General features: G+C 63.1%; 188 protein-coding genes and 1 riboswitch (2 of these 189 running past the window's edge). Of the genes, 102 read left to right on the top strand and 86 right to left on the bottom strand.

Features of this window, described 5'->3' with window-relative positions; translation table 11 throughout:
• The 5 genes from HS961_RS05365 to HS961_RS05385 form a co-directional block, all read left to right on the top strand.
• Positions 1 to 167, top strand: partial view of a rhodanese-like domain-containing protein gene (locus tag HS961_RS05365; RefSeq protein WP_182326721.1) — the end only. It extends 307 nt beyond the left edge of the window; only the last 167 of its 474 coding nucleotides appear in the window; its start codon lies beyond the left edge, outside the window; its stop codon occupies positions 165 to 167.
• A 50-nt stretch (positions 168 to 217) separates the two neighbouring features.
• Positions 218 to 1,159, top strand: coding sequence for a serine O-acetyltransferase EpsC (epsC, locus tag HS961_RS05370; RefSeq protein ID WP_182326722.1), 942 nt, complete (start codon positions 218 to 220; stop codon positions 1,157 to 1,159).
• Positions 1,156 to 1,434, top strand: coding sequence for a helix-turn-helix domain-containing protein (locus HS961_RS05375; protein WP_182326723.1), 279 nt, complete (start codon positions 1,156 to 1,158; stop codon positions 1,432 to 1,434). The genes epsC and HS961_RS05375 overlap by 4 nt, the downstream gene beginning before the upstream one ends.
• Before the next feature lie 61 nt (positions 1,435 to 1,495).
• Positions 1,496 to 2,428 (top strand): family 2A encapsulin nanocompartment shell protein, encoded by a 933-nt coding sequence (locus HS961_RS05380; protein ID WP_182326724.1) that lies wholly within the window; start codon positions 1,496 to 1,498, stop codon positions 2,426 to 2,428.
• Positions 2,429 to 2,442: 14 nt separating this feature from the next.
• Positions 2,443 to 4,431, top strand: a complete 1,989-nt coding sequence (locus HS961_RS05385; RefSeq protein WP_182326725.1) for a family 2A encapsulin nanocompartment cargo protein cysteine desulfurase — start codon at positions 2,443 to 2,445, stop codon at positions 4,429 to 4,431.
• An 83-nt stretch (positions 4,432 to 4,514) separates the two neighbouring features.
• Here the strand turns inward: HS961_RS05385 and HS961_RS05390 are convergent, their stop codons facing one another.
• Together HS961_RS05390 and HS961_RS05395 are read right to left on the bottom strand one after the other, a co-directional pair.
• Positions 4,515 to 6,767, bottom strand: coding sequence for a protein-disulfide reductase DsbD family protein (locus HS961_RS05390; protein ID WP_412101629.1), 2,253 nt, complete (start codon positions 6,765 to 6,767; stop codon positions 4,515 to 4,517).
• Between the two features lie 240 nt (positions 6,768 to 7,007).
• Positions 7,008 to 7,307 carry a DUF4148 domain-containing protein gene (locus HS961_RS05395; protein ID WP_182326726.1) on the bottom strand — a complete coding sequence of 100 codons (300 nt, stop codon included), beginning with the start codon at positions 7,305 to 7,307 and terminating at the stop codon, positions 7,008 to 7,010.
• A 589-nt stretch (positions 7,308 to 7,896) separates the two neighbouring features.
• On the opposite strand from HS961_RS05395, the gene HS961_RS05400 reads away from it, so the two are divergent.
• Positions 7,897 to 8,877 carry a Bug family tripartite tricarboxylate transporter substrate binding protein gene (locus HS961_RS05400; RefSeq protein WP_182326727.1) on the top strand — a complete coding sequence of 327 codons (981 nt, stop codon included), beginning with the start codon at positions 7,897 to 7,899 and terminating at the stop codon, positions 8,875 to 8,877.
• A 105-nt stretch (positions 8,878 to 8,982) separates the two neighbouring features.
• On the opposite strand, the gene HS961_RS05405 is transcribed toward HS961_RS05400, so the two are convergent.
• The 3 genes from HS961_RS05405 to HS961_RS05415 form a co-directional block, all read right to left on the bottom strand.
• On the bottom strand, positions 8,983 to 10,020 hold the full coding sequence (locus HS961_RS05405) for a DctP family TRAP transporter solute-binding subunit (protein ID WP_182326728.1): 1,038 nt from the start codon (positions 10,018 to 10,020) through the stop codon (positions 8,983 to 8,985).
• Between the two features lie 90 nt (positions 10,021 to 10,110).
• Entirely contained in the window at positions 10,111 to 11,409 is a 1,299-nt protein-coding gene (locus HS961_RS05410; RefSeq protein WP_182326729.1) for a TRAP transporter large permease, read from the bottom strand.
• On the bottom strand, positions 11,406 to 11,990 hold the full coding sequence (locus HS961_RS05415; RefSeq protein ID WP_182326730.1) for a TRAP transporter small permease: 585 nt from the start codon (positions 11,988 to 11,990) through the stop codon (positions 11,406 to 11,408). Before HS961_RS05415 ends, HS961_RS05410 begins: the two co-directional genes overlap by 4 nt.
• 282 nt (positions 11,991 to 12,272) lie before the next feature.
• On the opposite strand from HS961_RS05415, the gene HS961_RS05420 reads away from it, so the two are divergent.
• The 5 genes from HS961_RS05420 (at position 12,273) to HS961_RS05440 (ending at position 16,720) form a co-directional block, all read left to right on the top strand.
• Entirely contained in the window at positions 12,273 to 13,211 is a 939-nt protein-coding gene (locus HS961_RS05420) for a LysR substrate-binding domain-containing protein (protein ID WP_182326731.1), read from the top strand.
• Between the two features lie 294 nt (positions 13,212 to 13,505).
• On the top strand, positions 13,506 to 14,405 hold the full coding sequence (locus HS961_RS05425) for an amino acid ABC transporter substrate-binding protein (RefSeq protein ID WP_182326732.1): 900 nt from the start codon (positions 13,506 to 13,508) through the stop codon (positions 14,403 to 14,405).
• Positions 14,406 to 14,529: 124 nt separating this feature from the next.
• Positions 14,530 to 15,285, top strand: a complete 756-nt coding sequence (locus tag HS961_RS05430) for an amino acid ABC transporter permease (protein ID WP_182326733.1) — start codon at positions 14,530 to 14,532, stop codon at positions 15,283 to 15,285.
• A gap of 1 nt (position 15,286) precedes the next feature.
• On the top strand, positions 15,287 to 15,958 hold the full coding sequence (locus HS961_RS05435) for an amino acid ABC transporter permease (protein ID WP_182326734.1): 672 nt from the start codon (positions 15,287 to 15,289) through the stop codon (positions 15,956 to 15,958).
• A 24-nt stretch (positions 15,959 to 15,982) separates the two neighbouring features.
• Positions 15,983 to 16,720, top strand: a complete 738-nt coding sequence (locus HS961_RS05440) for an amino acid ABC transporter ATP-binding protein (protein WP_182326735.1) — start codon at positions 15,983 to 15,985, stop codon at positions 16,718 to 16,720.
• 182 nt (positions 16,721 to 16,902) lie between these two features.
• On the opposite strand, the gene HS961_RS05445 is transcribed toward HS961_RS05440, so the two are convergent.
• A complete protein-coding gene (locus HS961_RS05445; protein WP_182326736.1) occupies positions 16,903 to 17,808 on the bottom strand; it encodes an amino acid ABC transporter substrate-binding protein in 906 nt (301 codons plus the stop codon).
• Positions 17,809 to 17,962: 154 nt separating this feature from the next.
• On the opposite strand from HS961_RS05445, the gene pyrC reads away from it, so the two are divergent.
• From pyrC to HS961_RS05465, 4 genes are all read left to right on the top strand, one after another.
• Entirely contained in the window at positions 17,963 to 19,006 is a 1,044-nt protein-coding gene (pyrC, locus tag HS961_RS05450; protein WP_182326737.1) for a dihydroorotase, read from the top strand.
• A gap of 20 nt (positions 19,007 to 19,026) precedes the next feature.
• Entirely contained in the window at positions 19,027 to 19,815 is a 789-nt protein-coding gene (locus tag HS961_RS05455) for a DUF3025 domain-containing protein (protein ID WP_238347802.1), read from the top strand.
• 101 nt (positions 19,816 to 19,916) lie between these two features.
• Positions 19,917 to 20,795, top strand: a complete 879-nt coding sequence (gene htpX, locus HS961_RS05460; protein ID WP_182326738.1) for a protease HtpX — start codon at positions 19,917 to 19,919, stop codon at positions 20,793 to 20,795.
• A 185-nt stretch (positions 20,796 to 20,980) separates the two neighbouring features.
• A complete protein-coding gene (locus HS961_RS05465) occupies positions 20,981 to 21,346 on the top strand; it encodes a YXWGXW repeat-containing protein (protein ID WP_182326739.1) in 366 nt (121 codons plus the stop codon).
• A 61-nt stretch (positions 21,347 to 21,407) separates the two neighbouring features.
• On the opposite strand, the gene HS961_RS05470 is transcribed toward HS961_RS05465, so the two are convergent.
• From HS961_RS05470 to HS961_RS05490, 5 genes are all read right to left on the bottom strand, one after another.
• The gene (locus HS961_RS05470; protein ID WP_182326740.1) at positions 21,408 to 21,962 is read right to left on the bottom strand and encodes a hypothetical protein; all 555 of its coding nucleotides are present in this window, start codon (positions 21,960 to 21,962) and stop codon (positions 21,408 to 21,410) included.
• A 169-nt stretch (positions 21,963 to 22,131) separates the two neighbouring features.
• Positions 22,132 to 23,910 (bottom strand): NAD(P)/FAD-dependent oxidoreductase, encoded by a 1,779-nt coding sequence (locus HS961_RS05475; RefSeq protein WP_182326741.1) that lies wholly within the window; start codon positions 23,908 to 23,910, stop codon positions 22,132 to 22,134.
• A 119-nt stretch (positions 23,911 to 24,029) separates the two neighbouring features.
• Positions 24,030 to 27,470, bottom strand: a complete 3,441-nt coding sequence (locus HS961_RS05480) for an SbcC/MukB-like Walker B domain-containing protein (RefSeq protein WP_182326742.1) — start codon at positions 27,468 to 27,470, stop codon at positions 24,030 to 24,032.
• Positions 27,467 to 28,705, bottom strand: coding sequence for an exonuclease subunit SbcD (gene sbcD / locus HS961_RS05485; protein ID WP_182326743.1), 1,239 nt, complete (start codon positions 28,703 to 28,705; stop codon positions 27,467 to 27,469). Before sbcD ends, HS961_RS05480 begins: the two co-directional genes overlap by 4 nt.
• Before the next feature lie 130 nt (positions 28,706 to 28,835).
• Positions 28,836 to 30,800, bottom strand: a complete 1,965-nt coding sequence (locus tag HS961_RS05490; RefSeq protein ID WP_182326744.1) for a cytochrome c/FTR1 family iron permease — start codon at positions 30,798 to 30,800, stop codon at positions 28,836 to 28,838.
• A 259-nt stretch (positions 30,801 to 31,059) separates the two neighbouring features.
• Between HS961_RS05490 and HS961_RS05495 the strand changes: the two genes are divergently transcribed.
• Complete coding sequence (locus HS961_RS05495; RefSeq protein ID WP_182326745.1) at positions 31,060 to 31,659, top strand: DUF3617 domain-containing protein; 600 nt, start codon at positions 31,060 to 31,062, stop codon at positions 31,657 to 31,659.
• Between the two features lie 116 nt (positions 31,660 to 31,775).
• On the opposite strand, the gene HS961_RS05500 is transcribed toward HS961_RS05495, so the two are convergent.
• The 9 genes from HS961_RS05500 to HS961_RS05540 all read right to left on the bottom strand — a co-directional run bounded on the left by HS961_RS05500 (position 31,776) and on the right by HS961_RS05540 (position 41,014).
• On the bottom strand, positions 31,776 to 33,392 hold the full coding sequence (locus HS961_RS05500) for a LamG-like jellyroll fold domain-containing protein (protein WP_182326746.1): 1,617 nt from the start codon (positions 33,390 to 33,392) through the stop codon (positions 31,776 to 31,778).
• A 325-nt stretch (positions 33,393 to 33,717) separates the two neighbouring features.
• On the bottom strand, positions 33,718 to 34,266 hold the full coding sequence (locus HS961_RS05505; protein WP_272956287.1) for a lipocalin family protein: 549 nt from the start codon (positions 34,264 to 34,266) through the stop codon (positions 33,718 to 33,720).
• 130 nt (positions 34,267 to 34,396) lie between these two features.
• Complete coding sequence (locus HS961_RS05510; protein WP_182326747.1) at positions 34,397 to 35,188, bottom strand: SDR family NAD(P)-dependent oxidoreductase; 792 nt, start codon at positions 35,186 to 35,188, stop codon at positions 34,397 to 34,399.
• Positions 35,188 to 35,763, bottom strand: a complete 576-nt coding sequence (locus tag HS961_RS05515; RefSeq protein ID WP_182326748.1) for a DUF3833 domain-containing protein — start codon at positions 35,761 to 35,763, stop codon at positions 35,188 to 35,190. The genes HS961_RS05510 and HS961_RS05515 overlap by 1 nt, the downstream gene beginning before the upstream one ends.
• Positions 35,764 to 35,765: 2 nt before the next feature.
• Complete coding sequence (locus HS961_RS05520) at positions 35,766 to 37,067, bottom strand: MFS transporter (RefSeq protein ID WP_182326749.1); 1,302 nt, start codon at positions 37,065 to 37,067, stop codon at positions 35,766 to 35,768.
• 12 nt (positions 37,068 to 37,079) lie between these two features.
• The gene (locus tag HS961_RS05525) at positions 37,080 to 37,658 is read right to left on the bottom strand and encodes a chalcone isomerase family protein (RefSeq protein WP_182326750.1); all 579 of its coding nucleotides are present in this window, start codon (positions 37,656 to 37,658) and stop codon (positions 37,080 to 37,082) included.
• Positions 37,651 to 38,922, bottom strand: coding sequence for an SAM-dependent methyltransferase (locus HS961_RS05530; protein ID WP_182326751.1), 1,272 nt, complete (start codon positions 38,920 to 38,922; stop codon positions 37,651 to 37,653). The genes HS961_RS05525 and HS961_RS05530 overlap by 8 nt, the downstream gene beginning before the upstream one ends.
• Positions 38,919 to 39,671, bottom strand: coding sequence for a DUF1365 domain-containing protein (locus HS961_RS05535; protein WP_182326752.1), 753 nt, complete (start codon positions 39,669 to 39,671; stop codon positions 38,919 to 38,921). Before HS961_RS05535 ends, HS961_RS05530 begins: the two co-directional genes overlap by 4 nt.
• A complete protein-coding gene (locus tag HS961_RS05540; RefSeq protein ID WP_182326753.1) occupies positions 39,668 to 41,014 on the bottom strand; it encodes an NAD(P)/FAD-dependent oxidoreductase in 1,347 nt (448 codons plus the stop codon). Before HS961_RS05540 ends, HS961_RS05535 begins: the two co-directional genes overlap by 4 nt.
• Positions 41,015 to 41,158: 144 nt before the next feature.
• Here HS961_RS05540 and HS961_RS05545 point away from each other — a divergent pair, with 144 nt between their 5' ends.
• Positions 41,159 to 41,824: a TetR/AcrR family transcriptional regulator gene (locus HS961_RS05545; RefSeq protein ID WP_182326754.1), complete on the top strand. Its 666-nt coding sequence runs from the start codon at positions 41,159 to 41,161 to the stop codon at positions 41,822 to 41,824.
• Here HS961_RS05545 and HS961_RS05550 read toward each other — a convergent pair.
• From HS961_RS05550 to HS961_RS05560, 3 genes are read right to left on the bottom strand one after another with little or no spacing between them, the layout of a single operon-like run.
• Entirely contained in the window at positions 41,814 to 42,278 is a 465-nt protein-coding gene (locus tag HS961_RS05550) for a nuclear transport factor 2 family protein (RefSeq protein ID WP_182326755.1), read from the bottom strand. The genes HS961_RS05545 and HS961_RS05550 overlap by 11 nt on opposite strands.
• 51 nt (positions 42,279 to 42,329) lie before the next feature.
• Entirely contained in the window at positions 42,330 to 42,608 is a 279-nt protein-coding gene (locus HS961_RS05555; RefSeq protein WP_182326756.1) for a DUF2164 domain-containing protein, read from the bottom strand.
• An 8-nt stretch (positions 42,609 to 42,616) separates the two neighbouring features.
• On the bottom strand, positions 42,617 to 44,461 hold the full coding sequence (locus HS961_RS05560) for an ABC transporter ATP-binding protein (RefSeq protein ID WP_182326757.1): 1,845 nt from the start codon (positions 44,459 to 44,461) through the stop codon (positions 42,617 to 42,619).
• Positions 44,462 to 45,151: 690 nt separating this feature from the next.
• Between HS961_RS05560 and HS961_RS05565 the strand changes: the two genes are divergently transcribed.
• The 3 genes from HS961_RS05565 (at position 45,152) to HS961_RS05575 (ending at position 48,829) form a co-directional block, all read left to right on the top strand.
• Entirely contained in the window at positions 45,152 to 46,168 is a 1,017-nt protein-coding gene (locus HS961_RS05565) for a type II asparaginase (RefSeq protein ID WP_238347914.1), read from the top strand.
• Between the two features lie 160 nt (positions 46,169 to 46,328).
• On the top strand, positions 46,329 to 47,198 hold the full coding sequence (locus tag HS961_RS05570) for a D-hexose-6-phosphate mutarotase (RefSeq protein ID WP_182326758.1): 870 nt from the start codon (positions 46,329 to 46,331) through the stop codon (positions 47,196 to 47,198).
• Positions 47,199 to 47,332: 134 nt separating this feature from the next.
• Complete coding sequence (locus HS961_RS05575) at positions 47,333 to 48,829, top strand: amino acid permease (RefSeq protein WP_182326759.1); 1,497 nt, start codon at positions 47,333 to 47,335, stop codon at positions 48,827 to 48,829.
• A gap of 88 nt (positions 48,830 to 48,917) precedes the next feature.
• On the opposite strand, the gene HS961_RS05580 is transcribed toward HS961_RS05575, so the two are convergent.
• From HS961_RS05580 to HS961_RS05590, 3 genes are read right to left on the bottom strand one after another with little or no spacing between them, the layout of a single operon-like run.
• Complete coding sequence (locus HS961_RS05580) at positions 48,918 to 50,258, bottom strand: UDP-glucose dehydrogenase family protein (RefSeq protein ID WP_182326760.1); 1,341 nt, start codon at positions 50,256 to 50,258, stop codon at positions 48,918 to 48,920.
• A complete protein-coding gene (locus HS961_RS05585) occupies positions 50,255 to 51,265 on the bottom strand; it encodes an NAD-dependent epimerase (protein WP_182326761.1) in 1,011 nt (336 codons plus the stop codon). The genes HS961_RS05580 and HS961_RS05585 overlap by 4 nt, the downstream gene beginning before the upstream one ends.
• Entirely contained in the window at positions 51,262 to 52,809 is a 1,548-nt protein-coding gene (locus HS961_RS05590) for an ArnT family glycosyltransferase (protein ID WP_238347803.1), read from the bottom strand. The genes HS961_RS05585 and HS961_RS05590 overlap by 4 nt, the downstream gene beginning before the upstream one ends.
• A gap of 220 nt (positions 52,810 to 53,029) precedes the next feature.
• Here HS961_RS05590 and HS961_RS05595 point away from each other — a divergent pair, with 220 nt between their 5' ends.
• Together HS961_RS05595 and HS961_RS05600 are read left to right on the top strand one after the other, a co-directional pair.
• Entirely contained in the window at positions 53,030 to 54,067 is a 1,038-nt protein-coding gene (locus tag HS961_RS05595) for a glycosyltransferase family 2 protein (RefSeq protein ID WP_182326762.1), read from the top strand.
• Between the two features lie 12 nt (positions 54,068 to 54,079).
• Positions 54,080 to 55,033, top strand: coding sequence for a lysylphosphatidylglycerol synthase transmembrane domain-containing protein (locus HS961_RS05600; protein ID WP_182326763.1), 954 nt, complete (start codon positions 54,080 to 54,082; stop codon positions 55,031 to 55,033).
• A 97-nt stretch (positions 55,034 to 55,130) separates the two neighbouring features.
• Here HS961_RS05600 and HS961_RS05605 read toward each other — a convergent pair whose 3' ends face one another.
• Entirely contained in the window at positions 55,131 to 56,573 is a 1,443-nt protein-coding gene (locus HS961_RS05605) for an NAD-dependent succinate-semialdehyde dehydrogenase (RefSeq protein ID WP_182326764.1), read from the bottom strand.
• A 298-nt stretch (positions 56,574 to 56,871) separates the two neighbouring features.
• Here HS961_RS05605 and HS961_RS05610 point away from each other — a divergent pair, with 298 nt between their 5' ends.
• Positions 56,872 to 57,303, top strand: coding sequence for a TonB family protein (locus tag HS961_RS05610; RefSeq protein ID WP_182326765.1), 432 nt, complete (start codon positions 56,872 to 56,874; stop codon positions 57,301 to 57,303).
• 121 nt (positions 57,304 to 57,424) lie between these two features.
• Here the strand turns inward: HS961_RS05610 and HS961_RS05615 are convergent, their stop codons facing one another.
• The 6 genes from HS961_RS05615 to HS961_RS05640 all read right to left on the bottom strand — a co-directional run bounded on the left by HS961_RS05615 (position 57,425) and on the right by HS961_RS05640 (position 65,689).
• On the bottom strand, positions 57,425 to 58,207 hold the full coding sequence (locus HS961_RS05615; protein WP_182326766.1) for an HAD-IIB family hydrolase: 783 nt from the start codon (positions 58,205 to 58,207) through the stop codon (positions 57,425 to 57,427).
• 70 nt (positions 58,208 to 58,277) lie between these two features.
• The gene (locus tag HS961_RS05620) at positions 58,278 to 58,685 is read right to left on the bottom strand and encodes a GtrA family protein (protein ID WP_182326767.1); all 408 of its coding nucleotides are present in this window, start codon (positions 58,683 to 58,685) and stop codon (positions 58,278 to 58,280) included.
• Positions 58,685 to 59,659 (bottom strand): glycosyltransferase family 2 protein, encoded by a 975-nt coding sequence (locus HS961_RS05625; protein ID WP_182326768.1) that lies wholly within the window; start codon positions 59,657 to 59,659, stop codon positions 58,685 to 58,687. Before HS961_RS05625 ends, HS961_RS05620 begins: the two co-directional genes overlap by 1 nt.
• A 22-nt stretch (positions 59,660 to 59,681) precedes the next feature.
• Positions 59,682 to 61,406 (bottom strand): hypothetical protein, encoded by a 1,725-nt coding sequence (locus HS961_RS05630; RefSeq protein WP_182326769.1) that lies wholly within the window; start codon positions 61,404 to 61,406, stop codon positions 59,682 to 59,684.
• A 101-nt stretch (positions 61,407 to 61,507) separates the two neighbouring features.
• A complete protein-coding gene (locus HS961_RS05635; RefSeq protein ID WP_182326770.1) occupies positions 61,508 to 63,235 on the bottom strand; it encodes a hypothetical protein in 1,728 nt (575 codons plus the stop codon).
• A gap of 828 nt (positions 63,236 to 64,063) precedes the next feature.
• The gene (locus tag HS961_RS05640) at positions 64,064 to 65,689 is read right to left on the bottom strand and encodes a peptide chain release factor 3 (protein ID WP_182326771.1); all 1,626 of its coding nucleotides are present in this window, start codon (positions 65,687 to 65,689) and stop codon (positions 64,064 to 64,066) included.
• 359 nt (positions 65,690 to 66,048) lie between these two features.
• Here HS961_RS05640 and kdpF point away from each other — a divergent pair, with 359 nt between their 5' ends.
• From kdpF to HS961_RS05665, 5 genes are all read left to right on the top strand, one after another.
• Positions 66,049 to 66,144, top strand: coding sequence for a K(+)-transporting ATPase subunit F (kdpF, locus tag HS961_RS05645; RefSeq protein WP_182326772.1), 96 nt, complete (start codon positions 66,049 to 66,051; stop codon positions 66,142 to 66,144).
• A 120-nt stretch (positions 66,145 to 66,264) separates the two neighbouring features.
• Positions 66,265 to 67,974 (top strand): potassium-transporting ATPase subunit KdpA, encoded by a 1,710-nt coding sequence (gene kdpA, locus HS961_RS05650; protein WP_182326773.1) that lies wholly within the window; start codon positions 66,265 to 66,267, stop codon positions 67,972 to 67,974.
• Positions 67,975 to 68,055: 81 nt separating this feature from the next.
• Positions 68,056 to 68,754 carry a potassium-transporting ATPase subunit KdpC gene (gene kdpC, locus HS961_RS05655; protein ID WP_182326774.1) on the top strand — a complete coding sequence of 233 codons (699 nt, stop codon included), beginning with the start codon at positions 68,056 to 68,058 and terminating at the stop codon, positions 68,752 to 68,754.
• The gene (kdpB, locus tag HS961_RS05660; RefSeq protein WP_182326775.1) at positions 68,751 to 70,838 is read left to right on the top strand and encodes a potassium-transporting ATPase subunit KdpB; all 2,088 of its coding nucleotides are present in this window, start codon (positions 68,751 to 68,753) and stop codon (positions 70,836 to 70,838) included. Before kdpC ends, kdpB begins: the two co-directional genes overlap by 4 nt.
• 25 nt (positions 70,839 to 70,863) lie before the next feature.
• Positions 70,864 to 73,554, top strand: coding sequence for a sensor histidine kinase (locus HS961_RS05665; RefSeq protein ID WP_182326776.1), 2,691 nt, complete (start codon positions 70,864 to 70,866; stop codon positions 73,552 to 73,554).
• Here HS961_RS05665 and cobF read toward each other — a convergent pair.
• Genes cobF through cbiE form a run of 4 tightly spaced genes read right to left on the bottom strand, consistent with a single transcriptional unit; the run spans position 73,536 to position 76,886 of the window.
• Positions 73,536 to 74,375 (bottom strand): precorrin-6A synthase (deacetylating), encoded by an 840-nt coding sequence (gene cobF, locus HS961_RS05670; RefSeq protein ID WP_182326777.1) that lies wholly within the window; start codon positions 74,373 to 74,375, stop codon positions 73,536 to 73,538. The two genes, HS961_RS05665 and cobF, sit on opposite strands and share 19 nt — an antisense overlap.
• Positions 74,372 to 75,220, bottom strand: a complete 849-nt coding sequence (cobM, locus tag HS961_RS05675; protein WP_182326778.1) for a precorrin-4 C(11)-methyltransferase — start codon at positions 75,218 to 75,220, stop codon at positions 74,372 to 74,374. The genes cobF and cobM overlap by 4 nt, the downstream gene beginning before the upstream one ends.
• On the bottom strand, positions 75,217 to 75,696 hold the full coding sequence (locus HS961_RS05680) for a cobalamin biosynthesis protein (RefSeq protein ID WP_182326779.1): 480 nt from the start codon (positions 75,694 to 75,696) through the stop codon (positions 75,217 to 75,219). The genes cobM and HS961_RS05680 overlap by 4 nt, the downstream gene beginning before the upstream one ends.
• The gene (gene cbiE, locus HS961_RS05685) at positions 75,693 to 76,886 is read right to left on the bottom strand and encodes a precorrin-6y C5,15-methyltransferase (decarboxylating) subunit CbiE (RefSeq protein ID WP_182326780.1); all 1,194 of its coding nucleotides are present in this window, start codon (positions 76,884 to 76,886) and stop codon (positions 75,693 to 75,695) included. The genes HS961_RS05680 and cbiE overlap by 4 nt, the downstream gene beginning before the upstream one ends.
• Between cbiE and HS961_RS05690 the strand changes: the two genes are divergently transcribed.
• Positions 76,885 to 77,643, top strand: coding sequence for a cobalt-precorrin-6A reductase (locus tag HS961_RS05690; protein ID WP_182326781.1), 759 nt, complete (start codon positions 76,885 to 76,887; stop codon positions 77,641 to 77,643). The genes cbiE and HS961_RS05690 overlap by 2 nt on opposite strands.
• On the opposite strand, the gene cobJ is transcribed toward HS961_RS05690, so the two are convergent.
• The 4 genes from cobJ to cobG are packed head-to-tail and all read right to left on the bottom strand — an operon-like array spanning position 77,613 to position 81,064.
• Positions 77,613 to 78,416, bottom strand: coding sequence for a precorrin-3B C(17)-methyltransferase (cobJ, locus tag HS961_RS05695; protein WP_182326782.1), 804 nt, complete (start codon positions 78,414 to 78,416; stop codon positions 77,613 to 77,615). The two genes, HS961_RS05690 and cobJ, sit on opposite strands and share 31 nt — an antisense overlap.
• Positions 78,410 to 79,171: a precorrin-2 C(20)-methyltransferase gene (gene cobI / locus HS961_RS05700; protein ID WP_182326783.1), complete on the bottom strand. Its 762-nt coding sequence runs from the start codon at positions 79,169 to 79,171 to the stop codon at positions 78,410 to 78,412. Before cobI ends, cobJ begins: the two co-directional genes overlap by 7 nt.
• The gene (locus HS961_RS05705; protein WP_182326784.1) at positions 79,161 to 79,790 is read right to left on the bottom strand and encodes a precorrin-8X methylmutase; all 630 of its coding nucleotides are present in this window, start codon (positions 79,788 to 79,790) and stop codon (positions 79,161 to 79,163) included. The genes cobI and HS961_RS05705 overlap by 11 nt, the downstream gene beginning before the upstream one ends.
• Positions 79,790 to 81,064, bottom strand: coding sequence for a precorrin-3B synthase (cobG, locus tag HS961_RS05710; protein WP_182326785.1), 1,275 nt, complete (start codon positions 81,062 to 81,064; stop codon positions 79,790 to 79,792). The genes HS961_RS05705 and cobG overlap by 1 nt, the downstream gene beginning before the upstream one ends.
• A 112-nt stretch (positions 81,065 to 81,176) precedes the next feature.
• On the opposite strand from cobG, the gene HS961_RS05715 reads away from it, so the two are divergent.
• The 5 genes from HS961_RS05715 to HS961_RS05735 all read left to right on the top strand — a co-directional run bounded on the left by HS961_RS05715 (position 81,177) and on the right by HS961_RS05735 (position 86,612).
• Complete coding sequence (locus HS961_RS05715) at positions 81,177 to 81,881, top strand: response regulator (protein WP_182326786.1); 705 nt, start codon at positions 81,177 to 81,179, stop codon at positions 81,879 to 81,881.
• Between the two features lie 18 nt (positions 81,882 to 81,899).
• Positions 81,900 to 81,998: riboswitch (S-adenosyl-L-homocysteine riboswitch) on the top strand.
• Between the two features lie 74 nt (positions 81,999 to 82,072).
• The gene (gene ahcY / locus HS961_RS05720; RefSeq protein ID WP_182326787.1) at positions 82,073 to 83,503 is read left to right on the top strand and encodes an adenosylhomocysteinase; all 1,431 of its coding nucleotides are present in this window, start codon (positions 82,073 to 82,075) and stop codon (positions 83,501 to 83,503) included.
• A 144-nt stretch (positions 83,504 to 83,647) separates the two neighbouring features.
• Positions 83,648 to 84,850: a TlyA family RNA methyltransferase gene (locus tag HS961_RS05725; protein WP_182326788.1), complete on the top strand. Its 1,203-nt coding sequence runs from the start codon at positions 83,648 to 83,650 to the stop codon at positions 84,848 to 84,850.
• Between the two features lie 23 nt (positions 84,851 to 84,873).
• Positions 84,874 to 85,701 carry a methylenetetrahydrofolate reductase [NAD(P)H] gene (gene metF, locus HS961_RS05730; protein WP_182326789.1) on the top strand — a complete coding sequence of 276 codons (828 nt, stop codon included), beginning with the start codon at positions 84,874 to 84,876 and terminating at the stop codon, positions 85,699 to 85,701.
• A 74-nt stretch (positions 85,702 to 85,775) separates the two neighbouring features.
• Entirely contained in the window at positions 85,776 to 86,612 is an 837-nt protein-coding gene (locus HS961_RS05735) for a septal ring lytic transglycosylase RlpA family protein (RefSeq protein ID WP_238347804.1), read from the top strand.
• A gap of 117 nt (positions 86,613 to 86,729) precedes the next feature.
• Here the strand turns inward: HS961_RS05735 and HS961_RS05740 are convergent, their stop codons facing one another.
• Entirely contained in the window at positions 86,730 to 87,617 is an 888-nt protein-coding gene (locus tag HS961_RS05740) for a 23S rRNA (adenine(2030)-N(6))-methyltransferase RlmJ (protein ID WP_182326790.1), read from the bottom strand.
• Between the two features lie 330 nt (positions 87,618 to 87,947).
• Here HS961_RS05740 and rplM point away from each other — a divergent pair, with 330 nt between their 5' ends.
• The 4 genes from rplM to mdtD all read left to right on the top strand — a co-directional run bounded on the left by rplM (position 87,948) and on the right by mdtD (position 91,142).
• Positions 87,948 to 88,376: a 50S ribosomal protein L13 gene (rplM, locus tag HS961_RS05745; protein WP_021026901.1), complete on the top strand. Its 429-nt coding sequence runs from the start codon at positions 87,948 to 87,950 to the stop codon at positions 88,374 to 88,376.
• An 11-nt stretch (positions 88,377 to 88,387) separates the two neighbouring features.
• Positions 88,388 to 88,780: a 30S ribosomal protein S9 gene (gene rpsI / locus HS961_RS05750; protein WP_182326791.1), complete on the top strand. Its 393-nt coding sequence runs from the start codon at positions 88,388 to 88,390 to the stop codon at positions 88,778 to 88,780.
• 448 nt (positions 88,781 to 89,228) lie between these two features.
• Positions 89,229 to 89,594: an iron-sulfur cluster insertion protein ErpA gene (erpA, locus tag HS961_RS05755; protein ID WP_182326792.1), complete on the top strand. Its 366-nt coding sequence runs from the start codon at positions 89,229 to 89,231 to the stop codon at positions 89,592 to 89,594.
• 93 nt (positions 89,595 to 89,687) lie between these two features.
• Positions 89,688 to 91,142 (top strand): multidrug transporter subunit MdtD, encoded by a 1,455-nt coding sequence (gene mdtD, locus HS961_RS05760; RefSeq protein ID WP_412101630.1) that lies wholly within the window; start codon positions 89,688 to 89,690, stop codon positions 91,140 to 91,142.
• A 3-nt stretch (positions 91,143 to 91,145) separates the two neighbouring features.
• On the opposite strand, the gene HS961_RS05765 is transcribed toward mdtD, so the two are convergent.
• Both HS961_RS05765 and HS961_RS05770 read right to left on the bottom strand, forming a co-directional pair.
• A complete protein-coding gene (locus HS961_RS05765; RefSeq protein ID WP_182326794.1) occupies positions 91,146 to 92,258 on the bottom strand; it encodes an anhydro-N-acetylmuramic acid kinase in 1,113 nt (370 codons plus the stop codon).
• A gap of 98 nt (positions 92,259 to 92,356) precedes the next feature.
• Positions 92,357 to 93,721: a M23 family metallopeptidase gene (locus HS961_RS05770; protein ID WP_182326795.1), complete on the bottom strand. Its 1,365-nt coding sequence runs from the start codon at positions 93,719 to 93,721 to the stop codon at positions 92,357 to 92,359.
• 248 nt (positions 93,722 to 93,969) lie between these two features.
• On the opposite strand from HS961_RS05770, the gene tyrS reads away from it, so the two are divergent.
• Both tyrS and HS961_RS05780 read left to right on the top strand, forming a co-directional pair.
• Complete coding sequence (tyrS, locus tag HS961_RS05775) at positions 93,970 to 95,202, top strand: tyrosine--tRNA ligase (RefSeq protein WP_182326796.1); 1,233 nt, start codon at positions 93,970 to 93,972, stop codon at positions 95,200 to 95,202.
• A 175-nt stretch (positions 95,203 to 95,377) separates the two neighbouring features.
• Entirely contained in the window at positions 95,378 to 96,769 is a 1,392-nt protein-coding gene (locus HS961_RS05780; RefSeq protein WP_182326797.1) for a hypothetical protein, read from the top strand.
• Positions 96,770 to 96,949: 180 nt separating this feature from the next.
• Here HS961_RS05780 and HS961_RS05785 read toward each other — a convergent pair whose 3' ends face one another.
• Positions 96,950 to 97,933 carry a Bug family tripartite tricarboxylate transporter substrate binding protein gene (locus HS961_RS05785; protein WP_182326798.1) on the bottom strand — a complete coding sequence of 328 codons (984 nt, stop codon included), beginning with the start codon at positions 97,931 to 97,933 and terminating at the stop codon, positions 96,950 to 96,952.
• Between the two features lie 155 nt (positions 97,934 to 98,088).
• Positions 98,089 to 99,063 carry a LysR substrate-binding domain-containing protein gene (locus HS961_RS05790; RefSeq protein ID WP_182326799.1) on the bottom strand — a complete coding sequence of 325 codons (975 nt, stop codon included), beginning with the start codon at positions 99,061 to 99,063 and terminating at the stop codon, positions 98,089 to 98,091.
• Positions 99,064 to 99,335: 272 nt separating this feature from the next.
• Between HS961_RS05790 and HS961_RS05795 the strand changes: the two genes are divergently transcribed.
• Together HS961_RS05795 and glmU are read left to right on the top strand one after the other, a co-directional pair.
• Entirely contained in the window at positions 99,336 to 99,758 is a 423-nt protein-coding gene (locus HS961_RS05795) for a DUF2917 domain-containing protein (protein ID WP_182326800.1), read from the top strand.
• Positions 99,759 to 99,914: 156 nt separating this feature from the next.
• The gene (gene glmU / locus HS961_RS05800; RefSeq protein ID WP_182326801.1) at positions 99,915 to 101,333 is read left to right on the top strand and encodes a bifunctional UDP-N-acetylglucosamine diphosphorylase/glucosamine-1-phosphate N-acetyltransferase GlmU; all 1,419 of its coding nucleotides are present in this window, start codon (positions 99,915 to 99,917) and stop codon (positions 101,331 to 101,333) included.
• 15 nt (positions 101,334 to 101,348) lie between these two features.
• Here glmU and HS961_RS05805 read toward each other — a convergent pair whose 3' ends face one another.
• From HS961_RS05805 to HS961_RS05820, 4 genes are all read right to left on the bottom strand, one after another.
• Positions 101,349 to 103,778, bottom strand: coding sequence for a TonB-dependent receptor (locus HS961_RS05805; RefSeq protein ID WP_182326802.1), 2,430 nt, complete (start codon positions 103,776 to 103,778; stop codon positions 101,349 to 101,351).
• Positions 103,779 to 103,889: 111 nt separating this feature from the next.
• Complete coding sequence (locus HS961_RS05810) at positions 103,890 to 105,197, bottom strand: sigma-70 family RNA polymerase sigma factor (RefSeq protein WP_182326803.1); 1,308 nt, start codon at positions 105,195 to 105,197, stop codon at positions 103,890 to 103,892.
• Positions 105,198 to 105,277: 80 nt separating this feature from the next.
• The gene (locus tag HS961_RS05815) at positions 105,278 to 106,381 is read right to left on the bottom strand and encodes a GGDEF domain-containing protein (protein ID WP_182326804.1); all 1,104 of its coding nucleotides are present in this window, start codon (positions 106,379 to 106,381) and stop codon (positions 105,278 to 105,280) included.
• A gap of 310 nt (positions 106,382 to 106,691) precedes the next feature.
• A complete protein-coding gene (locus HS961_RS05820; RefSeq protein ID WP_238347807.1) occupies positions 106,692 to 107,201 on the bottom strand; it encodes an Lrp/AsnC family transcriptional regulator in 510 nt (169 codons plus the stop codon).
• A gap of 136 nt (positions 107,202 to 107,337) precedes the next feature.
• On the opposite strand from HS961_RS05820, the gene glmS reads away from it, so the two are divergent.
• Positions 107,338 to 109,227, top strand: coding sequence for a glutamine--fructose-6-phosphate transaminase (isomerizing) (gene glmS / locus HS961_RS05825; RefSeq protein ID WP_182326806.1), 1,890 nt, complete (start codon positions 107,338 to 107,340; stop codon positions 109,225 to 109,227).
• 81 nt (positions 109,228 to 109,308) lie between these two features.
• Positions 109,309 to 109,599 (top strand): putative quinol monooxygenase, encoded by a 291-nt coding sequence (locus HS961_RS05830; protein ID WP_182326807.1) that lies wholly within the window; start codon positions 109,309 to 109,311, stop codon positions 109,597 to 109,599.
• Positions 109,600 to 109,652: 53 nt separating this feature from the next.
• Here the strand turns inward: HS961_RS05830 and HS961_RS05835 are convergent, their stop codons facing one another.
• On the bottom strand, positions 109,653 to 111,119 hold the full coding sequence (locus HS961_RS05835; protein ID WP_182326808.1) for an L-lactate permease: 1,467 nt from the start codon (positions 111,117 to 111,119) through the stop codon (positions 109,653 to 109,655).
• 982 nt (positions 111,120 to 112,101) lie between these two features.
• Between HS961_RS05835 and HS961_RS23595 the strand changes: the two genes are divergently transcribed.
• The 6 genes from HS961_RS23595 (at position 112,102) to HS961_RS05865 (ending at position 121,160) form a co-directional block, all read left to right on the top strand.
• Positions 112,102 to 112,533, top strand: a complete 432-nt coding sequence (locus HS961_RS23595; protein WP_272956288.1) for a type IV pilin protein — start codon at positions 112,102 to 112,104, stop codon at positions 112,531 to 112,533.
• Entirely contained in the window at positions 112,533 to 113,048 is a 516-nt protein-coding gene (locus HS961_RS05845) for a GspH/FimT family pseudopilin (protein ID WP_182326810.1), read from the top strand. Before HS961_RS23595 ends, HS961_RS05845 begins: the two co-directional genes overlap by 1 nt.
• A 62-nt stretch (positions 113,049 to 113,110) precedes the next feature.
• Positions 113,111 to 113,581 carry a hypothetical protein gene (locus HS961_RS05850; protein WP_182326811.1) on the top strand — a complete coding sequence of 157 codons (471 nt, stop codon included), beginning with the start codon at positions 113,111 to 113,113 and terminating at the stop codon, positions 113,579 to 113,581.
• A gap of 68 nt (positions 113,582 to 113,649) precedes the next feature.
• Positions 113,650 to 114,741 carry a PilW family protein gene (locus HS961_RS05855; RefSeq protein ID WP_182326812.1) on the top strand — a complete coding sequence of 364 codons (1,092 nt, stop codon included), beginning with the start codon at positions 113,650 to 113,652 and terminating at the stop codon, positions 114,739 to 114,741.
• A 35-nt stretch (positions 114,742 to 114,776) separates the two neighbouring features.
• Positions 114,777 to 115,337 carry a pilus assembly PilX family protein gene (locus HS961_RS05860; RefSeq protein ID WP_182326813.1) on the top strand — a complete coding sequence of 187 codons (561 nt, stop codon included), beginning with the start codon at positions 114,777 to 114,779 and terminating at the stop codon, positions 115,335 to 115,337.
• Between the two features lie 126 nt (positions 115,338 to 115,463).
• Positions 115,464 to 121,160, top strand: a complete 5,697-nt coding sequence (locus HS961_RS05865) for a PilC/PilY family type IV pilus protein (RefSeq protein ID WP_182326814.1) — start codon at positions 115,464 to 115,466, stop codon at positions 121,158 to 121,160.
• 269 nt (positions 121,161 to 121,429) lie between these two features.
• Here HS961_RS05865 and HS961_RS05870 read toward each other — a convergent pair whose 3' ends face one another.
• Positions 121,430 to 121,912: a DUF6314 family protein gene (locus HS961_RS05870; RefSeq protein ID WP_182326815.1), complete on the bottom strand. Its 483-nt coding sequence runs from the start codon at positions 121,910 to 121,912 to the stop codon at positions 121,430 to 121,432.
• Positions 121,913 to 122,252: 340 nt separating this feature from the next.
• Here HS961_RS05870 and HS961_RS05875 point away from each other — a divergent pair, with 340 nt between their 5' ends.
• Positions 122,253 to 122,819, top strand: coding sequence for a hypothetical protein (locus tag HS961_RS05875; protein WP_182326816.1), 567 nt, complete (start codon positions 122,253 to 122,255; stop codon positions 122,817 to 122,819).
• Positions 122,820 to 123,050: 231 nt separating this feature from the next.
• Complete coding sequence (locus HS961_RS05880) at positions 123,051 to 123,458, top strand: BLUF domain-containing protein (RefSeq protein ID WP_182326817.1); 408 nt, start codon at positions 123,051 to 123,053, stop codon at positions 123,456 to 123,458.
• A gap of 4 nt (positions 123,459 to 123,462) precedes the next feature.
• On the opposite strand, the gene HS961_RS05885 is transcribed toward HS961_RS05880, so the two are convergent.
• Entirely contained in the window at positions 123,463 to 124,923 is a 1,461-nt protein-coding gene (locus HS961_RS05885; protein WP_182326818.1) for an ATP-binding protein, read from the bottom strand.
• Positions 124,913 to 125,656: a response regulator gene (locus HS961_RS05890; RefSeq protein ID WP_182326819.1), complete on the bottom strand. Its 744-nt coding sequence runs from the start codon at positions 125,654 to 125,656 to the stop codon at positions 124,913 to 124,915. The genes HS961_RS05885 and HS961_RS05890 overlap by 11 nt, the downstream gene beginning before the upstream one ends.
• A gap of 131 nt (positions 125,657 to 125,787) precedes the next feature.
• Between HS961_RS05890 and HS961_RS05895 the strand changes: the two genes are divergently transcribed.
• Positions 125,788 to 128,103, top strand: coding sequence for a TonB-dependent siderophore receptor (locus HS961_RS05895; RefSeq protein WP_182326820.1), 2,316 nt, complete (start codon positions 125,788 to 125,790; stop codon positions 128,101 to 128,103).
• 124 nt (positions 128,104 to 128,227) lie between these two features.
• On the opposite strand, the gene HS961_RS05900 is transcribed toward HS961_RS05895, so the two are convergent.
• The 10 genes from HS961_RS05900 to HS961_RS05945 all read right to left on the bottom strand — a co-directional run bounded on the left by HS961_RS05900 (position 128,228) and on the right by HS961_RS05945 (position 133,206).
• Positions 128,228 to 128,713, bottom strand: a complete 486-nt coding sequence (locus tag HS961_RS05900; RefSeq protein ID WP_182326821.1) for a hypothetical protein — start codon at positions 128,711 to 128,713, stop codon at positions 128,228 to 128,230.
• A 198-nt stretch (positions 128,714 to 128,911) separates the two neighbouring features.
• Positions 128,912 to 129,313 carry a DUF3224 domain-containing protein gene (locus HS961_RS05905; RefSeq protein ID WP_182326822.1) on the bottom strand — a complete coding sequence of 134 codons (402 nt, stop codon included), beginning with the start codon at positions 129,311 to 129,313 and terminating at the stop codon, positions 128,912 to 128,914.
• A 67-nt stretch (positions 129,314 to 129,380) separates the two neighbouring features.
• Positions 129,381 to 129,590: a hypothetical protein gene (locus HS961_RS05910; RefSeq protein ID WP_182326823.1), complete on the bottom strand. Its 210-nt coding sequence runs from the start codon at positions 129,588 to 129,590 to the stop codon at positions 129,381 to 129,383.
• Entirely contained in the window at positions 129,587 to 130,156 is a 570-nt protein-coding gene (locus tag HS961_RS05915; RefSeq protein WP_182326824.1) for a sigma-70 family RNA polymerase sigma factor, read from the bottom strand. The genes HS961_RS05910 and HS961_RS05915 overlap by 4 nt, the downstream gene beginning before the upstream one ends.
• A gap of 12 nt (positions 130,157 to 130,168) precedes the next feature.
• On the bottom strand, positions 130,169 to 130,624 hold the full coding sequence (locus tag HS961_RS05920; protein WP_238347808.1) for a DoxX family protein: 456 nt from the start codon (positions 130,622 to 130,624) through the stop codon (positions 130,169 to 130,171).
• The gene (locus tag HS961_RS05925; RefSeq protein ID WP_182326826.1) at positions 130,587 to 130,868 is read right to left on the bottom strand and encodes a putative DNA-binding domain-containing protein; all 282 of its coding nucleotides are present in this window, start codon (positions 130,866 to 130,868) and stop codon (positions 130,587 to 130,589) included. Before HS961_RS05925 ends, HS961_RS05920 begins: the two co-directional genes overlap by 38 nt.
• Positions 130,841 to 131,581, bottom strand: a complete 741-nt coding sequence (locus tag HS961_RS05930) for a DUF692 domain-containing protein (protein WP_238347809.1) — start codon at positions 131,579 to 131,581, stop codon at positions 130,841 to 130,843. Before HS961_RS05930 ends, HS961_RS05925 begins: the two co-directional genes overlap by 28 nt.
• A 97-nt stretch (positions 131,582 to 131,678) precedes the next feature.
• Entirely contained in the window at positions 131,679 to 132,002 is a 324-nt protein-coding gene (locus HS961_RS05935) for a DUF4148 domain-containing protein (protein ID WP_182326828.1), read from the bottom strand.
• Between the two features lie 86 nt (positions 132,003 to 132,088).
• On the bottom strand, positions 132,089 to 132,358 hold the full coding sequence (locus tag HS961_RS05940) for a hypothetical protein (RefSeq protein ID WP_182326829.1): 270 nt from the start codon (positions 132,356 to 132,358) through the stop codon (positions 132,089 to 132,091).
• 224 nt (positions 132,359 to 132,582) lie between these two features.
• A complete protein-coding gene (locus HS961_RS05945; protein WP_182326830.1) occupies positions 132,583 to 133,206 on the bottom strand; it encodes a TetR/AcrR family transcriptional regulator in 624 nt (207 codons plus the stop codon).
• 233 nt (positions 133,207 to 133,439) lie between these two features.
• On the opposite strand from HS961_RS05945, the gene HS961_RS05950 reads away from it, so the two are divergent.
• From HS961_RS05950 to HS961_RS05985, 8 genes are all read left to right on the top strand, one after another.
• On the top strand, positions 133,440 to 135,218 hold the full coding sequence (locus HS961_RS05950; protein WP_182326831.1) for an ABC transporter ATP-binding protein: 1,779 nt from the start codon (positions 133,440 to 133,442) through the stop codon (positions 135,216 to 135,218).
• Positions 135,212 to 136,972 carry an ABC transporter ATP-binding protein gene (locus HS961_RS05955; RefSeq protein ID WP_182326832.1) on the top strand — a complete coding sequence of 587 codons (1,761 nt, stop codon included), beginning with the start codon at positions 135,212 to 135,214 and terminating at the stop codon, positions 136,970 to 136,972. Before HS961_RS05950 ends, HS961_RS05955 begins: the two co-directional genes overlap by 7 nt.
• The gene (locus HS961_RS05960; RefSeq protein ID WP_182326833.1) at positions 136,972 to 137,922 is read left to right on the top strand and encodes an ABC transporter permease; all 951 of its coding nucleotides are present in this window, start codon (positions 136,972 to 136,974) and stop codon (positions 137,920 to 137,922) included. Before HS961_RS05955 ends, HS961_RS05960 begins: the two co-directional genes overlap by 1 nt.
• Positions 137,919 to 138,887, top strand: coding sequence for an iron chelate uptake ABC transporter family permease subunit (locus HS961_RS05965; RefSeq protein WP_182326834.1), 969 nt, complete (start codon positions 137,919 to 137,921; stop codon positions 138,885 to 138,887). The genes HS961_RS05960 and HS961_RS05965 overlap by 4 nt, the downstream gene beginning before the upstream one ends.
• Positions 138,884 to 139,645, top strand: coding sequence for an ABC transporter ATP-binding protein (locus HS961_RS05970; protein ID WP_182326835.1), 762 nt, complete (start codon positions 138,884 to 138,886; stop codon positions 139,643 to 139,645). The genes HS961_RS05965 and HS961_RS05970 overlap by 4 nt, the downstream gene beginning before the upstream one ends.
• Positions 139,646 to 139,657: 12 nt before the next feature.
• Entirely contained in the window at positions 139,658 to 140,698 is a 1,041-nt protein-coding gene (locus HS961_RS05975) for a siderophore ABC transporter substrate-binding protein (RefSeq protein ID WP_182326836.1), read from the top strand.
• A gap of 175 nt (positions 140,699 to 140,873) precedes the next feature.
• The gene (locus tag HS961_RS05980) at positions 140,874 to 143,144 is read left to right on the top strand and encodes a TonB-dependent receptor (protein ID WP_182326837.1); all 2,271 of its coding nucleotides are present in this window, start codon (positions 140,874 to 140,876) and stop codon (positions 143,142 to 143,144) included.
• A gap of 1,332 nt (positions 143,145 to 144,476) precedes the next feature.
• On the top strand, positions 144,477 to 145,205 hold the full coding sequence (locus HS961_RS05985) for a hypothetical protein (protein WP_202883141.1): 729 nt from the start codon (positions 144,477 to 144,479) through the stop codon (positions 145,203 to 145,205).
• A 465-nt stretch (positions 145,206 to 145,670) separates the two neighbouring features.
• On the opposite strand, the gene HS961_RS05990 is transcribed toward HS961_RS05985, so the two are convergent.
• The 8 genes from HS961_RS05990 to HS961_RS06025 all read right to left on the bottom strand — a co-directional run bounded on the left by HS961_RS05990 (position 145,671) and on the right by HS961_RS06025 (position 152,592).
• The gene (locus tag HS961_RS05990; protein WP_182326839.1) at positions 145,671 to 146,225 is read right to left on the bottom strand and encodes a hypothetical protein; all 555 of its coding nucleotides are present in this window, start codon (positions 146,223 to 146,225) and stop codon (positions 145,671 to 145,673) included.
• Positions 146,226 to 146,295: 70 nt separating this feature from the next.
• Positions 146,296 to 146,886 (bottom strand): hypothetical protein, encoded by a 591-nt coding sequence (locus HS961_RS05995; protein ID WP_182326840.1) that lies wholly within the window; start codon positions 146,884 to 146,886, stop codon positions 146,296 to 146,298.
• Between the two features lie 1,586 nt (positions 146,887 to 148,472).
• Positions 148,473 to 148,859 carry a hypothetical protein gene (locus tag HS961_RS06000; RefSeq protein ID WP_182326841.1) on the bottom strand — a complete coding sequence of 129 codons (387 nt, stop codon included), beginning with the start codon at positions 148,857 to 148,859 and terminating at the stop codon, positions 148,473 to 148,475.
• Between the two features lie 174 nt (positions 148,860 to 149,033).
• Positions 149,034 to 149,354: a hypothetical protein gene (locus HS961_RS06005; RefSeq protein ID WP_182326842.1), complete on the bottom strand. Its 321-nt coding sequence runs from the start codon at positions 149,352 to 149,354 to the stop codon at positions 149,034 to 149,036.
• A gap of 530 nt (positions 149,355 to 149,884) precedes the next feature.
• Entirely contained in the window at positions 149,885 to 150,829 is a 945-nt protein-coding gene (locus tag HS961_RS06010) for a ZIP family metal transporter (protein ID WP_238347810.1), read from the bottom strand.
• 53 nt (positions 150,830 to 150,882) lie between these two features.
• A complete protein-coding gene (locus HS961_RS06015) occupies positions 150,883 to 151,509 on the bottom strand; it encodes a superoxide dismutase (protein ID WP_182326843.1) in 627 nt (208 codons plus the stop codon).
• Between the two features lie 55 nt (positions 151,510 to 151,564).
• A complete protein-coding gene (locus tag HS961_RS06020; protein WP_182326844.1) occupies positions 151,565 to 152,059 on the bottom strand; it encodes a hypothetical protein in 495 nt (164 codons plus the stop codon).
• Positions 152,056 to 152,592 carry a hypothetical protein gene (locus tag HS961_RS06025; protein WP_182326845.1) on the bottom strand — a complete coding sequence of 179 codons (537 nt, stop codon included), beginning with the start codon at positions 152,590 to 152,592 and terminating at the stop codon, positions 152,056 to 152,058. The genes HS961_RS06020 and HS961_RS06025 overlap by 4 nt, the downstream gene beginning before the upstream one ends.
• Positions 152,593 to 152,840: 248 nt before the next feature.
• Between HS961_RS06025 and HS961_RS06030 the strand changes: the two genes are divergently transcribed.
• The 5 genes from HS961_RS06030 (at position 152,841) to HS961_RS06050 (ending at position 161,992) form a co-directional block, all read left to right on the top strand.
• Positions 152,841 to 154,667 (top strand): VRR-NUC domain-containing protein, encoded by a 1,827-nt coding sequence (locus HS961_RS06030; protein WP_182326846.1) that lies wholly within the window; start codon positions 152,841 to 152,843, stop codon positions 154,665 to 154,667.
• Positions 154,664 to 156,982: an ATP-dependent DNA helicase gene (locus HS961_RS06035; protein ID WP_182326847.1), complete on the top strand. Its 2,319-nt coding sequence runs from the start codon at positions 154,664 to 154,666 to the stop codon at positions 156,980 to 156,982. Before HS961_RS06030 ends, HS961_RS06035 begins: the two co-directional genes overlap by 4 nt.
• An 84-nt stretch (positions 156,983 to 157,066) precedes the next feature.
• Positions 157,067 to 159,220, top strand: a complete 2,154-nt coding sequence (locus HS961_RS06040; protein ID WP_182326848.1) for a TonB-dependent receptor family protein — start codon at positions 157,067 to 157,069, stop codon at positions 159,218 to 159,220.
• 237 nt (positions 159,221 to 159,457) lie between these two features.
• Positions 159,458 to 160,132, top strand: coding sequence for a DUF2760 domain-containing protein (locus tag HS961_RS06045; RefSeq protein WP_182326849.1), 675 nt, complete (start codon positions 159,458 to 159,460; stop codon positions 160,130 to 160,132).
• Between the two features lie 3 nt (positions 160,133 to 160,135).
• Entirely contained in the window at positions 160,136 to 161,992 is a 1,857-nt protein-coding gene (locus HS961_RS06050) for an Hsp70 family protein (RefSeq protein WP_182326850.1), read from the top strand.
• 87 nt (positions 161,993 to 162,079) lie between these two features.
• Here the strand turns inward: HS961_RS06050 and HS961_RS06055 are convergent, their stop codons facing one another.
• From HS961_RS06055 to HS961_RS06085, 7 genes are all read right to left on the bottom strand, one after another.
• Complete coding sequence (locus HS961_RS06055; protein ID WP_182326851.1) at positions 162,080 to 164,053, bottom strand: IPTL-CTERM sorting domain-containing protein; 1,974 nt, start codon at positions 164,051 to 164,053, stop codon at positions 162,080 to 162,082.
• A gap of 313 nt (positions 164,054 to 164,366) precedes the next feature.
• Positions 164,367 to 165,593, bottom strand: a complete 1,227-nt coding sequence (locus HS961_RS06060; protein ID WP_182326852.1) for an acyl-CoA dehydrogenase family protein — start codon at positions 165,591 to 165,593, stop codon at positions 164,367 to 164,369.
• A 19-nt stretch (positions 165,594 to 165,612) separates the two neighbouring features.
• Positions 165,613 to 166,641 (bottom strand): aldo/keto reductase, encoded by a 1,029-nt coding sequence (locus HS961_RS06065; protein WP_182326853.1) that lies wholly within the window; start codon positions 166,639 to 166,641, stop codon positions 165,613 to 165,615.
• A 21-nt stretch (positions 166,642 to 166,662) separates the two neighbouring features.
• Positions 166,663 to 167,646, bottom strand: a complete 984-nt coding sequence (locus HS961_RS06070) for an ABC transporter ATP-binding protein (RefSeq protein WP_182326854.1) — start codon at positions 167,644 to 167,646, stop codon at positions 166,663 to 166,665.
• A gap of 7 nt (positions 167,647 to 167,653) precedes the next feature.
• Positions 167,654 to 168,649, bottom strand: a complete 996-nt coding sequence (locus tag HS961_RS06075) for an ABC transporter ATP-binding protein (RefSeq protein WP_182326855.1) — start codon at positions 168,647 to 168,649, stop codon at positions 167,654 to 167,656.
• Entirely contained in the window at positions 168,650 to 169,675 is a 1,026-nt protein-coding gene (locus HS961_RS06080) for an ABC transporter permease (protein WP_182326856.1), read from the bottom strand.
• The gene (locus tag HS961_RS06085; RefSeq protein ID WP_182326857.1) at positions 169,675 to 170,661 is read right to left on the bottom strand and encodes an ABC transporter permease; all 987 of its coding nucleotides are present in this window, start codon (positions 170,659 to 170,661) and stop codon (positions 169,675 to 169,677) included. The genes HS961_RS06080 and HS961_RS06085 overlap by 1 nt, the downstream gene beginning before the upstream one ends.
• A gap of 417 nt (positions 170,662 to 171,078) precedes the next feature.
• Between HS961_RS06085 and HS961_RS06090 the strand changes: the two genes are divergently transcribed.
• From HS961_RS06090 to HS961_RS06120, 7 genes are all read left to right on the top strand, one after another.
• Positions 171,079 to 172,263, top strand: coding sequence for an LLM class flavin-dependent oxidoreductase (locus HS961_RS06090; protein ID WP_182326858.1), 1,185 nt, complete (start codon positions 171,079 to 171,081; stop codon positions 172,261 to 172,263).
• A 163-nt stretch (positions 172,264 to 172,426) separates the two neighbouring features.
• The gene (locus HS961_RS06095; protein ID WP_182326859.1) at positions 172,427 to 174,016 is read left to right on the top strand and encodes an ABC transporter substrate-binding protein; all 1,590 of its coding nucleotides are present in this window, start codon (positions 172,427 to 172,429) and stop codon (positions 174,014 to 174,016) included.
• Positions 174,013 to 175,566 carry an amidase gene (locus HS961_RS06100; RefSeq protein ID WP_182326860.1) on the top strand — a complete coding sequence of 518 codons (1,554 nt, stop codon included), beginning with the start codon at positions 174,013 to 174,015 and terminating at the stop codon, positions 175,564 to 175,566. Before HS961_RS06095 ends, HS961_RS06100 begins: the two co-directional genes overlap by 4 nt.
• Positions 175,563 to 176,792 (top strand): acyl-CoA dehydrogenase family protein, encoded by a 1,230-nt coding sequence (locus HS961_RS06105; RefSeq protein ID WP_182326861.1) that lies wholly within the window; start codon positions 175,563 to 175,565, stop codon positions 176,790 to 176,792. The genes HS961_RS06100 and HS961_RS06105 overlap by 4 nt, the downstream gene beginning before the upstream one ends.
• 32 nt (positions 176,793 to 176,824) lie before the next feature.
• A complete protein-coding gene (locus HS961_RS06110; protein WP_182326862.1) occupies positions 176,825 to 178,447 on the top strand; it encodes an ABC transporter substrate-binding protein in 1,623 nt (540 codons plus the stop codon).
• 23 nt (positions 178,448 to 178,470) lie between these two features.
• A complete protein-coding gene (locus HS961_RS06115; RefSeq protein ID WP_182326863.1) occupies positions 178,471 to 179,571 on the top strand; it encodes an ABC transporter substrate-binding protein in 1,101 nt (366 codons plus the stop codon).
• Complete coding sequence (locus HS961_RS06120) at positions 179,568 to 180,455, top strand: NAD(P)H-binding protein (protein ID WP_182326864.1); 888 nt, start codon at positions 179,568 to 179,570, stop codon at positions 180,453 to 180,455. Before HS961_RS06115 ends, HS961_RS06120 begins: the two co-directional genes overlap by 4 nt.
• A gap of 134 nt (positions 180,456 to 180,589) precedes the next feature.
• Here HS961_RS06120 and HS961_RS06125 read toward each other — a convergent pair whose 3' ends face one another.
• On the bottom strand, positions 180,590 to 180,925 hold the full coding sequence (locus tag HS961_RS06125) for a four-helix bundle copper-binding protein (RefSeq protein ID WP_182326865.1): 336 nt from the start codon (positions 180,923 to 180,925) through the stop codon (positions 180,590 to 180,592).
• 369 nt (positions 180,926 to 181,294) lie between these two features.
• Here HS961_RS06125 and HS961_RS06130 point away from each other — a divergent pair, with 369 nt between their 5' ends.
• From HS961_RS06130 to HS961_RS06140, 3 genes are all read left to right on the top strand, one after another.
• Positions 181,295 to 181,573 (top strand): hypothetical protein, encoded by a 279-nt coding sequence (locus HS961_RS06130; protein WP_182326866.1) that lies wholly within the window; start codon positions 181,295 to 181,297, stop codon positions 181,571 to 181,573.
• A gap of 182 nt (positions 181,574 to 181,755) precedes the next feature.
• A complete protein-coding gene (locus tag HS961_RS06135; RefSeq protein ID WP_182326867.1) occupies positions 181,756 to 186,318 on the top strand; it encodes a hypothetical protein in 4,563 nt (1,520 codons plus the stop codon).
• Between the two features lie 237 nt (positions 186,319 to 186,555).
• Positions 186,556 to 186,867, top strand: a complete 312-nt coding sequence (locus HS961_RS06140) for a hypothetical protein (protein WP_182326868.1) — start codon at positions 186,556 to 186,558, stop codon at positions 186,865 to 186,867.
• A gap of 219 nt (positions 186,868 to 187,086) precedes the next feature.
• Here HS961_RS06140 and HS961_RS06145 read toward each other — a convergent pair whose 3' ends face one another.
• Positions 187,087 to 187,968 carry a LysR substrate-binding domain-containing protein gene (locus HS961_RS06145; RefSeq protein ID WP_182326869.1) on the bottom strand — a complete coding sequence of 294 codons (882 nt, stop codon included), beginning with the start codon at positions 187,966 to 187,968 and terminating at the stop codon, positions 187,087 to 187,089.
• Between the two features lie 119 nt (positions 187,969 to 188,087).
• On the opposite strand from HS961_RS06145, the gene HS961_RS06150 reads away from it, so the two are divergent.
• The 20 genes from HS961_RS06150 (at position 188,088) to cobA (ending at position 214,561) form a co-directional block, all read left to right on the top strand.
• A complete protein-coding gene (locus HS961_RS06150; protein WP_182326870.1) occupies positions 188,088 to 188,711 on the top strand; it encodes a glutathione S-transferase family protein in 624 nt (207 codons plus the stop codon).
• Between the two features lie 19 nt (positions 188,712 to 188,730).
• Positions 188,731 to 189,768: an LLM class oxidoreductase gene (locus HS961_RS06155; RefSeq protein WP_182326871.1), complete on the top strand. Its 1,038-nt coding sequence runs from the start codon at positions 188,731 to 188,733 to the stop codon at positions 189,766 to 189,768.
• A gap of 8 nt (positions 189,769 to 189,776) precedes the next feature.
• Positions 189,777 to 190,292: a GNAT family N-acetyltransferase gene (locus HS961_RS06160; RefSeq protein ID WP_238347811.1), complete on the top strand. Its 516-nt coding sequence runs from the start codon at positions 189,777 to 189,779 to the stop codon at positions 190,290 to 190,292.
• Positions 190,293 to 190,770: 478 nt separating this feature from the next.
• A complete protein-coding gene (locus HS961_RS06165) occupies positions 190,771 to 191,652 on the top strand; it encodes an alpha/beta hydrolase (RefSeq protein ID WP_182326872.1) in 882 nt (293 codons plus the stop codon).
• Between the two features lie 184 nt (positions 191,653 to 191,836).
• A complete protein-coding gene (locus HS961_RS06170; protein ID WP_182326873.1) occupies positions 191,837 to 192,721 on the top strand; it encodes a DUF2071 domain-containing protein in 885 nt (294 codons plus the stop codon).
• A gap of 107 nt (positions 192,722 to 192,828) precedes the next feature.
• Positions 192,829 to 193,413 carry a TetR/AcrR family transcriptional regulator gene (locus HS961_RS06175; RefSeq protein ID WP_182326874.1) on the top strand — a complete coding sequence of 195 codons (585 nt, stop codon included), beginning with the start codon at positions 192,829 to 192,831 and terminating at the stop codon, positions 193,411 to 193,413.
• 90 nt (positions 193,414 to 193,503) lie between these two features.
• Positions 193,504 to 193,995: a hypothetical protein gene (locus HS961_RS06180; RefSeq protein WP_182326875.1), complete on the top strand. Its 492-nt coding sequence runs from the start codon at positions 193,504 to 193,506 to the stop codon at positions 193,993 to 193,995.
• Positions 193,996 to 194,231: 236 nt separating this feature from the next.
• Positions 194,232 to 196,634, top strand: a complete 2,403-nt coding sequence (locus HS961_RS06185; protein WP_182326876.1) for a glucose/quinate/shikimate family membrane-bound PQQ-dependent dehydrogenase — start codon at positions 194,232 to 194,234, stop codon at positions 196,632 to 196,634.
• 140 nt (positions 196,635 to 196,774) lie between these two features.
• A complete protein-coding gene (locus tag HS961_RS06190; protein ID WP_182326877.1) occupies positions 196,775 to 199,648 on the top strand; it encodes an Hsp70 family protein in 2,874 nt (957 codons plus the stop codon).
• 198 nt (positions 199,649 to 199,846) lie between these two features.
• The gene (locus HS961_RS06195; RefSeq protein WP_182326878.1) at positions 199,847 to 200,869 is read left to right on the top strand and encodes a tripartite tricarboxylate transporter substrate binding protein; all 1,023 of its coding nucleotides are present in this window, start codon (positions 199,847 to 199,849) and stop codon (positions 200,867 to 200,869) included.
• Positions 200,862 to 201,956 (top strand): P1 family peptidase, encoded by a 1,095-nt coding sequence (locus HS961_RS06200; protein WP_238347812.1) that lies wholly within the window; start codon positions 200,862 to 200,864, stop codon positions 201,954 to 201,956. The genes HS961_RS06195 and HS961_RS06200 overlap by 8 nt, the downstream gene beginning before the upstream one ends.
• A 4-nt stretch (positions 201,957 to 201,960) precedes the next feature.
• Complete coding sequence (locus HS961_RS06205; RefSeq protein WP_182326879.1) at positions 201,961 to 202,779, top strand: M55 family metallopeptidase; 819 nt, start codon at positions 201,961 to 201,963, stop codon at positions 202,777 to 202,779.
• Between the two features lie 77 nt (positions 202,780 to 202,856).
• Positions 202,857 to 204,158 (top strand): nitrate regulatory protein, encoded by a 1,302-nt coding sequence (locus tag HS961_RS06210; protein WP_182326880.1) that lies wholly within the window; start codon positions 202,857 to 202,859, stop codon positions 204,156 to 204,158.
• Between the two features lie 321 nt (positions 204,159 to 204,479).
• Positions 204,480 to 205,757 carry a CmpA/NrtA family ABC transporter substrate-binding protein gene (locus tag HS961_RS06215; RefSeq protein WP_182326881.1) on the top strand — a complete coding sequence of 426 codons (1,278 nt, stop codon included), beginning with the start codon at positions 204,480 to 204,482 and terminating at the stop codon, positions 205,755 to 205,757.
• A 97-nt stretch (positions 205,758 to 205,854) separates the two neighbouring features.
• Positions 205,855 to 206,751, top strand: coding sequence for a nitrate ABC transporter permease (ntrB, locus tag HS961_RS06220; RefSeq protein ID WP_182328152.1), 897 nt, complete (start codon positions 205,855 to 205,857; stop codon positions 206,749 to 206,751).
• Positions 206,748 to 207,581, top strand: a complete 834-nt coding sequence (locus HS961_RS06225; protein ID WP_182326882.1) for an ABC transporter ATP-binding protein — start codon at positions 206,748 to 206,750, stop codon at positions 207,579 to 207,581. Before ntrB ends, HS961_RS06225 begins: the two co-directional genes overlap by 4 nt.
• A 294-nt stretch (positions 207,582 to 207,875) precedes the next feature.
• The gene (gene nirB / locus HS961_RS06230; protein ID WP_182326883.1) at positions 207,876 to 210,395 is read left to right on the top strand and encodes a nitrite reductase large subunit NirB; all 2,520 of its coding nucleotides are present in this window, start codon (positions 207,876 to 207,878) and stop codon (positions 210,393 to 210,395) included.
• Between the two features lie 23 nt (positions 210,396 to 210,418).
• On the top strand, positions 210,419 to 210,847 hold the full coding sequence (nirD, locus tag HS961_RS06235) for a nitrite reductase small subunit NirD (protein ID WP_182326884.1): 429 nt from the start codon (positions 210,419 to 210,421) through the stop codon (positions 210,845 to 210,847).
• 25 nt (positions 210,848 to 210,872) lie between these two features.
• Entirely contained in the window at positions 210,873 to 213,734 is a 2,862-nt protein-coding gene (locus HS961_RS06240) for a nitrate reductase (RefSeq protein WP_182326885.1), read from the top strand.
• A 20-nt stretch (positions 213,735 to 213,754) separates the two neighbouring features.
• Positions 213,755 to 214,561 (top strand): uroporphyrinogen-III C-methyltransferase, encoded by an 807-nt coding sequence (gene cobA, locus HS961_RS06245; RefSeq protein WP_182326886.1) that lies wholly within the window; start codon positions 213,755 to 213,757, stop codon positions 214,559 to 214,561.
• Between the two features lie 1,089 nt (positions 214,562 to 215,650).
• Here cobA and HS961_RS06250 read toward each other — a convergent pair.
• The 3 genes from HS961_RS06250 to cphA (HS961_RS06260) all read right to left on the bottom strand — a co-directional run bounded on the left by HS961_RS06250 (position 215,651) and on the right by cphA (HS961_RS06260) (position 221,050).
• Entirely contained in the window at positions 215,651 to 216,139 is a 489-nt protein-coding gene (locus HS961_RS06250; RefSeq protein ID WP_182326887.1) for a CreA family protein, read from the bottom strand.
• A 68-nt stretch (positions 216,140 to 216,207) separates the two neighbouring features.
• Positions 216,208 to 218,790, bottom strand: coding sequence for a cyanophycin synthetase (cphA, locus tag HS961_RS06255; protein ID WP_182326888.1), 2,583 nt, complete (start codon positions 218,788 to 218,790; stop codon positions 216,208 to 216,210).
• A 79-nt stretch (positions 218,791 to 218,869) separates the two neighbouring features.
• Positions 218,870 to 221,050 (bottom strand): cyanophycin synthetase, encoded by a 2,181-nt coding sequence (cphA, locus tag HS961_RS06260; protein WP_182326889.1) that lies wholly within the window; start codon positions 221,048 to 221,050, stop codon positions 218,870 to 218,872.
• Positions 221,051 to 221,274: 224 nt separating this feature from the next.
• On the opposite strand from cphA (HS961_RS06260), the gene HS961_RS06265 reads away from it, so the two are divergent.
• The 4 genes from HS961_RS06265 (at position 221,275) to HS961_RS06280 (ending at position 227,087) form a co-directional block, all read left to right on the top strand.
• On the top strand, positions 221,275 to 223,629 hold the full coding sequence (locus HS961_RS06265) for an ABC transporter ATP-binding protein (protein WP_182326890.1): 2,355 nt from the start codon (positions 221,275 to 221,277) through the stop codon (positions 223,627 to 223,629).
• A gap of 23 nt (positions 223,630 to 223,652) precedes the next feature.
• Positions 223,653 to 224,126 carry a DUF1854 domain-containing protein gene (locus tag HS961_RS06270; protein ID WP_182326891.1) on the top strand — a complete coding sequence of 158 codons (474 nt, stop codon included), beginning with the start codon at positions 223,653 to 223,655 and terminating at the stop codon, positions 224,124 to 224,126.
• 205 nt (positions 224,127 to 224,331) lie between these two features.
• Positions 224,332 to 224,784, top strand: coding sequence for a hypothetical protein (locus HS961_RS06275; protein ID WP_182326892.1), 453 nt, complete (start codon positions 224,332 to 224,334; stop codon positions 224,782 to 224,784).
• Positions 224,785 to 224,957: 173 nt separating this feature from the next.
• Positions 224,958 to 227,087 carry a TonB-dependent receptor domain-containing protein gene (locus tag HS961_RS06280; protein ID WP_412101631.1) on the top strand — a complete coding sequence of 710 codons (2,130 nt, stop codon included), beginning with the start codon at positions 224,958 to 224,960 and terminating at the stop codon, positions 227,085 to 227,087.
• An 82-nt stretch (positions 227,088 to 227,169) separates the two neighbouring features.
• Here the strand turns inward: HS961_RS06280 and HS961_RS06285 are convergent, their stop codons facing one another.
• Together HS961_RS06285 and HS961_RS06290 are read right to left on the bottom strand one after the other, a co-directional pair.
• Positions 227,170 to 228,069 (bottom strand): 5'-nucleotidase, encoded by a 900-nt coding sequence (locus HS961_RS06285; RefSeq protein WP_182326894.1) that lies wholly within the window; start codon positions 228,067 to 228,069, stop codon positions 227,170 to 227,172.
• Between the two features lie 57 nt (positions 228,070 to 228,126).
• The gene (locus HS961_RS06290) at positions 228,127 to 228,861 is read right to left on the bottom strand and encodes a FadR/GntR family transcriptional regulator (protein WP_182326895.1); all 735 of its coding nucleotides are present in this window, start codon (positions 228,859 to 228,861) and stop codon (positions 228,127 to 228,129) included.
• Positions 228,862 to 229,042: 181 nt separating this feature from the next.
• Here HS961_RS06290 and uxuA point away from each other — a divergent pair, with 181 nt between their 5' ends.
• Both uxuA and HS961_RS06300 read left to right on the top strand, forming a co-directional pair.
• On the top strand, positions 229,043 to 230,119 hold the full coding sequence (uxuA, locus tag HS961_RS06295; RefSeq protein ID WP_182326896.1) for a mannonate dehydratase: 1,077 nt from the start codon (positions 229,043 to 229,045) through the stop codon (positions 230,117 to 230,119).
• A 23-nt stretch (positions 230,120 to 230,142) separates the two neighbouring features.
• Positions 230,143 to 230,686: the 5' portion of a Bug family tripartite tricarboxylate transporter substrate binding protein gene (locus HS961_RS06300; protein ID WP_238347813.1), read on the top strand. 479 nt of this gene lie beyond the right edge of the window; the window shows 544 of its 1,023 coding nt (coding positions 1-544); its start codon is at positions 230,143 to 230,145; its stop codon lies beyond the right edge, outside the window.

A 230,686-nucleotide genomic window follows, 5' to 3' on the forward strand; every position in this document is an offset into this window, starting at 1 on the left:
GTCGCAGCGGCAAACGCTCGGTGCTAGCTGCGCAAGCGGCCGAGGCCGCCGGCTTTCGCCATGTCTTCAATGTGCAAGAGGGCTTTGAAGGCGAGCTGGACGCGCAGCAGCAGCGTGGCCATGGCGATGGCTGGCGCTACCACCAACTGCTCTGGGTGCAGGACTGAGGCCCTGACCCATCCACAAGCGCACTTTGATCCTCCCACGAAGGTATTCCATGACCACCCCTTTCCCCATCCAAGAAGTGGCCGCAGAGCTGGCCGAGCAGCGCCGCCTGTGGCGTGATTCCCACCAGCGCAGCCAGGAGCCCGGTGGGCGCGAGTTTCCCTCGCGCGATGCGCTGGCGCAGACCCTGGGTTTGCTCAAGGGCGTCCTGTTTCCGATGCGGCTGGGCCCGCATGATTTGCTGCAGGAGAGCGAAGATTTTTATGTGGCCCATGCGCTGGATGCCGCCTTGCACCGGTTGCAGACCCAGATTGCGCTGGAGCTGCGCTACACCCAGCGCAGCCCGGCAGGCACCGATGAGCAGGCCCAGGCGCTGACGCGCCATTTCGCACTGGCCTTGCCAGGGATTCGCCGCCTGCTGGACAGCGATGTGCAGGCCGCTTACGAAGGCGACCCCGCCGCCCGCACCGTGGACGAGGTGCTGCTGTGCTACCCCGGCGTGCTGGCCTTGATCCACCACCGCATTGCCCACCAGCTCTATGTGCTGCAGCTGCCGCTGCTGGCCCGCATCGTGGCTGAGCTGGCGCACAGCGAGACGGGTATTGACATCCACCCCGGCGCGCAGATTAGCGAGGGCTTTTTTATCGACCATGGCACCGGCGTGGTGGTGGGCGAGACGGCGGTGATTGGCCGCAAGGTGCGCATCTACCAGGCCGTCACCCTGGGCGCCAAGCGCTTTGTGCAGACCGCGCAAGGCCATCTGCAAAAGGGCCAGCCGCGCCACCCGATCGTGGAAGACGGCGTGGTGATTTATGCGGGCGCGACCATTCTGGGCCGGGTCACCTTGGGCGCCGGCGCCGTCATTGGCGGCAATGTCTGGCTGACCCAGAGCGTGGCTGCGGGCGCCCATGTGACCCAGGCATCGCTGCAGGCCGCTGCTGCACTGCGGCGCAGCAACGAGCCCGCGTTGCCCGCTGAGGAGGCTGCGCTATGAATGATTTCCCCCACCATTTCGGGCTGGCCGTGCGCCGCTCACGCGAGGCCATGGGCTGGTCGCAAGAGCAGTTGGCCGCGCAGGCGGATTTGAACCGTTCCTATGTTGGCGAGGTCGAGCGGGGCCAGGTGGCAGTGTCGCTGGCCACCATCGGCAAGCTGGCCCAGGCGCTGCAGGTGGCGCAGTCCACCTTGGTGCAACGCGGTGAGGAGCTGCACCAGCACTACCTGGTGCGTGCCCAGCACATGAGCCGCTTGGCGGCGATAGCCGGTTGAGGCCCAAGCGCTGCAAAGCGATGATTTTCCTGTTCATTCACACGCGCAACTGGAGAGATATATGACAGCGAATGTAGGCGGCACGACCGCATTGGGCGACAGTGCTGCACGGCAGTTAGCCAACGCCACCAAGACCGTTCCTCAGTTATCCACTATCAGCCCCCGCTGGCTGACCCACCTGCTGCAATGGGTGCCGGTAGAGGCCGGTATCTACCGGCTCAACCAGGTCAAGAACCCCGAGGACATCCGGGTGGCCTGCACCGCCAAGACGCATGAGAACCAGCTGCCGCGCACCTTTGTTGAATACGACGCGCAGCCACGCGAATTCTTCCTGAACGCCGTCAGCACCGTGCTGGATGTGCACACCCGTGTGTCCGATCTGTACAGCAGCCCGCATGACCAGATCAAGGAGCAGCTGCGCCTGACCATCGAGACCATCAAGGAGAACCAGGAAAGCGAGCTGATCAACAACCCCGACTACGGCCTGCTGGCCCAGGTGACGGAAGAGCAGCGCATCTTCCCGCTGACCGGTGCGCCCACGCCTGATGACCTCGATGAGCTGCTGACCAAGGTCTGGAAGGAGCCGGCATTCTTCCTGGCCCATCCGCTGACGATTGCCGCGTTTGGCCGCGAAGCGACGCGCCGGGGTACGCCCCCTCCGACCACCAGCCTGTTTGGCTCGCAGTTCATCACCTGGCGTGGCGTGCCGCTGATTCCATCGGACAAGGTGCCGGTCGCAGATGGCAAATCCAAGATCCTGCTGCTGCGCGTGGGCGACAAGCGCCAGGGCGTGGTTGGTCTGTTCCAGCCCGGCTTGCCTGGCGAGCAGGGGCCGGGGTTGTCGGTGCGATTCATGGGCATCAACAACCATGCGATTGCCTCGTACCTGATCTCGCTGTACTGCTCGCTGGCGGTCCACACGCCCGATGCGCTGGCCGTGCTCGATGACGTGGAGATCAACAAGTACCACGACTATCCCGATACCTACAAGTGAGCAAAGGAGCCGCCATGGTGTCCGCCGTATCCGGGCCGCCCGATCCATCGGGCGCGCCCATCTCCCCCGCGCTGCTGGCGCAGATGGCGTCGGCGCTGTTTGCCGAGCGGCCCGCTGCGCCTGGCCTGCCGGGTCTGCCCGGCTTGCCGCCAGGTGTGCAGGCGCCTGTGAACATCGCGCCGCCTGGCTCACCGCTGGCCAGCCCGGCTGGCTTGGGCCCCAGCGTGCCAGGCACGCCTGTGCCCGCTGGCCTGCTGCCCGGTAGCAACCTGTTGCCGGCATCGCCTACACCCGTGCTGTCGCTGGCCCACCGCGCCCCGGCCTTGCTGCCCCATGCCGCCGCAGGCAATGGCGTGCCCGATACGCTGCACAGCGCGCTGCCCGCCTATGAGCCGCGCCTGGGCGGCCTGGTGCAAGGGGTGCCGCCAGCCAGCGCTGCATCTGCCAACCCCGTGCATGCCGCACCTGCACCCGCCTCCGCGTCCTCCCCGGGTAGTGGCTATTACTTTTTGCAGCCGCAGGCAGTTGCCCCGGCGAGTGATGGACCCTTGCAGGCGCTGGCTGACCAGGCCCGGCATGCGGCGCCCGACAGCCATCTGGCGGGCATTGATCTGCGCGGGCCCCGGGGCGCCAACACGGCTGCCCTGGACCAGCAGGGACCCAGCGCCGCGCCGCAGTACTACTTTGTGCATGCAGTGCCGCAGCCCAATGGCTTTGTCACGCCCGCCAAAGCGCATCCGCATGCTGATCACGCGCCGGCGGCTGCGCAGCAGGACGGCCATCCGGGCTTTGACATCCAGGCGGTGCGGCGTGATTTTCCGATTCTGTCCGAGCGCATCAATGGCAAGCCGCTGGTCTGGCTGGACAATGCCGCCACGACGCACAAGCCGCGCCAGGTGATTGAGCGCATCAGCCATTTCTATGCGCATGAGAACTCCAACATCCACCGCGCGGCACACACCCTGGCCGCGCGGGCGACCGATGCCTATGAGCATGCGCGTGAGGTGGTGCGGCGCTTTATCCATGCGCCCGATGCGCGCGAGGTGATCTTTGTGCGCGGCACCACCGAGGCCATCAACCTGGTGGCCAAGGCCTGGGGTGGGGCCAATGTGGGCGAGGGCGATGAGATCATCATCAGCCACCTGGAGCACCATGCCAACATCGTTCCCTGGCAGCAGTTGGCGGCGGCCAAGGGCGCACGGCTGCGGGTGATTCCGGTCGATGACCAGGGCCAGATCCGGCTCGATGAATACCAGAAACTGATCAACGACCGCACCAAGATCGTGGCCATCGGCCATGTCTCCAACGTGCTGGGCACAGTGGTGCCCGTCAAGCAGGTGGTGGAGATCGCCAAGCGCCGGGGCATCACCACCTTGATCGATGGCGCGCAGTCCATTGCCCACACCCCCGTCGATGTGCAGGACCTGGGGGCGGACTTCTTTGTCTTCTCGGGCCACAAGATCTTTGCGCCCACCGGTATCGGCGTGCTCTGGGGCCGGCGCGAGGTGCTGGAGGCCATGCCACCCTGGCAGGGCGGCGGCAATATGATTGCCGACGTGACGTTTGAGAAAACCGTCTACCAGCCCTTGCCCAACACCTTTGAGGCAGGCACCGGCAATATCGCCGATGCGGTGGGACTGGGTGCGGCGCTGGAGTACGTGGAGCGCATCGGCATCGCGCAGATCAGCCGCTATGAGCATGCGCTGGTGGACTATGGCATGGCCCAGCTGGCCAGCATTGAGGGGCTGCGGCTGATTGGCACCGTGCCCGGCAAGGCCAGCGTGCTGGCCTTCACCTTGGAGGGCTACAGCACCGACGAGGTGGGCCAGGCGCTGAATGCCGAAGGCATCGCCGTGCGCACCGGCCACCACTGCGCGCAGCCCATCCTGCGCCGCTTTGGGGTCGAGACTGCCGTGCGGCCCTCGCTGGCCTTCTACAACACCTTTGATGAGGTAGACCAGCTGGTGCGGGAGGTGCGCAAGCTGGCGGCGCGGCGGCGATGAGTGGGCCGATATAGCGGTTGGAGACGCAAAAGCGCCGGGCAAAACCCGGCGCTTTTTTCATGGGGCGCGCTGCGAACAGCTGCTTAGAGCTTGGTGACCGCGTCCACCACTTCCTTGACGCTCAGCACCTCAGACAGGATCTGCGGCGGCTTGCCGGGTGCATACAGCACATAGACCGGCACGCCGCTGCGGCCCAGCAGGTTCAGGGCCTGCGTGATCGCAGGGTCCTGGCGGGTCCAGTCGGCGCGCAGCAGGTTCACTTGTTTGTTCTCAAAGGCGGCGAGCACCTGGCTGTCGCTCAAGGTGGTGCGCTTGTTGTACTGGCAGGTGACGCACCAGGCAGCGGTGAAATCCACAAACACCGGCTTGCCGCTGGCATTGATCTCGCTGACCTTTTGCTCCGACCAGGGCTGCCAGAGCGCCCCGCTGGCCTGCTGGCCGGGTGCAGGGGCGGGCGTGGTCAGGTTGTGGCCCATGGCGCTGGCCAGGTAGAGGCTACCCGCCAGCGACAGCACCGCAAAGCCCCAGCGCGCGCGGCCTTGCAGACCGAGCGACCAGACCAGGGCTGCCAGCAGCACCAGCAGAGCCAGCAGGGTGGCTGCGCCATCGATCCCACTTTGCTGACCCAGCACCCAGACCAGCCAGACCACCGTGGCGAACATCGGGAAGGCCATCGCGCGGCGGAAGGTGTCCATCCAGGCGCCAGGGCGTGGCAGCCAGCGCACCACGGCAGGGATCCAGCTGGCCAGCAGATAGGGGGCGGCCATGCCCAGGCCCAGCGCGGCAAACACCAGCAAGGCCTCAGCGGCAGGCAGGCTGACGGCCAGGCCCATCGACGCACCCATGAACGGCGCCGTGCAAGGCGAGGCAATGGCAACGGCCAGCACGCCGCTCAGGAAGGCATTGGTGGTAGGGCTCTTGGCCTGCTTGCCCGCAAGGCTGCTGGGCACAAAGTTGCCAAACTCAAACATGCCCGCCAGGTTGAGGCCAATCACGGTAAACAGCGCTGCCAGTGCGGCAATGACCAGCGGCGACTGCAGCTGGAAGCCCCAGCCCAGCTGCTGGCCGGCCGAGCGCAGTGCCAGCAGCAGCGCGCCCAGCGCCAGGAAGGACAGCACCACGCCCGCGGTGTAGGCCAGGCCGGCATGGCGCTGCTCGCGCAGCTGGCTGCCGTGGGCCGTAAAGCCCAGCACCTTGAGCGCCAGGATCGGGAAGACGCAGGGCATCAGGTTCAGGATCAGACCGCCGATGAGCGCGCCGAGCACGGCCAGCCACAGGCTGCCGGATGCAGGTGGTGGGGTGGGGGCGGAAGACTGGGCATTCTTGGCCAGCGCAGCGGCCAGCTCGTGCGATACCTGGGCCACCGCAGCAGCCTGCCATTGGCCGCTGATGGGCGCCACGCTGCGCCAGCCGATGGCACCATCGACAGCGGTGTGGGCGTTGGTGGTCAACACCAGCGGAAGGTCATCCGGCGTCTGGCCCCGGTTGGCTGACAGCGGCACCACCGCTGTCCAGTCCGCGCCCTCCCATTGCTGCTGGAAGTCTTTGCCATCTTCCATCGCATGGTGCAAAGTGTCGGGGCTCTCGCTCAGCACCTGCAGGCTTTGTCCTTGCAGCGCAACGGGCAGGCCGGAGACGCGAAGCTTCAGCGTCTCACCATCGACGCTGGCCTGGCTGCTGCCTTGCAGTGCCACCGGCACCTGGGCCCGGGCTTTGGCAAAGGCATCCGCCAGCAGTGCAGTGCTGCTATGGGTGGGAATGGTCAGGCTGAACTGGCCTTCTTCGGGAATGCATTCAACGCGGCATATCAGCCAGTTCGCGTGCAGGCGCACCGTCACATCGCGGGCATCGGCTGAGAAGGTGCTGGGAATCTGCACGGTGACTGGCAGCAGCACCTGGCCTTCATAGCCATAGTTGACGAGGCTGCCAATGCGTATCGGGTGGGGGGTGGGCCAGGCGATTTCGCCGGCATCCCAGCTGGGCGGCAGCTGCCATTGCAGCTGGGTGGGCAGACCGGAGTCGCCCGGATTGACCCAGTACGTGTGCCAATCGGGTTGGTGGTCCAGCAGCAGTCCCAGGTCGATGGTCTTTCCGGGCTCAATGCCTTGGGGCGCCAGGGCCACCAGCTCGGCGCGCACGCGGGGGGTGGTCACCACATTGCTCGAGGCGGGACTGGAGGAAGCGCCGGTGGCCGTGTCCATCGCGGGGGCGCTGGTGCCGCTGCCGATCTGGAGCTTGATCTGGGCTTGGGCCTGGCCGGCAGTGGCGCAGAGCACGAGCAGAAGCAGCGTCAAAAAAAGCGCTTCGATCGAGCGGCGCATGGAAACATGGAGCATATCGCGTGGTACCTGAAAATCTGGCGGTGAGAGGACAGGATACGGAAAGAGGTTCCCGGATGATAGAACCTGTTGCAAGTCAGCGTAGGCCGTGGTGGCGCGTTTTTCGCGCCCGTGACATCGCGGTGCCAGACGCAAAAAGGCCGCTGCGGTGCAGCGGCCTTTGTCGGTGGAGCGGGGAGTGTGTGCGCCGCTCCAGGGACAAGATGCTGGCACGGCAAGTGCCAGCAGGTGGAAAGCTTATTCGCCTTCCAGGATCGAACCGTTGGCCAGGGCTTGGCGAGCAGCTTGGGTCACTTCAGCGCGGCTCAGTTGGCCCTTGCCCAGTTCGTAGGCGTTCATCGTGGATTGGTTGCCTTGGGCAATCATCATGTTGGTCTTGCGGGCTTCGACCAACTGGGCTTGCACATCAGCGCGGCTCACAGCGCTGGTAGCAGACGCTTGAGGAGCGACGGAGTGCTCACCTTCAAAGGGGTTGGCTTGAGCAACGGAGGCACCCAGGGCCAGAGTAGCGGCGATAGCGAGAATACGTGCGTTCATTTTTCTTTCCTTTGTGTTGCGTCCGGCCTGGTGGTCGATTCGCGTCGTCTTTTGCGGCGTCTGCAAACTTGTTGCTTGCGATGCAGCTTTTGGTAAACGATGGAATGAAGTTTATATTGGTATCTATCTTCGATAAATAGCTAAAAATCAAACGGATTGTTCCGAAATTCGATTGAATGAGCTTGGAACTTTTACAAATATGTGACAGCTAACCCTGGTATTAACCCTAAATTAGGGTATTTACCACGGGTATAAGTTATCTATGTTTATTGAAAATAAAGAAGATAAAAACTATCGATTCGATAGCCTTATGTTGGCGGAATGCAATTGGGGCAGTTGGTCTTGCCCAAAGCCGGGCAGGTCAAGAGGCCCTCTTGCGCAACCTGCTTTGCCTCGGGTTTGCCATCCGTGCGGGCATAGACGCCTCGGGGACAGCGCTGCGCAAGCGCTTGACGAGAGAGCAGAACAGCTGTGCAACCATGCCGCCATAGCGCATGCGAATGCATCTATTGCTGGCCAGTATTAGACAGCTAGACCAGCGCTGCCCACAATGGGCTGATAACTACGGAATGAAACAGGAGACACAGCCATGGACATGATTGAGCGCCGCCACTTCCTCACTACCCTTGCGGCCGCCGCGGGCGCCGCCAGCGTGCCGCAATGGGCGCAGGCGCAAACGGCCTACCCCAACAAGCCGGTGCGCGTGATCGTGCCCTTTGCCGCAGGCGGTACGACCGATGTGGTGGCCCGGTTGGTGATGCAGAAGATGGGCGAGCTGATGAAGGGCACCTTTGTCATCGACAACCGGGGCGGTGCCAACGGCATGATCGGCACCGGCGAAGTAGCCCGCGCACAGGCTGATGGCTACACCCTGCTGTTCAACACCGCCGGTGCCCAAACCCTGAGCCCGGTGATCTACAAGGCGCCCTATGAGGCGGCCGCCAGCTTTGCGCCGGTGGCCAAGGTCTGCTCGGTGGGCTTCATCATCATTGCCCGCAAAGATCTGCCTGCCAACAGCTTGCAAGAGCTGATAGCGCTGGCGCAGAACAAGGACAAGCCGCTGACGGCCTCGTCGGGCAGCGCCATCATCAACCTGATCACCGAGCAGTTCAAGCATGTGATCAAGGCACCGCAGATCATCAATGCCCAGTACAAGGGCACCAGCCCGCAGATGCAGGCTGTCGTCTCGGGTGAGGTGGATTTCTCCTTCGACTCCTTTGCTGCGGTGGAGATGATCAAGGCCGGCAAGGTCAAGGCACTGGCGGTGGTGCTGCCCCAGCGTGCCGCGTCCTTCCCCGATGTGCCCACCCTCGTCGAGCTGGGCATCAAGGACATGGAATTCAGCTCCTGGGCGGGCTTGCTCGCCCCCAAGGGCACGCCTAAGGAGATCGTCGCTGCGCTGTCGCAGAACATCGACAAGGTCATGCAGATGCCCGATGTGCTGGCCAAGCTCAAGCAGTACGACTACATCCCCGTGAAGACCACGCCCGAGGTGTTTGCCCAACAGATCCAGGCGGAAACCGACCGCTGGAAACAGGTGGTCAAGGAAACCGGCTTCAAGATCGAATAAGCGCAGCGGCCTTCTCTGCTGCGCTCAGGATTGCCCTGAAGCAGCGCCCACAAAAAAAGCCACCGGCATCACAACCGGTGGCTTCGCCGTTGGGGCCTGCAGGTTCTACTGCTTGCGTGCGGCAATCGCCTTTTCTGCTGCGGTGACCAGGTCGGCGCCCACTTGCTGCTTCCACTTGTCATACACAGGGCGGGTGGCCTTCACAAAGGCTTCGCGCTCGGCCGCGCTCAGCTCGGTGACCGTCACGCCATTGGCGCTCAGTTCTTTGACGAGGGGCTTGCCCGCTTCGATCATGCCTTTGCGCGCGATGGCGATCTCTTCCTGGCCGGCTTCGATGGCGGCCTGGCGCACGATGTCCTGGTCGGCCTTGCTCCAGCTGGCCCAGATGTCCTTGTTCACGACAAAGATCAGCGGGTCGTTGATGTAGCCCCAGAGGGTCAGGTACTTCTGGCCCACGGTGTTGAGCTTGGCGGCCTGGTAGACGGCAACCGGGTTCTCCTGGCCGTCCACCGCGCCGCTGGCCATCGCAGGTTGTGCGTCGGCCCAGCTCATCTGCGTGGGGTTGGCGCCCAGCGCGCTGAAGGTGTCGACGAACAAGGGCGAGCCGACCACGCGGATTTTGAGGCCCTTCATGTCGGCGGGGGTCTTGATCGCATGCTTGGAGTTGGAGATTTCGCGGTAGCCGTTCTCACCCCAGGCCAGGGGCACCACACCGGCTTTTTCCAGGCGGGTAAACAGGCGCTTGCCGGGTTCGCCCTGGGTCAGCGCATCGGCTGCGGCATAGTCGGGCATCAGGAAGGGCAGCGCAAACAGGTTCAGCTCCTTGATCTGGGGCGACCAGTTCAGGGTGGAGCCCACGGCCATGTCGATCACGCCCTGGCGCAGTGCCGAGAACTCCCGCGTCTGGTCGCCTTGCACCAGCGATACGCCCGGGTAGAGCTTGATGTTGATACGGCCCTGCGTGCGCTCGCGCACCTTGTTGGCCCAGATCTCGCCGCCCTTGCCCCAGGGGAAGGCGGGGCCCAGCACCAGCGACATGCGGTATTCGCTTTTGTAATTGCCCTGGGCCTGCACGGCAGGCGCGGCAAAGCTCAGCGCCGCGGCAGCAGCCAAGGCAGTGGCAAGGAATTGACGGGTTTTCATGGTGTTGTCTCCGGGTGGTTCAAGGGGAAATTATGCAAATCCTGGGCGCTGGATGCAGACCTTCTTGCCTGCACCCAGAACCGGCTCCAATCAGTAGCCCAGCTTGGCGGGCAGCCACAGCGCAAGTTGCGGGAAGGCGATGACCAGCACCATCACGCAGAACATCGCAAACAGCATCCAGCCGACCCAGCGCACGGTCGATTCCATGCGCACGCCAGCGATGCGGCAGCTGACCATCAGGTTCACTGCCAGCGGCGGGGTGAACTGGCCAAGCGCCACCTTCAAGGTGAGGATCACGCCAAACCAGACGGGATCCCAGTTGTAGTGCTGCATGATGGGCAGCAGCAGTGGCACAAAGATCAGGAAGATGGAGATGCCGTCGAGGAACATGCCGACGGTGATCAGCATCAGGATCAGCAGCGCCATCACCCCCCATTCGCCCAGACCCGAGTTGACGATGGCCGTCGTGATCGGGTCGATCACGCCCAGGGTGGACAGCGAGAACGCAAAGATGCCGGCGAGCGAGACGACGATCAGGATCACCGCTGACAGCTCACCCGCTTCGCGCAGGATCGGGAACAGATCGCGCAGGCCAATCGTGCGGTGTACGACCATGCCCACGAACAGGCCGTAGAACACTGCTACCACGGCCGCTTCAGTCGGCGTGAACCAGCCCATGCGCATGCCGCCCAGAATCAGCACCGGCGCGGCCAGGCCCCAGGCCGCTTCGCGCAGGCTTTTCCAGAACTCGGGCCGGGGCAGGCTGGCCTCCAGCGCGCCCATCTTGTGCTTGCGCGACATCCAGACGGCCGGAATGATCAGCGCCAGGCCCGCCAGAATGCCCGGGATCATGCCGGCCGCAAACAGCGCAGGCACCGAGGCACCGGGCACCAGCACCGAGTAGATGATGAAGGCGACGGATGGCGGAATCAGGATGTCGGTGGCTGCAGCGGCCCCGACCACGCTGGCCGAGAAGCTGCCCGGGTAACCGGCGCGGCGCATGGCCGCAATCATCACGCCGCCGACGGCCGCTGCATTGGCGGGGCCGGAGCCGGAGATGCCACCCAGAAACATGGCGACGGCAATGGCCACCAGCGGCAGCATGCCCGGGCCGCGCCCCACAATCGCCACGGCAAAGTTGACCAGCCGCAGCGCAACGCCCGAGCGGTCAAAAATCGAGCCGACCAGCACAAACATCGGAATGGCGAGCAACGGGTACTTGCCCAGGCCGGCGTAAAAATTTTGCGGAATGGCGAGCAGGCCAAACCATTGCGCATCGGCATTGGCCAGCGCAATGGCCACGGCGCCGGCCAGGCCCAGCGCGGCGCCAATCGGCACGCCCAGCAGCATCAAAGAGATAAAGCCGATAAACAGCAGGGCGACAATCATGCCTGCTCCTTGGCTGTAGCATCGCTGCCTTCGGAGTACACATGGGCAAAGCTGGCGCGGCCCTGGCGCAGATACAGGCCCAACGCGCGCAAGGTGATCAGCGCCGAGAACACCGGCAGCCAGATGGAGTACCACCACTGTGGTACGCCAATGCCCGGCGAGGTCTCCTCGTAGCGGTAGTCGTCATACACCACACGGATGCTGAGCACGCAGATCAGCGCAAACAGCAGGGCCACCGTCAAAGCGCCAAAGCGGGCAAAGGCCTTGCGGCGGCGCGCATCGCCGCGCTCGGCAAAAAACTCGATGCGGATATGCAGGTTGCGCGCCACGGCGGCCGAGCCGGCGACCATGGCCAGCAAGATCATCAGGAACACGGAGATCTCTTCGGTCCAGGCAAAGGAGCCATCGGTGAAATAACGCACGATGACATTGCCAAAGGTGATCAGCGCGAGCAGCGCCATGATCAGAACCGTAAGCCAGTCTTCCAGCCACAGCCCTCTGGCGGGGGCGGGCTCACTGGGGAGGGTGGCGGGCAGGTCAGCGCTGCTGCCGCCCGGGGAATGAGGGGAGGGTGATGCCATAACAACCGGTAGCGAGACGGCTCGGCAGAGCCAAGGGTGGATGCGAAAAAACACAAACCGCCTTGTGGGCGGACCATCGGTATCGGATAGATCGGTATCTGCGGCAGGTGCCGCGCATGGCAGGTGGGCCAGTGGGGCCCGATTATGGCCTTGATCAGGGGGCTTGCAAGCCATCCTTTTCCCGGGGATGGGCTGCCGCAGTCGCGCTTGTTGCGGGCGCTGGCCACCCATCTGGCCCGCCAACTTGCAGCAGACGTCCATTGGCGTGTGGATAATGCGCGGATGGAAACCAAGTGGCTTGAAGATTTTGTGAGCCTGGCCGAAACGCGCAGTTTCAGCCGGTCGGCGCAGTTGCGCCATGTCACCCAGCCGGCATTCTCTCGGCGGATTCAGGCGCTGGAGTCCTGGGCAGGGGCAGATCTGGTGGACCGCAGCTCCTACCCGACGCGGCTCACGCCCGCTGGCAAGACCCTGTACAACCAGGCCATCGAGATCCTGCAGGCGGTGCAAAGCACGCGCGCCATGCTGCGGGTGCACTCGTCTTCGGGCAAGGACATCATCGACTTTGCCGTGCCCCACACACTGGCGTTCACCTTTTTCCCCACCTGGGTGTCCGGCCTGCGCAATGATTTTGGCCTGTTCAAGAGCCGCTTGATTGCGCTGAATGTGCATGATGCGGTGATGCGCCTGGTCGAAGGCGGCTGCGACCTGTTGATTGCCTACCACCACGAATCTCAGCCGATCCAGCTGGACCCGCAGCGCTATGAGATGGTGAGCCTGGGCCGCGAGGTGATGGCGCCGTACTGCAAGCCGGGGCTTGATGGCTTGCCGCTGTTCCCACTGCCTGGAGCCGCTGAAGTGCCTTTGCCCTTTCTGGGTTATGCGCCGGGGGCTTACCTCAGCCGGGTGACCGACCTGGCGCTGAAGCAGGCGCCTGAGCCCGCTTATCTGGACCGTGTCTACGAGACCGACATGGCCGAGGGTCTCAAGGCCATGGCGATCGAAGGCCATGGCCTGGCCTTTTTGCCGCAGAGCGCTGCCAAGAAGGAGCTCAAGGCCAAGAAGCTGGTACGTGCCGATCACCCGAGCTTGACCCAGTGGGAAGTGGCGATGGATGTGCGCGCCTACCGCGAGAAGCCACAGTCCAGCGATGCGGTCAAGACCGCAGCACAGGCGCTGTGGGACTACTTGGTGGCTCGCAACCCTGCACATAATTCATGACATCAATAAGAATATCGATATGTTGGATTTGCAGGGTAATTTCTAATATGCGGTATGAAATTTCTGTGCAATGCTTGCGGATTGCTCGTGTTGCAGTCGGTTAGATGTACGTGATTTGTTCGAAAAAGGCTATGAATTGTTAGCAATTCATTGGTAATTTTCCGGATAATTGCCGAGGCCAGTCATCTGGCATTATCTGGACGGACTGCACAATACGTAGCGTGTCAGTTGTCGCTTTGGCGTCTGTTGGGGCTCATAGGCGACTGCTTAATTGATTTTTCTGGAGGTCTGATGATGAAGAAACATTTGCTGGCTTTTGCGGTCGCAGCGGTTGCTGCAGGTAGCGCGTTTGCGCAAGCTGGCGATACGCTGGCCAAGATCAAGTCTTCGGGCAGCATCACGCTGGGTGTTCGCGAATCCTCCGGCCTGGGCTACACCTTGGGCAACGGCAAGTACGTCGGCTTCCACACCGAAATGGCAGAAAACGTTGTGAGCGATCTGCAAAAGCAACTCGGCCTGGCCAAGCTGGACATCAAGTACCAGCCCGTGACCTCGCAAAACCGCGTGCCTTTGGTGCAAAACGGTACCGTGGATCTGGAGTGCGGCTCGACCACCAACAACCAGTCGCGCCAAAAGGATGCTGCTTTCGCCTTCACCACCTACGTGGAAGAAGTGCGCATCGCGGTGAAGGCCAACTCCGGCATCACCGGCATCAAGGACCTGAACGGCAAGACCCTGGTGACCACCACCGGTACCACTTCGGTGCAGACCCTGCGCAAGAACAAGCGCGCGGATGGCCTGACTTTCAAGGAAGTCATGGGCAAGGACCACGCTGACAGCTTCCTGATGCTGGAATCCGGCCGCGCTGACGCGTTCGTGATGGACGGCTCCATCCTGGCTGCCAACATCTCCAAGTCCAAGGCACCAGCTGACTACAAGGTCGTTGGCGAAGTGCTGTCGGTCGAACCTATTGCCTGCATGCTGCGCAAGGACGACGCCGCCTTCAAGAAGGCTGTGGACGATTCCATCGTGCGCCAGATCAAGGATGGCTCGCTGGAAAAGCTGTACGACAAGTGGTTCATGCAACCTATCCCTCCTAACAACGTGAAGGTGGGTCTGCCACTGTCGGCCGCTACCAAGGACGCTTGGGCCAACCCGAACGACAAGCCTATGGAAGCCTACGAAGTCAAGTAAGCACACCACTGAGGTACCGCCCTTCCAGCCTGGGGTTTGGGGGGGCGTTTTTGTTGGTACTGGTTTTTGAGAGTGGAAGCCAGTCGCCAAACATTGCTACAAAGACAAAAAAAGAGGTAGTCCTATGAATTGGGATTGGCAAGTATTTTGTGAAGACACGATTGAGCGCCAGGTCGTGCAGGGCTGTTTCGGTAAAAACGGTGATGTCACGTATCTGGACTGGTTGTTGTCTGCGTGGGGATGGACTATCTCTGTCTCCTTGTGCGCGCTGGTGATTGCGCTGGTGGTGGGCTCCATCGTCGGCACCCTGCGCACGCTGCCTGACCGCCCCTGGACCGTGCGTCTGGGCAATGCCTGGGTGGAGTTGTTCCGCAACATCCCCTTGCTGGTACAAATTTTCCTGTGGTACCACGTCGTGCCCGCCATCTTCCCCGCACTGAAGCAAGTGCCTGGGTTCCTGCTGGTGGTGCTGGCGCTGGGCTTTTTTACCTCGGCGCGTATCGCCGAGCAACTGCGTGCCGGTATCTTGGCGCTGCCCCGTGGTCAGCGTTATGCAGGCATGGCTCTGGGTTTCACGACCTTCCAGTACTACCGCTATGTGCTGCTGCCGATGGCCTACCGCATCATCATCCCGCCGCTCACCAGCGAGTCGATGAACATCTTCAAGAATTCGTCGGTGGCGTTTGCCGTGTCGGTGGCTGAACTGACCTTGTTCGCGATGCAGGCGCAAGAGGAAACCTCGCGCGGTATCGAGGTCTACCTGGCGGTGACCGCGCTGTACATGATCTCGGCCTTCGTGATCAACCGCATCATGGCCTTCATTGAAAAGAGAAGCCGCATCCCAGGCTTCATTGCCGCAGGCGGATCGGGAGGTCACTGAGATGAATTTGAATCTTGATTTTTCGTTCTACAACTGGGACCTGATCCAGAACTTCGTCATCAAGGGCCTGGTGTTCAGCGTGATGCTGACCATCGTCGCGACCTTGGGCGGTATCTTCTTTGGCACCTTGCTGGCGCTGATGCGCCTGTCGGGCAAGAAGGCGCTGGTGGTGCCTGCCACCATCTACGTCAACGGCATGCGTTCCGTGCCACTGGTGATGGTGATTCTGTGGTTCTTCCTGCTGGTGCCTTTGCTGATCGGCAAGCCCATCGGGGCGGAGATGTCGGCGGTCATCACCTTTGTGGCGTTTGAGGCGGCCTACTTCTCCGAGATCATGCGGGCTGGTATCCAGTCGATTCCGCGTGGCCAGGTGTATGCCGGCCAGGCTGTGGGCATGACCTATGGCCAGAACATGCGTCTGGTGGTGCTGCCCCAGGCCTTCCGCAACATGCTGCCGGTGCTGCTGACCCAGACCATCATCTTGTTCCAGGATACGTCGCTGGTCTATGCCATCGGCGCCTACGACATGCTCAAGGGCTTTGAAGTGGCGGGCAAGAATTTCGGCCGTCCGGTCGAGGCCTATCTGGCTGCTGCCGTGCTTTACTTCATCATCTGCTTTACGCTGTCGTGGTTCGTCAAGCGTCTGCACAAGAAGATCGCCATCATTCGCTGATGCTGCAATACAAAGGATATCCAAATGATTGAAATGAAGAATGTCTCCAAGTGGTATGGCAGCTTCCAGGTGCTCAACGACTGCTCCACCAGCATCTCCAAGGGCGAAGTGGTGGTTGTGTGCGGACCATCGGGCTCGGGCAAGTCGACCCTGATCAAGACCATCAATGCGCTCGAACCCATCCAGAAGGGTGAAATCTGGGTCAACGGCACGGCCATCCACGATCCCAAGACCGACTTGCCCAAGCTGCGCAGCACCGTGGGCATGGTGTTCCAGCATTTCGAGCTGTTCCCCCACCTGTCGGTAACCGAGAACCTGACCATCGCCCAGATCAAGGTGCTGGGCCGCAGTGCGGACGATGCCAAGGCCCGTGGCCTGAAGATGCTGGACCGCGTGGGCCTGATGGCCCACAAGGACAAGTTCCCAGGTCAGCTGTCTGGTGGTCAGCAGCAGCGCGTGGCCATTGCCCGTGCGCTGTCGATGGATCCGAGCGTGATGCTGTTTGACGAGCCCACCTCGGCGCTCGACCCTGAGATGGTCGGCGAAGTGCTGGACGTGATGATTGGCCTGGCCAACGAAGGCATGACCATGATGTGCGTGACGCATGAAATGGGCTTTGCCAAGAAGGTTGCCAGCCGCGTGATCTTCATGGATGTCGGCGGCAAGATCCTGGAAGATTGCTCCAAGGAAGACTTCTTCGGCAACCCCGATGCGCGCCAGCCGCGAACCAAGGACTTCCTGAGCAAGATCCTGCAGCACTGATTGCAGCGTATCTCGCACACGACCATGGCCGCTAATGCGGCCATTTTTTATGGGCGGATTGTTGGAGTGGGAAAGGGGGCTGACCCGCCATGGACAGGCGGGTGCCCTGAGGCTGGACGGCGCGCGCTGCGGGTTAGCGCGGTGTCAGGAGGCTGGGGCCGCAGAACGCGGCCCCGGAATCATCAGTTGTCGAACTTGTCGCTGGGGAAGCGCAGCATGTCGGTGAGCAAGTAGGACATGGGCACATTCAGTGCAAAGCCCTTGCCCGGCAGTGGCGACTCGAACCACTTCTTGTACAGCCGGGTGATCTCGAAGTTCTGCGAGAGGTTGCGCATTTCCGCGTCGAACACCTTCTTCATGCGCACATCGCTGTCGCGCATCATCAGCGACAGCGGCTCGATCGACATCAGCTTGCCAATCAGCTTGACCTGCTCGGGCTTCTCGGCTTGGGCGCGGTGGGCTGCGAGCAGGATGTCGTCCATCAACCAGACATCGGCCGTGCCGCCTTGCACCGCCTTGAAGCAGTCGTTGTGGGTGAGGCATTCGCTGTGCTGGATCTTGAGGCCGTTGACGGCCACGCGGCGCTCCAGCACCTGCAGCGAGGTGGTGCCCTTGGTGGTGATCACGCGCTTGCCCGAGAGGTCATCCACATCGTTGATGCCGCTGTCAGACTTGACCAGCATGCGCACGCCGGCAATGTAGTAGGGCAGGCTGAAGGACACATGCTTGCTTTCGCGCCGGTCCTTGGTGTTGGTGGTGTTGCTGCAGTCCACGTCAATGGCGCCACTGGCCAGATCGGTAAAGCGGGTCTGTCCGTTGATGGCGCGGTACTGGATGTCCAGCTTGGCCAGGCCCATGTTCTGCTGCAGTTTTGCGATGAGTGCCTGGCAGATGTCGATGGCGTAGCCCACCGGTTTCTTGGCCTCGCCCATCTCGTAGGCAAACGGCAGTCCGTCCGGGCGGTAGCCCACCGTAATGCGCTGCGACTCCTTGATCTTGTCCCAGTTGTCGGGCAAAGGGGTCTGAGCCAGGCTGCTGCTGGCAAGGCACAGCAGCACAGCGCCGCGAAAAATATGGTTTAGCCACATGTTGCACAGTCCTTGATTAAGAATTCCTACGACTAACAATGATACGCATAGAGACTGTCTGCTCAATGAGAGCCTACCCTTAACATTGCGTTACTTTTTCCACAATGCTCGGCGACCGTGATGACGCCCGCATGACCGGTGCGACAATATCGGGATGAGCACCGCAACCTCCTCCATCAGCATCCTCCGCCCCGACGATTGGCACATTCATCTGCGCGATGACGCCGCCCTGGCCACTACAGTGGCCCATGCCGCGAGGCAGTTTGCCCGTGCCATCGTCATGCCCAACCTCAAGCCCCCGGTCACGACCGCCGAGCTGGCCCTGGCCTACAAGGCGCGCATCGTGGCGGCCATCCCCCAGGGTTTGACGTTTGAGCCGCTGATGACCTTGTACCTGACGGACAAGCTGGCGCCTGAGGAGATCGTGCGGGCCAAGGCCGCTGGCGTCGTGGCCTGCAAGCTCTACCCGGCCGGCGCCACCACCAACAGCGACCATGGCGTCACCGATATCCGCAAGATCTACCCGACCCTGGAGGCGATGCAGCGCGAAGGCATGCTGCTCTTGGTACACGGCGAGGTGACCGGCAGCGAGGTGGACCTGTTTGACCGCGAAGCGGCCTTTATCGACCAGCACATGCTGCCACTGCGCCGCGATTTCCCCGAACTGAAGATCGTGTTCGAGCACATCACCACGCGCGAAGCGGCCCAGTACGTGACCGAGAGCGACCGTTTTGTCGGCGCCACCATCACGCCCCAGCATTTGCTGTTCAACCGCAATGCCATCTTTACCGGCGGCATCCGCCCGCATTACTACTGCCTGCCGGTGCTCAAGCGCGAGGAGCACCGCCTGGCTCTGGTGCAGGCCGCCACCAGCGGCAATGCCAAGTTCTTCCTGGGCACCGACAGCGCCCCCCATGCCGCCCAGCTCAAAGAACACGCCACTGGCTGCGCCGGCTGCTACAGCGCCCATGCTGCGATCGAGATGTATGCCGAGGTGTTTGACAACGCTGGCGCGCTGGGCAAGCTCGAAGGCTTTGCCAGCCTGCATGGTGCCGATTTCTACGGCTTGCCGCGCAATACGGACCGCATCACCTTGGTGCGCGAATCCTGGACCCCGCCCGAGTCCTACCCCTTTGGCCAGGCGGATTTGAAGCCGCTGCGCTCGGGTGAAGCGCTGCCTTGGAAGCTGGCAGGCTGAGCGTTTTGATCATTTGATGCGTGGATAACCGCCAGGCCACTGCAGGTGACCCGCCTGAGCAAGGCTGGTCATCGCTCGACTGGCAGGCGCCCTGGTTGCAGCCCTACGAGGCGTTGGGCCTGCAGATACGCCAGCTGGATTGGCAAAGCCTGGCCATGCCCGATCTGCTCAACCGCCTGGGCGACTGCGGTCGGCGCTTTGTACCGCAGTCCGCCCTGCCGCCGGGCGAGGCCTACGAAGGCTTTATCGCACGCAGCGGCTGCGTGCCCACCCGCGAACATATGCACGATGGGCTCAACGGCCTGGTCTGGCAGCGCTTTGCGCGCACCAAGGCGCGGCTCAATGCCTTACAGGCCCAGGCGATTGACGAGGCAGGCGGTGTGGGCGCCCGCCGGGGCCCCTTGCGCGATGCGCTGACCCTGTTTGACGAAAACGGCGCGGTGCTGCTGGCGCCCGATGCCCTGTGGCAGGCGCTGCGGCTGCGCCAATGGCAGCGCTTGTTTGTCGAGCTGCGGCCGCTGTGGCATCAGGCGCAGCTGATCGTCGTCGGCCATGCGCTGCTCGAAAAGCTCATCAGCCCCAGAAAACCAATCACCGCACATGTTTTTTGCCCTCCACGGCCTTTGCGGATCGTGGACAATATCGACGCGGTCATCGCCGCCTCTCTGGATGCTGTTCATCTGGCTGGCAAGCCTTTTACGCCACTGCCGGTGATGGGCATCCCGGGATGGAGCCAGGAAAACCAGCATTTTTCCTTCTACGATGACCCAGACGTATTTCGCTCGGCCCGACGGCCACAAATATCATAAGCACCAGCCGTCGCCACAAAGTGTGGGTAAGGTCTTGAATTAGCAAGACATTGCCCCCAGCTATCGAGCACTGTGTTCCCCTCCTTGGAGAATCAAACCCCATGAAACGAATGTTCCTTTTTCTGGCGACCAACATCGCCGTCGTTGTGGTGCTCGGCATTGTTGCCAGCCTGCTCGGTGTCAACCGCTTTTTGACGTCCAATGGCCTGAACCTCGGGGCCCTGCTGGGCTTTGCTTTCATCATGGGTTTTGGCGGCGCCATCATCTCGTTGCTGATGAGCAAGCCCATCGCCAAGATGAGCATGGGCGTCAAGATCATCAACGAGCCCCAAAGCGCGGATGAAGCCTGGATCGTCGAGACCGTGCGCCGCTTCTCCGACCAGGCCGGCATCAAGATGCCCGATGTCGGTATCTACGAAGGCGAAGCCAATGCCTTTGCCACTGGCGCCTTCAAGAACTCGGCGCTGGTCGCCGTCTCCACCGGGCTGCTGCAAGGCATGACCCGCGAAGAGGTCGAGGCCGTCATCGGCCACGAGGTGGCCCACGTTGCCAATGGCGACATGGTCACCATGGCGCTGATCCAGGGCGTGATGAACACCTTTGTGGTCTTCCTCTCGCGCGTCATCGGCTATGCAGTCGATTCCTTCCTGCGCCGCAATGACGAGCAGAACTCCGGCCCCGGCATTGGCTACATGATCACCACCATCGTGCTCGATATCGTCTTCGGCTTCCTGGCCGCCATCATCGTGGCCTGGTTCTCGCGCCAGCGCGAGTTCCGCGCCGACGCCGGTGCTGCGCGCCTGATGGGCCGCAAGCAGCCGATGATCAATGCGCTGCACCGCCTGGGCGGCATGCACCCCGGCACCCTGCCGCAAAGCATGCAGGCCATGGGCATCACCGGCAGCCTGGGCAAGCTGTTCAGCTCGCACCCACCGATTGAAGAGCGTGTGGCTGCGCTGCAAAACAACCAAGTGCAATAAGCCTCGGCTTTTCACCCTCTCAAAAAGCACTGCCTCGGCAGTGCTTTTTTGTGGGCGCCAGTGCAAGCGGATCGGCGCGGTGTTGGCCAGAGCGCTCCGGCTTTTACCGGCGATTTACGCGCCGCTCACCGGGCGTTAAGCTGGCGCGCCTTCAATGGAGTTCTTGCAATGACTGGAGATACACCATGTCGCACACTCCCTCCTCTTGGCGTTCGGCCGCTTTGTGTGCCGGCGCCCTGGCGGTCGCTACTTTGGTGACCGGCTGCGTTGTAGCACCGGCTGAGCCCTATGCCTATGGCAACACCGGGGCCGTGGTCGTATCGTCGGAAGCGCCGCCACCGCTTCGCTATGAGCCCGCCCCGGTCGCTGTGGCGCCCATTGCCACCCAAATCTGGATTGGCGGCTTCTGGGATTGGAACGGTGGCCGCTATGTCTGGCGTGAAGGCCGCTGGGCAGCCCCGCCCCACCGGGGTGACCACTGGGTGCCCCGTGAATGGGTGCGCAGCCCCCATGGCTGGCAAGCCCGTGGCGGACACTGGGAGCGCCGCTAAGACGCAGGGGTTTACCCATTGGCAGTCCGGGCGCCGCACAGGGCCTTGGCTGCAGCGCCGCTCAGCGGATGCTGTAGTTCAGCTGAAACATCAGCGCAGACTTGCCCAGCACATTGAGCTGGCCGCCCCAGCGCTCGTTGTAGTTCCAGCCCACCGCAGGGATGGCGGTAAAGCCCCAGCCATTGCGGTTATTGAACGGAATCTTGCGGTGGAAGGGGTACTTGTAGCCATGGATGACGCCGCCGGTCAGCTTGAAAAACAGCTGCGGCGTGCTGGACAGCGGCTGGAACTGCCAGCCGTAGTAAGCGTACTGGCTGGGCTGGCCAAAGGAATTGCTGAAATAGGCAAAGCCGACGACTTGGTTGGCATCGATCTTTTTCTCGGCATTGAGCAGCCACACATATTTGTGCCGCTCGTCATCGGGCTCGAAGTCGCGCTCTTTCTTGGCGTTGGAGAAGTGGTAGGTATAGGGCGAATAGCCAAAGGTCCAGCCGGACAGCGCCGAGCCGTTGCTGTCTTCGCTGTCCCCGCTGGTGGCGCTGGCGGTGCCGGATAAGGCACACAGCAACGCAGCGCCCAGCAAGGTGGAGAGAGGGGAATAGGCAGAACGGGGCATGGGCAACCTCCAGCAAATATCGTCAATCCAAAATTTTAGGACGTGCTTGCGGAAGATCGCCAATAGCTGTGGCGCAGAACCCTTAAAGTTGTAAAAAGCCGTGTTTTAATTTGTTTTTAAGCTGGATTGCTGGGAAATCGCGGCAAATGAACAAGCTGGATCAATGGGCTTATAAAGCGCCGCCTGATCCGCGTGCGCCCGAAGAGGACACCGCCAGACCCAGCATGGCGCAGGCCACGGCCTCGCCCACCTTCACACCATCCACACCGGCTGACAGAATGCCGCCGGCGTAGCTGGCGCCTTCACCCGCCGGGTACAGGCCGCGCGTGTTGTCGCTCTGAAAATCGCTGCCTCGGCCAATCTTGACCGGCGACGAGGTGCGGGTCTCCACACCCGTCAGGATGGCATCCCACATGTCGTAGCCCCGGAGCTTCTTGCCAAAGGCGGGCAGCGCCTCGCGCATGGCCTCGATCGCATAGGCCGGCAGCGCCTGGTGCAGGTCGCCCAGATGGACGCCTGGCTTGTACGACGGCTGCACCGTGCCAAAGGCAATCGAGGGCGTGCCGTCGACAAAATCGCCGACCAGCTGGCCGGGCGCGCTGTAGCTTTGGCCGCCCAGTACATAGGCCTTGGATTCCAGCTGGCGCTGCAGCACGATGCCCGACAGCGGGTGGAACGCACCCGGAGCCAGGTTCTCGACGCCATAGGTTTTGCCGCCAAAGGCCCAGGCAAAGCTCTCGGCATCGCGCGGGTAGTCTTCGGGGCTGATGGCGCAGACCATGCCGGCATTGGCATTGCGCTCGGCGCGGGAGTACTGGCTCATGCCGTTGGTGACCACGCGCTCAGGCTCGCTGGTGGCAGCCACCACGGTGCCGCCCGGGCACATGCAAAAGCTGTAGACGGCGCGGCCATTGCTGGCGTGGTGCACCAGCTTGTAGTCGGCAGCACCCAGCAGCGGGTGGCCGGCATCCTTGCCCCAGCGTGCGCGGTCAATCACGCTTTGCGGGTGCTCAATGCGGAAGCCCACCGAGAAAGGCTTGGCCTCCATGGCCACGCCGCGTTCGTAGAACATCGCAAAGGTGTCGCGCGCGCTGTGGCCCAAGGCCATCACCGCGTGCTGGGTGGGCAGGGTGTAGCTCTCGCCGCTGGTCAGGTTCTGTACTTGCAGGCCTACCAGTTGGCGCTCATCGCCTTCGACCAGTACATCGGTCACCTTCTGCTCAAAGCGGATCTCGCCGCCCAGCCGCACGATTTCCTCGCGGATGCCTTCGACCACCTTGACCAGCTTGAAGGTGCCGATATGCGGGTGGGCCACAAACAGGATCTCGGGCGGCGCGCCGTGGGTGACGAACTCCTGCATCACCTTGCGGCCCAGGTGGCGCGGGTCCTTGATCTGGCTATAGAGCTTGCCGTCCGAGAAGGTGCCTGCGCCGCCTTCGCCAAACTGCACATTGGATTCAGGCGTTAGCCGGCGCTTGCGCCACAGGCCCCAGGTGTCCTTGGTGCGCTGGCGCACCGTCGTGCCGCGCTCCAGCACGATGGGCTTGAAGCCCATCTGCGCCAGCACCAGCGCCGCAAAAATGCCGCAAGGCCCAAAGCCCACCACGACCGGGCGGTCCTGCATATCGGCAGGCGCCTGGCCCACTGGGTACCAGGCCATGTCGGGCGTCGGGTTGACGTGGGAATCATTGGCAAAATGCGCCAGCAGCGCTGCTTCCTGCGCGGGTTCTGCCAGGGTCACATCGACGATATAGACGGCCAGCAGCTCGGACTTGCGCGCATCAAAGCTGCGTTTGTGGACGTGCAGCTGCGCAATGGCCTCAGGCTGCAGGCCCAGGCGTTGGGCCGCCAGTTGAGTGAGCGCCTCTTGGGGCGCAAATTCGCTGTGGTTTTCGGGGTGGTAAGGCACCGCCGAGAGGGGGAGTTTGAGTTCTGCGATCCGGATCATGGCTTGTACCTATCAAGCAAGGGCCTGGATGGTAGCCGATATGGCGCTGCCAGTGCGGCTGGACGGGCGGCATCCCCATGGCGCCCTAAGGTAAAAAAGCATAGCAAGCCCGCCGTTCCTCAGTGCTGAAGTTCTAAACGCGAATATCCAATCCCCGCCCCCTTCTCCACCCGGATTTGCGCCGGAATGCGCTCCTTGAGCGCCTCCACATGGCTGATGATGCCGATCATCTTGCCGCTGGCGTTCAGCGTGTCCAGCGCCGTCAACGCGATCTCCAAGGTGTCGCCATCCAAGGTGCCAAAGCCTTCGTCCAGGAACAGCGAATCGATGGAGGTCTTGCTGCTGACCAAATCGGACAGCGCAAGTGCCAATGCCAGGCTGACCAGGAACGCCTCGCCACCCGACAAGGTGCGCGTGTCCCGCGCTACATCGCCTTGCCAGCTGTCGACGATATCCAGCTCCAGCTCGCCCGTCGTTTTGCGCTGCAGCAGGTAGCGGCCATGCAGCCGCGCCAGATGGCCGTTGGCGAGTGCCAGCAAATGGTCCAGGGTGAGGCCCTGGGCAAACTTGCGGTACTTGTCGCCCTTGGCCGAGCCAATCAGGCCATCGAGCCGTTGCCACAGATCGCTGTCCTGTTCTTGCAGCGCAATCTGCGCCAACAGCGCCTGCTGCCCTGCGCGGCGCTGCGCATCATCGGCCAGGCGCGCGCGGTGGGCGCCCATGCGCTCTGCCGTCTGGTTGCGCTCTTCCTCCAGCGCCTGTAAGTGCCCATCCAGAGCTTCGGGTGCTTCCTCCGTCAAGGCCTGGGCCTGCAGTTGCTGGTGCTGTTGCGCCGCTTCATCGGCCACGGTGCTGGCGCGCTGCAGCGTTTGCTGCAGCCCATCGCGCTGCTGTGTGAGCTGGGCCAGCTCGGCGGCTGGCAGCAGCGCTTGCGCAAAGGCGGGTGCATCGGCAAAGGGGCTCGCTTGCAGGCCCTTGTTCCAAGCGGTCAGAGCCTGCGTCTCAACCCATTGCCGCTCGGCCAGTTGCTGGCCCGCTTGCTGGATCTGGCCCTCCAGGCTGGCCAGCGTTTGGCGGGTCTGTTCCAGCAGCGCTGCGCAATCCGCCAGCGTAGCGGGCAGCGCCATGCTTGCAGCACCTTTTTGCGCGGGAGCCTGCGATTGCGCCAGGCGCAGCTGCCATTGCTGGGCCTCTTGCGCGCACTGGCTGGCCTGGTGCTGCTGCAGCGCCAGTTGCTGGGCGATGGTGTGCAACTGCGCGCTGCGCTGTTGCCACTGCTGCCATTCCTGCTGGCGGGTCTGCAACCAGGTACCGGCATCGGCCGCTGCGGGTAAGGGCAGGCCCAGCGGGGCCAGGCTGGATTGCAGCGCTGCCTCCGTTGTACCGGCCAGGGCCTGCAGGTCTTGCACCGCTTGGATCAGCCGCTGCTGCTGCGCGCTGTTGTCTTGCTGGCTGCGCTGCAGCTGTGCTTGCTGGTGCTGGGCATGCTGCAAGGCCTGTGCGGTGGTATGGGCGGTGTCTTTGGCGCGTTGCAGCGCTTGCTCTGCCGCTTCGGCCGCCGCCAACGCCTGCTGCAGCTGGGCAGCGTGGGCGGCGCTGGCTTGCTGCGCATCAGCCAATACCTGTGGCTGCTGCCAGGCAGATTCGGCGATGGGCTGCGCCATGTGTGTGGCGAGTTCCTGCCATGCCTGCTGCCATTGCGCCAGGCGCTGCTCGGCCGCTGTCAGTTGGGCCTGCAGGCTGGTTTGTTGGCTCAGAGCGGCAGCATGCGCGGCGCTGAGCTGCTCACCTTGTTGTTGCAGCGTTTCCAGCTCGGCCTGGGCCGCTTGCAGCGCTGCTTCGGTGGCGGTCACATCGAGCGCCGCATAGGCAGCAATCGCAGGGTGCTCATGGGCGCCGCAGAGCGGGCAGGCCTCTCCCGGTTGCAAGGCCTGGCGGTGGGATTCCAGGCTTTGGATGCGCTGTTCCTGGGCCAGCAGTTTTTGCTTGTCGCCCAACCGCTCTTTCTGGGCCTTGTACTGGCTGCGCAAGGCCGCCAATGCCTGTTGCTGTTGCAGCAGGGGTGCCGCACAGGCCTGCAGTGCATCACCCAACTGCGTGCCATCCCGCGCCAGCGGTTGGCGTTGCTGGGCATGCTGCAGCAGCTGCTGCCAGGCTTGCTGGTGCTGTTGGGCCGTTTGCCAGTGAGCGCGCAGCTCGACCAGGCTGCCGCCATGCGGTGCCAGGCGGCTTTGTTGCGCTGTCTGGGCCTCGTGCGCTGCTGCATCTGCCTGTTGCTGCGCTGTTTGGGCCTGTTGTAGTTCGGTGGCCTGTGCGGCTGCTTGCTGCTGCAGCGCCTGGTGCTGTTGTTGGGCCTGCAGCAACGCGGCCTGCTCTTGTGCCAACTGCCGCTGTTGCTGCTGTCGCTGCGCCAGCTGCTCGCGCCAGCCGCTCAGCTGGTCGCCTAATGCAGCATGGCCGGGGTGCTGCTGCAGCCAGTGCTGAAGCTCGGTCTGCTGGGTTTGCAGCTGCTGCAGTGCGTGTTCTGCCTGCTGCTGGGCCTGCTGCGCCAGCGCACTGGTGTGCTGCTGCAGCTGCCATTGCTGGTGGTGGGCATCGGCGAGGCGGCCCTGCAATTGCGCCAGCTGGGCTTGGCCCGCTGCGGTGGCTGCTTGCGCCTGCTGCCAGCCCGCATGCAGCGGGGCAATCGCTTGCGCAGGGCCATGGGCCTGCAGGCGTTTCAGATCAGGGGCGGCAGCCTGCAGTGCTTGTTGGGCCTGCTGCAGGCGCTCATCGGCCTGGTGCTGCGCCTGCGCCGCTTGTGCAGTTTGCTGCTGCCAGCGCTGCAAAGTTTGCAGCGCAACATGGCGCGTTTGCAGGCTGGCGAGGGTGTCTTGCAGCTGCTGGGCTTCCGTTTGCAGCTGTTCGCGCTCGGCCTCGGGCAGCAGTTGCATGCCGCCCGCCTGGGCCTTGTCGCGCTCCAGCGCCTGGCGGGCATCGCGGGCGCGCTCAAACACGGTCTGCGAAATCTGGCTGTAAATGTCGGTCCCCGTCAGCTCTTCGAGCAGCTCAGCGCGCTCATTGGCTTTTGCCTCCAAAAATGCTGCAAAGCCGCCCTGGGCCAGCAGCATCGATTTGGTAAAGCGCTGAAAATCCAGCCCGGTGATCTCGGCCATCTGGCGCAGCTTGTCGCTGCTATGGGTGCTCAGGATCACGCCATCGGCCACGCGCGCCAGTTCCACCTTGGGGCCTTGCAGTGCGCCGTCGGCCTTGTCGCGGGCGCGGCGCTGGCTCCAGAAGGCGCGGTAAACAGTGCCTTTGACTTCAAACTCCACCTCTGCCAGGCAGTCCGCCGTGTGGCGCGTCATCAGGTCATTGCTGCCGGTGCTGATGGTCGCCAGCCGGGGCGTCTGGTGGTAGAGCGCCAGGCAAATGGCATCCAGCAAGGTCGATTTGCCAGCGCCCGTGGGCCCCGTGATGGCAAACAGGCTGTTGTCAGCAAAGGGCGCCGCCGTAAAGTCAATGCACCACTCGCCTTTGAGCGAGTTCAGGTTTTTCAGCCGCAGCTTGCGTATCTTCATGCGGGCTCCCCGCTGGGGTTGGCCAGCGACTGCAGCACGCTTTGGTAGCGCGCGGTCAGCGCCTGCTGCAGCTCGGTGTCCATGGTCTCCAGCGCCAGGCGGCGCTCAAACACTTGCGCGGGGGTCAGCGCATCCAGCGCCTCGATGGCCGGGCCGCTCCACTGCGCCGCCTCCCTGCCGCGCTGTCGTTTGACCCGCAGCAGCTGTAGCGGCATATCCTCGGCCATGGCCTGCACGCGCAGCGGCAGGTCGGCCAGGTAGTCGTCTTCTTCGATGCTGATGTCCAGCCAGACCTTTTTGCCCGCCTGGGCCAGCGCACTGGCCTGCTGCAGCGCGGCCGGCAGGGCGGCCAGGCTGCTGCGCAATGCAGCCATTGGCTGGAATACCGGCACCGGCAGCGCAGTCACCGCCTGCAAGCCCGGCTCTCCTAACTGGATCAGCAGCATCTGCTTAGTTTGCCGCGCCTCGTCAAAACCCAGCGCAATCGGCGAGCCGCAGTAGCGGATGTGCTCCAGCCCGCCCACCTTTTGCGGCTGGTGGATATGGCCCAGCGCGATGTAGTCCACAGGGGGAAAGGCCTGGGTCGGAAAAGCCTCCAGCGCGCCGACATAGATCTCGCGCACCGATTCGCTGCTGCTGGCGCCCACGGTGGTGAGGTGGCCGGTGGCGATGATCGGCAACTGCCGCCCCAGGCTCTGTTGCAGAGCGGCCTGCTGCTGCAAGGCCGTCTCATACACCTGCTGGTAGGTGGCCTGGATGGCCTGCTGCAGCGCCAGTTGCTTGTCCTGCGCGCTTTGGTTGGCCTGGCTTTGCAGCACATCGCGGGGGCGGATAAAGGGTAACGCGCAGACGATGCAGCCGGGCGTGCCATCGCGGCGCGGCAAGATGCGCACATGCTGCGCGGGCGCGCCGGTGGCGGCAATCACCTGGGTGCCCAGGTGCTGAAGCAGGCCGCTGCTTTCTTCCAGCACCGCGACGGAATCATGGTTGCCACCCAGCACCAGCAGCGCAACGCCGGCCTGGTGCAGGCGGGCGATCAGACGGTTGTAGAGCTCGCGGGCGTAGCTGGGCGGCGCGCCGGTGTCAAAAACATCGCCTGCGATCAGCACCGCATCGGCGGCTTGCGCTGCCACCTGGTCCAGCAGCCAGTCGATCAGCGCGCTGTGCTCTGCCTGGCGGCTTTGGCCCATAAAGTGCTGGCCCAGGTGCCAGTCCGAGGTGTGAATGATGCGCATGGTCGGGGGAGGGGATGGAGAGATCGCGGGAACCCTGTCGATGGTAGTCGCTGGGCGCAGCGCTGGTCAAAGAAAAAGACCTCGCGAGGGTCTGAACCCGGGCGAGGTCTGATGGCGGATAAGGCGATGTTTACTTCTTGGCGCCCACCGCCTTGTTGGCCGACGCGCGGTTGTAGGCAAAGCCGATGACCACCAAGGCCAGCACAATGGCCTGGGCCAGCAAGGTCTCCATCGTCGGGAACATGCCCAGCAGCTCGATGCGGGGTGCGCTGAGCGGCGTGGCGCTGACCCAGCCTGCCTCTTGCAGCGAGGACACGCCCTTGCCCACCAGCACGACGGCCAGCACAGCCACGAGGAGGGAGGTGGCAGAGAAGAAGCGGCCAATCGGCATGCGGGCGCTGGTGCGCAGCAGCACAGCAGCAATCACCGCCAAGATCGCCACGGCGGCCAGGCCGCCGCCCAGCAGCGCGCCATGGTGGCCGTCCGAGGCCAGCGCCGAGAAGAACAGCACGGTCTCGAACACCTCGCGGTAGACGGAGACAAAGGCCAGCGCAAACAGGCCCCACATGGAGCCCTGGCCCATGCTGGCCGAAAGCTTCTCGCTCAAATAGCTTTGCCAGCGGCCGGCGCTGCTCTTGCTGTGCATCCACAGGCCCACACTCAGCAGCACCAGTGCGGCAATGACGGAGCCCAGGCCCTCGGTCACCTCGCGGCTGGCGCCGCTGATCTCCACCAGGTAGGTGGCGGCGGCCCAGGTCAGGCCGCCTGCCACCAGCGCCGAGCTCCAGCCGGCATGCACATAGCGCAGCGCATCCTGGCGGCCGGCCTTGCGCAGCAGCGCCACCATGCCGATGACGATCAGCAAGGCCTCCAGCCCTTCCCGCAGCAAGATGGTGAGCGCGCCGACAAAGGTGGCCGTAGCGTCGGAGGCGCCCGCGTTCAGCTCGGCCTCCACTTGGCTGAACATGTTGTGCAGTTGCTGGGCGGCGGCCTCGGCCTCTTGCAAGCTGCCGCTGGCCACCGTGGCGCGGTACTGCACCATGGCCGATTCGACCTGGGTCATCAAGGCCTTGTTGCGCGCGGCAATCGTCGGCTCCAGCGGCTCAAAGCCATCCAGGTAGGCAGACAGCGCCAGCTTCATCGCCTGGTTGCGGTCGCCCGCCTTGAGCGCCACCAGGCTTTGCGCCAGGCGCTGGCGCGACAGGGCCACGCCGCTGGCCTTGCTTTCGCTGATGACCTCGGGGTTGGCACGCAGATAGGCCAGCACGGCGCGGGCCTGGTCGATCGGCATGGCCGGGGTCAGGCTTTGCGCGGTGGTGGTGCTGAGGGCGGCTAGGTCGCCAAAGCGTGCCCGCAGGCCGGCATCGCTTTGCCACAGCGCCTTGCCGGTGGCGCGCAGTTCGTCGTTGTATGACAGGCCGCCAACGAAGTAGGCCAGCGCCCAGCGGTCGTCCTCGGGCAGCGCGCCAAAGGCCACCATCGACGTGCCTTCGACGCCTTGCGAGGTCACCTGGTACAGGGCCATCAGGCTGCGGGCATTGGCGCGCTGCGCATCGCTGAAGGCAATGGGCTGCGGATCCAGACCCTGCGCAGCCGGGCCATCGCCACCGCCGCTGGCGCCATGGCAACTCGCACAGATTTGTTGAAAGAGTTGAGAGCCTTTTGTTATATCGGGAGCCTTTGCCGGTGCGACTGGCATCGGGTAGGCCGCCACCAGCATCTGGGCTGCCTGGTGGGCCAGCTGGGCTACGTCATCGGCCGCCGCCTTGGCTTGGACCGCTGCGCGCAACTGCCCAGCCAGTGCCACGACCCGGGCCTTGTCGGCGTGGGCGGGCAGGGCCTGGGCCTGCTGCAGCGCATTGGCGCTGAAGTCCAGCATCTCGGCATATTCGCCTTCGCTGACGACCTGGCCTTTGTCGACCGCGCCTTCGTAGTCGACAGCCACATAGTCGAGCAACTGCCAGAGCTGGCGGGCATCGGTGGCTTGGGTAGTAGGGGCCGTCGTGACAGGGGCAGGGGTCGGCGTTTGGGCCAGGGCAGGGCCGCCGAGCAAGCCGGCGACCAGGGCCAGTGCCCAGCTGAATGTGGAGCGCATGAAGTGTTATGAATAAGAATTATTCGCGGCATTTTAAGCTTGTTTACATTCTGTAGTGCCGCAGTCGCCCGCCTGTGCAGGAACAGTCAGATTCCGCCTTTTCGATGCTGCGCGAGCCTGATTAGGCTTCATTGGAAACGCAATTGGTAACCATTTCTACGTCTCAGATCGCTACACTGCGGCCACGCGCTTGTGCTCATAGGGAGGGCAAGGCGTTGCACGCTGCAGACCCTGTGCCGTGCAGCAACGAGGAGAAAAAATGGAAAAATTAACAGGATTCGCCGTAGCCGCCGTGGTCGCATGTGCCGGTTTGATGGGTTGCAGCAAGAAGGAAGAGACCCCCAGCAGCCCACCCGCTGCCGCCGCCCCGGCCCCCGCGCCTGCAGCAGCACCGGCCCCTGCGCCAGCGCCCGCCGTTGCCGCACAAAAGGTGCAGCCCGGCAAGTGGCAAGCCACCACCGAGATGAGCGGCCCCATGGGCCAGCAGGCACTGACCGGTGTGGAACAGGCCCTCAAATCCATGACGCCTGAGCAGAAGAAGGCTGCCAACCTGGACAACGCCAAGGTCGAAGGCGGCAAGCTGGTGCAAGAGATGTGCATCACCCCCGATATGGCTGGCAAAAACCTGCAATCCCTGGCGGATTCCCAGCTGAAGAACATGCCCGGCTGCAGCCCCGCCGACATCAAGACCGATGGCAACAAGGAATCCATGCGCTTCACCTGCGGCGAAGGCAAGATGAGCATGGACCTCGAAGCCGTCTACACCTCGCCCACCGAGAACACCGTCACCAGCAAGATGGACATGGCCGGCCAGGGCATGACCACCACAGTGACCAGCAAGCGCGTGGGCGACTGCTGATAGAGAGGCTCGCGCGCCGCTGTATAGGTGGTGCGCGTTGGGCTTTTGAATGCAAAAACGCAGCCTGGGTGGCTGCGTTTTGTTAGTAGGGCTGGCGTGCTTTCCCTGCAGGCCTCTTAGCGCTTGCGATGCAATTTGCGCATGCCCAACATGCCAGCCAGCAAGCTTAGAAGCAAGAGAGCCGCATGGTGAAGCGAGGGCACTGGCGTTGGAGCTGCAGCAGCGCTAACAAAGACGACTTGGCTCATTTCCACACCAGCATAGATTTCGTTTCCGGCTTGCGTCGCCATGATGGTGCAAGTGCCTGGAGCGCTAAAACTCACGACTCCCCCACTGATGGAGCACACATCGGCAGCAGCCTTGGCTGTAATCGAAGCAGTCACTGCTTGCGGGACGCCAGAGACAGAGAACACAACTGGATTCCCCGATGCACCGCCGGTAGCGGCAGGTGTGTAGGTATCCCCCACCTTGGCATTGGCTGGTGCGACAGATGTGAAGGTCAGGCTTTGGGCAAGCTTGCCTACCTCGATCGTCTGCTGAACCTGAGTGGCTGCCTCGTAGTCTGCATTTCCAGTTTGATTTGCGTTGATTACGCATGTCCCGGCCGCAGAAAATGTCACCGTGCCATTGGCGATAGAGCAGATTGCTGCACTACCAGAGTCCACCACCAGGGTGACAACTTCTCCAGATGCACCACCCGTCGCAGTTGCCGCGTAGGTATCTCCAATGCTGGCTCCGCTGGGCGGCGTCGATGTAAAGGTGATGGACTGCGTGTCTTTGGAAATACTCAATGCTTGCGTTGCTGAGGCTTCTTGGAAACCGGGCAATGGGATTTCCAGGCCTGCTTGGGTAGCGGTGATCGTGCAGTTGTTGGTGCCTGCATGCACCCCCGTCACTGCCCCGCTTGATGTGACTGTGCAGTCTGTTGAAGCGGTCGAATAGACAATGGTATTGCCCGAGTTAGGCTCGGCGCTGGTTGCTACAACATTGGCTGTTGAATTGACGGATACCGCCGGTGCAGCGCTGAACGTCAGTACTTGGGGCGTTCTAAATGCGGCGTTGTAAATGTCAGTCACCTCACTAGAAGACAGCGCGCGCGAGTAGATACGCACATCCCCCAGTTTTCCTCCTGCATTCAATCCAACGTTTGAGCTATAGCCAATGACCTTGAACGGACCTGCGCCGGAGACGGAGATGGGTGCCGGCTGCGCGACAGTGTTTACAAGAACTCCATTGAGATAGGCGGAGATATTTTGTGCCGCGCTGTCATACACAAAGGTATTCAGTGTCGTACCTTGTACAGCGCCGCCTTCTAGGAGGACGTCATCGAAGGGGCCTCGCAGGATCCAATTGTTCGGTCCGGCAACGCCATTGGTGAAAATGCGGAACGACGCTGCGCTGATGTCACTCATGATGTAGAACAGCGTGGATGAAGGCGCAATTTCGCTGCTAAAAAACGAGATGGACCAGGACCCATTCAGACTGGTAGCCCATCCTGTGTTGACATAGTCCGTGGAGGATGCAGCCCCCGAACCCAGTGCCGCGCTGAGGTTGGTTCCGTCAATGTGTGCGCCTTGAGAAAGTGCGCCATTCAGAATGGCTGTTGAGGCGTTAGCAGGCGGATTTGAAGCGCGGTTGGTTACGGATGTTCCCGCTTCGTCGAACCGGTAGTGGATGATGTCTGGTGTAGGCGCAGGTGCGGCGAGCGCGGGCAGCACCAGCAGTGCGGTCACGGATGCAGCTCCAAGGATTCGTATTACGCTGGAACGCAGTAGCGAGTTTTCGTCGGTGCGCGCCGACGGACGGAGGCAATGTTGAGACATAAGTGGTGTATTCCAAAAGTATCTCGTGCTTTCCGGGAGATCGCGTCATGGCGATCATGATGTGAGGTCGGCATGAGTGCTCACTATCATATAACAATTAATAACAATTAGGTTCAATATGAAACATATTTGCAAGTGCTATCCCATGGCCGGTCTCAAAGCGCCGACACGCACTGCAGTAAGGGGTAGCGGTTAACTGATCCAGTTGCTCCAACCTGAAGCGATCTAGGCCCGACTATTGCTCCACCCGTATCACCTGAGCCAAATCGACACCCAAAGCCTGCGCCTTTTGCAGCAGCGCTTGCAGCTGGGCTTCCGGAATGGTCTTGCTGCGGGACAGGATCCACAGGTAGTCCAGGCTGCTGCCAATGACCAGCGCGGTCTGGTACTGGTCATCGAGGCTGACCACGTTGTAGCCGCCGTAGAAGGGGCCGAAGAACGAGACCTTCAGGGCGGCCTTATCGGATTGGCCGAGGAAGCGCGCCTTGCCTTCTGCCTCGCGCCATTCCTGCTTGGCAGCGTCATAGCCCCGGTTCAGCACGGTCACGCTGCCATCGGCATTCAGGCGGTAGGTGGCAGTCACCTGGGTCAGGCCTTTTTCAAAGCGGTGGTCGATGCGTGCCAGCTCGTACCAGGTGCCCATGTATTTGCTGGCGTCAAAGCCGCTGACTGGCTGTACACCTTGGGGGACGGAGACGGCGCAGCCGGGCAAGGCGACAGCGGCGCCGGTGATCACCAGTGCCATGGCGGTAGCTCGGAAGAGAGCGCTTGTGGAGACAGGCATCGTAGGTTTCCTTTAGTTCTGGGTAGGCAGTGCCCAAGCTGGAGAGGTGGATGAGCAGGCTGGGGTTCACCAGGGTGGGGCAGTTGGCGATAGGCGCACATGCAGCGTCGCTGTCGTCTTGGCCCCCGCATCAGACCTTGGTGATCCGCCGCACGCTGGCAAAGTACCAGCGGTCGGGCAGGCAGCGCAGCAGCCGCATCCAGCGGGTAAAGCGGCGGGGGAAGTTCATCTCAAAATACCCCCGCGCCCAGCCTTGCAGGATGTGCTGGGCCGCTTCGGCTGGGCTGATCAGCGCCGGCATGCTGAACTGGTTCTGGGCGGTCAGAGGGGTCTCGACAAAGCCCGGGTTGATGATGGAGACGCCCAAGCCTTTTGGGTGCAGATCGAGGTAGAGGTTTTCTGCCAGGTTGTTGAGGGCGGCCTTGGTGGGGCCGTAGGCCAGCGACATCGGCAGCCCCCGGTAACCGGCGACGCTGCCGACCAGCGCGATATGGCCGCGGCCCGCCTGCAGCAGCATTGGGAGCACGGCGTCCAGCACATGGAGCACGCCGACATAGTTGACGGCCAGGTGTTGCTCCATCTCTGGCAGATCGAAGGCGGTGGCGCGCAGCGGCCGGTAGTGGCCGGCGCAGTACAGCACCAAGTCGGGGGCGCCACCGAGGGCGGTGTGGACGGCTTGCGCGGCAGCGGCTACCGTCTCTGGCTGGCTCACATCCGACGGCAGTGCCAGGCAGCCAGGGCGGCTATCGGCAAAGGCTTGCAGTGCAGCGCTGTCCCGGGCCGACACGATCACGCGCGCGCCCTTGGCTTGCAGCGCCTCGGCGGTGGCCCGGCCAATGCCCGACGATGCGCCAATGATCCACACGGACTGGCCTTGCCAGTCCGCCATCGGCGGATTGAGCTTGGCTTGCAGCAGTGACATTACTCCGACCCCTTGGTGAAGGAGATGGTCAGATCGCCCAGGTGGATACCGAACTTACTCATCGCCGTGCGGTTGAGCATGGTGCGCCCGTCCATCAGGTACATCCAGTCGTCCATGCGCACGTTCCAGACCCTGCCATCGACTGGCAAGGCCAGCACGTAGTTCCAGTGCAGGGCATTGCCGGCAGCCTGGCCGGTGGCGGGGCCGACGACATCCTCTGCCCGGCCGGTGTAGCGGCCATCTCCCAGGTATTGGATGTGCCAGGTTCGCTCTTGTGTGGTGCCATCGCTGTAGACAAAGTGCTCTTCGAGCACACCGTCATTGCCTGTCCATTTGCCGGTCATGTGTACGGTAAAGCGCTTGACGACCTTGCCCTTGCGGTCGGTGAACATGCCGTGCGCCGTGAGCGGGCCGTTGAAGTACTGGCGCAGGTCCAGCTGCGGGCGCTCCTGGGCATATTCCTCGACTGAGGGGCCAGCGCAGCCGCTCAGCACGGCCAGCGTGCCTACCAAGGCCAAACCGATACCGACGCGCCGCAGGGTGATCAAGCGGGGGGTGTAGTGCGTGGATTTCATCGTTACCTCCAGGTGGGTTGCAGGCGCTCAGCGCGCCAAAGACAGGCAAGTGCCATCAACTTGAGCAGGCATGGCAGGCCACCGTAGGCCCAGGCCAGCGCCTGCAAACCGGCGGGATCGGTGCTGCCGCTGTGGTAGCCCGCAGCAGCGAGCAGCGGCAAACACAGCCCGGCGGCGAGGGCCAGGTTGAGCTTGGTGGCACAGGTCCACCAGCCCAAGTAGCGACCGTCGCCGGATCCACCATGGCCGGATTCGTGGATCACGCCGGTGAGCAGCGCGCCGGGCACTGCCATGTCGGCGCCCAGCGCCAGGCCGCTGGCGATGCAGATGGCGGCAAAGGCCCAGGCATCGCCCGCGCCCAGCAAGGACGCGGAGAAAAAGGCCATGACACTGGCCAGCATGCCGGCGCGCCAGCTGGGCGCCAGGCCCCAGCGGGCCACCGCTTTGACCCACAGCGGCAGGCCCAGCGCGGCAGCTGCGAAATAGCTCAGCAAAAACAGCGGCAGCAGCTCGGGTGCCTGGAGCCGGTCCACCACAAAGAAGGGCAGGAGCGTAGCGGGGATCGCCGCCGCAATGCCGTTGAGCATGAAGACTGACAGCAGCCGGCGAAAGGCCGCATCGCGCCAAGGCGACGGCTGGGACGGCGCGGCGGGTAGGGCATGGCGCTGTGCGGCAGTCGCACCAGCATGCGCAGGTTCAGCACGAGGATCGCGCAGCCGGTACAAACCCAGCAATCCCAAGCCGAGCGCTGCCACCAGCACCGCGCTCGTCGCATCCATGCCCAGCAGGCTGGGCAGCACGCTGGCGACGAGCACGCCGACCAAGGTGGCGCCCTCGCGCCAGGCCGTCACCTTAGTGCGCCATGCGGCCTGGCCGCCCCAGCGGGTGCCCCAGGTCTGGTGCAAGATGCCGACCGCGCTGTAGGCCAAGGTGCTCAGCAGCAGGCAGCCCGCGAGCCAGCCCAGCATCTGGGCCTCCATGCCCGTGGGCGGATGCCAGAGCGCAGCAAAACCCAAGGCCATGGCCAGGCTGCCCAGCGCCGCCGCCAGCCAGGCGGCACGCCGCCCGCGCTGCAGCAGGCGGTCTGCCAGGCGGCCCAGTGCCGGGTCCAGCAGTGCATCCAAGGCCCGGGTGGCAAGCAGCACAGCCCCCAAGCCGGCCAGCGGCGCACCCGCCACCGCCGCATAGTAGTGGGGCAGGGTGACGTACAAGGGCAGCGATACAAAGGCCAGCGGAGCAGCCAGCGCGCCATAGGCGAGCCCCGTGCGCCACGAGAGCGCTTGCTGCACATGGGGGGATCGCATGGCGGATGGCCCTCAGCCCTGGCCCAGCAGCGAAGCGCGCAGCGCCGGTGCCGAAGTCTGCTCCGACAGCCAGATGCCAAAGAACAGGCGGGCGTACAGCGCGTCGTCGATGGCGGCGGTCTCGCGCCCGTTGTGCAGGAAGACGACCTTGCCTGCACCGTCGTTCAGGCCCAGCAGGCGATCCTGCGCCACCACATCGGGGAAGGCCTGTTTCATCATGCGTAGCCACTGGCGGCCCTGGTCTTCGGAGAAAGATTCGACCCGGCGCATCTCGGCGATGGAGCGTTCAGCGATGGCCTCGCCCTCCAGCTTGCGGTCATAGACCAGTTCCAGCGCAAAGGGCTGGCGCGCATAGTCCAGCGGTTTAAAGCCTGGGGCCGCCCAGAGGCGCGCCTCGTAGACCCGCAGGCCAAAAAACCGCAGCACACCCGTGCCTACCAGGCGAGCGCCCGGCACGGTCGTGCCGAGCTCAGCGGGGGTGGCAGGAGTGGCTGGCGGGGCAGCGAGGAGGTCTTGGGTCATGGCAGTCATCGTGAGGGCAATAAAGCTGGCGCCCCAGCCCAGGGTTTGGCGTCGGCGGAGGTCAGCCATGGTCGGGCCTGCGCAGGGTGAACTGGACCACATCGGTGTTGCCCATGTCGAAGGAGGCCTCGCAGTAGGCGAGGTAGAAGCGCCAGATGCGCAAGAAGCGTTCATCAAAACCCTGCGCGCGGATGGCGTCGATGTTTTGCTCAAAGGCCTCACGCCAGCGGCGGAGCGTCTCGGCATAGTCGGTGCCAAAGTGCAGCTTCTTCTCCACCGCCAAGCCGGCCTGCCGCGCCTCGCGCTCAAAGGCCTTGACACTGGGCAGCAAGCCGCCGGGGAAGATGTACTGCTGGATGAAATCGGTGGAGCGCAGGTAGCGTGCAAACAGGTCATCGCGCAAAGTGATGGACTGCACACAAGCATAGCCGCCGGGTTTGAGGCACTGGCGCAGCGTCTGGAAATAGCTGCTCCAGTACTCCTGCCCCACCGCTTCAAACATCTCGATGGACACGACGGCATCAAAGGGCTGAGCCTGGTGCTGGGCAGGCAGGTCGCGGTAGTCCTGGTAGCGCAGATCGACCTGGTCTTGCAGGCCCGCTTGCGCGATGCGCTCCAAGCCCCACTGGCGCTGTTCGCGCGATAAGGTCACACCGGTCACCTGGGCGCCAAACTCGGTAGCGGCCGTCTGCGCCAGGGCGCCCCAGCCGCAGCCAATCTCCAGCAGGCGCTGGCCGGGTTGCAGCCGCGTCTCTTGCAAGGCCCGGCGCATCTTCGCCTGCTGGGCCTGCACCAGATCGGCCTGGGCCAAGGCATCGCCGCTGCGCCCCCCAAACCAGGCGGCGCTGTAGTTCATGCTCGGGTCCAGGAAGAGGCGGTAAAAATCATTGCCCAAGTCGTAGTGGGCATGGATGTTGCGGGCGCTGCCCGACCGGGTATTGCGGTTGAGCAGATGGCGCAACCTAAAGCCCAGCCGTCCCCACCAGTGGCCGTACACCAGGCTCTCCATGTGGTCGCGGTTTTGGATGCACAGGCGCAGCAGCGCGGTCAGGTCGGGGCTGTCCCACTGGCCTTCGATATAGCCCTCCGCCAGGCCGATATCGCCCGAGCGCTGGATGCGCTCCAGCGCGTCCCAATCGTTAAGGGTGCAGCGCGCATCGGCCTGCGATGGGGCGTGTGGGGCGAAGTGCCGCACTTGCCCATCCGGCAGCTGCAGATCCAGCTGGCCGCAGGGCAAGCGCTCCAGCAGTTGCAGCACCGGGCGCGCGCTGCGGGGCATGGCGCGCGCGGCTTGGGCAGACGGGCTCGGCAGGGAGGCAGTGGTGGAGTTCATCGTGTGACGAAGCGCTTGGGCTCGGAGGGTTTGCGGTGGAAAGGCAGGCGTTTGGACCAGAGGCGCAGCGCCTGCCAATGAATGCGGAGCACGACGCCCCAGGTCATCAAGGGCATGCCCCAGAAGGCGCGCCGAACGGTGTCGGCAGTCAGGGCTTGCAGCGTGCCTGCGACGCCGGTGCGCAGCAGCGGGCCGGCCTCGTCATGCAGATCAACCTGTACCTGGTTGCGGCTGTCGCTGCGTACAAAGCGGAAGCGGTACTCGCCTTGCACATTGCAAAATGGCGACACATGGAAGCACTTAGCCGCGACCTGCTCTGCACCCCAGGCCAGATCGGGCCCGGCCAGCAAATAGGCATGGCGCTCGCCAAAGGTGTTGTTGACCTCGGCCAGCACTGCGGCTAGCGAGCCATCGGCGCGGTGCGCATACCAAAAGCTGACGGGCTTGAAGGCATAGCCCAGCACACGCGGGAAGGCATGCAGCCAGACCTCACCGTCCGCATCGCGGATGCCTTCTTGCTGCAGCAACTGGTCAAACCAGGCCAGGCAGTCCGCGCTGCCATCGCCATGGTCGCGGTCATAAAAGCTGATCGCGCCGCGCCGGTTGCGGCGCAGTACCGCGTCGGGCTGGTCACGCAGGCTGCGCAAGGGCAGCAGCAAAAAATAGCCGGGGTAGCGGAAGGCATGCACCACCGGGCGCAGGCGCTCATGCCAGATGTGGCCAACGCCGATCAGCGCTTGGTGGCTCATGCGACCTCCTCCAGCGCCGGCGCATTGGCCGCCGATGTGGCGCTGGCCAGCGACTGGCACAGGCTGTCGGCAGCGGCCAGGCCGGAGCGCAGCCCGTCCTCATGGAAGCCATAGCCGCACCAGGCGCCGCAAAACCAGGTGCGCAGATGGCCTTGCAGCTGGGGCACCTGGCGCTGAGCGCGGATGGCTGCCGCATCAAAAACCGGGTGACTGTACTGAATGCGCGCATGCACCTTGTCTGCCGCAATGGGGCGGGCGGGGTTGAGCGACACCACCACCGGCTGCTGCCAAGGCAGGGGCTGGAGCCGGTTGATCCAATAGTGCAGGCAGACACCCGCTTGCTCGGCGCTGGATGCGGCTGCGCGCTCGTAGTTCCAGGCTGCCCATGCCGCCTGGCGCTGGGGCAGCACGGCGGTGTCAGTATGCAGCACCGCCTCGTTGGCCTGGTAGCGGATGCTGCCGAGCACCGCACGTTCGGTGGCGGTTGCGCCCTGGCCCAGCAGCTGCAAGGCCTGGTCGCTGTGGCAAGCCAGGACGACCGCATCAAACCATTCGGAGCCCTGTGCCATCTGCACCATCACGCCCTGGGGGTGACGCTCCAGGCCGAGTACCGGCGTGTTCAGCCGCATCTCATGGCGGCCGTCCTTTGCCAGCCGGGCCAGCAGGCGGCGCACATACTGGCGCGAGCCGCCGCGCACGCTGTACCACTGCGGCCGGTCCAGAACCTGGAGCAGCCCGTGGTTGTGGCAGAAGCGGACCATGGTGGCGACCGGAAACTGCAGCATCTGGTCGGTGGGGCAGGACCAGATGCAGCCCAGCATCGGCAGCAGGTAGTCGCTGCGAAACGCGGTGGAGAAGCGGTGCTGGTCCAGAAACTCCGCGATTGACGCGGTCATCTCTGCCTCGGCCTGGCGCTCTGCCAGGTCGGTGGTCAGGCGATTGAAGCGGGCGATGTCCCGCAGCATGCCCCAAAACCGGGGGCGCAACAGGTTGCGTTTTTGGGCAAATACGCTGCCCAGCGTTCGGCCACTCCATTCCAGTGCCGATGCGCCGTTGGCACCCGGAGCTTGCACCGAGAACGACATCTCTGACGCCACCGTGTCCACGTCCAGGTCTTGGAAGAGCTGCGTCAGCAAGGGGTAGGTGCGGTGGTTGAACACCAGAAACCCGGTGTCCACGCCATGCTGGATGCCGTCCAGGCTCAGGTCTACCGTGTTGGCATGGCCGCCGAAATGGCTGCCCGCCTCCAACAGGCAGACCTGGTGCGAGGGCTGCGCACTGGCCAGGCGGGCGGCAGCGGCCAGCCCAGAGATGCCCGATCCGATGACAGCAATACGTTGCATGAGAGGCCCTTTGTAGTTGCGACAGCCAAGCACTTGAACCCGTAAGATCAATTACTGAACTGATGAGTTCATACTATAAACCACAAATGTCAAAAATGCACCATTTAGTCTTACCCATGACCTGGCACGTCATAAAATAGCGGCATGAATGCTCGGTCTGCCATCAAGGAACAAATACAACGTGTGCGTGAAGAGGCCATCGTGACCGCCGTGAACCGGCTGCTCGCGACCAAGGGCTACGACGCGATGACGGTGGACCAGGTGGCGGCAGAGGCGGGCATGGCCAAGGCCAGCCTCTACAAGCTGTTCACGTCGAAGGAAGAATTGGCGGGCGCTGCGATGGTCGGGGTGCTCGATCGCGCCTTGGCCTTTGTCGATGGCTTGCGCAGCGCAGCCGATGCGGCGGCAGAATCAGGCCAGCCTATTACAGCGATGGAGCAGTTGCAGGCCGTGGTGCGCTGGGCCATGCGCACCCAGTTGGAAGGGGAGATGCCGTCCTTGCCCGCGCAGAACTCCAACCTCAGCGCCTCGTTGCAGTCGAATGACGCCTATATGGACCGGCTGATTGCGCTGAGCAACCGGCTGAGCATCTGGATCACCCAAGCCCAGACCAGCGGCCAGCTGCCCCCCGCCTTGCCCGCCGAGCTGGTGCTCTACACCTTGTTTGCGCGGGCCTGCGATCCCGTGCTGGGCCTCCTCAAGGAGTCGGGCCAATACAGCGATGCGCAGATCATTGAATGGGTGACCAGCACCACCTTTTACGGCCTGGTCGGGCCTGGTGCCGTTCCAGCTGCCGCCCCTATGGCTTGACCGAGGCGTTGCGCCGCAGCCAGCGCATCAGCACGCCAATTGCCGGTAATTTCTCGTACAGCTCTTCTGCCGCGTCCCAGTAGTCGCGGTGCTGGGACACGCGCCCGTGGGCATCGAAGGACAACAACGATGCGCCACGGATGCACTGGGAGGCGTCAGCGTTCCAGCGGCGGAAGCGAAAGCGGAACTCCCATTCCAGCGCGGCGCGGTCGCCCTGCAGCAGTTGCTGGGTGACGATGAAACGGGGCTCGTGCAGGGCGGCAAACATGTGCGCAAAAATGGCAGTGATGTCGGGTAGGCCGCGCACCTCGTTGAACGGGTCTTTGAAATAGGCATCTGCTGCGTAGCAGCTGGCCAGGTGCTGGAGGCTTTCGGGCGAGATTGACTCGTAGAAGCTGACCAGCCTTTGCAGCCCTGCTGCAGCGAGATCGCCATGGGACGTCATACCGGACATGCTTGCGCTCCTGCTTGTGATGATCTAGTGGCAGAGGCTTGCGCGCAGGCGCTAACCCCGCGCTCCCCGCTTGCCGCCGGCCGGATGCTTCCAATACCCAAACTCGTCCTCATGCACCTCATAGTCCAGCTCCTGCAGGCGCTCATGCATGCGGGCCTGGGCGTCGGCCACGCCCTGGTTGTAGAGGCTGGGGCCGATTTCTTGCAGAAAGAAGCCGAGCAGGGCGGAGGCCGTCATGTTGCCGATGCGCTCGCCCTGGATCTGCTCAAAGTAGCGTTCGATGGATTGGACGGCACGCTCATGCACGTCCTTTGTCAGTTCAATGGCCATAGCTGGAATTACAAAGGACCGTCCACGGGCTCAGCCAGGAAGCCGCCGCTCTGGTGCGCCCAGAGCTTGGCATAAATGCCGCCTTGGGCCAGCAGTTGCTGGTGGGTGCCTTGCTCGATGATGTGGCCCTTGTCCATGACGATCAAGCGGTCCATTGCGGCGATGGTGGACAAACGGTGCGCAATGGCGATGACGGTCTTGCCATGCATGAGGCTGTCCAGGCTTTCCTGGATGGCGGCTTCAACCTCGCTGTCCAGCGCGCTGGTGGCTTCGTCCAGCAGCAGGATGGGCGCGTCCTTCAGCATCACGCGGGCAATGGCCACGCGCTGGCGCTGGCCGCCCGAGAGCTTGACCCCCCGCTCGCCCACCTGGGCGTCGTAGCCGGTGCGGCCAAAACGGTCGCTCAAGGTGGTGATGAAGTCAGACGCCTCAGCGCGCTCGGTGGCGCGGCGCATGTCTTCCTCGCTCGCGTCGGGACGGCCGTAGAGGATGTTGTCGCGCATCGAGCGGTGCAGCAGGGAGGTATCTTGCGTGACCATGCCGATATTGCTGCGCAGGCTGTCCTGCGTCACCTTGGCGATGTCCTGGCCGTCAATGCGGATCTGGCCACCGGCCAAGTCGTGGAAGCGCAGCAGCAGGTTGACCAGGGTCGACTTGCCGGCACCAGAGCGGCCAATCAGGCCAATGCGCTCGCCGGGGTTGATCGTCAGGTTGAGCTGGTCGATGACCGGGCGGCCCGCATCCTTGTAGGCAAAGCTGACGTTGTCAAACTCGATGCGGCCTTGTTGCACAGCCAGGGGCTGGGCGCCGCTGGCATCCACGATGCTGCGTGGCTTGGTCAAGGTATTGATGCCGTCCTGGATGGTGCCGACGTTCTCGAACAAGCCCGTCATCTGCCACATTACCCAGTGCGAATAACCCATCAGGCGCAGCGCCATGGCGATCACCGCGGCCACCACGCCAGCGCTGGCCTGGCCGTTCATCCACAGGTACAAAGCGGTGCCCGATGCGCCCAGCAGCAGCAGGGTGATCATCAGGTGGTTGGCGATCTCGAACAGGCTGACCAGGCGCATCTGGGCCTGGCCGGTTTGCTTGAAGGCTTCCATCGCACTGCGGGCGTATTCGGCCTCGCGCTTGGTGTGGGCGAACAGCTTGACCGTGGCGATATTGGTATAGGCATCGGTCACCCGGCCGGTCATCATCGAGCGGGCATCCGCCTGGGCCTTGCCGATCTTGCCCAGGCGAGGCACAAAGAACACGCAGGCACCGATATAGGCGATCAGCCACAGCAGGAAGGGAATCATCAAGCGCCACTCAAAGCTGGCCGCCAGGATCAGGATGCCGATCATGTAGACGCTCACGCCCACCAGCACATCGACGATCATGAACACCACTTCGCGCACCGACAAGGCCGTCTGCATGATCTTGGTGGTAATGCGGCCGGCAAACTCGTCCGCATAAAAAGACATGCTCTGGCCCAGCATCAGGCGGTGGAAAACCCAGCGCAGGCGCATCGGAAAGTTGATGGCCAGCACCTGGTGCATCACCTGCGTATGCAGGCCCAGCAGCAGCACGCTGCCCAGCAGCACGCCGACGATCCACAACACGGTGCTGCCTTGCTCGGCCCAGAAGTTGTTGGGCGACATGGTCGCCAGCCAATCAACCACATGGCCCATGACGGCGAACAGCATCGCCTCGTACATCGCCAGCAGTGCCGAGGTGGTGGTGAGCAGGCCGATCCAGCCACGCATGCCTTGCGTACATGCCCACATGAAAGCAAAAAACCCCTTGGGCGGAACCTGGGGTTCGGCGTTGGGATAGGGCGGCACCCGCCGCTCAAAAAACGAAAACATGCACTGATCTCCTGCAATGGGGCTGGGGCGCTGGGCCTTGGAGCAGCTTATGAGCCTGCCCCGACGCTGCTCGGTAAGCAGCATATAGGCCTGTTGATATTGACAGTGGTAACAACCCCGATCAGGCAAGTCTAGCGGGGTGGGCAGGGTCCTTGGTGGGCCGCCGATATAACCCTTAGTGATTCTCTGCAAACTCCCTGCCCTGGTCTGAACGCGGGCTCGGATGAGGGTATGGCAGAGGATCCCCGTGGACAACCCGTCGGCCCGTATCACGGCAGGCGTCGGTTACGTTCAAAAACACCTTGCAGCATAGGCTATTGGCCTTTTCTTTGCGCGTGCCGAAAGGCGCTGGCTCGATGATTTTGAATCTATATTCAGGATAGCGTTGTGTTTTTGATCTATCGATAAGCATCGCAACTATGACTATATAAAAAACCATAGGTGTGTTCACCTATGTGACAGCGGGCAAGCTGTTTCTAAGATATCGGCTTCTGAAATGAGGTGTTACTGATGGCATACAAATCGACAACAATGCTGCAGGTGTCCCAAGTGGCCCGTTGGAGGCTTCCAGCCCTGACGGCTGTGACCTTGGCAGTCAGCCTGAGCCTGGGCGCTTGCGCCAGCGGCCCACAAAACACCCAAGCCGCTGCGGCGACCCCCGCGGTTGCAGCCGCACCGGCAGCAGCCCCCATGGCTGCCAGCCAGCCGGCCCAACAAGGCATGCGCAATGTGGTCGTGCTGGCCACCGGCGGCACCATCGCTGGCGCCGGTGCATCGGCGATGAACAGCGCCACCTACAGCGCTGCCAAGGTGCCGGTCGACAAACTGCTGGCAGGCCTGCCGGAGCTGTCCAAGGTAGCGCAGGTGCGCGGTGAGCAAGTCTTCCAGATTGCGTCCGAGAGCTTCACCAATGACAACCTGCTGGTGCTCGCCAAGCGCGTCTCGGCGCTGGTCAAGCAGGCCGATGTGGATGGCGTGGTCGTCACCCACGGCACCGACACCCTGGCCGAAACCGCCTACTTCCTGAGCCTGACGGTACACACCAACAAGCCCATCGTCGTGGTGGGCTCCATGCGCCCAGGCACTGCGCTGTCGGCCGATGGCGCGCTGAACCTGCTCAACGCCGTGAGCGTGGCTGCAGCCAAGGATGCCGAAGGCAAGGGCGTGGTCGTGACGATGAACGACGAGATCCAGACCGCACGCGATGTGAACAAGGATGTGAACATCAAGACCAATGCCTTCCAAAGCCAGTGGGGCCCCTTGGGCATGGTGGTGGAAGGCAAGAACTACTGGTTCCGTGCCCCGGTCAAGCGCCACACGATGCAATCCGAGTTCAATATCGACAACATCTCCAGCCTGCCTGCCGTGGAAGTGGTCTACAGCTACGGCAATGTGCCGCGCACCGCTATTGATGCCTTTGTTGGCACCGGCGCCAAGGCCATCGTGCATGCCGGCACCGGCAATGGCTCGGTGGCAGACCGCATCGTCCCCGCACTGCAGGAAGCCCGCAGCAAGGGCGTGCAGGTGATCCGCTCGGCACGTGTGCCTTATGGCTTTGTGCTGCGCAATGCAGAGCAGCCCGATGACAAGTACGACTGGGTGGTTGCGCATGACCTGCGTCCGGAAAAAGCCCGCCTGCTGGCAGCGCTGGCTCTGACCAAGACCAACGACCCCAAGGAAATCCAACGCATTTTCTGGGAATATTGATAGCCAGCGTGCCCGGCTGCGGCTGGGCACGGGTTTCAATACGGTATCTACCAAGGACAGCTACGGCTGTCCTTTTTGCTGTCCGCTGTATTGCTCGTTAGCGGCAGCCGGACTCGTCGCCAATGTCACAATTGCTGCTGCATTCTCAGGAGCAAAAAAGATGGCGCATGCCTGGACCCGAATCAGCTACGAAGGCTTTCCCGCTTGGTGCGCCCAATGGCCCGATGGATCGTCTGCCGTGGTGGCGGAGCAGGGCGCGCAGCTGCTGTCCTGGAAGACCGCCGATGGCCGCGAGCACCTGTACCTGAGCCCCGCCAGCCTGCGCGATGGGCAGTCGGCGATTCGTGGCGGCGTGCCGGTCTGCTTTCCGCAGTTCAATGTGCGCGGGCCTTTGCCCAAGCACGGCTTTGCGCGCAACCTGCCCTGGCAGATGCTGGAGGCCGACGAGGGCGGCATAGTGATGCAGCTGACGGGCAGCGAGGCCACCCGCGCCTTCTGGCCCCATGCCTTTGATGCGCGGCTGCGTATTGACGTGCAGGCAGGCAGCCTCTCGATTCGCTTGGATGTGCAGAACACCGACCAGGTACCTTGGTCGATGACCTGCGCGCTGCACAGCTACTTGCAGGTGGACGATGTGGCGCAAACCCAGCTGTCTGGCTTGCAGGGCCTGGCCTGCTGGGATGCACTGGCCGATACCCGCTTTGTGCAACCGCCCGGCGATGTGGGCTTTGCCGCGACCACCGAGCAGGGCTTTGACCGGGTGTTCTCCACCTCTGGCGCAACAGGCGCGCTGCTGCAGCTACAGCAGCCCAATCTGCAAGATGGTCGCCGGCTTCAGATAGCCCACAGCAGCACAGCCAGCGAGATCGTGGTCTGGAACCCAGGCCTGCAGCTGAGCCACAGCCTGGCCGATATGCCCGATGACGGCTGGCGCCAGATGCTCTGCGTGGAAGCTGCGAGCATCGACGCGCCGGTGCAGCTGGCGCCGGGCCAGCAATGGTCGATCAGCCAGACCCTGACCTTGGCCTGAGACTTGGCTAGCTAGCTGGAAACACAAGCCCTGTTGCGGAATTGTGGGCGGCCACTACCGCAGGCCTGGGGAAAACCCGATAATGGCGGCCTTGTCATTGTCGGCATGGCGCTTGCGGCCATGCTTTTTTGTTTATGCCGGGTTCTGGGTCTCCATCTTCTTCCGCGCCAGTCAATGAGCTGCGCCGTGATCTCAAGGCACGCCATTTGTCGATGATCGCCATTGGCGGCTCCATCGGCACGGGGCTGTTTGTGGCGTCGGGTGCCACCATTGCCCAGGCGGGCCCCGGCGGCGCGCTGCTGGCCTATGGCGTCATCGGGCTGATGGTCTACTTTCTGATGACCAGCCTGGGCGAGCTGGCGGCCTTTATGCCGGTGTCGGGCTCGTTCGCCACCTATGGCGCGCGCTATGTGGACGAAGGCTTTGGCTTCGCGCTGGGCTGGAACTACTGGTACAACTGGGCGATCACGATTGCAGTCGATCTGGTGGCTTCGCAGCTGGTGATGGCCTACTGGTTCCCCGATGTGCCGGGCTACTGGTGGAGCGCGCTGTTCCTGCTGCTGATGGTGGCCCTCAATGCCATCTCGGTGCGCGGTTTTGGCGAGGCCGAATACTGGTTTGCGGCGATCAAGGTGACGACGGTGCTGGTCTTTATTGCGCTGGGCGTGGCGATGATCTTTGGCATTCTCAAAGGCGGTCCCACCGATGGCGTCTGGGGCGCGATGGCCAACTGGCAGATAGCGGATGCGCCGTTTGCCGGTGGCTTTGCGGCCTTGATTGGTGTGGCGATGATCGTGGGCTTTTCCTTCCAGGGCACCGAGCTGATCGGCATTGCGGCCGCTGAATCCGAAGACCCCGCCAAGAACATTCCCCGCGCGGTGCGCCAGGTGTTCTGGCGCATCTTGCTGTTCTATGTGCTGGCGATTGCGGTGATCGGCTCGCTGGTCAGCTACACCGACCCGCATCTGCTGCGCAATGAGGTCGGTGATATCAGCGTCAGCCCCTTCACGCTCGTGTTCCAAAAGGCGGGCCTGCTGTCGGCCGCAGTGATCATGAATGCCGTCGTGCTGACCTCGGTGCTGTCGGCCGGAAATTCGGGCATGTATGCCTCCACCCGCATGCTCTATACCTTGGCCTGCCAGGGCATGGCGCCGCGCGTTTTTGGCCGCCTCTCGCGCCATGGCGTGCCGGTGATGGCCTTGCTGGCGACAACGGTGATGGCGGGGCTGTGCTTTTTCAGCTTTCTGTTCAGCCCGCAGACGGTCTACCTCTGGCTGCTCAACCTGTCGGGCATGACCGGCTTTATCGCCTGGCTGGGCATTGCCATCAGCCACTACCGCTTCCGCAAGGGCTTTGTGGCCCAGGGCCATGATGTGTCGCAACTGCCCTATGTCTCGCCCTGGTTCCCGTTCGGCCCCATTTTTGCGTTTGTGCTCTGCCTGGTCATCACCCTGGGCCAGAACTACGAGGCCTTTTTGAAAGACCGGATCGACTGGGGCGGCGTGGTGGCGACCTACATCGGCCTGCCAGTGTTTCTGCTGATCTGGTGGGCCTACCGCTGGACGCGGGGCAGCCGCACGGTGGCCTATGCCGATATGCGCTTTGATGGCCAGGTGGAGAGCCCGAAGTAAATCGGCGCCCATTTGTCGGCCCATAGATAGCAAAAAGCGAGTCCTGTTGAAACGGGACTCGCTTTTTTAATGACCGATTGGCAGGCCGTTACTTGGCGGGCAACACCGGCTGGCGGCCAATCGACACATAGCCCAGGCCATAGCCCGCGACCAGGGCCGGGTCGTACAGGTTGCGGCCATCAAAAATCATGCGGTCGCGCAGGCTCTGGGCCAGCTGGCCAAAATCGGGCGCGCGGAAGATCTGCCACTCGGTAACGATGGCCAGGCAGTCGGCGCCTTGCAAAGTAGCATCGGGGTCGGCGGCCAGCACCAGGTCGCTGCGCTCGCCATAGATGCGCTGGGCTTCTTGCATCGCGACGGGGTCATAGGCCTGCACACGGGCGCCTGCGGCCCACAGCGATTCCAGCAGGTTGCGGCTGGGCGCCTCGCGCATGTCATCGGTATTGGGCTTGAAGGCCAGGCCCCAGAGCGCAATCGTCTTGCCCTGCAGCTCGCCGCCATAGAAGGCGCTGATGCGCTCGAACAGCACGTTGCGCTGGGCTTCATTGCGGGCTTCGACGGCATTGAGCAGCAAGGGGTCAAAGCCAATTTCCTCGGCGGTGCGCACGAGGGCCTTCACATCCTTGGGGAAGCAGCTGCCGCCATAACCCACCCCCGGGTAGATAAAGTGGTAGCCAATGCGCGGATCGCTGCCAATGCCGCGGCGCACCGCCTCCACATTGGCACCCAGGCGCTCGGCCAGGTTGGCGATCTCGTTCATAAAGCTGATCTTGGTGGCCAGCATCGCATTGGCGGCGTACTTGGTCAGCTCGGCACTGCGCACATCCATCACCACGATCTTGTCGTGGTTGCGGTTGAAGGGCGCATACAGCTCGCGCAGCCGCGCTTCGGATGCCGGGTTGCTGGTGCCGATGATGATGCGGTCGGGCCGCTGGCAGTCGGCCACGGCCGCGCCTTCCTTCAGAAACTCCGGGTTGGACACCACATCGAAGCCGTGGCTCGCGCTGCGTGCAGCCAGGCCCTCGGCGATCACTGCGCGTACCTTGTCGGCCGTGCCCACCGGCACGGTGGATTTGTTGATGACGATGCGCGTGCCATCCATGTACTGGGCAATGGTGCGGGCCACGGCCAGCACGTACTGCAGGTCGGCGCTGCCGTCTTCATCGGGGGGCGTGCCCACCGCTAAAAAGATGACCTCGCTGTGCGCCACGCCCAGGGCCGCATCGGTGGTAAAGCGCAGCCGGCCATTGGCATGGTTGCTGGTGACGAGCTTGTCCAGGCCCGGCTCATGGATGGGGATCTGGCCGGCCTGCAGCGCAGCGACCTTGGCGGCATCCACATCGACACACAGCACCTGGTGGCCGACATCAGCCAGCACGGCGCCTTGAACAAGACCGACATAGCCGGTTCCAAATACAGTGACTTTCATACGCGGTAGAAACTGCGGTACCAGTCGACAAAGCGCTGGATTCCGTCTGTGACAGTGAAAGAAGGGGCGAACTGCACCCAGGCCTGCAAGGCGCGGGTGTCGGCCGAGGTGCTGTGCATGTCGCCCGGCTGAATGGGCAGCATGCGCTTGTTGGCCTGCATGCCCAGCGCGGACTCCAGCGCGCCGATGTAGTCCATCAGCACGGTGGGCTGGCTGTTGCCGATGTTGAAGATGCGGTAGGGCGCGGTGCTGGTGCCCGGGTTGGGCTGCAGCGGGTCATAGCTGGCATCGGGGGCGGCGGGTTTGTCCAGCACACGCAGAATGCCTTCGACGATGTCGTCGATAAAGGTGAAATCGCGCACCAGCTGGCCATTGCCGTAAACGTCAATCGTCTCGCCCGCCAGGATGGCCTTGGTGAACTTGAACAAGGCCATGTCCGGCCGGCCCCAGGGCCCGTAGACCGTGAAAAAGCGCAGGCCGGTGGTGGGCATCTGGTAGAGGTGCGAGTAGGTGTGGGCCATCAGCTCGTTGGCCTTCTTGGTGGCCGCGTAGTAGCTGATTGGGTGGTCGACCGCATCGCTCTCGGCATAAGGCATCTTGGCATTGCCGCCATAGACGCTGGAGCTGCTGGCATAGACCAGGTGCGCCACCTGGTGCTTGCGGCAGCCCTGCAGCACATGGCCAAAGCCCAGCAGGTTCGAATCCGTGTAGTCGTCCGGCTGGTCGATGGAGTAGCGCACCCCCGCCTGGGCGGCCAAGTGCAGCACGCGCTGGGGTTGCACCTCGTCAAACAGCGCGGCCATGCCGGCGCGGTCGGCCAGATCGAGCTGGATGAAGCGGAAGTGGGGGTGGCTTTGCAGCTGCGCGAGCCGGGCCTGCTTGAGCGCGACATCGTAGTAGCTGTTGAGGTTGTCCATGCCGACAACGGGCAGGCCACGCTCCAACAGGCGCAAGGCGCAGTGCATGCCGATAAAACCGGCAGCGCCGGTGACGAGAACAGGTTTCATGGTGTGATGGGTGCGGGCAGCCACACAAACTGGTAGTGCATGGGCGGCGTGCTGGCACGCATATGGGTAAACGGAAGGGTCAAATCTTGGATAGAGGTGCTGGGCGCCGTGGCCAGTACTGCCTCCCACCAAGCGGGCGTGGCCTTGTCCATGCGGGCAATGTACAGCAGGCCGCTGCCGGTTTGCAGGGCCTTGGCGCGGGCCTGCGCTAGGCAGTCGGCCATGCGGCCAAACTCGGCCGTGCAGGCGGTGGCATAGGCTTTGGGGTTGCGCGAGCGCAGCATGGCGGCGACCATGTTGTCCGAGCCGACGATGACGCCTTGGCCGTCATAGCCCGCCGCCGCCAGCGCGGCGCTCAGTTGCGCGACGGGGTGGTTGAGCTCATCGGGATCCTTGCGCAGGTTGGACTGCCAGGGGCGCACCGTCGCCAGGGTCAGGAAGATCAGCGCAAACACCAGCACCGTGGTGGTGTAGCCCCGGCCCACGCCATCGGCCAGCAGGCGCGGGCGCCAGACATACAGCGCCAGCGGCGCCACAGCCGTCAACGGCAGCACCCAGCGCTGCTTGAAGCTGCTGACATCGCCCACCAGCACCATGCCCACCAGGATCGCAAACACCAGCGCCAGGTAGCGCCACAGCAGCGGCCAGGCCCAGATGCGCCACTCGGGTGTTGCTGCATCTGCAGCCGGCGACGGGGCCGCCTCGGCTTTCCACAAACGGCTGCGGTAACTGGCCAGGCTGACCAGCAGCCACAGCCCCAGGGTCGAGAACACGGCGGTAGCCAGCGCGCCCAGGCCCTTGAGGTGGGAGACCTGGGTGGAGATATCCATCTTGTTGAAGGTTTCAGTCGTAGCCTCACGCCAGTGGTGCAGCAGCCAATAGCCGTGTGGCGCAAAGATCAGCAGGCCGATGAGAGGCGCCAGCCACCAGCCCCGGCCCAGCAGTGCCCGGCGCACCTGGGGCACGCTGAAGGCGGCCACGGCAAACACACCGATCAGCATCGCAAAGCTGTATTTGGCGAGCATGCCCACGCCGCAGAAAATGCCCAGGCCGACAAAGTTGATCAGCGCCGGCGTGCGCACCTGGCGCAAGGCCATCCACCAGGCGCCAAAGGTCATCGCGGTGACGAGGATGGTGTGGGTCTGGTCGCGCACGCTGTCCCAGCCAAAGGGCAGCATCAGCAGCAGGCCACCCGCGACCCAGAAGGCGCCCTTGGCGGGCAGCAGCGCGCGGCCGGTTTGCCAGGCCAGCACATAGGTCAGCACGATCAGGCTGTGCTTGACCAGCGATAGCGACAGCACCGTGGGCCCCAGCAATTGCCCCACCAGCCATTGCAGCCAGCTGTAGGCGGGCGGTTGGGCGCCGTAGCCCAGCAAAAACTGCTGCGACCAGAGGATTTGTTCGGACTCGTCCCATTTCATGCCGTCCGAGATGGCCACACGCGAGATGACATGCGCACAGGCCAGCAGCAGCACCCAGGCCAGCGGGTGGCGATAGAGCGTGGACTGCCAATCTTTGGCGGGGGAGGGGGACGCAGACGTCATGGCGGAAACACGAAATGCCGGTGCACACAGGGCCCGCAGCCCCAAGGCGCGGCACCAGCCTGTCGCATCAGCAGCAGAGGAAAAAGCGGATCAGGTAGTATAGGCGACCGCTGTTTTACCAATGCCAGAAGAGTCGCCCACCCCGGTTGGGCTGCGCCGCACACCGTTTTCGGTACCGGCCCAGCCATCCGTTGGAGCGGCTTTTTGCAATGTGCCCCTTATGTCCCCTGCTGTTTCCATCGTCGTCCCCATCTACAACGAGTTCGACAATCTGATCGCCCTGGTCGACCGGATTGACGCGGCCATGCGCTCGCAGCCGCTGAGCTATGAGCTGATTGCCGTCGACGATGGCTCCAAGGACGACAGTGCCAAGCGCCTGCTGGAGCTGGCTGCCACGCGCCCCTGGCTGCGCCCGGTGATCCTCGCGCGCAACTATGGCCAGTCCAGCGCGTTACAGGCCGGTTTTGACCGGGTGCAAGGCCGCTATGTGGTGACCCTGGATGCCGACCTGCAAAACGAGCCCGACGACATCCCCTTGCTGCTCAACCGCCTGGAGACCGACCCGAGCGTGGACATGGTCTCTGGCTGGCGCAAGGACCGCCAGGATGCCGCGATCTCGCGCAAGCTGCCGTCCAAGATTGCCAACCGTTTGATCTCCAACGCCACCGGCGTGCAGCTGCACGACTATGGCTGCGCGCTCAAGGCCTACCGCCGCCACATCATCGACCGCGTACATCTCTACGGCGAGCTGCACCGCTTCATCCCGTCGCTGGCGCGCGATGCCGGTGCCCGCATCACCGAGGTGCCGGTGCGCCACCATGCCCGCACGGCGGGTGTCTCCAAGTACGGCATTGACCGCACCTTCCGCGTGATTCTGGATCTGATCCTGATGGTCTTCCTGATGCGCTACCGCCAGCGCCCGCTGCACGCCTTTGGCGGCCTGGGCCTGTGGCTGGCCACCCCCGGCTTTCTGATCCTGGCGTACTTGTTCATCGTCAAGCTGATGGGCGAGAGCATTGGTGGCCGGCCCTTGCTGATCATTGGCGTGATGCTGGTGCTGATGGGCATGACCTTTGTTGCCGCTGGCCTGATCGGCGAGCTGCTGACCCGCATTTACTACGAATCGGGCGGTGGCCGCCAGTACTATGCGGACGACTATGTGATCGACGACAGCGGCGAGACCCCCCGCATGGTGCGCCAAGACGCCCATGCAGCGCGCATGCCAGGCACACAGCCCGCTGCCGCCTCCCATATTTAAGCGCCCCTTGGTGTGAACCGTACACAAAAAGCCTGCATCAAGGCCTTGTGTGGCGCCGCTTTGCTGGGTGCCGTGGCCTATTTTGCCGACCCTGCTGCCCTCTGGGCCCGCCTGCGCGCTGCCGATGTGCGCTGGCTGCTGGCGGGGCTGGCAGCGGCCATCGCGTCGAACGTGGTATCTGCCTGGCGCTGGCGTGCGTTGGCGCAGTGGCTGGGCGCGCCGATGCGCTGGCCTGATGCGCTGCGTTGGTATTTCCAGGCGATTGGCCTCAATGCCTTGCTGCCCGGCGCTGTCGTTGGCGGGGATGTCTACCGCGCGGTGGTGCTGCAACGCAGTGGCCAGGGCAAGGCCGCTGCCTCGCTGTCGGTGCTGCTGGACCGTTTCAGCGGCCTGTGGATGCTCTGCGCCATCGGCGCCATCGGCGCGGCGCTGTCCGCCAACGCCTTGGCGCCTGTGCTGCATATCTCTCCGCTGGCGCTGAAGGTCTTGATGGTCCTCGGCGTCATCGTCTGGATTGCACTGCCCTGGCTGCTGCTGTGGTGGCTGGGCCAGCGCCAGGCGGCCAGCCTGCCGGGCTGGTTGCAGCCCTTGTTGCAGGCCGCTGCGCGGCCGGACTTTAAACGCCAGATGTTGGTGCAGGCAGGTTCGTCCGCATTGGTGCAGCTATTGTCCGCCGCCGCCTTGGCGCTGGGTGGGCTGGCGCTGGGTATCCATCTGGATCTGGCCGCCTGGGCCTTTGCGATGGCCCCTATTTTTCTGATGGCGGCCTTGCCGGTCAGCGTGGGCGGCTGGGGCACGCGCGAAGCGGCCAGTGCCGCTGCGTTGGCGCCTTTTGGTGTGCCGGCGGCCTTGGCGGTGGGCGTGGGCTTGATCTATGGCGTGTATGCGCTGGTGCAGGGGGCGCTGGGTGCCATTGCCTTTGGCCTGCCCAGCCGGCGCGAGCGCGAGGCGGATGCGCCGTCCTGAGGCCTAAACCGCCTGATGGTTAAGCCCAAGAAAAAAGCAAGTCCGCAGACTTGCTTTTTTTGTGCCCAAGGCCTGCGCACAGGCCCTTGGGAAGTTTTTACACGGCGGTGATCGACACTGCCTTGGAGTTCAGGTAGGCCTCCATGGCTTCCGGGCCGCCTTCGCTGCCGTAGCCCGAATCCTTCACGCCGCCGAAGGGGAACTCGGCCGATGGGGTGGCGGCCTGGTTGATCCAGACCATGCCCGCTTCGATCTGGTTCGACAGCAGCTGCACGTTCTTGTACGAGCGGGTGTAGGCGTAAGCAGCCAGGCCAAAAGGCAGGCGGTTGGCTTCGGTGATTGCGTCTTCCAGCTTGGTAAAGCTGCGGATCGCGGCGATCGGGCCAAAGGGCTCGTCGTTGAACACCGAGGCGTTCATCGGCACATCGGCCAGGATGGTGGGCGCGAAGAAGTTGCCTTCGCTGCCCACGCGTGCGCCACCGGTGGCAACCTTGGCACCCTTGGCGGCGGCGTCTTCGACGACCTGGGCCATGGCGGTCAGGCGGCGGGCGTTGGCCAAGGGGCCCAGGGTGGTGCCGTCGGTCAGGCCATCACCCAGCTTCAGGCTTTCGGCGTGCTTGACGAAGGCGCTGACAAACGCGTCCTTCACATCGGCGTGGACCAGGAAGCGGGTGGGGGAGATGCAGACCTGGCCGGCATTGCGGAACTTGGCGGCAGCCGTGGCCTTGACGGCCAGTTCCACATCGGCGTCTTCGGCGACGATCACCGGTGCGTGGCCGCCCAGCTCCATGGTCACGCGCTTCATGTGGGCGCCAGCCAGGGCGGCCAGCTGCTTGCCCACGGCGGTGGAGCCGGTGAAGGTCACCTTGCGGATGATCGGGTGCGGAATCAGGTACTCGGAGATTTCGGAAGGCGAGCCAAACAGCAGGCCCAGCACGCCCTTGGGCAGGCCGGCATCAACAAAGCACTGCAGCAGCGCGGCTGGCGAGGCAGGGGTTTCTTCAGGCGCCTTCAGCAGGAAGGAGCAGCCGGTGCCCAGTGCAGCGCCCAGCTTGCGCACGACCTGGTTGACGGGGAAGTTCCAGGGCGTGAACGCAGCGATGGGGCCGACAGGCTCCTTGATCACCAGCTGCTGCACATTGGGCACGCGGGCTGGCACGATGCGGCCATAGACGCGCAGGCCTTCATCGGCAAACCATTCGATAATGCCGGCGCCGGCCAGCACTTCGCCCTTGGCTTCGGCAAACGGCTTGCCTTGCTCCTGGGTCAGCAGGCGGCCGATTTGCTCGGCACGCTCGCGCAGCAGGGCGGCGGCACGGCGCATGGTGTTGGCACGCTCGATGGCTGGCGTGGCACGCCAAACCAGGAAACCCGCCTGCGCGGCTTCCAATGCACGGTCCATGTCCTTCTTGGTGGCATGGGCGACCTTGCCGATAGGCTTGCCGGTAGCAGGGTTCACCACATCGATGGTCTTGCCATCGGAGGCATCTTGCCATTCGTTGTTGATCAGCAGTCGGGTATCCGGATATGCAGTGGTCATTGCCGTTTTTCCTTGAGTGTCTTGGAGGTATCCAGTGATCGGGCCGTCGTGGGCAAATAGGGGGAATGGATTGCCCATGAACAACTGCAAATCCTAACCGCTAGCGCCAGAGCGCGTAGTCGCGCACGGCAATTTCGACATGCTGGGGCGGGCATGTACCGGATTTCTCCACAATAGCGTTGCAGCCCCGTGGTAAAACATGGGGTTTGATGCGCGGGCGCCGTCGTTGCACCGCGCCCTGCGCCTGCCCGCTGTGGCCTGGGCCGCACCACCATGAGATTTTTGGAAGCTTCAGACCATGTCATTGATCCGTACCAGTTCTGCCGTTGTCACCGTTCTTGCCGCGCTGCTGGCAGGCTGCGCCACCAACGAGCCGGCTCCAACGCCTGATGCTGCCGCTGCTGCGAACACAGCCCCTGCCGCCAATGCGGCCCCCGCGGCAGCTGGCTGCGCTGGCAATGCCTGCGACACGGCGCCCCAGCTGCTGACCGGCGCCTCGCCCCGCTTCCCCTACCCCGCAGGCGCTCTGCCGCAACCGGCCAGCGTGCGCGTACAGTTTGTCGTCAACACCGACGGCGCTGTCAGCGATGTGAAGACCCTGACCACCACCTCTCGTGACATGGCCACCGAGGTGGAGCGCGCGGTGCGCCTGTGGAAGTACCGCCCCGCGATGAAGAACAACCAGCCGATGAAGGTCATCCTGCAGCAGCAGTTCGACTTTAAGCCTTGAGATTGTTGGCCGCTGACCGCTGATCCTATTTGAGCGTTTCGCCTCAACAAAACGCCCGCTGCACCTCAAGTGCCGCGGGCGTTTTTGCTGCGTCGGGACGATCAGCCCGCCGCCATGCTCTTTATTTCAGCGCGCAGATGCGCTCGGCCAGTTCTATAAAACCGGCACCGCGCTCACCACGCGTCACATAACGGGGCAGGTGCTGCAGCTGCGGCACAAAGCGCTCGATATTGGCCACGCCAAAGCTGTTGTCGAAGTGCTGGAACATCAGCTGGTCATTGGTGGAATCGCCGATATAGCACCACTGGCCGATCTCCGCATCCAGGTCGCGCCCGAACAAGGTCTTGATGATCCAGCGCGCGCCTTCGAGCTTGTTGTGCCCGCCAAACCAGCCATTGATATGGATGGAGCTGACGGTGGCATTCATGCCAGCCGCCTGCATCAGCGCCACACAGCGGTCGATATTAGCCTGCGGCATCTGCGTGAACTCGCTGTGGTCCACAGCGATATCGCATTCGCGCCCGGCCGAATCGGTGGCGCGCTGCGCGCCCGGCACCGTCTGCTCAATCTGCGTGAGCACCGCCTGCATCTTGGCAAAGTTGGCGATGCGCGTGGCCTCGTCCTGCTGGTAAAGCTTGTCCAGCCCGCCGCTGGCATTGCGGCGCAGCGCCACGGCGCCGTTCTCAGCCACGATGGCATCGACCGGCCAGGCAGCGGCAAAGGGCTCGCTCCAGCCTACTGGGCGGCCGGTGATGGGGATAACGGCCAGGCCCTTGGCCTTGAGGGCAGCGATGGCCTGCACCACGTTGTCAGGGACGATGCCCTCTGTGGTCAGGGTGTCGTCAATGTCGGTTAGCAGGCCGACGATGGGTGCGGTCGGCTGCCATTGGTTCAGAGCAAGCATAGAGAGGGGGACAGCGAGAGGTCAGCGTAAATAGTGTGGGAGGCGGAGTGTGGGCCTCGTCTAGCGGATATCAGTTTTCAGCGCGTTGGCGGTACAGCAGCCGGGTCATGCTCAGGTAGTTCACCGTCATCGCGACCAAGGTACCTGCTGCCACATACAACAGCAACCACAGCGGGTCTTGTGGGAAAGTCCACGCCAGCAGCGAGTAAACCGCCAAGTTGACGGCCCCGCCTCCCAGCATCAGCCCCAAATAGCGCAGGTACTCCGCCAGCAAGCTACCGGTAGCGCTGCGCCCCGCAAAGGAAATATTGCGGTTGATCAGCCAGGTGGTGGTCGCTGCCAGCCAGAAGGACACGGCCCGTGCCGCATACACACCTAGGGCATCACGTAGCAAGGTCAACACGACCACATCCACAACAAAAGCGACGGAGCCTGCGACCAGAAACCACAGCACCGAGCGCTGGATCTTGAGCCCCATCACTTGCTCGGCGTGTTGGCGACAGAGGCCAGATAAGCAAACTGCTTGATCTCGCGCCGCGTCAACGTAATGGCTTGCAAGATCAAGCCCGTAACGAAAGACACGCCACCGCAGACCATCAACGCGGACACCAGGCCCAAAGTGGGAAAGCGCCGTACCAAGCCTGTCTGCTGGTACTCCAACACGATGGGGGCCACCAGCGCAATGGAGATCAACGCGAGTGCGGCGCCCAGCCAGCCAAAAAACTGCAAGGGCTTCTCGCTGACCACCAAACGCCCGATGGTCTTGAGGATGCGCCAGCCGTCACGGTAGGTGGACAGCTTGCTGGCAGATCCTTCAGGCCGGGCGCCGTAAGGCGTATCGACCTCTGTGCAAGGCATGCGCAACTCCAGCGCATGGACGTTCAATTCGGTTTCGATCTCGAAGCCTTGCGAATGGGCCGGAAAGGATTTGACATAGCGCCGAGAAAACACCCGGTAGCCGGACAGCATGTCGCGGAAGCTGCCGCCAAAGATCTGCTGCACGGTGCCGGTCAACAGCTTGTTGCCCCAGCGATGTCCTGGACGGTAGGTAATGCCTGTGTCGCCCGCCTCGGGTTCCGCTTCCACACGCGCACCCACCACCATGTCCAGTTGCTGGTCGATCAGCATATCGATGAGCTTGCGTGCCGATGGTGCGTGGTAGGTCGCATCCCCATCGGCCATCACATAGATATCTGCATCCACATCGGCAAACATGCGGCGCACGACATTGCCTTTGCCCTTGAGATTGACATTGCGCAGATGTGCGCCTACTTCAAGAGCAATCTCGGCGGTGCGGTCCGTCGAGAGATTGTTGAAGATATAGATCTCCGCCTCGGGCAAGGCTTGCCGAAAGCCTTCCACCACTGGGCGTACCGTCAACTCTTCGTTGTGACAGGGGAGGATGACGGCAATGCGCTGATTGCGGTAGAGGCGGGATGGAGATTCGGTCATGTCAGAAATTATTATTAATCATTCAAACGGCTGCCGCATTGTGCCCGTATTTGAGTTTCGAGCGCAGCATGCCTGCAACCTGCCAGACGACCAAGACTTGCATCGCCAGCGACAAAGGAACAGCCGGGAAGATGTACAGAATGTAGTTGCTAGGGATGGAAGTGGCTTCCAGAATGCCCAGCAATGTTACGCGGGTGACGATGGCAGCGGCCAGCACGGTGGTTAACAGCCAGGCTCCATTTGGGAGGGCCCTGCGCTTCCACCATTGCAACAGCGCGCTTGCCGACCAGATTAACCAGATCGCAAAAGACAGAGGCAGGGCCACTGCGGAGATTTTGCTCATGGAGGTAGCCAAGAACTGTGCCAGAGTCCAACGAAGTTTATCCCGAGGCGAGGTCATGTCTATATCGAAAGCAGGTGTGTCGACAGTAGGGGCTAGCGGGCCGTTAGTCACCACATCAAACAGCTTCAGGTGCAGCGGGGAGCCTAAGCTTTGATAGGGTTTGAGGGTACCTCGGTCCAGATTCGCTAAGGTGCCAAACACCTCCCAAGTGGCTTTGGCAGAGTCCCAAGCATAGCTTTCTCGCCAAGGTGGCAGCATCGTGGAGCGGGGGGGCAGGCAGTCATCAGGGCGCAGCTTGCATCCCGCATCAATCTCTTGAGCCAAACGTCGGTAGAACTTGCTGGCTTCTCTGGCACTGCTGTAGTGCCCGGCTTCTTCCACTGCGCCACGCACCGCCCACATGAACCAGCCAGACAATATTTCCGGGCATGGGGAAGTATGGGTCTGGTCACAGCCGGTTTTGCGCCAGCCTTCGCCACGCTCCCCCTCGAAATAGGGTTTGAGCTCGCGGGCAGCAGCACTCATCGCATAGGCGCGTTCACGTGCATCTTTAGGGAACAATACATAGCGTTGCCAGTGATCATGGCGTATACGAGTCAGTGCGCCATAGCCGGAGAGAAAATCAGCGGAGCGAAAGTCGTTGTTGCGATAGACGCCATACTTTGCGTAGTTGACCGTGTTAACAGCGGCCACCATCAATGTCGCAATCACCACAGGCAAGGCCATGTAAGCCAGCAAGGCTTTCCAGGCGCGTAGAGCCTTGCGTTGCGTCCACAAGTAATAGCCAAGCATCAGCCCCAGCGCTGGCAGCAGCCACACACCTTCTTCACGGGTCAGCCAAAACCACCCACCTACACATCCCATCGCCAATAACGAAGGCCAGCGCAGACGGAGTTGTGCTGCAGGCGCCACGCTGGGATCGGCTTGCAACCAACAACGGATGCCCAGCGCCAGCAAGAACAAGGTCTGCGAGATATAAATGCCCTCACGCATCACCCTTGCACCGGATTGCTCCATCCAGGCTGCTGGTTGGAAGGCCAGCACTGCAAAAAGAACCAGTACCAAGTTGCGGGATCGCAGCAACTGGCCGGCTATATAGGCAAAAAATCCTGCAGATGCCAAATAGAGGGCATGTTCGGAGAACTTCAAGGGCAGAGCGGTTGCGTGGTTGAGCAGCAAGAACAGCGGGTAGCCGACGCCTTTTGCATGAGTCAGGTTGTCGTAGTGACCTAGCCAACTGCCCCTGCCTATTTCGGCAGCCAAATGCACAAAGAGCAAATCGTCGTGCGACGCCCAGCCCACTGCGAAAATGGGGAAGGCCATGCGCAGCCACAGCGACAGGAGAGCTAGCGCAGCAAAAATGCATAACTGGCTACGTGAAAATATCAAATTTTTTATTGTCATGTTTTGCTGCACTCGACTTGATCAACTCTGTGAATCACAATCGCATTGTCGAGAGCTTGGTTGTGGGCGGCGTAAGTAACTGGCGAGGTTGATGTAGTTTTTTAATATTTCTGAGCCATTGAATTGGTCTTTTTCCATTGAATAGCTGGGGATTGGATTATTCCCCAGAGTACGACTGGGGCCAATGCAAGTGAGAAAGGCGCCAGTGGGAAAAGGTAAAGCATGTTATTGCTGGGGATGGAGGTGGCTTCTAGAAATCCCAGTAATATCACCCGAGTGATAATGCCGCCCGCGACCGCTGAGCAAACCCACCATGCTGGGGCAGGCAGCGCGCGATTACGTACTGACTGTATGACAGTCATTGCTGACCATGAAAGCCAAAATAAAAATGCCAAAGGTAGCGCATAGGTAGAAAACACGCTGATCCATGTCGTCAAATGTTCAGCCCACTGCATACGTAGCGTATCTCGGGGTGATTTGAGTGTGTACTCGCCCCAGGGGCCTTTGGAATCTGCGGTTGGCGCCAGCGGCCCGTTGGTAACCGTATCAAACAATGCTAAATATTTGGGATCGCCTTCACTTGGCTGTGTATAGGCAGGTAATTTCCCAAGGGTAGCAAGCGTATTGAAGATAGCCCAAGATGCTTGAAGCGTATCGGCCACATAGCCTTCATGCCAGGGAGGTAGAAGGGTTTTGCGTTTTGGCAGGCAATCACCGGGGCGCTGCTGACAGCCTACTTCTATTTCTGCTGATAGCCGCCGATAAAAAGCCCTGGCATCGTAGGCACTGTTGTAGTGCCCGGCTTGGGCAACAGCATCGCGAAATGCCCACATAAACCATCCGGAAAGTATCTCAGGGCAAGGAACCGTTTGGGTTTGGTTGCAGCCTGCATCTCGCCAACTCTGACCACCGAATCCCTCGAAAAATGGCTTAAGTTCTCGTGCAGCAGAGCTCATCTCATAGGCCCGTTCGCGCGCATCTTTCGGAAAAAGCACATAGCGCTGCCACTGGTCATGCTGAATACGTGTCAATGCACCATAACCAGCTTGAAAATCGCTGGATCGAAAATCGTTGTTGCGAAAGGTTCCATAGACCGCGTAGTTGATGGAATTGATGGTGAAGACGACCAGCGTTGCACCTAGCAGGGGCAAAGCCAAAAATGCGAGGATTGCGCGCCACTGCTTGATCCGATTAACTTGGCGCAGAAGCCAGTAGGCCATCAGGACGAGCATGGAGGGAATGAGCCACACCCCTTCCTCACGGGTGATCCAGAACCAGCCTGCCATCAAGCCCAGTGCAAGCAAGATATGCCACTGTCCACGTAGCTGTTTAGCCGCAGGCGCAGCTTGAGGTAACACCCAGCAGCGGATACCCAAGGTCAGCAGGAGCAACGTTTGTGAAATATACAAGCCTTCTCGTACTATTCGGCCCCCCGCTCCTGCTACCCAAGCGGTGGGAAGGAAGGCGAGCAGAAAAAAACAGACCAGCGCTGCAGCTCGGGATCGATAAAGTTGGCCAATGGTCACCGAGAAATATAAGGCGGCTGCTAAGTACAGTGCGTGTTCGCTGAACTTCAACGGTAGCCCCGTTGCATGGTTGACCAGCATGAAGAGCGAGAAGCCGATACCTTTGGAGAGTGTGAGATTGTTGTACACGCCAAGCCAGTTTCCCATCCCAATTTCTGCGGCCTGTCGTATGAACAGCAAGTCGTCATGTGTGGCCCAACCCTGGGCAAAGATGGGAAATGCCATCCGCAACCAGAGCGAGAGCGCGCCAATGATGGCGGTACATGACCAAAAAACAAAAGAGGGCTGGAGACGATTGCTCATGTTTTAATTTTTCACGAAGTGTTGGAGATCCGCACCCACATCACTCGTCAATTGTTTATATTGTTTTATCTCGATACCAAAGTGGCGTCTGTCTACTATTGGTTGCATGATTTCGAATAAGAGATCAGTTTTTAATTGATTCGAATTAACCTTGGCGCTGGCCGGCGAAGATGCAAGATATTTCTGGAATTCAGACCTTTGTTTCTCAATGGGAACCGAGGTATTGCGGATTACCCGTGTGGTAACGCATTCGTCTGGCAGTTTAGGTTGTGACTGTTGTTCCGCTGCATTTGGGAAGTCGCCCTAGTGCCAAGGTCCCAAAACACTGCCTCGGGTGGTGAACGGTGCGTAGTGGCGGCTGCTTGCCAGCATGCGCTGATATGCGTGCTCTGAGCGAGGCTTTTGTACGTCGCCAGAAGTCGGGGCCATCCGCTTGGTGATGTGCGGCATCACCTGCAGTAACGGAGTCAGGGGATGCTAAGTTGGTGTGTTGCATCGCTACCCGTCGGAAGTGTATCCAGCAGGTAGCCCAGTACTCCGCGACGACCGACCCCATGCCCAGCGCGATGCGTAATGGCTGCCGCGTGGGCACATCGGATACGGGCCAGAGCAGGGTGCCTAGCCCCCAGCAGGCGGCTATAAAAACCAGCAGCTGTGCGTACTGGCCAAGGACAAAGCCGATCAGCGCCATCGCAAGCGGGCCAGGCTTCTAGCCCCCCGTTGGCCACCCTCCACGGCCCGCAAGCCGCTATGCCGGGCGGCATGGGCTTGCAAAGGCAACTGGGGGCGGGCGTGGCGGTGGGCCATCGGTATCCGGTACCGGCGCGATCAGGAGGTCTGCAACTCCAACCCCGCATGCTCCCGCAGCGGATGGAAGTGGATCTTCGGAAACCGCTCCTGCGCCAGGCGCACGTCATAGGGGCTGGTACACAGATACGCCAAGGTATTGGCCGCATCATGCGCCAAACGCAGCGGGTAGGCGTGTTCAAACTCGCGCAGTTCGGCGGGGGTGTCGGCGGTGATCCAGCGGGCGCCTGTGTACTGGCAGCCGTCCAGGCGCACTTCGCAGTCGTATTCGGTCTTCAAGCGGTGCTGCACCACTTCAAACTGCAGCTGGCCCACGGCGCCCAGCAGCATATTGCCGCCGGCGTCGGGCTTGAAGACCTGGATGGCGCCTTCTTCGCCCAGCTGCATCAGGCCTTGTTGCAGTTGCTTGGTGCGCAGCGGGTTCTTCAGCACCACGGTCATGAACATTTCTGGCGCAAAGAAAGGCAGGCCGGTGAACTGCAGGTTGGGGCCATCGGTGATGGTGTCGCCCAGCTGCACGCCGCCGTGCGTGGTAAAGCCGATGATGTCGCCGGCATAGGCCTCGTCCACCGCCTCGCGGCGCTGGCTCATGAAGGTCACCACGCTGGTGGGGCGCAGCTCCTTGGCGGTGCGCTGCACCTTCATCTTCATGCCGGGGGTGTACTTGCCCGAGGCCACGCGCACGAACGCGATGCGGTCGCGGTGGTTGCTGTCCATATTGGCCTGCACCTTGAACACCACGCCCGAGAAGCTGCTGTCTTCCGGATGGATGGTCTTTGCTTCGCGGTTGCGGTTGACCTCGGTGTAAGCGATGCGGGGGCCGGGTGGGGGCGACATATCCACCACTGCGTCGAGCACTTCCATCACACCGAAGTTATTCACACCTGAGCCGAAGAACACGGGGGTCAACTTGCCGGCCAGAAAGTCCGCATGGTTCCATTCGGCAGAGGCGCCCTGGGCCAGTTCCATCGCATCGAGCGCATCGTCAAAAGCCTGGCCAAAGCGGCTGCGCAGCTTGTCAGCCTCGCTCAGCGGGATGACTTCAAAGTCCTTGGGGCCCCGGTCGCTGCCTGGGGTGAACACGGTCATGCTCTGGGTCAGCAGGTTGATGATGCCGCCAAAGCTCTTGCCCTGGCCCACCGGCCAGGTGATGGGGCAGCAGGGCATGCCCAGCTCGCGCTCCACCTCGTCCATGATGTCCAGCGGATCGCGCACTTCGCGGTCCATCTTGTTGACGAAGGTGATGATGGGCGTATCGCGCTGGCGGCAGACTTCGATCAGGCGGCGGGTCTGCGATTCCACACCGTTGGCCGCATCGATCACCATCAGCGCCGAGTCCACAGCGGTCAGCACCCGGTAGGTGTCTTCCGAGAAGTCCTTGTGGCCGGGGGTGTCGAGCAGGTTGATGACATGGTCGCGGTAGCTCATCTGCATCACCGACGAGGCCACCGAAATACCCCGCTGCTTTTCAATCTCCATCCAGTCCGAGGTGGCATGGCGCGAGGCCTTGCGGCCCTTGACTGCGCCGGCAATCTGGATCGCACCGGAGAACAGCAGCAGCTTTTCGGTCAGGGTGGTCTTACCCGCATCCGGGTGGGAAATGATCGCAAACGTGCGGCGGCGTTGGGTTTCGGGAGCGTAGGACACAGTACGGATGGGCAAAGAGCGCAGGCCCAGGGCGGGGCTGCCAAAAAACAAAGCCAGCAGGTGCTGGCTGGGACTGCGGGCATTTTAACGGAAAGCGTTTTGCCCGGCCATGGGCGGGCGGGGCGCGATGGCCTGTGCGCCGCTGGCAACGGCGCGCGCTGCGCCATCGAGGCGTTCTTTCTGCATCTCCATCCAGGCGCTCGGCATCTTGATGCCATCTTGATACCGCCCCCGCCATTCTCAGCGCCTGCTTGATGCGCGCAAACCTACATTGGCTCCAACGCAGGTGTTTTGCCTGTGCAACACCACCGCGCCGCCGCTCTGCATTGGGCGGCCCGGCGGCGCAAGAGGAGAGAGCGATGTTGTTTCATGGAGTTGAGCTGCTGGCCGCGTTGGTCAGTGCTGCGCTGTTTGTCTATCTGGGTTACGCGCTGTTGCGGCCCGAAAAATTCTGAAAAAGGGTGAGGGCCATGTACATGCTGCAAGACCTCGTATTTGTCGGGCTCACGCTGGCCTGCTTTGTCGGCCTGCTGGGCTTTGTTCGCGCCTTGGTGCGCATCTGAGCGGGGGCTGACATGGGTTTAGTCTGGATCGAATATGCCGCCTTTGTGGCGGTGCTGGTGCTGCTCACCATCCCCATGGGATGGTGGCTGGCACGCTGCTTTACCAGCCCGCACGACAGCCGGCTGGAGCGCTGGACCTACGCCGCCATGGGCGTGGATCCGCAGGAGCGCATGGGCTGGCAGCGCTATGGCGCGGTGCTGGTGCTGAGCAATGGCCTGCTGATGCTGCTGGGCTATGTGCTTCTGCGGCTGCAGGGCAGCCTGCCGCTCAACCCGCTGCAGAACGCCGCGCAGACGCCGGATCTGGCGTTCAACACCGCCGCCTCCTTCATCACCAACACCAACTGGCAGGCCTATGCGGGCGAAAGCAGCCTGAGCAATGCCACGCAGATGGTGGTGATCACCGGCCTGATGTTTGCGGGCTCTGCTGCCGGCTTGGCCGCTGCTGCTGGTTTTGTACGGGGGCTGGCCCGCTCGGGCAGCCAAGACATTGGCAACTACTGGGTGGATTTTGTGCGCATGCTGTGGCGCGTGCTGCTGCCGCTGTCGCTGCTGCTGGCGCTGGTCTATGTTTGGCAGGGCGTGCCGCAAACCCTGGGCACCGAGGTGATGGCACATACCATCGATGGCGGCCGTATGCAGCAACTGCTGATGGGCCCGGTCGCCAGCCTGGAGAGCATCAAGCACCTGGGCACCAATGGCGGCGGGTTCTTCAGCATGAATGCGGCCCATCCGTTTGAGAACCCCACGCCGCTGACCAATATGCTGCACATCCTGGCGATGCTGCTGATTCCCGCCGGCATGACCTATGCGCTGGGTTCCATGCTGCTCAAGCGCCGCCAGGGCTGGGTGTTCTTTGGGGCAAGCCTGATCATCTTCCTGGGCTTTCTGGCCCTGGTATGGACGGGCGAGCAAAACGGCAGCGGCCTGCTGGCCCGCGCCGGTGCTGACCAGCAGTGGAGTGCCACGCAATCGGGCGGCAATATGGAAGGCAAGGAGCTGCGCTTCGGCATCACCGACACCGCCTTGTTTGTGACGGCCACCACAGCGGCCACCACCGGCTCGGTCAATGCCATGCATGACTCGCTCACGCCGCTGGGCAGCATTACGCCTCTGGCGCTGATGATGCTCAACTGCGTGTTTGGTGGCGATGGCGTGGGTCTCATCAACCTGCTGCAGTACGCCATCCTGACGGTGTTTCTGGCCGGGATGATGATCGGCCGCACGCCCGAGTTTTTGGGCAAGAAGATCGAGGTGCGCGAGATCAAGCTGGTGATGCTCTCCGTGCTGGCCCACCCGGCCTGCATTCTGGGCTGGACGGCGCTGGCCATGCTCTGGCCGGGCGCCGCTGACAGCCTGAACAACCGGGGCCCGCATGGCTTCTCCGAAATCTTGTACGCCTATGCCTCGGCCACCGCCAACAACGGCTCGGCCTTTGCGGGTCTGAATGCCAACACCCCCTTCTTCAACACCACCTTGGGTTTGGCGATGCTGATGGGACGCTACCTCACTTTGCTGCCGCTGCTGGCCGTCGCCGGCAGCATGGCCAGCAAGGCCAGCGTGCCCGCCGGTGCCGGCACCTTCCCTACCGCCACGCCGCTGTTCACTGGGTTGCTGGTGTTTGTGGTGCTGGTGGTTGGCGGGCTCACCTTCTTGCCAGCGCTGGCGCTGGGGCCGGTGGTGGAGCATCTGCAGATGCTGGGCGGGCAGCTCTACCCCTAAGCCCCATTTCTTAGACCTCACATCCCAACTGATTTGAAGCGAACCGGGGCACGGCCAGGCCGTGCCCGCAGGAGAGAAAACATGACAAGCCTTGATTCCGATAAACGCCTGCCTGCGCTCCATGCGCAGCAAGCCGCCGCCCCTGCCGCCGCAGGCTGGGGCGGCACCCTGGGCAGCAGCGCCCGCGCCGCCGTACTGGTGCTGCTGCTCTGCGGCGTGGCCTACCCGCTGGCGACCACGGGCGTCGCCCAGGCGCTGCTGCCCCATGCCGCCAATGGCTCGCTGGTGCTGCGCGACGGCCAGATCGTGGGCTCGGCCCTGATTGGCCAGCACTTTGACAGCGCCCGCTACTTCCATGGCCGGCCCAGCGCCACGACGGCGCCTGACCCCAAGCAGGAAGGGGCCAGCATCGCTGCGCCTTACAACGCTGGCTTGTCGGGGGCCAGCAACCAGGGCGCCAGCAGCCAGGGGCTGGCCGATAGCGTGGTCGAGCGTGTGGCGCAGTACCGCAAGACCAATGGCCTGACCGCCGATGCATCCGTGCCGGTCGATGCGGTCACCGCATCGGCATCCGGCCTGGATCCGCATATCTCCATCGCCAATGCCCAGCTGCAACTGGCCCGCGTGGCGCGCGAGCGGCAATTGCCGCCCGCCCAGGTGCAGCAGTTGCTGGACCAGGCCACGCAGCAGCGCACGGGCTACCTGCTTGGTGAGCCCCGCGTGAATGTGCTGGCGCTCAATATGGCGCTGGATGCACTGCCAAACCGGAGCCAACCATGAACACGAAAAAACTGACGGCATCCGCCGGCCTCGGCGATCTGGCACTGCTGCAGTCCGCTGCCTGGGATGCGCTGCGCAAACTCTCGCCCCGCCTGCAATGGACCAACCCGGTCATGTTTGTGGTCTACCTGGGCGCCTGGCTTACCAGCCTGCTGTGGCTGCAAGCGCTGTTCATGGGCCAGGCCAACAGCGGCTTTACCTTGGCGATTGCCGGCTGGCTGTGGTTCACCGTGTTGTTTGCCAACTTTGCCGAAGCGCTGGCCGAAGGGCGCAGCCGCGCCCAGGCCGCCAGCCTGCGGGGCATGAAGCGCGACACGGTAGCCAAGGTGCTACAGCAAGCGCACTATGGCGCCCCCTGGACGGCCCAGCCCGCCAGCAGCCTGAGCAAGGGCAGCTTGCTGCTGGTGGAAGCCGGCGATGTGATCGCGCTCGACGGCACCGTGGTCGAAGGCGTGGCCTCGGTCGATGAAAGCGCCATCACCGGTGAATCGGCCCCCGTGGTGCGCGAGGCTGGCGGCGATTTCTCGTCGGTGACCGGCGGCACGCGCGTGCTGTCCGACTGGCTGGTGGTCGAGGTCACAGTGAACCCGGGCGAGTCGTTTCTGGACCGCATGATCTCCATGGTTGAATCGGCCAAGCGCCAAAAGACCCCCAACGAGCTGGCGCTGGGCATCCTACTGGTGGGGCTCACCCTGGTGTTTCTGATGGTCATCATCACGCTTTGGCCGTTCTCGGTGTTTGCGGTGGCGCAATCGGGCAGCGGCAGTGCTGTCGGTGTGGCCGTGCTGGTCGCGCTGCTGGTCTGCCTGATCCCGACCACCATTGGCGGCCTGCTGTCTGCGATTGGGGTGGCCGGCATGGGGCGCATGATGCAGGCCAATGTGATCGCCACCTCGGGCCGCGCGGTGGAGGCTGCCGGTGATGTGGATGTGCTGCTGCTGGACAAGACCGGCACCATCACCCTGGGCAACCGCCAGGCCAGCGAATTTTTGCCCGCCCCGGGCCTGAGCGCCGCACTGCTGGCCGAGGCCGCACTGCTGTCGTCGATGGCCGACGACACCCCCGAAGGCCGCAGCGTGGTGGCCCTGGCCCATGAGCGCCATGGCCTGAGCCCAGCGGCCCTGGACCCCGCCCAGGCCCAGCCGGTGCCCTTTACCGCCCAGACCCGCATGAGCGGCCTGGACATCAGCACGCCCACCGGTCAGCGCAGCCTGCGCAAAGGCGCGGCCGATGCGCTGCGCCGCCATGTCGAGGCGCTGGGCGGGCAGTTTCCGCAGGCCGTGCAGTTGGCGGTGGAGAATGTCTCGCGCAAGGGCAGCACACCGCTGGTGGTGGCAGATGGCGGCCAGGTGCTGGGCGTCATCGAGCTCAAGGATGTGGTCAAACCCGGCATGCGCGAGCGCTTTGCGCAGCTGCGCCGCATGGGCATTCAGACCGTGATGGTGACCGGCGACAACCCCTTGACCGCCGCCGCCATTGCCGCTGAGGCCGGTGTGGACGACTACCTGGCCGAGGCCCGGCCTGAGGACAAACTGCAGCTGATCCGCAGCCACCAGGCCGCTGGCCGCCTGGTGGCCATGACCGGCGACGGCACCAACGATGCGCCCGCGCTGGCCCAGGCCGATGTCGCGGTCGCCATGAACAGTGGCACCCAGGCCGCCAAGGAAGCGGCCAACATGGTCGACCTGGACAGCAACCCCACCAAGCTCATCGAGGTGGTGGAGACCGGCAAGCAGATGCTGATGACGCGTGGCGCGCTCACCACCTTCAGCATTGCCAACGATGTGGCCAAGTACTTTGCCATCATCCCGGCCGCCTTTGTTGCCACCTACCCGCAGCTGGCATCGCTCAACATCATGGGTTTGCACAGTGCCGATTCCGCCATTCTGAGCGCTGTCATCTTCAATGCGCTGATCATCATCGCGCTGGTGCCGTTGGCCCTGCGCGGCGTGCGCTACCGGGCCGTGGGTGCGGCGGCCTTGCTGCGCCGCAATCTGCTGATCTACGGTCTGGGCGGTCTGCTGGTGCCATTCGTGGGCATCAAGCTGATCGACATGCTGCTGACAGCCACTGGCTTGGTCTAAGGGCTTGGCCCACAATAGCGCCACCATGCCCAACCCCAGCAACTCCCCCAGCGCAGCGGCCGCACGGCCTGACCCGGACGCGCTGGTCGCCCAGCTCAAGGCCGACCAGCAGCAAGCGGCCAAGGGCAAGCTGCGCATCTACTTTGGCTCCAACGCCGGGGTGGGCAAAACCTATGCGATGCTGGCGGCCGCGCAGCGCGAGCGCCAGGCCGGCCGCCAGGTGCTGGTGGGCCTGGTGGAAACGCATGGCCGGGCCGAGACCGTGCAGCAGCTGCATGGGCTGGAGCTGCTGCCCCGCCGCATGCTGGCCCACCAGGGCCGCCAGCGCGAGGCTTTTGACATTGATGCCGCCCTGGCGCGCCACCCGCAGGTGCTGCTGCTGGACGAGCTGGCCCACAGCAATGCGCCGGGCTCGCGCCACCCCAAGCGCTGGCAGGATGTGCAGGAGCTGCTCGATGCCGGCATCGATGTCTGGACGACCGTCAATGTCCAGCACCTGGAAAGCCTCAACGATGTGGTCAGCGGCATTGTTGGCATCCAGGTGCATGAGACCGTGCCCGACCATATCTTTGACGATGCCAGCGAAGTCATCGTTGTCGATCTGCCGCCCGAGGAGCTGCTCAAGCGCCTCAAGGCCGGCAAGATCTACCCGCTGGAGCAGGCCGAGCGGGCCTCGCACCATTTCTTCCGCCTCGGTAATCTGCTGGCCTTGCGCGAGCTGGCCTTGCGCCGCACGGCCGATCGGGTCGATGAGGACATGCGCGACTACCGGCGTGAGCGCGCCATTGGTGATGTCTGGCCCACCCGTGAACGCTTGCTGGTCGCCGTAGGCGGCCAGCCCGGCGACGATGCCTTGGTGCGCCAGGTGGCCCGCCTGGCCCGGCGGCTGGAGGCCGACTGGATGGTCGTCTATGTGGATGCGCCGGCGCGCCAGCACCGCTCTGCGCAGTCGCAGCAGGCCGTGCTCAAGACCTTGGCGCTGGCCGCGCGCCTGGGGGCCGATACCGCGACGATCCCCGGCGCACAGGTGGCGGCCGCTCTGGTCGACTTTGCGCGCGAGCGCAATGCCAGCCACCTGGTGCTGGCCCGCGTGCCGCCCACCGCGATGCGCTGGTGGCCCTGGGCCGCATCGCGCCTGCCCGAGCAGATTGCCCGGCTGGACCCGGGCCTGGATGTGCTGCTGCTGTCCGTGCCCCGGCCGCGCAACCGGCCCGAGCCCGCCACCGCACCCGAGGCCCCCTGGCCCTGGCGTGGCTACCTGGGCGCCAGCCTGGCCTGCGGCGCTGCCGCCGTGCTGGCGCAGGCGCTGCTGCAGGTGTTTGACCCCGCCAATGTGGTGATGCTGTTCCTGCTGGTGGTCGTGCTGTCAGCGCTGCGCTGGGGACGGGGGCCGGGCGCCTGGGCGGCTTTGCTGTCGGTGCTGCTGTTTGATTTTTGCTTTGTGCCGCCCCGCAATTCCTTTGGCGTGAACGACACGCAGTACATCTTTACCTTCTGCCTGATGCTGGGCGTGGCCCTGGTCTGCGGCCAGCTGATGGCGCGCCTGCAGCATGAGGCCCGGGTGGCGGCCGAGCGCGAGCGCCGCGCCGGCGCGCTGGCCCGCCTGGCACGCGATCTGTCCGGCGCGCTCACCCAGGCACAGGTGGTGCAGACGGCGCTGACCACGGTGTCGGGGGTGTTCGATGCCCGCACCGGCCTGCTGCTGCCCGATGCGCAAGAGCAGCTGCATGTGGCGCCCGGCAGCGAGGCAACGATAGACAGCAGCGTGGGCCGCTGGAGCATGGAGCACCGCCAGATGGCCGGCCGGGGCACCGACACCCTGGCGGCGTCCGACGCGCTGTATGTGCCGCTGATGGCACCGGTGCGGGCACGGGGCGTGCTGGTGCTGCAGCTGCGCGCGCCCGATCGCCTCAAGGTGCCGGAAGAGCGCCGCTTGTTGGATGCCTGTGCCAGCCAGATTGCGCTGGCGCTGGAGCGCGTGCATTTTGTCGAAGTAGCCCAGCAGACCCAGGTGGCGATGGAGGGCGAGCGCATGCGCAACACCTTGCTGTCATCGGTATCGCATGATTTGCGCACGCCCCTCACCAGCATTCTGGGCGCCGCCCAGGCCGGCCTGCCCCATGCACCGCCGGGCCCCGCGCAGGACATGCTGCTGCAAATCCGCAACCAGGCCCAGGCCTTGCAGCAGCTGGTAGACAACCTGCTGGCCATGGCCCGGCTGCAGCAGGACGGTGTACACCTGCAGCGCGCCTGGATCCCCGTCGATGAGCTGGTCGGCAGCGCCTTACGGCAATTGGGTGGGCGTCTGGCAGACCACCCGGTGCAGCTGCAACTGCCGGCCGATTTGCCTTTGCTGTGGATAGATGCGGCGATGCTGGAGCGGGTGCTCGTCAACCTGCTGGACAACGCCAGCAAATACACCCCGGTCGGCACCGCTGTGCAGGTGACTGCGCAGGTGGAGCGCGAGCAGTTGATCTTGCGGGTGCAGGACAGCGGGCCGGGCCTGCCGCCGCACCTGGCGCCCGAGCAGCTGTTTGCGCCTTTTAGCCGGGGCCATGCCGAGTCCAGCATCTCTGGCATTGGCCTGGGGCTGGCGCTGGCCCAGCGCATTGTGCAGGCCCATGGCGGCAGTCTGACTGCCGCTGCGGCCGAGCCCGGGCCGGGCGCAGTGTTCAGCGTGGCACTGCCGGTGCTGCCTCAGCCTGCGCTGGATTGAGTGGGCGGCTGATCGCCCGGCGTGCGGCGCAGCAGGTAGATATCCATGATCCAGCCATGCTGGGCGCGCGCTGCCGCGCGGGTGGCCACAATGCGCTCGGCCGCCTCGGCCAGCGGGCCGTGCTCCAGGCACTGCTGGGCCATGCCCAGGTAGGCGCCCCACCAGATGTGGACACCACGGGTTTGCTCCGCCGGCAGGCTGTTGAAGCTGCACTGGCCATCCAGCATCACCACCAGCGTGTCCACCCCGGCCGGCCAGCCTTGCTCGCGCAGCTGGCGGCCGGTGGTGACGGTAAAGGGCTGGCCAATGTCATTGACCGCAATCGCATGCGCGGCGGTGAGGGCCTGCATCGAGGTGATGCCGGCGATGACCTTGACCTGAACCGGCGCGGGCTGCATGCGCGCCGCAATGCGCAAGGTGCTGTCGTAGAGCGATGGATCGCCCCAGACCAGCAGCGCCACTTGCAGCACGCCGTTGCCTGCGCGCGGCGCCAAGCCGCTCTCCAGTGCCTGCGCAATCGCGGCCTGCCAGCGCAGGGTGATGGCCGCATGCCATTCATCGACCTGGTTCAGGTAGTCATCGCCCTGGCTGCGGCGCTCAGGCATGTCAAAGCCGGCAATCAGCGCGCCGGGCTGCTGCAGCACGGCATCGCAAAGCGACTGGCGCAGGGCGGCCAGCTCCGCCTTGTCATCGCCCTTGTGGGGCAGCAGCAGCAGGTCGGCCGCATTCATCGCGGCGATGGCCTGGCGGGTCAGGTGGTCGGGGTTGCCGGTGCCAATGCCGATGAGGCTCAGAGCGACCGGCGGCAAGCTGTTGCTCATGCCTGGCCTTCGCTGTCCGCTGGGTTGGCAGCCAGCGGCCGATCAGTGGCGGTGTCCACGGCAGCCTGCGGCGCCGGAAAGCGCGGCTCCGTGCCCTGGGGCCGGTAGCGGCGGTCGTAGTCGGTGGCGTAGAGGCGGCTCTCGCCAAAATCTTCGGCGCTGATGCTGCGGCCCACCAAAATGATGGCGGTGCGCTCCATGCTGGTCGCAACGGCCTGGGCCAGTTCGCCCACGGTGGTGCGCACAACGGTTTCATCAGGCCAGCTGGCGCGCCAGACGATGGCGGCCGGGCAGTCCGCGCCATAGTGCGGCAGCAGCTCGCTTTGCACCTTCTCTGCTACATGGATGGACAGGTGGATCGCCAGCACCGCACCGGTGGCGGCAAAGCCGGCCAGCTGCTCGCCCTCAGGCATCGCAGTGGCTCGGCCCGAGGTGCGGGTCAGCACCACCGACTGGCACAGGCCCGGCAGGGTCAGCTCGGCGCCTAAGGTGGCAGCAGCTGCGGCAAACGATGGCACGCCCGGCGTCACGCTGTAGGCAATGCCCAGCGCGCGCAGGCGGCGCAGCTGCTCGCCCATGGCCGACCAGACCGACAGATCACCCGAATGCAGACGCGCTACATCCTGGCCCTGCGCATCGGCAGCGCGGATTTCTTCAATGATGTCGTCCAGGCTCATCGACGCGGTGTTGACGATGCGCGCGCCCGGCGGGCAATGGGCCAGCAGCTCGCGCGGGATCAGCGAGCCCGCATAGAGGCAGACGGGGCAACGGGCCATCAGGTCGCGGCCGCGCACGGTGATCAGGTCGGCAGCGCCGGGGCCGGCGCCGATGAAATGCACGGTCATGCCGTAACTCCTTGGGTTTGTGGATCAGCCGGGCGCAGGCCCGCTGCCAGACAACAATAGGGGGTAGTGCCACGCTCGCGCAGCGCGGCGGCCAGGGTGGCGCTGCCATCGCCCGCCAACAGGCGGGCCAGCAGCAAGCGGGGCGCGGGCGCGGCCGCAGACAGGGCCACGGCCTCGGCCACGCTGCCGGTGCCGTAGCGTGCCAGCAGGCGGGGCGACTGCGTTACTACCGGCTGCGCGGGCAGGGCTTGCTCGGCCACCGCCACCATCGCCACCGCAAAAGGCAGTTGCGCGGCCCACTGCTGCAGCGCCGGCCGCTGCTCCTTGCCTTGCAGCACGGCCACTGCGCAAAAATTTTCCAATGCGGGCTGGTGCTGCCGGGCCTGCAGCCACAGCGCCTGCAGGTCCGCCGCCTGGGCTTGCGCACGCAAGCCTATACCCAGCACCACGCAGCGGTGGGGCGCCGGCTGCGTCATGCCTGCCAGCTCCACTGCACCAGCGGGCGCGCGGCCTTCCAGCTGCGCATGCGGCCCAGCGCAGCGGCGCTCGACAGCTCCAGCTGCAGCAGCTGGCCGCCCAGCTCGCCATGCAGCTGTACCAAGAGCGCCTGGGTTTCCAGGGTCACCGCATTCACCACCAGGCGGCAGCCTGTCGGCATATGGGCCCGCAATGCGGCAAACAGCGTCGTATCAAAACCGCCGCCAACAAAGATGGCCTGGGGCGCGGGCAGGTCTTGCAAGGCTTCCGGCGCCAGGCCGTGCACCACCTGCATGCGGGCCTGCAGACCAAAGCGCTCGATATTGCTACGGATATTGGCCACGCGCGCGGCATGCTGCTCAATGCTGGTGGCCAGACCGCCGGCCAGGCACCATTCCACGGCGACTGAGCCGGAGCCGCCGCCAATGTCCCAAAGCCGCTCGCCCCGGCGGGGGGCCAGGGTGGCGAGGGTCAGCGCACGCGCAGGCGCCTTGGTGATCTGGCCATCATGGGCATACCAGTCGTCCGGCCTGCCGGGCACCGCTGGCAAGGCGGGGCCGCCTTGGGCGATAAAGGCGACGGTCACCGGCGCTTGCGCCGGGTCGGCCTGCAGCGCAGCGGCTGCCTCATCGGCGCGCAGCATGCGGCAGCGCTCGCGCGGGCCGCCTACGGCTTCCATGACCCACAAGGGGCTCTGGCCCCAGCCTTCCTGGCTTAGCCAATCGGCCAGCTGCAACACGGCCGCGCCATCGCGCAGCAGGGTGATCAGCTGGCGGCCAGGCGCCAGGCGGGGCAGCAGCTGCGCGATGGGGCTGGCATGCAGTCCCAGGCAGTCGCAGGCTTCCAGCCGCCAGCCCAGGCGGGCGGCAACCAGTGAAAAGGTCGAGGGCTGGGCATGGCAGCGCCATTCATCAGGCTGCAGGTGCGCGGACAGGCTGCCGCCCACGCCATGCCAAAAGGGGTCGCCCGAGGCCAGCACCACCACCCGCCGGCCGCGCGCGGCCAGCACCGGGGCCACATCAAAAGGCTGGGGCCAGGGGCGGCCACGGGCATCGATGGCCGCCAGCTGCAGATGGCGGAGGCCGCCAAATACCAGCTCAGCCTGGTCCAATGCCAGCTTGGCCGCAGCGCTGAGGCCTGACAATCCATCCTCGTTCACACCTATCAACGTCAACCACGGATCAGCCATGACGCATGTTCTCCTGCTGGGCGGCACCAGCGGCGCCAGCGAGTTGGCCCAGGCCCTGCACCAGGCGGGTGTCCGGGCTTGCTTCTCGTATGCCGGGGTGACCCAGCAACCGCTGGCCCAGCCCCTGCCCACGCGCAGCGGCGGCTTTGGCGGGGCCGAGGGCCTGGCGGACTTTATCCGCGCCCAGCGCATCAGCCATGTGGTGGATGCCACCCACCCCTTTGCCGCGCAGATGAGCCGCAATGCCTGCACGGCCTGCGCTGCTACCGGCACGCCATTGCTGGCGCTGGAGCGTGCGCCCTGGCAGGCGCAGCCCGGCGACCGCTGGACCGATGTGGCCAGCATGGCCGATGCCGCCAGCGCGCTGCCCGATGCAGCGACGCGGGTGTTTTTGGCGGTGGGGCGCAAACAGCTGGATGCCTTTGCCGCCTACCCGCAGCACCATTACCTGCTGCGCCTGGTCGATGCCCCTGTGCACGGCAGCTTGCCGCTGCCCCGGCATACCGTGGTGCTGGGCCGGGGCCCTTTCAGCATGGCAGACGACCTGGCCTTGCTGCAGCAGCACCACATCGCCTGGCTGGTGGCCAAGAACGCCGGTGGCTCCGCCACGCGAGGCAAGATCGATGCCGCCCGTGCGCTGGGTCTGCCGGTCCTGATGGTGCAGCGCCCGGCACTGCCGCTGCGGCCGCGCACTGACAGCGTCGCGGACGTTTTGTACTGGCTCCGTCATGGCGCCTTGCCGTCCACATCGCCGTAGTAGCGCGGCGTGTAGATATAGGGCCCGACGCGGCGGGTGAGGCTATTGCCTACGAGCACGACGGTGCGCATATCGGCCATCTCGGGCAGGGCCTCGGCAAGGCTGCAGACCTGCAGCGATTCCTCCGGCGTGGAGACGGCGCGGGCGAACACCAGCAGGCGCTCGGGCTCGCAATGCGCGCGCAGCAGCTCCAGCAGGCGGACAAACCCCTGCGGCCGGCTTTGCGAGCGCGGGTTGTAGAAGGCCATCGCAAAATCAGCCTCGGCCGCCAGCGCCACCCGGCGGGCAATCACCGGCCAGGGCTTGAGGTTGTCCGACAGATTGATACAGCAAAAATCATGGCCCAGCGGCGCACCTGCGCGGGCGGCTGCCGCCAGCATGGCGGTGACTCCAGGCAAGACCTGCACATCCAGCGCCAGCCAGCGCTCGGCCTGCGGTGCCTGGGCGCTCTCGATGGCTTCAAACACCGCCGACGCCATCGCGAACACGCCTGGGTCACCGGACGAGACCACGACGACCTGCCGGCCCTGGGCCGCCAGCTCCAGCGCCTGCTGGGCGCGCTCCAGCTCGACCCGGTTGTCCGAGGCCAGCCATTGCGGCTGGCGGCTGCCAGCTGGCGCGCTCTGCGCCAGCAAGGCCTGCGCACGCGCCACATAGGGGAAATAGCCCACGACATCGTCGGCAGCCAGCAAGGCCTGCAGCACGGCGGGCGTGATCTGGTCCAGGTCGCCGGGGCCCAGGCCTGCGATGGTCAGTTGGCCGTTGTTTACCATGCGGCCTCCGGGCGGCGGCCCTGGCCATGCACCAGCACGATGGCGAAATAGGGGCAGACCTCGTCGCCGACGTCGCTGAGGCGCGCGACCTGCTGCTGGTCGGTGGTGCCGTTTTGCACCAGCCAGGCGGCGTCCGCCCGGCCCGCGCGGGCCAGGGCGCGGCGAATACGCGGTAGGTTGCGGCCCACCTTCATGACCACCAGCGCATCGGCCGTGTCCATGCGGCGCACCAGCTCGTCCTCAGACAGGGTACCGGTCATCACGCTGAGGACATCGTCGCCCCAGGTGATGGGCTCGCCGGTGGCGTGCCAGCAGCCCACCATGCCGGGGATGCCGGGCACCACCTGCAGGTCCACATCGCCACGCGCGCGCAGCCGGGTGTAGAGGTGCATAAAGGAGCCGTAGAGAAAGGGGTCGCCCTCGCAGAGCACGACGACCTGTTCCTGTTTGGCCAGCGCGGCCAGGCGCAGGCACCAGTCGTCATAGAACTGTGCCAGCTGCTGCACATAGGCGGGGCTGTCCACCGGGATCTCGGTGGTCACTGGGTACTCCATCGGGTACTCGGTGGCCTGGAGGCTGAGCATGCCTTCGACCAACTGGCGGGCCTTGCCGGGCCGGCCTTTTTTGCGGAAAAAGGCCACATGGCGGGCGCCGCGCACCAGGCGGTCCGCCTTGATGCTCATCAGCTCCGGGTCGCCCGGGCCCAGGCCCACGCAGATGATGCCCGGCGCGGCCAGGCTGGTCTTATTCAACATGGCTGGCCATGGCATTGACGGCGGCCACGGTCATCGCCGAGCCACCCAGGCGGCCGCGCACAATCATCGATGGCACGGGCAGGTCCTGCATCAGCGCCTGCTTGGATTCAGCCGCGCCAATAAACCCCACCGGGAAGCCGATGATGGCTGCAGGGCGGGGGCAGCTTGGATCTTGCAGCATATTGAGCAAGTGGAAGAGGGCGGTCGGCGCATTGCCAATCGCCACCACGGCGCCGGCCAGGTGCGGGCGCCACAGCTCCAGCGCTGCCGCGCTGCGGGTGTTGTTCATCTTCTGCGCCAGCTCGGCCACGCCGGGCTCGTGCAGGGTGCAGATCACCGGGTTGCCGGCGGGCAGGCGCGAGCGGGTGATGCCTTCGCTGACCATGCGCACATCGCAGAGCACGGGGGCACCGGCCTCCAGCGCGCGCTGGCCGGCGGCCACCACGCCGGCAGAAAACTGCACATGCGCGGCCAGCTCCACCATGCCGGCGGCATGGATCATGCGCACTGCTACGCGCTCCTCTCCGGGGGTAAAGCGCTGCAGATCGGCCTCGCGGCGGATGGTGGCGAAGGACTGCCGATAGATCTCGGCGCCATTGGTTTCGTAGGTATGAACCATCACATTTCTTCAAACAACAGCCGGGGATTGTCGCGCAGACTGCGCGCGCTCCAGCGGGAATCGGGGACGGCTTGCGCGGATGCCTGGCGGATCCGCCCAAACAGAGGTTCGGTGTTGCCCGCCTGCGCTACCAAGGTGACCGTGGCAGGCAGCTGGCGTGCACAGCCCTTGCTGCAGCCAGAGACATGCAGGTGCGCGCCCTCGGGCACATGGGGGGCCAGCGCCAAAGCCAGCCCCTGCGTGGGCGCCAAGGCCTGGCTGCAACCAGGCGCCCCACTGCAGGCGGAGATGCGCAGCCGGGCATCGTGCGGATGGATGATCCAGTGGACTGGGTCGTCCAAGCCCGCCGCTTTGATCGCAGCGCTGTCCGATGGCGCCAGCCCTTCGACCAGCAGCATGCGCCAGGGTGTCAGCCGCAGGCCGCTGATGCCGCTGCCAGCCAGGCGCGCCAGTGCATCGGCAGCGACCCGGCCGAGGGGCGCGGCGACCAGCAGGCCGAGGTTGCGCTGCCAGCCTGGCTGCGGGGTGTCATCGGCGGGGAGATAGGGGGGGACTTCACACAGTCCATCGGGCAGGGCCAGCAGCGGCAATGCGGCTGGCTGGGCCTGCGCCTCGCGCAGCAACTGGGGCAGGCGGCCCGGGTGTGCGCCAGCAGCGCGTCGCGCACGGGCCTGGGCGGCGCACCAGCGGGCCAGTGCCAAAGTGGCGTGCACCGCCAAAGAGGGGTTGCTTGCCAGCCAGGCTATAGGCTGGCCAGGCACTTGCAGCAGCCAAGCACCAGGGGCTTGGCGGATCAGCTGTAGATCGGCCGCTACCTCGGCCAGGCCTGCATGGCGGCCGCTGGCAATCGACAGACCAAATTTGGCGGGCAGGCCGTCCAGTTCGGTATCGGATGCCATGGCTTGTTGCAACGCTTCCGCCAGCGCGAGCACGCCGTCATGGGGCTGGCTCAGCGGGTCAATGACCAGGTTGCGCAGCTGCTCCTGGCGCGCATCGGAGTCCAGCAGGCCCTGGGCGGCCAGCGCATCGAGCAGGGCGCGATGCTGATCGGGCGCCACGCCGCGCAGCTGGATATTGGCGCGGCTGGTGAGCTCCAGCAGGCCGGCGCCATGTTGCGCAGCCAGCTCGGCCAAACGCAGCGCCTGCGCGGCCGACAGCCTGCCCAGCGGCGGGCGCACCCGCACCACCAGCCCATCGCCAGAGGCCATGGGCAGCCAGGCACCCGGGCACCAGCCTTGGGTTTGTGGAGGGGATGAGGGTGGGGTGGAAAACATGGGGCGGGCGGCAGCGCAGGGGCAGGGCCGGGGTGCTGAAGTGTAGCGAAGTGCTTGCCCACCCCGTGGAGCTGAGCGCGAACCCCCTCGGTTTTTTGTCACAATTGGGCGCATGACGCTTGCAGCCCCCCGCATCCTCCTGGTGGACGACGACCCCAATATCCGCCGCTTTGTGCGGCTGGCCATGGAGGACGAGGGCTGGCAGGTCTTTGAAGCCGACAGCGCGCGGCGCGGCCTGATCGAGGCGGCCAGCCGCCAGCCCGATGCGCTGGTGCTGGACCTGGGCCTGCCCGATGCCGATGGCAAGACGGTGATCACCGAGCTGCGCGGCTGGAGCGGCCTGCCGGTGCTGGTGCTCTCGGCCCGCGACCAAGAGGAGGAAAAGGTGGCTGCGCTGGATGCCGGCGCCGACGACTACCTGAGCAAGCCCTTTGGTGTGCCCGAGCTGCTGGCGCGCCTGCGCGTGATGCTGCGCCGGGGCCAGCGCAGCGGGGGCGACAAGCCCGGCAGCACCGTGCGCTTTGGCGATGTGGAGGTGGACCTGGCCACGCATGAGGTGCGCCAGGCGGGGGCGGCGGTGCATCTGACCCCTATCGAGTTCCGGCTGCTGGCGGCCTTGGTCGCCGGCCAGGGCCGGGTGCTGACCCACCGCCAGCTGCTGCTGCAGGTCTGGGGCCCTGAGTATCTCGACCGGCCCCACTACCTGCGTGTTCACATGGCCAACCTGCGCCAGAAGATCGAGGCCGAGCCGGCCCAGCCCCGGCATCTGCTCACCGAGCTGCAAGTGGGCTACCGCCTGGTGGGGTTACAGGGCTGATGCCCTTATAATCTCGTTCCATCCGAGGAGCGTTGCAGCGTTTCCCAGTCTGGCCACACGCCAGACCACCATGGGGCGTGAGGCTCGGATTTCATCTCGCAACGACGCTCACCCACGCTTTCTGTGCGGTGAGATGGTCTTTCCCCTTCTTCCGCGGAACGTGGTTTTTCATTCAATTTTTGGAGAAAACCATGAACGCTGCTGTTCGTTTCAATCCCGCTGACTCTGCGATTACCGATATTTCCCTGGCCGGCTGGGGCCGCAAGGAAATCAAGATCGCCGAAACCGAAATGCCTGGCCTGATGGCCGTGCGTGAAGAGTTTGCTGCTGCCCAGCCCCTGAAGGGCGCGCGCATCACCGGCTCGCTGCACATGACCATCCAGACCGCCGTGCTGATCGAGACCCTGACGGCCCTGGGTGCCCAAGTGCGCTGGGCATCGTGCAACATCTTCTCGACCCAGGACCACGCCGCTGCTGCCATCGCCGAAACCGGCGTGCCGGTGTACGCGATCAAGGGCGAGTCGCTCAAGGACTACTGGGATTACACCCACGCGATCTTTGAATTCGGCGCCAAGGGAACCGAAGGCGAAGGCCCGAACATGATCCTGGACGATGGCGGCGATGCCACCATGCTGATGCACCTGGGCAAGAAGGCCGAGAAGGACCTGTCCGTGCTGGCCAACCCCGGCAGCGAAGAAGAGAAGATCGTGTTTGCCGCGATCAAGGCCAAGCTGGCAGTGGACGCCACCTGGTACAGCCGCAAGTCGGCCGAGATCATGGGTGTGACCGAAGAGACCACCACCGGCGTGCACCGCCTGAACGAAATGTCGGCCAATGGCTCGCTGCTGTTCCGCGCGATCAATGTGAACGACTCGGTGACCAAGTCCAAGTTTGACAACCTCTACGGCTGCCGCGAATCGCTGGTGGACGGCATCAAGCGCGCCACCGATGTGATGATCGCCGGCAAGGTCGCTGTGGTCGCTGGCTATGGTGACGTGGGCAAGGGCTGCGCCCAGGCACTGTCTGCCCTGCGCGCCCAAGTCTGGGTGACCGAGATCGACCCGATCAACGCACTGCAAGCGTCGATGGAAGGCTACAAGGTTGTGACCATGGAGTACGCTGCTGACAAGTGCGACATCTTCGTGACCACCACCGGCAACAAGGACATCATCCGCCACGAGCACATGATCGCGATGAAGGACGAGGCCATCGTCTGCAATATCGGTCACTTCGACAACGAAATCGATGTCGCATCGATCGAGAAGTACGAGTGGGAAGAGATCAAGCCGCAAGTCGACCACATCACCTTCCCGGACGGCAAGAAGATCATTCTGCTGGCCAAGGGCCGCCTGGTGAACCTGGGTTGCGCCACTGGCCACCCCAGCTTTGTGATGTCCAACTCCTTTGCCAACCAGACCCTGGCGCAGATCGAGCTGTTCGCCCGCCCCGACGCTTACGAAGTTGGCAAGGTCTATGTGCTGCCCAAGATCCTGGACGAGAAGGTCGCCCGTCTGCACCTGAAGAAGGTGGGCGCGCAGCTGACCGAGCTGAGCCAGTCGCAAGCCGACTACATTGGCGTGAAGAAGGAAGGCCCTTACAAGCCTGAAACCTACCGCTACTAATCCAGGAGCCGCTGATACGGCCCCTGATACGTTGTCTCATGGACCGTGGTAGCGCCTCTGGGTGAGCACCTGGTAGGCATTTTTGATGAAGACTGGCTGCTCCGCTTGGCGGGCCCGCCAGTCGTTTTGATTGAAGGAAAGCGCATGCGCGCAGATGTATTGTTGGTGGAAACGGGCCTGGCGTCGACCCGCTCGCAGGCCCAGCGCCTGATTGCGGCCGGTGTGCAGTGGCGCACGACCCCGCTGGCTCCCTGGATCAAGGTGGCCAAGAACGGTGACGAGATCCCGGCAGGCGCCCAGGTGGAGCTGCTCGATGACTCGGAAGCCAAGTACATCTCGCGCGGTGGCCTGAAGCTGGAAGGCGCGTTGGCGGCTACCGGCCTGGTGGTCCAGGACCTGCGTTGCCTGGATGTGGGCCAAAGCACCGGCGGCTTTACCGACTGCCTGCTGCAGGCGGGTGCCCAGCAGGTGATTGGTGTGGACGTGGGTACCGCCCAACTGCACGAACGCCTGCGCGCCGATGACCGCGTGGTTTGCGTGGAAGGCTTCAATGCCCGCGCGCTGACGGCTGAATCCTTGCAGGCGGCCTGTGAGCTGGCGCTGTGCGAGATCGTGGTGGACGAAGAAGACAACGACACCCAGCCCGTCGCCCCCTATGCCTGGATGCGCAATGGCGGCCAGGTGAACGAAGAATACGACGACAGCCAGGACGCCAAAGAGCAGGAGATCGAGGACTTCAAGGCCGAGCGCAGCGCCAAGCAGCGCGCTAAGGCCGAAGGCACGGCCCCCGTGGAGCGCCGCCGCCGCCCTGGCACCGAGAACGTCGATATCCGCCCGGAGTTTGACTTTGTGACCGGCGATCTGTCCTTTATCTCGCTGACCCTGGTGCTGCCAGCGGTGGTGAGCGTGCTCAAGCCCGGCGGCCAGCTGCTGATGCTGGTCAAGCCCCAGTTTGAGCTGCAGCCCGGCCAGATTGGCAAGGGCGGCATTGTGCGCGACAAGGCCTTGTACGTGGAAGTCGAGCAGCGCATCCGCAGCTGCCTGGCGGAGCTGGGCCTGGAGGTCAAGCACTGGTTGGATTCGTCCATTGATGGCGGCGACGGCAACCATGAGTTCTTTGTGCATGCCCAGCAAGGTGCCGTGGTGAAGGTGGCGGCCCCTGCAGCAGCGGATGCCAGCGAAGACGCGCCTGCAGCCCCTGCCAAGAAGGTGGCGGCCAAGCGCCCATCGCGTGCCGACATGCGCGCCAAGCGCGATCTGCAGGAGTTGTATGTCGATCCCGAGGCTGCCAGCTTTGGGCAGCCGGGGCCTGCACGCGGCAAGCAAAAAAAGCGCAATGAACGTTAAGTGTTGACGACTCGGAGACGGTAATGTCCTTCCCCATCAGTTTTGAATTCTTCCCGCCCAAGACGCCTGAAGGCGCAGAGAAGCTGCGCGTGGTGCGCCAGGCGCTGTATGCGCGCAAGCCCCAGTTCTGTTCGGTGACCTATGGGGCGGGTGGCTCCACGCAAGAGGGCACTTTTGGGGTGGTCAAGGCGATCCTGGAAGAGGGCTTCGACGCGGCATCGCACTTCTCTTGCGTGGGTGCCACCAAGCAGACGGTGCGCGCGCAGCTGCAGCAGCTCAAGGACATGGGCGTCAAGCGCCTGGTGGCCTTGCGCGGCGATCTGCCCAGCGGCTATGGCCTGGGCGGTGAGTTCCACTACGCCAGTGATTTGGTGACGTTTATTCGCGACGAATTCGGCAGCGATTTTTACATCGAAGTGGCCGCCTATCCGGAAATGCATCCGCAGGCGCGCAGCCCCGAGGCGGACCTGCAGGCTTTCCTGGCCAAGGTGAAAGCGGGTGCCGATTCGGCCATCACGCAGTACTTTTTCAACGCCGATGCGTTTTGCAAATTTCAAGAAGATTTACAAAAACGCGGTGTAGACCTGCCAGTCATCCCGGGTATTATGCCGATCACCGGATCGACGCAGCTGCTGCGCTTTTCGGATGCCTGTGGCGCCGAGATCCCACGCTGGATTCGTCTGCGACTGCAAGGCTATGGAGATGATGTGGCCAGCATTCGTGCCTTTGGGCTGGATGTTGTGAGCCAGATGTGCGAGGACCTGCGCCGCCGTGGCGCCGTGGGCCTGCACTTCTACACCATGAACCAAAGCGCGGCCACCCTGGCGATCTGCGACCGGCTAGGCCTGTAAACAACGGCCGGCGGGATCTGGCAGCTTGGTGGCCTTGTGTGTGCCCCCAACGCTGAAAGACCCGGGATTTGCTGTTGTCCTCCTCCACACTGTCGCGATGCCGAGCCTGGCTGGCCGCAGTCAGCCTGGCCACGCTGGCGGGCGGCTGCGTGCATGTGCCCAGCGATGCAGAGGGCACGGAGCCAATGCCAACCACCGGTGAGAACCAGCCCTTGGCGGAGCCCAAAGCTCCGTCAGCGCCAGCAGAACGCTCAGCGGCAGAGGCGGCGATTACGTCAACGGCCCCAGAAGAGCTGGCTGCACTCTCGGGCGAGCGCCGAGGCTTGGGCCTGGTGCTGCCACCTTCGGCGCCGCTCAGCAGCATTGATGGCCTGTCCCGCCCCTGGGATGTGCCCGATCTGCCCTCTGAACTCAAGCAAGATCCCTACCGTTCAGCCGACCAGCAGGGCATGGCTTCCTGGTATGGCGGCCAGTTCCATGGCCGCAAGACCGCCAATGGCGAGCGTTTTGACAAAGGCGGTCTGACGGCAGCCCACAAAACCCTGCCGTTTGGCACCCAGGTCTGCGTGCGCAGCATGGTCACCGGCAAAGCGGTGGTTGTGCGTATCAATGACCGTGGGCCATATGCCGGCGACCGCATCATTGACCTGAGCCAGGGCGCGGCCCAGGAGCTGGGCATGCTGGGCCTGGGCATCAAGCCTGTGGAGCTGTGGACCTTGGAAGACGATGACGACGACTGCCCCTCGTTTGTGCTGGCCGGGCGGCGCGGCAGCGGCGCGCTGGCGGGTGATGCGGCCCGCAGCCAGGCGCCTGCTAAAGCCGCAGCGCAGCGCCATGGCCGTACGCGTGCCGTACTGCCCGCCAACAAGGCCCGGGCCAAGGCTGCACCTGCAGCGCGGCGCAAGAAATAAAACGCCCGCCATTCCAGGTCCATATACGCAAAAACGCAGGCACCGGGCCTGCGTTTTGTTGTTTTGTCGTTATGCGGGGTGTGAGGCCCGAAGCGCGCCTCAAACCGCCTGAGCCGCTTACTTGCCGCCGCTCTCCAGCACATAGCCGGCATTGCTGTCTTGCTGCATCAGCTCGGCCATCTGCGGCAGGGCGATCTTGAGCTGGTCCTTCAAGGTGAAGGGCGGGTTGATCAGGAACATGCCGCTGGCAGGCAGGCCGGGGCGCTTCTCTTCGCCCTGTCGCATGGCGGTGGTGATCTTGCTGTTCTTGACCGTCAGCTCGGCATTGAGCCAGCTCTTGCCGGCCTTGTTGGCCAGGGTTTTCAGGCGGCGCGGCAGGTCATGCGCTTCCTGGCGCGGAATGATCGGGTACCAGACCGCATAGGTGCCGGTGGGGAAGCGCAGCAGGCTGTCGGCCACCATGTCGATGACGCGGCCGTAGTCGGTCTTCATCTCGTAGCTCGGGTCGCAGAGCAAAAAGGCGCGGCGCGATGGCGGGGGCAGGAATTTCTTGATGCCTTCAAAGCCGTCTTCCAGCAGCACCTGGATTTGGCGGCCCGCCTTCAGCTGCGCAATGTTGCCGCTCAGCGAGCGGCAGTCGGTGGGATGCAGCTCAAACAGCTTGAGCTTGTCGCGGTCGCCCAGCAGGCGCTGCGCAATAAAGGGCGAGCCCGGGTAGACCTTGTAGGTGCTGCTGGTGTTGAAGGCCTTGACCATGTCCACATAGTCTTGCAGCAAGGGGCACAGGTCCTTGGCACCTTCAAGGCGGCGAATGCCCTCATCGGCCTCGGCGCTGGTGGTGGCGTAGTCGCCGTCCAGGCGGTACAGGCCCGCCCCGGCATGGGTATCCAGTGCAACCAATGCCGCCTCTTTTTGCGTCATGTATTGCAGGGTGGCAATCAGGATGGTGTGCTTGAGCACATCGGCGTGATTGCCGGCATGGAAGGCGTGGCGGTAACTGAACATAGGGCGCCAATGGTAGCGATATGCGCCACGCTACGGCGCCAAAGGGGCATGCAGCAGCTGCTACAGGCCCCAAAAACACCAAAAAAATGTCGGAGCCGAGCCCTTTTAGGGAATGTAAGGAGGCACTTTACGTCTTGCCGAAAAACTTTTATAATGGAGAGCTTCGCAGCGATTTTTATGAATCCCGCGGCGAGGACTTTGCGTGCAGTGCCCAGGTGCTGCATGTGAGGGAGTACCGCCTAAGAGGCTTCCTGCGCGACGAGAGTTGCGTCTAGAAGAAGCACCGACCGCGGAAAAGGATTCGCCAAACCCTCTAGAAAGAGAAAACTCATGTCTACATTCAGCGCAAAACCCGCTGAGGTGCAACACGAGTGGTTTGTGATTGACGCCACCGATAAGGTGCTCGGACGTGTCGCCAGCGAAGTGGCACTCCGTCTGCGCGGCAAACACAAAGCCATTTACACACCTCACGTTGACACCGGTGACTACATCGTCATCATCAACGCCTCCAAGATCAAGGTCACTGGTACCAAGAACACGGACAAGGTGTACTACCGTCATTCGGGCTTCCCAGGCGGCATCACTGCCACCAACTTCCGCGACATGCAAGTGAAGTTCCCTGGCCGTGCTCTCGAAAAGGCTGTCAAGGGCATGCTGCCCAAGGGTCCTCTGGGCTACGCCATGATCAAGAAGCTGAAGGTCTACGGTGGTGATGAGCATCCTCACACCGCCCAACAGCCTAAAGTGCTGGAAATCTAAGGAGTCCCGAGATGATTGGTGATTGGAACAATGGCACCGGCCGTCGCAAATCCAGCGTCGCCCGTGTGTTTCTGAAGAAGGGCTCCGGCAAGATTGTTGTGAATGGCAAAGACATTCAACAATATTTCGGCCGCGAAACCTCGATCATGATTGCAAAGCAGCCCCTGGTGTTGACCGGCAATGTCGAAACTTTCGACATCCAGATCAATGTCCACGGCGGCGGTGAATCCGGCCAAGCCGGTGCAGCCCGCCACGGCATCACCCGCGCTCTGATCGATTACGACGCAACGCTGAAGCCACAACTGAGCCAAGCCGGCTTTGTGACCCGCGATGCCCGTGAAGTCGAGCGTAAGAAGGTCGGTCTGCACTCTGCACGCCGCGCCAAGCAGTTCTCCAAGCGTTAATCGCTGGGCAACTTGCCAAGAACCGCCCCTCGGGGCGGTTTTTTTATGGGCGTGAGAACGTGTTTACGATCTCTACGCAGCCGCGTTGGAGTGCAATCGGGATGAGTTCGAAGGGCTGGTTCGCAGCTTGCACTAGGGTGCAAGCAAGAGCCAGCGCGAAGAAATCGCCCGATTTCACTCCAACCCGTAGGGACAGGGGTTTTGCGGGTGCCCGACTAGGGCCGCCCGGGCAGGGGTGGTCTGCGGCGTTGCAGCGCTTGCCAATATGCGCACTGGGCCTAGCACTCCATCCCGCAAAACCGCTGTCGCGGCGCGAGGAGATCGTAAACACGTTCTCTGAGGGTATTCCCACACTGCAATTGGCGTCACCCAGCCTAAAGGCTGCGAAAAGCAGGCGATTGGAGTACCATTCTTTGCAGTACATCAAATAAGACAGGAGTCGTCTCCCATGAGCGCAATTGCTGAAAACACCATGACTGAAATGCCCACCCCGATTGTCTTTACCGACAGCGCTGCGGCCAAGGTGGCCGATCTGATCGCCGAAGAAGGCAATCCGGATCTGAAGCTGCGCGTGTTCGTGCAAGGCGGCGGCTGCTCCGGCTTCCAGTACGGCTTTACCTTTGACGAGATCGCCAACGAAGACGACACGACCATGACCAAGAATGGCGTGTCGTTGCTGATCGATGCGATGAGCTACCAATACCTGCTGGGTGCCGAGATCGACTACAAGGAAGACCTGCAAGGCGCGCAGTTCGTGATCAAGAACCCGAACGCCTCCACCACCTGCGGTTGCGGATCGAGCTTCTCGGTTTAAACCCAGATCCACGGTGATGGAAGGCCCAGCTCCCCTGCTCGCCTTCTGGCCCCTCTCCTTGCCACAAGCCGCTGTTCATCAGCGGCTTTTGTTTTGCCCATGTCTGCACCTCTCATTCCCCCATTAGCACCGGGTTTGCCACCCGCCCCGATGGCGCCCCATAAGGAGCGCCTGCTGTGGCTGGTGGCGATTGCGTTTTTTCTGCAGTCGCTCGATGCCACGATCCTGAACATTGCGCTGCCGTCGATGGCGAAATCGCTGGGGCAAAGCCCGCTGAAGATGCAGTCGGTGATCGTTGCCTATTCGCTCACCACCGCGATGCTGATTCCGGCCTCCGGCTGGATTGCCGATCGCTTTGGCACGCGCCGGGTGTTCATGTGGGCGATTGCGCTATTCGTGCTGGGCTCGGTGCTCTGCGCGCTCTCGCACAGCCTGGGCTTTTTGATTGCCGCACGGGTGGTGCAGGGCGTGGGCGGCGCGATGATGCTGCCAGTCGGGCGCCTGGCGGTGCTGCGGAGCCACCCCAAGGGAGATTTCATCCGCGCGATGAGCTTTATCGCCATCCCCGGCCAGATCGGCCCCTTGCTGGGTCCGACCCTGGGCGGCTGGCTGGTGGAGGTCGCCACCTGGAACTGGATCTTCTGGATCAATGTGCCGGTGGGTTTGTTTGGCGTCTGGGCCGCGCGCCGCTGGATGCCGGAGACCACCTGGTCGGTGCCGCGCAAGTTTGATGGCCTGGGCTATGCACTGCTGTCATTCGGCATGGTGGCCATTTCGGTGGCCTTGGATGGCATGTCTGGCATGGGCCTGGGCATGGCGATGGTGGTGGTGCTGATGGTGTTTGGCCTGGCCAGCCTGGCCAGCTATTGGATGCATGCGCTGCGCGTGCCCGAGCCGCTGTTTCCGCCGATGCTGTTCCGGGTGCGCTCGCTGCGTGTGGGCCTGTTGGGCAATTTGTTTGCCCGTTTTGGCACGGGTGCTGCGCCGTTTTTGATTCCACTGCTGTTGCAGGTGGGCCTGGGCATGCCGCCTATGGATGCCGGCATGATGATGCTAGCCACCGTCATGGGCAGCATGCTGGTCAAGCGCTTTGCGGTGCAGACGGTGCAGTACTTTGGCTACCGCCGCGTGCTGCAGGTCAACTCGGTGATGGTGGCGCTGATGCTTGCCAGCTTTGCGTTGACCAGTGCCAGCCAGCCGCCCTGGATGCTGCTGCTGCAGCTGTTTGTGTTTGGCGGCTTCAACTCCATGCAGTTCTCAGCGATGAACTCCGTCACCCTGAAGGACCTGGATGGCGAGTTCGCCAGCAGCGGCAACAGCCTCTTGTCGATGGTGCAGATGCTCGCCATGGGCATTGGCGTGGCGCTGGCTGGCGCGCTGCTGTCCGGCTATGCCGACCGCTGGATCACCGACCCGGACAAATCATTGCGCGCCATCCATGCCACGTTTTTGACGGTGGCCTTGATGACCCTGGCCGCGACCCTGGTCTTCAGCCAGCTCGACAAGGATGAGCCGGTCAAGCCCGCGCCGGATGGCGGGGATGCTTAACGGCTAGCGCGGATAGATAGCGCCCAGCACCCTGGCTCCGCGCGCACCAGTCACCGCCGGCAGGTTACCCGGCAGGCCTTGCCAGCACTGGCGGGCCAGCCAGGCGAAGGCGCTGGCCTCTACCTGCTGAGGAGGCAGGCCGTGCTTGGCTGAGCTGTCTACCGCCACGCCGGGCAGCAGATCGGCCAAGCGCTGCATCAGGTGCGCGTTGAGCGCGCCGCCACCGCAAACAATCAAGGTCTGACCCTCGGTAGCGCCATGGCGCTGCATATCTTGCGCAATCGCCAGCGCAGTGAAGGCGGCAAGGCTGGCCTGCACATCGGCGGGCTCCGCGCCAGGCGCATGGCGGTCCAGCATGGTGGCCAGCCAAGTGGGGTTGAACAGGTCACGACCGGTGCTCTTGGGGGGTGGTAGCTGGAAAAAGGGCTCTTCCATGCAGGCGGCCAGCAAGGCCGGAATCACCTGGCCGCTGGCTGCCCAGCGGCCGCCATCGTCATAGGGGTTGCCGGTGTTCAGCTGGCACCAGTGGTCCATCAAGGCATTGCCGGGGCCGCAGTCCCAGCCGCGGATGTCGTCGCCATCGAGGCGGCTGATGTTGGAGATGCCACCGATATTGAGCACCCAGCGCAGGCCGTCCGCACCGCCAAACACGCTGTGGTGGAAGGCGGGCACCAGCGGCGCACCCTGGCCGCCGGCAGCCAGGTCGCGGCTGCGGAAATCGGCCACCACGGCGATGCCGCTCAGCTCGGCCAACAGCGCGGGGTTGTTGAGCTGCAAGGTGTAGCCGGTGCCATCCCAGAGGCCTGGCTGGTGGCGCACCGTCTGGCCATGGGCGCCAATGGCGGCAATGTCGGCTGGCTGCAGCTGGCTGCGCGCCAGAAGGCGGTCGACCACCTGGGCGTAGCCGCGGGCCAGCGCATTGCCGGCCAGTGCTGCGCGGTGCAGCTCTTGCTCGCCCGCGCTGTTCAGTGCCAGCAGCTCCTCCCGCAATGCGGGATCAAAACCGGTGCTGGCGTACTGCAGCACCTCCATGCGGCCATCCTGCCACTGGGCAATCACACCATCCACACCGTCCAGCGAGGTGCCGGACATCAGGCCAATAAAGCGTTCGGTCATCGTTGTTCAGGCTGAAAAAGCAAAGGCCCCAACAATAGCAAGATTGTGGGGGCCTGGGGGCGATGGCCGCGCTTGTTACGCGCTGCCGTGCTGCTGGATTACTGGTTGGCGCTGGTTTCCAGCATCAGCATCTGGTCATTCAAAGCCAGGCGCATGCTATTGGCTAGGTTGTCGAACCGGGCGCGGGCCTGGCGGCTGATCGGCTTGCTGGTTTCGCTCTCGGCCACCATGGCCAGCGGGTCACGCTGCTCACCGGCAACGCGGAACTCAAAGTGCAGGTGCGGGCCGGTGGCCCAGCCGGTCTGGCCAACGGCACCGATCTCGTCGCCCTTGCCCACGCGTGCACCTTGCTTGACGGCGATGCGGCTCAGGTGGGCGTAGACGGTTTCGTGCTTGTTGCCATGGTCGATGTAGATCACATTGCCGTAGCCGTTTTGCACGCCGGCAAAGGTTACCAGGCCATCGCCGACGGTACGCACGGGCGTGCCTTGCGGGGCAGCCAGGTCGGTACCCTTGTGGGCCGACCAGGTCTTGTGGATGGGGTGGACGCGCATCGCAAATGCGCTGGAGACGCGCGTGTACTTGACCGGCGAGCCAATGTAGCTGCGCTCGCCGCTTTCGCCGGCGAAGTTGAAGTAGGCGCCCTTGTCCTTGGGCGAATCCTGGAACCACATGGCTTCATGGGTCTTGCCGTTATTGCGGAACTCGGCGCTCAGCAGGCGGCCGGTTCCCAGCACTTCGCCATCGGCTTCCAGGGTTTCGTAGACCAGCGAGAAGCGGTCACCAGCGCGCAGCGCACGGCGGAAATCAATCTTGTCGGCAAAGATCTCAACCATCTGGTTGGAGACGTTGTCGGGCAGGCTGGCTGCATCGGTGGCTGCATACAGCGAGCTGCGGATGATGCCGCCCGACAGGCGCGTGCCATGGGTCAGCGGCAGGAACTCGGTCAAGGTGTCGAACTTGCCATCGGCCTTGCGGATGCTGAAGCGCTGGAACACATCGCTGCTGTCACCGGCCCAGCGCACCGTGAGGGTGGTCAGCTCGTGGCTGGAGGTGGTCTCTGCGGTGACCTGGCGGCCAGATTTGCCGATGATGGCGCTGCGTGCCTTGGCATTGCTGCGGATATAGGCCGCCGCTGCCGGATCGGCTACACCCAGGCGGCGCAGCAGGGACTCAGGCGTGTCGTTGCTGCGCACCTCGTCGGTGCGGTACAAAGAAAAACCTGGTCCGTCGACCAGGTCCGCGATTGAAATATCGGATGCCAGCGACTCGACCGGGTATTCCACGGTCTGCACAGGCATGTCAGAGGGGTTGGGGCCCAGCTCAGCAACAGCAAAAGCTGCGCCGCCGCCTGTCATCAGCATGACGGCGAGGGCAGCAGCGAGGCGCTTGGGGTGAGCTTGGGCGGTTTTGACCAGCTGGCGAATGACGAGATTGCCTGCGGTGATAAATCCGTTGTTCAATGTTCCATCCCGGTTATGGATTGGCCTCTTGCCGGCTGCGTATACGGAGCCCAAAACAAACCGCGTCTGCAGGCGCGGTAGGTGTTTTTTAACAAGATGGCACAAATAAAACTTCAGGTGCAGCGCTTGCGGATCTGGATGAAGTCCCCTTGGGACATCGTCTGACAGACGCGGCTAGAATAAAACGCTGCAACGCAAGGGCTGGAGTATAACGCCCTCGGCTTTGCTGGCAACCTGAGAAACCCCATATGAATCAATCGACTGTTACAACTTACCCTGTTACCGACCGTGTGCAAGAGGCTTTGCAGGTAAGTCTGCGTGGGGTGGATGAGCTGCTGCCACAGGAAGAATGGGTCAAAAAACTGGCCAAATCCGAGGCCACCGGCGTGCCATTGCGCATCAAGCTGGGCCTCGATCCCACCGCCCCGGATATCCACATTGGCCATACGGTGGTGCTCAACAAGATGCGCCAACTGCAGGACCTGGGCCACACCGTGATCTTCCTGATCGGCGACTTCACCACCTTGATTGGCGACCCCTCGGGCCGCAACAGCACCCGCCCGCCGCTGACGGCCGCGCAGATCCAGGTGAATGCCGAGACCTATAAAGAGCAGGCCTACAAGGTGCTGGACCCGAGCAAGACCGAGCTGCGCTACAACAGCGAGTGGTGCGACAAGCTGGGTGCGCGGGGCATGATCGAGCTGTCGGCCAAGTACACCGTGGCGCGGATGATGGAGCGCAATGACTTCCATACCCGTTTCCACGAAGGCAGCTCCATCAGCCTGCATGAGTTTCTGTACCCGCTGCTGCAGGGCTATGACTCGGTGGCGCTCAAGAGCGACCTGGAGCTGGGCGGCACCGACCAGAAGTTCAACCTGATGATGGGCCGCCATCTGCAGGCCGAATACGGCCAGGAATCGCAGTGCGTGCTGACCATGCCGCTGTTGGTGGGCCTGGACGGCGTGCACAAGATGTCCAAGTCCAAGAACAACTACATCGGCATCACCGAAGACGCCAACACCATGTTTGCCAAGGTGCTGTCGATCTCGGACGACCTGATGTGGGACTGGTTCACCCTGCTGTCCTTCATGGGCCTGCCGGAAATCGCCGCGCTGAAGCTGGAGATCGAAGGCGGCCGCAACCCCAAGGACGCCAAGGTGCTGCTGGCCAAGGAAATCACTGCGCGCTTCCACAGCGCGGCGGCAGCCGATGCGGCCGAGCAGGATTTCATGAACCGCAGCAAGGGCGGCATCCCCGACGACATCCCTGAAGTCGCGCTGAACGGCGCGCCGCTGGGCATTGGCGCCTTGCTCAAGCAGGCCAACCTGGCCCCTTCCAGCAGCGAGGCCAACCGCCTGATCGACGGCGGCGGTGTGCGTGTGGATGGCGTGGTGATCGAGGACAAGGGCCTGAAGCTGCCCGCCGGCACCTTTGTCGTGCAAGTGGGCAAGCGCAAGTTTGCCCGGGTCACCTTGGCGTAAAGCTGCCCGGGTGCCCGCGTAAAGCTGGGTCTGCCGGGCTGGTCATGCCAGCCTGGCTGTTCTATAAATGAGCCGCTTCCATTTTTGGACGCGGCTCTTTTTCTTTGAACAGGTTCTTAGAACCCCCATGTCATCGCTGCTGGCAAGCGCCAGCCCAGCACGGAAAGCCCAGATCATGCACAACAACAAACGCCAAGCTTGGTGGGCAGTCGCCCTGGTCATGGGCCTGCCCGCCGCAGCCCACGCGCGCGCCAGCACCCAGCCCGTTGCCGCCAGCTGCCCAGCCGCAGTACCGGCAGATGCCAAGTGCTTTAGCGCGGCCATGCCCTCGGGCGCGCAGGTGATGGCCATCCTGCCGGCGGGCTGGCAGGCCGCGCAAGGGGTGGCCGTGATGCATGCCCACGGGGGTCCCAGCCTGGGCAAGGCCAGCCTCAAGCGGGTGGAGGAGGACGCCACCCGCTGGGCGGTGATGCCCGCCAGCGGTTATGCCTGGGCAGGGACCAGCTACCAGCGCGGCGGCTATGGCGTGACCATGTCGGCAGACGATATGGAGGAGCTGCGCCACTGGTTTGTGCAGCGCTTTGGCCAGCCTCGCCGCATGGTGCTGCATGGCCAAAGCTATGGTGGCGGCGTGGCATCGGTGGCGGCAGAGCGCTATGGCCGCCAGCCGGTGGGGCCTTCAGGACGCCCCGCTTTTGATGGGGTGCTGCTGACCAGCGGGGTGCTGGGCGGTGGGGTCGATGCCTATACGATGCGGCTGGATCTGCGCGCGGTCTACCAGTTCTACTGCCAAAACCACCCCTTGCCGAGCGAGCCGCAGTACCCGCTGTGGCAAGGCCTGCCCGCTGGCAACAAGATGACCCGCGCCGACCTGGAGCGCCGGGTGCATGACTGCACCGGCATCGACAAACCTGCGGCTGAACGTAGCCCCGAGCAGACGCGGCGCCTGCAAGGCATTCTGGCAGCGGTGCCCGTGACCGAGAAAAGCCTGAATAGCCACCTGAACTGGGCGACCTTTCTGTTCCGCGACCTGACCCAGCTGCGCCTGGGCAACCGCAACCCCTTTGACAACAGCCGCACCGTCTACCGGGGCGTGGATGCGCAAGCGCAGCAGCAGCTGAACGCCGGCGTGCTGCGCTATTCTGCCGATCCGCAAGCGGTGGGCCAGCTGCTGGCCGACAGCCGCCCCACCGGCCGCACCCAACTACCCACTGTCACTTTGCGCGGCATCCGCGACCAGACGGCCTTTGTCGAGCTGGCGGGCAGCTACCAGCAGATCCGCGAAGCAGCAGGTACCGCTGATAGCCTTGTGCAGGCCTACACCAGCGAAGCCGGCCACAGCTACCTGAGCGATCCGGAATACCGCGCCGCCATGGCCGGCCTGCTGGACTGGATCGACAAGGGTGACAAACCCACGCCGCAGAAGCTGGCCGAGCGCTGTGCCCAGCAAGCCAGCCGCCCGGCAGTGGCGCAAGAGGGCAAGAGCAGCAGCAACACCGGCTGCCATATCGAGCCGGATTACCAGCCCCAGCCGCTGAGCAGCCGGGTGCCCGGGCCGCGTCTTTAAGGGTGACGGGCCAGGCAGGTTTGCGGGCTTAGAGTCGCTAACACGACCCAGCAAACCGAAGGTTTGCGTTTGAGACTAGGCGTCCCCGACTAGGCGTCGAGCCGCAGGCAGTACTCTAGTACGACAAGGCTCGGCGCGGCCAGCTCGGCAACGACGTATCAAGGGTTGTGTTAGCGACTCTTACTGCAGCTCTATCTTGGCCTGGGTCGCAATCCGCTTCCACAGTGCGATCTCATCGGCCTGGAACTTGCGCATCTGCGCCGGGCCGCCGCTCATCGCAGTGGCGCCCAGGTTGGCGTAGAACTGCTGGGTTTCGGGTTCCACCGCAATCTGCATAAACCAGCCCGCCAGCTTGGCGCTGATGTCCTCCGGCGTCTTGCTGCTGACCATGGCGCCGACCCAGGTGTAGGCCTCGATGCCGGGCAGCCCCGCTTCGCGGGCGGTGGGCACATTGGGGAGCGCCGCCACGCGGCTGTCTGAGGCAACGGCCAGGCCGGTCAGGCGACCGGCCTTGATCAGCTCCTGCACCGAGGTAGCCTCGGCAAAGGCGTAATCCACCGTGTGGCCTGCGACGGCGGTAGCGACCTCGCCCGCGCCCTTGAAGGGCACATGCACGGTCTGCACCTTGGCCACATCGTTGAACAGCTCGCCCATCAGCTGGTAACCGGCCGAGCCCGCGCCAAAGTTGATCTTGCCGGGGCTGGCCTGGGCCTTGGCCACCAGGTCCTTGAGCTGCTTGGTATCGGCGTCACCCGGCGCCACCACCACGGCGGGCGCGCGCATCATCATCGTCAGCGGGGTGAAGTCCTTTTGCGGGTCATAGGGCAGTGCTTTGAACAGCGCCGTGTTCACCGCCAAGGTGGAGTTGCTGCCGATAAACACTGTGTAGCCATCGGCGGGCGCTGCCAGGGTCTGCTTGACCGCAATAAAGCCATTGCCACCCGGCCGGTTCTCCACCACCACTGGCTGGCCGATCAGCATCTGCAGCTTTTTGGCGTAGTAGCGTGCCGACGTATCGGTGCCGCTACCCGGCCCAAAGGGCACGATGAATTTGAGCGGCTTGCTGGGAAAGTCCTGGGCCAGCAGCGCCGGGCTGGCAGCGCAGCCGAGCAGCGCCGCACACAGCGCCAGCGCCCGCCGGCGGCCAAAGCGAGGGTTAAACATAGCTGTCTCCTTGTGTCGTTATAGGTGGCTGCCTGTACGTGTTACACGCGCAGGCAGCCGCTTTGACTGTAGGGAGGGTGGTCTGCCTTGTCTAATAGTGAATTGGCCGAGGCTGAGAGGGAGAGCGTATCAGCCGGCGCTCACCCCGCTAGGCATCAGCCGCCAGTGGTATCGCCGATGGCTGTGCGCGTCGCCGCAGCCTGCAGCTGCAGCCAGGCGCAAAAGGCGGTGACTTCGGGGCGCTGCTGGCTGCGTGGGCCGATGATCAGCCAGTAGGCGAGGGGGGAATCCATGCGGAACTCGGGCAGTACCTCGACCAGGTCGCCGCTGGCCAGGGCATCTGCTACCAGCGGCATGCGCGCCAGCGCCAGGCCCTGGCCGGTCAGGGCGGCCTGCGCGATCTGGTGGGCGTAGTTGAGGTAGAGCCAGCGCTTGGGCTGCAGATTGCCGCAGCCGTGCAGCTCCAGCCAGCGCTCCCAGGTCAGCCAGTCCAGGTGCTGCAGGCGGTGGGCGTCGCCTGCTTCAATCAAGGTATGGCGGGCCACATCGGCCGGTTGGCTGATGCGCGGGTGGCTTTGCAGCAGCCAGGGGCTGGCGACCACGGCCAGTTGCTCGCCAAACAGGCGCTGCGCATGGGCGGTGGCGTGTTGGGGCAGGCTGTAGCGCAGGGCCAGGTCTACATCCGAGGTTTCCAGGTCGAGCACGTTGTCGGTGGCATCGATGCGGATGTCGATCTCGGGGTTGTCGCGCTGGAAGGCCTCCATGCGCGGGATCAGCCACATCGACGCAAAGCTGGCCCAGGTGGTAATCGCCACGCTTTTGCGGCCGCTGGTCTGGCGGATCAGGCGCACGGCGGAGTCGATACGCTCTACGGCCGGCGATACCGCGCGCTGCAACTGGGCGCCAGCGCTGGTCAGCTCCACCGCACGGGTATGGCGCAGAAAGAGCGCAATGCCGACCTCATCCTCCAGCGCCTGGATCTGGCGGCTGACGGCGGACTGGGTCAGCGCCAGCTCTTCGGCGGCGGCGCGAAAGTTCAGGTAGCGGGCTACCGCCAGAAAAGCGCGCAGATGGCCGACGGCGATGGGCCGGGTGCGGAGCAGGGAGGGCGGCAGAGGCAGGTCTGGCATGGTGGAGGCACTGTAGCAAGAAGTACACAGGGCGCCAGGGTGTATGCCCGGGCAGGCCAACCATCATGCTCCTGCTTCGATAGCTGGCGCTGGCTCTGGGTGGTGCTGGCGGTGCAGAAAGCCTTAAACCTAGGGTTAACCATTAATGCCCGGCATGCATCGATCAGTGCTGTTTTATTCATTGGACGCTGTGCCCGTGGAAGCGCAAGATACGCATATCGGGTAAACCCTAGGATCATCTGGATTCCAAGGGGCCCGCAAAGGAAATCACCATGGCAATGTCTGCATCTCATGTTTTGTCCGCTGGATCCATCGCTGTACGCCCTGCGCGTGCCAGCCGCGCTGCATCGGCCAATGCCGAGATGCGCATTCTGCCCAGCGGCAAGGCCATCAGCTTTGTGCCCCAGCGCGATGTCGTGCTGCGCGTCTCCGAAGGCACTGCCTGGGTCACCCTGGGCCTGGGTCTGAGCAACGAAGCCAGCCTGCAAGCCGGTGATCTGGTGCTGCATGCCGGTCACACGGTTGTTCTGAAGGCCGGGCAATCGGTTGTCATCGAGAGCAAGCGCCAGGCTCCGCTGGTCTACCACTTCCCCAAGAACCAAGGCGGCCAGCCCAACCTGGACGAGCAGCCTGCACGCTGGTTCACGCGCTTCCAGTGGGGTAAGACCGACGGCAGCATGTTCTACAACATCTAAGTTCTGCGCCTTCTCCAGCAACAGCCTGCCCCGTGCAGGCTGTTTTTTTGTCTGAAGGTGGTGGCGCCCCTGCAGGCCCAGACCTGGGAGAGCGCGCGATAATCGCTAGGTTTTGTCTTTTAGAGGCGGTGCCCGGCACCGCTTCGCTGAATCACCATGACCGCTCCACTCGACATCATCATCATGGCCGCCGGCAAGGGCACGCGCATGAAAAGCCGCCACCCCAAGGTGCTGCAAAAGCTGGCCGGGCGTCCCTTGCTGCAGCATGTGCTGGATACGGCAGCCCAGCTGCAGGCCCGCTCGGCGGTGGTGGTGACCGGCCATGGTGCTGACCAGGTGGAGGCGGCCATTGGCCAGAGCAGCGCCGGCATCATTCAGCTGGCCTTTGCGCGCCAGGAGCCGCAACTGGGCACCGGCCACGCTGTGCAGCAGGCGGTGCCGCTGCTGGGCGACGATGGCATGGCGATTGTGCTGTCCGGCGATGTGCCGCTGACGCAGGCCAGCAGCTTGCAGGCTTTGCTGGATGCAGCGGGCAGCGACGGCATGGCGCTGTTGACCGTGAAACTGCCCGACCCCAGCGGCTACGGCCGCATTGTGCGCAATGCCGAAGGCACCGTGCAGCGCATCGTCGAGCAAAAGGATGCGAATGCGGATGAGCGCGCGATCACCGAGATCTACAGCGGCATCATGGCTGTGCCAGTACGCCGGCTCAAGCCCTGGTTGGCCCGGCTGAACAACCACAACGCCCAGGGCGAGTACTACCTGACCGACATCGTCGCCATGGCCGTTGCCGATGGCCTGGCCGTGGAAGGCCATTGCATCACGGATGCCTTGCAGGTCGCGGGCATCAACAGCCCCCAGCAGTTGGCCGAGCTGGAGCGCGCCCACCAGATGCGCCAGGCCCAGGCGCTGATGGCCGAGGGCGTGCGCATGGCCGACCCGGCCCGTTTTGACCTGCGCGACGATGCCCGTGGCGGCAAGGCGCAGCTGCTGTGTGGGCAGGATGTGGAGATCGACGTGGGCTGCATCTTTGGCGGCCAGGTGCGCATTGGTGATGGCGCGCGCATTGGCGCTTACTGCCATATCAGCAATGCCGAGATCGCGGCCGATGCGGTCATCCACCCTTTCACCCATATCGATGGCGAGGCCGCTGGCGCCCAGGTAGGCGAGGGCGCGCTGGTCGGACCGTTTGCGCGCCTGCGCCCCGGTGCCCAGCTGGGCAAGCAGGTACACATCGGCAATTTTGTCGAGGTCAAGAACTCGCGTCTGGCCGATGGCGCCAAGGCCAACCACCTGGCCTACCTGGGCGATGCCGAAGTGGGCGAGCGGGTCAACTACGGCGCGGGCAGCATTACGGCCAACTATGACGGCGCCAACAAGCACCGCACCGTCATCGAAGCCGATGTGCATGTGGGCAGCAACTGCGTGCTGGTGGCCCCCGTGACCATTGGCGCCGGCGGCACCGTGGGCGGTGGCTCCACCATCACCAAGAGCACGCCGCCGGGCGCCTTGAGCGTGGCGCGCGGCAAGCAAGTCAGCATTGCGAACTGGGACCGGCCGCAGAAGAAAAGCTAAGCCTGCCGAGCAACCTTAGAAATCCACCGATGCCGACACCACAAAGGTGCGCGGCACCATCGGCGATACCGCGCCCCAGGATGTGACCCCCGCCCAGGCATTGCGGTTGGCCAGGTTCTGCACGGTCGCGCGCAAGGTGGTTTTGCGGTCGGCGATGCGCGTGGTGTAGCGCAGGCCCAGGTCGGCGCGGGTCCAGGCGGGAATGCGCAGCTGGTTGGCCTGGTCGGCAAACTGGGCGCCGGTGTAGGCCAGGTCGCCAATCAGGCTCAGGCCCTGCAGGGCGGGCACATCCCATTCCACCCCCACATTGGCCAGCAGGCGCGAGGTGCCGATGGGCCGGTTGCCCACCAGCGCGGCCGTGGCGGCGCGGGTGATTTCCGGCTTCAGCACCGTCAGGCCGCCGAGCAGGCGCAGGCCCTTGGCCGCCTCGCCATAGGCATACAGTTCCATGCCCAGGTTGCGCTGCTCGCCATTGCTTTGGTAGACGCCCTGGTTCAGCCCACCACTGGGCTTTTCAATGCTGAACAGCGCAGCGGTGGCCATAAAGCTGCCCAGGTCGTACTTGCTGCCGATCTCGTACTGGCGGCTCTTGTAAGGCCGCAGCACCTCGCCATAGTTGCTGGCCGAAGGTGGCGCAATATCGCCCTTGCTCAGCCCTTCGATGTAGTTGGCATAGAGCGACCAGTTCGGCGCCTGGCGCCAGACCACGCCCAGCGCAGGCGTGGTGACCCTCTCGTCATAGACATTGGCCGTCGCCCCGCTCACGGCGTTGAAATTGGTCGACTTGATCATCTGGTGGCGCAGACCCAGAGATAGCTGCAAGCGGTCGTCCAGCAGCGCAAGCGTGTCGACCAGTGCCAGGCTGGTGTTGCGGTTGTCATGGATGCGGGGGATATCGCTGGGCCGCGCTATGGTTTGCGGGCTATGGGCGATGGGCGCATAGATGTTGGACTGGATGCTGCTGCCCGCTTGCAGCGCGCGGTGGAACTCCTCGCGGTAGCTGGCCAGCTGCAAGGTGACCGAGTGCTTGACACCCGCCAGCGCAAAGCGCGAGCGCAGGCCGGCGTCGATGGTGCTGCGGTCCACATCGAACACTGCATAGGTGGGGGTGCTGCTGGTGGCACCGGAGGCTGAGGTCAGGCGCGGTGCAGAGTCGTAGAGGCGGTCCACATCGGCGCGCGACTGGCCCACATTGGCAAACACGGTGAGCTGCTCGGTCACATCGAACTCGGTGCGCAGCAGCACGGCGCGCTCGCGGTTGTCCGACCATTCCCAGGCCTGTGAGGCATTGCGTTTGCCGCTGGGGGCGGCCGGCAGTGCGCTGAGCCCGCTGGGCATGATGGGCCGGCCCACACCGTCGATGCGCTCGTCCTGCGACAGGATATCGAGCGTCGCGCGGAACTGCGCCACTTCGTAATCCAGCGCCAGGGCCAGCACATGGCCATTGCTGCGCTGATGGTCCACCACCGTATCGCCCTGGTACTTGCTGGCATTGATGCGGATGCCGTACTGGCCCTCATCGCCAAAGCGCCGGCCCACATCGGCATGGCTGTTCCAGAGGCTGTCGGAGCTATGGCCCACGGTCAGCCTGGCCACCTCTTCATTCGCGCGCTTGGGGGCGATGTTGATGACGCCGCCCACCGAGCCATTGGGCGACATGCCAAACAGCAGCGCGCCGGGGCCCTTGATGACCTCGATGCGGTCCACATACTCGGTGCGCACCCGGTAGTTGGGGGCAATGCCGTAGATGCCGTCAAAGGCGATTTCGCCGGAGTTGCCTTCCCAGATCGGAAAGCCCCGGATATAGAGGTTGTCCACATTGCCGCCGGGCAGCACGGTGTAGCGTACCGAGGGGTCGCGGTTCACCGCCTCTGCAATCGTGCTGGCCTGCTGGTCGCGCACCGCCTGCGCTGTGTAGCTGGTGGTGCTGAAGGGCGCATCCATATTGCTGGTATTGCCCAGCACGCCCAGGCGCACGCCCTTGGCCACCTGGCCGCCGGCATAGGGCGCTGGCAGCAGGTTGACGTACTGGTCGCCAGCGGACACGGTGACCACGGGCAGGGTGTGGTCCTGCGCAGGGGCGGGGGCTGGCGCGGGAATGCGCTCCAGGGTCAAGGTGCCGCCCGTGATGCGCCCTTGCAGGCCACTGCCCTGCAGCAGCTGGGCCAGGCCTTGCTGCAGCTCATAGCGGCCGCTGAGCGCCTGCGACTGCCGGCCTTGCACCAGCTCGGAGGCATAGGTCAGCTGCAGGCCAGCCTGGCGTGCAAACTGGCTCAAGGCGGTAGCCAGCGGCTGGGCGGGTAGCTCCAGCGACAGGCTCTGGGCAGCAGCCAGCTGCAGCTGCAGACCCAGGCTTAGCGCGGCGCAGGCACGGGCAAGCGCAGAGCGGCGGCGCAAGGTGGACGAGGCGGATGAAAAAACAGAAGACGCAGGGGCGAGAGACATAAAGGCTTTCAGCAAGAGCGAAGGGGATGGCCAAAGACCGTGGCCTGCGGGCCATACCGGTCTTCTGAAAGCAAATACGAGCGAAGCCGCAAAACCCTGAAAAAAAGATGCTCAGCCCTTGCGCTGGCTGATCTGCAGGCCGCCATCGGCCTGGGTCTGGACCTGCACCGGTGCCAACTGCGGCAGGCTGCGCAGCCAGCGCTCGGCCTGCACGATGCGCACATGGCCGCTGATCGGCAACTGTGCGGCCCCCGCATCGATCTGCAGCTTGCGCGTGCTGTAGCGGCCCAGGCGTTCAATCACCTGGCCCAGCGGCTGCTGGTCAAAGGCCAGCTCGCCCTCGCGCCAAACGGCAGGCCTGGGCTGGGCCTGCACCTGCCAGGCGGCTGCGCTATTGCCCAGCGGCACTTGCAGCGATTGCTGGCCTTCCAGCACGATCTGTTGCTGGCTGCCCTGCTGCTCTACCCGCACCTGGCCCGATTCGACCTGCACCAGCACGCTGTCAGGCGCCAGCTCCACGCCAAAGCGGGTGCCCAGCACGCTGATGCGCACGGTGTCGGCCTGCACCACAAAGGGCCGGCTGGTATCGCGCGCCACGCTGAAGAAGGCGGCGCCGGCCAAAAGCTCGGCCTCGCGGATGCCGGCGCGGTAGCGCAGCGCCACATGGCTGGCGGCATCAATGCGCAGTTGGCTGCCATCGGGCAAATCCAGGCTGCGCTGCATGCCGGTGCCGCTGGCGAGACTGCCTTGCCACAGCAGGCGCTGCTGCCACATCTGCCAGGCGGGCCAGCCCGCAGCGGCCATGCCCGCCACACCCAGCAAGGCACCCAGCGCACCCCTGCGCCGGCGCCGGGCTGCCGCTTGCTGCGCGCCATCGGCATCGCCGCGCCAGCGCAGCAGGGCGGCCTCCAGGCAGGCATCGGCCTGCATCAGGTCGCGCTCCACGGTGTTCAGCGATACCTGCAGGCTCTGCGCAATCTGTGCATGGGTCTGGCCCTGCAGGCGGTGGGCCAGCAGGGCGGCTTGCATGCGCTCGGGCAGATCGGTGATCACCTGCGCCACCAGATCCAGCGCCTGGCGGTACATGGCCTGGTCGGCGACATCGCTGGAGCTGGGCGGCTGCAGTTGCTCCCAATCCTGCAGGCTGCGCTGCTGCACGCCGCGCTGGCGCAAATGGTCCAGCGCCAGGTGCTTGGCGGTGGCAAACAGGTAGGCACGGGCCGCTTCCTGGGTCGCAGCGCTGCCATCGGGCAGCTGGGCGGGCGCGGCGGCCAGGCGCAACCAGGTCTCTTGCACCAGGTCATGGGCCTCGTCGCGGCTGCCAGTCTTGCCGGTCAGGTAGGCCAGCAGCTGTGGCTGGTGGCTGCAAAAAAGGGCATGCCAGCGCTGGGCGCTCCAGGGGGCAAGAGAGGATGGCATGGCGGCAAGGGTTTGAAAACGAGAATGACTATCATTCTAGTTTTTCTGCCTTGGCCATGCCCGCGCGAGGGCAGGTGGGTTCAGAGGGCCGGGGCTGCAGCCGGGCCAGGCATGCTGGCCAGCTCGGCCAGGTGCGCGGCGGAGATGGGTTCCAGCTCGGCATAGCTGCCGTAGCTGCGGGGAGCACCTCGTGCCTGCTCCAGTGCGGCTTCTGCCTGGTGGATCCAGTCGTCCACCGTCTGGTGGTACTTGGCCAGGCTGGCGATGCCGATGCTGACGCTGATCTGCACATCGGGCCAGTCGCGCAGGCGGCGGTTGAGCGCCTGGCTATGGATGCGGTCGGCAATCTGGTTGGCGATGTCCAGGTTCACACCGGACAGCAGCACGGCAAAGGAATCGCCACCAAAGCGGCAGGTGGCGTCACCCGGGCGCACGCAGGTGCGCAAGGTGTTGGCCACGGCAATGATGACCTCGTCGCCAGCGGTATCGCCATGGCGGCTGTTGAGCTCGCGGAAGTTATCCACATCCACGACGATCAGGAAGGCGGGAATGTCCTTTTGCTTGGCATAGGCGAACAAGCGGGTCGCCAGATCCTGCCAGTACATGCGGCCAAAAAAGCCGGTCATCGCATCCACGCGGCGCATCACCATCAGCATTTGCTCTTTGTGGGCCAGGCTGCGCAGCAGGTGGCCGGTGGCAATGCCTTGCATCGTCAGGTACACAGCCACCGCCAGCAGGCTGCCGACAATGGTCCAGCTGCTGGTGCTGTGCTGAACGTCAAACGAGGTGAGTAGCCCCGTGACGGCCACGCCCGCAACGGCACCCACAACGGCCAGCATGGCATGGCGCACGCTCTGCATGGCATAGGTGCAGTGGATCAGCACCATCAGCATGAGGGCACTGGCCAGCAAATGGAAGTGGACGAGGGCAACCCAGACGCCGATGACCAAGCCGTCGACAAAGGACAGGATCACATCGTTGACATCCGATCCACCGGTGCGGCGGGTGCGGGAGCGGGCCAGCAGGGGCCAGGCCAGCAAAGGCAGCGCCACTGCCAGCCAAACCGGCCAGGAGGCATTGCGCTGCCATAGCGCGCCTGCAGCGGCCAGCGCACAGGACGCCAGAAAAACCATGCGGCCCCAGTCACTGCGTTGCTGGCTGCTGTCCATTTTGCTATGCACCATATAGAGCCTCTCTTGCCCGATGAGTCATCACAGTCCCGGGGAGAACGGCTCCCGCAATGTTACTGTTTGATACTCATGATGCAAGTATGAGGCCGGGCCAGCGTCGATACAAGCAAGTGCGGGCTTGTTACATTTACTGAATGTTTTCTTCCACAACGCTTGTAGGAGAGTGGTCGACCACATCGCGGCCATGCACGGCAGCGATGGAAGCCAGAGGGACAAGGCGGATGCGCAATGCCCGTTTTTACCAAGCGGGTAATCTCAGCGCCTCAGAGGGAGCCTGTGCCGCCAAACAGCGCTGTCACTGGAATTAGCTGCGGTGCGCCAGGTGCGGTCCCTTGGGCAGAGGGATACGGGTGACAAACTTGCTGCGCTTGGTGGCAAAGTAGGTCTTCACATTGCGCACGTTGCCTTGCGAGCTGAAGAGCTTCTGCGTCAGCGCCAGGTAGCCAGGCATGTCATGGGCGTAGACCACGAGCACAAAGTCCGGCCCCGGGCTGACCCGCCAGCATTGCTGCACCTGGTCGTTTTCCAGCACGGCGGCCTCAAAGGCATCCAGCGCTTCGGCACCCTGGCGTTCCAGGCTCACCTCGACCAGCGCAAACAGACCAAAGCCTTGCACTTTGGCCAGCACATCATGCGAGAGCAAGGCCACCTCGGCGGCGATCAGGCCCATCTCGCGCAGGCGCTTGGTGCGGCGCAGGCAGGTCGGAGGAGAGACATGCACCTGGTCGGCCAGTGCCTGGTTGCTGACCGAGGCATCCTTTTGCAGCGCGTCGAGCAGCTGCAGGTCGATGATATCCAGTGTGAAATCGTTCAAATATTCTTTCATTTTGAAATTTTATTTCAGTAGATATTTTTTGAGAAATATTATTTCAAAAATTGAGAAAAATGGAAAGAAAATAAAATGCTGGCCTGTCTACACTGCAGCCATTGTTGATCAAGGAGTGAAAGCTATGTGCGGCATTGTTGGTGCAGTTTCTACGCGCAATATCGTCCCGGTGCTGGTGCAAGGCCTGCAGCGGCTGGAGTACCGCGGCTATGACTCCTGCGGCGTGGCCGTGCATGAGGCGAGCCTGGATGGCCGCCAGCCCGGTGGCCTGCGCCGCGCCCGCAGCACGGCCCGCGTGGCCGAGCTGGTGGAGCAGGTGGCCAGCGAGCAGGTGCAAGGCGCCACCGGCATCGCCCACACGCGCTGGGCCACCCATGGTGCACCGGCCGTACACAACGCCCACCCCCACTTCAGTGCCGGCCCCGGTGTGGCCGATGTGCAGGCCGTGGGCCGCGTGGCCCTGGTGCACAACGGCATCATCGAGAACCACGAAGCCCTGCGCAGCGAACTGCAGGCCAAGGGCTACCAGTTCTTGAGCCAGACCGACACCGAAGTGATTGCCCACCTGGTGGACAGCCACTACGACGGCGACCTGTTCACGGCGCTGCAGCAGGCCATCAAGTCCCTGCGCGGTGCCTATGCGATTGCCGTGATGCACAAGGACGAACCCCACCGCGTGGTGGGCGCACGGGCTGGCTCGCCGCTGATCCTGGGCGTGGGCAACAACGAGAACTTTCTGGCCAGCGACGCGATGGCGCTGGCCGGCGTGACCGACCAGATCGTCTACCTCGCCGAAGGCGACATGGTTGACCTGCAGATTGGCCGCTACTGGGTGGTGGACCACAACGGCAAGACGATGGAGGCGGCCGACCGCCCGGTCAAGACCGTGCATGCGCACAGCGGCGCCGTGGAGCTAGGCCCTTACCGCCACTACATGCAAAAAGAGATCTTCGAGCAGCCACGCGCGATTGCCGACACCCTGGAAGGCGTGCAAAGCGTGGTGCCTGAGCTGTTTGACGGCGTCGAGGGCGATGCCGCCTGGCGCGTGTTCAAGGACATCGACGAGGTGCTCATCCTGGCCTGCGGCACCAGCTACTACAGCGGCTGCACCGCCAAGTACTGGATGGAAGGCCTAGCAGGCATCCGCTGCAATGTGGAAGTGGCCAGCGAATACCGCTACCGCAAGAGCGTGCCCAACCCCCGGGCGCTGGTGGTCACCATCAGCCAGTCGGGCGAGACGGCCGACACCCTGGCCGCGCTGCGCCATGCCCAAAGCCTGGGCATGACCAACACCCTGACCATTTGCAACGTGGCCACCAGCGCCATGGTGCGCGAGTGCAAGCTGAGCTACATCACCCGCGCCGGCATGGAAATCGGCGTGGCCTCCACCAAGGCATTTACCACCCAGCTGGCGGGCCTGTTCCTGCTGACCCTGGCCCTGGGCCAGAGCAAGGGCCATATCACCGAAGCCCAGTCCGACGCCTACCTGGAAAAAATGCGCCACCTGCCGCTGGCGCTGCAAGCCGTGCTGGCGCTGGAGCCCCAGGTGGTGAGCTGGGCCGAGGACTTTGCCCGCAAGGAAAACGCGCTCTTCCTGGGCCGTGGCATCCACTACCCGATCGCACTGGAAGGTGCGCTCAAGCTCAAGGAGATCAGCTACATCCACGCCGAGGCCTACCCGGCCGGCGAGCTGAAACACGGCCCGCTGGCGCTGGTCGACAGCGAGATGCCCGTCGTCACTGTGGCTCCCAATGATGAACTGCTGGAAAAGCTCAAAAGCAATATGCAGGAAGTGCGTGCGCGCGGCGGTGTGCTCTATGTACTGGCCGATGCCAACACCAATATCGAGAACGCCGAAGGCATGCATGTGATCCGCATGCCCGAACACTACGGCGTGCTCAGCCCCATCCTGCATGTGGTGCCACTGCAGCTGCTGTCGTACCACACGGCCGTGGCACGCGGTACCGACGTGGACAAGCCGCGCAATCTGGCCAAGTCGGTCACGGTGGAATAAGACGCGCAATCTGGCCAAGTCGGTCACGGTGGAATAAGACGCGCCGACACCGTTTCTTCAACTTATCCAAGGAGCCCAGGTTTGACGGAACCCCTGAACTTGATTGTCACGCTACAACCCCACGTGGGCCGTTTGCCGGACGTCGTCTCGACACTCGCAACGTTGGCGGAGGCCAGCCTGCAGGAGGCCGGCTGTCTGCGCTACGACGTTGCAGTGGGCGAAGAGCTGGTCTATCTTTTTGAGGTATGGACCGACCGCGAGGCGTTGGCGGCACATGAGAAGGAGCCGCACTTTGTGCTGGGCGTGGCGGCGCTGAACCGCTTGTGCGAGTCCCTGAAGCTGGAATTTGTCGAATGGCAGGCGCAGGGCTAGCTGGCCCTGACGCGCATCGCGCTCCCCACTGAACGGGCTACGTTGGGCCGGTGCTAGCCGTGAAAGGTGCTGAGCCAGGCAAAACAGGTCATCACTGCGAATGCCGCCAGCGCAAACGGCAGCAGAAACAGGTACACCGACCGCTCTTGCGAAGCCCCATGGCTGAGCTTGGCTGCAATCGACATGCGCACCGGTGAGAAAAAGCCCAGGGCCAGCCCGGAGACATGCACCACGGCGCCCGTGGCCAGCAGGCTGATACCGGCTTGCGCAGCGAGGGTGGAGAGCGGTGGCAGCAGCAGGCTGTTGCCGGCATTGCCGGTATTGGCAATGATGCCCAGCGCGCCCGCCAGCGCAGGGGTGAGCACCATGGCATCGGGGCCCAAGGCGGCAAACAGGCCTTGGGCCAGCCCTTGCGCGATGCCCGATTTATTGAGCATCTCCGCCATCATCGCAAACAGAAACACCGTCCATACCGCCTGCTTGCCGGTGGACCACGAGCCCACAACCTCGGCCTTGAGCGTGTGCGTTTGTTTCCGGCAGGCAGCAGTCAACAGCGCGGCCACCAGGAACCACAGCCCAGAATGCATCAACGGCAGCAACATTGGCAGATCGGGAAAGGGCCGGAAAAATACCAACGTTGACAGCCATTCGCGCAGGCCCGCAATGAGCCGGGTAGCGGCCAGCCATCCAATGATCAAGCCATAGGGCAGGCAGGCGATGGCGCGTTGGCGAAGCGCCTGCGCATTGGGGCGCTCATCCACCAGATAGCGAAGAATGATGAGCGGACTGAAGGCGGCGAGCAGAGCCGTCTCGGGACCCAGCAAGTAGGTGCAGGCAACCAGGCTGACCAGGCTTGCCGCGACCCACAGCAACTCCCATCCACATTCGGCGATGGAGATGTTCTCTTTGGCCTGGCGCAAGGTGAGCCAGAACAGCGTGAGCCAGAGCAGCATCAAGGTCGCGACAGGCACGGCGGAATACAGGGCCAGGTCCGTGGGCGACACCCGCAGATAGGCGGCACCCAGCAATGTGCCGCTGCTCATCGCCCCCCAGGGAATAAAGGTCTGGCTGAGCAGGGCAAACACCATCAGATGGCGTGGCGCCAGGCCCAGGTGGCGCAGCATCATCACCGTGCCCACCATGCCGACGCCAAAGCCGGTCGCGGACTCGGCAAAGGGGCCGACTAAAAAACAGGCAAAGAACAGCCTTCTGCGGCGGGCATGGGGATCGAGATCAGCAGCCGTCGCATCCGCAGCATCGAGCGCATGCTTGCTGGACGCCACGCGCCAGAAAAGCAGGCCGCCCAGAATATAGGGCGCTATGGTTCCGCCAATCCACGACCCTCTGAGAAGCGACTCACCGAGCTTGTCGATGGAGAAAGGGAGGGGACCGGTGAGAAAGGCGATGGGTACCGTCAAGGCCAGACCCAGCAGTGCCGCTCTGGCCGCATTCCATTTCAGAAAGGCAATGGCCAGTGCCACCACCAACGTGGGCGTGGCCCAAAGGAGGTAGCTATGCATCACCGCGTTTTGGGGGTGAGGCTAGGGGCTGTAAACGGAGCGCTTTTATCGTCATGCCTGGCATACAAGAGGTGTCGTTATTTCTTGGATTGATTCTCCGACCTTCCCTGAGTTTGGCCAGTCGCGTTGGCTTCTCTCGCCAGGCCAAGCCTGGGTCTGCGATGCCGCATCGCCCGCTTTGCGCTGCGGGAGCGATGCTTGACCTGGCCTTGCCGGCTCCGCTGGCAGATCCGAATCGCCATCCGGACATCCCATGGCACTGGCGCCCTGCTGCACCTGGTGCAGGTTCTGGATTTGCTTCTCCCCTGCTCATAGCAATCAGCAACTTAGCGTATGCGCCAGGGCGCTGATGGGCACAGCGGTACGACTCCGTTCTTGATCCATATCAAACTTAATAATAGTTTTTATGAATTGTTGTAAATATGTCAATTAATGAATGGAGGAAACTATGTTAACAATTGGATTGGATGTTTCGAAGGGTAAAGATTTACACTCCGGCTGCAGATTACATTCATGAAGAATAAGAAAATATAAGAATTATAAATTCCGAATATATGCCCTCTGAAAAGGTCTCCGCTGCGGGAATGCTGATGTGGTGTATTCGGGCACTGAGCGGTTATCTATCGAGCCTCGCCGGTTATAGCTGTTGCTGGTGTGGATCTGCCTAGGTAGGGTGCGGTGAGATCATTTGATGCGTGGTAAAGCAATACTTAGGGGTGGCGTGTGTGAGCACATGAACACTATCCTTAAGAATTCTGCCTTTGATTTATAAAGATTTTTTGTGGTTTTCCGACGGTGTTTTTACTGATTGATATAAATAACGGGAAATCAGATAAAAAAGTACCAGGGTATTCATTTAAATAATAGGCATTGGCTCATCATGCTTGAAAAAAATACCGACCGCCGGTCTCAGGTGGTCCGCCATTGTGGGTTGGGGTTGGGGCGCAGGGCGTATCTTTCCGTGCAGCGGAGAGTTGCCTGCGTGCGGCGAGGTATTCTTCGAGGCTTTACCTTGATCGAGGTGATGATCGTGGTGGCGATTATTGCGATCCTTGCCGCCATTGCTATTCCCAGTTACCAGGAGTACATCAAGCGGGGCCAAATCGTCGATGGTTTGGTGCCCTTGGCGGACATGGGCGGGAAGATGGAGCAGTTTTTCCAGGACAACCGCACCTATGAAGGCGCTTGCGCCGCAGGAACCGTGGCACCTGCCCCGGCCAATACCGCCCGCTTCAGCTATTCCTGCGGTTCCCCGAGCAAGACGGCCTATACCGTGACGGCTACCGGCGCGGGCAGCATGTCTGGATTTGCTTTTACCTTGAACCAGCAAGGCCAGCGCGCTACCACTGGTACGCCCTCCGGTTGGACGGCCGGCAGCAATTGCTGGTCGGCCCGCAAAGATGGGAGCTGCTGATGCTGCATGTTCTGGCGTTGGCGCCCCGGCGGGAATATGGCTTTACGTTGCTGGAGTTGTTGGTGGGCATCGGCATCATCGCGTTTCTGATACTGATGGTGATGCCCAGCATCCAGGTGTATTTGCTCGATACCAAGATCCGCGCAGCGGCCCAGACCTATTACGACGGTGCACAGCAGGCCCGCTCCGAGGCGCTGCGCCGCAACACCGATGTGACCATCAGCCTGACCGACGCCAACCGGGGTTGGTCCATTGCAAGCGGAGGCGTCAACATTGCCGTCAAAGCTCCAGAGTCTGCAGCTATGCTGAACGTCACGGCCACTGCGACGGAGCTGAGCTTCAATGGCTTGGGCAATGCGTCGGCCGCGAACACGGTCAAGTTCATGCCGGCAGATGCAAGCCAGTGTCTGACCAGTGGCGCGCAACGCTGTCTGCAGGTGCAGGTGTCGCAAGGCGGCCAGGTGCGGCTTTGTGATCCCAGCATCACCACCGATGGAGACAACCGCAAATGCTGAGCACTTCCCCTATAAAGCGGCCAGCGCGCTTGCCAGTAACAGGTGGCGGCCCGCAACGCGGGATGATGCTGATCGAAGCCATGGTCTCCATCCTGCTGCTGATGCTGGGCATTCTGGGCATTGCGGGGCTCACGGCTAAATCCACGGCACTCAGCGGGCAGGCGCAGTACCGCACCGAGGCAGGCATGTACGCCGAGCAGATCATCCAGTTGGTGTCGCTGAGCGTGGACCGCAGCTCGCCCACGGCACTGGCAGCGTCACTCGAAGCCTTTGCGCACCAAGCGGATGGCAGCGATCGCTGCAGCTACAGCGGCAGCGAACTGAGCGATACCTCCGAGCTGGGCAAGGTGCTCAAAGCGGCGCGCGGTGAATCGGCCAACCCCTTGGTGGGGCTGCCAGGCGCCACCGCCAGCGGCCAGCAAGTGGTGGTGGAAACCGACAACCATCTCAACCGGGTGACGGTGCGGCTGTGCTGGCAAGGCCCTAGCGATGCGGCCAAACGCATCTACGAAATACAAGCATTCGTGCACTAAAAAAATCACCAGAGAGGGCCATGGCCATGACAGTTTTCGCAGCACGAAGGCCACCGCCGTATGGGCGCATGCAGGGTTTCACGATCATCGAAATCATGATCGGGCTGGCCATTGGCCTGCTGACTTTGTTGGCCATCTACAAGCTATTTGCCACCTCGGAAGGGCGGCGTCGCACCACGGCAGCCGTCAGCCAGGCGCAAACCGCAGGCGCGCTGGCGTTGTTTGCCATTGAACGTGACATCCGCTCTGCCGGTCTGGGCTTTGCGGGCATGGACCCCGCCTACCTGGGCTGCGCCGTGCAGGCCTACAAGCGCACCGGCCGCGACCCGGCCCAGTACAGCTTTCCGCTGATGCCGGTGCAAATCGTCAACGGCAGTGAGTTGCGCGTGTTGACTGGCTCATCGACCAATATGTTTATTGGCGCGCGCTACAGCGCCAGTGCCAGCGGCGTCTTCACGATGGAGCGCAGCAATGCCGGCTTTCAGGCTGGCGACGTGGTGGTGGGGACCAGCGATACCGATCCTGGCAACTGCCTGCTGATGGAGGTGACGGCTGGTGCCGGCTCGGACATCACCGGGCCGGGCGGCGTGGCGGAAGACGACCCGACAGTGCGACACCTGAGCAGTGGCTACACGAGCTTCTACACCGGCGCCTCGGTAACGCCAGAGCGCAATGGCGGCTCCTCGGTAGACATGCTCGATGGCGGCGCCACCAGCCTGGGCGAGGGCTGGTTGTTCAGCCTGGGCAACCGGCCGACCCGCAACGTATGGCGGGTCCAGGACAACCAGCTGATGCGCTACAACTTTCTCGATGAGACCGATACCAAGAGCGTTGGGGTGGCCGAGGACGTGCTGCAAATGGTCGCCGAATATGGCTTTGACAAGGATGGCAGCGGAAAGATTGACAAGGACAACGAGTGGACCGGCGTGGACGCTGAACTGGTCGCCTCCAAGCTGGATCGTCTGATGGCAGTGCGGGTTGCCATCCTCGTGCGCAGCTCGCAGTACGAGCGCGATGCGGTCACCTCTGCGGCGCCCAAGTGGGCCAATGGCAGCAAAGACTTTGTCATGGGCTCCGGGGATGACTGGCCGCACTACCGCTACCGCGTCTATGAGAGCGTGATTCCGTTGCGCAACACGATTTGGGGACAACAACAATGACCAAACACCCTCTACGTCGCCCTCCACCTTTTCCGATGGGGCTCACTCACCTGCGCGCGCAGCGAGGCGTGACCTTGCTGGTGGCACTGGTTGTGCTGCTGGTGATGACGATTACCGGTTTGGTGCTGGTCCGCACCAGCACCTTGGGCGCCGGAGTGTCGGGCAGTCTGGCACTCAAGCAGGCCGCAACTTCTGGGGCCGATCTGGGGCTGGAGACCGGGCTGGCCAAGCTGGAGGCTTTGTCCGCCACGGGTACCAGCGCCCTGGATGCCAGTAACAGCAGCTTTGGCTATTACGCCAGTGTCGATCCGAAGGTGACAGCCAAGTCCTTGGCCTGGGACAGTGCCCCCGTCGCAGCGGCTAGTGACCCCTTGGGCAACGAGGTGCGCTATTTGATTCACCGGCTCTGCCGGAGCACCGGGGCGATCAACGCCGCCGGGCAAAGCTGCGTGATGCCCCAAGGCGAAGGCTGTTCGGGCTCCAGTGAGTCGATAGGCAGTGTCTCCAGCTGCACCCAGCGGCCCATGTACCGCATCACCGCCAAAGTGAGCGGTCCGCGTGACACCGAGAGCTATGTGCAGATGAGCACCTACTAAAGCCTGCCCGGATCACCATCCGGGTAGAGCTGCGTGGGGACGGCCAGAAAAAATTGAGACCAATAAGAGGAGTGCGAATAGATGAAAAATAGAGCTTTCGCAGACAGAGAGAGCCGCAAGGCAGGGATGCAGACTTGGAGTCCCAAGCTGCTGTGGTCGCTCGGTTTGGCGGCCTTGGTGGTGGGGTCGGTGGGCGGGGGTATCGCCATTGCCGACACGCCCCACAACCCGGTCGATATTGCCGATGTGCCGGTCAACACCTTCACCCAGCAGGACAAGCCCAATGTCATGCTGCTGATGGACACATCGGACTCGATGAAGTGGACCCACATGCCGGACGACTGGGACCCGATCAACTACTCGGCAACCTTCTTCCCGGTGGGCTACAAGAGTGCGTTGTGCAACACCCTGTACTACAACCCCGCCACCAAATACGAGCTGCCCGCCCAGCCTGATGGCACCGCCTACGCTCAGCCCAGCTTTGCTGGCGCCTGGATCGATGGCTACGACCATTCCAAAGGCGTGGTGAACCTGGCGACCAGCTACCAGGCCTACGACATCTCTACCCGCCTGCGGCAGGAGTCCATCTACAACGATCCGGCGCAAGCTGCCTATTACTTTGAATGGGTGCCACGTGTGGCGGGCGTGCTGCCGTCGTTCGAAGCTGCCGATGTGGCGGCCGGCGCCTGCAACAAGGTCAGCAACAGCGCCATCAAGGTCGACAACGGCACGTTGCTGCTCAACCAGGCCAGTGCCAATATCAATACGGGCAGCAGCACCGCTCCTGATGGCTATTGGATCCGCCGGGGCATCAGCACCGCCGCCCAGCAACAGAACTTCGCCAACTGGTACAGCTTCTACCGCACGCGTATCAACATGGCCAAGTCCTCCATCAGCCTGGCCTTCAACTCGCTGGACAACAATTTTCGCGTCGGTTTTTTGAGCGCGGCCAAACCCGAAACCAGCTCCTTCAAATTCGTGCCCGTCAAGGATTTCGAGAGCACGGACAAGGCCAACTGGTTCCAAACTATCCAGTCGGCCAAGACAGGCGGAAGCTCCCCCACGCGTGAGGCGCTGGCCCGTGTGGGGCGCTATTACGCCAACAAGAGCGACAGCATCAATACGGCCATGGCGCCCTTTGTGGACCCGGTCGTCTCCGCCTGCCAGCGCCACTATGCGATCGTGACCACCGATGGCTACTGGAATGTGGGCCAGGAAACCAAGGGCCCCATGCAGTTGGACGGCAGCACCTTGGTGGGCCAGCAGGATGGCCCCGACAGCGACCCGGCCTACAACCGACCGCTGACTGGCCCTGATGGCTTGACCCCTCGCCCTATTTATGACGGCTCCACCAGCGGTTCCTTGTTTCGCCGAGACGCCAGCATTGGCTATGCTTGGAACGCCTGCGGCTTGGGCTGGCAAACCATTGTTCCTGGGGGCGGCACCAAGACCGAGACGACCTACAAGAAGATCACCAAGAAAAGCGTGAAGACCCAGGCCGTTACCTATGGCACGGTGCTGGGCTTTTATAAAAGCACCTTGTGGACGGAGCAAAAGGCCGAGAAGAAACTGGGCTTTACCACCGCCATGCGCACCTACTGGAATGTGGCTGCCACCAAGATGGTCTACCAACGCATCTATAAACACAAATACACCTGGAACTCCATCACCCAGAGCCAGTACCGCAATGCGATGAGAACCACCTGGGCGACCGAGAAGCAAGAGCCGTTCGGCAAGGCGGTGTACAAGCGGGTTGAGCAAAAGCGCTACTTCTACTCCTACATTAACCAGGCGATTGGCGAGATTCCGTTCAAGACCACGGACAAGAGCGTCTGCGAGCCTTATGGCTGCAACCTGGTCGGCAGTGACCAGTGGCAGCTGGTGAATGCCAGCTGTACGCCTGGCATGGATGGGGACTACAAGGTCGAGTGCCAGACCAGCGAAGTGCCCACCACTGCTTCGGTCTGCAGCAACAATGGGCAGTTTGTGCCTGGCCAGGGCACCATTTATTGCGAAGGTACGTCTGGGGTGTCGCCCATCAATGGACCGGTGCCTGCCTGCGGCACGCTGCACCCGACTTTGGCCGCCAGTGGCGTGACTGCCAGCATGGTCTTGTTCAGCGGCTGCAACAGCAGCCACAGCGTGACCAGCTATGTGACCGATGCGCAATGTGTGAACACCAGCCCGGTGGCACCGGACTTCAAGAAGTCGGTTTGCGCCAAAGAGTCTGTGGGATCTGCCATTAATAACTTCTGCACGGCAGGAGTGAATGGCAGCAATGTGTACACCACCTGTGGCCCCAAGATGCCGACGACGCAGTTTGTTGATAGCTGTCCAGATCTGTCTAATACGGCGTCCCAGATGGACAAGGTCTGCGGTGCTGCAGAGCAAAACTCCAGCACAGCCGTGCCAGCGAGCAGCTGTGTAGCGTCCACATCGCCCACCATCGTCACCTGCGAAGCACCGTATACGACCACCTACGGAAGCGCTGCGGTCAACCCTGCCAGCTGCACGGGCGATACCGTCTGCGAGATGCGTTATTCGGACTGGGGCTATGCGGCAAGCTGCACCCCCCAAGCCCCTTCTGCCGGGAACAATTGGACAGGGGTGGAATGCAACTCCGGCGGTGGCACCTGTACCCCCGCAACGGGCTCTCCACCGTCGATGGCCAATGGCGCCGTGCAAAGCTGTACGGCGGCCGGCCCATCGCCCGCCAACGGCTGCTTCCTGGTGACCTGTGAAGGCAAGACCACCGATCCGATGGAGACCACCAGCTGCAGCACCAGCCCTGGCCCCTCGGCCGGCAATGGCTGGGTGACCACCCAATGCGTGGCCAACAACCAGCACAACCAGCCAGTGCAAAGCTGCCCGCAAAGTGGCGCCGTGACGGACTGCAACCCCCAGAGCACGACGACCGACATGGCCTATGGCACCTGCATGGAGTCGGGCCCGACCAGCGACAACGGCTGGACCACGACGACCTGCGCCAAGGTGGAACAGGTCAACTACCTGAGCAGTGCAGCCGACTATGCGGCCTGCACGGCGGGCACGGCAGCCAATGGGGTGGAAACCATCTGTGAGCAAGAAGGCCCGACAACGATCACCGTGCCGCAAGGCCAGGCCTGTGCAGCGGGCTACGATCCGCTGACCCACAAGGTCACGGTCTGTGATGTGGAGAGCAGCACGCCGGTCTTCACCCCGGAGAAGCCCGCCAACTGTGCCACCACCGATTGCACGCAAGTGATGGGCAAGAAGAAAGTGTTCTCCGGCACGGCAACCACGCACCGGGTGAACTTGGTGGGCTCGACCGAAACCACGCCACAGCTGATCTCCACGGTGACGATTCCCGCCACCGACTTGGAATCGCCCGCGCAGTGCTACAGCGCGACGGAAGCCGCTGGCATGACCCTGCCCGCCAACGGCCGCCCGCTGCCTGCCAACACGGTGGTGTGGAGCAGCTTGCCTGCCGGGCACCAGGCCTGCACCAAGCTGCCCTGCGATGCGGTGGAGCAAAGCAATGTCACTGGCGGCAGCCGCAATTCCCTGGCTGATGTGGCGCAGTACTACTACGGCACCGATTTGCGCCCGGAGATGGCCAACCTGGTCAAACCGGCCGGCACGGGTGCAGAAGATGACAAGGTGACCTGGCAGCATATGGCGACGTATGTGATCGGCATGGGCGTCTCGGGCACCTTGAAGTTTGACAAGGACTACAAGAACGGCGCGGGCGATTTTGCAGGCATCCGCAATGGCACCAAGACCTGGCCGGTATGGCCAGCGCCAGGCGTGACCAACTATGAGCAGCCACAGTCCATCGATGACTTCTGGCATACCGCCGTCAACGGCCGGGGGCTCTACTTCAGCGCCAACGATCCGCAAGCCATCAAGTCGGGCCTGGGCCAGGTGTTTGCCGATATCCGCGCTGCGGTGGGATCAGGTGCTGGCGTGGCGGTGTCGTCGGCCATGGTCGAGACGGACAACAACTTTGCCTATGGCGCGCTGTACCGCAGCGGCCGCTGGTCGGGCGAAGTGCAGGCCTACGAGATCAATGTAACCACGGGCGTGCGCAGCCTGATCCCCAACTGGTCCGCCAAGACCAAGCTGGACGCGCGCGATCTGGCCAGCGATGACCGCCGGATCTTCTTCATGGATGGCGCGACCTTGAAGAACTTCAACTGGGCCACCTTGGGCAGCCTGCAAGGCCACTTCAATGGCAGCACAGCCCAGGCGCTGCTGTCGCAGTACAGCCCGATGAGCGATACGCAAAAGACCGCTGCGCTGGGTGAGAACCTGGTGAAGTTCCTGCGCGGGGACCGTACCAAGGAAGGCTATGTGCAAGGCGATGACACCAAGCTCTACCGCAGCCGTGAAAGCCGTTTGGGCGACATCATTGGCTCGCAGCCGCTGTATGTGGGCAAGCCCCAGCGCAAGTACCGCGATGCCGGCTATGCCGCCTTCCGCTTGGCACAGAAGAACCGCCGGCCCATGGTCTATGTGGGTGGCAACGACGGCATGCTGCATGCCTTCTATGCGGATGCGGACGTGACCAAGCAAGAGACCATCGGCGGAAAAAGCGTCTACCCCGCTGCGCGCGAAGCCTGGGCCTTTGTGCCCAAGGCCGTGATGCCTGCCATGCCCGCGCTGGCCAGCAACAGCTACGACGGCAACCACCGTTACTTTGTGGATGGCTCGCCGGTGATGGCCGACATCTTCCACGATGGCGCCTGGAAAACCATTCTGGTGGGCGGCTTCAACAAGGGCGGCAATGGCTATTACGCGCTCGATATCACCGACCCCGAATCGCCCAAGGGTCTGTGGGAGGCCAGTGCCTCCACCATGGGCCAGAGCTATGGCAGGCCGCTGATCACCAAGATGCCGGACGGCACCTGGGTGGCAATGCTCACCTCGGGCTACAACAATGCCGATGGCAAGGGCTATGTCTATGTGCTCAATGCCGGTACCGGCGCCGTGGTACAGACCATCGCCAACCCCGATGGCGCCGGCATGAAGGACCTCAACAACTTCATGAAGGACCCGAGTGGCAACAACACCAGCACCTTGTTCTACGGTGGCGACATCCAGGGCAATATCTGGCGATACCAGTGGACCAGCGGCAGCTACGAGGTCCACAAGGTGGTGCAGTTGAAAGACAAGGACGGCAACGAGCAGCCCATCACCACCCGGCTGGAGCTGGTGCAAAGCCCCAATGCCAGTGCGTTGCCACGTATCCTGGTCGCCACCGGCAAGCTGCTGGGTATGGCGGATCTGACCACCACCGGCCAGCAAACCATCTATGGCATTGATGATGTGACCGATGGCTACAGCAACAGTGGCGCTTCGTTCCGCGCGGACCTGAAGCAGTCGGAACTGAAGAACGTCACGACCGGCGGCAAGCTGACACGGACGCTCCAATGTGCCTCGACGGTGTCTGATGCCGTGTGCAATGACGCCACCAAGAGCTGGTTTGTGGATCTCCCCGATACCGGCGAGCGTGTCAATGTGGATCTGCGCTTGGCCAACACCACCTTGGTAGTCGCGAGCAATGTGCCGTCGAACGAACCCTGTGTTGCCGGCGGCAAGGGCTGGATCAACTACCTGGACTTCCAGACCGGACGTGCTGTGAACACTACCACCGGCATGGCCGGCGAGGCCATTGGCGGTCTGATCTCGGGCAACGACCTGACCATCAACCCCAGCGGCGATGTCACCAGCCATGTCTCGCCCAGCCAGGTGCCGGAGAGCCCCATCGATATCAAGATCCCGGTCGCGACGCCCAAGCCGCTGGGCAAGCGCATCAGCTGGCGCGAGTTGGTGAACCAGTAAGCGCAGCCAGATAAAAGACGGCGGTGGTTCTCCACCGCCGTCCTTGTTTACGGGCCTGCATGGCACTCCACTGATGCGGCAGGAGCTGTAGATTCTGCACACTGAATCCAGGACCTCATGGGCCAGCTTGCGGGGTCTATGGGGTCCTTGGTCTTTGGGCGCTTAGCCTGCGATCACAAGCAACAAGGCCCAGTAGCGCGTGCAACGGACTATGAATCCGCAGGTCTTGGCGGCCTTCCATCACCCCAGACCGCAGTGTGACTGGTGATCTAAGAATCAGTCTCCCGCTCATACAGCGTATAGCTGCGGTACGACTTGTGCGGCCCGCGCACCCGGTGCTCGATGACAAAACCACCGCTGCGCAGAAACTCGTAGTGGCTGTCATACAGATCGGCTGCGCACAGGTGCGAGCTGCTGGCGCTCAGCTGGCCGTCCAGGCCCAGGGCAGGGCGCAGCTGGTGAAAAATCCGCTGCTGCTGCGCATCAAAGTAGATGCACAAATCCGCACCTCGCTGGCAAAAATAATAGCTGCCGCTGGCGCGGAAAGATGCGCCGTTTTGCAGCAGCAGCTGTCCGTTTTCTGCATAGTGGGCCGCGTCATGGCCGTCGGGCTTAAAGCTGGCATGGCCTTGCACGGTGCCTATCGGGTCCAAGGTCGCCAGGTCTTGCAGGCTGCGGCTAAAACGCCATTGGCCCTGCAGCGCGGCCAGCAGCTGTTCTGCGACCCAGGGGGCGGGACGTTCGGGGGGCATCACAGGTTTTTCCATTGGCGTTGTATTTCTATCGGTGGCATTTTTGTGGCCCAGGTCAGCGGCAAATTTTGCCAGGGTTTGCGGCGCCGCTGCGGGGCGCTGAGCGGCATGGAATGGGGCTTTGGGGTGGTAGGTGAAATCTGACTGCGTGTGCGTCCTGCCACCCACAGCCGGCGGTTCGGGGGCTGTTGATAATTCATTCACGCCATTGAGGCACAGCAACTCCGACATTGTGGAGGCGTTGCAGGAAATGACACCCAGGAGATTATTTTTTGAGCTTCATTGATGGACTCAAAAAATAGTCGACTCCCTTCACCATAACGACCCAAGGAAACAAACCATGAAGCTCCAACCTACCATCGCCGCTCTGTGTGCAGCCGCTTTCTTCTCCGGCGGCGTGTTCGCCATGACCTCGGCAGAACAAAAAACCGAGAAGACCCGCATCGAAGCCGAGCACAAGGCCGCCAGCGACCAGTGCAAGCCCATGAAGGGCAATGCCAAGGATGTTTGCAACAAGCAAGCCGATGGCCAAAAGAAGATCGCCATGGCTGACCTGAAGCACCGTGCCGAGCCAACCGAAGCGCACCGCCATGACCTGGCCAAGGCCAAGGCCGATGCGGAATACGATGTCGCCAAGGAAAAGTGCGATGACGCTACCGGTAACACCAAGGACGTCTGCCAGAAGGAAGCCAAGGCCATGCATGTGAAGGCCCTGGAAGCTGCCAAGGTGGCTGAAGTGAGCGCCAAGCCTTCGTCCAACCCATCCGACGTGGCTGATGCCCGCAAGGATGCCGCTGACAAGACCCGTGAAGCCGATTACAAGGCCGCTAAGGAGCGTTGCGATGCGATGGCCGGTGATGCCAAGGACGCTTGCGTGACCGATGCCAAGCGCAAGTTTGGCCAGTAAGCCCCTGCTGATCGCTGACATCTCTACCCACCGGTAGAAATGCCCTTGCCCCCGATAGCCGTTGTATTGCGGCCATCGGGGGCAAACTTTTGTTTTCTTCCTAGATGTGGGCACTGGCACACCGGCAGCGCCAAGCCAGCAAAAGACGGATGAAAATAATGCCCTCAGCAGCTGATGGCGCACCCAGACCCGCGTACATTGGTTGTTTCTATTTGACGGCGAAAGCGCAGCATGGCTCCCATCCTCCAATCCCTCCTCTACACCAGCCGGCTGGCCGCTGGTTATGGGCCTACCGAGGTGGGGCGCATCGTCAAGCAAGCGCGTGAGATGAATGCCATCCACGGCATCACCGGCGTGCTGGTGTTTGATGGCGAATGGTTTGCGCAGTATGTTGAAGGCGCGGCCGATGCCATCGAGGTGCTGGAGCGCCATCTGCGCGCCGACCCCCGGCACAGCGACTTCAACGCGATCGAAACCGGCCCTTGCGGCAGAGAGCGCCGCTTTCCGCATTGGGTCATGGGCTATGCAGATCTCGATTTCGAAGGCACGGGTTTGAACATCGCTGCATTGACCGAGGTGGACCAGCTCGAAGCGCTGCAGCTGTTCTCGGATGCCGTCAAAACCATGGATATTCTTTGAACCTTTAAAGGGGCGTGCCACGGGTTTTGCGGATGCGCAGGCCGGCTGACAGCCCCCGTGGCGCGCGGTTGCGCAGCAGCAGCTCGCCCTCGTGGGCTTGGGCAATCGCATCCACAATGCTCAGGCCCAGGCCATGCCCTCCGGTGTCCTGGTTGCGCGATCCTTCACCACGCTCAAAAGGCTGGCGCATGCGCTCCAGATGGGTGTCAGGGATGCCGGGGCCACTGTCTTCCACGCCCATGTAGGCATGGGTCGCATCTTCATCCAGCACCACGCAGGCGCTGCCGGCATAGCGCAGTGCGTTGTCGATCAGGTTGTCCAGCGCGCGGCGCAGGTTCAGGGGCTGCCCCATCACGGGCGCACGGATATGGCCACGTATCTCCACCGGCTGGCCCAGCTCTTGCCGGTCCAGGCAGATGCTGCGGGCCAGCGCATCCATGTCAATCTGCTGCAGCGGGCCTTGGTGCTCGCGCGCCTTGATAAAGGCCAGGGTGCTGTCGATGAGGCTCTCCATACAGGCCAGATCGCCGCGCAGCTTGAGCTTGCCGCTGTCCAGATCGCGGCTATCCAATAACTCCAGACGCAGCCGCATGCGGGTGATGGGCGTGCGCAGGTCGTGCGATACGGCGGCCAGAAACTGCGTGCGCTCCTGCAGATTGGCGACAATGCGCTGCTGCATGCGATTCAGCGCATGGGCCGCTTGGCGCACTTCACGCGGGCCGTCCTCGGGCATGCGCGGCGCCGCGACCACATCGCGCTCCAATGCTTGCGCGGCCTGGCCCATGCGCAGCAACGGGGTCACCACCCAGCGCACCGCCAGCAGCACCAGCAACACCACCACCAAGATGCGGAACAGGTAGACGCGCAGCAGCACATCGGCCAGCACTTCCCAGCCGCTTTGCGCATGCCAGCCCGGGCTTAGCTGCGTGTCCAGCACCAGCCAGCGGCCGGGGGCCAGTTCGATTTGCAAGCCATAGTCCACCGTGAAGGGGCTGAGCCCAAAGTAGCTCGACTGCGGCACCGCGTGGCCCTGCGCATCCACCAACCGCAAGCGCTGCAACTGGGCGGTGCCCGCCTGCGGCAGCCGTGCATGCAGCACACGGTTGACCAGTTCTTCGGCCTCTTGGTGCAGCTCGGCATCTTCGACCGGATAGCGGGCTTGCACTTGGTCCAGCACCCGGGCTTGCAGACCGGGGCTCGCCAAGTAGGCCAGTGCCTGCGGGTCCTGGCCGTTGTTGGCCAGCACCTGCAACGCATCGGCCATGCGCTCGGCCGCCACGCGGGTGGGGGTCTCCAAGGTTTGGGTATGGCGCAGGTCCAGCCAGATGCTGCTGGTGAGGAACTGCGTGGCCAGCATGCCAACGGCCAGCACCAGCACCAGGCGGCCAAACAGGGTATCGGGCAACAGGCGGGCGAGCTTGCCGCGCCCGTTGCGGGGTGCCGCAGCCACGGCCTCAGTCGCCATGCGCAGGCGGCGGCACCAGCATATAGCCCTCATGCCGCACAGTGCGGATGATCTGCGGCTTGCGGCTGTCCAGTTCGATATGGCCGCGCAGGCGGCTGATGCAGACATCAACCGCCCGGTCCGATGCCGCACGCTCCCGGCCAAAGGCCAGGTCCATCAGCTGGTCGCGGCTCACCGCCTGGTGCGGGTGGCGCAGCAGGTGTTCCAGAATGCGGTAGTCCGAGCTGGCCAGGCTGATCAGTACGTTGCTGGGGGAGAGCAGGTGGCGCTGGCTCAGGTCCAGCGTAAAGCGGCCAAAGCGCAGCAGCATTGGTGCTGGCGGCTCGGGCGCTGCTATTGAGGAGGCGGCATGGGGCCGCACGCGGCGCAGCACCGCGCGGATGCGGGCCAGCAGCTCCATCGGCTCAAAAGGCTTGTTCAGGTAATCATCCGCACCCAGCTCCAGGCCCACCACGCGGTTGAGCACGCTGTCGCGCGCCGTCAGCATGATGATGGGGATCTGCGCCGTGGCCGGGTTGGCGCGCAGCTGCTGGCACAGCACCATGCCATCGGCGCCGGGCAGCATGATGTCGAGCAGGATCAGATCGGGCAGGCGCTCGGCCAGCGCGGCCGCCATCTGCTCACCATCGCCCGCGCACTGGCTGTGCAGGCGCGACTTGGCCAGGTAGCTCACGATGAGCTCTCGCATGTCGGCGTCGTCTTCGACCACCAGGATCAGGGGCAGGTTTTCCATGGGTGCGGCGGCTATTGTAAACGGGACATGAGAATGAGAATACATTTCATTTCATTTCCGTACACGGCGAATACATCGCGGTGAGCCATCGTTTTTACAGTGCCAGCTTTGCAATCAAAAAGGCGGTTGGCATGTTGGTGAATCAAAAGCGCGCAGGGGTGGCAGGGGTGCCGGTTTGGCTGCGGTTGAGCCCGGTGGTGTGTGCCACCCTGGCAGTCTGTTCCCCGGCGGCATGGGCACAAACCGCGCCAGCGGATGCAGTCGCTGCCAAGCGCACGGCAGAGACCACCCAGCTTGAAGAAGTCGTGGTCAGCGCCGAATCCACCAATGCCAGCGAGGCCACGCGCTCGTACGAAAACCCGGCAGTCTCCAGCGCCACCGGCCTGCTGCTGACCCGCCGCGAAACCCCGCAGTCGGTCAGCGTGGTTACCCGCCAGCAGATGGACGACGAGAACGTGCAGACCCTGGACGATGCCCTGCTCAACGCCACCGGCATCTCGGCCACCCAGCTCGACGTGGGCGGCCGCACCAGCTACCGCGCGCGGGGCTTCGAGATCACCAACTTCCGCGTGGATGGTGCGCTGTCCAACGGCTCGACGGGCTTCTCTGGCCAAGGCTTGGCGCTCAATATGGATCTGTATGACCGGGTCGAGATCCTGCGCGGTGCCAATGGCCTGCTGGGCGCTACCGGCGACCCGGCCGGTGTGGTGGACATGGTCCGCAAGGAGCCGCGCAAGACCCGTTTTGGCAGCGTGGGCGTGACCCTGGGCAGCCATGGCGGCCGCCACCTGACTGCCGATTTGAACCAGCCGCTCAATGCCGATGGCAGCGTGCGCTCGCGCTTCGTGTTTAGCGGCGATGATTCCAACACCTTCCGTGATCGCGAGAAGGACAAGTCCCTGGGCCTGCTGGCCAGCTTTGCCGCCGACATCACCCGCGACACCAAGGCCAGCCTGGGCCTGCAGTATGAGCGCCGCCGCATCGATGGCGCGACCTGGGGCACCAATGTGCCGATCTGGTACGCCGATGGCACGGAGACCAACTTCAAGCGCAGCTTGAACTCCTCGGCCGACTGGAGTTACAGCGAGCGCGAGAGCAAGACCATTTTTGGTGCGCTGGAACACCGCTTTGACAACAACTGGACGACCAAGCTCTCGGGCGCTTGGACACGCGGCGATGTGGACAGCCACCTGGCAGTGGCCAAGGCCAACCGGGGTACGGTCTCTGCCGGCTACTGGGCGCAGGACGGCAGCGGTGCCTACCTGAACACCTATTTGTCCGAAGCGCAAAGCACCACCAAGAACCTGCAGTGGACCTTGAACGGCCCCTTCGAGGCGCTGGGCCGCCGCCACCAGTTCATGATGGGCGCGAACTACAACGACAACGAATCGACCGCCTATGGCCTGGACTGCTTCAACAGCGCAGGCAAGTCGGTCGCTTGCATGAACCGCATCAGCAACGGCTTTGCGATTGGCGACTGGCGCGAGTTCATCCGGTCGGGCGAGGGCATTGGCGAAGTGACCACCGCCCGCAATGGCAAGGACACTGTCACCCGCATCAAGACCTATGGCACCTATGCGGCCACGCGTTTGAGCATCACCGATCCGCTGTCGGTGATTGTCGGTGCGCGTCTGAGCTGGCAGCGCAATTTCTCCAACGGTGTTGTTACCTCGGACTTCAGCCACCAGGTCACGCCTTACCTGGGCGCTGTGTATGACCTGAGCCGCAACTACTCGCTCTATGCCAGCTACACCGATGTGTTTGAAGCCCAGTCTCAGCGCCGGGTGGATGGCACCTACCTCGACCCCAAGTCCGGCACCGCGATGGAAGTGGGCGTCAAGGGCGAGTGGCTCGATGGCCAGTTCGATGGCTCGGTCGCCGTCTTCCGCAACAAGCAAAAGGATGTCGCCACCATTGCGCGCGATGCCGGTGGCGACCCGCTCTACGTGACCGGCGACGAGGGCGTGACCGCCTATGTCAATGGCCCATCGGGCGTGACAACCAAAGGCTTTGAAGTGGACTTCTCCGGCCGCATCACGCCGAGCTGGAACGTCTATGGTGGCTACACCTTCCTGTCGGTGAACAACCCCAACTCCACCGGTGCAGAAGATGACCCCAAGCACCTGCTGCGCCTGAACACCAGCTACCGCCTGCCCGGCAGCTGGAACAAGCTGACCCTGGGCACCGGCCTGACCGCGCAAAGCAAGATGCACCAGGTCGCCACCGGCACCAGCCACCCGACCGAAGGCGCCAATGTCAATATCGACCTGAAGGCCTACACCCTGTTCCATGCGATGGCGCGCTATGAGATCAACAAGGACCTGGTCGCCACCTTGAACATCTCCAACCTGTTCGACAAGACCTACTACCGCCAGTACGGCTTCTACTCGGGCGCCATCTACGGCGAGCCGCGTACCGTGCGTTTGAACCTGAAGGCGAACTTCTAAGCTACCTCGTTCCTAAGGCAGATCCGCCAAGATCTGCCCTTGCTGCAGCCCACTCTGCAGCCCTGGACTTTGCAGTGCCAGCCCTGTGCTGGCGCTGCAGAGTCCTTTTTTCTGGCCGGCAGGTTTATCGGTGCTGGAGCTCGTCCGCTATGCGCTGGCACCACACCTGGGCCTCCGTCTGCAGACCAAAGCTGCTCAGGTGCATCGCGCGCTCGCCTTGCACACGCAGTCGTAGCACGTAGTAAGGCCCATCTTCCGAGCTGCGCTCCAGCACACTGGGCGGCTCGATATCGGCATAGGGAATGGCGCGTGGTGGCAGGGGCAGGCGCCCATGGCGCACCAGGCAGCGCTGGCGCTTGTCAAAATGCAGCCGCAGGCAGCGCCCGCCTGCCAGGCAGAGGAAAAACGTGCCCAGCAACACCGGCAGCGTGATGCAGACCGCCAGCAGCAACAGCTGCCACCAAGGCAGGCCCCAGTGGCCATGCTGCAAAAAGGGCACCGGAATCAAAAACATCGCCAAGCCAATCACGGCGACAAACAGCCGCATCGGCCAGCTGATGTGCTCTGCGTAATGCAAGCCGTCTTCAGATTCGCGGAAGCCATGGGTCATGTCATGCCTTGTTGCGCGGTGTGTTCGAACCCCTTGCACGTGTTGGCCGGGGTAGGGGATTGGTTTTCGCTTGGCTCTGGATTCTACGGGGCAGTCCTTCGGCTTGGAAAGGCGAGGGTGCCCAGGCGCAAAAAAACCCGGATCTGCATGTCATGACAGACCCGGGACTAGCAAGTAGTAGTAGGTGCTGCGCGTCGCTCAGGCTTCAGGCAGCTGGTACACAAAACGGTAGGAATGCTCGCCGTTGTCGATCGTGATCTGCATGCTGCCGCGCAGGCCCTGCAGCGCCTCGGTGGCGGAATCAGGCACGACCGTGATGCTTTGCGTGGACTGGCCCTGCGCCATGCTGGCGCTGTGCTGCAGCACAAAGCTGCCGCTGCGGCCATGCAGTCTACCGTGGACCCGCTCCATCGCCACATAGCCGGCAGATCCGGGTGTGCTGCTGCGGAACGACAGCATCTCGCCTTGGCTCGTCGCCTGAAGATCACCGCTGAATTGCTTGTCCAGCGAGAGTCGGCCCAAGCCCGTGGCTTCGGCAACCGGGCTGAGGCCTTCGGGTTGCAGCTTGATATCAAAGCGTCCTGTGGCGATGTGGTCCATGGCAAGTTCCAGGCAAAAATGGCATTCTTGCACGATACTGTATTTATGTACAGCTATCGCCTTTGATCTAGTAGTCGGATGGCTTGGCCGGCGTTTGCGAGGTCTGGAGTTGGTCGCCATAGCCCTTGAGCATGTCTTGCAGCGCCTGGTCATTGCGGGTAAAGGCGCGGCAGCGAAAGCAGATCATGCGGTGCTGCCAGGCAGCAATCTTGGTGGCAGTGCCCGCGTCTTCCAGTTGCCCGGAGGTCAGTTGAAAAATGTAGTCACGGCACTTCATGTCGCCCTTTCTTGGTCAAACCAGTTTTGGTGCAGGCACAGTTGCAGCTGCTTGCGCGCGCGGCTCATGCACTGCCAGTAATCGGCCTTGGTGATGCCCAAGGTGCTGCAAATCTCGTCCGCCTCGCATTCCAGAAACTCCTTCATCGAGAACACCCGGGCAGGCTTGGCGGGCAGCTTGTGTACGCACAGGTCGACGATGCTGAAAAACTGGTCGTTCTGCAGTTGTTGCTGCGGGTTGACCCAGCTAGCAGGCGCCACGCCGTCGACCCAGTGGCCCCGCTTGTCGAACAGAACCTGGTCGAGGTCGTCGTTAAAGGCTTCGTCATAGCTCAGCGGTGCCCGGTATTTCTGGCGCAGGCGGTCGCTGATCTTGTTGCGCAAAATGCCAAACAGGTAGCTCTTGGCCTGGGCCGGGTCAAAGCTGTCAGGCTCCAGCAGCAGCAAGGCGGTCAGCGTATCTTGCACCGCATCTTCAGCCTCTTCCCGCGAGGGCAGGTGCAGCTGGGCAACGCGCAGCATGGGGCTGCGCCACTGTTGGGTGATGTCTGCTGCAATGCTGTGCATCTCTGCCTTTGCTTATGACTTGTGACAACGGTCCAGCGACCAGCGGCCCGGCCCTTGGCTGGCAATCGCTACCAGCATGATGCCCAGCATCAAGGGTACCTTGAAGCCCAGGCCATCATCGCTGTCGATCTGGTTCCAGCCGGCCCAGCCCAGGTCGAAGTGCACGCTGTACACGGCCACATAGGTGATGAAGATCAAGCCCAGCGCCGCGATGCGCGATGCCAGACCCATGATCAGCGCCACGCCTAACACCAGCTCGGCAACGCCTGCCACACCCCAGTTGAGGCTGGCGGGCAGCCAGCTGACGGGGATGGGAAAGTCCAGGCCCGCAAACCAGGCTGGGGCCTCCCAACCGGATGACAGTTTACGAAAGCCCGCCAGCGCAAACTCCTGCCCCACCCACAGGCGCAGCAGCAGCAGGCCCAGGCCATCACACTTCTCGCGTGCTTTCGCGCTCAATGAATTCAAGGAATGCATCTTTCATATCTCCATAGTAGGCGGAGCTCCAGCGCGAATCGCGTACAAAGGCGGCGATCAATTCGCGCCATGACGCTTCGCCCAATCGCTCGCGCAGTTCGGGGAAACTTGCCTCTACCAATTGGCTGGCGCCCAAAAAAACCAGGTGGCGATAGGCACGCATGCCGTTGTCGCTGTAACCCAGGGGTACTTCGTCGGACACGCCTCTCACATAGTTGTAGAAGTCCGTAGACATGCCAGCTCCTGGTTGATGACATCCATGCCGGGGATATCGTTGTCCCATTCCAGCAGCACGGGGGTGCCGTGGCGCTCAGCCAGTGTGCGTGCCAGCTGCTGCGTGTGTGCCTCCACCGGTTGGCTGTGTGTGTCCAGGAACAGGTCAAAGCGGTCGTCGAACTCATGGCCGGCCACATGCATGTAGCTGATGCGTTCCATGCCCAGGCGCTGCACAAACTCGCTGGGGCTCAGGCCGCCGTGGTTCTTGTGGTTGACGGACAGGTTGTTCAGGTCGAGCAGCAGATGGCAGTCTGCCCGCTCCAGCACAAGACCGAGGAAATCCGCCTCCGGCATTGCGCCGATGTTGGTGTACCAGGTCGTGTTCTCAATGGCGATGCGCATGCCCAATGCATCCTGCACCGCCCGTATGCGGTCTGCAATGCGGTGCGCATGCAGGACGGTAAAGGGAACGGCAAACAGATCGTAGAGCTGGTAGCTGTCGCCGCTGGCAGCCAGGTGGTCGGAGTAGAGCGGCGCGCCCAGGTCCGTTATCAGCTGGCGCAGATCGCGCAGGAATGACTGGTCTAGGGCGGCGGCGCCCCCTAGATTCAGCGCCACGCCATGCAGGTGCACCGGGCGGCCGGAGGCGATCAAGGCATGCAGCGGATCCAGATCCCGGCGTACCCAGTTCTCGGGTGCGACTTCAAAGAAGTCGGCTTGGACTGCGGACATGTCCCAGTCCAGCATTTCGCGTCTGAAGCCAAGGCCAATCATGGAGCGTCCCTCTCGTGGATGGCAGGGGCCAGCGCAATGCGGCCCACCGCCCTGGTTACTCGCCAAAACTATCGCCCTGCGGCAAGGTACCGGCCATGCGGGCCTGGGTGGCGCCCTTGATTACCTCGGCGCGGCTGGGGCCCATGCCTCGCTCATGGCTGTTGAACTGAAACTCATCGTTCTTGAGCAGCAGCATGCCGCTGTTGCGGGCCTGGACAAAGTCGGCCTGCACCTGGGCACGGGTCAGGTTGCTGCTTCCCTTTGCAAAAGGCGGGTAGTCCGAGCCATTGCCGACGGGATCGGTGCTCATCGCGTGGGCGCTGCCGCCGAAGGCCAGGCTGACTGCAAGAATGAAGCGGGTGGTGGTGGTGTTAAACATGGCAGTGGGTACTTTCTGCAAATGGCTTGGGTGAGGGAGTGGAGCCCACCCAAGGAGCGTGTGGATTAGGAAACCTGTTGGCGCGATCAGTGGGAACCTGCGCCATCCATCTTGGAACCGCTGTCGTCCTTCTTTGAACCGCTGTCGTCCTTCTTGGAGCAACCGCCATCTTTCTTAGAGCAGCCACCGTCCTTCTTGGAGCAGCCAGCATCTTTCTTGGAACCATGGGCGTCCTTGGGGCTCGATTCTTTCTTGCCACAGGCGCCGGGGCCACAGCCGGTGTCATGGCTGCCAGCTGCCCAGGCAGAGGTGGCGAGTACAGCAGCGGCCAAGGTGGTGAGGGTCTTGAGTTTCATGGTCTATTTCCTGGAAATGAAAGGATGAAAGTGCACAGCACAGCGCTGCCACGTTGATGAAGTCGTTTGACTGCATCGATTCCTGACATCTTTTAGAAAATATTTATGGAGGCCTCGAAAATGCGGGCGTTGGCAAGGCTTGGCCTGCGCCTGAAGCGGCGTGCCCTTTTTGGAAGAGCAGCGTGGCTGAGAGGCCTCAGCGCCGCTTCAGGAATCTGTCTCTGTCAGGGTTTCAACGCAGGATCGAGCCGCAGCTGCAGCAGCGCGCCAGCGATCAGCGCATGCATGCCCTGGGCCAGATCGCCTTCCATCTCGGCGGTCTCGGCTTCAAAGCTGGTTTGCACCACGGTCTCCTGGCGCGCGGCGGAGTAGACCGAATCGGCAGCGGCCAGGCCATGGAAGGCGATGGTCGCCAGCAGCTGGCGCGACTGGTCCTTGTCGATGCGGTAGGCCTGCGCCACCTCTTGCTGGTGCGCATCGATCTTCTGCAGCATGGCGGGGGTGGCGACCAGCCTGCGGATCACATAGGGCGTCACACCCGGATAGGTTTTGGCGAACTCACGCACCGAGTCGCTGAAGCGGAGCAGGTAATCCTGCAGACCCTCATGCACCCCCACCTTGGGCAGAGAAAACTCCCAGCGCCTGAAGATCTCCTCAGCCACCATGTGCTTGAGCTCGGCCAGGCTCGGCACATGCTTGTACAGCGCCATATGGGTGACGCCCAGCGCGCTGGCCACGCCCACAAAGGTGATGTGCGGCAAGCCGATCTCTATGCCCGCATCGGCGATGCGCTCTTGCGTGATCAGGCGCGGTCGTCCGCGCGGGGCTGCTTTCTTCTCTGGGTCCATGGTCTCTCCGGGTGCTCGCCCATTGTCAGCCATACCGCGTTGGAGATAGCTGTAAAAGGTGTACGGTAATCATTTAGTTTAGTATGATGCAACTAATTATTGTTCCTGTTGCGTTTCGCATTGCTGTTGTCTGTTTTTTGGAAGACCGGCACATGGATCACGCAGTGCCCGCGCCTTGATGGCGGCGGCACATGCACGGGGCGTTGCTTTGTTTTTCTCTAGGTCTTGCTCCCATGCATGCTCATGACGCGGCTTCTGCCGCAGCCCCAGGCTCCGGTCCCATCCGCCGGGTGCTCCACCCGATTCGCGGGCGTTTGATGGCCGCGGCCGCGCTGTCGGGCTTGGGTTCCATGCTCAGCCTGGTGCCGCTGGCGGCAATGGTGCGCATGGCCCAGCTTGCGTTGGCTGAGCCCGCCGATACCGCCGGCATCTGGGCTTTGTTGGGGCCAGCGCTGGGCAGCTTGTTTGGTGCGGCGCTGCTGATGCTGGCGGGCGAGGTGCTGGCCCATATGGCAGACAACCAGCTCAGCCATGGCCTGCGAATGGCCGCTGTGCAGCGGCTGGGCCAGGTGCCGCTGGGCTGGTTCAGCAGCCGCACATCGGGCGAGGTCAAGCAGGTGCTGCAAGACGACATCGCCACCTTGCACAGCCTGAGCGCGCATTTCTACACCTCGGTGGCACGTGCGGGCGGCGCGATTGTGGTTGCGGTGGTTTATCTGCTGGCGCAGGACTGGCGCATGGCCTTGATCGCCTTGCTGCCGTTCCCTGGCTATGTCTGGTTTCTGCGCCGCGCGCTGCAGGCCAGTGGCGCGCAGATGAGCGTGTTTGCCGGCCATATGGGGCGCATCCAGTCGGCCGCCGTGGCCTTTGTTGCCGGCATGCCCGTCATCAAGGCCTTTGGCAACAGCGGCCAAGGCATGGCCAGCTACCAGGGCGCGGTCGATGCGTTTGCGCAGGCGTTCAGAGATTTTGTGCGCCCCCTTGTCGGCGCGATGGCCCATGCCCATGGCATGGCCGCCCCCGTCACCGTGTTGGGCTTTGTACTGGCCGGTGGTTGCCTGCTGGGCAGCCTGGGTGTGTTGGCCCCTCTGGATCTGCTGCCCTTTGTGCTGGTCGCTCCCGGTATCTGCGCGCCGGTGCTGCTGCTGCACACCTTGCTGCATGACCTGCAGGGCGCCACCGCTGCAGCACAGCGTGTGCTGACGCTGCTCGACACGCCCGTGCTGCCGCAACCCGCGCCCAGCGAGCAGCAGCAACCGCTGAACAACCACCTCTGTTTTGACCAGGTCGGCTATGCCTATGGCCCGGGCCAGCAGGCGTTGGCGGGCATCAGCTTCCAACTCCAACCCGGAACGGTCACCGCCATCGTCGGCCCCTCGGGCGCCGGCAAAACCACCATCGCGCGCTTGCTGCTGCGCTTTTTTGACCCGACCGAAGGCCGCATCACCCTGGGCGGCGCCGATCTGCGCGCCATCGGCAGCGCCGAGCTCTACCAGCGCATAGGCTTTGTGCTGCAGGATGTGCGCCTGATACAGGCCAGCCTGCGCGACAACATAGCGCTGGGCCGGCCCGGCGCGAGCCAGGCCGATATAGAAGCCGCCGCACGCGCCGCCGATGTGCATGACTGCATAGCAGCGCTGCCACGCGGCTATGACGCGGTGCTGGGCGAGGACGCGCAGCTCTCCGGTGGCGAGCGCCAGCGCATCAGCATTGCCCGCGCCGTGCTGATGTATGCGCCCATCCTGGTGCTGGACGAGGCCACCGCCGCTGCGGATGCCGATAGCGAGGCAGCGATTCAGCACGCGCTGTCGCGCTTCGCGCAAGGCCGCACGGTGCTGGTGATCGCCCACCGGCTGGACACCGTCATGCAGGCCGACCAGATATTGGTGATTGACGAAGGGCGCCTCGTCGAACAGGGCCGCCATGCCGATCTACTGGCTAAAGGTGGGCGCTATGCCCGCCTATGGCGCGAAGGTGGCTATGCCGCTGCGCAGGAGGCCAGCCCATGCTGAAAACCCTGAACCTGCTGCTGGGCGAGCAGGCCCCGTTGCTGCGCCGCTACGCCTGGATGGCGGCTTTGTATGGCGTGCTCTGCGGCCTTTGCACTGCGCTGCTGCTGCCGCTGATGACGCAGCTTTTGCAAGCCCAGTGGCGCGGCGCTGGCGCCTGGCTGCTGGCTCTGCTGGCCGCCGTGGTGCTGGCCTGGTGGTGGCGCGGCCGGGTGGAGCAGGCGGGGGTAGGGGTGGGCGTAGCGGTATTGCAAACCGGCCGCCACCGACTGGGTGCCCATGTGGCGCGCTTGCCCATGGGCTGGTTCAACGCGCAGAACACCGCCAAGGTCAGCCACCTGGTCACCCAGGGGATGATGGCCGTGGCGCAATTGCCCGCCCATGTGTTCACCCCCGTCATCAGTGGTGTGGTGGCGCCCCTGGTGGTGCTGGCGCTGCTGTTTGTGCAGGACTGGCGCCTGGGCCTGGTGGGGCTTGTGGCCTTGCCCTTGCTGCTGGGCGTGCTGCTGTTGACCGCCCGCATGGGCCGCTGGGCCGATGCCGCGTTTCAGCATGACTTTGCGCAAGCCGGCCAGCGCATGGTGGAGTTTGCGCAGGCGCAATCCGTGTTGAGAGCTTTCCAGGGCGGCGGGCAGAGCACCCGCTTTGTGGCGCAGGCGATGGAGCAGCAGCGCCAGTCGGCCGGGCGTTTGATTGCGGTGTCTGCGCTGTCGTCGGTGCTCAATGTCTGGGCCGTGCAGGCGGTGTTTGCGGCCTTGCTGGTTGCGGTCGTCATCGGCATCGATCCGCACAGCGCCCAGGTCTTGGCGCCTGGCCAGGTCATGGGCACGGTGCTGTCCATGCTGCTGATCAGCCGCTTTGTGGAGCCGCTGCTGGAGCTGGTCGGTTATGCCGATGCGCTGCGCAGCGCGCGCGGCCAGCTCGATGCGATGGACGCGCTGTTTGCGCAGCAGCCCCTGCCGCAAACGCAGCAGCCGCAGTGGCCGCGCGATGCATCGATCAGCCTGCGCGATGTGCATTTCTCCTATGGCGCAGACCAGCCCGCCGTGCTGCGCGGGCTCAACCTGCATGTGCCGCCCGGCAGCATGACGGCCTTGGTGGGGGCATCGGGCTCCGGCAAAAGCACCCTGGTGCGGCTGATGGCGCGCTTTTGGGATGTGGACCAGGGCGAGGTGCTGATTGGAGGCACCGATGTGCGGCAGATGGACGAGGCGCAACTGGCCGCGCAGATCAGCCAGATCTTTCAGGACAGCTATTTGTTTGCCGGCAGCATGGCCGACAACATCCGCATCGGCCGGCCCGGTGCCAGCGATGCAGCGCTGTGGGAGGCTGCGCGCCAGGCAGGGGTGGACAGCATCGCCCAGCGCCTGCCCGGCGGCATGGACAGCCCCGTGGGCGAGGGCGGCGCCCAGCTCTCGGGCGGCGAACGCCAGCGCATTGCGATTGCCCGCGCCCTTATCAAGGATGCGCCGATCTTGCTGGTGGACGAGGCCACCGCTGCGCTCGATACCGAGAACCAGGCGCTGGTTGCCCATACCCTTGCTCGTTTGCGCGGCCAGCACACCGTGGTGGTGATTGCGCACCAGCTGTCGACCATTGCCATGGCCGATCAGGTGCTGGTGCTGGAAGGTGGCCAGGTGGTGGAGCAGGGCACACCGGCGCAACTGGCAGCACAGCATGGCCGCTACGCGCAGTGGCTGGCCCAGCGCGCGCAGGCCCAGGGCTGGCGCATGGCGGCAGGCGAGGAGCGGGTGTGATGCGGCTGCGCTGGTGGTTGGGCTTTGCACTGCTGTGCCTGGCGTCCCTGTTGGTAGGGGCGCGCCAGATGGCCTGGTCGCAGCTCTGGGCCTTCTCGGGCGGTTCCGGCGATGCCTGGCTTACCTTGACGGCCAGCCGGCTGCCGCGCCTGGCCGCGCTGGTGTTGACCGGTGCAGGCCTGGCCGTCTGCGGCGTGATCCTGCAGCACATAGTGCGCAACAAATTCGTGGAGCCTGGTACCTCGGGCGGGCTCGATGCCGCCAAGCTAGGCATCCTGATCGCGATGACCTTGGTGCCCTCGGCTGGTGCCCCGGGCCGCATGGCGCTGGCGCTGCTGTTCTGCTTTGCATCCAGCCTGCTCTATGTCGCGATCATCGCGCGCATCCGTTTCAAGAACACCGTCCTGGTGCCCGTGATCGGGCTGATGTACGGCAGCGTGCTCAGCGCCGTGGCCGAGTTCTATGCCTACCGCCACAACATCCTGCAAAGCATGCAGGGCTGGCTGCTGGGCGATTTTTCGCGCATCGTGCAAGGCCATTACGAGATGCTCTACATCATCCTGCCCGTCGTGGCGCTGGCCTATCTCTATGCCCAGCGCTTTACCGTGCTGGGCATGGGGGAGGAGATGGCTACTAGCTTGGGGCTAGGCTATGCGGCCACCGCCACTTTGGGGCTGGTGCTGGTAGCCGTCACCGTCTCGGCCACCGTCATCGCCGTCGGCGCCATCCCCTTTGTCGGCCTGGTCGTGCCGCAGCTGGTGGCCTTGTACAAGGGCGACCACCTGGCCCGCAACCTGCCGCTGGTAGCGCTGGGCGGTGCCAGCCTGCTGCTGGTTTGCGATATCGCCGGGCGCCTGCTGATCTATCCGTTTGAGGTGCCCATTGGCCTTACCGCAGGCGCCTTAGGCGGCGTGGTGTTCCTGGTGCTGATTCTGCGGGGACGGCGATGAAGCGCGCTACCACCCTGAAGGCCGTGAGCACCCGCCATGCGCTGTGGCTGGGCATCGCCGTGCTGGCCCTGGGCTTTGTGCTGCTGGGCTCGGGCCTGGACCTGGGCTATGTCATCCCCCGGCGTTTGCTGCGGCTGGCTGCTATTGCGCTGGGCGGCATCTGCGTGGCGGTGTCGGCCATCGTGTTCCAAACGTTGATGGGCAACCGCATCCTGACCCCCGCCATCATGGGCTACGAGGCGGTGTTCTTGCTATGGCAGGCATTGCTGCTGCTGGTGCTGGGCGCGCAGGGCATGGGCATGCTGGGTGAGAGGGGCAACTTCCTGGTGTCGGTCGCGCTGATGCTGGTGTATTCCTGGGGCCTGCAGCGCTGGCTGCTGCGCCGGGGGCAGGGCGATATCTATGTGCTGCTGCTCGTCGGTCTGGTGCTGACCATGGTGATCGGCACCTTCACCCAGTTTGTGCAGCTGCGCATCAGCCCGGGCGAGTTTGCCGTGTTCCAGGGCATGAGCTATGCGTCCTTCAACCGTGCCCGGCCCGATACCTTGGCCTATGCGGCGCTGGCCGTGGGTGCGGTATGCCTGGTGTTGCACAAAACCCTGCCGGTGCTGGATGTGATGGCGTTGGGCCGCGAGCAGGCCATCTCGCTGGGCGTGCCCCATGCGCGCTGCATGCGCCTGTACCTGGCCTTGGTGGCGGTGCTGGTGGCGGTATCTACCAGCCTCATCGGGCCAACAGCCTTTATGGGCATCTTTGTGGCCAACATCGTCTATGCGCTGGCACCGCAATGGCGCCACCGCAGCACCTTGCCGATGGGCTGCGCTGTCGCCATCGCCATCTTCCTGGTAGCGCAGCTGCTGGTGGAGCATGTTTTCAACTACAAGACCACCGTCAGCATCCTGGTCAATCTTGTCTGCGGTGCTTACTTTCTGGCGCTGACTTTGCGCGGTCGGGCTCTCTCATGATCATTGTCAGCAACCTCCATAAATCCTATGGCAGCCGCGCCGTGCTGTCCGGCGTCAGCACCGCCTTCCCTGCCGGGCGCATCACCTCGCTGATCGGCCCCAATGGTGCCGGCAAATCCACCTTGCTGATGATGATCGCCCGCCTGCTGGCGCCCAGCAGTGGCGAGATCCAGTTGGACGGCCGCAGCATTGCCACCATCTCGGTGGCGCACTATGCGCTGCGCATCGCCACCCTGCGCCAGTCGCCCGGTTTTCAGATGCGCTTGACGGTCGAAGAGCTGGTCGGCTTTGGCCGCTTTCCGCACCACCGGGGCACGTTGACGAGCAAAGACCAGCAAGCCGTCGATGAGGCCATCGCGTTCCTGTCGCTGGAGCCGCTGCGCCACGCCTATATCGACGAGATCAGTGGCGGCCAGCGGCAGATGGCCTTTTTGGCGATGACCATTGCCCAGCAGACCGATGTGCTGCTGCTCGACGAGCCGCTGAACAACCTGGACATGAAGCATGCCGTGCAGATCATGCGCGCGCTGCGCAGGCTTTGCGACGAGGCCGGCCGCACGGTGATTCTGGTCATCCACGACATCAACTTTGCTGCCAATTACTCTGACCACATCGTCGCGCTCAAAGGCGGAATGCTGTGCTTCAGCGGGCCTATCGACACCGTCATCTCCGAAGCCAATCTGTCGCAGCTGTTCGAGCTGCGGTTTGACATCAGCCGCACCGCGCAGGGATGCCTGTGCAACTACTTCAAGACCTAGGAAACCTTTGCCATGCCACGCTCCCGCACCTGCACCCACACCTGCAGCCGCACCTTTCTGCGGCCCCTGTCTACGGCCATCGCCGCAGCCGCCGCTGTCACCATCGCCCTGGCCCTGAGCGGCTGCGACCGCGCATCCAGCTCGGCCGCCGATGCACCATCTGCCAGCTCCGCCGCCAGCAGCCCGCCGGCCGCCGCGCCCATCACCGTGCAGCACCAGCTGGGCAGCACCGTCATCCCCCGCACCCCGCAGCGGGTGGCTGCGCTGGAGATGAACGAGGCTGATTTCCTCGACCAGCTCGGCGTGCCGATTGCCGGCATGGTCAAGGACTATGTGCCGCACTTTCTGGCCAAGTACAAAGCCGATGAGACTGTGCAAGACCTGGGCGCCATCGTGCAGCCCAACCTGGAACGCGTGCATGCCTTGAAGCCCGACCTGATCCTGATCACCCCCTTGCAGGCCAACCACTACCAGGCGCTAAGCGAGATCGCGCCCACCATCCACTTGGATGTCGATTTCAAGGACAGCCATGCCAGGCATATTGCGGTCGTCAAAGAGCATCTGCTGACCCTGGGCCGCATCTTTGACAAAGAGGCGCTGGCCGCACAAAAGGTGGCCGCATTGGATGCCAAGCTGGCGCAGGCCCGCCAGCGCATCGGTGGCAGCAACGACAAGGCCTTGATCGTGTTGCACAACAACGGCGCCTTCAGCTCCTTCGGCCCGCAGTCGCGCTACGGCTTTGTGTTCAGCGATCTGGGCGTCAAGCCCGCCAGCACCGATGCCGAGGGCAGCCTGCATGGCCAGCCCATCTCCAGCGAGTTCATCCAGCAGGCCAACCCCGACATCCTCTATGTGGTGGACCGCACTGCCGTCATGGAGCGCCACGCGGTGATGACTGCGGACCAGCTGGCCAACCCCTTGTTGCGCGAGACCAAGGCCTGGAAGAGCGGCCGCGTCGTCTTTGTCGACGCCGACGCCTGGTACACCACCGGCGCCAGTCCCACCTCGCTCAGCTTGCTGATTGATGACGTGCTGCGCGGCTACCCGGGCTGACCGCCCGTCAGCTACCAGCTTCAGCTTCTCCTTTCCCTCCCGTTGTAGCCAGGTTCCGACCCAGCCAAAAAACCTCCAGGCGCATTGCGCTGGGCACCGCCGTGCGCCAAGCACCGGCGCCCGCCTGCGCGCCGCCCTTGCTTTTTCTGCATCCATAACATCTAAGGAACCAGGCATGTCTCAACGCCTTCAACCCCAGCACCGTCCCGCCCGCGCTTTGCGCAGCGCACGGCCCGCCGCGCAGCTTGCAGCACCTTTCCCTCTGCGCCGCAGCGCGCTCAACCCCCTCAGCCCCCAGGTGCTGCTGGGCCTGACCATTGGCGCCATGCTGGTCGCAGCGCCGCTGGCCAACGCGCAAACCAGCAGCGCGGCAGAGCCGGCAGCAACGGCAGACAACGCCGTCACCCTGGCACCCATCACCGTGCAAGAAAAAGCCGCCCAGGTTGCAGCGCCCTACGCCGGCGGCCAGGTCACCACCGGCGGCCGCGTGGGCCTGCTGGGCGACAAAGACTTCATGGAGACGCCGTTCAGCACCATCGGCTACACCGAGAAGTACATCGAAGACCGCCAGGCGCAGAACATCACCGACGTGATTGCCGCGACCGACCCGACGGTGTTCAGCAATGGCGTATCGGGCGCCTGGGCCGAGAACTATTCGATCCGGGGCTTCTCGTCCAGCTCCACCGACATGACCTTTGGCGGCCTCTACGGCATGGCGCCGTACTACCGCACCTCGCCCGAGATGTTTGAGCGCATCGAAGTGCTCAAGGGCCCATCGGCGCTGCTCAACGGCATGCCGCCGGGCGGCTCGGTGGGCGGTGCCGTCAACCTGGTGCCCAAGCGCGCCGGCAACGATCCGCTGACCCGCTTTACCACCACCTACATGTCGGATTCGCAGTTTGGCGGCCACCTGGACATGGGCCGCCGCTTTGGCGACCGCCAGCAGCTGGGCGTGCGCTTCAACGGCGTCTACCGCGATGGCGATGGCTCCATCCAGGACCAGCAAAAGAAGGTGCAGCTCGCATCGCTGGCGCTGGATTGGCGCGGCGACCGCGCCCGCCTGTCGGCCGACTTCTATGCCAGCGACGACCGGGTCAACGGCGTCAACCGGGGCATCAGCCTGTCGCCCGGCTTGCCCATCCCCAAGGTGCCCAAGGGCGATACCTTGCTGAACCCCGATTGGTCCACCGTGCGTACCAAGGACAAGGCCGCCATCCTGCGCGGCGAGTACGACCTGAACGACCAGGTCATGGCCTATGCCGCCTTTGGCATGAACAAGACCGACTACCAGTACAACGGGGCGATGTCGGCCCTGGTGCTGAACACCGCAGGCGACTTCCGCACCACGATGGGCCAGCTCGCCTTTGATGTCAAAAAGCAGTCGGGCGAGGTCGGCATCAAGGGCCGCACCCAGACCGGCGCCGTGGGCCACCAGTGGGCCATCAATGCCACGCACTACGCCCATAAGCAAGACGACTACGGCCGCCGCAGCGTGCCCGGCGCCGACTGGACCACCAACCTCTACAACCCCGTCTGGGGCCCGGTGGCCGACATCGTGCGGCCCCACATCATGCACACCGAGGTGCGCCTGGCCAGCTATGGCATCGCCGATACCTTGTCGATGGCGCAAGACCGCGTGCAACTCACCCTGGGCGTGCGCCGCCAGCAGGTCGTCAGCGACAGCTACGACATCAACACCGGCGCGCGCACCTCGCGCTATGACGAAAGCGCCACCTCGCCCGCCGCTGCGCTGCTGGTCAAGGCCAGCGACAACCTCTCGCTCTACGCCAACTACATCGAAGGCCTGAGCCAGGGCGCCACCGCACCGATGACCGCCGCCAACGCCGGCGAAGTGTTTGCCCCCTACAAGAGCAAGCAAAAGGAGATGGGCCTCAAGCTCGACCTGGGCGACTTCGCCCACACCGTCAGCGTGTTTGAAATCACCCGGCCCAGCAGCTATACCGACCCTGTCACCAACGTCTACTCCTTCGGCGGCGAGCAACGCAACCGTGGCATTGAGTGGAGCTTCTTCGGCAACGCCATGCACGGCCTGCGCCTGATGGGCGGCGTGGCCTACACTGCGCCCAAGCTGACGCAAACTGCTGGCGGCGTCAACCAAGGCAAGCTCGCCACCGGAACGCCCAAGTGGCAGGGCAAGCTGGGTGCGGAGTGGGATGTCCCCGGCGTGCAAGGCCTGGCCCTCAACGCCAATGCCACCGCCGTATCCCGCCAGTACATCAGCGCCGACAACAGCCTCTGGGCCGCCGGCCGCACCACCTATGACCTGGGCGCCCGCTACAGCACCAAGGTGGCCGACAAGCCCGTCACTTTGCGGGCGTCTGTTCTGAATGCGACCAACAAGTCGTACTGGGGCATGCCTCAGCTGTCCAGCCTGGCGCTGGGCGCGCCGCGTACTTTTGCGTTGTCGGCGTCGGTGGATTTTTAATTAAGTCAGAGCCGCTAACACGACCCAGCAAACCGAAGGTTTGCGTTGAGGCTGGGCGCCCCCGACAAGGCATCAAGCCGCAGACAGTACAGGCGTACGGCAAGGCTTGAGGCGGCCGGCTAGGCAACGACGTATCAAGGGTTGTGTTTGCGGCTCTTAGTAGCTAGCCTGCTACAGCGCCTGCCGCTGCGGTGGGGGTGGTGAGTAGGCCCAGGTTGCTGCTGCCGTTGGCAGGGGTGATCTGGGCTTTTTTTGTTGGGTTAGCCTTGTTTGAAGCGCGCTGATGCTGTCAACGCGATGCACTGTGCAGACGCAAAAAAACATGCCCTTGGCATGTGTGTAGATAGAGAGATCAGGGGAGGGTGGACAGAAGGCCTGCTGGTGCTGACTCGCCAAACATTGGCAGGGCAGAGCAAAGGCGCTGTCAGAGACTGGATCGCTGCGCTGCAATGGCGCTATCGAAGCCGGTGTTCATCGCAAAAAAATGCGTGGCTAGTGTGAACCATTGGCTGGCAAAAACGACTTCCGGACAGTTCCGGTAAGTCGCCCCACGATGAACCTTGGAGTAGCCGCAATTGCTACGCCATGGGTGCAGTATACGCTCAATTGAGAATCATTCGCAAATAAGCTTTGGGGTTGTGGGGGATTGAGGTGGTGAGCGATGAAGAACCGTAAATCGCAATTCTTGGAGTTTGCAGATGTAAGAAGACCTACCGGGGCGTTGACGAGGCACTGAAGCAGGTATTGAGTTGCCAGTTGGCGAAGCTAGTTCTTTGATAGTCGTTTTAGGCTGATTGCATTCGGTCAACCAAGCACACTCAATGACTAAAGGCACCTAAAGCTGTCTTCGCGGTGAATCTGCTTAGCACGTCTGCTCTACAACCGGAAGCGGTCTTATGAAGTGGATTCTAACCGAGGGATCGGTTTCCCGGAATCTGAAGTTGCGCTATTGATCCCTAGCTAGTTCACTGTAGAAGGGAAGTTTGTGAGGCATACCAGCTCGTCTTGAGTTCGTAGGCAGTTACAGTCGAAGTTTTTGAGCGGATTAGCTTTGAAGAGGCATCCTTATACAATATATAAAACGTTCACTACGAGATACATGTGAGATAATAGCTATGCCGACAAAAATACTGGCTGAAATATGTATCTTGAAGGTTAAAAATATGGAGGTTGCAATGATGCGAAGTAAGCACTAATTTCACTTTGATTGCAGACGAGATTCCATGGCGCGATATTAGCGATTGGTAGTCGGGAATATATATTGGCAAATTCCTTAAATTACTGGATAAATATATTATGAGAGCAATATTGCGAAGGTGTGAATCAGAGGATTTGGAATATATTTCTCGAGTTTTGGATAATTATTTATCATTGACAAATGACTCGCGGCGCAAAGAATTGCTCAGCCAAGCTCAGTCTAATGCTACTGCAAAAGAAGCATTGATCGAATTACTGGATAAACAAATTCGTTATTTCGGTTCTTCTGATTTTGCCTATCTTGCAAGGTCGATTTTCGATGGCGATGGCGGAATACCAGCAAATGAGCTTATTACTGATGTATGTGAAAAATCCAAAGTTAAGGTTAAATTGGGTGGCTCCGTGGAGTCGCGCTTAGAAAAGCTTGTAACATCGGTCGTAGAAAAAGAGCTGCTGAGTAAGTCGCCTGAAGATCTTGCTAAAGAATTTGAAGAAATGGGTGTTGAAAAAATAGACCGCGATACGGTCATGGAACATCTGAAGAGCAATGGCGCGATTGCGATTCTTCCAATTATTTTTCAAATTCTTGGCCCTAAAGTTGCCTTGGGGATTATCGAGGCAATCATTGTTAGTATAATAGCTAAAATTATCGGTCGCGAAGCGGCTAAAGCTCTCATAAAAGAGTTGGTAAAACGCAATCCGTGGCTCAATGCTTTGGGTCCCTGGATGTGGGGAGTATCTGCCGCATGGCTTGCTTTTGACGTGCAAGGACCCGCGTATCGTAAAACTGTTCCCATCTGTCTATACCTCGGTGTGGTCGCGCTGCGCGACGGACCAGAGACGTCAACTGCTGACTTCGCTTAGATAAATAACTGAAGTAATATTGACATATAAGGTCTAGTGCAATAAAAAATTATTTTAAAGCTCAATGGGCGCTTTCAATGGTAGTGAGATTTTGGGCGATAGCACTATTTGAGATTGCTTTGCATTTCTAACAAATGGAGTGATGGCATGGGTTGTTAAATGGAGTAACTCCCAACTCTGGCCGCAGCTGCTATAACCGAATGCAGCATCGCTGTCGGTTCTCTGAGAGCTTTAACTTTCTCGCTGAGGTTTGAACTCGGAGCTGGTTCGAGGTCATCGTCCCGGCGGTGGGCTCACCTGTCGCCTGTTGATGTGGCTGCAGATGGGGAGGCTATTGCACCGGGTAAATTCGAAGGTTGGATAATGGCAATCGGCCAAGGGTCGTCACTAATGGATGACATTCGAAGTTAGACATGAGAGGCGGTGCAAAGATGTAGCCCTTTTCACGTCCTGTCCATGGAATGATTAGCTATTGGCGGCAACGATCACGTAGGGTGTTACTACGAATGCTTGGATATCGGGAAGTGGATAGAGGACCTTGCAAAGCATGTGAACGGGCATTTGAATGAACCGTTGCAATGCTGGAGAGATGATCTCAAGTGCCTCAAGGTTAGACAAGAAATACTGATTCTTTGGAAGCAATGAATAGCTTATCTCTCCCGCTTTCACCTCAAAAAAAACGTTTAATGATCTCTCAGAGTTTTCTTGCTCACCCCATCTGCCAATGGTAAAAGCGCCTTGCACCCATAAAGTCGTGGGTTTCGTTCCCGGCTGAAAGTCAGGCGAATGTTCCGAATACTTATCGAGTAGCTTTGCTACCTCCTTGAACATGCCCTGAGCTGACGCAGTGTACTGCTTCGTTACTTCGCTATTCAACCCTGACTTTAGGAAAGAAATGCCTGCTTCGGCGTTAATTCCTTCCTTTCTAGATATGACTGTTCGAGACGCTATGCCTGTTTTAGACTCGTATATATCAGACAGAAATTCCAGATCAAGATAGAGAACGTCTTCGTAGTTCACGCGAATGCTCCTTTGGTATCTAATAAAAAGGCTAAACGACAAACGAAGGCGGGTCGACCTGAGCCATTTGTCAGGTAAGTTGGTTGAGAAGGCTCCGTATTGCCTTCCTATAGCGAAAGAGCATTGTGATGCCGATAGAAAGCGGCTCACCAACCTTGGGCGGTGGAGCGACGAACGATTTAACAATAGCAATCGATTTTTCATTCCAGAGACCTTTGCTGTGGGTAAGTACATTACGGACAGCTACAAGCTCAAGGCACCCGTGCGCAGCCCAATGAAAATCAGAATTTAGCGACTTTTTAAGCTTCTCAATTTTTGATTGTGGATAGTCACCAGCAGCCTCATTGCGTTGCTTCAGCACTTCATCCATCATTTCGTCCAAGATGACCACCAGGTCTTGCACAAGCATCTTGATCAACTGCCGCGAAATATCTGCAAAGTGCGTATTTGGATCACGACGAAATGTGATCCTGTTTTTGCCACCTGGATGGGCCAATAGGATGGAGCTATACGAGCAATCTTGTGCAATCCACGTGCTCGATTCCCTAGCTCTGTCATTCAGAGTATGAAGGTCTTCAAAGGAAATATCTTTCGCTAGCGATAGTGAATGAATAAGCGTGTATAAGGTGTTTGTCCAAACATTGATCCGTTCCCAGTCCATAGCGATTTATAAAATTGAGTTGCCTAACGTAATGTTGGCTCGCATCGAGGATGCGTGCCAAATATCAGGCTTGAGGTCTAAATTGGCACGTAAAACACGGAAAGAGGTTAGTGGCCTAGCATGATAGCGTGCATGCTGTAAAAATATAGCATTAAATTCAGCCATGAAGCCGCATCCTCATTCGTTGCGCCTTACATGATTGCTTGGCTCGATCCTTGAACGAATCCGTTACAAAAACGATATTCTACTCAATGCTCACGCCTATGTGCAGAGTAGCCCTTATTCATGAGATATCGATGGCCATCGCATTGGCGCGCATGCCAACATCGTAGGTGTAGCTTAGGGCAATGGCTAGGCTTCGGCAAGACGATTACAAGCACAAAGCGTCAGTTGGACAGCAGCTGTTGGAAATGGGCGGTATCAATGGCTAGAAGGACTTACTGTCAAGCGCAGGCACGTATCATCAAAAAACGCCTCGTTTTATATCTTCACTTGCTCGCGCATTGCGGCTCTTAGCCACCTACGCCATATATACGGTCCCAAGGACGCAAAAGCTCAGCGCCGGCCAGCCAACGACAAACAATCCCAACACTACTTCAAAGAAGAACAGCACACAGATCCATATCAGTACAGGCCTGAACTGGCGCGGCGCATGTTAGTGCACGCGAGAATCATCCTGCTCATTCACTCCAGCGTCGGAGGGATCAAGCACTTCAGCTTCGATACGGCCTCACCCAAGGAAGTTTGACTTACGGCTTCATCGGTCACGACGAAGCCTTTGTGTTCGTGCTTCATTGCAATGAATCCTTTTCGGTTGATGCATAAACGGAGACTGTCGGGTGACCCGCTTGCAAGCACTCAGAAGGCGACTGGGGTGAAAAAATAGTCCAATTCAGACTATTCCAGAATGGACTTTAACTTGGGCACAGTTTATGTCCACGCAACATGTACCGATCTACCCACAATCCCAACTATCAGCTCTTACTGTCCGTCCTCACTGTCACGCGCAAGCCCATGGGCGTGTCGCAAGTGGAGCTGGCACAGCGGCTTGGCAACACGCAGATGCGAACGTGGCGAGCGTCGCATTGATGCTGTGAAAGTGGTGGAATTCGCGGAGGCTCTTGGGGTGACACTGTTAGAGGTGATGGCGGAATACCTCGAAAGACGGGATAGCAACCTATTCGCAGCTAGCAAGAAGACGAGAAGCAGAAGCTGAGGGGAGCAGGCAACTGTTCGCTTGATTATGCAAACCTGGGGTGAGAAGGATGCGTAGCGGGGGATGGATTGCCGATGCACTTGCGTGCCGTATATCTAGCGATACTTTGACGAAGAGCTATAGAACAGTCCAGCAAGGTGTGCTATCGGCCATGAGCCGTCGCTGATGAAAGCAAGTTCCATCTTGCATCGACGTGGCCATGAAAGAAAGGGCAGACGCAGCCGGTTTCCTCCAGAGTTGCAAGGTGAAGCTGAATCTCGTAGAGAAAGTCCTCCTAGGCGCTCATATTTCCTTCCCTGACATATAACGTTTCCATGAGAGGTTGCATCCGGCTTGCTGGGCGACGAAGGGTTAGGCATTAGCTTTAGCATCAAAGAGGAAGATCATAGTAGGAACCAGTTTTTTTCTCTGCGTCCCAGATGCTACGAATGCTCTGTGCCGAGGCAGCCGCCTTCATTCCGTTGTTCCAGGCTTGCCAAACGCTGGGTTCGATGTAGCCGCGTTTGAAGTACAGATACTCCTCACCACAAAGATTTAGGTAGTCAATTACCTTCGATCTTTCTTTCTCCGTCAGATCAGCGATTGCCATTCGTCCTATGGCTGCGATATCCTCATTCATGACATCGTATCGAGCGTTGCACTCTTTAAAGATTTCACGGAATACGCGGAGTTCTTCAAGCTTTTGCTTCTGAAGAAAGTACGCAACCGAAAGAAGGGCTCCAACTACTGTTGCGATGGTTGCTACTTGTTCTTTCATTGCGAGAAGGGCGCAGATGGCGGATGCGACCGCGATGATTAGGATCCACCAGTAGTGCTCGAAAAGCCAGAACTTGAGACGGACGCTTAGAGGCATGTTTTATGACGCTTGACTAAGAAATTCAGCCGCCTCCGTAGACGGCCGGCTGGAATAATGAGTCAAAGCAGTAGAGGTTTAAATAGATGCCAGCGCTTCCTTTAAAGCTCGCACTAGGCTAGCAGCTTCAGCATCGCCAGCCATATGAAGCTCAATCCCATTTTCCAAGTTTTTGGAATGAGGGACGAAGGAAGAAGCCTGATTTTCCAATGTAATACGCAGTACTAGCCCTCCGCGGTCTTCCATGTCATTGCTTTTGAATACTGCAACAGTAACCTTACCGATAGCGCCGGCTTCATATGAAGCTGATTTTTCGGTGAAAAGAGTCGTAGATGCTCGTTCATCAACGTCATCATCATCCTCTTCTTCCATCCGGCCTAAAATTTTTGGGTTTTGCATTTTAATTCTCCTATCTGCTTATGACGTAATGTAGACCGCATCAAGCCGCAGGCCATATCCGGCGCATTTGGTTTAAATTGGCATCCAAAAACGCGGAAAAGGCCTGGTTGTAAGCTAGTTCGATGGCACGTATTCTGGATAATAAATTACAAAATTTAATCATCAATTCCGACTTCCCTCCTCTGCTGCGCGCCACATGGTACTAGATCATGTTTGTGAGCGAATTTGTTACAAACACTATAGCCTGCGCACCGGGCACTTTCATGTAAAAGGGGTATGAGTGTTTGTTAGATGGTACGTTGTATGAGCTTGAATGAATGACGGCTTTGGAGCTTTTCGTTGGATGGCCGCTCTGGGGCGACAGCGAGTACTCAAAGGCATCAACAGCGGACATCCGGCATCCCAGTTGACAGAGCCCAATATCTCTTGATGCAGCCACACACAGCGGCAATGACTGCAAGCAGCTGCTAAGCGGTAGCATGCCTTGTGAAGAGTTGACACGCACTATGGATAAGGGTGCTACCCACCCTTCACCCCAGCGCCGTATCCAACACCATCATCAAAACAAACCCCACCATCAACCCCGTAGTCGCAAAAAACTCATGCCCCTTGCGGTGCGATTCCGGGATGATTTCGTGGCTGATGACGAAGAGCATGGCGCCGGCGGCGAAGCCCAGGCCCCAGGGGAGGAGCAGGGCGGAGCTGCCGATGATGGCGGCTCCGGCGACGGCGCCCAGGGGTTCGACCAGGCCGGAGGCGATGCCCAGCAGGACGGAGAAGCCTCGGCTGTAGCCGACGGCCAGCAGCGCGGCGGCGACGACAAAGCCTTCGGGTACATCCTGGATGGAGATGCCGATAGCGAGCGCATTGGCGCGCATGCCTTCATTGCCGGCATAGCCCACGCCAATAGCCAGGCCTTCAGGCAGGTTGTGCAGGATGATCGCAAACACAAAGAGCCAGGTGCGGCGCAGCTGCTGGGCGCTGGCGCCTTCCCGGCCTTTGATGAAATGTTCGTGGGGCAGCAGGCGGTCCATTATCAGCAGGGCCATGCCGCCCAGCAGGATGGAAGTGCCGACGACACCGCCAGCAGCCCAGGCGCTGCCGCCAAAGATATTCGAGGCGCGTGCGGCATCCAGTGCGGGGATGACCAGCGAGAACGCGCAGGCGGCCAGCATCACGCCGGCGCCAAATCCAAACAAGGTATCGCGTGTGCGCTCAGACGGGCGTTGGGCCAGCAGCACGGGCAGGGTGCCCAGGGCAGTGGCCAAGGCGGCCATGCAGCCACCCAGTAGCGCACTGCGCACGGAGGGCTCGTTTTTGAGGCCATCCCAGATGAGCGCGCCGAGCGCGAACACCCCCAAACCACAGATCAGCAGACCGATGCGGGTTCGCAGCTTGAGCGCCTGCTTGGGCGCGGGGCTGGCGGTGCTGCGCGATGTGTCATCGCGCGGATCGGGCTGGTTGTCCATATCCATTGGTTGGTCGCCTGGGGTCATGTGCGTGCTCGCGTGCTCGGTAGGGAGATGGCTTATTTGCCCAGCGCTGCGGCGTACTTGCGGGCAACGGTTGCCCAGTCCACCACATTGTAGAAAGCGGCAATGTATTCAGGGCGGCGGTTTTGGTACTTCAGGTAGTAAGCGTGCTCCCACACATCCAGGCCCAGGATGGGGGTGTTGCCCGAGCCAATGCCCTTCATCAGTGGCGAATCCTGGTTGGCGCTGCTTTCCACCGCCAGCTTGCCTTCAGGGGTCACGGTCAGCCAGGCCCAGCCGCTGCCAAAACGGCTCAGTGCGGCCTTGGTGAAGGCATCCTTGAAGGCGTCAAAACCACCCAGGTCGGCATCGATGGCCTTGGCCACATCGCCTTGGGGCAGGCCGCCGCCGGTGGGGGACATCACTTCCCAGAACAGGCTGTGGTTGGCATGGCCGCCGCCGTTGTTGCGCACGGGCAGGCGCAGCTTCTCGGGCAGCGATTCGACCTGGGCCACCAGCGCTTCGATCGACAGGTTGGCGAACTCCGTGCCTTCCAGCGCCGCATTGAGGTTGTTCACATAGGTCTGGTGGTGCTTGCTGTAGTGGATCTCCATCGTCTGGGCGTCAATGTTGGGCTCCAGGGCATCGTAGGCATAGGCCAGCTTGGGGAGGGTATAGGACATATCGTGTGTTAGTCGTTGAGTGGAGAACAGTGGGTCAATGCCGGTGCGGCGGCTGTCAGTGCAGCAGCGTGCCCGGCGGCGGGTTGCCCGAAGGCATGGGAACGCTGTGGGCCTGCCGCTCCATCGCATCCTCGCGCTCGCGGGCGGCGCAGCGGTTGTGGTGCTCGGTCAAGGCGGCAAAGGTGTGGTGCAGGTGCTTGCAGGCAGCAGATCGCAGATCGGCGCTGGCATGGTCGTCGCGCGTCAGGGCCAGCAGCTGGTGGTGCGCGCAGTTGATGCACTCGCCGGCCGATACCGGCTGGCTCAAGGTGTTGAAGCAGTCGGCCAGGTTCAGGTGCGCCACCACAAAGGCGGCCAGGCGGTCATCGGCGCAGACGCCTGCTGGTGCATCGTGGAACAGCTGGTGCGCCACGCGCAGCGCATGCTCGTGCCAGGCCAGCGCTTGCTCGGGGCGGTTGTCGCGGCTGGCTTCCACGCCGGTCTGGGTCAGGCGCTCCCATTCGCGCAGCAGCAGCGGGCCCGATACTGAGGACGGAAAACGCGAGCTCATGGCAGTTCCTTGGCGGGCACGCTGGCCGCCGTCATCACCCAGGCATGCGAGGCCTTGGCGGTTTCTGTGGGGGCAAAGGCCTTGGGGTCTTCGAGCAGGCAGGTGGTGCCCAGGCGCTTGCACTGGTCGTGGTCGCGCCAGTAACCGCCGTGGCTGATGCAGCCGGTCTGGCAGATCACCAAGTTGGTGGCATGCTGGCCCAGCTCTTGCAGATAGGCATCGGGTGGGGGCTGGGGTGCGGCCACTACCTCCATGGTCGCGGCCGGGTCCACACAGCGGCGCACTGCCGTGACGGCCGCGCGGTTGGCGATGGTCGACAGGTGTACCAAGCGGTCCTCGCGCTCCCAGATGAGGGCGCTGTCGCGCATGATGACCTGGGCCCGCAGCTGCGTGACCTGGGCGCGCAGCGCCTCGACCTCTGCGCGCAGAGCATCGACTTGGGCCGTGCAACGGGCTTGCAGTGCCGCATAGTGGCGAAGCATCACACCGTGCTCCTGCACCAACGGGTGGATGTCACTGTCTGGGTTTGGCACGGTTGGCTCGCCTCCACGGGATAAACGGAAAACACTTTGCTCGGCATCAAGGCAAGGTCAAATAAAAACATAATAAATGAGAATCGTTTCTATTCGCAAACTCATTTGTATATGGCCTGCCAGTTAGCAGTGGAATAGGGCTATCAGTTGAGCGAGCCATACGGCCGGAAGGGGCGATGCGGCCTTCGATAGAATGACTGTATAAAAATACAGATAAGCTATCACTCACACCCACCGCATCCATCCCCATGCTGGCCCCCCACCGCTACTACTACCTGCATAACTTCGAGCGCGCGCTGCAGTGGTTGGGGCAGCGCTATGGCGATGTGCTGGATGCGCGAGAACAGCAGTTTTTGGCGGACTTTGCCCAAGCGCCCATGCAGTCGCAGGCACTGATGGTGCGCATGCTGATGCGGCGCGGGCCCTGGTTCCGCGCGGACAAGCTGGTCTACGACGAGATCCCCGATGTGCATGCCGCCGCCCAGCCCTTGCTGGCGCTGGGCTGGATCGATGCCGATGCCGACATGGCCCTGGCCGAGCTGTTTGCGCTGCACACCAAGCCCGAGCTGCTGCAGATATTTGCCAACGCCGGTTTGGCGCGCTCGCTGCGCAAGGCCGACATGCTGGCCCAGCTTGCGCAATGGGCGCAGCCGTCAGACCCAAGCTCCGAGCAAGAAGCCCAAGAGCAGCTGCAGCCCTACCACCGCTGGCACCCGCAAGCCGAGCATGCCGCCTGGCGCGTGACGGTCGGCGAGCTGGCCGAAGGCCTGCGCCTGATGTTCTTTGGCAATCTGCACCAGGACTGGTCAGAGTTTGTGCTGGCCGATCTGGGCATCTTCAAATACGAGACGGTGGCCTTTGATGCGCAGTCGCGCGCCTTCCAGAACCGTGCCGATGTGCAGGGCTACCGCCAGCTGCAGCAGTGGCGCCAGGCGGTGGATGAGGACGAAGACCGCCAGGCCTTGATGGACGCGCTGGCCGCCTGGCGCAGCGCCAACCCCTGGCTGCAGCAGCGCCATGCCAAGGTGCTGCTGCGCCTGGGCCAGGCCTGCGAGCGCAGCCAAAGCTGGGCCCTTGCCGAGCAGGCCTATGCCGCCAGCCCCTACCCGGGCGCACGCCACCGCCGCATGCGCGTGCTAGAACGCATGGAGCGCTTTGACGAGGCCCTGGCCCTCGCCAGCGCCGCTGCGCAGCAGCCCGAGAGCGATGAGGAAAGCCAGCGCCTGGCCCGCATGCTGCCGCGCCTGCGCCGCCACCTGGGCCAGCGCAGCGCCAGCCGCCGCGCGCTGAAACCCGAGGTGGCCCAACTGCGCGAGGATGTGGCGCTGGACCGCGTGCTGCGCTTGCCTCGTATGGCGCACGGCATGGCGGCGATGGATGCGCTGAGCGACGCGGCCGCATTGGAAGCGGCCTTACGCGCTGGTGAAGCCATCGAGGCCATGGAAGCAGCAGGGGCAACGCAGGCCCCCGAAGGCCTGCGCCTGATGGCCGTGGAATACGCCTTGCGCGACCACTGGCACCGCGACGATGCGCCGGTGTTCTATGTCGAGAACGCACTCATCAACTCGCTGTTTGGCCTGCTGTGCTGGCCGGCGATTTTTGCGCCTTTGCCGGGGGCGTTTTTTCATCCGTTCCAGGCGGGGCCGGCCGATGTGTATGCGCCCGATTTTGTCGCGCGGCGTGCAGCGCTGTTTGGCGCTTGTCTGGCCATGCTCGATGACGGCAGCTATGCCGAGGTGATCCGCCAGCGCTTTGCCGACAAGGCCGGGCTGCAGTCGCCCTTTGTGTTTTGGGGCACGTTGACCGATGCATTGCTGGCGCATGCGCTGGCCTGCATACCGGCGGCCCACCTCAAGCTGCTGTTCCAGCGCCTGCTGGGCAACCTGCAGGCCAACCGCACGGGCTTCCCCGACCTGGTGCGTTTCTGGCCGCTGGAGCGGCGCTACCAGCTGGTGGAGGTCAAAGGCCCGGGCGACAAGCTGCAGGACAACCAGATCCGCTGGCTGGAGTACTGCGCCGCCCATGGCATACCCGTGGGCGTCTGCCATGTGCAGTGGCGCGAGGCGGGCGCATGAGCTACACCGTGGCGGTGCGCGCCTTGTGCGAGTTCACTGCCCGTGCGGGCGATCTGGATTTGCGCTTTACGCCCGCGCCATCGGCGCTGGAAGGCATTGAAGGCCATGGCCTGGTGCGCGCACGCCGGGGCGCTGGCTATGAGGCGGAACTGCGCCTGGCAGGCAGCTATGAAGACCTGCAAGTACGCGGCCGCGCCGATGGCTTTGACCCGGGCCTGGGTCAGCTCGAAGAAATCAAAACCTACCGGGGCCAGATCGACAGCGTGCGCGACAACCACCGCGCCTTGCACTGGGCGCAGGCCAAGGTCTACGGCCATCTGCTGTGCCTGGAGCGGGGCCTGCCCAGCCTGAAGGTGGCGCTGGTCTACTTCAACGTCGGCACGCAGCAAGAGACCGTGCTGGCCGAGCCCTACAGCGCCGCCGAGCTGCAGGCGTTTTTTGAGCAGCAATGCCGCTTGTTTTTGGACTGGGCACGCAGCGAGGCCGCGCACCGCAGCGCACGGGATGCGGCTCTGACTGCGCTGCGCTTTCCGTTTGCGCAGTTCCGCACGGGGCAGCGGGCGCTGTCGGTGGCGGTGTACCGCACCGCGCAGGCAGGCTTGCAGACGGGCGGCGGCAGCTGTTTGATGGCGCAGGCGCCCACCGGCATTGGCAAGACGGTGGCCACGATCTTCCCCATGCTCAAGGCCAGTGCAGAGCAGGGGCTGGACAAGCTGTTTTTTCTGACGGCCAAGACCACCGGCCACCGCCTGGCCCTGCATGCACTGGGCCTGCTGCAGACGGCGCTGCAGGGCCAGACGGGCGCAGTGCCGTTGCGCGTGGTGGATCTGCAGGCGCGCGACAAAAGCTGCGAGCACCCGGACAAGGCTTGCCATGGCGAATCCTGCCCGCTGGCCCAGGGCTTTTACGACCGCTTGCCAGCGGCCCGCGCCCAGGCCCTGGCGCAGGAGCCCATGCTGACGCCCGACAAGGTGCGCAGCCTGGCGTTGCAGCACCAGGTCTGCCCTTATTACTTGACGCAGGAGCTGGCGCGTTGGAGCGATGTGGTCGTTGGCGATTACCACTACTTTTACGACAGCGCCGCGATGCTGTATGCGCTGACCCAGGCCCACCAGTGGAAGGTAGGGGTGCTGGTAGACGAGGCCCACAACCTGCTCGAACGCGCCCGCCGCATGTACACGGCCGAGCTGCCGCAGCACACCCTGGCAGCGGCGCGCAAGGCGGCGACCGGCCCGGTCAAGAAATCGCTGGATGTCTTGAACCGCCAATGGACTGCCCTGAACAAGGCCCAGCAAGAGGGCGGGCAGGACTACCAGGTCTACCCCGAGCTGCCGCCCGGCCTGCTGGGCGCCGTGCAGCGCGCCGTGGCCGCCATTGCCCAGGCCCAGGGCGACAGCCCCATGCTGCCCGGTGATGCGGTGCTGGGCTTTTACCTGGAGGCGCTGTCCTGGCTGAACCTGGCCGAGCAGCTAGGGCCGCATGCGCTGTTTGATACCAGTTTGTGGAGCAGCGCGGCGTCCGGCCGCCGGGGGCCCATGTCTACGCTCTGCATCCGCAATGTGGTGCCCGCGCCGCACCTGGCCGCGCGCCATACCGCCGCCTGCGCTACCGTGCTGTTCTCCGGCACCCTGGGGCCGCAAGCCTTCTACCAGGATCTGCTCGGCCTGCCGCCCGCCACGCAGTGGGTAGAGGTGGCATCACCCTTCCAGGCCGCGCAGCTGCAGGTGCAGATTGCGGGGCACATCTCCACCCGTTACCAGGACCGGGCGCAGTCGCTGGTGCCGATTGCCGAGCTGGTGGCAGCGCAGTTTGCCCGCCAGCCGGGCAACTACCTCTGCTTTTTTAGCAGCTTTGATTATTTGCAGCGCGCCGCCGAATGCATGCAGCGCCTGCACCCGCAGCTGCCGCTGTTCTGCCAGACCTCCGCCATGGATGACGCCGGGCGCGCCGCCTTTTTGGCGCGCTTTGATGAGGCGGGGCAGGGCATTGGCCTGGCCGTGTTGGGCGGTGCCTTTTCTGAGGGGGTGGATTTGCCGGGCAACCGGCTGATTGGCGCCTTTATTGCCACCCTGGGCCTGCCGCAGATCAACCCCATCAACACGCATATGCAGCAGGCCATGGCGCAGCGCTTTGGCGCCGCCAAGGCCTATGACTACACCTACCTCTACCCGGGGCTGCGCAAGGTGGTGCAGGCTGCCGGGCGGGTGATCCGCAGTGAGGACGACCGGGGCGTGGTGGTGCTGATCGATGACCGCTTTCACCGCGCCCAGGTGCGTGCGCTGCTGCCAAGCTGGTGGGAGCCGCAAAAACTGTAGCGCAGCGTTTGTCTCAGAGGGTGTTAGGGGTTTCTGTACCAAATTTCCCATCACTTGAGGCGCTGTAAGAAAATACGGGCCTCTATGCCGATCCAAGTCTTTTCTTTCTCGCCCCTGAGCCCTGTGGCCGGGGCCGCTGCGCTGCTGTGCGCCCTGTCCGCCGCTGCGCAAACTGCACCAGCAACACCTTCCACCCCTGACGCCACGCAGGCACCCGCTGCCGAGGCCACCTTGCCTACCGTGTCGGTGCGCTCGGCAGTCGGCACGGCCGATCTGCTGCGCCTGCCGGCCTCGGCCAATGTGGTGGAAGGCCGCGAGCTGCAGGATCGGCAGATGCAGGTCAACCTGTCCGAAGCGCTGGGCAGCGTGCCCGGCCTGACCCTGAACAACCGCAACAACTACGCCCAGGATCTGCAGCTGAGTGTGCGTGGCTATGGCGCGCGCTCCACCTTTGGTGTGCGTGGCCTGCGCCTGTATGTCGACGGCATACCGGCGACCATGCCCGATGGCCAGGGCCAGACCTCGAATGTCGATATCTCCAGCCTGGAGCGGGTGGAGGTGCTGCGCGGCCCGTATTCGGCGCTGTACGGCAATGCCTCGGGGGGCGTGCTGAGCTTTTACACCGAAGACCCGCAAGGCCCCCTGAAGCTGGAAACCGGCGTGAGCGTGGGCAGCGATGGACAGCAGCGCTACAGCCTGAAGGCCAGCGGCCAGACGGAGGGAGGCATGGGCTATGTGCTGAGCACCAGCCGCTTTATGACCGATGGCTACCGCGAGCACAGCGCGGCAGACCGCAACCTGCTCAATGCCAAGCTGGTGATTCCGCTGGCGCATGACGACAAGCTGACCCTGGTGGCCAACCACACCCGGGGCGATGCGCAAGACCCGCAGGGCCTGACGATGGCGCAGTGGCAGGCCGATCCGCGCCAGGCCAGCAGCGTGGCCGACCAGTACAACACGCGCAAATCGCTGGAGCAGCAGCAGCTGGGCGCCACCTATGACTTGCGCATCAATGCCCAGCAAAGCCTGAGCCTGTCGGCCTACTACGGCCACCGCAGCATGCTGCAGTACCAGTCCATCCCCAAAGCGCCCCAGCTGGCGCCGGGCCATGCCGGCGGCGTGATCGACATGGCGCGCGACTACGCCGGCGCCCGCCTGGTCTGGGTGGGCGAGTTCGACAGCATCGTGCCGCTGCAGCTGAGCGCGGGGCTGGATCTGCAGCAGATGACGGAAAACCGCCAGGGCTACGAGAACTTTGTCGGCGACACCTTGGGCGTGCGCGGCCAGCTGCGCCGGGATGAGAAAAACAAGGTCAGCAGCACCGACCCGTTTGTGCAGGCACGTTGGCAGCTGGCGCCCCGCTGGAGCCTGGATACCGGCCTGCGCTACAGCCGGGTGCGCTTCAGCTCGGACGACTACTACATCACCCCCGGCAATGGTGACGACAGCGGCAGCAGCCGCCACAGCAAGCTGCTGCCTGTCGCCTCGCTCTCTTACCAGCTCAGCCCGCAGCAAACCATCTATGCCAGCGTGGGGCGCGGCTTTGAGACGCCGAGCATCACCGAGATGTCCTACCGCAACAGCGGCTCGGGCCTGAACACCGATCTGCGGCCCACCAGCAGCACGCAGTGGGAGCTGGGTTACCGCCAGCAGCTGCGTGGCGATGCGCTGCGTGGCCTCTGGAGCGCGGCGCTGTTCCAGTCGCACAGCAGTGACGAGATAGTGACCGACCAAAGCGCTGGCGGCCGCACCACCTACCGCAATGCCGGCAAGACCCGGCGCCAGGGCCTGGAGCTGTCGGCCCAGCTGGACCTCATGCGCGACTGGCAGCTGCGCGCCGCCTACACCTGGCTGGATGCGCGCTTCCGCGAGGATTCGGGCAGCGGCATGGCCGGCCAGCGCCTGCCCGGCCTGGCCCGCCACAACGCCTACCTGGGTGCGGACTGGCACTTTGCGCCGGCTTGGACCGTCGGCATGGGTGTGCAGGCCAGCTCCAATGTGCAGGCCAACGATGCCAACACCCAGGCCGCCCCGGGCTATGCCACCACAGCCCTCAGCCTGGGCTACCGCGCACAGATCGCCCCGCGCTGGACCTTGGCCGCCTTTGCGCGGGTCAACAATGTGTTCGACAAGAACTACATCGGCTCGGTCATCGTCAATGACGGCAACCAGCGTTATTTTGAAAGCGCAATGGGGCGCAACTGGGCCAGTGGCGTCAACGTGACGTACCAGTTCTAAGCACTCACCTCCGCCCCGCCAGCGCTCCAGGCTTGCTGTGGCTTGCTGGTGCATGGCGCGGGGACATAGGGGCAGCCGGTAAAATCCCCGGTTTTGCGGGCTGGCCGCCAGCTCTAGCAGCTGTCCCCAGCGCTTGCCGCAAACCCCATTTTTTGAAACCACCCGCCTGCGCTCTGCAGCTGCCCCGGCCCTGGCCCCGCAGCCCCCGCGCCCTGGCGGCTGTCTGTTGGTGCCTCCATGAACAACACCCCCCCTTCCTTTCTGAGCCGTATCGCCATTGCGATCGGCAGCTTTTTTGCGATCCTCGGCAATGGCCGCCTGGCCGCTGATGTGCAGCGCGTGCGTGGCGGCGAAAGCCTCGCAGCCGATGTGCCACCGAAGGAAGTGCGCGTCGAAGTACCGGTCGAAAAGATCGTCGAAGTCCGCATCGAGGTGCCGGTCGAGAAAATCGTTGAGAAGACGGTAGAAAAGCGGGTTGAAGTACCGGTGGAAAAGCTGGTCGAAAAGGTCGTTGAAAAGACCGTGCAACTGCCCACCGAGACCGCTGCGCTGCAGCTGCTGGGCCTGCTCCAGCGCGAGGCCCGCTTTGTCGACTTTATCCAGGAAGACGTAGCGCCCTACACCGATGCCGAGATTGGCGCCGCCTCCCGTGTGGTGCATGAAGGCTGCCGCAAGGTGCTGCGCGAGCACTTTGCGTTGACCCCCGTGCGTGCCGAGGCCGAAGGCAGCCGCATAACCTTGCAGGCCGGCTTTGATGCCGCTGCCGTGCGCCTGACCGGCAATGTCGTGGGCGAGGCCCCGTTCACCGGCACCCTGGGCCACCGGGGTTGGCAGGTGACGGAGGTCAAGCTGCCCCAGCTGACCAACACGGCGGCAGCCAAAGTGCTGGCCCAGGCCGAGGTGGAGCTGTAAACCATGCAAGCACCCGCACAATTCAGCATCGGTATCGACCTGGGGACCACGCACTGCGCGCTGTCCTATGTCGACAAAAGCGCCAGCGATGGCGAGAACCTGGTCCAGCATGTGCTGGCCATCCCCCAGCTCACGGCGCCTGCCAGCATCGAGGCACGCCCGCTGCTGCCGTCCTTTTTGTACCTGCCCCATGAGAGTGAGCTGAGCGCTGCCGACATCGCCCTGCCTTGGGGCGCCCAGCAGGATTTTGTCGTCGGCGAGTTTGCCCGCTCGCGCGGTGCGGCCACGCCGATCCGCCTGGTCTCCAGCGCCAAGAGCTGGCTGTGCCACCCGGGGGTGGACCGCCGCAGCCCCCTGCTGCCGGCCGATGCCCCAGCCGAGGTGCACCGCATCTCGCCCCTCACCGCCTCGATCCGCTACCTGTCGCACCTGCGCTGGGCCTGGGAGCAGGCCCACCCCGAGGCACCGTTTGATGCGCAGGACATCACGGTCACCATCCCCGCATCCTTTGACCCGGCCGCGCGCGAGCTGACGGCCGAGGCCTGCAAGGCGGCCGGTTTTCAAAAGCTGAGCCTGCTGGAAGAGCCGCAAGCCGCGCTCTACAGCTGGATCCAGGCCAGCGGTGGCGACTGGCGCAAGCAGGTGCAGCACGGCGATGTGATCCTTGTCGTGGACGTGGGCGGTGGCACCACTGATCTGTCGCTGATTGCGGTGCTGGAGCGCGATGGCAATCTGGCCTTGGAGCGCGTGGCCGTGGGTGAGCACATCCTGCTGGGCGGCGACAACATGGACCTGGCCCTGGCCTATGCCGTGGCGCGCAAGCTGGCGCAAGAGGGCAAGCAGCTCGACGCCTGGCAAACCCGCGCGCTGGCCCATGGCTGCCGCGCCGCCAAGGAGCAGCTGCTGTCCGATGAGGCGCTGCAATCCGTACCTGTGGTGGTGCCCAGCCGGGGCAGCAAGCTGATCGGCGGCAGCATCCGCACGGAGGTGACCCGCAGCGAAGTGCTGGCCACTCTGGTTGAAGGCTTCTTCCCGCAAGTCGCTGTGAGCGACAAGCCCATCAGCCGCGCGCGTGGCGCGCTGACCCAGCTGGGTCTGCCCTATGCGCAAGATGCCGCCGTCACCCGCCACCTGGCCGCCTTCCTGTCGCGCCAGGCCGGTGTTGCCGAGCAGATCGACGGCCTGCAGGGCACCCAGCCTGAAGGCGCGAGCTTTCTGCACCCGACTGCGATCCTGTTCAATGGCGGCGTGCTCAAGGCACCGCAGATCGAGCAGCGCATCACCGATGTGCTGAATAGCTGGCTGGCCGCCGAAGGCGCCGCCCCCGCGCGCCTGCTGGACGGTGCCAATCTGGACCTGGCTGTGGCCCGTGGCGCTGCCTACTACGGCCATGTGCGCGAAGGCCGGGGTGTCCGCATCCGTGGCGGCACCGCGCAGTCCTACTATGTCGGCGTCGAGTCCAACATGCCTGCCATCCCCGGTATGGAGCCCCCCATGTCTGCGCTGTGCCTGGCACCGTTTGGCATGGAAGAGGGCAGCGAGGCAGCCCTCGATACGCAGGAGTTCGGCCTGGTTGTTGGCGAGCCGGTGCGCATGCGCTTCTTCGGCTCCAGCGTACGCCGCAGCGATACCGTCGGCACCATCCTCGACTTCTGGGGCCCCGAGGAGCTGCTGGAGCTGCAGGAGATTGAGCTGAACCTACCCGCCGAAGGCCGCGCCAATGGCGAGGTCGTCCCCGTCACCCTGCATGCCCGCGTGACCGATATCGGCACCCTGGAGCTCAATGCCGTGCCCGTGGGCGGCAGCGAGCGCTGGAAGGTGGAGTTGGATGTGCGGGCGCAGACCGCGGCTGAGCAGTAAGCAGCGCTCTTCTGTTTAAAGCAGCACCCATAAAAAATGCCACCGCGAGGTGGCATTTTTGCGTTAAGGCACCGCAGTGCGGCGTGATCAGACTGTGCGTCGGCGCATGCGGCGCATACCCATCAGCGCCATGCCCAGCGACAGCGCGCTGACGGCCCAGGTGCCCAGGCTTGGCACTTTCTTCAGCGTTCCGGCATCGGTGGGGGTGGCATTAGCGACCAATGTATTGGTAATGGTCGCGCTGTTGGCACCAGCAGCAATGGCCGCAGGCTGCGCATAGCTTGGCTCAGCCCAGCGGTAGCCCGTAGGAGCGGCGGGCAGCGCACCTTCGGCCACCGTGCAGGCGCTGCCTTGCTGGATGGTGATGGGTGCTGCGCTTCCCTGGTTGGCGGCTACCACCAGGTTGCCGCTGAAGGAGGCAGCCGGGCCGGTGCAGGTGACGGTGAAAGGAATCTCGCCGGCAAAGGGAGCTGCGCCTGCGGGGGCGGTCACCACCTTGTTCACGGTCAGCTGTGCAGCGGCGACAGAGCGCAGGTACCAGTTGCCATCGTCTGCGTCACGCACCAGTTCGTAGCGGACGCCACCGGCATCCAGAAAACCGCCTGGCAGCGCAAAGACACTGTCTGCCGAGCTGGCTGCGCCGCCCGTCACACGCACTACCAGAATGCCTTTGCCGGTGGTGAAGGCCGGCGCGCTGGCGGCATCGGGCAGCACGGAGAGCAGCGTAGGTGCACCGCCAGCGGCTGTGGACGTCACCTGCAGCACATCGCTGACGGAGGTGGAGGCATCGTTGAGCACGGTGTTGAGCACCAGGGTGCCACCATTGGCGGTGTAGACCCCTGTTAAAGCCAGGGTGTTGTTGGGGCTGGCATCGCTGCGTGCCAGCGATACGATGCCGCCGGCATTGCTTAGGTCACCCGTGGCGGCCAAGCTGGGCAGCAAAGAGGCATCCAGCACCGCATCGCTTTGCAGATTGAGCACCGTGAAGGCCGACGTTGCGGTCGCTTCCCACAAGGCAGCACTGTTCAGGTTCAGCGTCAGCTGACCGCCGCCTGCCAGCAGGCTGGCGCCTTTGTAGTGGCCGCCGTTGCCGGTATAGGTGGCAACACTGCTGGCATTGGCGTTCCAGACCACCGGCGCCGCCGTGGCGGTCACTGCCTCCAGGCTGGTGCTGCCCGTTGCGCCCACGTAGTTGAAGGAGCTGCCTTGTGCATTGATGCTAAGGCCCGAGCCAGCACTGAAGCTGCCATTGCCCCGCAGCTGCAGGCCAATGCCTCCCGCCCCCGATGCCGTGATGGTATTGCTGGCCAATGGCCACTGGGCAATGCCGCCGGCACGGATATCCACCGCTGCTGCACCTGCACCCGCTACCGTCACCGTGGTGGCACCATTCAGATTGACCTGGGAATTCGTTACCACCACCCCTGGCGTGAGGCCTGAGGCTACTGCTGCATTGACCGTCGTGGTACCCGTCACCGTGGTGGTGCCGCCCTGGCTCCACAGCGGTGCGTAGCTGAAGCCGGCGTAGTAGGTGGATTGGAAACTCAGCAGCAGATTGCTGCCCACGGTGACCGTTCCCGCACCGACGTACAGACCCGAGCGGGTGCCGCCCTGGCTGGTGATGCTGAGGCTCTGCTGGTAGTTGGCCGTACCCGCGTTGTTACGTACCCCATCGCGGGTGCCGAAGCTGCTCGATGGTGCGCCGGTGTTGGACAGCACGGTGACATTGCGCTGGAAGCTGACGACAGCGGTGCTGGCTTGTTCAATACCAGCGGCATTGTTACGGCCGCTGGTCTTGTTGACGGTGACATCGCTCAAAAAATTGGCGACACCAGCACCGGATACCAGAATGCCGCGACTGTTGTTGCCGTTGGTGTCCGTGATCGTCAGCACGCCATCGACGGTGGTGTTGCCGTTGACCTGCACCAAGCCTGTTGCAGAAAATCCGTCCACGGTCACGGCGATCGGGTTCGCCGTGTATTCACAGGTGGAGCCTCCGTCCTGAATGGGCGAGGTATAGGACGAGGCAGCCAGGTTGGCAGGGCATGCAGCCAAAGCCAACTGAGGCGCTGCAAACAGCCCCGCAAGCAAGCTGCCATGGAGGGCGGTTTTGCCCCATGGAGATGCGGCACGGAGGAGATTCAGATGCGAAGTCGCGGATTCGGAAGCGAGGTGCATGGCGTATTTGTAAAAAATTTAATCAATAGGTAATTTTTACAAGATAACCGCAACAAATTAATTGCACCAGCGCGCTCCCCCTCGAACCCTTTGGAAAATTGTGAACTTTATTGAAGACCTTTGGTTTGTTGAAAAATTGTTTGGTTTATGCACGGTTCGTGACCCTGTTGTCGCGCTGAGCGTCTTTGGCTGAGCCTCAAAACACCCGCCCTTCCTCCAGATGCGTCCGCGTGCCATTGAGCACATAGTCCCCCACCACCCGGGTCTTATGCAGCAAAGGGTTGTGGCTAAAGATGGTGCGCAGGTTGCGCCAGTGGCGGTCCAGGTTCAGCTGGCGTGAGGTGGCGGAGGCGCCGCCCACTTCAAACAGGCGCTCGCCGGCATTCAGCGCCAGGCGGCTGACGACCAGCTGGGTCTGGGCGGTGGCCAGCGCCCCTTGCAGCACGGCATCGTCCGCACTTTGCGGCGCATGCACGATGGCATAGGCGCCCTGGTCGAGCTGGCGGGCGTTGGCGGCGACCAGCGCATCGATCGCATAGCTGGCGGCGGCCAGCTCGCCGACGACGGCTTGCACAAAGTGGTCGTCGCGTGAGCGCTCGGCCGGGCTGTGCATTGCGGGCCTGCCCAGCTGCAGCACATAGTGGCGCGCATCGGCCAGGATATTGCGCACAATGCCGGCGGCAGTGGCCACGAGGATCAGCTGGCGCAGTGCAGACGCATGGCGGCCGGCCAGGTTGTCGCGCGCGCCGGGGCTGATTTCGTCGTCATAGACCAGCACGTTGTTCAGCTCCAGGCTGCCGCTGGCGGTCAACCGCTGGCCCATGCCGTCCCAGTCGTCAAGCACCCGCACACCTTCGCGCTGCACGGGGATGACGGCATTGACGCCCTGGCCCTCGCCATTGACGGCAAAGACATTGAAGTAGTCCGCGTAGGCCGTGCCGGTGGCGTAGTACTTCTTGCCATTCAAGCGGTGCTGGGCACCATCGCGCAGCAAGGTGGAGGTGCTGATACCGGCGCGCGCGGTGCCCAGCTCGGTAAAAGCGCCGCCAAACAGCTTGCCCTGCAAGGCCCAGGCGTTCTGGCGCTGGGCCAGGGGCGATGGTTTGGTATCCAGCCGCAGCAGCTCGGTGGTGTTGAAGTGGGTGCGCAGCGCATGGGCCACGTTGGAGTCAGCCGCGGCCAGGGTGCTGACCACCTCGACCACATCGGCCACCGATCCGCCCGGCCCGCCCTGTTCACGCCCAATGCGCAGGCCCCCCAGGCCCGATGCGCGCAGCAGGTCAAACGCTGCCCAGGGTGGCTCGCGCAGCAGCTCGCGCTGTGCAGCGCCTTGGCCGATATCGGCAGCCAGCTGGGGCAGGCGGGCCAGCAGGTCATCGCGGCTGGGGTGGCTGGTGCGCAGGCGGGGAACAGAGGCATTCATGGCGGTGGACCTGGTGGGTTTAAGCGGCCGCTGGTGTGGGGGCTACATAGGTGACCCGGCCTTCGACCGGGTGGCCGGGGTCGGTAAAGCCCAAGGTGGAGGGGTGGCCGGCGGCCACCAGGCGGTTGACCAGGGCCTCGTCATCGGCGGTGAACTGGTAATCCAGCGCGCGGATATAGCCATCCCACTGCTCGGGCGTGCGCGGACCGGCGATGGCGGAGGTCACCAGGCGGTTGTTCAGCACCCAGGCCAGCGCAAAGTCCACCGGGTTGATACCGCGCGCGTCGGTGTGCTTCTTGATCTCGGCAGCGATGTCGATGGACTCGGGGCGCCACTCGGTCTCGAGCATGCGCTTGTCCAGCCGCGCGGCGCGCGAGCCGGGCTCGGCCGCTTCCACATTCGGGTACTTGGCGGTCAGCACGCCCCGGGCCAGCGGGCTGTACGAGACGACGCCCAGGCCATAAGCGGCAGCAGCGGGCAGTTGCTCGGCCTCGGCCGTGCGGTTGACGATGTTGTAGAGCGGCTGGCTGGCAATGGGGCGGTCAATGCCTTCGGCGTCAGCCAGGTGCGCCACCTCGGCAATGCGCCAACCACGAAAGTTGGACAGCCCGAAATAGCGCAACTTGCCCGCGCGCACCAGGTCGCCAATGGCGCGTACGGCCTCGCCCAGCGGCGCATCAAAATCGGCGCGGTGAAAGTAGAGCAGGTCGATGTAGTCCGTGCCCAGGCGGCGCAGGCTGTTGTCGACCGACTCGATGATCCATTTGCGCGAGGTGCCGCGCCGGTTCGGGCCTTCGCCCAGCGGGTTGCCAAACTTGGTGGCCAGCACCCAGTCATGGCGGTCTTTGGCCAGCGCGCGGCCCACCACCTGCTCGGTCACACCCTTTTGGTAGACGTCGGCCGTATCGATGAAGTTGATGCCCTGGGACTTGGCCTTGGCGATGATGGCGTGCGCGGTCTGCTCATCGGTGGGGCCGCCAAACATCATGGTGCCCAGGGCGAGGCGGGAGACTTTGAGGCCGCTGCGGCCGAGATAACGGTAGGTCATGGCAATAGAGAAAGCAAAGGGTTAGTGGACAAAGGAAATGACGGAGGTCTGCGTACCAGCGGTCTGTGGCAGCTGCGGATGGTGGCAGGCCACCAGGTGGCCGTTGCCGCTGTCGCTGAGCAGCGGTTCCCGCTCGGTACACAGCGCCGTCGCACTCGGGCAGCGCGGATGAAAGCGGCAGCCGCTGGGCAGGTTCTGCGGGCTGGGCAGATCGCCCAGCAAGGGGGTGACCTGGCGGTGGCGGGTGGGGTCGGGCACGGCATCGAGCAGCGCCTGGGTGTAGGGGTGGCGCGGGCTGCTCCACAAGCTGCGGCGGTCGGCGCTCTCCACGATGCGGCCCAGGTACATCACCAGCACCCGGTCGGCAAAGTACTGCACGACCGACAGGTCATGCGAGATGAACAAATAGGACAGGCCGAACTCGCGCTTCATCTCGACCAGCAGGTTCAGGATCTGCGCCTGGATCGACAGATCCAGCGCCGAGACCGGCTCGTCGCAGACCACCAGATCTGGCTGCAGCATCAGCGCGCGGGCAATGCCCAGGCGCTGGCGCTGGCCGCCGGAGAACTCATGCGGGTAGCGGCCCAGCGCACTGCGCGGCAGGCCCACGCGGTCGAGCAGGCGCTCCACCTGGCGGCGGCGCTGGGCGCGGTCCCCCAGGCCATGCACCTGCAAGGGCGTCTCCAGAATGCTGCCAATGCTGTGGCGCGGGTTGAGCGAGGCAAACGGGTCCTGGAAGATCATCTGCATGCGCTTGCGCAGGCTGCGCAGCCGCGCGCCTTGCAGGGGCAGAATGTCTTCGCCGTCCAGTGCCACCTGGCCGGCCGTGGGCGCCTCCAGCCGCAGCAGGCTGCGGCCCAGGGTGGATTTGCCGCAGCCCGATTCGCCGACCAGGCCGACGGTCTCGCCCTTGGCAATGCTGAACGACACGCCATCGACGGCGCGCAGCACGCCCTTGGGCAGTTTGAAATGGGTCTGAAGATCGCTGACAGTCAGCAGGCTCATGGCAGTCCTAGGCAAGTTGGGCGCTGCGTGCAGACGCAGGCAGGGTGATGGGGCAGGCGCTGAGGCGTTGCGGGCCAGCTACTTGCAAGGGCGGCACAACGCTGTGGCAATAGGCCTGGGCGCGCGGGCAGCGCGGCGCAAAGGCGCAGCCGGCCTGGCCGATGGCCGAGGTGATGCTGCCGCGAATCTCGGTCAGCGGGCCATCGAGGTAGTGCGCGCCGGGCTGCAGCCGGGGGGAGGCCGCCAGCAGGCCCTGGGTGTAGGGGTGCAGAGGCTCATCAAACAGCGGGCCGGGGCGGGCCTGCTCCACCTCGCGGCCGGCATACATCACCACCACGCGATCGGCCCATTGCGACACCACGCCCAGGTCATGGGTGATGAGGATCAGGCCCATCGACAGCTCCTTGCGCAGCCGGTCAAGCAGGTCCAGCACCTGGGCCTGGATGGTCACATCCAGCGCCGTGGTGGGCTCGTCGGCGATCAGCAGGCGCGGGCGGCAGGCAATGGCCATCGCAATCATCACGCGCTGGCGCATGCCGCCCGAGAGCTGGTGCGGAAAGTCATCGACCCGGCGCTGCGGATCGGGGATGCGCACGGTATCGAGCAGCTCGATGGCGCGCAGCCGCGCGGCCTTGGCGCTCAGACCCTCGTGCTGGCGCAGCACCTCGGCAATTTGCCAGCCAATGCTGTAGACCGGGTTCAGCGAGGTCATCGGCTCCTGGAAGACCATGCCGATCTCGCGCCCGCGCAGCTGGCGCATGGCGCGCTCACTCAGATCCAGCAGGTTCTGGCCGTTGAACCAGACCTCGCCCTGCGCAATGCGGGCCGCGCGGGGCAGCAGGCGCATCAGCGCGAGCGCGGTGAGCGATTTTCCCGAGCCCGATTCGCCGACGATGGCCAAGGTCTCGCCCGCCTGCACGCTGAAGCTCAGCCCACGCACCGGATCGAGTTGCGGAAAACGGATGCTCAGCCCGCGCACATCCAACAAAGAGGTTTCGGACATTCAGCGCTCCTGCGACAGACGGGGGTTGAGGGCATCGTTCAAGCCATCGCCAATCAGGTTGAAGGCCAGCACGGCAAACACGATGGCCAGGCCTGGTGCGGCGGTCAGGAACCAGGCGGTGCGCAGCAGGTCACGGCCCATGCCGATCATGCTGCCCCAGCTGACCACATTCGGGTCGCCCATGCCCATGAAGGACAGCGCCGATTCCAGCAAGATGGCCGAGGCCACCATCACCGACGAGGTGACGATGATGGGCGGCAGCGCATTGGGCAGCATCTCGCGCAGGATGATGCGGCTGTGCGAGTAGCCCAGCGCGCGGGCGGCCAGCACAAACTCCTTGTGGCGCAGCGCGCGGAACTCGGCCCGCACCAGGCGCGCCACCGTGGGCCAGGTCACCAGGCCAATCGCCACCACGATGGTGCTGATCGCAGGCTGTGCAATCGCCACCAGCACCACCAGCAAGATAAAGCTGGGAATCGTCTGGAACAGCACCACCACGCGCTGCAGCAGGTCATCGACCCAGCCACCAAAGTAGCCGCTGACGGCGCCAATGCCAATGCCCAGGCTCAGCCCGATCAAAGTAGCGGACACACCCACCAGCAGCGACACACGCGCGCCGTGGGCAATGCCGGCGGCTACATCGCGGCCCATCGAATCGGTGCCTAGCAGGTAGGCGGCATCCTGGCCGGGCCAGAGAAAGGGCTGGGCCACCATGTCCAGCGGGTCACCGGGAAAGAGCCAGGGCGCCGTCACCGCCAGCAGCAGCACCGCCAGCAAAAAGCCGCAGCCCAGCATGGCCGTGGGGTTGCGCAGGAAGACACGCAGCGCGCGGTAGCCCTGGCTGCCACTGCCTGCGTTGGCGGCACTGGTGCTGGTGCGCACGGCATCGGGCGCATGCAGATTGGGCCAGGGGGCGGCATCGGGCTCGACGCTGCTGGTGCTGCTGTGCGCCGCTTTTGCGGCAGCCAGCGGGTGGGCGGCTGCCGGGGGGATCGGCAGCACTTGGGAAGAGGAAGACAAAGACATCAGCGCACCTCGATTCGGGGATCCAGCCAGGCATGCAGCAGATCGACCAGCACATTGGCGGCGATCACCAGCAGCGAAGAGAGAAATAGCACACCCATCAGCACGCTGAAATCGCGGCTCAGTACGGCCTCAAAGGCCAGGCGCCCCAGGCCGGGCCAGCTGTAAACGGTCTCGACCACGACTGCGCCGCCGAGCATGCCGCCCAGGTGCATGCCGGCCATCGTCGTGACTGGCAGCAGCGCATTGCGCAGCACATGGCGCAGGGTGATGCGCCAGGGCGAGAGGCCTTTGGCGGCTGCGGTGCGCACAAAGTCCTGCGACTGCACCTCCAGCATGGCCGCGCGGGTGAGGCGGGCATAGATCGCCACATAGAAGAGCGCGAGCGAGGTGGCAGGCAGCACCATGTAGCGCAGCTGGTCCAGCACGGCGGCCAGGCCGGTCAGCTCGGAGCCAATGCTGGCCGAGCCGCCGCTGGGCAGCCAGCCAAGCTTGACCGAGAACAGCACGATCAGCATCAGCCCGGTCCAGAAGCCCGGCACCGAATAAAACAGCAGCGACAGCACGGACAGCAGGCGGTCCGGCAGGCGGCCGGCAAAGTAGGCCATCGCCGTGCCCAGCGCAATGCCCAAGGTCAGCGCCATCGCCAGTGCCAGGCCCATCAGCAGCAAGGTGCTGGGCAGGCGCTGGCCGATCAGCTCCATCACCGGCATGTTGTAGCGCGGCGAGAAGCCCAGGCTGAAATGCGCCAGGTTGCCCAGGTAGGCCTGCAGCTGCTCCAGCACGCTCAAATCCAGCCCAAAGCGCGAGCGCAATGCCGCCAGGGTTTCGGCCGTGGCCGCGCCGGATTCGCCCGCCATCACATCGGCCGCATCACCGGGCGTGAGCTGCAGCAGCAGAAAGTTCAGGATTGCAACGCCCAGCACTGTGGGCACGGCGTATTTGGCATTGAACCAGAGCGAGCGTAATAAACGTGGGGTGGTATTCATGCGCATTATTAATCGGGGGTGACCCTGTGCATGATAGGAGTGTTCCTGCCTTATCTCTGTTATTTGCAGCATGCCATTTCATATATCAAAAGGCGCAAATTAAATAACAAATATCGGTATCTGATTTTTATCGGTTTGTGGCTGCTCGCCAAAGTTTTTCGAGCGGGTGTGCAGCCAAAATCGCATATTTTGTTTGCTTGGCAGCACATGCCTGCAAGCTATAAGCGCTGCTGCTGTGCTGGCGTTGGGATTTGCATGTCAGCGTCGATGGCTGATTTTTAAATATGCAAATGCAAAATCGGCGCAAGAGCAGGCTGGTGATTCATGGGATTATTCAAGCCAATGCGGATGCTGAAATAACCGGTTTATCTATAGGCCGGCCAGACATCCTTTGTATTGAAAACCCTTGGCCGCTCCATGAACTCTGCAATACCCCAGGCTACGCTCGCTGATCGAGAGACATTCGCCTCGCCGCTGGCATTTCCGGACAGCCCCCTGTCGCAAGCTTTTGCGCAGCCGATTCTGCTGGGCCTGTTTCTGCCGATCCAGGCGGGAGGGTGGAGTGCCTCGACCCTGCCGCGCAGCACCGACTGGCGCTTTGACTACAACAAGGACCTGGTGCTGAAGGCCGAGAGCCTCGGCTTCGATCTGGTGTTTGCGCTGTCGCAGTGGCTGCCCAAGGGCGGCTATGGTGGGGTGTTCAATGGCGATGCGCTGGACTCGTTTGCCACCACGGCGGCGCTGACCTCGGTCACCCAGCGCATCATGCTGATCTCGACCATCCATGTGCTCTACGGCCCGTTGCACCCGCTGCACCTGGCCAAGTGGGGTGCCACCTTGGACCATATCTCGGGCGGGCGCTGGGGCATCAATATCGTCACCGGCCACCGCGAGGTGGAGCACCAAATGTTTGGCTGGGACCAGATCGAGCATGACCGGCGCTATGACCTGGCCTCGGAATTCATCGAGGTGGTGCAGCGCCTGTGGTCTTACGACGAGAACTACTCGTTTGAAGGCATCTCGCCCTGGAAGCTGGGCGGCGGCTTTGTCAGCCCCAAGCCGCGCTTTGGCCGGCCCGCGCTGGTCAATGCCACCGGCTCGGATGCCGGCATTGCCTTTGCAGCCCGGCATTCGGACCTGGTCTTTATCACCAGCCCCGGCGCATCGGACTTTGCCCGTGCCATCGAGGTGCTGCCCGCCCATGCGGCCCGCGTCAAGCAAGAGGCGCGCAATGCCGGCCGCACGGTGCGCACCTTGCTCAACCCGATGGTCATCAGCCGCGATACCGAGGCCGAGACCTGGGCCTACCACGACGCCATCGTCGCCCACCAGGACCAGCGCACGCCCGAAGGCTTCAGCAGCTTGAAGAGCGATGCCCATGCCTGGCGCGGCCGCACCGCCCTTGATGCCCCCAAGCGCCGCGCCATCGGCGGCAATATCGAAGTGATCGGTACGCCCGAGCAGGTGGTGGAGCAGTTTGTGCAGCTCAAGCGCGCCGGCATCGATGGGCTGCAGCTGAGCTTCTTCGACTTCAAGCCAGACCTGGAATTTTTTGGCGACCGCATTCTGCCGCTGATGAAGCAGGCGGGGCTGCGTTTTTAGCCGCAGCAGCTGCGCTGCACTGCACTGCGCTGCACTGCACTGCACTGCACTGCATTGGCACCGCAGTTATCCACAGACTTTCTCCGTCCCTTTCGTTTTCCCCTTGCGCTTTTTTGCGTGCTCTCCGCGCCTTGTCTGCGCCTTCTCTCCTGGACCATTGCCCATGCGAACTCTCTACAAAAACCTGGCCTGGGGCCTGCTGACTGCCAGCACCTTCGGCGCTGCCTATGCGCAGGCACCGGCCACGCCCGTCAAGGGCGGCACGGTCACATCCGTGGTCGCGCAAGAGCCGACCTCGCTGGTGTCCTTTCTCGACACCAAGACCGACAACCGCGACGTCAGCGCCAAGATCACCGAAGGCCTGCTGCGCTATGACGCCAAGTTCCAGCCCCAGCCGCTGCTGGCCACATCCTGGACGGTCAGCCCCGATGGCCTGCAGTACCGCTTCAAGCTGCGAGAGGGGGTGAAGTTCCATGATGGGCGCGACTTCAGCTCGGCCGATGTGCGCTATTCCTTCCTGACCCAGAAAAAGCAGGGCCCGCGTGGCCGCATTACCTTGCAGAACCTGGAGCGGGTCGATACGCCCGATGCGCACACGGCGGTGCTGGTGCTGTCCAAGCCAGCGCCGTTTTTGCTCAAGTCGCTGTCGTCGGCGGAGCTGCCCATCGTGCCGGCGCACCGCTATGGCGATGGCGATCCGCTGAGCAGCCCCAACGTCAATGCGCCAGTGGGCACGGGCCCCTTTATTTTTGAGCAATGGGTGCGCGGCAGCCATGTGATCCTCAAGCGCAACCCCAACTACTGGCGCCCGGGCGTGCCCCATGTGGACCGGGTGGTGATCCGCTTTGTGCGCGATCCGGCTGCCATCTCGGCCGCCATCGAAACGGGTGAGGCCGATGTGGCGCAAAACCTGGCGTTGGCCGATTTGGGCCGCTTGCTGCAAAAGCCCAACCTCAAGCTCGATGCCAGCTATGACGCGTTCCTGAACAATGCCTCCTTCCTGGAGTTCAACGTGGAGAACCCGGTGCTGGCCAAGCCCGAGGTGCGCCATGCGATTGCCCATGCCGTGGACCGCAACTTCATCGTCAACAACGTCTACTACAAGCAGGCCGAGCTGGTGAACTCGCCCATCCCCAAGGTGCTGGGCGCCTACTACGACGACAGCCAGTTCAACTACGGCTTTGATGTGGCCCGCGCCAACCAGCTGCTCGACACCGCAGGCTACCCGCGCCAGGCCAATGGCCAGCGCTTTGCGCTCAAGCTCACCTATATTCCCGGCGCGCAGTTCAAGCAGTCGGCCGAGTACCTGCGCTCGGCGCTGAACCGCGTGGGCATCAAGGTGGACATTCTGGATGGCGACCTGCCCACCTTCCTCAAGCGTGCCTACACCTCGCGCGAGTTTGACCTGAACCTCAACGGCCTGGGCCGCTTGTTTGATCCATCGGTGGGCGTGCAGCGCATCTACTGGTCCGACGGCATCAAGAACCCGCTGATCTGGATCAATGCCTCGCACTACAACAACCCGCAGGTGGACAACCTGTTCCGCCAGGCCGCTGTCGAGGTGGATGAGGCCAAGCGTGCGGCGCAGTTCCGCGAGATCCAGCAGATTGTCGGCCGTGATCTGCCGGTCTACCCGATCGCCACCGTGCCGTCTGCGCTGCGGGTACACAGCACGCGGGTGCATGGGCTCAACAACAGCATTGACCTGACATCTGGAGACTTTTCTGACCTGTGGCTGGAGGCTAGCAAATGACGACCAATATCGACTTTCCCGACGCAAGCACCCTGAGCGAAAGCACGCAAGCGGCGCCCAGCATTGCCGCGAGCCTGGCCTTTGCCAGCGCCCGCGAGCAACTGCAAGCACTGGCCGATGGCCGCGTCAGCGCGGTGGAGCTGCTGGAGCACGCACTGGCCCGCATCGAACGCCACGACGGCGCTCTGAACGCGATCCCGGTGCGGGCGATTGCGCAAGCCCGGCGCGATGCCCAGGCCGCCGATGCCGCGTTGCAGCGGGGCGAGCGCAAGCCACTGCTGGGCCTGCCGATCACGGTGAAGGAAAACTTTGATGTGGCCGGCCTGCCCACCACCGTGGGCAACCCCGACTACCGCAGCAATATCGCCCGGCAGGATGCGCCGGCGGTGGCGGCTTTGCGCGCGGCCGGCGCGGTGCTCATCGGCAAAAGCAATGTGCCGCTGGCGCTGAGCGATCTGCAAAGCTACAACGCGGTGTACGGCAGCAGCAACAACCCCTGGGATCTGCAGCGCACGCCGGGTGGCTCATCCGGCGGCAGTGCGGCGGCCGTGGCCGCGGGCTTTGTGGCGCTGGAGCTGGGTACCGACATTGGTGGCTCGGTGCGCATCCCCGCGCACTTCAACGGCGTGTTTGGCCACAAGACCAGCTATGGGCTGATATCGATGCGCGGCACCGGCGCGCCGCAAGGGCGCTTTGCCGCGCGGGATCTGTCGGTAGCCGGGCCGCTGGCGCGCAGCGCGCTGGACCTGGAGCTGGCGCTGGAGCAGTTGCTCAACCTCGATCCGCTGCAGGCCAAGGGCTGGCGGGCGAGCCTGCCACCGCCGCGCCACCAGCGGCTGCAGGATTTTCGGGTGCTGGTCCTGGGTGCCTGGCCCGGCCAGGAGGCGAGCCTGTCCGAGCAGCTGGTGATCGACCGCGTCGTCAGCGCCTTGAAAGTGCTAGGGGTGCAGACCACGCAGTGGCGCGATCTGCCGCCCACGCAGCGCCCCGATTTGAGCGAGCAGCACCGCACCTACCGCAGCCTGCTCGGCTCATCCGTCGCCGGTGGGCTGCCGCTGACGGAGGGGCAGCAGCAGCGCCTGGCCGAGCTGGAGCCGGACGACCGCAGCGCCGAGGCCGCCTTGCTGCGCGCGCCCAGCCTGCCCCATGCCACCTGGCTGCTGGACAACGAGCACCGCCATGCGCTGAGCCAGCAGTGGGAGCAGCTGTTCAAGGACTATGACGTGGTGCTGACCCCCGTGGCGCCCACGCCCGCCTTTGCGCACCAGCAGCATGGCCATAAGGAAGAGCGCCGCTTTCCCGTGGCCTATGCCGATGGGGTGCGCCACATCGGCTTTCGCGAGCTGTTTTACTGGGCCGGCTTGCCGGTGCTGCCAGGCCTGCCTGCCACCAGCTTCCCGGTCGGGCTGGACGATGACGGCCTGCCGATCAGCGCCCAGGTGGTCGGCCCCTATCTGGAAGACCGCACCACGATTGCCTTTGCCCATGCCTGGGAGCAGGCCCAGGGCGGCTATGTGGTGCCGCCCCGCTATGCGCAGGGGGATGCATGAGCGCCGTGCTGCAAGCACTGCAGCCGGCACGGGAGAAAGCCAGCCCCCGCCCGGCCTTGGACGAGGCCAGCTTGCTGGCCCGCGCCCAGGCGCTGATTGGCGAGCTGGCCGCACTGGCGGAGGCGCATGACGCCTGTGGCGCCGCGCCGGCGCCGCAGTTTGCGCTGCTGCACCAGGCCGACTTGCTGCGGCTGACCATTGCCCGCGAGGCCGGTGGCCATGGCGCCGGCCTGGCCAGCGCGCGTGCGGTGGTGGGGGCCATTGCCCAGGGCGACCCGGCGGTGGCCTTGATTTTGGCGATGCACTACAGCAACCATGCGGCGATTGCCCGCTCGCAGCGCGCAGCGCAGGGCGAGTGGCCGGCAGCGCTGGCGGACGAGCTGATAGCAGCCAGCCTGCAAGGCCCCGCCTTGCTCAACGCCGCCCAGGTGGAGCCGGAGCTGGGATCGCCATCGCACGGCGGCTTGCCAGCGGCGCGGGCCAGGCGCGTGGCCGGTGGCTGGCAGCTGAGCGGCCACAAGGTCTATGTGACCGGCGGGCCGCTGCTGGCCTGGATCAGCGTGCTGGCGGTGACCGACGAGCCCGAGCCGCGCCTGGGCAGCTTTGTGCTGCCCCGAGGCACGCCAGGTGCCCGCCTGCTGGACACCTGGAACCCCATGGGCATGCGCGCCACCGTCAGCCAGGACCTGGTGCTCGACGGCGCCTGGGTGCCTGACCACCATGCGGTGGGCCTGCGCCCGGCCAGCCTGGGCCTGCAGCGCGAGGCCCATGGCATTGCCTGGTACTTCAGCCTGGTGGCCACGGTGTATGACGGCGCAGCGCGCTCGGCCCGCGATTGGCTGGCAGCATTTTTGAACCAGCGCCGCCCCAGCGCGCTGGGCGGTGCCAACCTGGCCTCCCTCCCCACCGTGCAGGAAAAGTTTGGCGAGATTGAGCTGCTGCTGCAAACCAGCGACTGGCTGCTCGACAGCCATGCCCGCGCCTACGACAACGGCACTGCCCCCGATGGCCTGGTGGCCGTAGCCAAGCATGTGGCGGTGGACAACGCGCTGCGCGTGGTGCAGTTGGCGCTGGAGCTGGCCGGCAACCATGGCCTGGCGCGGCGCAATCCGCTGGAGCGCCATCTGCGCAATGTGCTGTGCAGCCAGATCCATTCCCCCTCCAACAGCCTGATCCGCAGCAACAGCGGCCGTGCGGCCCTGCAAAAGCGCCAGGCCGCTGCCTGAGCGCCGCTCTGTTTTTACCCTTGGTACCTCGCATGTCTATTGATTCCGATTTCTCGCTCGCCACGCGCCGCCACTTTATGCTGGCCGCTGCTGCCACCGGCATCGGCACGGCAGTCCCCAGCCTGGCCTGGGCGCAGGACAAGCCGCAAAAGGGCGGCACCTTGAACCTGCTGCTCTTCCCCGAGCCGCCGACCCTGACGACGATTGCGCACACCGCAGGCTCGTCGGTGACGATATCGGGCAAGGTGACGGAGGGGCTGCTGACCTATGACTTCAACCTCAACCCGCAGCCGCAGCTGGCCGTTGCCTGGTCCATCAGCCCCGATGGCCTGGTCTACCGCTTCCAGCTGCGCCAGGGTGTCAAATGGCATGACGGCAAGCCCTTTACTTCGGCCGACGTGGTGCACTCGATTGCGCTGCTCAAGGAGTTCCACCCCCGGGGCCGCGCCACCTTTGCCGGGGTGGCCGAGGTGCAGGCCCCCGATGCCCACACCGTGGTGCTGCAGCTGAGCCGGCCCATCCCGTACCTGATCACGGCGCTGGCGGCCTCGGAGTCGCCCATCGTGCCCAAGCACCTGTATTCCAGCGGACGGGCCGATACCAACCCGGCCAACAATGCGCCGGTGGGCACGGGCCCCTTTGTGTTCAAGGAATGGGTGCGCGGCAGCCATGTGATCTACGAGCGTAATCCGCATTACTGGGATGGCGACAAGCCCTATATCGACCGGCTGGTGGTGCGCTTTATCCCCGATGCCGCTGCGCGCACAGCGGCCATCGAAAGCGGCCAGGTGCAGATTGCGCCCAGCTCACCAGTGCCCTTTGCCGAGGTGGAGCGCCTGCGCGCCAAGCCGGGCCTGCAGTTCGAGACCCGGGGCTATGAGTACATCAACAGCGTCTACCGGCTGGAGTTCAACCTGGAGAGCGAGCCGCTCAAGGACCTGCGCGTGCGCCAGGCCATTGCCCATGCGCTGCAGCGCGAGAACCTGCTCAAGGTCGCCTGGTATGGCCAGGGCAAGCTGACCACCGGGCCGGTGCACCCGGCGCTGAAGAAGTTCTATGTGCCCGATCTGCCAGTGCTGCCCTATGACTTGAAGCGCGCCGAGAAGCTGCTGGATGAGGCCGGCCTGACGCGCGGCAAGGCCGGCGGCCAGTGGCGTGCCCGGCTGAACCTGACCCCTATCCCCAACGAGGGCGGCCAGCGCACTGGCGATTTCCTCAAGCAGGCGCTGGGCCGCATCGGCATCGATGTGCAGATCAACAGCCAGGACTTTGCCACCTACATCAAGCGCATCTACACCGACCGGGCCTTTGACCTGCATGTGAGCGCGATGAGCAACACCTTTGACCCGACGGTGGGCATCCAGCGGCTGTACTGGTCCAAGAGCTTTCAGCGCGGGCTGCCGTTCTCGAACGGCGCGCATTACGCCAGCCCCGAGGTGGACCGCCTGCTGGAATCTGCCGCCGTCGAGATGAACGAGGCCCAGCGCATCCGCGAGGTGGCCGAGTTCCAGAAGCACATCGCCACCGACCTGCCCGACATCACCCTGGTCGCCCCCGACATCTACACCATTGCCGACAAGCGCGTGCGCAACCACACCGTGGGTGCGGATGGCGTGGCCGGCAACCTGGCCGGCGTCTGGCTGGCCGCGTCCTGATCCTTTTTGCCTAGGAGAAACCGATGACAAGCCCTTCCGAAACATCGAACGTACCAGGTCAACAACCCAGCTCCCTCTGGTACACCCGCTGCCCGGTGCCATCGCCACTGGGCATTGCCGCGCAGCAAGGCTGGCTGCAAGAGGCCTTTGCGGCGCTGGGCATTGGCGTGGAGTCCATCTTTGACTCCAAGGACCGCAAGGTACGCGAGAGCCATTTCGACCACAGCCTGCCCTGGTCTTTCCGCCAGGGCGGCAATATTCCGCCGATCTGGGCGCGGGCCAAGGGGCGGGATACGCGCTTGGTCGCCATCACCTGGACGGATGAGTTCCAGGCGCTGGTGACCCTGCCGGGACGGGGCATCGACAAGCCTGAAGATCTGGCCGGCAAGCGCTTTGGCGTGCCCAGCCGGGTCAACGACCTGATCGACTTCCACCGCGCGACTGCCCTCAAGGGCCTGGTCTCGGGCCTGTCCCTGGTGGGCCTGCAGCACAGCGATGTGCAGCTGGTCGATCTGGTGATCGAGGAGTCGGTGATCCAGCAGCATGGCACGCCCAGCTTGTTTGGCCTGCGCCGCCGCCACCCGTATTTCCGCGAGGCCGAGGCCTTGGTGCGCGGCGAGGTCGATGCGATCTTTGTCAAAGGCGCCGAGGGCCTCTTGGTAGCCAATTTGATAGGCGCACAGCTAGTCAGCGAGTTTGGCCGCCACCCCGACCCGCGCGTGCGCATCAACAATGGCACACCGCGCACCCTGACGGTGGACGCCGCACTGGCCGAGCAGCGCCCGGACCTGGTGCTGGCGCTGCTGCGCGTGGTGCAGCGCGCCGGCCGTTGGGCCGAGGCCCATCCCGACGAGACCCTGCGCTTTGTGGCCCGCGAGATCGCCACCAGCGAAGAGGCCATCCTGGCCTCCAACGGCGCAGACCTGCACCATCACCTGGGCATCAGCCTGGAGCCGGAGCTGGTCGATGCGATCGGCTACTTCAAGGACTTCTTGCTGGAGTGGGGCTTTCTGCCGGCCGATTTCTCGGTCGCCGACTGGGTGGATGCCCGGCCGCTGAACCGCCTGCTGGCTGAGAATGCAGCGCCGCAAACCGCTGCCGAGCCCGAGGCGCTGCGGGCATGAGTGCGAACCAACATCCCCGCGTGCTGGTCTGCGGCGCCAGCGGGCGCCTGGGCCAGCTGCTGGTGCCGCGCCTGCTGGCGCGCCAAGCGCGGCCAAGGGTGTTTGTGCGCCAGGCCTCCACTGCGCAGGCGCTCTGGGGCGATTCCGTCGAAGTAGCGCAGGGCAGCTTTGAGGACGCTGCGACCTTGGGCCAGGCCCTGGTCGGCATAGACCGGCTGTTCCTGCTCTCTCCGATCACCCCGGCGCTGGCCGAGCAGCAACTACGTGTGGTCGAAGCCGCGCGCGCAGCGGGTGTGCAGCACATCGTCAAGCTCTCCGGCTCGGACTGGACCATTGACCCGCCTGGCCGGTCGCTGTCCGGCGATGCCCATGGCCGTATCGAGGAAGGCCTGCAGGCCAGTGGCATCTCCCATGTGGTGCTGCGCCCCAATGCCTGGATGCAGGTGGGCCTGTCGCGCATCGCGTCTGATCTGCGCAGCGGCGATGTGCTCCGATCCCAGCACATCGGCGCTGGCGTGTCCTACATCGATGCCCGTGACATCGCCGATGTTGCAGTAGAGGCGCTGCTAAACCCCGAGGCCGCCCAACAGCGCCTGGGCGCACCGGGCCCCTGGGTGCTGACCGGCAACCTGGCACTGCGCCCGCAAAAACTGGCCGAGATCGCATCCCGCCTGCTGGGCCGGCCCATCACCGCCGCCCCGCCTGTGGCAGCCCCCGCCGTCGACCCGTTTATCGCGCAGGTGCATGGCGAGTTTTTTGCGCTGATGCGCGCGGGGCATGCGGCTGCGGTGACTGCGACGGTGCGGCAGGTGCTGGGGCGGGATGCGCGGACGGTGGAGGGGTTTTTGGGGGAGGAGCTGGGGGCTTTGGCTGTGGCGGCTTGAGGGGGAGGGACGTGGGCTGAAAGTGCCCGGTGAGCATTAACGGCACCCCATCGGTTGGACGGATGTCCAACTTTTGGGGATGCTGCTTAATCAGCTGGCCGGTGCGGACCTGTATGGCATTTGGCGCAGCCTCGTCAATTGACCATTGCCAAGCAGGCCTTGGAACAAGCCCTGCAGGCTTCTGCACATCGCACGCAATGGTCATGCTGGTGATGGGCGCATTCGTTCGCGCAAGCGAGGCAGACTTCGCTGCATAGCCTGCAGAAGTGTTTCGCCATTTCGCTGTTGCGCGCCATGGCACCCACGGCGAGCGAGCAGATGGCTGCGCAATTGACATCCAGCGCCATGCAGCGCGCCATCATCTTGGGATCGTCCTCTTTGAGGCAGCCTGCAAAGCATTCGTTGCACGCAATCACGCAGGCGTTGCATGCGTCAATACAGGCCTGATAAGGGTTGGCGGTGGTGGTCATCACAGTCTCCTGTTGCAAAACCTTGTTGTACGGCTTGTGTGTAGCTGAAGCTGTAGGAGTGACGCGTTCATTTCCCTACATCCAGTTCAGCATGCGTCTGCGTTAGGCCGACTTTGGATACTGCATTTAGAGCAATGGATCGCAAGCTGCCGACGGCGCAAGATATGCCATCTGGTCAGGTCAATAGCATCTTTGCCATAGTGTGAGACTGGCTGGATAAACCGTTCTCACTGATTGTGCAAATGTCCCGGATTCACAAGGACACGAATTTGAAAGTTCGATGGCGGCTATTGGCCAGAAGCGGTCTTCGAGGTTTAAATGGATTTGTAATGGGGCAGACCACTGCAACGCCTGTTAGATTTCTATCTGATGGACATCATCGGTGAGCTAGCTCCGGATCAAGCGAGGACACTGGCTGACCTAGAGCCAGTGCTGCATCGCGCATGGAACTCAACGGGAACGTGGCGTGAGATGGTTGAAGAGCAAATGTGGTTTCAGCCGACGTTTCGATTTAAAGTCAAGAATTTCTGGTGCGGCTACATCGCTGCGGCTGAAGCTCAAGGGTTACCCGCACGGCCTTACGATCTCGTCTTGTCCTTCGTGAATCAGAACTTCCCACATATGATTGACGGTGGTGAGGTTCACTGAAATCTACCTCGGCCGCGTAGCGGCTACCGGCCAAGGGCGGAATTTTGCGTGTTCGAAACTAATGACCACTGAAGACTGGTCCGAAGCATCCGCTCACTAGTGCACAAGACCTTGATATCCTTCGAAGCCTAGCCTGCGGCTCAATATTCATTACGCAATCACAGATATTTTTTGAGGAATACATGCGCAGCGCCATTACGAGTGACTACGAACAGAATCTGGAAGTAATCAAATCAGGTCTTTTGTCCCTCAAAGCCACGGGAGCTGACGGCTTTGAAGGACTTCTCCGTATCGTTTTGACGGGTCTAACGGAGATTCCGTTTCGTCTTTCCGCTAGTGGATTGCAGGGAGGAATGGATGGAGACGCTGCAATCTCGAGCGATCATGTATGCTTTGAGGCAAAACGATACTCAGGCGAAATTCATAGAAATGAAGTTTTGACCAAACTTGCAGATTTAGCTCGGAAGAAGGAAGCTGCTGATCGTCTATGGATTCTCGGTGCAACGACTGAAATCAATACGCAGCTCGCAAAAGCTGTTGAAGAGGATGGTGATAAAAACGCCATCTCTACGCTCATTCTGGATTGGACCTCCGCCCCGCTACCGCTTCTTGCCATCGCTGTGGTTTCCGCTGGTGATGAGGCCATCGACTTCATAGCCAATAATTTCGATGCAAAAACTAACCAGAACAAGCTTAGCGCTAGCGACCTAAAACTGGCATTCCTGTCTATCTCAAGCCATCCAGAATTCGAAAACCTACTCCAACGCCTCAAGTCGAACTTCAATGTCTCAAAAATGGCTCTAAAGCGAGCCGTGGATTTGAACATCGAGTGGAGAAAGAAAACATTTGGCTCCACTCGCCACGCTAGGGAGCGTCTCGGACAAGGGCTTGCAGTTCTACAGAACAAGACCTTCCCGTCAATGCGCGATGAGCTGCGTGGACAAATCTTGGATGAACTTAACGCATGCAAAGAAGTCATCCTGCTAGGAGATGAGGGGCACGGTAAATCATGGCTTTCAGCTCAATTATGCTCCGATGCAACAGGCTTGGGGCTATTCGTCAGCGCGGAGCAACTTGATGGTGTGTCTGTAAATGACCTTGATGATTTCTTGATCGATCTTCTGATTAAGCAAACTGGTGAAGTAGCCAACGACACAATTAAGCTTAGGTGGAGGCACCGCTTTGAGGCATGGAGAGTTAACCCTCCGCTTGCTAATTTGCTTATTGTCGTGGATGGTTTAAATCAACGGCAAAACTTCCGTTGGGACCGACTGCTCAATGGCATCCAGTCCCGATTGGCGGACATTGGGGGGCGGATGGTCGTGACGGTCAGGCCGCACTTCTGGCAAAAAGAAATTGCCCGTGGATTAGCATTCAATCCGAAGATTATCGCGGTTCCGGAATGGTTGCCCCAAGAGCGCGACGAACTTTTGACACACTATGGGATTTCTCTTGACTGGCTTGACAAAAAAACCCTGCAAACACTCAGGAATCCGCGACTGCTTGCCGTCGCTATAGCAACTCTTCCGCATCATGAAGCAACCACATGGAAAGGGTTGACCACAGACAGATTATTGATGGAGCATCTTCGTACGTCGCAGCTTGAGAACTACGAAGGCGAAACCTTTGTAAGGTTGACCAAGCGCCTCAGTGAGCACGCAACAAAGGTTTTGGAGCGGGTGAAAGCATCTTCAGACGAACCGTCCAAATATTTTCAGGCTAATTCTGCTGCCGTGATCGAGACCCGTTTTTTTCGACCACTCGCGGGGCCGGGGGACCTATATGAACTGCGTGATGAGGGCTTGACTCTCGCTCTGGGATTCACTCTAGTCGACCAGCTATGGCAAACACATTCAGCAAAAAGAGATTTGACAGTCCGAGTTACTCAGCTCGTCGAACCTATAAATGCGATGGATCGAACTGCCGACGTTATCTTTGCATCTTTACTGATCTGCGCTCTTGACGATTCCCGCTTCGATGCAGGTATTTTTTTAGCGCTTTTGGATGCTTTCGCAAATCTCCAAAATGTAAATGATCAACGCTTCGAGGAATTTGTAGAGATCGTCAAGCATCAGCCAGAAGCGCTTTTCGATATTCTCAAGGTTTTTTGTCTCGAAACAAGGCTGCGGATTAATCATGACTGGTTTATCCACGCTGCGTTCGTGGTCGCGTCGACCGATGCTGGATGGTACGCAGCGAAAGCGGCCATCCGTCATTGGCTTCACTGTTACAACAAAGACCCCGTTGCTCAGATCCGCCGTTATCACAAGCAAAGTGATGCTGATTATGTAGGACAGATCGAGAAAAAGAAGGCGGAGATCGAAGAGGAGTTGGAAAGCCTCTCTGCGTTTGAAGAACAATTATTGAAGCAGATGACCGAAGTATCGAGCGAACCTGATGAATTGTTTACGTTAGCTCTTCGTTTGCTGGCAGGTCGTTCATTAGTGGGCTTCGCCGATACATTTGTTTCGATGGGCGTAGCGTTCACATTGAGCAAGAATCTTCACTCTTCAAGGAAGGCATTTCAGCAGCTTACGACATTTAATCGAGTAGATCGCACCGCAACTAGAAGCGCCTTTCGAAAAGCGATTGAACCGCTTCGCACGAAGGCCTCCTCTCGAGGAGGCCAGTGGACCGTTGTTCGAATGCTCTATGCGAGTGGAGAGGAATGTGATGCTGTCGAAGCCAGCGCACTTGCCGAGGAGCTACGAAAGGGCTGTAATCACTTTTGGTCGCCATCACCAGTCGAATGGCGCCAGGCCAAAGTTGCAAACCCTGACGCCATTCGACCAGTGGATTTAGATAAAGGCTTGCAAGAATTTAATGTTCTCGATCCCGACAATATTTTGCAGTCGATGGGCTTTGGACGCGAAGACCACGGCTTCCGGGATTTTCTGCCGGTTGCCTGCCGATTTGAACCTGTAGCCGCATTTGTGAAAACCAAAAGCATAATAGGAGGTTTGCTTACAAGAGAAGGATTTCCTTTGCGACAGGTAATTCTGAATTGTGATCCTCATCTTCCATTAGTCGATCCTCAACTGGCGAAGAATTTGATTAAGAGAGTGATGAACAGCAATGCCTTTGAGACACTACCCGAAAATGATCGATCGATTTGCCGAATGTTCGCATTCTACTACAGCGCAGGACAGATTTCGGCAGGCGAACAGCTTCGGTGCATGACAGGTAAGGATCTCGGGCCAGACTACCTGCTTTCTGTAATCCCTAGCCTTAAGTCGCAGGCAACAGAAGACATAATAGCGGCAGTTCGGGGAGCAATTAACAGAAACGATGAAGACGCAGCAAATGGCGCTCTTGTAGCTGCACTTTACGGGCAAACACAAATAAATAGCGAACTCGAAGACCTAATACTAAAGTGTTCTCAAGGGACGTCTTCCAAGCTTCGCGCCATTGCATATCAGCTGGCGACGCTAAGAGGTTTGGATAGTGTTCGACAAGCACACACGAGCAGCAATTGGAGTGCAGCCATAGCAGATGGAAACACTTACGAGGAATGGTTTGGATCAATGTTGCTGGTTGAAGCATGCGCACAAGATGAAATCTTAGTCGACAACATTCTGAAGCGTATTAGCCAAAAAACATGGTTTGCCTCGACCGAACGGCTCGGCATATCGTTTACCGAGCCTTTGGTTCATTTCTTTATACAGCGACTTCGAAGAGGAGTTACAGCTGTGCAAGAGATGCAGCTTCCGCCCGTAGATTTTGAACTCTCAAGGACCGGGCCAGCCCCTTTTTCCTTCCTATCCATTCAAGAAACAGATCGAGATAGCGAGCGCTTCCCTAAACAACGGAGCCTGAAGGAGATTTTTGGTTCTGATGATGATTTCGATGAGAAACAGAAAAAACTGCATGCGATGGCAAATTCATTCTTCGCGGAAATTAAACATTCGGAGGCGCGCCTTCTAGTTCAAGAGTTCACTATCGACAATCTCCGCCGTCTTGTTTCTGAAGTGCCATTGCTACTGAATGAATTGGTCGAGATATTGGAGCAAGCAGAAAACGCTCAATTCATTTGGTTAAAGAACTTAGCTTTTTCTGTGGCAAACCTGATTTCTGCGCAGTCTCCTGATCATGCCGTTGAGTTGCTAAAGCGGGCTTCAACATCAAAGGGTTTCGTCACGCAGTCTTTGGAAGATAGCTTAACGCTTGAGCATCAAGCGATTTGGGGAAGCGAAGTATCTGAGCCAATTGAGGCTATGTGGCGTCAAAGGATCATGGGTTCTGAAAATGATGAGATCCTTGCTCGGGAGATTCTGGCAGCCGAACGCTTTGGTGCGGCTGACTTCATCAAGTCTATCGTTCTTCAGCTAGCGTTGAGCGAAGATGGCTTGGATCAGATATATGCAATTACGATTGCTGGCTACTCAATCCAGTCGGATATATTCGTTAAAACAATACGCGAACACGAGGGTGATAAGGGCCTAACAGGTCAAGCTGCCAAGCATGCGTTGATAGAACATGAGAATGCCATATGGACGCAGCATTGGGTGGATCACATGTGGAACGCTCCCACAGCCCAGGAATTTTGGCGATGCTTGATGATTGCAAAAACATCGATGGATGCGCGAGTGAGTAACAAAACACCAGAGAGCAGTTGTTGGGCACTCTACGCCCCCGTGTTTCAACGGGTAAGAGCGTCGGCTATAAAGGACCGGAACAAGGAACGTAAAAAGAGACTTCTCGGGCAGGAAACGCCCGAATCAATATTTATTAAATTTTCTAAATAATCTTTAAGAGATTAAAAAATTTTCCTCTAAAGAACTGGTCGTTACATAAAATTCGTCAGCGCTCAGCCCAAGGATGCTTTGGGTCGTTCGGTGACAGTCGCACCCAAGTAAGAGCCACAAAAAGCGCCCTACCTGCGACAGATGCGGGTCGGCCAAAAGCGGACCATTTCTAAAGAGCGTCAAAATGCTAGCAATTACGTGCCGTAGACCCATGCCAAAATCGTCAATTTAGATCATATGATCTTTGAATTCGTTGTGGTCGATGCCTTCCTGATTGAAGGGCGATCTATTATTTTCACCGGCAAAGTGGGCAGCGGCGAAGTCCGTGTAGGTGATGATCTTTTCCTGCGGTCTCCGCACGGGAAAATCAAAGTCAAGGTTATTAGTCTTGAACCAAGCGGGTTTCGAGTTGCAGGTGCTAGGGCTGGCGATAACCTTGTGGTTGTTGTGAAGCACGTGAACCTTTCGTCTGTTGCAGACGGGTTTCACCTAACCGTAGAAAATCAAATCCAGGTGCAAAGCCTTACGCTGCATGGCCGGCGATTCTAATATGAGGTGAATGACCGCAACGGGTCGACACAAGTCATACCCATCCATGCGTTGAACGAGAGCAACCAGCCTCCAGTGACTCGATCCTTGAGCAGTCCCGTCCGCGCCCGACTTCAACCCGTTGCCTACCCAAACCCCCAGGCAGCAATTCCTGCTCCCTCTTTCGATGCAGAAACAAGGCCGCTGTCATCGATTCAGGCTGGCATGGATGGCCAGCGCTCATAGCGCCGCCTCTGCACGAATCCAGTCCAAGAAGGCACGCACTTCGGGGCGGTCAGTCGTTCCAGGCCTTGTCACCGCGTAGTACGCAAATCTTGCTGGCCATGGCTTGTCAAGCACTTGAATGAGCCGTCCTGCGGCCACCTCTTCCATCGCATAGGCTCGCGGCACCAGGGCAAGGCCTTGACCAGCCTCCGCCGCACGGATGAGCAAGAAATCGTCCTCAAAAGCATTGCCACGCTCTGATCGCTCGTCATGGGCAACTCCGTGCGCCTTCAGCCAAAGTGGCCAATCTGCCCGGTCGCCATCGTGGAGCAGCGGGTAGGCCAGGCATCCGCTTGCCTCGTGGATCATCACCTGGTGCGCCTTCATAAATTCCGGCGACGCGACCGGCGTCAGAACCGGTGCCATCAGCAGAACGGAATCCAGCCCTGGATAGTCTCCCAAGCCGTGGCGCAAAGCCACATCCACGCGATCACGTTGCAGGTCCACCAGTTCCGAGGTCGCTTCAACGCGAACTTCGATCTCGGGATGCAGCAGCTTGAAACGGCCCAGCCGAGGCACCAGCCAGGACGCGGCAAATGTGGCAACGGTGCTGATCGTGAGGCTGCGTTGGCGCTTGGCTCTTTCCAGGCTATGCATCGCCTGTTCGATCTGAATGAACGCGTCACGCAGCTTGGGGTACACGCTGGCGCCGGCTTCCGTCAAGCGCATGCCACGGCGCTCACGCTCCAGCAGCACCACGCCTAGCCGATCTTCCAACACCCGGATTTGCTGGCTGACGGCGCCCGGGGTGACGTGCAAGGCCTGCGCCGCAGCTTTGACGCTTTTGCGCTGACCCACCTCCACAAAGGTGCGCAGTGCCTGCAAGGGGTAAAACATTTTTGAATTTAGATTTTCTAAATTTATAAAGCAGCAAGTATCGCTTTATAAATATTTAATTAAAAAAGAGAATTTGCATTCCTCGTAGATCTTTAAATTTTAGTATATCTACATTAAAAATGCTGCATCTTTATACCGATAGTTCTCCGAATGGCTTCAAGGCCACCATCGCTCTGGAAGAGCTTTCTTTGCCCTACCAACTGCACCATGTCCGCATTGATGAAGGCGATCACCGCAAGCCGGAGTTTCTTGCTCTCAATCCTTATGGACGAATTCCTGTGCTCATGGACACGGAAACAGGCGTTCAGCTTTTCGAGTCTGCCGCCATTCTCTTGTACCTGGCTGACAAGACCGGCGCGCTGTTGGCCCCGAAGGGGCCAACCCGCTGGGAGGCGATCAAATGGCTGCAATTTCATGCCTCCAGCCTGGGTCCGTTACTGGGCCAGCGCGTGCATTTCACGCTGTTTGCAGATACCCCCATACCGTTGGCACAGGAGCGCTACCAGGGCCTGACCGAAGAGGCCTTCAAGGTGCTGGACCAGACCTTGGTTGATCGCCCATATCTGGCGGGTGACGACTATTCCATTGCCGATATTGCGCACTTCGGTTGGCTGCATATCGCAAGGATCATCCAGTTTGATTTCAGCCATCACCGCTACCTCAGCGAATGGTTTGAGCGCGTTGCAGCGCGACCCGCCGTACGCAAAGGCGTCACATTGCCAGCACCCGCGACCGGTGCATGACCCACCAATGAGCTTGACAATGAACGAACCCAAACTTTCTCAACAGGGGGCGGGAGCCTCCTACGCATCGTTTTTCGCGCACCCTGGTTACCGGCGCATGTTCGCGCCGGACCGGCTGACTCTGGGCATTTTTTTGCCGCTGCGCAGTTTCCAGGGGGATATGGCCGTACTACAGGGCCAGGCTGAGCTCGTCGCAGAGATCGACAGGCGCGATTTCGCGGCCGTGTGGGTGCGCGATGTCCCCTTGTTCGATCCCTCGTTTGGCGATGCAGGCCAGGTGTTCGATCCTTTTAGCTACCTGTCCTTTCTGGCAGCACGAACCAAGAAGTTGGCCTTGGCGACGGGGAGTGCCATTGTTTCCTTGCGCCACCCCATCGACTTGGCCAAGGCAGCGGCCACCATTGACCAACTCTCAGGAGGCCGCCTGGTCATGGGCGTGGCATCCGGCGATCGGCCGATAGAGTTTCCTGCGTATGGGCTCGATCACGCATCCCGCGCGGAGCGCTTTTCCGAGGCAATCTCGTACATGCGCCAACTCATGCGCTCGGGGCGGCTGAACATCCACTCTCCACTGGGTCGCTTTGAGGGGGCAGAGCTTTTGCCCCAGCCTGTTTGCGGCCGCATCCCACTGGTGGTGACGGGATCCTCGGGGCAGTCGCTGGATTGGATTGCCCGGAATGCAGATGGCTGGCTGACCTACCCCAATGCAACCCATACCCCTCGGGGACCTCAGCATTTGGCCGAAAAAATTCGGGCTTGGCGTGAGTTGATCCCAGGAAGGGGCTTTCGGCCCCATATGACCAACGAGTGGATTGATCTGGTGGATGATCCTGGCTATCCGCGCACGCCCTTGCACGGCGGCTATGTTCTGCGTACCGGCCGCCATGGGCTGATGGCCTTGCTGGAGGAATGGCAGGCGGCAGGGGTGAACCATGCGGCGCTGGGCATTCAGTTTTCACAACGCTCGCCTGCGGAAGTCATCGATGAGCTGGCCAGGGAGGTACTGCCGCATTTCCCATCGCACGAAGGGCAAAACCCTGCTGCGGTCAACTGGTGAGCACTGCAATGACCGATGACCACCATGCCGCTGAACCTATGAAAAGAGCCGCCCAAACGCCGATGCCCATAAACATCCGTGCTCTGCAAGCACGGGATCGAAAGCCTTGGGAAGCGCTTTATCGCCAGTACGCCGACTTCTACCAATCGACCATGACGGATGCGATCCTGGACCGATGTTGGTCATGGCTGATGAACCCGAATCACGCTGTGGAGGGGCTGGTCGCAGAAGGGGAGAACCGGCAGTTGCTAGGTCTGGCGCACTTTCGTGCCTGCCCGGACCCACTGATCGCTGCTGATTTCGGCTTTCTCGACGATTTGTTTGTCCGCCCGGATGCACGTGGGTTAGGCATTGGCCGCCGCCTGATCAGCGGCGTCGCAGCCTTGGGACAAGAACGCAAATGGGCCGTATTGCGCTGGATCACTGCGGACAGCGATGCCCAAGCGCGCCAGCTCTACGACAAACTGGCACAAGCCACCCACTGGGTCAGCTATGACCTGGACTTGCAACGCTTGAGAGGCTAGCTGCGTTGCGACCCTAGCTTGGCCTGCTGCTGTCTCAAGTGACGGCGGCAGGCTTCTTTGCAGGATACCTCGCTGCTGGAAGTGCGTGGAAGACATCCGTCCTCGCTGACAGCAAGTCAAGCTTCTAATGAAGTGGCAGTTGAGAGTAGATCCCGTTTAATGGGTCATCTAGACGATTGTTGTTGCGGCGGCTCCGCTCAGTAAATGGCGCAGATCAGCCTGATGCTTTGGTCGCTGGCAAGGAGTCCGCTCACAGAAGGGCATCTTGCAGTCGGCCGGTATGCAACAAGCTTGGTAGAACTGATTTCAGCAATCCCTCGGCGCGCTATCCGGCATTTGCTGAACTGGATGTGCCACTCCCCGGCTATTGCGTCCATGAGTTTTTGCAGTGGCGCCAAGTTGGACTACGCAGATGAATCCAAAAAGCGTCGAGTAGCGTATAGAGCACATGCCCATTTCTTCCAAACTATCCACCCCCATGAGCCGCCGCCTAAGCCTCATGGGCATCGGTTCCGCCATTGCAGCACTGCTGTCCGGCTGTTCTGGTGCCCAGGTACTGGACCACCTCGTGGCCCATGACACCTACCACGGCCCCACGGGCGTACCCTACGGGCCCGATCCGCGTCATCTGCTGGATGTGTACCAGCCGCAGGCCAGCACGGTGCCCGGTCCTGCACCGGTGGTGCTCTTTTTTTATGGCGGCAACTGGACCAGCGGCGAGCGGGCCGAGTACCGATTCGTCGGCGAAGCGCTGGCAGCCAACGGCATCATCGCGGTGGTGGCCGACTACCGGCTGAGCCCCCAGGTGCGCTATGACGGCTTTCTGGGCGATTGCGCCTTGGCGCTGCAGTGGACCTTGGCAAATGCAGCCAGCCTGGGTGGCGACCCTGCGCGGGTGATGGTGATGGGCCATTCGGCCGGGGCTTACAACGCTGCGATGCTGGCGCTGGACCCGCGCTGGCTGGCGCCTTTAGGCCTAGCACCGGATCGGCTTGCGGGCTGGATTGGGTTGGCCGGCCCCTATGACTTTTTGCCGATTGTGGACCCCCAGGTTCAGGTTGCTTTTAACTGGCCGCACACCCCTGCTGATTCCCAGCCCCTCTTCTACGCCGACACCAAGGCCCCCCGTACCTTGCTGCTGGCCGCACGCAATGACAAGGTGGTTGATACGCAGCGCAACACCGTTGGCCTGGCAAATCGCTCGCGGGCTGCCGGTACTGACGTGGAGATGCGGATCTTTGACCACCTCAGCCACGTGACCACGGTTGCCGCACTGGCCCGGCCGCTGGATTGGCTAGCCCCGGTGCTGCCGACGGTGGTGGACTTTGTACGCGGGGATCCGAAGCCTGTGAGAAGGTGATCAGAGCCGTGGCCGAATCTGTGGCGTAACAGGCTTGCTTTGCAGCCAGTGCCTCGGTTAATCCATCGTGGCGGAAGGCTTATGACGACTGGCTGGCCGCGCTAATATGGCGCTTTCGGCCAGAACCGGCTTATCCGCCATCACCGCGTAACGGTGCCAGCCAGCGCTGCTGTCAACCGCTTCCATGCATCACCTCTACACCCACCCCAACAAGGGCAGCTTTGGCAAGGGCCTGACCAAGTTACTCAACTCGCGTCGCTTTGCTACTTATCGCCGAGCCCTTATGTCTCGTCTGCCCTTTATGACCTTGGACAGCGATGTGGTGGATGTCGTCTACATGACATGGCTGGTGGACGAAACCCTGGCTGCAGCGTTTGCCCCACCGGGCGCGCGCCTCTGGTCTTACCAGGGCCGCACGCCTCTGACGGTGCTGACCTATCGGCATGGGCATTTTGGTCCGCGATGGATGGGGTCCCTGAGGCGCTTTATGCCTTCGCCCTTGCAGAGCAACTGGCGCCTGTACTTGGCAGAGCCGCTGTCTGATGCGCCGCCTATTCCCACCGTCGCCTTTGTCTACAACGTGATGGACAGCCTGGCCCACGTGGCCGGAACGCGCTTGTTCAGCGATGCCTTGCCATCCCATTGGCCGGCAAGCTTCGATTTCCGCGTGACTCCCGATGAGGCCGTCATCGACATCGCGCCCGGCGATGGAAGCGCGCCTAGATTGGCGGCCAGGGCGGTCAGGGCGGCGAAGGCGGAGGACGCCGTTTTATCACCCCCCTGGTCCGGGATGTTCAATGGCTGGTCGGATGCGGTCGTTCGCCTAGCCTCCCAGGACGCTGCGGTGGTGGAGGTGCCGACAGCGGAGGGCGCCCCTGGTAGGTCGGCCTTGGCGACGATTGCCTTGCCGATGGATGTCGCTTCGGTGGAGCCCTTGCTGCTGGATACGCAAACGCTGGAATGCCCTTTGTTGCAGAGGCTGGATGCGGACCCGGAAGCTCTGTGTTTTCTGCTGCCCAGCGTGCGCTTCTCTGCCTTGTCCGAACGGCTTTTGCGCGCTTCTGCCTGAGGCCGGCCCACTGCGACAGTGTGTTTTTCCCCTCAAAACGGGGTGCTTGACGCCAACCAACCAACTAGTAGAATGGCTTATCTTTGAAAGCGCTACCTGCCCACCCGATGACTGTTGAACTCTCCCCCCGCGCCACTGAATTGGCAGAACATGCCCGGCAATTGCTGGCCGCTGGCGGCTACAACGGCTTTAGCTATGCAGATCTCTCTGAAAAGGTGGGGATAGGCAAAGCCAGCATCCACCACCATTTCCCGAGCAAGGCGGACTTGGTGTTGACGGTGGTGCAACGGCATCGTCAGCAGTCTGTAGAGGGTTTGGCAGCGATGCAGCAACATCTGGGCGACGACCCACAAGCCCAGTTGAACGCTTATGTGGATTACTGGGCGCGCTGCATCGGCGACGGTTCATCGACGATGTGCATCTGCGCGATGCTGGCCGCTGAAGCGCCAATGATCCCGGCTGAGATAGCGGCGGAAGTGCGTGGCTATTTCCAGGACCTGACGCAGTGGCTGGCAGCCGTCATCTCGCAAGGCCAGGCCAAGGCGCAGTTCAAGCCAGACGCGAATGCGCCGGTAGAAGCGCTTGCCTTGATGTCCACCGTGCACGGCGCCATGCTGACGGCCCGCGCCTTGGGCGATCCCGATGCTTTCCAGACGATCGTGCGCGCGGCGATACATCGGCTGGCAGCTTGAAGAATGGCCCGACTACCCAGGTCGTCGGGCCCCCTATTTTTTGCCCTGGTAGTCAACCAACTAGTCGGTTGTTTTTAGAAAGACCACCCCATGCCACATCCCATCTCCACACTTGGCGCCTTCCATACCGTCTTCAGCCTGGTGCCGCTCGCTGCCGGCTTGTACAGCTTTATCCGCTACCGCGCCATTGAGCCGGGCACGAGATCGGGGCAGCTGTACCTCGTCAGCATGCTGGTCGCCGTGCTCACCTCGTTCGGCCTGTCCAGCACCGGGGGTTTCAACGCCGGCCATGCCTTGGGCATTCTGGCGCTGTTGGTGATCGGCGGGTCATTGCTCATCCGGCAGCTGCCGCTTTTCCCACGCCTGGTTCCTTATCTGTCGCAGTTTGGCTTTTCGTTCAGCTTCTTTTTGCTGCTGGTCCCTGCCATTGGTGAGACCTTGACGCGTCTGCCGGTGGGCCATCCGTTGGCGACGGGGCCTGAATCGCCTTTGGTGCGCGGCACGGTGCTTGTTTGGTTGGCGATTTTTGTTGTGGGTTCCGCATTGCAAATGTGGTGGATGCGGTCGCAGCGCAAGCGCTGAATAGAGCGAGCATTTTTAGTTTTGCGATGACCAGGTCTACCGTTGGGACCGCCATGCTTCCAGCCGCCAGACCGGCAAACACCGCCTTTGGCTGACAGACAACGCCCCCGCCTGGTGCTGCAATAGTTGCCGACTCATCCAATTCAGCGGCCCAGAGACTCGTAGGCTTAGCGACTGCTCCAGTGGGTAGAAGTCTTCCGTACAACCTTGGGCCCTAAGGCCTGAAAGTGGAAGCAATGACGCAATCGCATGGCAAACCCATCGCTAGAACCATCACGGTAGCGATCCTGGTCCTGGTGACCTTGTTTTTAGTGGTGGGTGGGGGATGGTTGATAGCGCTGGGGGGCTCGGGCTATTACCTGGTGGCAGGTCTGGTGATGGCCATCATCACGTGGTTGTATGCGCGTGACCGTCTGGCAAGCCTGTGGCTCTACGCGGTGCTGCTGTTCGCGACGATCGCATGGGGCATCTGGGAGTCGGGGACGGATTTCTGGGCGCTGACGCCGCGATTGGATATCTGGTTTGTGCTGGGGCTGTGGCTGGTGCTGCCTTGGGCGAGCCGGCGGCTGCTGCCCAGCGCGGGCGCGAAATCGCTGCTGTCGTTGGGCCTGGTGGCGGTGCTTGCGGTGCTGGGCCTGAGCTGGTTCAACGATCCGCAAGAGGTGAATGGCAGCCTGGCGCGCGCGCCGTCAGCGCAGAAAGCGCCAGTGGCTGGTGTGGCAGATGCCGACTGGCCGGCCTATGGCCGCACCCAGGCGGGTGTGCGCTACTCGCCGCTGGCGCAGATCAACGATGGCAATGTGAACAAGCTCCAGCTGGCCTGGAAGTACCAGACCGGCGACTTCAAGGGTAATGACGACTCGGGCGAAACCACGGCGGAGCTGACCCCTATCAAGGTGGGCAACCGCATGTTCATCTGCACGACTCACCAGTTCCTCGATGCGCTCGATCCGGCAACCGGCAAGCGCCTCTGGCGTTTTGATCCGCAGCTAAAAGCCGACCGGACCTTCCAGCATCTGACCTGCCGAGGTGTGTCTTACTACGACAGCGCCAACGTCGAGGCCAACAACACCAGCGTGCAAAAGAACCTGACCCAGGCCTCGGCAGAGTGCCCGCGCAAGGTGATCCTGCCGGTGAACGATGGGCGCCTGTTTGCCGTGAACCCGGACACCGGCAAGCCTTGCAGCGACTTCGGCAACCAGGGCCAGGTGGATCTGCAGGCCAATATGCCGTTTCCTTACCGTGGCGGCTACAACCCGACATCGCCCCCAGTGGTGACGGGCTCGACCATCGTGATTGGCGGCTCGATCACCGACAACCTGTCCAACTCGGAGCCCTCGGGCGTGATTCGCGGCTATGACGTCAACACCGGCGCGCTGCGCTGGGTGTTTGATACCGGCGCTGAAGACCCGAACCAGATGCCCGGCGACAAGGGCGAATTTGTGCACAACTCCCCCAATGCCTGGGCGCCACTGGCCTATGACGCCAAGACCGATATCGTCTACGTGCCGACCGGTGTGGGCACGCCCGATATCTGGGGTGGCGACCGGACCGAATTGAAAGAGCGCTATGCCAACTCGATGCTGGCCCTGGATGCCAGCACCGGCAAGCTGGTCTGGAACTTCCAGACCACCCACCATGACCTCTGGGACATGGATGTGCCCTCGCAGCCTTCGCTGGTCGACCTCAAACGGCCCGATGGCACGACGGTGCCTGCCATTTATGTGTTGACCAAGACCGGACAGCTGTTTGTGCTCAACCGGCTCAATGGCGAAGCGATCCTGCCTGTCACCGAAAAGCCGGTGCCGCAGACCGTCAAGCACGGCCCGCAAACCAAGGGCGAGCACTATTCGCCAACACAACCCTTCTCGCCCCTGAACATGGGGCCACACGAGAACCTGACGGACAAGAACATGTGGGGCGCCACCATGTTCGACCAGCTGATGTGCAGGGTGATCTTCCACCGCCTGAACTACGAGGGCATCTACACGCCGCCATCGGAGAATGGCACCTTGGTGTTCCCCGGCAACCTGGGGATCTTTGAATGGGGTGGCATGTCGGTGGACAGCGACCGCCAGGTGGCGTTCATGAATCCGCTGGGCCTGCCGTTTGTCTCGCGCCTGATCCCGGCAGACCCGAACCGCCCACGCACCGAGAAAGGCGCCGGTACCGAGCAGGGCGTGCAGCCTATGTACGGCGCGCCCTATGGCGTGGAGCTCAATGCCTTCCTGTCGCCGCTGGGCCTGCCTTGCAAGGAGCCCGCATGGATGACCGTCGCCGGTGTGGACCTTGCGACGCATGAAGTCGTGTGGAGAAAGCGCGTGGGCACCATCCGCGACAGCCTCCCGAAGCTGATGCAGCTTCCTCCTATCAAGACGGGTGTGCCGGGCCTGGGTGGCCTGATCTCCACCGGCGGCAATCTCATGTTTATTGGCGCAACGCAAGACGACTACCTGCGCGCCTTCAACGCCAGCAATGGCGAGCTGCTCTGGCAGGCACGCCTGCCTGCCGGCGGCCAGGCTACCCCTATGACTTATGACATCGGCGGCAAGCAGTATGTGGTCATCATGGCCGGCGGGCATGGCTCCTTCGGCACCAAGATGGGCGACTCGCTGATGGCCTATGCATTGCCGGATTGAGCTGAAGACGAGGGGATAGCGGGCGGTGCCGCACCAGAGGCACCGCTTTCGCAGAGGCCCCCTGGGTCTTTGCCAGAATTGTTACGATTCACCTACCCGGCCATCCTTGGCCGGGTTTTTGCCGTCTCGCTTGGCCGTTTATGAATTCCTCGTCTCCCTCCTATGTCATTGGTATCGATCTGGGCACCAGCCACACGGTGGTGGCCTATGCAGCACTGACGGCGGCGGGGGATGAGATTGCACTGCTGAACATTCCCCAACGCAGCAGCGCGGGGGAGGTACAGGCGCAGACCCTGCTGCCCTCGGTGCGCTACCAGGCCGCAGCGGGCGAGCTGGGCGATGCCTGGCAGCAGCCCTGGCCACCGCAAGCCGCCAGCGACGAAGCACCTGCAGTCATCGGCCGCTGGGCCCGTGACCTGGGCACCGCCGTGCCCAGCCGCCTGGTGGCCAGTGCCAAAAGCTGGCTGTCGCACCCCGGGGTGGACCGCAGCGCGGCCATCCTGCCCTGGGGCGCGGGCGACGAGGTCGCCAAGATATCGCCCCTGGCGGCATCGGCCTCCTACCTGGCCCATGTCAAGGCCGCCTGGGAGCAGGCGCATCCACAGGCGCCGCTGAGCGCGCAGATCGTTGTGCTGACGGTGCCGGCCTCGTTTGACGAGGGCGCACGCGCACTGACCCTGGAGGCCGCCCAACTGGCGGGTCTGCCCCAGGTGCATTTGCTTGAAGAGCCCAAGGCCGCTTTCCACGACTGGCTGATGCTGCAGGGCGAGCAGCTGGCAGCCAGGTTGGCCGATAGCCGGCTGGTGCTGGTGGTGGATGTGGGCGGCGGCACCACCGACCTGACCTTGATCCAGGTCGAGCCTGCTGCCGATGGCGGCCTGCCCAGCCTGACGCGCACTGCCGTGGGCGAGCATTTGATGCTGGGCGGCGACAACATGGACCTGGCGCTGGCCCACCAGCTGGAGCCCCAGTTTGCACCCGAGGGCCAGCGCCTGCCGGCCGCCCGTTTTGCGCAGCTGGTGCAGCGCTGCCGCATCGCCAAAGAGCAGTTGCTGGCGGCCGATGCGCCCGAGCAAGTGGCGGTCACCATGCTGGGCGGCGGCAGCCGGCTGCTGGCCCAAAGCAAGACCGCCAGCCTGAGCCGCGCCCAGGTGCAGCAATGGGTGGTTGAAGGATTTTTGCCGCTGGCCGAGCGCAGCGCGCTGCCCAGCAAACGCCAGGGCGCCTTGCGCGGCTTTGGCCTGCCATACCCGGCCGATGCGGCCATCACCCGGCATCTGGCGCAGTTTTTGGCGCAGCATGCCGGTAGTGGCGGTGCGCAGGCGCTGCCCGATACCGTCTTGCTCAATGGCGGCGTGTTCCATGCGCATACGGTGGTGGAGCGGCTGACCCAGCAGCTCAGCGCCTGGCGCGGGGCGCCAGTGCGCGTGCTGCACAACCCGCACCCCGACTGGGCGGTGGCCCGGGGCGCGGCCGCCTATGGCCTGACCCGTTTTGCGCCTGAGCCGCAACCCTCCGCAGTGCTACCCGCAGCGGCCGATGCAGCGGTGCCACCTGTGGCCAGCCTGCGCAGCCGCTTGCCGCAGATTGGCGGCGGCTCCGCCCGCAGCTACTGGCTGCTGCTGCCCGGAGCCAAGGGCGCAGCACCCCAGGGCCTGTGCCTGCTGCCGCGCGGCACGCAGGAAGGGGTGCGCATGGTTTTATCGGGCCGGCGCTTTGCGCTCAAGCTGGGCCAGGCGGTGCGCTTTGATTTGCTGGCCAACAGCTTGCCCAGCCAGCCGGCCCAGGCCGGGCAGTTGGCCCCGCTGCAGGGGGAGGGTTGGGTAGAGCTGCCACCACTGGCCACCGTGCTGCCGGCACCCGAGGGCCAGAACAAGGCCCAGATCGAGGTGCAGCTGCAAGCCAGCATGACCGAAGTCGGCACCTTGGAAGTGCGCTGCCTGGCGGTCGATGACCCCAGCCAATCCTGGCTGCTGCCGCTCAGCCTGCGCGGCGCCGTGCAAGCAGCCGATGACAGCGCGGCTATCGAGGACAGCGCCGACGAGGCACGGGCCAGCTTGCGCCAGGAGCAGGCCATTGCGCAGATCGACCGTATTTTTGGCAACCAGGCGCAGGCGGTGGACGCCAAGGAAGTGCGCCAGCTGCGCCAGGTGCTGGAGCGGTTGCTGGGCCCGCGCAACAGCTGGGACCTGGCCCTGCTGCGGGCCATGTTTGATGCGCTGCTGGCGCGTGCCAAGCGCCGCCGCCGCACACCCGAGCATGAGCGCGCCTGGCTGAACCTGGCCGGCTGGTGCCTGCGCCCGGGCCTGGGCGCGCAGTTGGATGCCTGGCGGGTGGAGCAGGTCTGGGCGCTGTACCCGCAAGGCCTGGGCCATGGCAAGGAGCCGGGCAACTGGACCGAATGGTGGGTGTTTTGGCGCCGCGTAGCTGCGGGCTTGAACGAAGCGCAGCAGATGGAGCTGCTCGAAGATGTGGCCGGCCACATGCAAAAGGCGGTGCAGCAAACCGCCCGCAAGCGCGCTGATGGCGCTGGCGGCAAAAGCAGCCATGGCAGCTATGACGACATGCTGCGCCTGTTTGCCGCGATGGAAGCCGTCCCCTGGCAGTACCGCCAGGAGATGGGCCAGTGGATGCTGCAGCGCCTGAAGCGCGAGGGCGAAACCGTGCAGACCTGGTGGGCCATTGGCCGCCTGGCCGCCCGCCAGCCGATGGCCGCCAATGCCCACCTTGTTATGCCACCGAACGCCGCGCAGGAGTTTGTGCAGGCCACCCTGGCCCAGGACTGGCGCCGCAACGAGACCGCCATGTTTGCCGCGCTGCAAATGGCCCGCATGACCGGCGACCGCGCCCGCGACCTGCCCGATGCGCTGCGCAAAGAGGTGCTGGACAAGATGCGCAGCAGTGGCGCACCCGAGCGCTGGATCGCGATGGTCAGTGAGGTGGTGGCCATGGATGCCGAAGACCAGCAACGCAGCCTGGGCGACAGCCTGCCGCCGGGTTTGGCGTTGCTATAAGCGCCTGTTCAAGCGCTGCGCGCGGCGCGCCCCTGGCCTGGAACAGGCCCGTTGCCCCGTATTTGGGCGCTGGCCTCTGCTGCAATCGCGATGTGTGGGCAGGGCCTGGCGCGGCATTCTGCCCCCCGGCCAGTGCAACAATGGCGGCTGCGCCGCGCGGGACTGCCGGCGCGGTGCCTTTTTCCAGGAGATATTGCAATGATGTTTGACACGACCACCTCTTCCGCTTGTTTGCCGCGCCGTGCTGCGCTGGCTGCGGCACTGACCGCAGTGCTGGCGGGTGGCGTGCTACCCCAGGCATGGGCACAAGGCAATGCAGCCAACAGTGTGGCCAACTGGCCGAGCAAGCCCATCACCTTTGTCGTGCCCCAGGCACCCGGCGGTGCCAATGATGTGATTGCCCGCGCCATTGCGCAGGGCCTGGGCCAGTCGCTGGGCCAGCCGGTGATTGTGGAGAACCGGGCAGGCGCCAATGGCAATGTGGGCACCAGCCAGGTGGCGCGCAGCGCGGCCGACGGCTACACCTTTTTGGTGACGGCGCAGAGCGCTTACACCATCAACCCGGCGCTCTACAGCACGGTGCCATTTGACCCGATCAAGGACTTTACGCCGGTGATGCAGCTGGCGGTGGCGCCATACCTGCTGGTGGTGAACCCGAATTTTCCGGCCAAGAACCTCGACGAGCTGGTGGCCTATGCCAAGCAGCATCCGGGCAAGGTCGAGTACGCGTCGGCCGGCAATGGCACCTTGAACCATTTGCTCGGCGAAATGCTGAAAAAGCAAAAAGGCATTGACCTGCTGCATGTGCCCTACAAGGGCGCATCGGCCGCCGCCACCGATGTGGTGGCCGGCCAGCTGCCGATGGCCTTTGGCAGCTTTCCCGGCGTGATGCCCTTTGTCACCAGCGGCAAGCTGCGGGTGCTGGGCGTGGCCTCGGACAAGCCAACCCAGCTGGCGCCCGAGATCCCGCCACTGGGCAAGGGCCTGGCTGTCACCAGCTGGTATGGCCTGTTTGCGCCGGCCGGCACGCCCGATACCGTCGTCGTGCGCCTGCATGCCGCCATCACCAAGGTGCTGGCCACGCCGGTGATGACCGAGCGCCTGAAGACCTTGGGTGCCGAGTCGGTGGTGTCGACCCCGCAAAGCTTCAAGGCCAGCCTGCCGGCCGAGCTGGCCTACTGGAAGCAAGTGGTGCAGGACTCGGGAGCGCACATTGACTGAGCCCCAAGACGCGGCGCTGCTGGCCGCCTGCAGGCAATTGCCCGTTATCGGCCTGCTGCCTGCGGGCCCGCGCAATGCCATCACCGATGTGGCTGGCCTGCGCCTGGGGCATTGCACCGTGGCCGATGGCGATCTGCAGACCGGTGTGACCGTGCTGATCCCGCCGCTGGACAACCCCTTTATGCACAAGTTGCCTGCGGGCCTGGCCGTTATCAATGGCTTTGGCAAGAGCGCCGGCTTGGTGCAGCTGGCCGAGCTGGGCCAGATCGAAACCCCGATTGCGCTGACCAATACCTTTGGCGTCTCTGCCATCGTGCAGGCGCAGATTGCGCAGTGCATTGCCGCCAACCCCGAATGCGGCCGCAGCCTGCCCACCGTGAACGCGCTGGTGCTGGAATGCAATGACGGCTACCTGAGCGATATCCAGCGCATGGCCGTTGGCCCGGCGCACTACCAGGCGGCGCTGGATGGCGCTACGCCCGAGGTGGTGCAGGGCGCGGTAGGCGCGGGCCGGGGCATGTCGAGCTTCCAGCTCAAGGGCGGCATCGGCAGCGCATCGCGCCAGGTGGTGGTGGGCGAGCAGCGCTATACCGTCGGCGCGCTGGTGCTGGCCAATATGGGCAGGCTGGCGGATCTGCGCTGGGGCGGCCAGGCACCGGGCGCAGCGCTGGAGCGGCGCCTGCAGGCTAAGCTGGCCGCTGGTGAGCTAGCTGGCACCGCAGTGGGTGATGGCGTGGACAAGGGCAGCATCATCATGCTGCTGGCCACCGATGCGCCGCTGGACAGCCGCCAGCTCAGCCGTGTGGCGCGGCGTGCCGCTGCTGGCCTAGCCAATACCGGGTCTTGCTACGGCCATGGCAGCGGCGATATTGCGCTGGCGTTTTCGACCGCCTACACCCTGCCGGCCGATGCAGCCGCGCCCATGCCGGCGCTGGCGATGCTGCACGAGGCGCAGCTGGACCCGTTGTTCCGCGCGGCGGCCGATGCGGTGGAACAATCGATTTTGAATGCGCTGTGGCATGCCCAGAGCGTGCAAGGACGCGACGGCCACCAGCGCTGGGGGCTGCAAGAACTCTGCAAGGACTGAAGCGATGAAAGTACTGATTTCTGTCGATATCGAAGGCGTGGCCGGTGTCTACCACCCCGAGCAGGTGCGTGCGGGCAACCCGGAGTTTGAGCGTGCGCGCCGCCTGATGGCCCAGGAGGCCAATGCCGCCGTTGAAGGCGCTTTTGCCGCTGGCGCGCTGGAGGTCTATGTCAACGACTCGCATGGCGGCTTTCGCAATATGCCGCCCGATCTGCTCGATGCGCGTGCCCAGGTCATCCAGGGCAAGCCGCGCTACCTGAGCATGGTGGCGGGGGTGGAGCTGGGGGTGGATGCGGTCTGCATGGTCGGCTACCACTCACGCGCGCAGGGCCGGGGCATTCTGGCCCACACCATCAACAGCTTTGCCTTTGCCAGCATCCACATCAATGGGCAGGAGGCTAGCGAGGCCAGCATTTACGGCGCCCTGGCCGGTGCCTATGGCGCGCCGGTGGTGATGCTGGCTGGCGACGATGTGCTGCGCGAGGAGAACCAGGCGATCTTCCCCCATGCGGTGTTTGTGCAGACCAAGCGCGCCACCGGCCAGGGCAGTGGCATCAGCCTGTCGCCCGAGCAAGCGCAAAACGCCATCCGCGCTGGGGTGGCGCAGGGCCTGGCCGGGCGTGCGCGCTGCCAGCCGCTGCCAACCGCCAGCCCGGTGCAGGTGCAGATCGCCGCCACCTCGCCGGGCATGGCCGATCTGTTCTGCCAGTGGCCGACCCTGGAGCGGGTCGATGGCCGCACGGTGCGCTTTAGCGCGCCGGACATTGAATCGGCCGTGCGCATGACCAACTGCCTGTCGGCCATGTCCAGCATGCTGCGCTGAGCGGCATGCGGCCAGGCCCCAGCGGGCATGGCATGAAACCTGCTGGGTAGAGCGCTCTACATTGGTGGTGCGCGTTTATGAAGTCTTCCCTGCATTTTCTGGTCGCTGCCCGCCAGCATGAGATGGCTGCGCTGGAACAGCTGGGCAAGGCCTGCTCGCTGGTGGTGGCCATGTCGTCTCTGGTGCATGCGCTGCAAAAGGAGCGCGGGCTGTCCAACATGGTGCTGGCCAGCGGAGGCGCGCAAGGTGCCGAGCTGTTGGCGCCCCAGCGGCTGCTGGCGGATGCGCAGATCGCCAACGTGCGCGATGAGCTTGATCGCCTCGGCCCGCACCCATCAGGTGGCAGCGGCGCGCGGTTATGCAATGCGATTGCTTATACCTTGCAAGGCGTGGCGGCCCTGCCTGCGCTGCGCGCCCAGGTGCAGGCCGGGGGGCTGACACCTGTTGCATGTACCGATGCCTTTGCGCGGCTGATTGCCGGCTGCCTGGCTGTCGTGTTTGAGGCGGCCGACAGCGCCAACGAGCCCGAGATATCGCGCATGCTGGTGGCCCTGTTCCACCTGATGCAGGGCAAGGAGCTGGCCGGGCAGGAGCGCGCCTGCGGCACCAGCGCCTTTGCCTCGGGCCAGCTGCAGCCCCCCGCCCGCGCGCAGTGGCTGCATTTGATTGAATCGCAGGAGCGCTGCTTTGAGGTGTTTGCCAGCCTGGCCAGCGCCCGCGTGCTGCTGCTGTGGCAGGCCCATGTGGCGGGAGATACTGACATGGCGGCGGTGGAGCGCATGCGCCGCGTGGCCCATACCGCCGCTGGCTGCCGCCTGAGCCGCAGCGGCAGCGCCGACTGGTTTGCCGCCTGCAGCCACCGGCTGGATGCCCTGCATGGCGTGGAGACCCTGGTGGCGCAGGAGCTGCAGGTGCTGTGCCTGCACAAGCTGCAGGCGCAGGAGCAAGCGCTGGCGGCCTTGCAGGTGCTGCCGCCGGGCGCTGAAGGGGTCGCTGGGGCCGCAGAGGGCGGTATGGCCTTTTTTGAAGCATCGGCACCGCCCGATGCCTGGTCGCTGGATGCCGTGGGCGCACCGGCGCTGGGGCGCGATATCTTGTCGCTGGTGCAGCAGCAATCACAGCGGCTGCAGACCATGCAGAGCCAGATCCACGAGGCCAAGACTGCCCTGCATGAGCGCAAGACCCTGGAGCGCGCCAAGGGCCTGCTGATGGCCCAGCACCAGCTCAGCGAGAGCGATGCCTACCAGCTGCTGCGCCAGACGGCGATGAACCAGAACAAGCGCATGCTGGAAGTGGCCGAGGCGGTGCTGGCGATGGCGGCCATGGTGCCCACCGTGCCCTCTGGGGCTGCTGGGCCTGCTGCTGCCGAGCGCCGCTGATCCTTCCTTCCTCAACAACGACCTCGCGCACCAAAGCATGGCAGCCATTGAGCAGCCAGCTGTTGCAATGCACCATTGCAGGGACGGTGCCGGGCATGCAGCGCTGGCAGCGGTCTCGTCTTCAGAGTGAAGCACTGCATTTTTTAAATTGGCATGGAATATGCATTGATCTCCTCAACCAGGCCAAAGGCGGCCTGTTTCCGGTAATCGCGAGTTATTTCGGGACAACGGCGTCCCTTTCCTGATGGTGCAAGCCATCAGCGGAAGGACGCCGTTTTTTGTTTTTGGAATCTGCAACGCCTTCGATGGAGTTTGACAAGAATGACGATACGCCCCACCACCGACACCGCCCCGGCCACTGAGGCATCGCCCGCCCGCCGCCGGTTCTTGCGCCATGGCGCCCAGGCAGCGGCCGCCACCTTTGTCTACAGCGCGCTGGGCCACCAGGGTGTCTGGGCTGCAGGCTCGGATGCGCCTGAGAAAAAAGAGGTCAACATCGGCTTTATCCCGCTGACCGACTGCGCCAGCGTGGTGATGGCCTCGGTGCTGGGCCTGGACCAGAAGTACGGCGTCAAGATCATGCCCAGCAAGGAAGCGAGCTGGGCAGGGGTGCGCGACAAGCTGATCAATGGCGACCTGCACTTTGCCCATGTGCTCTACGGCCTGGTCTACGGCGTGCAGCTGGGCGTGGGCAGCCCGCAAAAGGACATGGCGGTGCTGATGACGCTCAACCGCAATGGCCAGGCGATCACCCTGTCCAAAAAACTGGCCGACAAGGGCGCGGTGGATGCCGCCTCGCTGGCCAAGCTGATGGCCGCCGAGAAGCGCGAATACACCTTTGCGCAGACCTTCCCCACGGGCACCCATGCGATGTGGCTCTACTACTGGCTGGCCAGCGCGGGCATCCACCCGCTCAAGGATGCGAAAGTGATCACCGTGCCGCCGCCGCAGATGGTGGCCAATATGCGGGTGGGCAATATGGATGGCTTTTGCGTGGGCGAGCCCTGGGGCCACCGCGCGATCATGGATGGCATTGGCATCACGGCAGTCACCACCCAGGACATCTGGCGCGACCACCCGGAAAAGGTGCTGGGCTGCACGCAGGATTTTGTCAGCCGCCACCCCAACACCGCGCGCGCTGTCACCATGGCCATTCTGGAGGCGGGCCGCTGGATCGATGCCAGCCTGCAGAACAAGCAGAAGATGGCCGAGACCATTGCCGGCAAGGCCTATGTGAACACCAGCGTGGACGCCATCAACCAGCGCATTCTGGGCCGTTACCAGAATGGCCTGGGCAAGACCTGGGACGACCCGAACCACATGAAATTCTTTGCCGATGGCGAGGCCAGCTACCCCTATCTGTCCGATGGCATGTGGTTCCTCACCCAGCACAAGCGCTGGGGTTTGCTGAAGAACCACCCCGACTACCTGGCCGTCGCGAAAAAGATCAACCAGACCGCCCTGTACAAGGAAGCGGCCACGCAGTTGAAGATTGCCGTGCCCAAGTCGGACATGCGCAGCAGCGCGCTGATCGATGGCAAGGTCTGGGATGGTTCGGACCCCGCCAAGTACGCCGACAGCTTTGCGATCAAAGCCTGATAAGGAGAGCCCCATGCCCGCTGCATTGCGAGAGAGTGTTTCGCCCCTGCCGACATCGGCCCCGCCCGAGCGCAAGATCTTGTCCATCCATGAGCACATGGCGCGCGGCCTGCCCACGGCAGGCGCGGTAAGCCAGCCCCTGGTGGCAGCGCCGGCCGTGCTGGCCTCGGCGGCCCCGGTGGCCCCGCGCGATCTGGCCGCCGCCTGGCAGCAGCGCTTTGGCAGCTTGGTGCAAAGCCTGCTGCCACCGGTGCTGGGCTTTGGCCTGCTGCTGGTGCTGTGGTCCATCGTCGCCCAGGGCAACCCGGGCATCCCCGGCCCGCAGGAGACCTGGCTGCAGGCGCAGGAGATCTTTCGCGACCCCTTCTACCGCAACGGCCCCAATGACCAGGGCGTGGGCTGGAATGTGCTGGCCTCGCTGCAGCGGGTGAGCATCGGCTTTGGCCTGGCGGCGCTGGTCGGTATTCCGCTGGGTTTTGTGATTGGCCGTTTTGACTTTCTCTCGCGCATGTTCAACCCGGTCATCAGCCTGCTGCGCCCGGTGTCGCCCCTGGCCTGGCTGCCGATTGGCCTGCTGGTGTTCAAGGGCGCGAACCCGGCGGCGATCTGGACCATCTTTATCTGCTCGATCTGGCCGATGGTGATCAACACGGCCGTCGGTGTGCAGCGCGTGCCGCAGGACTATATGAATGTGGCGCGGGTGCTGAACCTGAGTGAGTGGAAGATTGCCACCACCATCCTCTTCCCCGCCGTGCTGCCCTACATGCTGACGGGCGTGCGCCTGGCCGTTGGCACCGCCTGGCTGGTGATCGTGGCCGCCGAGATGCTGACCGGTGGCGTGGGCATTGGCTTTTGGGTCTGGGACGAGTGGAACAACCTCAACGTCAAGAACATCATCATTGCGATCTTTGTCATTGGCCTCGTTGGCCTGCTGCTGGAATGGGCGCTGATCCGCCTGGCCACCGCATTCACTTTTGAGGAGGTCAAGGCATGACCGTCAATCCCAACCCCCAGGCCGCAGCCCCCAACCTCAAGTACATCGAGGTGCAGCAGGTGGCGCAAAGCTTCAAGACCGCCAAGGGCCTGTTCCAGGCGCTGCAGGGCATCAACCTGGAGATTGCCCAGGGCGAGTTTGTCAGCCTGATTGGCCACTCGGGCTGCGGCAAATCCACCTTGCTGAACCTGATTGCCGGGCTGGCCAGCCCCAGCGAAGGCACCTTGCTCTGCGCCAACCGCGAGATCAAGGGCCCTGGGCCGCAGCGGGCTGTGGTGTTCCAAAACCATTCGCTGCTGCCCTGGCTGACCTGCTGGGCCAATGTGCATCTGGCGGTGGAGCGGGTGTTTGGCGGGCGCGAGCGCAAGGCCCAGCTCGCCGCCCGCACCGATGCCGCGCTGGCGCTGGTGGGCCTGAGCCATGCGGCACAAAAGCGCCCCGGCGAGATATCGGGCGGCATGAAGCAGCGCGTGGGCATTGCCCGCGCCCTGTCGATGGAGCCCCAGGTGCTGCTGATGGACGAGCCCTTTGGCGCCTTGGATGCCCTGACCCGCGCCAAGCTGCAGGACGAGCTGCTGGAGATCGTCGCGCGCACACGCAGCACCGTGGTGATGGTGACCCATGATGTGGACGAGGCCGTGCTGCTGTCCGACAAGATCGTGATGATGACCAATGGGCCTGCCGCCACCATTGGCGAGGTGCTGCCGGTACCGCTGGCCCGCCCGCGCAACCGGGTGGCGCTGGCCGAAGACCCGCAGTACCAGGCCTGCCGCAAGGCGGTGATTGACTTTCTCTACACCCGCCAGGTGCATGTGGAGAAGGTGGCCTGATAAATACCGCTTAGTTGGCCTCAGGCGCTCCACACGGAGCGCCTTTTTTGTGCACGCAAATGAGGCAGGGCGGCCGTCCATCAGCACAAAAAATGTGCGCAGGCGATGCGCGGCTGCGGGCGCGCTTCGACAGCCGACTTGGTATGGAACTTGCATAGTTGTTGGCGTGGCCATGGCGGCCACCGGGCGGCAGTGCAACGTAGCACCGCTGCCCAAAGACAAAGACGTCTATGCGCGCATGCCTGGCATGCGGCGCCTAGACGTCTTTTTTTTGTGCTGCCCACGGGGAATACGATGAAAAAAATCAAGTTGGTCATGGTTGGCAACGGCATGGCCGGGGTGCGAGCGCTGGAAGAGCTGCTGGCGCTGGCGCCGGATCTGTACGAGATAACGGTGTTTGGCGCAGAGCCGCACCCCAACTACAACCGCATCCTGCTCTCGCCCGTGCTGGCGGGCGAGCAGACCTTGGAAGACATCGTCCTCAACGACTGGAGCTGGTACGAGACGCATGGCGTGCGCCTGCACACCGGCTGCACGGTGCATGCGGTAGACCGCGCCCGCCGCGTGGTGCATGCCCGCAATGCCCAGGGCGAGGCGGTGACGGCCGACTACGACCGGCTCATTCTGGCCACCGGCTCCAACCCCTTCATGCTGCCGATTGCCGGCAAGGAGCTGCAAGGCGTGCTGGCCTACCGCGATATTGCCGATACCCAGGCCATGATCGATGCCGCTACCCGCTGGCGCCATGCGGTGGTGATTGGCGGCGGCCTGCTGGGGCTGGAGGCGGCCAATGGCCTGATGAAGCGTGGCATGCAGGTGTCGGTGGTGCATGCGGGTGAGTGGCTGATGGACCGGCAGTTGGATGGCCAGGCCGCCCAGCTGCTGAAGAAGTCGCTGATTGAGCGGGGCATGCAGTTCTTTATGCAGGCGCAGACGCAGGAGCTGCTGGGCAATGCCGAGGGCCGGGTGCGCGCGCTGCGCTTTGCCGATGGCCGCGAGATCGAGGCCGACCTGGTGGTGATGGCCGTGGGCATCCGCCCCAACACGGCGCTGGCCGAGGCCATGCACCTGCATGTGAACCGGGGCATTGTGGTGAGCGACACCTTGCAGACGGTGACCGACCCGCGCATCTATGCGGTGGGCGAGTGCGCCGCGCACCGGGGCATTGCCTACGGCTTGGTGGCGCCGCTGTTTGAGCAGGGCAAGGTGCTGGCCAATCACCTGGCCGAGCTGGGCATTGGCCGCTACCAGGGCTCGCTCACCTCGACCAAGCTCAAGGTCACCGGCATTGATTTGTTCTCGGCCGGGGATTTCCAAGGCGGGGAGGGCACCGAGCAGATCGTGCTGAGCGATCCCTACTCGGGCGTCTACAAAAAGCTGGTGATCAAGGAAGACCGGCTGGTGGGCGCCTGCCTGTATGGCGACACCGTCGATGGCAGCTGGTACTTCAAGCTGCTGCGCGAAGGCCGCAGCGTGGCCGATATCCGCGACAAGCTGATGTTTGGCGAATCCAACCTGGGCGATGCAGGCCACCAGGGCCAGAACAAGGCCGCCGCACTGGCCGATGCCGATGAGGTTTGCGGCTGCAATGGCGTCAGCAAGGGCGCCATCTGCAAGGCCATCAAGGACAAGGGCCTGTTCACCCTGGATGACGTGCGCAAGCACACCAAGGCCAGTGCCAGCTGCGGCTCCTGCACCGGCCTGGTCGAGCAGATCATCATGTTCACCGTCGGCGGTGATTATTCGGCATCGCCCAAGACCAAGCCCATGTGCGGCTGCAGCGACCACGGCCACCAGGCAGTGCGCGATGCCATCCGCCAGCACCGGCTGCTGACGACGGACAGCGTCTTCCACTTTATGGAATGGCGCACGCCCAATGGCTGCGCCAGCTGCCGCCCGGCCATCAACTACTACCTGATCAGCACCTGGCCCAAGGAGGCGCGCGACGACCCGCAAAGCCGCTTTATCAACGAACGCAGCCATGCCAACATCCAAAAGGATGGCACCTACAGCGTGATCCCGCGCATGTGGGGCGGAGAGACCACGGCCTCCGAGCTGCGCCGCATTGCCGATGTGGTGGACAAGTACCAGATCCCCACCGTGAAGGTGACCGGCGGCCAGCGCATTGATTTGCTGGGCGTGAAAAAGGAAGACCTGCAGGGCGTGTGGAACGACATAGGCATGCCCTGCGGCCATGCCTATGCCAAGGCGCTGCGCACCGTCAAAACCTGTGTGGGCAGCGAATGGTGCCGCATGGGGACGCAGGACAGCACGCAGATGGGCAAGGACCTGGAGCGCGCGATGTGGCGCATGTATGCCCCCCACAAGGTGAAGTTCGCCGTCAGCGGCTGCCCGCGCAACTGCGCCGAATCGGGCATCAAGGACGTGGGCATCATCGGCGTGGATTCCGGCTGGGAGATGTATATCGGCGGCAATGGCGGCATCAAGACCGAGGTGGCGCACTTTCTGACCAAGCTCAAGACCGCCGAGGAAGTACTGGAGTACACCGGCGCCTTTATGCAGCTGTACCGGCTGGAAGGCTGGTACCTGGAGCGCACCGTGCACTACCTGAACCGGGTGGGGCTCGACTATGTCAAGCGCCGCATTCTGGACGACGCCGCCGGCCGCCAGGCGCTGTGGGCCGAGCTGCAGCAGGCTTTGGAGGGCGAGCCCGACCCCTGGTTCGAGACCGACAAGGCGGCCGTTGATCTGCGCCAGTTCCAGCCGCTGCCGGTGCTGCCCGCGCTGCAGGCTGCGCCTGTGTTGACGGCCCTTTCCGCCCCCGTACCCGCCACCACCACCGCCGGCGCATGATGCCGCGCCGCCAGGAGACCGACATGAATGAATGGATCACCATCTGCGCCATCGATGAGATTCCGGTGCTGGGCGCCCGCCGTGTGGCCCGCGCCCAAGGCCTGGATGTGGCAGTGTTCCGCACCGCCAGCGGCGAGGTGTTTGCGCTGCTCGATCGCTGCCCGCACAAGGGTGGGCCCTTGTCGCAAGGCCTGGTGTTTGGCAGCAGCGTGGCCTGCCCCTTGCACAACTGGACGATTGCGCTGGCCACTGGCCAGGCCGCTGCCCCTGATGAGGGCTGCACCCCGCGCTTTGCGGTGCGGCTGGAGGGCAGCGCGGTGCAGCTGCGCGCCGATGAGCTGGCCCAGCATGCGCTGGAGCATACCCGGCCGCTGGCGGGGCCGGTAGGCCTGGGGCGCTGCGGTTCGGCTGCCGCCAGCTGTAGTTCGTCGCCATCCACCGTGGCCGCCTGATTTCGCCCACCGGACGGAGCCGCCCATGCAAGAGACCCGATCCACCTGTCCCTATTGCGGCGTGGGCTGCGGCGTGATCATCAGCAGCGATGGCCAGCAGATCACCGCGGTGCGCGGCGACCCGGCGCACCCCGCCAACCAGGGCAAGCTCTGCACCAAGGGCAGCAGCCTGCACCTGACGGCAGCGCCGGCGCTGGCGCGGCAAAGCCGCTTGCTGCAACCGATGCAGCGCCTGCAGCGTGGCGCCGCACCCGAAGCCCGCAGCTGGGACACGGCGCTGGACAGCCTGGCCAACCAGCTGCTGCAGATCCATGCCAACCATGGGCCCGATGCGCTGGGCTTTTACCTGAGCGGACAGCTGCTGACCGAGGACTACTATGTGTTCAACAAGCTGGTCAAAGGCTTGCTGGGCACCAACAACCTGGATACCAATTCGCGCCTGTGCATGAGCAGCGCAGTGGCGGGCTACAAGGCCACCTTGGGGGCCGATGCGCCACCGGCCTGTTACGAAGATATTGACTTGGCCGGCTGCCTGTTCATCAGCGGCAGCAATATGGCCTGGGCGCACCCGATCCTGTTCCGCCGGGTGGAAGAGGCCAAGGCACGCCACCCTGAGCGCAAGATCATCGTTGTTGACCCGCGCCGCACCGAGACCGCCGAGCTGGCCGATCTGCACCTGGCCCTGCAGCCGGGCACGGATGTGATGCTCTGCCATGGTCTCTTGCACATCATGCTGGCCCAGGGCTGGGCCGACCCGGCCTTTATCGATGCGCACACCAGCGGCTTTGCGCAACTGCATGCGATCGTGCGCGAGGCGACGCCGGAGCGGGTGGCCCAGGTCTGCGGCCTGGCGCTGGCCGACCTGTACCTGGCGGCCCAATGGCTGGCCTGGGGCGGGGCCGATGCGCCGGGCACGAACAGCGAACGCCTGCCCACCCTCAGCCTGTACTGCCAGGGGCTCAACCAAAGCAGCAGCGGCACCGCCAACAACGCGGCGCTGATCAACCTGCACCTCGCTACCGGCCAGATTGGCAAACCGGGCGCCGGCCCCTTGTCCTTGACCGGCCAGCCCAATGCGATGGGCGGGCGCGAGGTGGGTGGCCTGTCCAACCTGCTCAGCGCCCACCGCGACATGGCCAACCCACAGCACCGGGCCGAGGTGGCCCAGATGTGGGGCGTAGATACCGTGCCGGCGCTGCCGGGCAAGTCGGCGCTAGAGATGTTTGAGGCCGCAGCCGATGGCCAGATCAAGGCCTTGTGGATTGCCTGCACCAACCCCGCGCAGAGCATGCCCGAGCAGGCTATGGTGCGCCGCGCGCTGGAGCGGGCCGAGCTGGTGGTGGTGCAGGAGGCCTTTGCCCAGACCGAGACGACGGCCTACGCCGATTGGCTGCTGCCCGCCACCACCTGGGGCGAGAAGCTGGGCACAGTGACCAACAGCGAGCGCCGCATATCGCGGGTGCGCGCAGCGGTGGCAGCGCCCGGCCAGGCCCGCCATGACTGGCAGATTGGCGTGCAACTGGCCCAGCGGCTGGAGCGCCATCTGCGGCCCGGCCGCCCCAGTCTGTTCACCTATGACACCGTGCAGGCCGAGCGCGGCTGCGAAGCCATCTGGGTGGAGCACCGCGACAGCACGCGCGGGCGCGACTTGGATATCACGGGCCTGAGCTGGGCGCTGCTGGAGGCGCAAGGCCCGCAGCAGTGGCCGCTGCCCAGCGGCGCCAGCCAAGGCCGCCAGCGCCTCTACAGCGATGGCCGGTTTGCCACCGACGACGGCCGCGCCCGTTTTGATGCCCAGGCCTGGAAACCGGTGGCTGTGCCGCGCGATGCGCACTACCCCTTCAGCCTGAACACCAGCCGCCTGCGCGACCAGTGGCATGGCATGAGCCGCACCGGCCAGCTGGGCCGTCTGTTTGCCCAGGCCAGCGAGCCCAGCCTGCAGGCCCACCCGCAGGACATGCAGCAGCTGCAGTTGCAAGACGGCGACCTGGTGCAACTGCGCAGCCGCTACGGCAGCCTGGTGCTGCCAGTGCAGGCCGATGCCGGCCTGCAGCCCGCGCAGCTGAACCTGCCGATGCACTGGGGCAGCATGCACCTGAGTGGCAGCACGGTAGACGGCCAGCGTCTGACGGGTGTGAACGCGCTGACCACACCGGAGCGCTGCCCGCGCTCCAAACAGCCCGAGCTGAAGCATGTGGCGGTGCAGCTGGAAAAAGCCAGCCTGCCCTGGCAGTGCCTGGGCATGGCCTGGCTGGATGACCGCCAGGTGCTGGCCACGCGCCAGGCGCTGGCCGCGTTGATGGGCGAGTTTGACTTTGCCAGCAGCGTGCTGTTTGGCCGGGCCGTGCCGCTGGATGGCGCTGCCGGCCAGGGCCGCAATGGCGTGCAGTTCCGCGCTGCCGCACGCCAGGCGCCGCCGGCGGCCCTGCTGGCGCGTTTGCAGCAGCTGCTGCAGCTCGATGGCTCGCAGACCCTGCGCTATGCCGATGCGCAGCGCCAGTGCAGCCGCGCCATGGCCATGAGCGAGCAAGCGGGCGAACCGGTGCTGCAGGCCTTCTTGCTCTGCGGCGATACCAGTGCCGGCCAGTGGCTGGCGCCGGTGCTGCGCGATGAGCAATCGACGCGCAGCTTTGGCCGCCTGCTGCTGTCCTCGGGCAGCCAAGCGCCTGCTGCGTTGCCGACCCGTGCGCGCCAGGTCTGCGCCTGCATGAATGTGGACGAGGCCGCCATTGGCGAGGCCCTGGCCCGCATCGACGGCGCGCCGGAGCAGCGCCTGGTAGAGCTCAAAAATACCTTGGGCTGCGGCACGCGCTGCGGCTCCTGCATTCCCCAACTCAAGCAGCTGGTGCAGCGCGTGGCTCCGGCCGCGCTGGCCCCTTCTGCCTGATGCTTTTGAAAGGTCTTGCCATGCATGCCATTGCCACCACCCCTCTCGCCGCTGGCCGCTGTTACCTGGTGGGAGCCGGCCCTGGCGACCCCGAGCTGCTGACCCTGCGTGCCTGGCGCGCCATCCAGGCCGCGACCCTGCTGCTGGTAGACGACCTGGTCTCCGCCGACATCGTGGCACTGGCCCCTGCTGCCACCCGCACCATCTATGTCGGCAAGCGCGGCAGCCGGGCCAGCACCTCGCAGGCCTTTATCGAAAAGCTGATGGTGATGGCCGCCCGCCAAGGCGAGACGGTGGTCCGCCTCAAAGGCGGCGACCCCTTTATCTTTGGCCGGGGCGGCGAGGAGGTCGCCCACCTGCAGGCCCAGGGCGTGCAGGTGGAGGTGATCAACGGCATCACCTCGGGCCTGGCCGCCGCCACCAGCCTGGGCGTGCCGCTGACCCACCGCGACTACGCCCATGGCGTTGTCTTTGTGACCGGCCATGCCAAGCCGGGTGGGGCGCCTCTGGATTGGTGCCAGTTGGGGGCGACGGCGGAGGCGATGTCGCTCAGCTTGGTGGTGTACATGGGGGTGGGGGCGGCGCCTTTGATTGAGGCTGGTTTGTTGGCCGGTGGGCTGGCGCCGGATACGCCGGTGGCCTTGGTGCAGAACGCTAGTTTGTCTTCTCAGCGGTCGGTGTTGACCTCTTTGTCTTGTTTGGTTGCGTGTTTGCAGGGGAGTGGGTTGGGGAGTCCTTGCATGATGGTCATTGGCAAGGTGGCTGGGTTGGCGGATGCCAGCTTGTTGTGGCAAGGGCTTGTTGAGCCGCTTGAGCGGCAGGCTTGATGGGTTTGCTTCTTTATTGGCACTGTTTACTACTGGCGTAGGGCTGCTGGCCGGGTCTCGCTCCGGCGGGCGAGGTACTTTTCTTGCGCGGCCAAGAAAAGTACCCAAAAGAAGGCCGCCCCTGCTGCTTGCGACCCTTCGCGTTGCGAAGGGCAACCTGTGTCGTGGCGTTTGCAAAAGGGGGGATTCGGGATAGCTTCTTTGGGTGTTTTAGGGCTAGGCCTTTGGCGTGGGACTCGTTGGCTGGCTGTTTTGCTTTTTTATTGGTTTTGCTTACTACTGCGTAGGGCAGCTGGCCGGGTCTCGCCCCGGCGGGCGAGGTACTTTTCTTGCGCAGCCAAGAAAAGTACCCAAAAGAAGGCCGCCCCTGCTGCTTGCGACCCTTCGCGTTGCGAAGGGCAACCTGTGTCGTGGCGTTTGCGGGGTGTGCCGCGAAACTCACTACGCGCCAAGGCGCTCCGTTCGGACAGACGCGGCAAGCTAGTTGACGATGCACTGGCACTCTGCGGTGCCAGTGCCACCCCGCAAACACCACGCCCCAGGCGCATGCAAAAGGGGGTGTTCAAAAATCCCAACAGCCAACAGCCAACAGCCAACAGCCAACAGCCAACAGCCAACAGCCAACAGCCAACAGCCAACAGCCAACAGCCTTCGGGCCATCGCTGCGCTCGGCCGGTTTTGGGTGCCGAGCGCAGCGATGGCACACGTCTGCTCAGTTTCCCTTCTGAATGCGCCGAGGAGCACAGGGTATGGGCTGGGCAGTTGCACCGAAGAGTGCAACTGCATCGTGAACTGACTCACCGCGTCTGTCCGAACGAAGCGCCTGTGGCGCGCAGTGAGTTTCGCGGTGCAGCCCATACCCGAGCACCACAGGTTGCCCGCAGCGAAGCGAAGGGACGCAGTCAGCAGGGCGACCTTCTTTTGGGTACTTTTCTTGGTCGCCAAGAAAAGTACCTCGCCCGCCGGGGCGAGACCCGGCCAGCAGCCCTACGCAGTAGTAAAAAGCGCCTATTAATAGGCGCTGTTAACAGCCAGCAGAAAAGCGCAAATCAAGAAGCGCAGTTCAGCGCGGAGCAAAGCAGCTACCGGTCACTTGACCGGAATAACCGTAGAAGCAGGCACCGCCACCGCCGTCACACTGTTCTGCGGCGAGCCCTCAATCACCTTGTCGGAGTACGTCATGTACACCAAAGTATTGCGCGCCGCATCCACCATGCGCACCACCCGCAAACGCTTGAACAGCAACGAGGTCCGCTCACTGAACACCTCTTCCTGCTGCTTCAAAGGTTTGTCGATACTGATCGGCCCCGCCTGCACACAGGCAATCGAGGCCTCCGAGCGGTCCTCGGCGAGGCCTAGCGCACCCTTGACGCCGCCCGTGCGGGCGCGCGAGACATAGCAGGTCACCCCCTTGACCAGCGGGTCGTCATAAGCCTCGACAACAATGTTGTGGTCGGGGCCGATGAACTTGAACACCGTGTCCACCGAGCCGATGGTGTCCGGTTGGGCCCAGGCGGCGGTGGCGGCCAGGCAGCCTGCGGCGACGACGGCGCTACGCCAAAAAGAGGTGCGGTGCATGGAGGGAATCCGAGAGAGAAGGGGAGGGCTGCACCGGCGCCAAGGCCGGTGCATGCGGGAGCAGAGGATCAGGCCTGTGCAGCAGCCTGGGCCACGTGGCGCTGCAGGTGCTCCAGCGCTTCTTCGACCTGGTCGACCAGGACCAGGCAGAGGTCGCCCGGTTGCAGGCGTTCCAGCGCGTGGTCGATGGCGATGAACTCGCCGTGGATGTCGGTCACGTAGCTGGTGCGGCTGGCCCCTTGCAGGCCTTGGCGCAGCAGCGCAATGACTTCACCGTCGGCACGGCCGCGTTGGGCGGCGTCCTGGTAGAGGATCACGTCGTCGAAGGCCTCGCCCAGCATTTCGGTCTGGACGCGGATGTCTTCGTCACGGCGGTCTCCGGCGCCGCTGATGACCACGCTGCGCTTGTTGGCGGGCATGGCTTCCACGGCCTGGATCAGCGCGCGGATGGCATCCGGGTTGTGGCCGTAGTCGGCGATGATCGTTGCACCCCGGTAGTCCATCACGTTGAAGCGGCCAGGCGCATTGTCGCTGTCATTGACAAAGCCGGCCAGGCCACGGCGGATGGTCTGCCAAGGCAGGCCCGAGGCCCAGGCGGCGCCGATGGAGGCCATGACGTTCTCGACCTGGAAGGTGATCGCGCCATTGCGGGTGATGGGGATCTCGCGCAGCGCGATGGACTCGCGCCAGGATCCTTCGGCAGCCACAATGCTGTCGCCATCGACATAGACCACACGGCTGCCTTGGGCGCGGTGCGTAGCCATCACGGGGTGGTGGCGGTCGGCGGCAAAAAAGATCACCTTGCCGGGGCAGACATGGGCCATCGCGGCGACCAGCGGGTCGGCTGCGTTCAGCACGGCGTAGCCGCTGGGGGCGACGTTCTGCACGATCACGCGCTTCAAGACGCCCACGTCCTCCTTGGTGGTGATGAAGTTCAGACCCAGGTGGTCGCCTTCGCCGACGTTGGTGACCACGGCGACCTGGCAGCGGTCAAAACCGAGGCCTTCGCGCAGAATGCCGCCGCGTGCGCATTCGAGCACGGCTGCATCGGTTTCGGGGTGGGCCAGGGCATTGCGCGCGCTGCGCGGGCCCGAGCAGTCGCCGCTGTCGATCTGGCGGCCGTTGACGTAGACGCCATCGGTATTGGTCATCGCCGTGCGCCAGCCGTGCGAGGTGAACAAATGGGCGATGACGCGGGTGGTCGTGGTCTTGCCGTTGGTGCCGGTCACGGCCACCAGCGGGATGCGGCCGTCGTTGCCGGCAGTGAACATCTCGTCGACCATGGGCACGCCCACATGGCGGGGCTTGCCGAACGAGGGCGCCAGGTGCATGCGCAGGCCGGGGGCGGCGTTGACTTCGACAATGCCGCCGCTTTGCTCTTCCAGCGGTTTGAGCATGGTCTCGCAAACCACGTCTACGCCGCAGATGTGCAGGCCAATGGTCTGGGCCGCTTCAATCGCACGGGCGGCAATTTCGGGATGCACGTCATCGGTCACATCGGTGGCGCTGCCGCCGGTGGACAGGTTGGCATTGTTGCGCAGCACCACGCGCTGGCCTTGGCCGGGCACGCTGTCGGGGGTCATGCCTTCGCTGGCGATGCGGGAGATGGCGATGTCGTCCAGGCGGATCTTGGTGAGCGCGGTACCGTGGCCGGTGCCGCGACGCGGGTCCTGGTTGACCAGGTTCACCAGCTCGCGGATGGTGTGCTGGCCATCGCCCAGCACCTGGGGCGGCTCGCGGCGGGCCGCTGCCACCAGCTGGCCGCCGACGACCAGCAGGCGGAAGTCGTGGCCGGGCAGAAAGCGCTCGACCATGATCTCGTCGCCAAATTCGCTTGCGGTTTTGTACGCAGCGTCCAGGCCTTCGCGGGTGGTGATGTTGACCACCACGCCCTTGCCCTGGTTGCCATCCTGGGGCTTGACCACCACGGGCAGGCCCACTTCCAACGCCACTTCCCAGGCCTCGTCCACATCGGCCACCGGGCGGCCCATGGGCACGGGCACGCCAGCGGCATGCAGCAGGCGCTTGGTCAGGTCCTTGTCCTGCGCAATGGATTCCGCCACGGCGCTGGTGGAGTCAATTTCTGCCGCCTGGAAGCGGCGGGCCTTGGAGCCCCAGCCCAGCTGCACCAGCGAGCCCGTCGTCAGGCGGCGGAAGGGGATGCCCCGGGCCACAGCGGCGTCCACGATGGCGCCGGTTGAGGGGCCAATGCGCTCGTCTTCATCCAGCTCGCGCAGCGCGGCAATGGCGGCGTCGGCATCAAAAGGGCTGTCGCTCAAGGTGGCCTGGATCAGCGCCTCGGCCTTTTCCATCGCCAGCTTGCCCACTGCCTCTTCGGTGTACTCGACAACGACCTGGTAGGTGCCAGGCTCGGTCGTCACATGGGTGCGGCTGAAGGTGACCGGGCAGCCGGCTTGCGCTTGCAGCGAGAGCGCGGCGACTTCCAGCACATGGGCCAGCGACAGGGCCTGGTCGGCGCCATGGGGCTGCAGCGGGGCGATGTTGGGGAAGCGCGCACGCAGTTTTTCTTCAAAACCGGGGATGGTGCTGTAGCGTTGTTCGCTGTCTTCACAGCGCACGATGGTCTCGATGGCGGTGCTGCGGGTCCAGAGGTTGGGGCCACGCAAGGCACGGGTGCGGGAGAGCTGCATAGTGATTCTTTCAGATGGAGGGCCCGCTGATTCAGCGGGCCGTGCATGCTTGTCGTCGTGGAGCGCCGGGTGCGGCGTATCAGGCGTTGTACTCGAAGGTCTTGATACCGGCACCGATGAGATCGGGGGTGATATCCAGCGCCCAGGCCGTGGCGATGGCGGCAAGCAGGGCCGAGGTGTCGGGCTTTTTGCCGCCCGGCAGGCTCAGCGCATCGAGGGTACCCAGCACGCGCTCTTGCGCGCCGGTGGCCAGCACCACGTTGTTGCCCTTGATGAGAACGGCGCGGCCGCCTTCGTGCTGGGCTTCGGTGTTGGCGCGGTGGGCGGCCACGGCTTCGTTCTCCGCCTGGGTCGTGTACAGCACGACTTCGCCATCGCAGAGCTCGGCCAGGTCGGCCACTTCGGGCAGGTCGGCGTTGAGCACGCCGGCGCCTTCGTCCAGCACCACATCGATCTGGGTGCGCATCACGCGGCGCATCTGGCCGGCTTCGAGCACATCGTGGTCGGGCAGCGATTCAAAGCCTTGCATGTCGGTGACGACACCGACCAGGCAACGGTCATAGGCCAGGCCTTCTTCCAGAATGGAGCGAGACGTGGTCTGGATCACCGCTGCCTGCGCCAGGCGGTTGGTCAGCAGGCGGTGTGCGCCGGCCCAGTTGGCGGTATTGGTCTTCTGGGTCTGGCGGTTGGACAGGAACATGCCCTCGTCGCTGGCCACACCGGTGAGCTTGCCCGACAGCTGCAGCAGCCAGCCGACTAGGCGCGCGATGAAGGCGTTGTTCTGCGTGCCAACAATGCCCACCACGGGGATGCGGCCTGCGCCGGCACCGTCTTCGCGGGGGAAGAGGTGGTCTGCAATGGCCATGCCGACCGGGCGCGGCGCGCCACTGGTGGGCTTGAGGTGCATCAGCAGGCCGGGGCCGGCATTCACTTCCAGAATGGCACCCTGGCCTTGCATCGGCTGGGAGACGTCCTTCAAGATCATGTCCATGCCAGCGATATCCAGGCCGACGATCTTGGCGGCTAGCACCGCGTAGTAAGCCACGTCCGGGTGTACGTCATCGAGGCAGTCAATGGCCATGTTGCCATTGCGTTGCAGCAGCACGCTTTGGCCTTGGGCGATCACGCTGTCTGGCGTCACATGCTGGCGATTGAGTTCGAGCTTCACCGCGCCGGCATCGAGCTTGATCCAGTCGAGTGGGTACTCTTGCTCGGGGCCACGGCGTGGGTCTTCGTTGAGCACGGCCACCAGCTCGCGCAGGGTGGCCTTGCCATTGCCGTAGACGCTGACGGTCTCGCCCTTGGTGGCAGCGACAACCTTGTCGCCCACCACCAGCAAACGGTGCTCAACGCCGTCGATGAACTTCTCAACGATGACATCGGAGCCTTCGGGCAGGGCCAGCGCAAATGCGGCCTTGATGTCGGCTTCTTTGGATAGCTCCAAGGTCACGCCCCGAGCATGGTTGCCGTCGGAGGGCTTGACGGTGACGGGGAAGCCGATCTCTTGCGCAACTTCCCAGGCCTCTTCGGGGCTGGCTACGATCTGGCCTTCGGGCACTGGCACGCCGCAGGCGGTCAGCAGGCGCTTGGTGAAGTCCTTGTCCTGGGCGATGCCTTCGGCAATCGCGCTGGTCTGGTCGGACTCGGCCGTCCAGATGCGGCGCTGTGCAGCGCCATAGCCCAGCTGGACCAGGTTCCCGTCATTGAGGCGGATATGGGGAATGCGGCGCTCGCTGGCGGCATCGACGATGCAACCGGTCGAGGGGCCGAGGTAGCGGTCATTGATCGCCGTCTTGATTGCGTGGACCGCTGGCTTGATGTCGTAGGGCTCGTCGTTGATGGCGGCCATCAGCAGCTGGTGGCCATGCTCCAGCGCGACGCGGGCCACGGCCTCTTCGGGGCAGCGGAACACCATGCGGTACACGCCGCGCTTGGAGATCTCGCGCGTCTGGCCAAACTCGGCCGGCATGCCGGCCAGGTTCAGCAGCTCGATGATCACGTGTTCCATCACATGGCCCATCCAGGTGCCGCCTTCGAGGCGCTGGATAAAGCCGCCGCGTTCACCGACGCCGCAGGTATGCTCGATCAGGTCGGGCAGCCAGGTGGTGAGGCGCTCGTTCAGCCCGGGGATCTTGTTCGAGGGATAGTCTTCCAGCTCTCCGAGGTCCAGCCAGACCTCCAATACGGGGCGGTAGGTCCAGACACTGGGTCCGCGCAGGAACGTGGTGCGCAAGAGTTGGATGGTATTGAATTTCGCCATATCGATCAACGGATAAACATAAGTAACAATTCCGGGGGGAATCGCCGTAGATGGGAAAGCATTGTGCGCCCAAATGAGGCAGATTAACCTCTGTCAGCCTATTGGCTGTGTCAGACGTTAAAGACAGATGAAGATGGATCGGCCTGCGCCGTTATTCACCACAATAATATGCGGTTGTTCACCGGACAACAGCCACCGCCGAGTGCGGAGAGAAAAAAGGCCCTATGCAACATCAACATTCCGCGGACGCATCAGCATTCTTTGCGGGTCCGCTCGGAACCCCATTGCGAGCCAAGCTCAATACTCTTGAAAACGTGCTTGCCGTCACTCCGGTTGACCTGACGGCAGATTTGCGCTTTGGCAGCGGCCAGGTGGTGCTGACCTCCGAGCGCCTGCTGGCCTTTGATCCTGAGACCCAGCAATGGAGTGAGTGGGTACTATCGACGGATTTGAACCTGCGTTTTTTTGACCATGGTGGCGTGGGCAGCCTGGAGCTGCATGACACCACGCAGCGCTTGGGACTGTGGCGCCTCACCTTGGCGCACCAGACTGCGGTGCTGGGGCTCATCCAGCAGTTTGAGCGCCAACGTGAGCGCTTGCTGCGCAATGAGGCCTACCAGGTCATTGAAGACGAGCGTGCGCTGTGCCCGGTCTGCGGCAGCGTCTTGCCGCCTGACAGCGAAGACTGCCCGGTCTGTGCCCGCCAGCAGAATGCGCCCACTTCCAGCTGGGTGCTGCTGCGCCTCTGGCGTTTTGCTGAGCCCTACAAATTGCAACTGTTGTTGGGTTTTGTCCTGACACTCTGCACCACGGCTGCCCAATTGGTCGCGCCGTACCTGACCATCCCGCTGATGGACAAGATCCTGATCCCGTTCCAGAACGGCGAGAAGATCGATGCCGGCCTGGTGCGTTTTTACCTGGGCGCGCTGCTGGTCTCGGCACTTATCGCCTGGCTGCTGGGCTGGGCCCGCACCTTTGTGCTGGCCAAGGTGTCCGAGCGCATTGGCGCCAATCTGCGCACCACCACCTACAACCACCTGCTCAAGCTGTCGCTCGATTTTTACGGCAGCAAGCGCACCGGTGATTTGATGGCCCGTATTGGTGCCGAGACCGACCGCATCAACCTGTTTCTGTCGCTGAACGCGCTGGATTTTGCGACCGATGTGCTGATGATCGTGATGACCTCGGCCATCCTGTTCTCGATCAACCCCTGGCTGGCCTTGGTCACCCTGGTGCCGCTGCCGTTTATTGCCTGGATGATCCACACCGTGCGCGACCGGCTGCGCACCGGTTTCGAGAAGATCGATCGCGTCTGGTCCGAAGTGACCAATGTGCTGGCCGACACCATCCCCGGCATCCGCGTGGTCAAGGCCTTTGCGCAAGAGCAGCGCGAGGCTGACCGTTTTGCCGCGGCCAACCAGGTCAACCTGGAAGCCAATGACCGGGTCAACAAGACCTGGTCGCTGTTCACGCCCACGGTCACCCTGCTGACCGAAATCGGCCTGCTGATTGTCTGGGCCTTTGGTATCTACCTGGTGGCAGGCGGCTCGATCACCGTCGGTGTGCTGACCGCGTTTATCGCCTACATCGGCCGCTTCTACACACGCCTGGATTCGATGAGCCGCATTGTGTCGGTGACGCAAAAGGCCGCTGCCGGCGCCAAGCGCATCTTCGACATCCTGGACCATGTGAGCAACGTGCCCGAACCTGCCAACCCGGTGAAACTGGCCAAGGTGCAGGGCGCCATCACGATGGAGAACGTCGGCTTCCGCTACGGCAGCCGCACCGTCATCAAGGACCTGAACCTGCAGATCCGCCCCGGCGAGATGATTGGCCTGGTGGGCCACAGCGGCTCGGGCAAGAGCACCTTGGTGAACCTCATCAGCCGCTTTTACGATGTGACCGATGGCTCGATCCAGCTCGATGGCGTCGATGTGCGCCGCATTGCGGTGTCGGACTACCGCAGCAATATCGGGCTGGTGCTGCAGGAGCCCTTCCTGTTCTTCGGCACCATTGCCGAGAACATTGCCTACGGCAAGCCCGATGCAACGCGCGAAGAGATCGTTGCCGCCGCCCGCGCAGCCCATGCGCATGAGTTCATTCTGCGTCTGCCCCACGGCTATGACTCGCTGGTGGGCGAGCGCGGCCAGGGACTGTCTGGTGGTGAACGCCAGCGCATCTCGATTGCCCGCGCGCTGCTGATCGATCCGCGCATCCTGATCCTGGACGAGGCGACCTCGGCCGTGGATACCGAGACGGAAAAGGAAATCCAGCGTGCGCTGGACAACCTGGTGCAAGGCCGCACCACGATTGCGATTGCCCACCGTTTGTCGACCCTGCGCAAGGCCGACCGCCTGGTGGTAATGGACCGGGGCGAGATTGTCGAGGTCGGATCGCATGATGCCTTGATGGCCCAAGAGGGCGCCTACTGGCGGCTGTACATGGCGCAGGCCCGCCGCGCCGAGGAAGATGCCGAAGCCGCTGGCGTCGTCACCGCTCGCGCTGCGGGCGTGACCTATGACACGCAGGCCCTCCCCAAGTCCCATGTCCATGTGGACGGGTCCGAAGAAAACCGCTGATCAGCAGCCCGGAAAGCCCTCTGATGACACCCACTTCCACTCCGCTGGCGCTCAGCCGTAATCCCTTTGGCCGCCTGGTACTGAACCAGGACGGCAAGCCGCACCTGGTCAACCCGGTGCGCGCCTTTCCGTTGACCGCCCCCTTGCTCGGCATCTCGCTCGTCGGTGAAGACGGCAAGGAAGTGCTGTGGATCGCCGATATGGCCGCTGTAGACCCCGCCGCCCGCGCGCTGCTGGACGAAGACCTGGCCGCGCGTGAGTTCCAGCCGCTGATCCAGCGCATCGTCAGCGTCTCAACCTTCTCGGTCCCGAGCATCTGGACCCTGGAGACCGACCGGGGCCCGGTGAACATGACCTTGAAGGCCGAAGAGGACATCCGCAAGCTGCATGGCCGGCAGAACCTGCTGATCACCTCGGCCGACGGCGTGCATTACCGGTTGCCCGATACCAACCAGCTGGACAAGGCATCGCGCAAGCTGCTGGAGCGTTTTCTGTAAGCGACTTATCCACAGTCCACTGCCTATGGCCCGGTTTTCCGGGCCTTTGTTTTTCCGTGACTGGATATGTTGTGCATCTGTTGTTCCTGTCCCTCATTGGCGAGTCGGCCCGCCATTTGCAGGCATAATGCAATTCATTTGCAATAGTGGCGCGCCTGCACCGGTTTCCGGGCGGGCGCCGCTGGTTTGATCGTCTGCCTGGCCCGTGTCCTCCCTGCGCTTTTTCCAACCCCTGTCTGTCTCGGCGCATGCGCCGAGGCCGCTGCGTGGCTGGGCGGTGGCGCTGCTGTGCTGGCTGTGTTTTGCGCAGCTGTGCATGCCGCTGCTGGGCAAGCTCCATGACATCAGCCACCTCTATGCCCGGGCGCTGCAGGCCGCTGTTGTAGCGACATCGTCGGCCTCGGCTGGCGAGCGCGATGGCAGCGATAGCGTGGTCAGCCCTGGCCACGGCGTGCATGACCTGTTTGGCAAGCACTCCGAAGCCGATTGCCAGGGCTTCTCGCACATGGCCTTGGGCGCTGGCTTGCTGTGCCATGCCCTGCAAGCCCCCTTGCTGCGCGGTGTGCAGGAAACGGCACCTACCGTGCTGGCCATCTTGCTGCGGCAAAGCCCGGCGCTGTTCTTTGCGCGCGGTCCCCCTTCCCACTCCCCCTCCTAGTTCTTGGGACACGGCTGGCCCCACCTTTTCAAAGGCGCAGGGCATGACAGGCCGGTCCATCTTGTTTTTTTCCGTGCAGCTGCCGGGTGCGATGGCGCCTGGCCGGTTCAGCCAGCAGGGCTGGGCTGCGCGTGTACATGCTGGGGATGCATGTGCTTTTCGAGGGGTAGATGATGGGTTTCCATGCACAACAAGCGCAGCCGCTGATGGCGCGCGCAGTAATTTCGAAGCCGCAGGCGCGTGATTTGCGCCCGGTGGCAGCAGCGGTGATCGGCTTGCTGCTCAGCAGCGCTGCCATGGCGCAGAACGCAGAGGGCAGCGCCCCGGCAACAGCCACCACCTTGCCCGAAGTGACGGTATCGGCCAGCGGCACCAACCGCACGGTCGATGACATGACTACGCCGGTGACGGTATTGCAGGGCGACGAGCTGGTGCAAAAACGCGGCGCCAGCCTGGGGGAGACCCTGGCCTATGAGCCCGGCATCCAGGCCACGCACTTTGGTGCGGGTGCCAGCCGCCCGGTGATTCGCGGCATGGATGGTGCGCGGGTCAAGGTGCTGAACGATGGCGCGGTGATCCAGGATGCCTCGACCATCAGCCCCGACCATGCGGTGGTGAGCGAGCCCATGCTGGCCACCCAGATCGAGGTGCTGCGGGGGCCATCGGCCTTGATCTATGGCGCTGGCGCGATTGGCGGCGTGGTCAATGTGCTGGACAACAAGATTCCCACCAAGGTGCCGGAAAAGGGCTATGAAGGCCAGGTCGAAGTGCGTGCCGGCACGGGCGCCAATGATGCCGCGACTGCGCTGTCGTTGACGGCGGGCTCGGGCCCCTTTGCCTTGCATATGGAGGGCATGGCCCGCAATGCCGATGACTACCGCGTAGGCAGCGGCTGGGGCCTGGGCAACAAGGTGGACGGCAGCCGCGCGCGCAATGCGGGCGGCAGCATTGGCCTGTCCTGGATTGGTGACAGCGGCTATGTGGGCCTGGCCTACACGCGCACCCAGGCCCGCTACGGCCTGCCCGGCCACAACCACAGCTTTGAAGGCTGCCACACCCATGGCCTGCACTTGCACTGCGGCGGCCATGACGACCATGACCACGACGAAGACGGCCATGACCATGACCACGACCACGAGGAAGAAGGCGTGCCGGTGGTGGACATGCACAGCGAGCGCTATGACCTGCGCTCCGAATGGCGCCAGCCGTTCGCCGGCGTGTCGGCCATCCGCCTGCGCGGTGGCGTGACGCGCTACCACCACGATGAGATCGAGGGCGGCGAGGTTTCCACCAGCTTCAAGAACCGCGCGCATGACATGCGCGTCGATGTGCTGCATGAGCCGATTGCCGGCTGGACCGGTCTGGTCGGCTTTGAGGCTGCGCAGCGTCGCTTCAGCGCCACCGGTGAGGAAGCCTATGTGCAGCCGACCCGCACGCAAAGCCAGGGCGTCTACCTGCTGGAAGAACGCCGCTTTGGCGACTTTGGCATTGAGGCCGCCGCCCGCCACGACTGGCAAAGCGTCTATGCCAATGACGACGGCCTGGTGCGCAAGCACAAGGGCAACTCGCTGTCGCTGGGTGGTAGCTGGCGCTTTATGCCGGGTTACCGCCTGAGCGCCCATGTCACCTCGGCCAGCCGCCTGCCGACGGCCGAAGAGCTGTATGCACGGGGCCTGCACATGGCCACCTCGACCTATGAGCTGGGCAACCCTGATCTGCGCAAGGAGCGTTCGGGCAATATCGACATCGGTGTGGCGCGCACGGCGGGCGATACGACCTACTCGGTCAATGTCTACCGCAACCGGGTGAACAACTACATCTACGGCCGCACCGTTGATGAGCATGAAGGCCTGCAGCTGCTGCAGTATGCGCAGCAGACCGCCACCTTCACCGGTTTGGAAGGCCAGATCCAGCACCGCATCAACGCGAACTGGACAGTAGGCGCCACCGGCGACCTGGTGCATGCCAAGCTGGAAGACGGCAGCAAGATCCCGCGCCTGGCCCCTGCCCGCGTCGGCTTGCGCGTAGCAGGCAAATGGGCCAACTGGCGCAGCGAGGCGCAGTGGCAGCTGGTCAAGCGCCAGAACAAGGTGGCTGATTATGAAAGCGAGACCCCTGGCTACGGCATGCTGAACTGGCGCGTCAGCTACCACCAGACCTCCAGCGATGGCACGCCATGGCAGATCTACCTGAAGCTGGACAACCTGACCAACAAGCTGGCCTATGTCCACACCTCGTTCATCAAGAACGCGGCGCCGCTGCAGGGCCGTGCGGTCTCGCTGGGCTTTATCAAGCAGTTCTGAGCTTGAACGACAAGCCCTGAACGCCAAAGCCGCTGCCTCCCTCAGGAGCCAGCGGCTTTTTTGCGTCTGTATGTTGGGCGGATCAGAGGTTGGAGATGCCGCTGCTCACATGCCCGGCCGGCACATGGGCGGCCGCGCTGGTGGCGTGGCCCGTCTGGTCGTCAAAGAAGAAATCGGGCTCAAACTCGCGCAGAAACTCGCCCTTGGCCAGGCCGCCGAGGAACATGGTTTCATCGACGCCGATGTTCCAGTCCATCAGGGTGCGGATGGCGCGCTCATGCGCAGGGGCGCTGCGGGCGGTGACCAGCGCAGTGCGGATGCGCATCTGGCTTTGCGTGTCTTGCTGCAGGCGGTGCAGCGCCGCCAGCAGCGGTTTGAAAGGCCCATCGGGCAGGGGCAGCGAGGCATGCTCGATCTCATGGCGCTGGAATGCATCCAGCCCCTGGGCCTGGAAGACGCGCTCGGCCTCGTCGGAGAACAGCACGGCATCGCCGTCAAAGGCAATGCGCACTTCATCGGGGTTGCTGTCCTGCGCCTGGGCCGATTCGGTCAGCACGCGGGCAGCGGGAAAGCCCAGCTGCAGCGCCTGCTGCACATCGGTGGCATTGGCGGACAGGAAAAGATGGGCGCCCAGTGGCTTGAGGTAGCGGAAGGGATCGCGCCCCTGCGTGAACACCCCTCGCTGGATCGAGAGCAGGCCATGGGCCTTGCAGCTGCGGAACACGCGCATGCCACTGACCGGGTCATTGCGCGACAGCAGCACCACCTCGACCTTTTGCTCGGTACCGCTGTTGAAGGCCAGCAGCTTGCGCACCAAGGAGAACGCCACGCCCGGCGGTGCGGGTATCTCCAGCCGCTGCAGCTGCAGCTGGGCATAGGCCTGGTCCTTGTCCTGCTCGAAAACCCGGTTTTCTTCTTCAAAGTTGAACAGTGCGCGCGAGGAGATCGCGACCACCAGCTTGTTTTCGAGAGTGGCAGCCATGGCCGTCCTTGTTGCTGAACTGGGGCCAATATAGCGCAGTGGCAGCGCGGTTTGTACTCAATACCAAGCTTGGGAGAACTGGGAGATCACGCGCCCCAAATGCTGCTGCATTGCCTGGCGTGCCTGCTCGGGCTGGCGCTCGGCAATTGCCGCAAAGATGGCCTGGTGGTCCTTGAGGCTGGCCTCGCGCAGCTGCTCGGAGTGGAAATGCTGCTCAATCTTGTCCCAGCGCGGATCCTGGCGGGCGTTGTCCCACATGGCCTGCACCATGTGCTGCAGCACGCGGTTGCCGGTGGCCTCGGCAATGGCGAGGTGAAACCGCCGGTCGGCGGCATCGTAGGCATCTTTGTCGGCCAGCTGCAGGCGCATGGTGGCCAGGGCGTCGAGCATGCGGTCCAGGTCGGCATCGCGGCGCTCGCTGGCAGCGGCGGCTGCTATCTCGGCTTCGACCAGCACGCGGGCGCGCAGGGTTTCCAGCGGGCCGGGGCCCGTGGGCACATCAAAGGCGGGCAGGCGGCTGGGGCCATTGGCGCCGCTGGGCTGCAGGTAGATGCCCGAGCCCAGGCGCACCTCGACGAGGCCTTGCACCTCCAGCGCAATGATGGCCTCGCGCACGGCAGTGCGGCTGACGCCGAACATGTCGGCCAGGGTGCGCTCCGAGGGCAGGCGCTGGTCGGCCGCCGCGCTGTCGGCAGCAGTTTCTTCCAGGATTTTTCTGGCGAGGTCCTGGTAGGACCTGACACCGGTGGTGCGGCTGTCGTCGTCAACCGTCGGGACCAGCTTGTTGGGCATCTTGCGCGTATTCCGTTCATGGGCCTATCCGCCAAAACCGGAGGGCCAGCAGCAGTGTAAGCCGCCGTCTGGCCCAAACGCGGCAAATACCGGACATAGTGGTAAACCATCAATCTAAATGGTCTAGCCAGTTTGTAGAATTGGTCTAACCAGATTTTTGATTGCAGGAAAAGGTTCATCCATGAAGATGTCGTTTCGTTGGTTTGGCAGTTCGGACCCCGTGTCCCTGGCCTATATCCGCCAGATCCCCGGGGTCACGCATATCGTCTCGGCGATTTACGACGAGCCAGTAGGGGCGGTGTGGCCGCTGGCCAAGGTCGAGGCGCTCAAGCAGCAGATTGAAGACGCCGGACTGGCCTTTGAGCTGGTCGAATCGGTGCCGGTGCATGAGGACATCAAGCTGGGCCGCGACAGCCGCGACCAGCTGATCGCCAATTACCAGCAAACCTTGCGCCATCTGGCCACCGCCGGTGTGCAGGTGGTGTGCTACAACTTTATGCCGGTGTTTGACTGGACCCGCACCGAGCTGGCCAAGCAGCTGCCCGATGGCTCCACCTGCCTGGCTTTTGACAGCCGCATGGCTGACAGCATTGATGCGGAAAAAGGCATCTCGCTGCCCGGCTGGGACAGCAGCTACCGCAGTGATGAGCTGCAAGGCCTGCTGCAGGCCTACCGCCAGGTCGATGCCGAGCAGCTCTGGCAGAACCTGGCCTATTTTCTGCAGGCCGTCATCCCGGTGGCCGAGGAGTGCGGCATCAAGATGGCCATCCACCCCGATGACCCACCGCGCCCGATCTTTGGCCTGCCGCGCATCGTGAAGAACCGCGACGACCTGGCCCGCATCGTCGATTTGATCGACAGCCCCGCCAATGGCCTGACCCTGTGCTCGGGCTCGCTGGGCGCCGGCCCGCAGAACAATGTCGAGGCGCTGGTGCGCGAGTTTGGCGGCCGGGGCCGCATCCACTTTGCGCATATCCGCAATGTGAAAGTCTCGCCCGACGGCGACTTTGAAGAAACCGCCCACCTCTCGACCTGTGGCTCGCTCGATATTGCGGCCATCGTCAAGGCCTACCACGATGTGGGCTTTGAAGGCTATGTGCGCCCGGACCACGGCCGCATGATCTGGGGCGAAACCGGTAAGCCCGGCTATGGCCTCTACGACCGGGCACTGGGCGCCGTCTACATCAACGGCCTGTGGGAAGCGGTGGACAAGTTCTCAGCCGCGCAGCAAGACAGCGCAGCACCTGCTGCACTCTGATTTCAAACCAAGGAGACATAACAATGACGACCAAGACAACACAGCACGCGATGCTGCGCCGCAAATTGACCCAGGGCTTGACCCTGGGCCTGGCCCTGGGTGCCGGCCTGATCGGCGCCCCGGCGCTGGCGCAAACCGCCTACCCGACCAAGCCGGTCACCCTGATGGTGGGCTTTCCGCCAGGTGGTCAGACCGATTTTGCCGCCCGCGTGCTCACCAACAGCCTGGCGGCCAACCTGGGCCAGGGCGTGGTCATCGAGAACAAGGCCGGCGTCAACGGCAATCTGGGCTCGGCCGACATCATGCGCTCTGCCCCGGATGGCTACCGCATGCTGGTGGGCAATGGCTCGATGACGGTGACCCCGCATGTCTTCCCCAACCTGGGCATTGTGGACCCGACCAAGTTTGTGCCGGTGGGCATTCTGCTGCAGTCGCCACTGGTGCTGGTGGTGCCGGCTGCGTCGCCGGTGAAGGACTTTGCGCAGTTCGCCGCCCTCGTCAAAGAGCGCGCCAAGGCTGGCAAGGGTGTGGACTACGGCACACCGGGCGCCGGCTCGCTGGTGCATG

The organism is Comamonas piscis (assembly GCF_014109725.1).
GTDB lineage: Bacteria > Pseudomonadota > Gammaproteobacteria > Burkholderiales > Burkholderiaceae_C > Comamonas > Comamonas piscis.

Excerpts from the sequence above, each read along its gene's own strand:
- HS961_RS05400 (WP_182326727.1), top strand. The coding sequence starts at position 7,897 with ATGGACATGATTGAGCGCCGCCACTTCCTCACTACCCTTGCGGCCGCC.
- HS961_RS05540 (WP_182326753.1), bottom strand. The coding sequence starts at position 41,014 with ATGCAACGTATTGCTGTCATCGGATCGGGCATCTCTGGGCTGGCCGCT.
- HS961_RS05605 (WP_182326764.1), bottom strand. The coding sequence starts at position 56,573 with ATGACCACTGCATATCCGGATACCCGACTGCTGATCAACAACGAATGG.
- HS961_RS05785 (WP_182326798.1), bottom strand. The coding sequence starts at position 97,933 with ATGTTTAACCCTCGCTTTGGCCGCCGGCGGGCGCTGGCGCTGTGTGCG.
- HS961_RS06155 (WP_182326871.1), top strand. The coding sequence starts at position 188,731 with ATGAACGAACCCAAACTTTCTCAACAGGGGGCGGGAGCCTCCTACGCA.
- HS961_RS05395 (WP_182326726.1), bottom strand. The coding sequence starts at position 7,307 with ATGAACGCACGTATTCTCGCTATCGCCGCTACTCTGGCCCTGGGTGCC.
- HS961_RS05955 (WP_182326832.1), top strand. The coding sequence starts at position 135,212 with ATGCTGAAAACCCTGAACCTGCTGCTGGGCGAGCAGGCCCCGTTGCTG.
- nirB (WP_182326883.1), top strand. The coding sequence starts at position 207,876 with ATGAAAAAAATCAAGTTGGTCATGGTTGGCAACGGCATGGCCGGGGTG.
- HS961_RS05870 (WP_182326815.1), bottom strand. The coding sequence starts at position 121,912 with ATGCCCCCCGAACGTCCCGCCCCCTGGGTCGCAGAACAGCTGCTGGCC.
- HS961_RS06085 (WP_182326857.1), bottom strand. The coding sequence starts at position 170,661 with ATGAATACCACCCCACGTTTATTACGCTCGCTCTGGTTCAATGCCAAA.
- HS961_RS06280 (WP_412101631.1), top strand. The coding sequence starts at position 224,958 with ATGGGTTTCCATGCACAACAAGCGCAGCCGCTGATGGCGCGCGCAGTA.
- HS961_RS05510 (WP_182326747.1), bottom strand. The coding sequence starts at position 35,188 with ATGTCACTGCTGCAAGCCAAGCTCAATCCGCCGATGGCGGACTGGCAA.
- HS961_RS05475 (WP_182326741.1), bottom strand. The coding sequence starts at position 23,910 with ATGATCCGGATCGCAGAACTCAAACTCCCCCTCTCGGCGGTGCCTTAC.
- HS961_RS06250 (WP_182326887.1), bottom strand. The coding sequence starts at position 216,139 with ATGCACCGCACCTCTTTTTGGCGTAGCGCCGTCGTCGCCGCAGGCTGC.
- HS961_RS05410 (WP_182326729.1), bottom strand. The coding sequence starts at position 11,409 with ATGATTGTCGCCCTGCTGTTTATCGGCTTTATCTCTTTGATGCTGCTG.
- HS961_RS05440 (WP_182326735.1), top strand. The coding sequence starts at position 15,983 with ATGATTGAAATGAAGAATGTCTCCAAGTGGTATGGCAGCTTCCAGGTG.
- cobJ (WP_182326782.1), bottom strand. The coding sequence starts at position 78,416 with ATGGTAAACAACGGCCAACTGACCATCGCAGGCCTGGGCCCCGGCGAC.
- kdpA (WP_182326773.1), top strand. The coding sequence starts at position 66,265 with ATGGGTTTAGTCTGGATCGAATATGCCGCCTTTGTGGCGGTGCTGGTG.
- HS961_RS06195 (WP_182326878.1), top strand. The coding sequence starts at position 199,847 with ATGATGTTTGACACGACCACCTCTTCCGCTTGTTTGCCGCGCCGTGCT.
- HS961_RS06060 (WP_182326852.1), bottom strand. The coding sequence starts at position 165,593 with ATGAATGCCTCTGTTCCCCGCCTGCGCACCAGCCACCCCAGCCGCGAT.
- HS961_RS05595 (WP_182326762.1), top strand. The coding sequence starts at position 53,030 with ATGTCCCCTGCTGTTTCCATCGTCGTCCCCATCTACAACGAGTTCGAC.
- HS961_RS05690 (WP_182326781.1), top strand. The coding sequence starts at position 76,885 with ATGACGCATGTTCTCCTGCTGGGCGGCACCAGCGGCGCCAGCGAGTTG.
- glmU (WP_182326801.1), top strand. The coding sequence starts at position 99,915 with ATGACCGCTCCACTCGACATCATCATCATGGCCGCCGGCAAGGGCACG.
- HS961_RS06130 (WP_182326866.1), top strand. The coding sequence starts at position 181,295 with ATGGACATCATCGGTGAGCTAGCTCCGGATCAAGCGAGGACACTGGCT.
- HS961_RS05570 (WP_182326758.1), top strand. The coding sequence starts at position 46,329 with ATGGCGCATGCCTGGACCCGAATCAGCTACGAAGGCTTTCCCGCTTGG.
- HS961_RS05560 (WP_182326757.1), bottom strand. The coding sequence starts at position 44,461 with ATGTTTTCGTTTTTTGAGCGGCGGGTGCCGCCCTATCCCAACGCCGAA.
- HS961_RS06270 (WP_182326891.1), top strand. The coding sequence starts at position 223,653 with ATGACACCCACTTCCACTCCGCTGGCGCTCAGCCGTAATCCCTTTGGC.
- HS961_RS05795 (WP_182326800.1), top strand. The coding sequence starts at position 99,336 with ATGGCAATGTCTGCATCTCATGTTTTGTCCGCTGGATCCATCGCTGTA.
- metF (WP_182326789.1), top strand. The coding sequence starts at position 84,874 with ATGTCCTTCCCCATCAGTTTTGAATTCTTCCCGCCCAAGACGCCTGAA.
- HS961_RS05875 (WP_182326816.1), top strand. The coding sequence starts at position 122,253 with ATGAAGCTCCAACCTACCATCGCCGCTCTGTGTGCAGCCGCTTTCTTC.
- cobM (WP_182326778.1), bottom strand. The coding sequence starts at position 75,220 with ATGACCGTGCATTTCATCGGCGCCGGCCCCGGCGCTGCCGACCTGATC.
- HS961_RS05905 (WP_182326822.1), bottom strand. The coding sequence starts at position 129,313 with ATGGACCACATCGCCACAGGACGCTTTGATATCAAGCTGCAACCCGAA.
- HS961_RS05470 (WP_182326740.1), bottom strand. The coding sequence starts at position 21,962 with ATGCCCCGTTCTGCCTATTCCCCTCTCTCCACCTTGCTGGGCGCTGCG.
- HS961_RS05575 (WP_182326759.1), top strand. The coding sequence starts at position 47,333 with ATGCCGGGTTCTGGGTCTCCATCTTCTTCCGCGCCAGTCAATGAGCTG.
- HS961_RS05405 (WP_182326728.1), bottom strand. The coding sequence starts at position 10,020 with ATGAAAACCCGTCAATTCCTTGCCACTGCCTTGGCTGCTGCCGCGGCG.
- HS961_RS05715 (WP_182326786.1), top strand. The coding sequence starts at position 81,177 with ATGACGCTTGCAGCCCCCCGCATCCTCCTGGTGGACGACGACCCCAAT.
- HS961_RS06265 (WP_182326890.1), top strand. The coding sequence starts at position 221,275 with ATGCAACATCAACATTCCGCGGACGCATCAGCATTCTTTGCGGGTCCG.
- HS961_RS06210 (WP_182326880.1), top strand. The coding sequence starts at position 202,857 with ATGAAGTCTTCCCTGCATTTTCTGGTCGCTGCCCGCCAGCATGAGATG.
- HS961_RS05550 (WP_182326755.1), bottom strand. The coding sequence starts at position 42,278 with ATGTCCGGTATGACGTCCCATGGCGATCTCGCTGCAGCAGGGCTGCAA.
- HS961_RS05480 (WP_182326742.1), bottom strand. The coding sequence starts at position 27,470 with ATGAAGATACGCAAGCTGCGGCTGAAAAACCTGAACTCGCTCAAAGGC.
- HS961_RS05705 (WP_182326784.1), bottom strand. The coding sequence starts at position 79,790 with ATGGTTCATACCTACGAAACCAATGGCGCCGAGATCTATCGGCAGTCC.
- HS961_RS05465 (WP_182326739.1), top strand. The coding sequence starts at position 20,981 with ATGTCGCACACTCCCTCCTCTTGGCGTTCGGCCGCTTTGTGTGCCGGC.
- HS961_RS05610 (WP_182326765.1), top strand. The coding sequence starts at position 56,872 with ATGTCATTGATCCGTACCAGTTCTGCCGTTGTCACCGTTCTTGCCGCG.
- HS961_RS06205 (WP_182326879.1), top strand. The coding sequence starts at position 201,961 with ATGAAAGTACTGATTTCTGTCGATATCGAAGGCGTGGCCGGTGTCTAC.
- HS961_RS05850 (WP_182326811.1), top strand. The coding sequence starts at position 113,111 with ATGATGCTGATCGAAGCCATGGTCTCCATCCTGCTGCTGATGCTGGGC.
- HS961_RS05815 (WP_182326804.1), bottom strand. The coding sequence starts at position 106,381 with ATGGTGCATAGCAAAATGGACAGCAGCCAGCAACGCAGTGACTGGGGC.
- epsC (WP_182326722.1), top strand. The coding sequence starts at position 218 with ATGACCACCCCTTTCCCCATCCAAGAAGTGGCCGCAGAGCTGGCCGAG.
- HS961_RS05585 (WP_182326761.1), bottom strand. The coding sequence starts at position 51,265 with ATGAAACCTGTTCTCGTCACCGGCGCTGCCGGTTTTATCGGCATGCAC.
- HS961_RS05910 (WP_182326823.1), bottom strand. The coding sequence starts at position 129,590 with ATGAAGTGCCGTGACTACATTTTTCAACTGACCTCCGGGCAACTGGAA.
- HS961_RS05885 (WP_182326818.1), bottom strand. The coding sequence starts at position 124,923 with ATGGCGACTGAGGCCGTGGCTGCGGCACCCCGCAACGGGCGCGGCAAG.
- HS961_RS06045 (WP_182326849.1), top strand. The coding sequence starts at position 159,458 with ATGAACAACACCCCCCCTTCCTTTCTGAGCCGTATCGCCATTGCGATC.
- HS961_RS05635 (WP_182326770.1), bottom strand. The coding sequence starts at position 63,235 with ATGAGCAATCGTCTCCAGCCCTCTTTTGTTTTTTGGTCATGTACCGCC.
- HS961_RS06190 (WP_182326877.1), top strand. The coding sequence starts at position 196,775 with ATGAATTCCTCGTCTCCCTCCTATGTCATTGGTATCGATCTGGGCACC.
- HS961_RS06090 (WP_182326858.1), top strand. The coding sequence starts at position 171,079 with ATGAACTCTGCAATACCCCAGGCTACGCTCGCTGATCGAGAGACATTC.
- HS961_RS05855 (WP_182326812.1), top strand. The coding sequence starts at position 113,650 with ATGCAGGGTTTCACGATCATCGAAATCATGATCGGGCTGGCCATTGGC.
- HS961_RS05620 (WP_182326767.1), bottom strand. The coding sequence starts at position 58,685 with ATGGGGCTCAAGATCCAGCGCTCGGTGCTGTGGTTTCTGGTCGCAGGC.
- HS961_RS05680 (WP_182326779.1), bottom strand. The coding sequence starts at position 75,696 with ATGACGCAGCCGGCGCCCCACCGCTGCGTGGTGCTGGGTATAGGCTTG.
- HS961_RS06170 (WP_182326873.1), top strand. The coding sequence starts at position 191,837 with ATGCATCACCTCTACACCCACCCCAACAAGGGCAGCTTTGGCAAGGGC.
- HS961_RS05790 (WP_182326799.1), bottom strand. The coding sequence starts at position 99,063 with ATGCCAGACCTGCCTCTGCCGCCCTCCCTGCTCCGCACCCGGCCCATC.
- HS961_RS06120 (WP_182326864.1), top strand. The coding sequence starts at position 179,568 with ATGAGTGCGAACCAACATCCCCGCGTGCTGGTCTGCGGCGCCAGCGGG.
- kdpC (WP_182326774.1), top strand. The coding sequence starts at position 68,056 with ATGACAAGCCTTGATTCCGATAAACGCCTGCCTGCGCTCCATGCGCAG.
- HS961_RS05925 (WP_182326826.1), bottom strand. The coding sequence starts at position 130,868 with ATGTCTACGGACTTCTACAACTATGTGAGAGGCGTGTCCGACGAAGTA.
- HS961_RS05960 (WP_182326833.1), top strand. The coding sequence starts at position 136,972 with ATGCGGCTGCGCTGGTGGTTGGGCTTTGCACTGCTGTGCCTGGCGTCC.
- kdpF (WP_182326772.1), top strand. The coding sequence starts at position 66,049 with ATGTTGTTTCATGGAGTTGAGCTGCTGGCCGCGTTGGTCAGTGCTGCG.
- HS961_RS05435 (WP_182326734.1), top strand. The coding sequence starts at position 15,287 with ATGAATTTGAATCTTGATTTTTCGTTCTACAACTGGGACCTGATCCAG.
- HS961_RS05530 (WP_182326751.1), bottom strand. The coding sequence starts at position 38,922 with ATGAACTCCACCACTGCCTCCCTGCCGAGCCCGTCTGCCCAAGCCGCG.
- pyrC (WP_182326737.1), top strand. The coding sequence starts at position 17,963 with ATGAGCACCGCAACCTCCTCCATCAGCATCCTCCGCCCCGACGATTGG.
- HS961_RS05665 (WP_182326776.1), top strand. The coding sequence starts at position 70,864 with ATGCCCAACCCCAGCAACTCCCCCAGCGCAGCGGCCGCACGGCCTGAC.
- HS961_RS05995 (WP_182326840.1), bottom strand. The coding sequence starts at position 146,886 with ATGGACTGGGAACGGATCAATGTTTGGACAAACACCTTATACACGCTT.
- cphA (WP_182326888.1), bottom strand. The coding sequence starts at position 218,790 with ATGCAGCTCTCCCGCACCCGTGCCTTGCGTGGCCCCAACCTCTGGACC.
- HS961_RS06290 (WP_182326895.1), bottom strand. The coding sequence starts at position 228,861 with ATGCCCAACAAGCTGGTCCCGACGGTTGACGACGACAGCCGCACCACC.
- HS961_RS05525 (WP_182326750.1), bottom strand. The coding sequence starts at position 37,658 with ATGGCTGACCTCCGCCGACGCCAAACCCTGGGCTGGGGCGCCAGCTTT.
- HS961_RS05980 (WP_182326837.1), top strand. The coding sequence starts at position 140,874 with ATGTCTCAACGCCTTCAACCCCAGCACCGTCCCGCCCGCGCTTTGCGC.
- HS961_RS06110 (WP_182326862.1), top strand. The coding sequence starts at position 176,825 with ATGTCTATTGATTCCGATTTCTCGCTCGCCACGCGCCGCCACTTTATG.
- HS961_RS06140 (WP_182326868.1), top strand. The coding sequence starts at position 186,556 with ATGATCTTTGAATTCGTTGTGGTCGATGCCTTCCTGATTGAAGGGCGA.
- HS961_RS05975 (WP_182326836.1), top strand. The coding sequence starts at position 139,658 with ATGCCACGCTCCCGCACCTGCACCCACACCTGCAGCCGCACCTTTCTG.
- tyrS (WP_182326796.1), top strand. The coding sequence starts at position 93,970 with ATGAATCAATCGACTGTTACAACTTACCCTGTTACCGACCGTGTGCAA.
- HS961_RS06010 (WP_238347810.1), bottom strand. The coding sequence starts at position 150,829 with ATGGATATGGACAACCAGCCCGATCCGCGCGATGACACATCGCGCAGC.
- HS961_RS05630 (WP_182326769.1), bottom strand. The coding sequence starts at position 61,406 with ATGACAATAAAAAATTTGATATTTTCACGTAGCCAGTTATGCATTTTT.
- HS961_RS05415 (WP_182326730.1), bottom strand. The coding sequence starts at position 11,990 with ATGGCATCACCCTCCCCTCATTCCCCGGGCGGCAGCAGCGCTGACCTG.
- HS961_RS06145 (WP_182326869.1), bottom strand. The coding sequence starts at position 187,968 with ATGTTTTACCCCTTGCAGGCACTGCGCACCTTTGTGGAGGTGGGTCAG.
- HS961_RS06005 (WP_182326842.1), bottom strand. The coding sequence starts at position 149,354 with ATGCAAAACCCAAAAATTTTAGGCCGGATGGAAGAAGAGGATGATGAT.
- HS961_RS05580 (WP_182326760.1), bottom strand. The coding sequence starts at position 50,258 with ATGAAAGTCACTGTATTTGGAACCGGCTATGTCGGTCTTGTTCAAGGC.
- HS961_RS05380 (WP_182326724.1), top strand. The coding sequence starts at position 1,496 with ATGACAGCGAATGTAGGCGGCACGACCGCATTGGGCGACAGTGCTGCA.
- HS961_RS05615 (WP_182326766.1), bottom strand. The coding sequence starts at position 58,207 with ATGCTTGCTCTGAACCAATGGCAGCCGACCGCACCCATCGTCGGCCTG.
- HS961_RS06285 (WP_182326894.1), bottom strand. The coding sequence starts at position 228,069 with ATGGCTGCCACTCTCGAAAACAAGCTGGTGGTCGCGATCTCCTCGCGC.
- HS961_RS06180 (WP_182326875.1), top strand. The coding sequence starts at position 193,504 with ATGCCACATCCCATCTCCACACTTGGCGCCTTCCATACCGTCTTCAGC.
- HS961_RS06135 (WP_182326867.1), top strand. The coding sequence starts at position 181,756 with ATGCGCAGCGCCATTACGAGTGACTACGAACAGAATCTGGAAGTAATC.
- HS961_RS06070 (WP_182326854.1), bottom strand. The coding sequence starts at position 167,646 with ATGAGCCTGCTGACTGTCAGCGATCTTCAGACCCATTTCAAACTGCCC.
- HS961_RS05490 (WP_182326744.1), bottom strand. The coding sequence starts at position 30,800 with ATGCGCTCCACATTCAGCTGGGCACTGGCCCTGGTCGCCGGCTTGCTC.
- HS961_RS06040 (WP_182326848.1), top strand. The coding sequence starts at position 157,067 with ATGCCGATCCAAGTCTTTTCTTTCTCGCCCCTGAGCCCTGTGGCCGGG.
- uxuA (WP_182326896.1), top strand. The coding sequence starts at position 229,043 with ATGAAGATGTCGTTTCGTTGGTTTGGCAGTTCGGACCCCGTGTCCCTG.
- HS961_RS05865 (WP_182326814.1), top strand. The coding sequence starts at position 115,464 with ATGCAGACTTGGAGTCCCAAGCTGCTGTGGTCGCTCGGTTTGGCGGCC.
- HS961_RS06095 (WP_182326859.1), top strand. The coding sequence starts at position 172,427 with ATGCGAACTCTCTACAAAAACCTGGCCTGGGGCCTGCTGACTGCCAGC.
- HS961_RS05430 (WP_182326733.1), top strand. The coding sequence starts at position 14,530 with ATGAATTGGGATTGGCAAGTATTTTGTGAAGACACGATTGAGCGCCAG.
- HS961_RS05520 (WP_182326749.1), bottom strand. The coding sequence starts at position 37,067 with ATGCGATCCCCCCATGTGCAGCAAGCGCTCTCGTGGCGCACGGGGCTC.
- nirD (WP_182326884.1), top strand. The coding sequence starts at position 210,419 with ATGAATGAATGGATCACCATCTGCGCCATCGATGAGATTCCGGTGCTG.
- HS961_RS05895 (WP_182326820.1), top strand. The coding sequence starts at position 125,788 with ATGTTGGTGAATCAAAAGCGCGCAGGGGTGGCAGGGGTGCCGGTTTGG.
- HS961_RS05930 (WP_238347809.1), bottom strand. The coding sequence starts at position 131,581 with ATGTCCGCAGTCCAAGCCGACTTCTTTGAAGTCGCACCCGAGAACTGG.
- HS961_RS06050 (WP_182326850.1), top strand. The coding sequence starts at position 160,136 with ATGCAAGCACCCGCACAATTCAGCATCGGTATCGACCTGGGGACCACG.
- HS961_RS05505 (WP_272956287.1), bottom strand. The coding sequence starts at position 34,266 with ATGCCTGTCTCCACAAGCGCTCTCTTCCGAGCTACCGCCATGGCACTG.
- HS961_RS05880 (WP_182326817.1), top strand. The coding sequence starts at position 123,051 with ATGGCTCCCATCCTCCAATCCCTCCTCTACACCAGCCGGCTGGCCGCT.
- HS961_RS05845 (WP_182326810.1), top strand. The coding sequence starts at position 112,533 with ATGCTGCATGTTCTGGCGTTGGCGCCCCGGCGGGAATATGGCTTTACG.
- HS961_RS05590 (WP_238347803.1), bottom strand. The coding sequence starts at position 52,809 with ATGACGTCTGCGTCCCCCTCCCCCGCCAAAGATTGGCAGTCCACGCTC.
- HS961_RS05495 (WP_182326745.1), top strand. The coding sequence starts at position 31,060 with ATGGAAAAATTAACAGGATTCGCCGTAGCCGCCGTGGTCGCATGTGCC.
- HS961_RS05625 (WP_182326768.1), bottom strand. The coding sequence starts at position 59,659 with ATGACCGAATCTCCATCCCGCCTCTACCGCAATCAGCGCATTGCCGTC.
- HS961_RS06150 (WP_182326870.1), top strand. The coding sequence starts at position 188,088 with ATGCTGCATCTTTATACCGATAGTTCTCCGAATGGCTTCAAGGCCACC.
- HS961_RS05740 (WP_182326790.1), bottom strand. The coding sequence starts at position 87,617 with ATGTTCAGTTACCGCCACGCCTTCCATGCCGGCAATCACGCCGATGTG.
- HS961_RS05900 (WP_182326821.1), bottom strand. The coding sequence starts at position 128,713 with ATGACCCATGGCTTCCGCGAATCTGAAGACGGCTTGCATTACGCAGAG.
- HS961_RS06035 (WP_182326847.1), top strand. The coding sequence starts at position 154,664 with ATGAGCTACACCGTGGCGGTGCGCGCCTTGTGCGAGTTCACTGCCCGT.
- cbiE (WP_182326780.1), bottom strand. The coding sequence starts at position 76,886 with ATGGCTGATCCGTGGTTGACGTTGATAGGTGTGAACGAGGATGGATTG.
- cobI (WP_182326783.1), bottom strand. The coding sequence starts at position 79,171 with ATGTTGAATAAGACCAGCCTGGCCGCGCCGGGCATCATCTGCGTGGGC.
- HS961_RS06030 (WP_182326846.1), top strand. The coding sequence starts at position 152,841 with ATGCTGGCCCCCCACCGCTACTACTACCTGCATAACTTCGAGCGCGCG.
- HS961_RS05890 (WP_182326819.1), bottom strand. The coding sequence starts at position 125,656 with ATGGAAAACCTGCCCCTGATCCTGGTGGTCGAAGACGACGCCGACATG.
- HS961_RS05835 (WP_182326808.1), bottom strand. The coding sequence starts at position 111,119 with ATGCATAGCTACCTCCTTTGGGCCACGCCCACGTTGGTGGTGGCACTG.
- htpX (WP_182326738.1), top strand. The coding sequence starts at position 19,917 with ATGAAACGAATGTTCCTTTTTCTGGCGACCAACATCGCCGTCGTTGTG.
- HS961_RS06115 (WP_182326863.1), top strand. The coding sequence starts at position 178,471 with ATGACAAGCCCTTCCGAAACATCGAACGTACCAGGTCAACAACCCAGC.
- HS961_RS06065 (WP_182326853.1), bottom strand. The coding sequence starts at position 166,641 with ATGACCTACCGTTATCTCGGCCGCAGCGGCCTCAAAGTCTCCCGCCTC.
- HS961_RS06000 (WP_182326841.1), bottom strand. The coding sequence starts at position 148,859 with ATGAAAGAACAAGTAGCAACCATCGCAACAGTAGTTGGAGCCCTTCTT.
- HS961_RS05375 (WP_182326723.1), top strand. The coding sequence starts at position 1,156 with ATGAATGATTTCCCCCACCATTTCGGGCTGGCCGTGCGCCGCTCACGC.
- HS961_RS05385 (WP_182326725.1), top strand. The coding sequence starts at position 2,443 with ATGGTGTCCGCCGTATCCGGGCCGCCCGATCCATCGGGCGCGCCCATC.
- HS961_RS05535 (WP_182326752.1), bottom strand. The coding sequence starts at position 39,671 with ATGAGCCACCAAGCGCTGATCGGCGTTGGCCACATCTGGCATGAGCGC.
- HS961_RS05420 (WP_182326731.1), top strand. The coding sequence starts at position 12,273 with ATGGAAACCAAGTGGCTTGAAGATTTTGTGAGCCTGGCCGAAACGCGC.
- cobA (WP_182326886.1), top strand. The coding sequence starts at position 213,755 with ATGCATGCCATTGCCACCACCCCTCTCGCCGCTGGCCGCTGTTACCTG.
- HS961_RS06020 (WP_182326844.1), bottom strand. The coding sequence starts at position 152,059 with ATGAGCTCGCGTTTTCCGTCCTCAGTATCGGGCCCGCTGCTGCTGCGC.
- HS961_RS05935 (WP_182326828.1), bottom strand. The coding sequence starts at position 132,002 with ATGTTTAACACCACCACCACCCGCTTCATTCTTGCAGTCAGCCTGGCC.
- HS961_RS05780 (WP_182326797.1), top strand. The coding sequence starts at position 95,378 with ATGCACAACAACAAACGCCAAGCTTGGTGGGCAGTCGCCCTGGTCATG.
- HS961_RS05965 (WP_182326834.1), top strand. The coding sequence starts at position 137,919 with ATGAAGCGCGCTACCACCCTGAAGGCCGTGAGCACCCGCCATGCGCTG.
- cobF (WP_182326777.1), bottom strand. The coding sequence starts at position 74,375 with ATGAGCAACAGCTTGCCGCCGGTCGCTCTGAGCCTCATCGGCATTGGC.
- ntrB (WP_182328152.1), top strand. The coding sequence starts at position 205,855 with ATGGCGCGCGGCCTGCCCACGGCAGGCGCGGTAAGCCAGCCCCTGGTG.
- HS961_RS05445 (WP_182326736.1), bottom strand. The coding sequence starts at position 17,808 with ATGTGGCTAAACCATATTTTTCGCGGCGCTGTGCTGCTGTGCCTTGCC.
- HS961_RS06160 (WP_238347811.1), top strand. The coding sequence starts at position 189,777 with ATGACCGATGACCACCATGCCGCTGAACCTATGAAAAGAGCCGCCCAA.
- HS961_RS06105 (WP_182326861.1), top strand. The coding sequence starts at position 175,563 with ATGAGCGCCGTGCTGCAAGCACTGCAGCCGGCACGGGAGAAAGCCAGC.
- HS961_RS06100 (WP_182326860.1), top strand. The coding sequence starts at position 174,013 with ATGACGACCAATATCGACTTTCCCGACGCAAGCACCCTGAGCGAAAGC.
- HS961_RS05945 (WP_182326830.1), bottom strand. The coding sequence starts at position 133,206 with ATGGACCCAGAGAAGAAAGCAGCCCCGCGCGGACGACCGCGCCTGATC.
- HS961_RS05810 (WP_182326803.1), bottom strand. The coding sequence starts at position 105,197 with ATGCCATCCTCTCTTGCCCCCTGGAGCGCCCAGCGCTGGCATGCCCTT.
- HS961_RS05950 (WP_182326831.1), top strand. The coding sequence starts at position 133,440 with ATGCATGCTCATGACGCGGCTTCTGCCGCAGCCCCAGGCTCCGGTCCC.
- HS961_RS06225 (WP_182326882.1), top strand. The coding sequence starts at position 206,748 with ATGACCGTCAATCCCAACCCCCAGGCCGCAGCCCCCAACCTCAAGTAC.
- kdpB (WP_182326775.1), top strand. The coding sequence starts at position 68,751 with ATGAACACGAAAAAACTGACGGCATCCGCCGGCCTCGGCGATCTGGCA.
- HS961_RS06075 (WP_182326855.1), bottom strand. The coding sequence starts at position 168,649 with ATGTCCGAAACCTCTTTGTTGGATGTGCGCGGGCTGAGCATCCGTTTT.
- HS961_RS05915 (WP_182326824.1), bottom strand. The coding sequence starts at position 130,156 with ATGCACAGCATTGCAGCAGACATCACCCAACAGTGGCGCAGCCCCATG.
- glmS (WP_182326806.1), top strand. The coding sequence starts at position 107,338 with ATGTGCGGCATTGTTGGTGCAGTTTCTACGCGCAATATCGTCCCGGTG.
- HS961_RS06080 (WP_182326856.1), bottom strand. The coding sequence starts at position 169,675 with ATGTCTTTGTCTTCCTCTTCCCAAGTGCTGCCGATCCCCCCGGCAGCC.
- HS961_RS06125 (WP_182326865.1), bottom strand. The coding sequence starts at position 180,925 with ATGACCACCACCGCCAACCCTTATCAGGCCTGTATTGACGCATGCAAC.
- HS961_RS05390 (WP_412101629.1), bottom strand. The coding sequence starts at position 6,767 with ATGCTCCATGTTTCCATGCGCCGCTCGATCGAAGCGCTTTTTTTGACG.
- HS961_RS06215 (WP_182326881.1), top strand. The coding sequence starts at position 204,480 with ATGACGATACGCCCCACCACCGACACCGCCCCGGCCACTGAGGCATCG.
- HS961_RS05860 (WP_182326813.1), top strand. The coding sequence starts at position 114,777 with ATGGGGCTCACTCACCTGCGCGCGCAGCGAGGCGTGACCTTGCTGGTG.
- HS961_RS05970 (WP_182326835.1), top strand. The coding sequence starts at position 138,884 with ATGATCATTGTCAGCAACCTCCATAAATCCTATGGCAGCCGCGCCGTG.
- cobG (WP_182326785.1), bottom strand. The coding sequence starts at position 81,064 with ATGTTTTCCACCCCACCCTCATCCCCTCCACAAACCCAAGGCTGGTGC.
- HS961_RS05425 (WP_182326732.1), top strand. The coding sequence starts at position 13,506 with ATGAAGAAACATTTGCTGGCTTTTGCGGTCGCAGCGGTTGCTGCAGGT.
- HS961_RS05765 (WP_182326794.1), bottom strand. The coding sequence starts at position 92,258 with ATGACCGAACGCTTTATTGGCCTGATGTCCGGCACCTCGCTGGACGGT.
- HS961_RS05555 (WP_182326756.1), bottom strand. The coding sequence starts at position 42,608 with ATGGCCATTGAACTGACAAAGGACGTGCATGAGCGTGCCGTCCAATCC.
- HS961_RS05515 (WP_182326748.1), bottom strand. The coding sequence starts at position 35,763 with ATGAAATCCACGCACTACACCCCCCGCTTGATCACCCTGCGGCGCGTC.
- HS961_RS06165 (WP_182326872.1), top strand. The coding sequence starts at position 190,771 with ATGAGCCGCCGCCTAAGCCTCATGGGCATCGGTTCCGCCATTGCAGCA.
- HS961_RS06185 (WP_182326876.1), top strand. The coding sequence starts at position 194,232 with ATGACGCAATCGCATGGCAAACCCATCGCTAGAACCATCACGGTAGCG.
- ahcY (WP_182326787.1), top strand. The coding sequence starts at position 82,073 with ATGAACGCTGCTGTTCGTTTCAATCCCGCTGACTCTGCGATTACCGAT.
- sbcD (WP_182326743.1), bottom strand. The coding sequence starts at position 28,705 with ATGCGCATCATTCACACCTCGGACTGGCACCTGGGCCAGCACTTTATG.
- HS961_RS06175 (WP_182326874.1), top strand. The coding sequence starts at position 192,829 with ATGACTGTTGAACTCTCCCCCCGCGCCACTGAATTGGCAGAACATGCC.
- HS961_RS05725 (WP_182326788.1), top strand. The coding sequence starts at position 83,648 with ATGCGCGCAGATGTATTGTTGGTGGAAACGGGCCTGGCGTCGACCCGC.
- HS961_RS06015 (WP_182326843.1), bottom strand. The coding sequence starts at position 151,509 with ATGTCCTATACCCTCCCCAAGCTGGCCTATGCCTACGATGCCCTGGAG.
- HS961_RS05565 (WP_238347914.1), top strand. The coding sequence starts at position 45,152 with ATGGCTGCCAGCCAGCCGGCCCAACAAGGCATGCGCAATGTGGTCGTG.
- HS961_RS06240 (WP_182326885.1), top strand. The coding sequence starts at position 210,873 with ATGCAAGAGACCCGATCCACCTGTCCCTATTGCGGCGTGGGCTGCGGC.
- HS961_RS05940 (WP_182326829.1), bottom strand. The coding sequence starts at position 132,358 with ATGAAACTCAAGACCCTCACCACCTTGGCCGCTGCTGTACTCGCCACC.
- rplM (WP_021026901.1), top strand. The coding sequence starts at position 87,948 with ATGTCTACATTCAGCGCAAAACCCGCTGAGGTGCAACACGAGTGGTTT.
- HS961_RS05805 (WP_182326802.1), bottom strand. The coding sequence starts at position 103,778 with ATGTCTCTCGCCCCTGCGTCTTCTGTTTTTTCATCCGCCTCGTCCACC.
- HS961_RS05545 (WP_182326754.1), top strand. The coding sequence starts at position 41,159 with ATGAATGCTCGGTCTGCCATCAAGGAACAAATACAACGTGTGCGTGAA.
- rpsI (WP_182326791.1), top strand. The coding sequence starts at position 88,388 with ATGATTGGTGATTGGAACAATGGCACCGGCCGTCGCAAATCCAGCGTC.
- cphA (WP_182326889.1), bottom strand. The coding sequence starts at position 221,050 with ATGGCGAAATTCAATACCATCCAACTCTTGCGCACCACGTTCCTGCGC.
- erpA (WP_182326792.1), top strand. The coding sequence starts at position 89,229 with ATGAGCGCAATTGCTGAAAACACCATGACTGAAATGCCCACCCCGATT.